Below are 230,686 nucleotides of genomic sequence, written 5' to 3' on the forward strand. Positions count from 1 at the left end.
TCTGATGCAAACAGTAGCGAGCTGCGCCTGAAGACTGGTGAGCAACTTACCTTGCTGGTTAATGGCAAGGACCAGATGATGACGGTCAGCGGAATATACCAGGACGTTACAAATGGTGGCAAAACGGCGAAGGCCTTATTGCCTTACAACAAGGATAGTGTGTTGTGGTATGTGGTCAGTTTGGATTTGAATAATCGCGGCGACATGGCTACCAAAATTGCTGAATATGAGGCGGCTTTCTCGCCAGCCAAAGTAACCGATCTTCAAGGTTATCTGGATCAGACGTTAGGCGGAACCATCCAACAATTGAAATTGGTGACGATGCTGGCCTTGGTCATCGGTGTCTTCATATCTATTTTAATTACAGCACTGTTCCTTCAGATGTTAGTAGCCAAGGACAACAACGACATTGCTGTACTAAGAAGCCTTGGGTTTGCCTTGTCTAAAATCAAGTTCAAGTATGTCGTGATGTCACTTGTCATATTAATCTTAGGGGTTGTTACTGGAACGATATTGTCGAATACGTTGGGTCCGTTGCTGGTTAGTGCCATTATGTCGACGTTCGGTGCTTCCAATATTGTTTTTGTTGTTAACCCGTTACAGGCATATATCTTGTGTCCATTGTTACTTGCAGGCACGATTGTACTAACAGCATGGATTAGCATCCAATCGATCAAGGAAACGAGCATATCCAAAATGATTGTCGAATAGGGAGGATCAACGATGACAACTATACTTGAGGCTAAAGACGTGAATAAATCGGTAGCGATCGGCGAGAATGAAGAACATAACATCTTGAAAGATATCAACCTTCAATTAAAAAAGGGAGAATTTGTTTCCATCATGGGGCCATCTGGCTCAGGCAAGTCTACCTTACTTTACAACATAAGTGGTATGGATCAGATTAGTGCTGGAAGTGTCTATTTTAATGGCAAAAAAATATCGGCATTCCAGGAGAGAGATCTGGCAAGTCTACGTTTGACCAAAATGGGGTTCATCTTTCAAAATATTCATCTGCTCAAAAATCTGAATCTGTTAGACAATATCGTACTTTCCGCGTATCTGGCCAAGAATAGCAGCAGAGAAACGATTAATACACGGGCGATGTCATTAATGAAAAAAATGGGGATTGATGAGCTGGCTGGGCATAACATCACCCAAGCCTCAGGCGGACAGCTTCAACGGATTGCCATCTGCCGTGCGCTGATTAATAATCCAGATATTTTATTCGGCGATGAACCAACGGGGGCGCTGAATTCCAAATCAACGTATGAGATCATGGATATTCTGGGCGATATTAATGCAACGGGTACAACCATTCTGCTGGTGACCCATGATGTGAAAGTCGCTGCCAGATCGGAACGTGTACTGTTTATGATGGACGGTAAGCTGGTTGCAGACAAAAATATTGGAAAATATGCAAGAGAGCGTCAGGATCTGAAAACAAGGGAAAGCCATTTGGCGCAATGGTTGACTGAAATGGGGTTCTAAAAAAAGAACTCCATGACTACAATAGACCGACAGTCGGTCGAACGTATCGGAGGCCAGGATATGAGACTGATAAAAAACCCGGAAGAACGCAGGAACGAGATTTTGGATGCCGCCGAGATTCTGTTCGTGACAAAAGGATATACCAAAGCTACGGTCATGGATATCCTTCAGGCGTGCAACATTGCCAAGGGTACATTTTATTATTATTTTCAGTCCAAGGAAGAGGTTATGAACGCCATCGTTATGCGTTTTATTCTGAGCGGGGAGGCATCGGCTAGGCACGTGGTGTCCGATCCCAAACTGAATGCCCATGACAAAATTTTTCGCATCATGATGGCGCAGAATCAGCCAGACGGCAGAAAACATGATCTCATCGAGCAATTGCACAGTGTTCATAATGTGGAGATGCACCAAAAGAGTCTTGTAGAGACGGTAATTCGATTAAGTCCCATCTTGGCCGAGGTGGTAGAGCAGGGCATTCAGGAGGGGGTATTTCATACACCTAACCCAAAGGAATCCATCGAATTCCTGCTTGTATCGTCACAATTTTTGCTGGATCGAGGCATCTTTCAATGGGAGGAGGAAGAACTCCAAAAAAAGGTTGAAGCATTCACACATATTATGGAACGTGTGCTGGGAGCAGAAAAAGGAAGCTTCGCCTACGTCACTCGTCTTTATTTTCCGAATCAAGGTTAGCCGAGAAAGGAGTATCATCCATGGAACATACCGTTCAAAAATCATTTAAAAAGTTTCTGGTAGTATGGTTCGGTCAGCTCATCTCCATGATTGGGATTGGACTGACAGCCTTCTCCCTGGGGGTGTATGCCTTCGAAAAAACGAATACGGCAACAAGTGTTGCATTGATTACCTTATTCACGTTTCTGCCGAATATCCTGCTTCGACCTATTGGAGGTGTATTGGCAGACCGATTCGACCGTCGGACGATGATGATTATCGGCGACCTGGGGTCGGCAGCCGGTTTGATTTTCATTCTGTCGATTATGCTCACAGGTGATATCCAATTATGGCATATCTATGTGGGAGTGGCCTTTAGTTCGGTGTTTTCCGCGCTGCAGAGCCCGGCATATAAGGCCTCTGCTACGGACCTGCTGGATAAGGATCAGTTCTCGAAAGGAAGCGGTCTTGTACAACTGGCTGAATCCTCGAAGTTTCTGTTTTCACCCATCATTGCGGGCATTCTGCTTAGTATAACAACCATTGAAGTCATTCTGGTCATTAATATTCTGACATTCCTGGTTGCCATTCTAGCTGTGCTGGTTATTCGGAAGAGCATGAAGGTGGAGCGAGAGGATCAAGAAGACAAAAACTGGATCACCGATATGCAAGAGGGCTGGAGGGAAGTTGTAACCAACAAGGGAGTACTGTTGCTGGTGGTGATTATTTCACTTGTCACCTTTTATCTAGGATTCCTGGAGACACTCATTGGTCCGATGCTTCTGTCATTCACGGATGCAAAGACACTTGGAACGTTTCAGTCTGTTAGCGCCATCGGCATGCTGATTAGCAGCTTATGCATCGGCATATTTACAATAACAAAGAGATACGCAAGTGTGCTTGTGATGGGTCTGATTTTGTGCGGTTTGTCCTTCTCGCTTCTGGGGATATCCACCAACATTTATTTTATTATCTTCGCAGGTTTTCTGTTCCTGTCATCGCTGCCGTTTGTCAATATGAGCGCAGATGTGCTGGTGCGAAACAATATCGCCAACGAAAAGCAGGGCAGGGTATGGGGAATCATTGGTATTCTGTCACAACTCGGGTTTATTATCGCGTACAGTTTGGCTGGATTTCTGGCCGACCATGTGTTTAATCCGTTGCTGATGGAGGGGGGAGCACTGGCTTCGTCTGTTGGTCAAATTATTGGAACTGGGCCAGGCAGAGGTATTGCCTTTCTGTTTATCATCGCGGGTCTGTTTGTTATTCTGATCGCAATAATCACATCCCGTTTGAAAATGATCAAATCTCTGGAGCAGAGCCCAGATATAGCGGCTCCATCCGATGTTGGCGGATTGGCGCACGATTAATTCGAATCCAACAGCGTAAGCCCTTGTCCGCAGCAGCGTGTGATACTTCTTCTGGTCGAAGAAGTTATTCACACGAGAGCAGACAAGGGCTTTTTTGTGCTGAGGAGTCAGCAGATGTACTTAGACAAGATGTGTTTGTGTATTTGGATTGTCGGTGGAGCTTACCCTTTAACCGCCCCTGAAGTTAGTCCTCCTACAATATACTTTTGCCCAATGAGGAACACAATCAACACAGGCAATGACGTGAGCACGATATCGGCACTGACCAGATTCCACTGGGCACTGAATTGTCCAAAGAAGTTATATACAGCCAGCGTCATCGGCCACATCTCCACTGTATTCAGCATATAGAGTGGGGCAGTAAACTCATTCCAGACACTCAGGAAATTAAGAACAAATACCGTTACCAGCACCGAGGTTAACAAAGGTACAATGATTCTCAGGAACAGCTTGATTCCATTACATCCGTCCATGATCGCGGCTTCATCCAGCTCCTTCGGGATGTTAGACACAAACGCATACGTAATGAACAGTGAGATCGGAATCCCCATGGCGGTGTAGAGCAGAATCATGCCGACATGTGAATTGATCATACCCATGGACTTCATGACTTCCATCAGCGGTATGTAGTTAAGCGGTAGGGTGATACCAAGAATCAGGAAGAAGTATAGAAACTTGCTGAGCCTCGAATGGTTGCGGGATAAAGTGAAGGCCGAGAAGGCCACAACAAACACTAATAACAGGGAAGAGGCCCCGGAATGCAGCAGACTGTTGAAAAAAGAACCGCCCAAATGTCCCTGTTCATACACAATTTTGTAATTTTCGAAGATAAACTTCTCGGGCAGCGTCAGCTTCAGCACTTTGGCCTCGGCGTCCGACTTGAATGAATTCAGTACAATGACCACAAAAGGAATCAAGACCACCAGGCTAAGCAGCCAAGCGAGTGCATTTAACCCGATCGAAGCCAATCTTTTTCTCAATCGCATGTCAGTATTCCACCTTTCGGTTCATCAAACGAATGATGAAAAAGGAGATGATCGCCATGATGACAAACAGAATGGTAGATAGCGCACTCCCCAGTCCCCAATACCCTTTGGCAAAAGAGGAATAGACAGCCGTGTTAATGACATCTGTTGCGTTACCGGGGCCACCGTTGGTTAGCACGTATACGGCATCGAATACTCTCAGCCCATACGTAATATTGAGTACCGTGGCGATGGTAATGGTAGGCATCAGCATCGGAATGGTGATCCGGAACAGCTTTTGCCCAAATCCGGCGCCGTCAATGGACGCTGCCTCGTAATAATCCCGGGGGATGGCGAGCAGTCCGGCGATGAACAGCACCATGATGTACCCCATGCCTTTCCACGTGTCCACTGCCATGATGGATGGCATGGCCCAGGTTAGGGAGCCCAGCCAGTTCTGGGCGAGAACATCCAGCCCTAATGAACGCAGGGTTACGTTAACGAACCCGTTGTTTGGGTCGAGCAGACTTTTGAACACAAGCCCAACAATCAGGAACGACAGCACCTGTGGGGAGAAGATGATCATCCGGTGCAGATTCGCGGCCTTTACACCGCTGACCAGCAGCAGGGCCAGAAACAAGCCGAGAACCGTCTTGGCGATGGATGTAACCAGGGTGAAGAGGACTGTGTTTTTGATAAAAAGCAGATAGGTCGGATCACCCGCCAGAATAGTGCGGAAATGCTCCAGACCGATAAAGTTCTTCTCCGAACTATAACTATTCCAGTCAGTGAAGGAATAATAGATGCCCAGCAGGGCGGGAGCAACGATGAACAGCAGATATAATACAATCGCTCCAGATGAGAAATACCAGGGATAGATTTTGTTTGCATTCATAACCGGTAACACCTTTCCTTCCTGCCAAAATACATGAGCGGGCAAACGCCCGCTGCATGTAACACTGTTCAGCGTTTATATTTATCTGAAATATGCGCTGTTACTGCCACTTCTCATCTTTCAGCACTTTGGCTTGTTCAGCACGACGTTTATCAATATTTTGCAAAATCTGATCCGGTGTCATTGCGCCAGCGAACATGCCTGACAAGTCCTTGCCAATATCCATCCATTGTGGATCAATATATTTCACAGCGGCCTGCATGACCGTACCTTTTTCATGATTTTTCTCATAATCAATATAATCCTGTGTCAGCTTTGGTTCGATTTCCGGCCAACAGATCGTCAGATTACCTTCACCTTCATCGAACACACGTTGCAGATGATCATGCTCTGTAATCCAGCGGAAGAATTTCAGCACTTCTTCAGGATGTTTACTGTTTTTGTTACCAAACATGGCAGCTGAACCGCCGGGATTCACACCAATCGTCTGATTATCTCCCCACGGCATGACAAAGAACCCCATATTGTCTTTCATTGCCGGATACGCTTCGGAAACTTCCTTTTCCGTCCCTGGAACCCGAAGCAACATAGCAGCTTTTTCCTGACCAAACGCTTCAATTCCCGCTTCTACCGTATTGGACAAGAAGTCTTTGCCGAAATAACCGAGATCCGCAAATTCTTTTAACTGTTCAATGACAGTCTTGAGTTGCGTCATATCTGCGACTTTCATCTCATTGTTATTTAATTTCTCGTAGGTTCCCGCTGTTGTTTGCTCATAGTTAGGTCCCGTTTCGAACAAAGGCAGAACCTGATACCACCCGCTGGCAGGTGCCTGATAGAACGGAATAATGTCTTTATCCTTAATTTTCTGGCTGATCGCCTTAAATTCGGCATAGGATGTAGGAGGCTCTATGCCGAGCTCTTGGAAGATACGTTTGTTATAGTACACATACCAGATTTTCGTTGGCGCAAAAGAAACCCCATACACCTTTTCATTGTGACTGACGGTTGGCAAAATCTCTTCAGACATCCGACCTGTGAATTCCTCATTGGTTAGGTCAATGGCATTTTCCTCCGGTCTTACGTTAGCCGGCATGCTCAGTGGGTCCACATCAACATTGAAAATGTCAGGTGCTTCGCCAGAGGCCAGCTTCACCTTGATGAGGTCACGCCACTGTGCGTCAGGTACGACCTGAAAATCAATTTTGACACCGGTCTCCTGCTCATATTCCTTGGCCATCGTTTGCATGATGCCTGTACGCGGTATACCGGATTGGCTTGTTCCAAACGTGAGAGTCACCTTACCCGAACCTTCCGTACTTTTACCTGAGTTGCACCCGGCAAGCAGCAGAGTGGAGAGCAGGAGCACACTTGCAAGCGAAAATAGAAATCGTTTTCTCATCATTAAACCTCCCGGAATATAAAGAAAATTGTCACTTGCCGAAATGCTTAATGTAAGCGTATTCTTATGTGGATAACTTTACTGTGAACAGCGGATGTGCTCAATAGACAAAAGCGTTCAGTTGGGTGGACATTTTCGAATGGTGTGACAGATATCATCATAGGACGAGGTGTGTGGGAATTGCGATATCGATTTGGAACGCTTCAGCAAAGTCTGTTTGCCTATTACTCTGCGGTATTTATTATCTTTTCGCTGATTGTGGCGGGGCTTCTGTATGTTTTTCTCGCAAGTGACATTCGTCATCGAAGTGAAGAACAACAGAGACAACTGGGGGTGTCAATCGTCAGTAACCTGGATCAGGAAGTGGTGAAAATGAACAACTTCTCCATGAATATCGTGTACTCCAATCTGGTCAAAGAACACTTCAGTCACTACTTGGCACCAGCGGAGGATAGCGAGCAGACAATGACGAGTGATCCGGCATTGTATAAGGATACAACCACACTAATTGATGTCATTCTCGCGATCATTAGCAGCTCCAATACAGCCAAACAGGCCAATATCTATGATGTAAATGGCAAGATGCTGGGAGCGGGTGCATTCAACGGTCAACTGTCTGTGGATCTGACTAAGCGACCGTGGTACAAGGAAACCTGGGAGCGGAGCGGCTGGCGGGTGATTCAACTGTTAGAGGGGGGAGCTTTGCCCATGCCAACAGGTGAGGGGAAATCAGATCAATCCTACATTTCCCTTACTCGGGTGTACAAAGATGGCAACTATGTCAGCCAGGGTGTTGTTGAGATTTTGCAGGATGCCGGAACCCTGTTCCAGCATTTGAATGATTTGCAGGCGAGTAACGATGATCTTCGGATCTATGTAGTGGATGAACAAAATACACGGTTGTATCCACTTTCTTCGGTTGATGATGCTTCTCAAGCTAGCCACTTCGATGATGTGGACTTGATTCAGAATCTTTCATTTCCACCGGATACGATGCAGGAGATCACCGATCCGTTGAATCATTCCAAACAGATGATGACGTACATGACGTCACAGGAGACAGGATGGACCGTTGTTGTCATGCAGTCCAAACAGTCCCTTTTCGCGAGTCTCAACCGGATGGCTGTGATGTTTATCGGTGCGACGTTAGCTACTCTCATGCTGATTCTGGTTCTCTCGTATCTAATCTCCAAACGGGTTACATTGCCGCTACATCGCTTGCAGCGCATTATTCAGAAAACGGGTGAGAATGATCTGGTATCGGGTCAGGATTCCGGTCAGTTGTTCAAGCTGGAGCATCCCGGTTCTATCCGGGAGATGGATGAGCTAAATGATACGTTTATCCGGCTGAATCAACAGCTTGTGCAATCGTTTCAGGACAGGCTGGCGATGAAATCTCAGGAGACAGAAGCGAGATTACTGGCGCTGCAATCCCAGATGAACCCGCATTTTCTCTATAACAACATCACAAATATTAGCATCATGGCGGAAGAAAGCATGAATGAGCAGATTGTCGCGTTCTGCGCCAATATTGCGTCTATGCTGCGTTATATTTCTACTCCGGGAAAGAATGGGGTTCCACTGTCTCAAGAATTGGATTATTGTGAGCGATATCTGGAGTGTATGAAGATTAGGTTTGAGGATGATCTACACTACGAGTTTCATATTCCGGAAGAGATGCAGCTTATCCAGGTTCCGATGCTGATGGTACAACCACTACTCGAAAATGCCATGAAATATGGACTGGGTGATACCCCGCCATGGAAACTGAATATTACTGGAGACATGGATGCGGAACAGCAGACCTGGCAGATCCACGTGGAAGACAACGGGCCTGGCATGGAACCCGAAGCACTTGCCAAGATCATGCATTACATCGAACAATCACAGGAGTGGGAGCGTATGCCTGACCTTGAAATTAACGGAATGGGACTCAAGAATATATGGGTCCGATTGAAATTATGGTATGGCACGGCAGCCCGCATGCAGATTACAAACAAGCCTTCCGGCGGTGTCCAGATTACCATAGGTGGTTCCATTGGAAAGGAGCATGGCTGAACCCATGACAATCAAATACAGAACGATTATTGTGGAAGATGAAGCCCTGATTCGCCGGAATGTCTCACGCAAATTCAGAGAGTTGGACACCCGGTTTGAGGTGATTGGTGAAGCGCGGAACGGTCAGGAAGCGTTACAGCTCATTGAACATTCCGTACCTGATCTGGTTGTAACGGATATACAGATGCCGGTAATGAATGGATTGGAACTCGCCAAACATCTGTATTTTGCCTATCCGCATGTGAAAATTGTCATTCTGAGTGGTTATCATGAATTCGAATATGCGCGGCAGGCGATCAGTTACAAGGTGGAGGATTATCTGCTCAAACCATTATCGGAAGAACAGCTTCGGACACTGCTGGATGCGATGGAATTGAAGCTTGGGAGCGCTGTGGATTCGCTTGCCCATGTCAGTGCCGTGCTGGATGAACAGGTGAAGCCGGAGGATATCGCAGAGGCCGTTAAGTTGTATTTGAAGCAGAATTACATGCATGAGATTACACTCCAGGACATGGCAGGACAGATGCATTTTAGTGTGGACTATCTGGGAAAGTGTTTTAAGAAAGTAACGGGCGAGACTCCGCTGAAATATATGACAGGTCTGCGGATTAATGAAGCGAAGCGTATGCTCGTCACACACGAGAATATGGATATCAAGACCATTGGTGGAGCGGTAGGGTACAGTGATTCCCACTATTTCAGCCGGATTTTCAAAAACAAAACGGGCATGTACCCTAGCGAGTACCGACTGCAATTGCAGGAACGAAAAAAAGCCCTGTCCATGGATGATGAGAACCATGTTGACTTGAGCTGATTACTGGGCCAGAGCTTCTTCGGTTATTTTGCGAATATCAAACGGGGAGCGGATACCTTCTTCGATCATGTCGGGGAGAATCTGTTCCAGGAAATACTGTACACAGTGGAGGTCGATATTTTTGATTTTGACCAAGGCATAACGGTACATAACGATAAATTCTTTCTCCGTATTGCCACGTTGGAGCTCGGCAAAGGCTTCATATACCTGATCCATCTTGTCTGCGACTTCGAGAATCAGTCCTTCAACCGATTGGTCTTTACCCTCACGCAGCTGTCTGCGAAATATAGGCTGGAACTCTTCAGGAATATTTTCATTAATAAAATGTTCAACCATACCTTCTTCCACCTTTTGCAGCATCGAACGCAGCTCCAGTGAATAATGTTTGACTGGTGTTTTGATATCACCGATGAAGATTTCGCCATAATCATGACTGCTGGTAATCTCGTATAACTTTTTCCAATCAATGGTGACTCCATGCTGTTCCTCAATATCTGCGAGCGTTTTGGCGTACTGTACGACTTTCCAGGAATGGGCGGATACGCTGTGTTCTTCGAATTTGAATTTGCCAGGTGTGCGAATAATACGTTCAAGATCATTCAGTGACCTGAAGTACGTGTGAATTCCCATATAAGCGTTCATCCTTTGCTGGTTGAATATAAGTGTGAGTATCCATCGACTATACGCTAGTTATGTCAACTGTGGATTAACGCGGATAGCGACAAAAGTAAAATGTAGTTTTAATTCTCTATAGAAGGACGAGAGGGTGAAAGGGAAACGTACGAGAGGGTAGTAGCTTAACGACAAACAATAAAAAGCCACGATGTGTGATTGAACGTGAGTTCGGCATCCATCATGGCTTCAGTGTGGAGATGTTGTGCTCTAGCGCTACATAAGTGCAGTTGAATAAAAAATTATGCTTTTTTACGTACCGGAGAAGTATACCAGTACGCCATTCCAACAAAGAGGGCACCGCCGATGATATTACCAAGCGTTACCGGAATCATGTTATGGAACCAACCTGCCATCGTGATTGTATCCGGGTGGTTTGGCAGCAACCAGGATAAAGAGAGCAAAGTCATATTGGCAACACTGTGCTCATAACCACTTGCGATAAATGCGTACAGACACCACCAGATAAGAACAAGTTTGGCGATATCTTCTTTGGAGCGAGCTGCCATCCAGATCGCCAGACAGACGAGCCAGTTACACAGAATGCCTCGGAAGAACAACTCAGACACGGGCGCCGCCATCTTTTTGGCAGAGACGACAAACAGCAGATGTTCCGGTGTGGCCGTTTTGAACAGACCGCTACCGACAATGAGTAGACTTAATAGAATTGCGCCGAGCAGGTTACCAACAAAGACGAGCCCCCAGTTCTTCAGCGTTTCGTTCACTGTGGTTCGGCCAGCCAGCGTACTCATGGTGAAGAACATATTGTTACCTGTAAACAATTCCGATCCGGCAAAGATGACCAGCGTGAGGGCAAGTCCGAAGGACATGCCCATCAACATGGTTTGCAGTGGTGACTGTGCCGCAAGGAGCGGAGCACCAATACTGAAGATCAGAACGATGCCAAGCCCTACATAGGCACCAGCCATTAAGGCAGCAACCATATAACGTGGCAGGCTTGCGTTCATTTGATCCCGTTTTTTAACCGCAGCTTCAATAATTCCCTCAACACTTGGTGTATACATCACGGTTTCCCCCATTATTTTGCATCAATCTTTGAACGTTTCAATGGAGCTATATTTCAATCCAGACCTGGCCGTTCTCTACCTTCACCGGATACATCTGTACTTGACCGTTGTCCGGTGCTTGCACAAGACCGGTAGTCAGGTCGATTTTCCAATCATACAGCGGATCGTACAGATAATGCCCGGACACGATGCCTTCAGCCAGCGGTCCACCTTTAGGGTGGGGGTTGTGATTATCTGCAGCGAAGATGGTACCATCCGATGCACGAAAGACAGCAAGCTGATGATCCTTAATTTCAACTACTCTTCCGATTCGTGGCAGGAATTCTTCAACTACTCCGGCAGGGAAGTAGGTGCCTGATTGTTTTGTCGTCATCTTAAACCACTCCTTATCTATATTTAACATTCCGGCAGCATTAATCTTGCGAGCTTACTTATGGACGAGCCGATACTTCGATACCATGGAACATTTTGCTTTGGCCTTCTTCATTGCGAATCGCTTTTTGCCAAGGTTCTTCAACATGCTCAAGTGCAAATTCAATTCGTTGCATCAACGCTTTGCGTTCCTCCAGGTTATCCACGACAACCGAACGAATATGCTCCAGACCCATGCGTTCCACCCACTCGGACGTCCGTTCCAGATAGTTACCTGTCTCGCGATAATATTGCATGATGGCTCCGCACAGTTCAATCAACTCGTCATCCGTTTTCACTTTGCATAAGGAATCAGCCAGTCTAGCTTTAATACCGCCGTTACCACCGATGAAGATTTCCCAGCCTCCGTCGTTACCAACGATACCGATATCTTTTGTACATGCCTCTGCACAGTTTCGCGGACAACCGTTGACAGCATATTTAAACTTGGCTGGCAGATCCAGACGTTCGAATTTTCGTTCAATGCGAGCGCCCATGGCCATGGAATCCTGTGTACCGAATCGGCAGAATTGGGAGCCGACACATGTTTTGACCGTACGCAGCGATTTGGCGTATGCATAACCTGAAGGCATATCCAGTTCAGCCCAGACTTTGGTCAGATCTTCTTTTTTGACACCAATCAAGTCGAGACGCTGACCGCCAGTCACTTTGACTGCTTTCACATCATATTTGACTGAAACGTCAGCGATACGTTTGAGGTCCGCTGGTGTAGTCACCCCGCCATACATCCGAGGTACAACCGTATACGTTCCATCCTTTTGAATATTTGCATTCATCCGTTCGTTAACAAAACGGGATTCTTTCTCATCTTCGTGTGTGTCTGGTGCAATCATGCCAAGGTAGTAGTTGATCGCCGGACGACATTTGGAACAACCTTCAGGTTGACTCCAACCCAGTACATTCATGACCTCTTTGGTCGTTTGTAATCCTTTTGCACGAATCTCGGCTACAATCTCATCCCGTCCCATGGAAGTACATCCGCAGATGCCCTGTTTGGCTCCAGTACTGAAACTGTCACCAAGTACATATTGCAGAATCTGTTCCACAACTGGTTTACACCCACCACAAGAGCGGGTTGCACCGGTACAGGCTTTGATTTCATCTACAGTGGTAAGGCCCTGGTTTGTAATGACATCAACAATGGTTCCTTTGGTTACCCCGTTACATCCACAGACGATCTCGTCCTCGGGCATCGTTTCAACAGAGGTTGCTTTCTTATGACCGCCGCAGCCTGTACCCATGAGTGAACCATACAATTCTTCGGTCATTTCGGTCTGTTGTTTGATCAGTTTCTGCAATTCGGAAGAATCCGTAATGTCACCGAAGAGAACGGCGCCGACCATTTTATTATCACGAAGCAGAATTTTTTTGTAAGTCCGTTTCCAGTCATCTTTGTGCGAAATGACGGTGTGCTCTGGACTGTCGATGAATTCACCAGTTGAAAACACGTCCACACCCGAAATTTTCAATTTCGTAGATACTACGGAACCTTCATAAGGAGCCGTTTGAACCCCGCAGATATGTTTCGCCAGAATCATACCTTGCTCGAACAATGGGGCAACGAGGCCGTAACATACCCCGCGGTGCTCTGTACATTCCCCGACCGAGTACACATTCTCAAGTGAAGTCTGCATATAGTCATTCACGACAATACCCCGGTTCACTTCCATACCGCTTTCGCGGGCTACAGTCGTATTGGGTTTAATGCCTACAGCCATGACCACAAAATCAACATTCAGAACCGTATCATCTGCAAAACGTATCCCTTCAATGCGTTCGCCGCCCAGCAGTTCGGAAGTCTGCGCACCCATCTTGAACCGGATACCCTGACGTTCGAGTTCTGCCTTCAACATGGCTGAAGCTTGTGGATCAAGCTGACGCTCCATCAGATCTTCCATCAGATGCACTACGGTAACTTCCATGCCAAGTTGTACCAACCCTTTGGCAGCTTCAAGGCCTAGCAGTCCGCCCCCGATAACGGCCGCTCGTTTATACTGCTTAGCAGCTTCCAGCATGACATTGCAATCGGCGATATCGCGGAAACCGACAACACCTTCTTTGTCATGTCCAGGTACTGGGAGAATAAAGGAGTTGGAGCCAGTTGCAATGATGATTTTGTCATAAGGGACCCGAGTTCCATCTTCAGTCACAACTTCGTGCGTCTCGGCATCGATTCGTGTAACCGTTGTGCCTGTGTGCAGCGTAATGCCGTAATCTTCATACCAGTGAAGGTCGTTCAGCACGATATCGTCCAGTGTTTTGCTTCCTTCCAGTACATAAGACAACATAATGCGGTTGTAGTTAGGATAGGGCTCTGTGCCAAAAACGGTAATATCAAATCGCGTAGTTAATTTTAAAATTTGCTCAACGGTACTGATTCCTGCCATTCCGTTACCTATGATAACGAGTTTCTCTTTTTTTCCGTTCATGTGTGTATGCCTCCTTGGATAGACGCTGTACATTACCAACAATTTTAGTGGTTTATATTTGAAATTATACAAGTAGTTGACGACAGTTTATGTGATTTAATTCACTAATAAAGATAGAAGAGTCATAAATATAATAGTGTGAGCCCCATCACAGAAATTTATATTTATTTTCATACAAATAAGAAATGCGAACTATTGTTCTTATTTTGTTTTCGTTGTAAAATCGGAACTGGGCCGTATTGTTCCCGATTTCTTCGAAAGGACGTTTTTGCATCATGATGGGAAGATCCCACCTTATTATCGGGACAGGCGTGTCACTTTCTGTTCTGCAGTTGGCCGGTATGCCAGTGACAGCGCCGGCAGTTACGGTTGCACTGATTGGTTCGTTATTGCCTGACATTGATGAGCCGAATTCGCTGCTGGTATCCAGAGCCTTGCCTAACAGTCTGATCAGGTTGTTACAGACGATTCTGTTGCCCACAGCTGTATTTGTGTACTTCTATGTTCATGCCAAACCATGGAACCTGTTGCTTGCGATCCTCATTGCGCTTGTGTCATTCCTGCCTTCACGTTCGCTTCGCAAAGTGTTGATGTTTGCGATTGGACTCGGACTGGTCTTCTATGGTCACGCGTTCGCACCGTGGAACTTGATTGCAGGCAGTTTGTTAATGCTCTGCACCACACTGACTCATAGGGGACTGACACATACCCTGTACGGAACCGCAATATGGGCGGGCTTGTTGTACAGCACGACCCAGCAGCAGGGACCGGAGATCTGGGTAGCGGGAGGCTCGGCATATGCGATGCATCTGTTGGCCGATTCACTAACCAATCGGGGTATTCGTCCGTTACCACCGCTCAAGTGGCGCATACGGGTGAATCTGATGAGTACAGGGACCAAGCGTGGGGCCGTTGTAGAGAATGTCTGCATTGTGCTTACTCTTATTTTGGCCTGGATTGCATTCTCACCCCTATTTCTGTAATGACCAAATACCAGTCCTGTCTAAGGACTGGTATTTCATTTTTTTGTTCTTTTACCTGTAAGCCATGAGAGGATTATGGGGGTCAACTCGTTGTTGGCGTGCTTGATAAACCGTCAAGATCAGAAGAGCCAAATGCAAATAAAACAACAAGAATAAGCACAATTAATAGCTCGGCAAATCCGATTCCGTCAAACTCGGACATGACATCCACCTCATTTCTTGGCCACTAAGAATTAATTCTCTGTTGAAATGCCTGTATAACATCATTAAGCGTCATATCGCCGCCAGTTTCATCCAGGAATTGTACCAGTTTGTCTGAATTGGAGGGTGTGACCTTTTGAAGTGTTTTATATTGACCAACCAATTCTACAACCAATGTAGCCTCACGAAACAACGTGACAGCATCCACTCTCAACTTTCCGCTCACCAATAGCGCTGCTACAATCAGTTCGAGATTTTTCCCTTTAAGGCTTCCATTAAGGAGGGTATTAGCAGCATTTGGTTTTTTGTTAGAACCTTTATTTGATTTTCCGTTCCTTCCCACTGCCATAACAGGTCCCCCACTGGTTGGTGTTTAATTCATCTTCCGTTATTGTATCTTATGTGTAATTCCCTATAATGTTCGGCCTATTAATCTATGTGTCCAATTCATATAGTTGTGGATATAAAAAAGAGACCTCCCGAATAGTTAGGAGGTCTCTTGTCAACTGTTACGCGTTATTAATAATGGTATTCATTGTTGTCCGATCCAGACCTTTGACCAGTTTCACGATCAGTTCTTTGGCCGCATCGTAGTCATCCGTATGAATAATGGAAGACGAGGTGTGGATATAACGAGCGCAGATACCAATAACTGTTGATGGTACACCAATTCCACTCAGGTGTACTTGACCTGCATCGGTACCACCTGGTGAGATGAAATACTGCATTTTGATCTGATTGGATGAAGCCGTATCTTGAACATATTCGACCATGCCGCGATGGGTGAACATACCCGGGTCAAAAATACGAAGCAATGCGCCTTCTCCGATATGTCCAAATGACTGTTTGTCACCTGTCATATCATTCGCCGCGCTACAGTCAAGTGCAAAGAAGATATCAGGCTGAATCAGATTGGCCGCCGTACGTGCACCGCGAAGCCCCAGTTCTTCCTGAACCGTTGCACCAGCGTAAAGCGTGTTAGGCAGTTTTTCCTTGTGCAACGCTTCAACCAGTTCAAGTGCAAGTCCTACGCCGTAACGATTATCCCATGCTTTGGCCATGATTTTTTTCGGGTTCGCCATCGGCGTGAATTCACAGATTGGCACGATCTGCATCCCTGGATGAATGCCCCAGGATTCTGCTTCAGCACGGTTGTCTGCCCCAATATCGAGATACATGGAATTCAGATCAACAGGTTTGTTCCGCTGGGACTCGTCCAGCAAGTGTGTAGGTGTAGAACCTACAACTCCGGTAATGCGACGATCCGGTGTGATGATTTCCAATCGCTGAGACAGTACAGCCTGACTCCACCATCCACCCAGTGGACGGAATTTGACCATACCCGTTTCCGTAATGCCTGTAGTCATGAAACCAACTTCGTCAAAGTGTCCGGCTACCATAACTTTAGGACCGGATTCCTCCCCGCGTAATACACCAAATAGACTCCCCAGGCGATCCTGGACGAACTCATCGGTATAAGCAGAAAGCTTATCTTTCATCCAGCCGCGAAGCTCACGTTCAAAACCGGATGCGGAAGGAAATTCCGTCAACGTACGAAACATATCCATCGTTTTTTCATTCATGTGTGTCAACAACTCCTCTGTTGGTATGTATTTCAGGTCACAGTAGAACGGCTACCCGCCTGTTGTCCTTTAAGATGTAGTTCAAAAAGTCTTTTATCTTTTTGAACATGCACTTTAATATGCTGAGGACTTGTTATTTAACCACTGGTCACATTACAGTATGAACCTTGCGCAAGTGATTGTCCATGTTTATGTCACGTATTTAAGGCATGTTTTGGGCGCTTACCGTGTCCAAGTTTCATGACTCTATCCGCTGTAGTCGCAGTCCTGATGCCACTTCAATGAATATGAATATATGGAGGAGATGTCATCATTTTGTGATGTTCTTTTTGTTCAATATTTGTTGGTCTGTTTATAGGAAGGAGCTATATATCCAATGAAGCCTCCAGAAGAGGGCACGGAAAAAGTACTGTTTATCGTTCTTTTTATCTTGCTCGTGATTGTTCTTCTTTATTTATAGAACGTATCTAAAAGTCCTCAGAACCGGCGTATTCCCATCTTGCTTCCACAACATGATCTTGTTGGAAACATATACTGTCTGTCGCCGGATACATAACCTTCCGATTATTAACAAACAATGAATATAGGATTACACACATTGGCATTCAGCCGTAGCTTTGAACCATTTTCACATAGAGGAGGTCTTGTATCTTGCCAGCTCAATCTGCATCCGGAAGCGAAAAAAAATCATCGTCCCTGTCCATGGATGAAAAGGAGTACAAAAAAGTCGCAAAAAAACATGAGCCGCCTCGTCCAATCCTGAAAAATTGCCTCAAAGCATTTCTGGTTGGGGGTACCGTCTGTTTGATTGGACAGGCCATTCAAGAGGCTTTTATGGCCGGTTTCGACATGACATCGAAGGAAGCTTCCAGTCCTACGGTGGCGGTCATGATTCTCATATCGGTTATTCTAACGTGTCTCGGCGTTTACGATAAAATGGCTCAATGGGCAGGAGCAGGAACTGCTGTGCCGGTTACCGGCTTTGCCAATTCCATGTGTTCTGCTGCACTGGAACATCGTGCTGAAGGACTGGTGCTCGGTGTAGGGGCCAACATGTTTAAACTTGCTGGTTCCGTTATCGTGTTTGGTGTCGTGGCAGCATTTGTCGTAGGGATTGTTTACGCCTTTTTGGGATTTGGAGGTGGGCACCTGTGAAACGATTGGGTCGCCAGACATGGCAGTTTGAGAATCGTCCGCGGATCATCGGTAAAGCCGCAGTTGTAGGACCAGAAGAAGGCGAGGGTCCACTGTCATCTGATTTCGATTATGTCTACGACAACCTCGAGATCGGCGAGAAAACGTGGGAAAAGGGAGAACGCAAACTGCTCGAACAGGCCTCTCAGCTGGCTTTGGTAAATGCAAATATCACCAAGGAAGAGCTTCAATTTTTTGTTGGTGGAGATCTGATGAACCAGATTATCAGCAGTTCCTTTTCAGCGCGAAAACTGGGTGTGCCTTACCTAGGTGTCTTTGGAGCCTGTTCTACTTCCATGGAAACGTTAGCGTTAGCGTCCATGATTGTTGACTCTGGAGCTGGAGATTATGTCCTTGCAGGAACGGTGAGCCACAACTGTACGGTTGAAAAACAATTTCGGTATCCGACGGAGTATGGCTCCCAGAAGCCGCCTTATGCGCAATATACCGTCACAGGATCAGGGTGTGGTGTGGTCTCCCGCACTGGTGATGGTCCCGTTGTTACCAAAGCCACTATTGGACGCATTATGGATTTGGGCATCAAAGATCCTTTTAATATGGGTTCAGCCATGGCGCCAGCAGCAGCCGACACTATAATCTCTCATTTCAGGGATACGGGATTGGAACCCGGCTATTATGATCTCATTGTGACCGGGGATCTGGCTTCCGTCGGTCTGCCAATTACGAAAGAGCTTTTGCAAAAAGAAGGCATTCCCATGGAACAGACGGTTTTTAATGACTGCGGCCTGATGATCTATGATCGGGAGAAACAGCCTTATGTTGTTGCCGGGGGAAGTGGCTGCGGATGTTCTGCCACCGTCACCTATGGTCACATTTTGAACCGGATGCAGAAGGGTGATCTTAAACGGGTGCTCGTCGTTGCTACGGGGGCGCTGTTATCTCCGATTTCGTACCAGCAGGGTGAAAGTATTCCTTGTATTGCACATGCCGTAGCTATTGAAAAGGAGGGATAAAGGTAATGCAGTTCTTGTGGGCATTTATCGTTGGCGGTTTGATCTGTGTTGTCGGACAGCTTCTAATGGATGGGGTTAAACTGACGCCAGCTCATACCATGAGTACACTAGTTGTGGCAGGGGCAGTTGCTGATGCACTCGGTCTCTATGATCCGTTGGTCAAGTTTGCAGGAGCAGGTGCTTCTGTACCCATCACAAGTTTTGGCAACTCCTTGGTACATGGAGCATTGACTGAACTTGAGAAAGAGGGATGGATTGGAGTTATTACCGGGATCTTTGATCTGACAGCAGCGGGAATATCGTCAGCGATCATCTTTTCTTTTCTCGCGGCATTGGTGGTTAGACCAAAAGGCTAACATAGAATGAGAAATCTCCTTGAACATATTGCGATTCAGCAGAGGCTCCGGATAACTTTTATCCGGGGCTTTTTTGTCGTATTCATGCGTGAACTGCGGTGAATCTGACGGGCTGGAAACAAATTGTGAGTTCCTTCGAGTGTACTCGTGACTCTGGATCATGTACAATAAAAGGAAATCTGTATGCTTTTTTAGGAGGTTAGACCACATGCCTGTGCGCAAAGAGTCGATCCAAATCATATCCGCAGTTCGTTCAAATCTGGAATCCTGTATTATGGGGAAATCCTTTGAAATTCAACTTTTACTTACAGCTTTGCTTGCAGGCGGGCACGTTCTGATTGAAGACGTACCGGGAACTGGCAAAACGCAATTAATCAAGGCATTATCGAAATCCATGCGTGGTGAGTACCGGCGTATTCAATGTAATCCTGATATTTTACCTAGTGATATTACGGGCGTATCTGTGTTCCATCCGAAGGATGAGCGTTTTTATTTCCGGCCAGGTCCTGTGATGACCAACATTTTGCTGGCTGATGAGATTAACCGGGCCACAACAAAAACCCAATCGGCTCTGCTCGAAGTGATGGAGGAGCGCAGCGTAACCGTTGATGGCGATACGTATGATCTGCCACATCCATTCATGCTCTGTGCAACTCAGAATCCGATTGATTTTGAAGGTACGTATACGTTGCCGGAAGCACAACTCGACCGGTTTATGTTGAAAATAAGTCTAGGTTATCCCGATAAGGAAATTGAGAAAATTCTATTGAAACAGCATCAGCTCGGTCAGCCTGTAGATCGCCTTGAATCCGTGACTCATATGGACCAGATCTCGGCAATCCAGCAGGAGATTAAAGAGGTCTTTATCGGTGATCCGGTTATGGACTATCTGCTTGATGTTGTTCGCCAAACCCGCTCCCACCCATCTGTATTGCTGGGTGCCAGCCCACGGGCAGCCATATCGTTCATGATGGCCGTAAAAGCCTTTGCTTTCTTACAGGAACGTGATTATGTGCTTCCGGATGATGTGAAAACGATGGCCCCTTATGTGATCTCTCATCGTATTGTGCTTCGTCCCGAATCGAGACTGGACAGTATGAGTTCCGAGGCCGTTTTGAATGCCGTACTCCAGCAAGTACGCGTGCCCGTCTCCATGGGGCAATAGTTCATGAAGCCGCTTTTGAGAACAGTCAATAGAGGGTTACGCCACCCACGCGTATGGAGCATCGCAATGGTGTGGATGTGCTGTCTGGCTTATGTTTTGTTTCAGGGCGGGAAGACATCCCTTATGCTGCTGTCGATGGTGACCCTGCTCTGTGTGTACCTTGCCATTGCTGGATTTAGCGGGGTAAGACGTGCTCAAGGAGTTCGTAGGTTATCTTCTGGTCCAGACCACGAAGAATTGCTGCATGCGGGTGACCAGGTTCAAGTACAGCTGAGTTTGACTATTCCGGGATTCCTCCCGCTTCCCTATGTTGTTGTGCGTGAAATGCTGCATCGGCATAACGGAGAATCGTGGTCGTTCAAGGAAAGTTTGATTCCCAATATGAGAGGTAATGGCGAGTTGTCTTTTCAGACACCGCCACTTGAGCGGGGGAAGTATGTTTTTTCAGAAACGGAATGTGCCAGCGAGGACATATTTGGACTGATTGAACATCGGGGAAAGTTTAAGGCCAAAGGTGAGTTTCGCGTACTGCCAAGAACGGTATTTATTCCATATTGGCAGCTCTACGACCGCAAATCACGGTTATCCGGTCCTCAGACGGCGTTAACCCGCTCACGGAGAGAGACCACTCAGATCAATGGTGTACGTGACTACGTATACGGAGATCGACTTTCCCGCATTCACTGGAATGCAACGGCAAAGACAGGGAACTGGAAGTCCAAGGAGTTTGAACATGAGTCTGTGCCCAAAACCATTCTGGTTCTGGATGCGCTGGCATCAAGTTATGAACATGGGGATGCATTTGAAATTGCCGTTTCCACGGCTGCCTCTCTGCTGGAGTATGGTGTCAGGGAACGAATGGGGATGGGGTTATTGACATTGTCAGACCAGACATCCTTCATGGCCCCCAGTGAAAGTCTGATGGAACGACAGAAGATGATGCATCATCTGGTGGATATTCAATATAACGGTCAGGATACCCATCTGTTGCCCGGCGTGGAAAGAATCGCACGTCAACTGCCTCAGGGAGCTTACTTTGTCGTGATTTCTCCCCAGAAGGATGAAAAAATAATGGAACTGTTGCGCTGGGCCGATACGCGGGGCATGACTCCATGTCATATTCTGATCGATACCAGTGAATCCCGCCGAAGTGCCGAGTGGAATGCCATGTTGCGTGGAAGAGGCACGAGGTCATTCACTGTTTCTCACTTGCAGGAGCTTCCAACGGTGATGGGGGGAGGTTCTGTATGAGTTCAAAAGGAAATGAAAGTATTGCGGGCAAACGATCCTGGTATCATGCAGCGTCATTGCTCTGGATTTTCCTGATTGGAATGCAGTGGATTTCATTTACGCAGGAATCGTGGTACACGGAGACCACTTCTCTGGTGTTATGGACACTTGCAGCAGTCAGTGTGCTGGAGGTCATTCTGCCCTTTAAAACAATGTATCGGGCGATCATCAAGGCGGTCGTTGTTGGTTACATTTTGCATAAAACGCTGATTGATTACACCGTGTACATCCCTTATGGCTCTTTAACGGACCGAGCGGAGCAATTCATATTACACATGACGCCGTACATCTGGTTCTCCCTGTGTGCATGGGTGATGCTTGAAGCTGCGCTTCGACTCGTGACCACAACACGTCGTATTCTTGTTTTTCTGGGTGTTAACATCATTTCGATGGGGATTCTCGATTCTTTCACCCAGATTCCACTCTGGATTGAAATCGCGTGGGTGATGTTTGCGGGGATGGGATGGCTCGTATGTCAGCATTTCCGTAACTATCAGCTACAGTATCCACAAGGTTGGAAACGAATCATCCGGTATCCTTATAAAGTCCTGGCCAATATTGCCATTATCTTTTCTTTGATTATTGTAGCCAGCGTCAATATGCCGGAGATTCCACCCACCTTGACGGACCCCTATACGGCATGGCGTAACTATACCGGAACTTCCACAAGTCAGGCAGGTAACGGAAACCTTGATATTCCCGCGGCTACCGAATCGGGATACAGCAGGGAAGACAATCAGCTTGGTGGAGGTTTTAACTTCGACTATACCCCTGTCATGTCTGTCACGACCAATGAGCGCAGTTACTGGCGCGGTGAGACACGTGCAGAGTATACAGGCACAGGCTGGGATGACCGTGGACGGGGTGCAACAGAGAATGTTGAAGCTGGACAGCCTCTGGAGAACCAAGAATCCGGTAATGTGAATACCAAACAAGTGACTCAGAACGTAACGATGCTGAATGACAATGTCTATCCGATTCTCTTTGGTGCTTATTCGATCTCGGAAGTTAGCTCGATTAATGGTGAAGACCGAACGGAACGGATGTTGTGGAATGCCGAACAGGCTGAACTGCATGTGGTGACAGACCGTCAGCAACCACAGTATCCCAAGACATATACTATCGTATCGGAAGCCCCTGTGATTGTGGAAGATGAGCTTCGTACGAAGTCATTTGAAGATCTGTATAACAGTAAACCGGCAGACGATATGTACTTGCAGTTACCTTCCCGTTTCCCTGACCGGGTATCGGATCTGGCAGCCGAGATAACAGCATCTGCGAATACTCCGTATGAAAAAGTGGCATTACTGCAAAACTATTTACAAACTAATTTTGAATACACGAACAATCCGGATTTATCTCGAAAAGTAAGCAGCGACTTTGTGGAAGGTTTCCTGTTCGATATTATGGAAGGCTACTGTGATTACTTCTCCACTGCGCTGGTGATGATGGCGCGCTCGGAGGGCATTCCTGCAAGATGGGTTAAAGGTTATGCGCCTGGACAATTGTCCCTGAATTCGGACATGCAGGCTCCACGTCAACCTGGCGCGGAGATTGAGACGACCTACACCGTTACCAATGCAGATGCACACTCCTGGGCAGAGGTTTACTTTGGTGAGTATGGATGGATTCCTGTTGAAGCAACGCCGGGCTTTGATATGCCGCTGCTGACGGAACAGCCTGATGTACAGCCTGTAGATGAGCCTGAAGAAGAGCCTGAAGAGGAGCCGGTACAAGAGGAAGAGCAGACCCCTGCACCTGAGCAGACATCGTCTGCCATCCCGACTTTTGTTATCTGGGCTGCAGGAGCCATTATCGTATTGTGGGTAGCATATATGTTCTGGCGTAATCGTTTCTCCATGCGATTCTTCCTGCTTCGTCTACGGACAGGTGGACCGCTCACCCCTGAACAGAAGGTAGTGGCAGAGACCGAGCGTTGGATTCAGTATGTGAAACGCAAAGGGTTAACCCGGAGCGGAGACGAGACACTTCGTGAATCGGTAGCCCGCTGGAGCCAGGCAAAACCTGCTGCAGAAGTGACATTGCATGAGCTTCTCACGAAGTTTGAACAGACTCGTTACAGTCCGGCGTCCGTAACTGCCGACGACTGGAAGGGCGTCTATCAGACCGCCTTGAAGCTGCGGAAGGAACTGAAAGCGGAACGGGCATAGTTGTTGCCCGTCCCGTTTTTCCTTTTTTCCTATGCCATCAGGCGCTGTATGCATTTTCAGGAAAGACGGATTTGTGATATAGTGTGTCGTATGAAACTGAGGTGACTTCTTTGTTTAAAATGTTAATGCCCAAGCTGCGTGTAGACACGGTTTTTGACATTAATCTGGAAGAGCTGTACGCTCAAGGCTACCGTGGAATTATAACTGATCTGGATAACACACTCGTTGGAGCCAAAGCCCCTGACGCTACGCCCGAACTGATTGAATGGTTTGCACGTGTGAAAGAGGCAGGTTTCAAGCTGATGATTGTGTCCAATAACAATTTGAATCGTGTATCCCTGTTTGCGACCCCGCTGGATATCCAGTTTGTGCATAGTGCACGCAAACCATCGAATGTACCGTTTCGTAGAGCAATGAAAATGATGGAGTTATCTCCTGAAAACACGATTGTAGTAGGCGATCAGATGCTTACGGACGTTTATGGAGGGAACCGAATGGGGTTATATACCGTTCTGGTACTGCCAATCTCCATTGGGGACGAAGGTTTTATGACCCGCTTCAATCGACGCGTGGAACGGATTGCTCTAACGAGTTTACGCAGGAAAGGCTTATGGCTTGAGGAGGAAAAGAAGAAATGACAGAACCGCATAACGGCAATCTTGCCGTAAGGTGCAGCGGATGCGGCGTGCATCTGCAAACAGAAAATTCGGAATTACCAGGGTTTATCCCCGAGAAGGCACTGGATCGTGAACCGGTTATATGCCAGCGCTGTTTCCGCATCAAAAACTACAATGAGTCATCATCCGTTACGGTGGATCAGGACGAATTCCTGGCGCTGCTTAGCAAAATCGGGGATAAGGATGCACTTGTCATCCATATCGTTGATTTGTTTGACTTTGATGGCAGCATTATCTCCGGTCTGCAACGTTTTGTAGGCAACAATCCGGTACTGCTTGCTGTGAACAAAACGGACTTGCTTCCGAAAGTAACCAACTGGAACAAGGTTCGCAACTGGGTACAGAAGCAAGCCAAAGAACAGGGTTTGCGTACCGTGGATGTAGTCTTGTGCAGTGCAAAGCAAAATCAGGGCTTCGACCGACTGCTTGAGCTTGTAGGTACGTATCGCGAAGATCGTGACGTGTACGTGGTTGGCGGTACCAATGTGGGTAAATCCACACTGATTAACCGTCTGATCCGTGATTACAGCGATCTGGAGCAGGAACTGACCACATCCCGTTATCCGGGAACAACGCTGGATATGGTGAACATTCCGCTGGATGATGGAAAATATATTATTGATACGCCTGGAATCGTATATCCATGGCGTTTCAGCGAGATTGTTTCACGTAAGGATCTCGCTGCCATCATGCCGGAAAAACCGCTTAAACCGGCTGTGTATCAGTTGAATTCCGGTCAGACGCTGTTCTTTGGCGGCATGGCTCGATTTGACTTTGTGGAAGGTGATCGCCAGTCGTTCACTTGTTTTATCAGCACTGCGCTTGATATCCACCGGACGAAGCTGGAGCGTGCAGATGACCTGTACCGCGACCACCTGGGAGAATTGTTGTCTCCGCCAACCCGTGAGGATGCAGCAGACATGGCCGAATGGACCAGACATGAATTCCGCATCAAACGCGGCAGTCAATCGGATGTATTCATCTCGGGTCTGGGCTGGATTAAGGTTAATGGCGATATTGGAGCGCTTGTTGCCGTTTATGCTCCAAAAGGCATTCGTGTACAGATCCGCCCATCCTTGATCTAGTAATCTCAGAAGCTGTACATCAGATGGATCGGAGGCGGACCTATGTCTGAGCAGAACAAATTCAACTCTTCACTTCCTGTGTTGCTTGGTGTTATGGGTGATCCGATTGCTCACTCCAAGTCTCCGGCAATGCACAATGCGGCTCTGCAGGTTGCAGAAGTGAATGGAATGTATATGCCACTGCATGTTCATCCGGATCAACTGGAAGCAGCAGTTCGGGGAATTGTGGCACTTGGCTATCGTGGAGTCAATGTCACCATCCCGCACAAAGAGCAGGTAATGCAGTATCTGGATGTGATCGATGAAAGTGCTCGCCTGATTGGTGCGGTGAATACCATCGTTAATGAAGGTGGAACACTGACAGGGTACAATACCGATGGTATTGGCTATGTCCGATCCCTGAAGGAGGAGGCAGTGCCTGAGCTTGCGGGCAAGCGTATTGCTGTACTGGGAGCAGGTGGAGCAGCGAGAGGTGTCATATACGCACTTGCACTGGAGAAGCCTGAGCGGATTCACATTTTGAACCGTACAGCAGACAGGGCTATTGCACTTGCTTCGGATTTGCGGGGCCATGGCTTGGGAGAAATCTCGGGCAGTGGCATGGAAGACGCTGCGACGGTCTTGGCTACGGCTGATATCGTGATTAACACAACGGCTGCCGGAATGCATCCGCATGTTGATGACGTACCGGTTGATCCTGCAATGATCCGTGAAGGATCAGCGGTGAGTGATCTGATCTACAATCCGCTTGAGACCCGTCTGCTTCGAGAGTCGCGGATGCGCGGATGCACGGTTCACGGTGGTCTGGGGATGTTTGTATATCAGGGCGCAGTGGCCTTTGAACATTGGCTTGGCATTCCGGCTCCTGTGGAGACGATGAGGCGAGCAGTACTAAACAGTTTTGAAGTGTGAAAATAATAATTGAATGGTCAGGTCCGGACAGTTTTTGCGTTGTCGATCAGGGCCTGCTCAACATAAGGAGTATGGAGTATTCATGTTAAACGGTAAACAAAAGCGCTTTTTGCGGTCACAGGCACATCACCTGACCCCTGTATTTCAGATTGGTAAAGGTGGAACCAATGAGCACCTGTTCCGTCACATCGAAGATGCGATTGAGAAGCGCGAATTGATGAAAGTGCAAGTATTGAACAACAATGACGAGGACAGAAAAGAGATGGCAGAAGAAGTTGCCCGTGAAACGGGAAGTGAGCTTGTACAACTCATCGGTAACACAATCATCCTGTACAAAGAATCTCGCGATAACAAACAAATCGAACTACCTAGATAAGGGAGCGTGACGCAGGTGAAGATCGGCATCATGGGTGGTACGTTTGATCCGATCCACATGGGACACCTCTTGGCAGCTGAAGCGGCAAGGGACTCGCATGCACTGGATGAGATCTGGTTCATGCCTTCCCATGTTCCACCTCACAAACGCGGAGCCGGAGCTTCGGGACAACAACGTCTCGATATGACGGAAGCGGCTGTGAAGGGTGTGCAGCAATATGAGGTGCTGGGTATTGAGATGGAATTGGGCGGAGTGTCTTATACAATTGATACGATGAAGGAACTGTGGCGGCGCCATCCTGAACATGAATTTTATTTCATTATCGGGGCGGATATGGTGAACTATCTTCCCAAATGGGAGCAGATTGAAGAACTTGCCGAACGCCTAACCTTTATCGGGGTTGGTAGGCCGGGTTTCCAGTTACATCTGGATGATCTACCAGACGAGTTACAGGATCGGGTCTTGCTGGCCGAGATGCCCTTGGTGGATATTTCATCAACAGCCGTACGCAGACGTCTTGCCAAAGGTCATTCGGTACGCTTCATGATTCCTGATGAGGTGCACCAATACATTGTAAGGAGCGGTTTATATGGGACTAAGCCGTGAGAAACTAATACAAGCCGTATCCGGGCAAATGCCGGAAAAACGCTGGAAGCATACACTTGGCGTGATGGAGTCGGCAGTGATGTTGGCTGAAAAATACGGTGCTGATCCTGTAAAAGCGGATCTGGCAGCGATATTGCATGATGTGGCGAAGTACTGGCCCGTAGCGGAGATGGAAGCGGTCATCCGCGATAACGGATTAAACCAGGAACTTCTGCAGCATGACAAGCAGCTCTGGCATTCGGAAGTCGGTGCTTTTGTAGCCAAGCGTGATTACGGTGTAGAGGATTCCGAAGTGATTAATGCCATCCGGTGGCATACCTCGGGTCGGGTGGGCATGAGCCTGCTGGACAAGGTGGTATGTCTTGCCGATTATATTGAACCGGGGCGAGATTTCCCGGGAGTGGGTCACATTCGCGAACAGGCTGAACGTAGTCTGGACGAAGGTTTAATTGCCGGATTCGATTCGACGATCAGCTTGCTGATCTCGCAACGACGTGTCATTTATCCTTTGACTATGCTGTCGCGGAATGACTTGATTGCACAATTATAGAGGTTGTTCAAAAAGTCCACTTTTGATTACGAAGGATCTTTTTTGAACACACAATTATAGATTATGGAGGTTGGTTCATGACAGTATCATCGAAAGAACTTATGAATATGGCGGTTGCTGCCGCTGACGACAAAAAGGCATCCAATATTGTAGCGTTGGATCTGATTAATGTTTCTCTGGTGGCGGATTATTTTGTTATTTGTCACGGGAATTCCGATACACAGGTACAAGCCATTGCCACTGAAATTCGCAAACAGGCTCATGCAGCCGGAGCGACGATCAAAGGTATCGAAGGTATGGATTCAGCACGTTGGGTATTGATGGACATGGGCGATGTTGTTGTTCATATCTTCCACCGTGACGAGCGTGAATACTACAACATTGAACGACTATGGTCTGATGCCAAAGTGGTGGAAACTGTATGAGTTTGATTGCTGGAACAGTCGTCTCTTTGCCGGTGTCACGTGAAGTGTCTCCGTTTGGCTTCTTTTTGACGACAGGATCGGAAGATGTACTGCTTCACTATACCGAGTTAACGCGTGATATTAAGATTGGTGAGACGCTTGAGGTCTTTGTATTCTTTGATACGGAAGATCGTCTGGCCGTAACGATGAAAAAGCCTTATCTCATGCTTGGCGAAATGGCACGACTGGTTGTGGCTGATGTTCACCCACGACTGGGCTGTTTCCTGGAAATGGGACTTGGACGGCAATTGCTGCTTCCTATTCGTGAATTGCCTGAGCTGGAAGAACTGCGTCCTCAAGTGGGGGATGAAGTCTTTGTAATCATGGAACATGACAAGCAGGGACGTCTGCGTGCCAAATTGGCCGGGGAACGTGAGCTTTCACCATTGTCTTTCCATGCGCCAACTTCATGGTTAAACGAGTGGGTTGAAGCGACGGTATACAAGCCGCTGCAGATGGGTACTTTTGTACTTGTAGAGGGCGGTGTACTGGGCTTTGGCGCGATTGGTATGATTCATTCATCTGAACGTAGTCATATGCTGCGTCTTGGTGAGAAAGTTAAATGTCGGGTGACACTGGTACGTGAAGACGGACGTGTGAATCTGGCCATGACTCAACTCAAACAAGTTGGACGTAACGAAGATGCAGACAAGCTGCTCGCCTTTATGAAAGAGCGTCCTATGGGCGGCATGCCTTACTCTGATGCAACTCCGCCGGATATCATCAAGCAGCGCTTTGGCATCAGTAAGTCCGCTTTCAAGCGTGCCTTGGGCAAATTGATGAAGGACGGATTGGTGGTCCAAAAGGAAAGCTGGACGTATCTGTCCGAATCTGCTCCTGCGGATCAAAGTGAAAACAAGTAATTCTTTTGATTAAATAGTTGTAATATGGAACTCGCATAAGGCAGGGATAGGCTGGGTAAACACCGGATGCCCCTGTCTTTGCTTTTGTTAGCAGGATTGGAAAATGAAATTGAAAGTGCGGTGCCTGACATGTCTTACCGGAAATTTGCCTATGTGTATGATGAATTAATGGAAGATATGCCTTATCCAGACTGGATAAGGTTTGCAAGAACAGCATGGGAAAAGCATGGAATGCCCAAAAGTGTCGCTGAACTTGGCTGTGGAACGGGCTCCATTACAATCCCGCTCGTGAACTCCGGTTTCGAAGTGACAGGCATTGACCTCTCATCAGATATGCTGTCGGTTGCGCGCAGCAAGATGGAGGCTACGCCTCAGGGTCATCGCTTGTACCGCGAGGGCAGTGTCCGTTGGGTGCAGCAGGATATGCGGGAATGGCGAGTTCCGGAAACTGTGGATTCGGTGATATCTTTCTGTGATTGCGTCAATTATCTGCTTGAACAAGAAGATGTCATTCGAACATTCCAGCGGACATACGAGATGCTGAAGCCTGGTGGAACGTTCCTGTTTGATGTGCATCATCCCAATACCCTTATTCGTTATGATGAAGAGCAGCCTTTTGTACTGGATGAGCGCTCCGTGTCGTATATTTGGACTTGTGATCTGGATCAGGATCGCTGTGAGATTGAGCATCATCTCAGTATTTTTTCGCGTGTGGATAATGGTAGCAAGGATATGTACCAGCGCTTTGAAGAAGTTCATGTCCAGCGTGCATATAATCCGGACTGGATGAAGCTGGAGTTGTCCAAGGCAGGCTTTAGAGACGTGAAGGTATATGCGGATTTTGAATGGAAAGAGGCCGGAGACAGCGCACAGCGCTTGTTCTACGTGGCTGTGAAGTAAGAGCGAATAATGAGAACTGTCCTTATGTATGTTGCATAAGGGCAGTTTTTTTGTTTGATTTACCATGGAGAATGAATAGCAATATTCTTAAATAGGGTAAAGGAATGCAAGAAAAGATATATCGACGTGACAAAAAGTATTGCCAGTTAAAGTAAAGGAGGTGATAATAGTCGGATAGAAAGCGTTTTCTGAGGAAATAAATCAAATGTCAATGTGAGGTGTAGAAGTGGAAAGTACATATAAAACAAGACTTTCGTCAGAACAGTTGAATGCCATAATAAAGCAGCATTTCTCTGCAAGTATACAGGACTACAAGGAAATGGTGGATGGCTGGGCCAATCATGCATATCTCATTACCCTAAGTGACGCACAGCGGGTGGTACTCAAAATTGCACCGTCGGCTTCGACAAATCTGATGCGCTGTGAACAGGATCTCATGATTGCCGAAGTTGAGGCACTACGCCTCATCACGGAGCTACAGGATGTTCCCGTACCCCAAGTGCTGGTTTATGATGATTCGTTAACCATTGCTTCAGCGCGTTATTTTATCATGGAGTATATGTCTGGAACACCCTATAATCAGGTTAAGGATCAATATTCTGCGGAAGAGCAGGAAGCCATTGAACACCAGCTGGGCCGGTACAATCGTCGAATTAATGAAATCAAGGGTGAGAAGTTTGGATATTTCTCGGAGCAAAAACAGCGTTATTCCACATGGAAAGAAGCATTTATGAATTTGATGGATGACATTCTTACCGATGGTGAAGAAGCCGGAATTACATTTTCGATCGATTACCCTGAATTGAGACGTTTGATTGAAGAAAAATCCAATGTATTGAACGATGTCAAAGAACCTGTGCTTGTCAGTTGGGATCTGTGGGATGGCAATGTGTTAATAGATAAAGGTCGAATCACAGCGATTATTGATTTTGAACGTTCACTGTGGGCAGATCCTCTGATGGAGCATTATTTCAGTCATTTTAACTATACGCCTGGTTTTGTGAAAGGGTATGGGCTTGCGATTACGACTGAAAGTGAATTGAAAAGAAGAAGTCTCTATGACTTGTACTTTGATCTGGTGCTGCGCATAGAGTGCGCTTATCGCCAATATGATAATCAGGAACATGTGAATTGGACCATTCATAATCTGGAGGAAGGCCTTGAGCGTTTTCGGTTATCCTGAACAGCAACCAGCGTTATGAAGGGTACAAACCGTAGACTTCAAGATGGCGATTATAACGTGTAATATTGACTTTGGGCTTGCTTTTTTATATAATGGTCCCGATATTGTATACATATTTCGATGATAAGGATCAGTAGTAATTCCTGTACATAACAGAGAGCCGGCGGTTGGTGCAAGCCGGTTGACAGTGATTTGCGAACTCGCCTTGGAGAAATGCGGTGATTACACCATTCTGTTTAACCTGCTTGTATAAAGCTTGGGTTCAGGAATGGAAATCCGCATCGGTTAACCGCCGTTACAGGTCCAAAGGGAGTGGATGACGAAGCACGTTCGTCCGCTAACTAGGGTGGTACCACGGGAATTCAACCTCTCGTCCCTAGCGCTGCAAACGCTACGGGATGCTGAGGTTTTTTTGTTGCAATTAAAGCTAAAGCGAATAACCTGAAGGAGGAACAATAGATGAGTGAGAATAACCAGCCGAAACACGGCTATCAGCCACAAGTCATGGAAAAAAGTTGGCAGCAATACTGGGATGCAAATAAAACGTTTAAAACGGGTGAGGACCCTGCTAAACCGAAATTTTATGCACTGGATATGTTCCCTTATCCATCCGGTTCAGGTCTGCACGTAGGTCACCCGGAAGGATATACGGCAACGGATATCGTTTCCCGTTACAAACGTATGCGCGGTTACAACGTATTGCACCCAATGGGGTGGGATGCTTTCGGTCTGCCTGCTGAGCAGCATGCACTGGATACAGGTGAACATCCACGAGATATTACATTCCGTAATATTGACAATTTCCGTCGCCAGATCAAATCGCTTGGTTTCTCCTATGACTGGGATCGTGAGATCAGCACAACGGACCCTGAATATTATAAATGGACGCAATGGATCTTTATCCAGCTGTACAATAAGGGCCTCGCTTATGTGGATGAAGTTGCAGTTAACTGGTGTGAAGCCCTTGGAACGGTACTTGCTAATGAAGAGGTTATTGATGGCAAGAGTGAACGTGGTGGACATCCGGTTGTACGCAAACCGATGCGTCAGTGGGTCCTGAGAATTACCGAGTATGCAGAGCGTCTGTTGGAAGACCTGGAAGAGCTGGATTGGTCTGAAAGCATCAAGGATATGCAACGTAACTGGATCGGTAAATCGACAGGTGCAGAAGTTGTATTTGCCATTGAAGGTCGCGAGGAAGTCATTAAGGTGTTCACTACCCGTGCGGACACATTGTTTGGTGCGAGCTTTGCAGTACTTGCTCCGGAACATGAATTGGTAGAAGCAATTACAACCGATGACCAACGTGAAGCTATTCAGGCTTATCAGGAGCAGGCTTCTCGTAAGAGTGATCTGGAACGTACGGATTTGGCCAAAGACAAAACAGGTGTTTTCACTGGCGCTTATGCAATCAACCCTGTTAATGGTGCAAAACTGCCGATCTGGATTGCTGATTACGTTCTTGCAGGTTACGGTACAGGCGCGGTTATGGCTGTTCCGGGTCATGATGCACGTGACTGGGAATTTGCGAAGCAGTTCGGTCTGGATATCATTGAGGTTATTCAAGGTGGCGACGTTACACAAGAGGCATATTCGGGTGATGGCGCGCATGTGAATTCCGATTTCCTGAACGGACTGAACAATGAAGAAGCGGTTGCCAAGATGATTGCTTGGCTGGAAGAGAACGGTAAAGGACAAGGGAAAGTAACCTATCGTCTGCGTGATTGGCTGTTCAGCCGTCAGCGTTACTGGGGTGAGCCAATCCCGATTCTGCATCTGGAAGACGGAACGATGAAGACCGTACCGGAGGATCAACTTCCACTGCTGCTGCCTGATATCGACCAGATCAAACCTTCGGGTACTGGAGAATCACCACTGGCGAATGTTACGGAGTGGGTGAATACGGTAGATCCGGAAACGGGAATGAAGGCACGTCGTGAGACCAACACCATGCCACAATGGGCAGGTAGCTGCTGGTATTACCTGCGTTTTATCGATCCGCACAATGACAAGGAACTGATCTCCAAGGAGAAACAGCAGCAATGGCTGCCAGTTGATCTGTACATTGGCGGAGCAGAGCACGCGGTACTTCACTTGCTGTACGCTCGTTTCTGGCACAAAGTGCTGTATGATCTGGGTGTTGTGGAGACCAAAGAACCTTTCCACAAACTGGTTAACCAAGGTATGATCCTGGGTACCAATAATGAGAAAATGAGTAAATCTCGTGGTAATGTCATTAACCCGGATGAAATCGTCAATGAATTCGGTGCAGATACATTGCGTCTGTACGAGATGTTCATGGGACCATTGGAAGCGACAAAACCGTGGAATGCAAACGGGGTTGAAGGCATGCACCGCTTCCTGTCACGTGTATGGCGTCTTTTCATTAACGAAGACACAGGAGCCATCAATGACAAGATTACGGTGGACGGTGGAACGGATGAGTTCAAGCGGACTGCTCACAAAACGATCAAAAAAGTTACGGAAGATCTGGAACACCTGCGCTTCAATACATCCATCAGCCAGCTGATGATTTTCATCAACGATGCATACAAAGCAGATACACTGCCTCGCGAAGCGATGGAGAACTTTGTGCAACTGTTGTCACCACTGGCACCGCATATGGCAGAGGAACTGTGGAGCCGTCTGGGTCATGAAGGTGGAATCTCTTACGTGGCTTGGCCTGAATATGATGAGTCCATGACAGTGGATGCGGAAGTAGAAATCGTTGTTCAGGTAAACGGTAAAATCGTAACTCGTGCTACGATCGCGAAGGATCTGGATGCACAGGGTATGCAGGACTTTACGATGGAGCTGGCACCTGTTAAGCAGGCGCTGGAAGGCAAGACCATTCGTAAGGTCATTGCCGTTCCAGGCAAACTCGTTAATATTGTTGCCGGTTAATCTCACCGGCTCGGAATAGTTCATCCAGCTTTAACAAATCTTCATCATATTTGTCATGTGTCGTGTGGATCAGGCTGTCGAAAACGCCGTCGAGACTTACCTTCAGCAGTGCAAGTGCCTGAGCGGTAATACCGCCAGGTACAGCGACACGAGCCTGAAGCTCTTGCGGGGTGTATCCTCCTTCGGTGAGCAGCTTGCCTGTGCCCAGGAGCATTTCGCCAGCCAGAGCGCAGGCATCTGCCCTTTTGATACCTGTCAGCTTCACCGCACTTTCGATCCACTGTTCCAAAAAGAACGATATGAATGCAGGTCCGCAGCTGGAGAAGTCGGATGTGATTCGTGTACAGGCTTCATCCACTTGGTACGGCCTGCCTATATGACTGAGCAGACTTTCCAACACAGCGCGGTCTTCACTGGTCATTCGTTCGCCATGTATGCAGAGGGATGCTCCACTGCCGACTTGGTGTGTGACGCTGGGAATTACCTTGGAGACTTTGCAAGGAAGTGAAGATTCCAGATGTCGCAGCTGCACGGGACTGGTGATCGAGACAATTATATGATTGGGATTCACGACAGGCAGGATGTCGTCAATGACATGTTTGAATTCAAGCGGCTTCACGCACAGGAAGATGATATTACTTCGGATCACCGTTTCCCGATTGCTCTGGGATTCATGCAGACCGGGGTAACGGAGGGATAACTGACGTACTTTGGACGGGGTTCGATTGCTGGCGGCGATCTGCCGGGGCTCAAGTGCACCCGATTGGATCAGGGCATAGATTAGTAGGCTGCCCATGCTGCCGGTTCCGATAAATCCAACCTTCATTGTTTCAGGCCTCCTTTCATGCTTTACGGTACTGGCGCAGTTCATTCCCTCTATTCTATGCGTGAGGACCTGTTTCACATGACATGAAAAATGCACAACTTGTTTCATCAGGAAAGTTCAACGGTTCGGAAGCACCGCCCGTGTTCGAAATGAATGATTTTGAATTCAGGGAGAGGTGTGGAAGAATGAGATGGAATAAAGGGATGACCATTGCTGCTGCGGTGGTTGGAAGTATACTTATATTATGGTCGGGCAAAAGTGAACAACCACCTAGTGGCTGGGAACCCTTGCAGCTCGGCACCGAGAAGCCGACGATAGAGCAGGAACTCCCTGCTGTACAGTCGGCTACTTCGGTTCAGGGCAATACAGGAACATCTTTGGGAACGGATGTAAGTGGGCTGCAGACTGGAAATGAGGCAAAGGCAGGAGAGTCTAAAGAGCTTGCGAGCGTTGCAGTTGAAGGTGATTCAGTAGTTCAAACTACAAGTCAGACGAACGATATTCCATCGGCTACTGCTACTTTGACTGAACCGGTTGTGCAGGGTACGAATTCGAATCCTTCGGTTACCTCCGAGACGGGCTCGAACAGTAATCCACCTGTAGTTCGTGAGGAAGCTGGCGACAATGGCAAGATTGATGTGAATACCGCTCCTGTCTCCAAGCTTATAGAGCTTCCCGGAATTGGGGAGAAGAAAGCTCAGGCTATTGTGGACTATCGGAATGCACATGGTCCTTTTGCAAAAGTCAGTGATCTGACAAAGGTCAAAGGGATCGGCATGAAGATGCTGGAGAAGATGGCACCGTATGTGCAGATCCGGTAATATTAGAATAAAAAATGTGTTGAGCGGGAGGAAAGCAGCATGAGTACAGTAGAGGTACGCAAGGACTGGGATACGTATTTTATGGACATCGCGTATATGGTTTCCACCCGTTCCCGCTGTTCGCGTCGTCATGTGGGTGCAGTTCTTGTTCAGGGAAAGAAACTGCTGGGAACAGCCTATAATGGTGCACCCACCGGCGTCCCGGATTGTTCTGAAGCAGGTTGTATGATATCGGAAGAGTATGAGTTGGTCGTGACCGATGGGCAAGAAGAAATGGTGAAAAAGCAACGATGCATTCGCACAATCCATGCGGAGCAAAACTTGCTTTTATTCACAGATCGAATCGACCGCGAAGGCTCGTCCGTGTATGTGACCGACGAACCGTGCTGGACATGTGCCAATATGCTGGCGAATAGCGGGATTACAGAAATCGTCTTTCATCGTTCTTATCCTAAAGATACCGGTAAGGTTACAAATATGATGGAACAGAAGGGCATAACGTTCCGCAGGCTGGAGAATTACCAGCCCCCGCGGGAAACGATGATGACTGTGAGCAATTAATGTAAATATGATCGAATACGCGAGGGAGAACCTCCGGCAAGCCTGAATTGGCTTTCCGGGGGTTTTTCTGCGTTCAACGGGTGAAATGAAGGAGGGGTAGAAATGAAAGGCAGACCATTATTAAGTTTTACGATTTGTTGGTTGTGCGGGAGCGGGATAGCATGTGCGTTAACAGGCTGGACGTTAATCTTGGGGTTAATTGGAGCTCTGGCATGTCTGCCACTTTTACTTCGTTTTATAGATGTGCGTGGATGGTCTGTTTTATTTTTACTCGCTGCCTTTATTGGAGGCGCTGTACATTGGGAGTGGAATGACGCACGCAATCATAGCAGTCTGCCGGAGACCATGCATATCGCTACTCATGAGTTGGACGGATGGTCAGCTGAAATTCAGGGTGAGCTGGTGTCAGATGTACGCATTGATGGAGATCGGGCTGACTTTAAGATTCAGATGTCTTCAATATTACCAATATCGGATTCAGCAGACACAGATCTTGTAGCATCATCTGCATTCAACATAGATGAACAATTGATGGTACAAGTCAGACTGTTGGAGGAAGAAGAACAACAGGTAGCAGCGGGCTGGAAGAGGGGCGATTTGATCACGCTTAATGGTTCTTTTGTCCTTCCTGGTGAAGCCAGGAACTTTGGCGGGTTTGATTATCGCAGTTACTTGCGCACCCTGCATATCCACTGGTTGTTCAAAGTGAAGGGAGCCAGTTCGGTCACAGTAGTTGCTCCTGAGGGACTTGGACAATATAACGTACTACGGTGGACGGATTGGACTAGGCATAAGTTGGGCTCGGCGGTTGAGCAGTTATTTCCAGAGCCTCATGCAGGTTATATGAAGGGTCTTATTATCGGGATGTCTACTGATATCGATCCAGGTACCTATGGTCAGTTTTCACAACTCGGTCTAACGCATATCCTGGCAATCTCCGGGACCCATGTAGCTGTATATGTAGCTTCTCTTCTCCTTATTCTATCCTGGCTAAGGCTTACCAGAGAGGCGGCACTCACGATTGTTCTGATCCTGGTGCCAGCTTATGTACTGTTATCCGGTGGTTCACCTTCAGTGATTCGGGCAGGAATGATGTCCATGATTGGGTTGTATATGGCACGCCGTGGTCTCGCCAGAGACGGTCTTCAGATGATCAGTACAGCAGCGTTGCTGATGATGTGGTGGGACCCGTACTTTTTGCTGAGCGTGAGCTTCCAGTTATCCTTTCTTGTGACCGCAGGTTTGATGATCTACATGCCATTGATTAACCGACTGTTCAGCAGCTGGCCGAAATCACTGGCTGCAACAGCATCCGTAACGGTGACCGCTCAGCTGATTTCATTCCCAGTAACCATTCTCTATTTCAATCAGTTCTCATTACTTTCATTTGTGGCCAACTTTCTGCTGGTTTCTTTAATCAGTGCCATTGTATTACCTCTAGGGACGGTTGCCATGCTGTTGTCATTCCTATGGGTTCCCTTGGCGAAACCTCTCGCGTGGGTTGCGATTCAACTGAATCAACTGACATTTGTAAGCGTGGAGTGGATGAACAGCCTGCCAGGTTTTGTATTGATCTGGGCAACACCGTCCTTGTTATGGATTGCCGCATATTATGCTGTGTTGTATGCCTTACTCTACCTGTTGCATCGTGGCAATGGTGAGCAGCAAGAAACAGCGTTTGTTGAGGAAGAGACGGCTCCTCTTGTGAGGGGGCAACCTTCAGTTTCAATGGCGAATATGGGCATTCGTTCTTCGGTGTCTACGGTGGCACAGGATCAAGGTAAGAACCGTGTAGATGGAAAAGAAACTTCATTAACGACATTAGGAGCCAGTATTGCCTGGCCGGAGTATACAAGTGCATTTACTGCACGAGGTGCAGGTTATTATGCGCATCAACGAATGAGTAAAGTTCAGCGTGGGTTGTGCGGCTTGCTCGCAATCAGCTTTGTTGCTGGATTGTGGTTGGCATATCAGACTCCCAAGCCTGCTGGAACCGGCATTGTGCAGTTTTTGGATATTGGTCAGGGAGACAGCACATTGATTACAACCCCGGAAGGCAAACACATTCTGGTGGATGGCGGGGGAACAGTTAGTTTTGGGAACACCGAAAAGACTTGGAAAACAAGACGTGACCCATATGAGGTAGGTGCCAAGGTGGTTGTTCCTCTATTGAAAAAGAGAGGCATCCATCAACTGGACGCTGTCATTGTAACGCATGCAGATCAGGATCATGCCGGAGGACTACAGGCTGTGCTGGAACAGATTCCAGTTAAACGTTTCATGTTTAATGGCACGACCAGCGGTAAAGAAAACTTTGATAAATTACTGAATACAGCCATGGAACGGAAAATTCCTCTGTACGCCATTCAGCAGGGCATGTCCTATAAGGCTGACAAGCAGACGAGTTTACATTTTATAGCTCCGGATCTGGCACATATGGATGTAAATGTATCAGGCAATTTGCCTGTGTCTGAACACCAGAATCATGATTCCGTTGTCTTTTTGCTGGAAATGGCCGGGGCTTCCATGTTGTTCACCGGGGACATGGATGCAGCAGCCGAGCAGGACCTGCTCTATATGATTCAGGATGGCTCGTTGGCTGCTCAGTTTGAACAGAAAGGTGCAGATATTGGAGTTACAGAGGGAGTTGTACAAAGGATACTTACACGACCATTGCAGATTGATTCAAATGATGCTTCAGCGTCGTCGTCTGTATCCATTGACGTGCTAAAGGTCGCTCATCATGGTAGTAAAACGTCGTCAACCGAAGCTTGGCTCCAATACTGGAACGCCAAAACCGCTGTGATATCTGCAGGAGTTAACAATACATATGGGCATCCCAATCCGGGAGTGATGGAACGTCTGGAGGCTACCGGGTCAGAGATCTATAGGACGGATCAGATGGGTGAGGTTCAGATGAGAGTGAAAGATGGGAAAATTGATATTCGGTACAAGTTGGTCGGGGTTGAGTGACGGCACGCAATCTACTTATCGGTGTGAAGATGAGTGAAGAAAACTCCGATTTAATACCAACTGGAAGGTTAAAAAGACAAGAGAACATACAACAATGTGGATAGTTTGAGCAGAAAAAGTATTGAAGTTACGTGTAAATATCGAGTAGATGATCCCACCTGTGAAGCCTAATAGAACATATGCTGCAATAGCAACGATCAATCTCATATACGTATTATCTTTTTTTCTGTATAAAAGTAATCCATCCGCCAATATAGAAAGTGGCGTAATTAAGAAAAGTAAAATAGCGAGGTTAATCAATAATCCAACCGCAAATTTATACCCGAATGAATAATAGTAAGTATTCTCTAATCTTTCATCTATAGGGACATAGTGATATATCCCCATTGCAAGTGAAATGAGAACTGCAGTTAATACAGCTGCAACTATTTTTCCGCGCGGCCTATTGATTCTATGGGATTTTGTCATTCGAATATTGACCTCCATCTTAAATAACTATATTCAACAAGAGATAAACTAAGGGAGTTACTATATTTTAACATACAGAGGTTGAAGAAACAGTTAAACGATTTTATGCTGATTGAGATGATACCAATTCATCACTTAATCACTTCATTTGATTGCAGGTTACAGCACAGCACAAAAAAAGCCCGCTTTCCGTTACACTCCACGAGGGAGAATATCGGAAAACGGGCCATTTTTTCAAATGGTAGAAGAAATATAAGAACTACTCCACGCCATCCTTAAAGTGTTTGTTCCAGTGTTTATCGCCTTTGTGCAACAGATCTTCTACCGTTTTCTCAAGAGTCATCAACAGCTGTGCTCTGACATCAAGTACGGTTTCTCTGTACAAGCGTTCTTCCGATCCAACGATTTTATCGCCGTATAATGCCTGTGCAGCTACGTACTTCCGATGTTCCTCGACCAGAGTATCAATGGACTCCAATGCATGTTCCACAAAGTGGGAAATACTTTGGTATTCTTTGGGCATTTGTTCTTTTAAAGCTTGAATTTTCGCAAGAGCTGGCATGCTCATCACCTCGTGTTTATGAATGTAAATTTACAATACACTATTTTCATGAAAATTGCATTAAAATCAGCTTAAATTTGGACAAATTTCGACTTTTTTTATTTTAGGAGCCAAAAAAGTGCTTATCTATAATGTATGCCATTGCATTTGAATTGAGTCGTGTAAGTAATGGAATCCCTTTTGGATACGTTTGGTGACTCGTTATGCAATTTCTGTTATTCTAAGAGAAGATTTCAGCGGCCCTAATACATACGCCGTTATTTTGTTATGGCAAATTAAAAAAATACTTAACTTTGCAACAATTTTATTGATGATTACGTCTGTAAGGTTGCAGGGAGAGGGGGATCCTTTGTGGTAGAGCCGGAACTCATCAGAGCCGCTCAATCGGGCGATCGCGACGCTCTAATTACCCTATTGCGGGAGATTGAACAACATGTCTATCGAACCGCATATTACATTCTAAATAATGAACAGGACGCTTTGGATGCTGCGCAGGAAGCGTTGATCCGAATTTACACCAAAATCAACTCATACGAAGAAAAGGCCCAATTCAAAACATGGGTACAACGCATCGTTACGAACATCTGTATTGATAAATTCAGAAGAACCAAGCCGTCTGTCTCCATTGACGAACATGACATGGTTTTTCAGGATAATCAGGATGTGGAATACGAGGTCATGTCTACATATGTGGCCCAAGACATTCAGGATGCGATCAACAAGCTTCCCGAGCATCATCGTACCGTTATTGTTCTAAGATATTTGCAGGACTTATCCTACAATGAAATTGCGGATTGTCTCGATCTTCCGTTGAATACGGTGAAATCTTATTTATTTAGAGCCAGACAGCAATTACAGAATCTACTACAGGAATATCAGAAAGGTGGTGTGACAGGATGAAATGCGAAGAGGTGGTGGAATGGATGCACCGCTATCTGGATCATGATCTGGGCGAGGCGGAAACCGCGCAGATGCTACAGCATGTGGCGAAGTGTCCGGAGTGCGCCGAGAATTTTAGTTTACTCAGAGCTCTTTCCAGAGAACTGGAAGAATTACCGCAAGTAAGCCCGAAATTTAGTCTGGTTGATGCGATTATGCCACAGCTTGATGCCATTGACGAAGCGCGGAAGGAACAAAGTAGCACCATACAGGAAATGAATCCTGTCCCCGCTGCATTTGAGAATTTACAACGTTCAAGTGAGCGGAAAACGAAGCAAAAATGGCTTAACTCAATGGCAGGACGTATGTCCATGGGTGCAGCGGCAGCAGCAGTTGTTTTGGGATTTGCCATCTGGGGATACCAGCCTGAACAGATTGAGAATGCCGATTCCATGCTGATGAGCTCTGGGGCTTCTCAAGAGAGTGGCAATGTGGATGAGAATCCATTGAGCAAGAGTATTGAAAATTCTGATCCTGCCACTTCAGCCGAACCAAGCAGCAACGATGTGTTTGTGGATCAATCGAATGTTTCACCGACTGAACCAGACAACCAAGGCGTAGAAACAATTCCTGAAGAGAACGGTGGAGATGAGGTACAGGAGCCTGAAGTTCAGTCAGATCCGACACCTAAACAACCGGCTACCGAATCAACACCTGCTCCTAATAAAGGAACTCAGGATAATTCGTCTAAAACTCCTCCGACCGATAATCAGAATAATCAGGTTCAGAACCAAGATTCTGAGCAGAGAATTCAGGGATCAGGAGATTCTCCTAAATCTTCTGCAGATGGGGAAGAGAATGGAGTAACAGAAACGGAAAATGGAGATGCGAAATCCTTCACTTCTCAGGATACAACACCTAATATGACTGAAGATGTTCCGGTTGAAGGTAATACTGTACCTGATTCCAGTGCAGGTGCAGACGCTTCTGGAGGAAACAAAGGATTCGCGGCAGGACCGGATCAGGGAATGACTACAACGGCAGCACCAAAAGAATGGAAATCACCTGACGGCTCCTATGTAGTTATGCTTATTGGTGATCAACTCAGCATATACTCCAAACCTGCCAATGAACCGGATGTTCTAAATTTGGTTGAACAACGCAGTATAGAGGGGACACTGAAGTCAGCGAGTTGGTCCAAGGATGGTACTCTATTTAATTACGAAACGGACAAGGACGGAACAACGGCGAAGAACTCGTTTAATGTACCTGCTGTTTCAGGTGGAGCTCCTGCGAAATAATTAAAAATGGGGAGTGCGCTCCTCTAAACGAAAGAACATTTTCAGTATGACAAGCATATAGTGGAAGTAACAAAACGTCCTATCTCAGTTCAAACAACTGACGTCGTATGACCGCGCACCGGCTTTTTCTAGAACTGCTGGTGTCTGCGTTTATATAGATGTAGGACAGGGGACCTTCATCCATAACTGGATGTAAGGTCCCTTTGTTGTCTTGCGTTTTTTCTGGTAGGATAAGAGGGATAAGGAGGCGCCGTGAATGGATGTAAAAAGTGCAACAAAGGCAATACGTAATGGAGAAACGGCACCGATCTATGTGCTGTACGGAACGGAGAAGTACCAGATACAGCAATTTACGGATATGTTAAAAGAACAGGTTATTGAAGAAGAACATCGTGATTTTGCGATTATTCCATATGATTTGTCTGAAACGGCTGTGGAGGTCGTTATTGAAGAAGCAGAGACTGTACCTTTTCTCGTTCCTCGCAAATTAATTATTGTAAGGGACGCGAGCCTGTTCACCGCAGGTAAAGAATCCAAGATTGAACATCAGGTTGATCGTCTGCTTACATATATGGAAAATCCGGCAGATTACAGTACGATTGTTTTCTTGGCCCAAGGGGATAAGCTGGATGAGCGTAAGAAACTGGTGAAGGCTGTCAAGAAACAGGCAGTAGTTCTTGCTTTTGCTCCACTCAGTGGAGATGAGTTATTGAATTGGATAGTGAAACTGGCGAAGCAGCGGGATGTTTCCTTGGAGACGGGAGCGGCGGAAACGTTGATCAGCTATGCAGGAACAGGTCTTCAGACCCTGTCTGCTGAAGTAGACAAGTTATGTTTGTTTGCGGGTAATGGGGGGACAATCAAGCGTGCGGATATCGAGTCACTGGTTGCCCGTAGTACAGAGCAGAATGTATTCTCGCTGGTCGAAGAACTCGCTAATTTGCGACTGGAGAAAGCGTTGGCTCTTTTCTATGAGTTGCTGAAGCAGCGGGAAGAACCGATTAAAATTGCGGCTTTAATCGCACGTCAGTTTCGGATCATGATCCAGGTGAAAGAGTTGGGCCAACAAAGTTACTCCCAGCAGCAGATTGCCAGTCAGCTTGGTCTGCATCCGTATGCTGTTAAGATTGCGGGTGAACAAGCTCGTAAATTTCAGCCGGAACGTCTGAGAATGATTTTGAGTCACCTCAGCGAACTGGATTACCAGATGAAAACAGGAGCGGTGGATAAAGTGCTTGGTCTGGAGCTGTTCTTATTGAGACTTGGTGCCTGAATGGACACGTAAACGTAATAGATTACTAGTGTGAATAACAAACAAAGCGACCTTTGCTCCATGATCGTTTAATCATCGGAATAAAGGTCGCTTTTGTTTGTGTCTTATACTTATCGAATCAGATACTAAAAAATCCTGAAAGCCTATGCTGTTCAGGATTTTTCCATTGGATCGTATAAGTAACGCTTCTTACGCTTGTGCGGAAAGAGCGTTCAGTTTTTTCGCCAAGCGAGACTTTTTGCGTGCTGCAGCATTTTTATGAACCAGACCTTTAGTTACAGCCTTGTCCAGCTTTTTGGAAGCAGCTTGAATCGCAGCTTTTGCAGTATCAACTTCGTTACTTACCAGAGCAGCATCAGCAGCTTTAACAGCTGTACGGAGTGCAGACTTCTGGGAAGCGTTGAGTGCGCGGCGCTTGTCGCTCGTTTTTACGCGTTTAACAGCGGATTTGATGTTTGGCATTACATTCACCTCCTGTAAGGCATTTGCATGAATACAAACGTTTCACAACTTAAAATATTCTATCACGCTAGCATGTAAAATGCAACAGATATTCCTATGATGTTCGACATGCTGTATAAAGAAACCCTTTTTCCCACACAATATGCTCAAATGCGGTAAGGGAGGCAGGGACAGAATGACACTGGATTTGCAAAACTATACAGTTCGTACCGATTTGGCGATCGACTCCAAGGAAATGGCGCAAGGTGGACAGAAACAGACGATCCCCGGACTGCGGGAAGATGTGGAGAAAAAAGAGGGCATTACGATTACACGCATTGATGTCCTGACTGAAGAAGCAGCAACGGCTATTGGTCGGGTGAAAGGTCACTATGTCACCTTGGAAGTACCTTCACTACGGAATGGTGATACCGAGTTACAGGAGCGAGTTGCTGCCGAGTTCACTCGTGAAATGGAAGATTTTATGGTTAAAGCTGGAATCAACAAAACATCCAAGGTCTTGATTGTTGGCCTGGGCAACTTGAATGTCACCCCGGATTCACTCGGTCCACTTGTTGTGGAAAATCTGATGGTAACCCGTCAGTATTTCGAATTGGTGCCAGATCAGGTAGCGCCAGGGTATCGGGAAGTCAGCGCGATTGCTCCCGGCGTGTTAGGTACAACGGGCATTGAATCCAGTGACATCGTACAGGGGATTGTAGATCGGACCAAGCCGGATGCCATTATTGCGATTGATGCGCTGGCCTCCCGTTCCTTGGAACGTGTAAATACAACGATTCAGGTAGCGGACATTGGTATTCATCCGGGATCCGGTATTGGAAACAAACGGCGTGGCCTGACTCGTGAAATATTAGGTGTGCCTTGCATCGCCATCGGAGTACCAACCGTATGTTATGCGTCCACTATTGTGAACAATGTGATTGAGATGATGCGTTCACACTTTCGCCAGGAAACGGATCAGACCAAACAGATCATGGGTATGCTGGACGACATCGGTGAGCAAGATCGCTTGAGTCTGGTGAAAGAGGTACTTGAGCCACTGGGTCATGACCTCATAGTTACCCCAAAGGAAATCGATGAGTTTATTGAGGGAATTGCCAATGTTATCGCTACAGGACTTAACGCTGCACTCCACGATGCAGTGAATCCGGATAACGTAGCCGCCTATACACATTAAAACTTAAAACTGCTGAGAAGAAGGTCCGAATCTATCGGACTTTCTTTTTTTTGTTTCTGGAATCTTTCATTTTCCTGTTCTATCAAATTGGGCCGGCTCATAGAGTTGAAGTATAAGAGTTGTCCAGCAGGGAAGGAGACAGCAGAATGAACAAGATATTGGCCTGGAATATTGGAAAGTGGAAAAAAAGATGTCTGCACGTGCTGGCCATGGGCCGTACGTTGTTGTTGCTTATGATCATATCTGCCTTGTTTTTTGTCGTACTGGGTCTGGGGGGCATGGCAGAGAAACGCTTGAATAATTCACCCGTTTCTTCCATGAAAGGATTTGCGAGTGCCGTATCAAGCCGCTTTTTCGTTGATATGCTCGGTATGGAGATGCCTCATCTCACCCAGAAGGAACAGACCTCTGCCATATCCGGTGAGAATCTCACCTCATTTGTTTTCCAATTACTAACGAATGTAAATCCTCAAGACCCCAAGAGCCTGATTGCGAGAGAAATGCCGGGCATGGGTTCCAACCAACCTGTTCTGCTCCGTCCTGGATCTGGTAACGAAAAAGCCGAGGCTCCTGAAGATTATCAACCCGGTCCCGGTCTTACGGATACGGCTTCCGCAGGTGGAGGGAAACCCGGTAGTGAACTGCATGTTCCACCAGGCCAGGACAATACGGATCCGCCTGAGTCGAGTGAGCCTGGAGATGGAGAAGGTAAAGAGGATCCCCCAGCGAAGAATGGTGAGAAAGACAATTCAGGCTCACCGACAACAGGCAAAAAATCAATTCTTATCTATCATTCCCATCCACGGGAAGGTTACAATCCACTGCTAGGTACGAAAAGTGATAATCCATCATCAGGCAAATCAACAGGCAATGTATTTCAAGTGGGGACCTACCTCTCAGACAGTCTGGAGAAGCTGGGAATCGGCGTAGAACACGCCAAGGATGATTATCCCACTAAAGTAAAGGATTATAACTGGAACTATTCTTATAAATACTCCCGTCAAACGGTAAAAGCGGCACTCGCTCAAAATGATGATCTGACATATCTCATAGACATTCATCGTGATTCACAGCGTCATGGCAAAACAACAACCACTATTAATGACTTGGGCTACGCCAAAGTGTATTTCATTATTGGACATGAAAATCCAAATTGGCGGCAGAATGAAGCCTTTGCAGCGAAAATTCATAAGAAACTGGAAGCCAAGTATCCTGGGGTATCCCGTGGTGTGTGGGGCAAAGATGGTGGAGGAGCCAACAATGGAGAGTATAACCAAACCCTCTCACCCAACAGCATTTTAATTGAGATTGGTGGTATCGACAACACAGGTGCTGAGCTCCAACGGACATCGAAGATTCTAGCAGACATGATTGCCCAAGTGTATTGGGAAGATCAGAAGGTGGACAAAGCCAGTGCGGAAACCTCGTCGCAGGGTGGATAGGAACCATATATGTAAGAAGGAAAAATAGTAGAGAGTGACAGGAGGCAATGCACATGTCCAGATTCGGTAAAAGACTGTTATCCATCGCTGTATTAATGTTGCTGGGTGTTCTGTTTGGAATGCAGCTGGCTGGCAGCAACTTTCATATGGGCAATCCATCGGGAGGCACGTCAACCGTTGTGACAACTGAGCCAACTTCATCGGTTACCGAATCTGTTCCGACTGCACCTGTCCAAAAGGAAATTAAAGAACCCCCATTTGTACCTGTTCAGTCACCAAGCCAAGTGCTTGGGGCAGATCAAAATAAGGCTCCGGTTGATGTGTTGGCAGACAAAACGGCTGGACTATTGCAAAATCTCTCACATAGTGGAATCAAGTGGGTGGTCTCTCTTTTTAGCGGCGTTGCTGAATAAAATACCATAATTTTAAGGTACAATATAACCTCTGGGAGTGCATGATAACACTTTATTATAAAGTTGAGACATCACGGGATTGATGCACTGTGCTTCAACTGTTATAATGAAGTGATTGACACTAGGCTGTTTCTGGGGGTAAGGAATGACTGACATTCGGGCAAGACAACGTAAAATTCGTAACTTTTCTATTATTGCACATATAGATCACGGCAAATCAACACTTGCGGACCGGATCTTGGAGCACACAGGTGCGCTCACTTCACGTGAAATGCAGGAACAAGTTCTGGATAAAATGGACCTTGAACGCGAACGTGGAATAACGATCAAGCTACAAGCAGTAGCCTTGACTTACAAAGCGGATGACGGTGAAGAGTATTTATTGAATCTGATTGATACACCGGGACACGTAGACTTCACATATGAAGTATCACGCAGTCTTGCTGCATGTGAAGGTGCTCTCCTGGTTGTGGATGCGGCTCAGGGAATTGAAGCCCAAACACTTGCCAACGTGTATCTGGCATTGGATAACAACCTTGAAATTTTACCGGTTATCAACAAAATTGACCTTCCAAGCGCTGATCCTGAACGGGTGAAGCAGGAAGTGGAAGATGTTATTGGTTTGGACACAAGTAATGCGGTTTTGGCTTCGGCCAAATCAGGAATCGGAATCAAAGAAATTTTGGAGCAAGTGGTGCAAAGTGTTCCGGCACCGACTGGTGATCCTGACCAGCCTTTGAAAGCGCTGATTTTTGACTCGCACTATGACCCGTACAAAGGTGTAATCGTATATGTACGTGTTGTTGATGGCAAAATTAAATCCGGTTCCAAAATCAAAATGATGGCAACAGGTAAATCATTTGAAGTCATTGAAGTTGGAGCGTTCAAACCTCGTATGACCATCGTGGACGAGCTGAACGTGGGGGATGTTGGATTTATCGTTGCAGGTATCCGGCATGTTGGCGATACACAAGTCGGGGATACGGTAACGGATGCCAAAAATCCAACACCGGAACCTTTGCCGGGTTATCGTAAAATTAACCCAATGGTGTATTGTGGTCTCTATCCGATCGAAACATCGGACTATGTTGATCTGCGTGAAGCGTTGGAGAAATTGCAGTTGAACGATGCGTCTCTGAGCTTTGAACCGGAAACATCCAGTGCACTCGGTTTTGGATTCCGTTGCGGATTCCTTGGACTGCTTCACATGGACGTTATCCAGGAGCGGATCGAGCGGGAGTTTAACATTCCGTTGATCACAACGGCACCAAGTGTAATCTATCACGTCACCTTAACCAATGGTGAAGTGATGAAAATCGACAACCCATCCAACTATCCTGAGGTGGGACGGATTGATTACGTCGAGGAACCGTACGTCAAGGCAGATATTATCGTACCAAATGATTATGTAGGTACCATTATGGAGTTGTGTCAGAATAAACGCGGTGAATATGTAAATATGGAATATTTGGACACAACCCGGGTTACCATTACCTATGAGATTCCGTTGTCCGAGATTGTATATGACTTCTTCGACCAGTTGAAATCCGGTACCAAAGGATATGCATCCCTGGATTATGAGTTGTCCGGTTACCGTCAGTCCAATCTGGCAAAAATGGATATTGTACTCAATGGCGAACAGGTGGATGCTCTGTCCTTCATCGTTCACCGTGACCGTGCCTATAACCGCGGACGCATTGTCTGTGAGAAACTGCGCGAGCTGATTCCACGGCAAATGTTCGAGGTGCCAATTCAGGCATCTGTGGGCACCAAGGTCGTTGCTCGTGAAACAGTAAAAGCCATGCGTAAAAACGTACTTGCCAAGTGTTATGGTGGTGACATCTCGCGGAAACGGAAACTGCTTGAGAAGCAGAAGGAAGGTAAGAAGCGGATGAAGCAAGTTGGTAACGTTGAGGTGCCACAAGAGGCATTCATGGCGGTACTGAAAATTGATGATTAAACAATCTAATTTGAGGTACAGCACAGAATATGTGTATTCAAATTAGATTAAAGAAAATTCATTTTCGGGTACAACACAGATTGTGTGTATCGAAATTGAATTGTAGGACGTTTGCTTGCAAACATGGTTACAACACAGAATATTAAATAACTAAGCTGAAAGGGAAGCCGGATGGCTTTCCTTTTTTCAAATAGAGGGGGACTTGCCATGACATTGGCAGCACACAGCCGGAAGACAGGTGCGCCCCAAGCGGTGTATCTTCACATTCCCTTTTGCACGAATAAATGTTTTTATTGCGACTTTAACTCCTACGTTCTGAAAGATCAGCCCGTGATGCAATATCTCGAAGCGCTAGAACGGGAGATGGAACATACAGTTAAGGCCAATCCACCGGGTGAGATCAAGACCATATTTGTAGGTGGGGGTACGCCAACAGCTCTGAAACCGGATGAGATGGCAGTATTTCTTCGTTCCGTGAAGACGTATTTCCCAAATTGGGCGGACGATATTGAATTTTCGATGGAAGCCAACCCGGGAACCACGGATGCGGAGAAGCTTGCTGCGATGAAAGAAGGCGGCGTCAACCGTGTCAGCTTTGGCGTGCAGGCGTTTCAGAATGATCTGCTGACAGGCATTGGCCGTATTCATAATACGGATGATGTATATCGCAGTTTGGAGAATGCTCGAAAAGCGGGATTGAATAACCTGTCCATTGACCTGATGTTTGGTTTGCCGAACCAGACTGTTGAAATGTTGAATGAGAGTATCGACAAAGCGCTGGAACTGGATCTGCCGCATTACTCCATCTACAGCCTGAAAGTGGAAGAGAATACACTTTTCCATACACTGTATCAGAAGAACCAGTTGCCACTTCCTCATGAAGATGACGAGCTGGAGATGTATCTTCTATTAATGAGACGTATGAAAGAAGCTGGTTATGGACAATACGAGATCAGTAACTTTGCCAAGCCGGGCTTTGAGAGTCGTCACAATATTACCTACTGGCGTAATGAGGACTACTATGGTCTGGGTGCAGGTGCGCATGGATATGTAGGCCGCGAACGGCATATGAATATTAAAGGTATAAATCCTTATGTTGAAGCTTCGCGTGCAGGACTGCCTCGTCTGGATCATTTTGAGATTGCTCGCCCTGAGGCCATGGAAGATTATCTGATGGTTGGACTAAGAATGTTGGAGGGGGCTTCGGCCTCACGTTTTAGCGAACAGTTCGGAGAGTCCATGGAAGAAGTGTTTGCGAAGCCTTTGGGCAAAATGTTGAACGCAGGGCTGCTTGAGCGGACGGCAGACGGCTTCCGACTGAGCGAGCAGGGTATCCTGTTCGGAAATGACGTTTTTGCGGAGTTTATCGGGTCCATATCGCTGAATTCATAGCTTGAAATTCTATACGCTCTGTTGTATATTTATTCATATTGATTTTACAGAGCGTGTTAATTTAACAACTACGAAGTCAGCTTTCCTCTGGAAAGCTTGGTAATAGGAGGAGAGCAGGATGTCGGTAATATGCAGAAAAGCCGTGTCGGAAGATGTTGAACCACTGTATGAAATGATTAAGGGCTATGCAGAGCGTGGGATCATGCTTCCGCGATCACGGGAAATACTGCACCGACAGCTGGAGCACTTTGTTGTAGCCGAAGTTGATGGTGAAGTGGTGGGTTGCGGATCGCTTTGTCGTCTGGGGAATGATTTGGTGGAAGTCAGATCACTCGGTATCTCGGAAGGACACAAAGGGCTCGGAATTGGCTCCCGATTGCTGGACCGACTGGTAGAAGAAGCGGAGAAACAACAGATTCCTAAGATTATGGCGTTGACATATGAAGTATCCTTCTTCCTCAAAAACGGCTTTGCCGTGGTGGAAAAAGAGATTTTCCCCGAGAAAGTATGGACCGACTGTGTTCATTGCAGCAAGCAGGATTGTTGCGATGAGATCGCGGTATTAAAAGAGCTTAACGTTTCAGCCTAACAACTAAATGGACTGCATGAATTGAGCCGAGTCAGCCTCTGCCCTACATGCAGTCCTTTTTTACTTCAAAGTATGTTCAATAAAGTTGTTAGGACTCGTCGACATTGGTCTATACTATAAATAGATGAGCCCACTCATCAAACTCACTTGACAATGTTCACGTCAGTTTGGTATTTTTGTATTACCGCTTAGCACTCATCTAACCGGAGTGCTAACGACATGGGACAGTACAGTCAGAAGGAGGGAATACTCACCATGTTAACAGAGCGTCAACGAATGATTCTGAACGCTATAGTGGATGACTATATCCGTTCAGCTGAGCCCGTAGGGTCCCGGAGCATTTCCAAAAGGGGAGATGTTGGATACAGTCCGGCGACGATCCGTAATGAAATGGCGGATCTCGAAGATATGGGCTTTCTGGAGCAGCCGCATACATCGGCTGGACGCATTCCATCCCATAAAGGCTATCGATATTATGTCGATCATTTGGTTCCTTGGAATCAGGTGGAGCCGCAGGAATTGGATGATCTGAAGTCGTTCTTCGCTGAAAAGTTGAATGTCATGGAACAAGTTATTCAACATGCATCCAATATTTTGTCACATATGACGAATTATACTTCGATCCTGCTTGGACCGGAAGTATTCCATACGTCCCTTCGCCACTTCCAATTGCTTCCGCTGAACGAAAGTGAAGCTGTGGCAATCATTGTGACCAATACCGGTCAGGTGGAGAACAAGACGGTCCAGATTCCTCCAGAAATCTCGGTAGCCGAGATGGAGAAAGTGGTTCGACTGTTGAACACCAAGCTGGTTGGTGTGCCAATTTACAAATTGAAATCCCGTCTCTATACTGAACTTGGGCAAGAGATGGAACGGCATATTACACGTTACGAGGAAGTTATGCAGGTGCTGAACAGTGCCTTTGACAACGAACATGATAATCGTCTGTTCCTCAGTGGTGCCACCAATATGTTGACTCAACCGGAGTTTAAAGATATCGAAAAGGTAAAAGATATTCTTGACCTGCTGGAAGAGACACCAACACTCATGAAATTGATGATGCCCGTGCCGGGTGGATCTGGTATTCAAGTGCGAATCGGCACTGAGAATGATCATGAAGCCTTTGCCAACTGCAGCCTGATTACAGCCTCCTATTCATTGGACGGTGAGGCTTTGGGTTCGATCGGTATTCTAGGACCCACGCGGATGGATTATGCACGTGTCATTCATATTCTAAATACACTATCCCGTGACTTGACGACGATGCTGACACATCGTTTCAAATAAGATTCGGGAATGAACCATTTCATTCGTATAAGGAGGTGAACATCTTGAAAGAGGAGCAATCATTTACAGAAGAACAAGAGGTAACAGCAGCTGAGCAGGAGCCTATTAATGAAGCTGGCGCTGCAGAAGCACAAGCTGAAGAGATGGCTGGTCAGGAGCAGGATGAGCTTGCACGTCTGAAGGCAGAAGCTGAGGAGCAACAGCAGCGTTATGTCCGTGCACAGGCTGATTTTGATAACTTCCGTCGTCGTACTCAGAAGGAAAAAGAAGAATTGGCTAAATACGCTTCGATGAAGCTGGTCACCGAACTGGTACCGGTTATTGATAACTTCGAGCGCGCCATGGCTACTGTACCGGAAGGAGCAGAGGTCGAATCTTTCTCCAAGGGCATCCAAATGATTTTCCGTCAATTGGAAACCGTGATGAATAACGAAGGTCTGACGGCAATGGAATCGGTAGGACAACCGTTCAATCCTGAATTCCACCAAGCTATTATGCAAGTGGAGAGCGACGAGTACGAAGAAGGTATCGTTGTTGAGGAAGTCCAAAAAGGCTACATGCTGAAAGATAAAGTGCTTCGTCCAGCTATGGTTAAAGTCAGCTCATAATTTCCTTATAGGAAGGAATGGGTCGGCTCCATAGTTGAACAATGTGGGCGAAGTTTAATATAAAGGTTTGTACACATAGAGCACGATTAGCAACATGAACATCTAAATAAGGGTCAGATCAGACCCATTCATTTTAAATTGTTGAGGGAGGAAATTTTCGGATGAGCAAAGTAATTGGTATTGACTTAGGAACAACAAACTCATGCGTAGCAGTAATGGAAGGCGGCGAGGCTGTCGTAATTCCAAATCCGGAGGGCGCACGTACAACTCCATCCGTAGTTGGTTTCAAAAAAGATGGAGAGCGCGTTGTTGGTGAAACTGCAAAACGTCAAGCGATCACCAATCCGGATCGTACCATCATGTCGATCAAACGTCACATGGGTACTTCCCACAAGGAAACAATTGATGGCAAAGACTACTCTGCACAAGAGATCTCTGCAATCATCCTGCAAAAATTGAAAACTGATGCTGAAGCTTATCTGGGTCAAACGGTAACTCAAGCAGTTATCACTGTACCTGCTTACTTCAATGACAGTCAGCGTCAAGCGACTAAAGATGCGGGTAAAATTGCAGGTTTGGAAGTTCTGCGTATCGTCAACGAGCCTACAGCAGCAGCTTTGGCATACGGTATGGAGAAATCCGAAGACCAAACGATTCTCGTATATGACCTGGGTGGCGGTACGTTCGACGTATCCATTCTTGAACTGGGTGACGGCTTCTTCGAAGTTAAAGCAACGAGCGGGGACAACCAACTGGGCGGGGATGACTTTGACCAAGTAATCATTGATTATCTCGTAAGTGAATTCAAAAAAGATCAAGGCATTGACTTGAGCAAAGATAAAGCAGCGGTTCAACGTTTGAAAGATGCAGCGGAAAAAGCGAAAAAAGAACTTTCCGGTGTATTGACTACAACGATCTCCTTGCCGTTCATCACGGTTGCTGATGGCGTTCCACAGCATTTGGAGTTGAACCTGAGCCGTGCGAAATTTGAAGAAATCTCTGCAGGTCTGGTTGAGCGTACGCTTGAACCAACTCGTCGTGCATTGAGCGATGCGGGTATGACAGCTAACGATATCGACAAGATCGTATTGGTTGGTGGTTCCACACGTATTCCTGCAGTCCAAGAAGCAATCAAAAAACTGACGGGTAAAGAGCCTCACAAAGGCGTTAACCCAGATGAAGTTGTAGCGTTGGGTGCTGCTGTACAAGCGGGCGTACTGACAGGTGACGTGAAAGACGTTGTATTGCTTGACGTAACTCCATTGTCCCTGGGTATCGAAACAGCGGGTGGCGTATTCACCAAAATGATCGAGCGTAACACAACGATCCCTACAAGCAAATCTCAAGTATTCTCCACATATGCAGACAATCAACCAAGCGTTGAGATTCATGTTCTGCAAGGTGAGCGTGAGATGGCAGCAGGTAACAAATCGCTTGGACGTTTCATGTTGGGTGATATTCCACCAGCTCCACGTGGCGTTCCACAGATCGAAGTTAGCTTCGATATTGATGCCAACGGTATCGTTAACGTATCTGCGACAGATAAAGGTACTAACAAAACTCAAAAAATCACAATCACTTCTTCCAGCGGTTTGAGCGATGCTGAAGTTGAGCAAATGATGAAAGATGCTGAGTTGCACGCTGAAGAAGATAAAAAGCGCAGAGAACTCGTTGAAGCGAAAAACAGTGCAGATCAATTGATCTACTCTGTTGACAAAACGATCAAAGATCTTGGCGAAAAAGCAGATGCTGGCGAAGTTGAAAAAGCGAATGCTGCCAAAGAAAAACTGCAAGGTGTTCTGGCTTCCGACAACCTGGAAGAGATCAAAGCTGCTACAGAAGAACTGACAGAGATCGTTCAACAACTGTCCGTGAAACTGTATGAGCAAGCTCAGGCGCAAGAGCAAGAAGCACAAGGTGCTGAAGAGCAACAAGGTTCCGCTAAACGTGATAACGTCGTAGACGCTGATTACGAAGTTGTGGATGAAGATAAAAAACAAAACTAATTCGTAGTTCTACGCGAATTAAACATCGGTGACGTTCGAATTAGAGGGAAAGTCATAGCCGGGGCTCCCGCGCTTTGGCTTTCCTTTTGTCACGATGTGCGATATGGTGAATGATATGGGGGTGGAAGAGTGGCTGAAAAGCGTGATTATTATGAGGTGCTTGGCGTTAGTAAAACGGCTAACGACGATGAAATTAAAAAGGCTTACCGTAAGCTTGCCCGTCAGTATCACCCTGACGTAAACAAGGCTGCTGATGCGGAAGCTAAATTTAAAGAAGTTAAAGAAGCTTACGACGTAGTGAGTGACGGTCAGAAGCGTGCACAATATGATCAATATGGTCATGTCGATCCGAATCAAGGTGGATTCGGTGGTGGCGGTGATTTTGGCGGCGGCGGATTTGGCGACATCTTCGACATGTTCTTTGGCGGCGGTGGCGGTGGACGACGTGATCCCAATGCTCCGCAACGGGGGAATGATCTGCAGTACACGATGACGATTGAGTTCAAGGAAGCTGTGTTCGGTAAAGAAACCGATATTACGATTCCGCGTACCGAAGGCTGTGATACCTGTCATGGTTCAGGTGCCAAACCTGGAACGAAACCGGAAACCTGCTCGGTCTGCCAAGGTAGCGGTCAGCAGGAAGTCGTGCAAAATACACCGTTTGGTCGAATGGTTAATCGTCGTGCATGTTCGAACTGTAGTGGTTCGGGCCAAATTATCAAAGAAAAATGTACAACGTGCAGTGGTAGCGGTAAAGTTCGCAAGCAACGCAAAATCCATGTCCGCATTCCAGCGGGTGTAGATGATGGCGCGCAACTGCGTATGACAGGTGAGGGCGAGGGAGGCCTGCGTGGCGGACCAGCGGGAGATCTGTATATTGTCATTCGCGTGAAATCACATGATTTCTTCGAGCGTGAAGGTGACGATATTTATTGCGAAATCCCACTTACCTTTGCTCAGGCAGCTCTGGGAGATGAAGTTGAAATCCCAACGCTGACCGAGAAAGTGAAGTTGAAAGTACCAGCTGGTACACAAACGGGAACGTATTTCCGACTCAAAGGCAAAGGCGTACCACGCCTGCGCGGTATGGGGCAAGGGGATCAGCATGTGAAAGTGGTTGTGGTTACACCTAGTAAGCTGAATGACGAGCAGAAAGATCTGCTTCGCCAAATTGCTGCGCTGGATGGAGAGCAAACACATGAGCATGAACAATCTTTCTTTGATAGAGTGAAACGTGCCTTCCGCGGCGACTGAGAATAATATATAGCAAGTCCAAAAGGACACCACAGCGGTTTTTACCGTAGGGTGTCCTTTTTTGTACGCCTTTTTTTAGTGTTTCAGTGATTTTGGCAAAATCCATGGATTTATGCTGTAAAGAACGACAGCAATTTGTGGGAGCATTTCGGTATATTCTGAGCGAACTTGCGGAAAGATAGCATGGCGAGAATGATATGCATAGCTGATATGCGAGAAATTAGGGAAGCAGGTGAAGCGGATGACCGAGAAAAATATTTTGGCGTACTTTCACAGCCCGGAGCAGGCTCAAGGAGCAGCCAAAAAACTGGAGGCATTGCGAGTGGAGGACCTGTCGATTAATCGATTCAGCCGATATGCGGGTGTAGGACCAAGCGGGGCTTCCTACAAGCCGGGCGTTTCCGGCAGTTTTTCATCATGGGTGCCCGATTCCATGCAAACAAATGCCAGTGCTGGAATCATGGCTGCGGCGGACCCTTCTGCAAGCGGCATGAGTGATGGTGGACAGGGTGGACCTACGGGAAGGGATGTATTACTAACGGTTATCGTAGATGAATCGGTACATCACCGCGCTATGTCTATAATCGAACAAGCCGGTGGAATGATCTAGTTTCAAGAAATATATATTTAGATCAACAATATAAGATTCAATCTAAACATTTACACAATAACGGAGAGGACAGAAAAAACCTGAAGAAGCGAAGCGTTCGCCTTTATCCCCGGATTTTCCCTTTGAAGAAGGGAATTAAAAAAAATCTGGGGATAACAGCGATCGGAAGGTTGTTCTGTCATCGGAGTGTCAGTGTAAATACGATTTAGTTGAACTTATACAATTTGAAGGAGGAGCATTACAATGGCAGAACATGAACGTCCAGGCAAGATTCTAACAAAAACGGAAAAGATGAAACGTATGCAATCCGCGAAAAATGAGGACGTGGAATTCAGCGCTGAAGCTGCGGATCATGAAGATATCGAAGCACTACGCCGCAGTGAAGCGGCTGATCGACGTCAGGGACGGGAGCTTCATGACTGAAGATCGCTCGGCAGTGACCCTCGAAGCTGTTTTTACAAGCTGGACTGAGGCGGAGTCTGCACGAAGAGCCCTGGAATTGTTGCACCCGAACCAATTAAGTATCGAGAGCCTTGGCAATGAAGCGTCTGCATTGGACTCAAACGATGTTAAGGGCTTCGATAATTCTCCTACAGCCGTCGTTGGAGGGTTTAGTGGCGAACTGAATGTACTTGCCCTGATTAGTGATGAAACGGAAATGCTGTCCAATGGTCAGGTGTATGATACACCCGAAGAGGATTCGGCAAACAGGCTAAAACAAGAAATTTTGCTGACCGTGTCCGTATCCAACGATTCGCTCCCGCAAGCCGCTGAGATGATCACGCAGAATGGTGGGCGTTTTTGCTAAGTGAGATTCGAATTATGCAAAATGCTGAAGTAAATGAAACAGATATGTATGAATAGATGACAGGATATTCGAGCAGTCAGGCTGCGGATATCCTGTTTTGTTTTTCTTTTACTGGTGCGGCTTTGTGCTCCGGCTAGCTTGTGTAGTACAATAGTTGGGATGTTTGAAAAATGAGGAGGAAAAACCAAGTATGTTATGGCATGAACTAACAATACATACCACAGAAGAAGCTGTGGAGATGATTTCGAATTTTTTACATGAAGCGGGTGCTGGAGGGGTTTCAATTGAAGAGTCCGGTACTTTAAATAAAAAACGGGACACGACATATGGTGAGTTATACGACGTTCCTTTGAATGATATTCCGGAAGGCTTTGCGGTAATCAAAGGGTACTTCTCCGAAGGTACGGACATGGATGCACTACAGTCAGAAGTTAATCCGAGAATCGAGGAACTCTCCGAATTCGGAATTGATACAGGTGAGGTTCGTTATGAGACGCGTACAGTGGATGAAAATGACTGGGCAACAGCCTGGAAACAATATTTCAAGCCGGTACGTGTATCGGAACGTCTGACGATCAAGCCAACGTGGGAAGAGTATACGCCAGAAAGTCCGGATGAGAAAATTATTGAGCTTGACCCAGGCATGGCTTTTGGAACAGGAACACATCCAACGACCTCCCTCTGCTTGCGTACACTGGAAACGGTTGTTCAGGGCGGCGAGGAAGTTATTGACGTAGGTACAGGTTCTGGTATTTTGGCTATAGGAGCGATAAAACTTGGCGCAAAACATGTACTGGCGCTTGATCTTGATCCGGTTGCGGTAATCAGTGCCAGGGAGAATGTGGAACTGAATGGGCTGGAGCAACAAATTACGGTTAAAGAGAGTGATCTGTTGTCTGTCCTCGGGAGTCAGGACCCTGCACTTGGTGTACAACTACCGGTTAAGGTTGTCGTGGCGAACATTCTGGCTGAAATCATTTTGTTGTTCGTAGACGATGTCTATAATGCGCTTGAGTCTGGTGGGACCTATATTGTATCAGGCATTTGGAAGAACAAAGAGCAGGTTGTACATGATGCACTGGTAGCCTCCGGGTTTGAAGTGAGTGCGATCCATCGTGATGAGGATTGGCTGGCGTTTGTAGCCAGAAAGGGGTAACGTATGGACTTTTGGAATTCGTTCTTTCGTTATCCGATCGATCAGCTTCCGTTTTTCCTGCTGACTATCCTGATCGCATTTACGGTGCATGAATTCTCGCATGCGTATTTTGCCAACAAATTCGGTGATCCAACAGCCAAGCTGTTGGGTCGGGTCACACTGAATCCGGTTGTACACTTTGACTTGTTTGGTGTGCTGTTGCTCATTATTGCCGGCTTTGGTTGGGCACGCCCAGTTCCGGTTAATCGGGCTAACTTCGACAAACCTAGATTGATGGGCATCATCGTATCCGCAGCAGGGCCTCTGAGTAATCTATTGCTCGCGATCATCGGTACAATCATCTATGCTTCACTGGTTGGTTCGGGAGCACTCGGCGGTATTGATAATGAGCGCCTGCTGACAGCAATTACAACGTTCTTCGCTATCTTTAACTTAACCAACTTTTTCCTGTTCCTGTTTAACTTGATTCCGTTGCCCCCACTGGATGGTTATCGGATTCTGGAAGATGTAGTGCCACCTTCAATCAGTCGCAAGCTGCAAGGGGTGGAGCAATGGTCTATTTTTATCTTCCTGTTGATTCTTGTTATACCTCCGTTGCAAAATGTGACGATTCAACCTTTGTATGTGTTTGCGCAAACGATGTATGTGGATCTGGCAAAGCTGGTTATTGAATTATATCGCTAATAGCGTAGCGTGTTTTGGGCTGATATACTGGTCAGAAACACGTAAAAGTTGTATGATCATCTGTGGCGATTGGATTCACGCCTGCCAGCAGGCGGGGTGAATTCCAGTCATAACAGGACAGAATGGGTGGATTGACTAATGCAGCGATATTTTGTATCTGCAGAACAGTTTAATGAACACGCTGTGATCATCACAGGTGATGATGCACGCCATATCGGCAAGGTCATGCGTGGTAAACCTGGAGATAAACTGATTGTCAGTGACGGAAACTCCAGAGAAGCACTCGTGGAAATTGAGACTATTGAAGTTGGCCAAGTGACAGCCAGTATTGTCGAACCTCTTGAGATGGACCATGAAGCACGGATTCGTGTAACCGTGGCACAGAGTTTGCCCAAGGGCGACAAGATGGAAACAGTCATCCAGAGATGTACTGAGATTGGGGCGGTATCATTTGTACCCTTCCTGTCAGAACGTACGATTGTGCAATATGATGCCAAGAAAGAAGGCAAACGGTTGGAGCGCTGGCGGAAAATCGCCAAGGAAGCTGCCGAACAGAGTCACCGGAATCGTATTCCATCTGTCGAGCAGCCGCTTTCCTGGAAAGGGCTGTTATCTTCTTTTGAGGGCTATAGCCTGGTATGTTATTGTTATGAGAAAGAAAACGGTAAACAGCTGAGAGATGCATTGAAGCCGTTTATAGAGCAGCTTGCACCTGATGCAAGTGCAGAAGTTTTGATCGTGGTTGGACCGGAAGGTGGATTTTCTGAGAAGGAGACGGCAGAGGCTGATCAGGCAGGTGCTGTATCTGTTGGACTGGGCAAACGCATTTTGCGTGCTGAGACAGCTGGAATGGCAGCACTAACTTGCGTGTTATATGAATCCGGAGAAATGGGAGGAATGTAATTATGCCATCCGTGGCGTTTTACACCTTAGGCTGCAAAGTTAATTTCTATGATACAGAGGCGATTTGGCAATTGTTCAAAAACGAAGGTTACGATCAAGTGGACTTTGATGAACAGACAGCGGATGTATACTTGATTAATACTTGTACAGTAACCAATACCGGCGACAAAAAGAGCCGTCAAATTATTCGTCGTGCCATTCGGCGCAACCCGGAGGCGATTGTGGCCGTTACAGGCTGCTACGCGCAGACTTCTCCGGCAGAGATTCTGGACATCCCAGGGGTGGATCTGGTTATCGGTACACAGGACCGTGACAAGATTTTGCCATATGTTAATGAAATTCAGGAGTCCCGTCAACCCGTTAATGCGGTGCGTAATATTATGAAAACCCGTGTGTTTGAAGAAATGGATGTACCTGATTTTGCTGACCGCACCCGCGCATTCCTGAAAATTCAGGATGGATGCAATAACTTTTGCACGTTCTGCATCATTCCGTGGTCTCGTGGTCTCTCACGTAGTCGGGAAGCAAACAGCATTATTCAACAGGCACATCAACTCGTACACGCCGGATACAAGGAGATTGTTCTGACCGGTATTCATACAGGTGGGTATGGCGATGACATGGAGAACTATGATCTGACCGATCTGCTGTGGGATTTGGATAAGGTAGAGGGTTTGGAGCGTATTCGAATCAGCTCGATTGAAGCCAGTCAGATTGACGACCGTATGCTCGACGTGATCAAACGTTCAGACAAACTTGTTCGTCACTTCCATATTCCGCTGCAAGCGGGTGATGATACGGTGTTGAAACGCATGCGCCGCAAATATACGACAGAAGAGTTTTACAACAAGATGCTTCGCATTCGGGAAGCAATGCCGGATGTAGCGATTACAACAGACATCATTGTTGGATTTCCAGGTGAGACGGATGAGATGTACCGTAATGGCTATGAGTTGATGCGGAAGATCGGTTTTTCTGAAATGCACGTATTCCCTTATTCCAAGCGTACGGGTACCCCAGCAGCACGAATGGAAGATCAGGTGGACGAAGAGGTCAAAAATGCACGTGTGCATGAACTGATTGACTTGTCTGAGCAGATGCAGCTGGAGTACGCTGAGCAGTTTGTTGGACAGGTACTGGATGTTATTCCCGAAGGTGAAGCCAAAGGCCGCGAGGGAAGTGGCAAGCTGCACGGTTATAGCGACAACTACATTCAACTGGTCTTTGACGGAACCATGGATATGGTCGGTAAAGTGTGCCGAGTCAAAGTGGTTGAAGCCGGCGTCAACGAGAGTCAGGCTACGCTGGTACGTGTGTTGGAAGAGAATCTTAAGTCCGCCGCGATGTAATCGAGGCGTCAGAAACAAGGATTTCATTTCCTTGGGGAGCTTACCCGGGGAGATGAGGTCCTTCTTTTGCAAAAAAATAAGATAAAGATATCGAAGTTGATGGGGGAGAGCATGATGAACAAAAAAGAAATTTCAGCAGGCGGAGTTGTTTATAGAACAGGGGAAGACGGACGTCTTCAAATTCAGCTTATCGTAGATCGTTATGGTAAAACAACTCTCGCCAAGGGCAAAATGGAAGAGGGAGAAACAATCGAACAGACGGCACTGCGCGAGATTTTGGAAGAGACAGGTATGGTGGGCCGCATTGTAGAGCCGGTTGATATTATTGCTTACACGTACCAACATGCAGATTTTGGCCCGGTGGACAAGGAAGTTCATTATTATCTCGTTGAAGCCGAGAGTGGAGATCTGCAGCCTCAGATTGAAGAAATCAAGGGTGTGGATTGGTATGCTCCGGAAGAAGCATGGTCCAGACAGCAGCAGAACGGATATGATAATAACGATGATATCTTGCGTGTAGCCCTGAACAAGTTAGGCATTAACGTATAACGCATTATTGTTCTAGATCGAGTCAGTTAGCCGCGCGTTCTGTAGGTCTGGATAGGCAGATCATCAAGCCACGGGTGACTTCGCCGCAGGGGCGTGGACCGGTGGTTTTTTGTGCCAAATCGGCAAGTAACAGAATGGCAAAGCAAGCAGTGAACTGGTGATGTTAAAAAGGGTCTGGGCATGCGCAATTTGTGCCCCGTAGTCCGCTGACAGCCAGGCCGAAGCTTCATGCAGCTGGCCGATCAGCGGCATAAACAGCAGCGCTCCCGCAATGTTTAATACAACATGGGAGGCTGCGACAAATTTGCCTGCGGATGCTCCGCCCGCGGCAGCAATCACAGCGGTGATGCAGGTCCCCACATTGGACCCGATCACAATGGCGATGCCGATCTCCACAGGTAATACCCCTGTGGCTGCGAGCGTAATCGCCATGCTAATGACAGCTGCGCTGCTGTGAATGAGCGCTGTCAGACAGGCACCTGCCAGGAAGCCCCACCACAAGCTGTCGGCCGAGCGGTCGAGAAACCATTGAAATACGCCCATGCTCCGCAAGGGTAAGGCAATGGATTGCATTACCTGAATACCTGTCATAACAAGTGCAAATCCTGCGGCTGCGAGGAAGCTGTACTGGATGTTAAACAGAGTCTGGCGCGTGCGTTCAGGAGCGGCCAGATTGCGTTCACCAAGAACAACAAACATGGCCCAGCCCGTTAGCGACAGGACGAGTAGCGGCAGGGAAGCACGTCCAATCTGCAGCCCCACCAGCTCTGTTGTCAGGCATGTCCCTATGTTGGTGCCGAGGATGATGCCGAGTGTGCGTCCATAGGTAATTAATCTGGCATTAGCCAGTCCAATGGTGAGCACGGTGACCGCAGTACTGCTCTGTAACAAGGCCGTTGCGCCCGCACTGAAGGCCATACCTTTCCATGGAGCAGAGGTAGCGCGATTGAGCCAACCTGCCAACATGGGCCCTGCCATACGTTGCAAGGCCGTCTCCATCAGTTTCATGCCACCAAAAAAGATAATAAGCCCATAGAGTAGGGGCAATATCACATCTCTAAACATAGAAACATCATTCCTTCCGTCCGGGTTCCTTAACTCATCCTATGAGTAAGAAAAGACAACCATGACAAGCCTAAAGGAATTCAGAGGGAAGCGACCTAAATTACCCCACCCTAATTCGAAAGATACAGTGGTTCGTGCAAACGTAGTGGAGGGGACGAATCTAATCTGCGGAAGCAAGCCGCACATGTGTTGCGGTTATTTCAGACTTTTTTAGTAGGGAAGTCCAAAAAAAGAATAAAAACGCTCAAAACCAATCCGTAACCGTAAAGTCATTTAAATAAAGTGACCGTAGTAACAATTCGTCACTGAAGCATCTTAACTGTCGCACCCCAATTCGAAAGATACGGTGATTCGTGCAAGCGTAGTGGAGGGGGCGAAATCGAATCTGAAGAAGCGAAGCGTGCGCCTTTGTCTCCGGATTTTCCCTTTAAGAAAGGGAATCAAAAAAATCTGGAGACAACAGCGATCAGAAGATCGATTCGTAACCGGAACGTCACTTAACTGCCGCACCCCAATTCGAAAGATACGGTGATTCGTGCAAACGTAGTGGAGGGGACGAAATCGAATCTGAAGAAGCGAAGCGTGCGCCTTTGTCTCCGGATTTTCCCTTTAAAAAAGGGAATCAAAAAAATCTGGAGACAACAGCGATCGGAAGATCGATTCGTAACCGAAACGCCACCTACGCGCCTCACCAAACCTATCTTTTTAACTAACTATGAAAGAAGTGGATCTACCTTGCCATCAGTTACACTCGAACGCAGTCGCAAAAAGCGGCTTGAACATGCCCATCCATGGATATTTAACAATGAAATTGCCTCTGTTGACGGAAACCCGGAGCCGGGAGATCTGGTCAATGTATTGAATCATCAAGGTCGCTATCTGGCGACAGGATATTACAATCCTGCATCTCAGATCACTGTAAGGGTTGTAGCTTATCAACCCTTGGAGTCCGAACAGATGGATACGGCGTTTTTTGCAGCGCGTTTCCGCGATTGCTTGCGTCACCGGGAACGTTTTATCCAGGATGGAGAGGCATACCGTCTCGTTTACGGCGAAGCTGATTTTCTGCCAGGCTTGATCGTTGACCGGTTCGGCAGCATCCTCGTTGTACAGTTGCTTACACTTGGCATGGATCGTTGCCGTGAAGCCATCGTACAGGCACTCATTGAAGTAATGCAGCCAGAAGGCATATATGAGCGCAGTGATGTCTCGATTCGTGAACTGGAAGGTTTGGAGCAGACCAAAGGTCCGCTGTACGGAGATTGCCCACGACATGTCACCGTTACAGAAAATGGACTACTCATTAAAGTGGACATCGTGGAAGGGCAGAAGACAGGTTACTTCTTCGACCAACGCGAAAATCGTGCAGCGATCGAACCGCTCATGAAGGGGTGGGGCTACAAGAGTGGAATCACACTCCAAACTACCGAGCAGGATGGCACAGAGCAGCGCTTGCCTGTGAATAAAAGCGGTAAGATAGTTACATTCCCTTATTGGGATGGTGCCACCGTACTGGAGTGTTTCTCACACACAGGCAGCTTCACGTTAAATGCTTGCAAGTATGGAGCCAAAAAAGTGACTTGTCTTGATATTTCGGAGCATGCCATTGAGAGTGCACGAACAAATGTGGAGCTGAACGGTTTCACCGACCGGGTCGAATTCGTGGTTGCTGATGCATTCCAGTACTTGCGTGAACAAGTGAAAGGACTGGATGAACGTACCGCACGTGCACGTGCAGGCGAACAGAAAGTGGATACATCCAAAGCGCTGGCAGCTGGCGGTAAAACATTTGATGTCGTCATCCTCGATCCTCCTGCATTTGCCAAAACGAAATCAGCAGTTAAAGGTGCATGCCGTGGATATAAAGATATCAACCTGCAAGGAATGAAACTGGTTAATGAGGGCGGATATTTGGTAACAGCCAGCTGTTCGTATCACATGCGTCCAGATCTCTTCCTAGATACGATTGCCGATGCAGCGGAAGATGCAGGCAAAGTGCTTCGTTTGATCGACTGGAAAGCAGCCGGTAAGGATCACCCGCAAATTTTGGGCGTGGATGAAGGACATTACCTGAAATTTGCTATTTTCGAAGTGCGTAGTAAAAAGAATTAATTGTATGAATTCCCTTCTAATTTAACTGTATAGATTGGACTAAACATCTACACGAGAACGTAGAGGACAGAAATAACCTGAAGAAGCGGAGCTAAAAGCTTTCTGAAGGAAAGCTGCTTCGGAAGCATAATCTTTGCCTTTATTCTCGGATTTTTTCACTTTTTAAAAATTGAATCAAATAAATCTGGGAATAACAGCGATCGGAGGGTTGTTCTGTCCTCGGAGTGGCAAGTGTAAATAATCTTTAATTTAATCTATAGATCAAGTCAAAAGTCCACAGTGTAATAGCTGCGGGCTTTTTGCTGTCTTGCTGTGTTAACGGAGATGATCTCCGGTTTTACCGGATAGTGGCAAACGTATGTTCCGAACCAAGTCAGATATGTTATACTGGGAATTAAAATCTTGTACGTGTGGTTTGGAGGATTAGACATGTCCGTTCGTTTTGTTATTGGCCGGGCAGGCAGCGGCAAAAGCTCGCTGATTACCCGGGAAATTACATCCCTGCTTCAACAAGAACCGCAAGGCAAACCTTTGATTTTACTCGTTCCCGAACAGAGTTCCTTTCGAACAGAGCAGGCATTGGTGTCTTCTGGAGCAATTAAAGGTACCATGCGTGCAGAAGTGCTCGGCTTTCGCCGTCTAGCCTATCGTGTAATGCAGGAAGCAGGCGGTTCTGCTCGTATTCCAATCGGAGCCGAAGGCAAAAAGATGCTGCTCTACAAAGTAATCCAGCGCCGTAAGGAAGAACTGAAGCTGTTTGGTGCATCCGGCAGCCAGCTGGGTTTTATAGGGGAATTAAATGACTTATATAGTGAATTTAAACGTTATGAAGTTGATCCATCATTGCTGGAAGAAGGGCTGTCTGGATGGAATAACTCACCCACTTCGCCAATTCTGGAGGACAAGTTGCATGACTTGAATCTGATATATCGTGACTATGAACAGGAACTGACCAATTTATATATTGATGATGAAGACACGTTGACCGAGCTGACAAATCGTTTGTCGGAAAGTGCATTGCTGCAGGATGCCCAGATCTGGATTGATGGCTTTCAGGGATTCACACCACAGGAGATGAGTGTGATCGGTCGGCTGATGTTGCAGTCCTCTTCCGTGACGATTGCACTGACACTCGATCGCCCTTATGATCACGGCGCACTGCCTGGAGAACTGGAACTGTTTTATCCCACGGCGAGTGCCTACGCGCGTCTCAAAGGGATGGCTGATGAACTGGGTGTACCGAGCGATATAACCGTGCTAGATTCGGAGATTCCACCGAGATACAAGGATCGTCCGGGACTTGCTCATCTGGAGGCTGGTTTCGACCGCCGAATTCGGTGGAAAAGTGATGGCCTTGATTCCGGAATCCGACTGGTTGCAGCGGAGAACCGACGAGCTGAGATGGAGGGAGCACTGCGTGAGATGCGGCGTCTGGCGCAAAACGAAGGTGCGCGTTATCGGGATATGGCGGTACTTGTTCGTCAGTTGGATACCTACGCTGATATAGCTGAACCTCTATTCAGGGATTATGACGTACCCGTCTTTCTGGACCGCAGAAGAAATGAACTTCATCATCCATTATCTGAGTTTATCCGTTCCGCACTGGATATTGTTCGGCGCCACTGGCGTTACGAGGATGTATTTCGTTGTGTCAAAACGGATCTGCTGCTTCCGCGTGATGGTTCCATCACTCGTGAAGATATGGACCAGCTTGAGAATTATGTACTGGCTTGTGGTATTCACGGGTATCGCTGGACTGACGGCAAACCATGGAAGTATGTACCAAGCCTGTCGCTGGAAGACAACGGTCAGGATGGCCGTAGTCGAGGACGGGACCAGATGCTTTCTTTAATGGAGAGCTGCCGAACGGTCATTACAGATTCCTTGGGTGTTTTTGAGAAACGAATGAAAAAGGCAAAGACAGCAAAAGCCCAGTGCGAGGCACTATACAGACTGTTGGAAGATGCTGAGATCGCATGGAAGTTGGAACATATGTCTGCTGAAGCTAAGGCTCAAGGTGACCCCGAACGGTCGAGAGAACATCGGCAGATGTGGGGAGCTGTGCTGGATCTATTGGATCAGATGGTAGATATGATGGGGAATGAACGGCTGGATATCACGCTGTTTGCCGGGATGATTGAGACCGGATTGACGGAACTGAAGCTGGGTCTGGTACCACCAGCACTGGATCAGGTATTGGTTGGTTCGATGGACCGTACACGTCTTCAGGACATCAAATATGTATTTATCCTTGGTGCAGTTGATGGTGAATTACCCGCCGTACCTCAGGATGATGGTGTATTAACGGAACTGGAGAGAGCGTTACTGACGGAACGAGGCATGGCGCTTGGACCAGGTGCAACAAGGCAAATGTTAGATGAACGTTTTCTGATCTATACGGCACTTACAGCGGCAAGCAGCCAGTTGTGGCTGAGTTACCCGGTTGCTGATGATGAGGGAAAAGCACTGCTTCCTTCCGAGATTGTCCGCCATGTACGGAAAATGTTTGGTCTACAAGAACAGCCATTGCTCGCTCAACCACCGGTTGTGAACTCGGAAGAAGCGCATTGGTCCTATGTCACCCATCCAGGTCAGAGTCTATCTGCGCTTATTGGACAATTGCGCAAATGGCGCCGCGGAGAAGACATCCCTGAAATGTGGTGGGCGGTCTACAATTGGCATGTATCTCGGGAGACAAGCAGACCTCAGTTGGAGCGGTTGATGGGATCGATCTTTTATCGTAATCGGGCATTACCACTACGTACAGCTACCAGTCGCAGATTGTATGGCACAGAGGTGAGGACGAGTGTCTCGCGAATGGAGCGGTTCGTAGCCTGTCCGTTCTCTCATTTTGCTTCGCATGGGCTACGCCTCAAAGAACGGCAATTGTACCGTCTTCAGGCTCCTGATATCGGACAGCTGTTTCATGCTGCACTAAGCCAGCTGGCTATGCGGTTGCGCGAAGAAAATCGTAGTTGGGGCAGTTTGACTCCAGACCAATGCCGTCAGGAAGCCGAGCAAACTGTGGAGCAGATTGCACCACAGCTGCAAGGGGAAATTTTGCTAAGCACCAAGCGATACGGTTATATTTTCCGCAAATTGAAGGACATTGTTAGTCGGGCATCCGTTATTCTCGGTGAACAGTCCAGACGTGGAAGTTTTGAACCGATTGGGCTGGAGCTTGATTTTGGACCGGATAAAACACTGCCGCCACTACGTTTTGAACTGGAGAACGGATGTGTGATGGAGATCGTGGGTCGGATTGACCGTGTGGATGTGGCAGAAGGCGAGAATGGTCTGCTCTTGCGTGTCATTGACTATAAATCAAGCCAGACGGACCTCAAGTTACATGAAGTGTACTATGGTCTGTCATTGCAGATGCTCACCTATCTGGAGGTGCTACTTAGTGCTGCCGAAGAATGGCTTGGGGAAACGGCGATGCCGGGAGGGACGTTGTATTTCCATGTGCATAACCCGCTGTTGCAATCCGCAAACGGCATGACATCGGAGCAGGCAGGACAAGAACTGCTGAAACGGTTCAAAATGAAAGGTTTGCTGCTCGCGGACCGGGATGCAATTGCACAAATGGACAACACCCTGGATAAGGGGTATTCAGCTATTATTCCGGTTGCCCTCAAAGCAGATGGCAGCTTTTATAGCAGTGCCGCTGTAGCTACGCCAGAGCAATGGGATACGCTGCTTGCTTCGGTACGCAGTAATATCCGCGAGATTGGTACCCGAATTACGGATGGAGATGTAGCCATTGAGCCTTATCGTATTCAGCAGGAAGTGGCGTGCACATTCTGTCCGTATAAGCCTGTATGTCAGTTTGATGAGAATATAGAAGGAAATGAATACAACCTGTTGTCCAAACCGGGCAAACAACAAATCTGGGATATGTTATCTCACACCAAGGGAGGGGAAACATCATGACGAATATGCCCAAACCGGAAGGAAGCTTCTGGAGTGATGACCAGTGGAGTGCCATCTCGGAAAGCGGAGAAGACATTCTGGTTGCCGCTGCAGCGGGATCAGGCAAAACAGCTGTATTGGTTGAACGAATTATTCGTAAGATTGCAGATCCCTCCCAAGGATTCAGTGTGGATCGCTTGCTTGTAGCTACATTTACCAAAGCGGCCGCCGCCGAGATGAAACAACGGATTCGGGAAGCGCTGGAACGTGCGCTTGAAGAACAACCTGGAGAAGAGCATCTGCGTAAGCAGCTGTCGCTGCTTGGACGGGCATCGATTACAACGCTGCATTCATTCTGTATGGAAGTCATTCGCCGTTACTATCAGCAAATTCCGTTGAACCCGGCTTTCCGTATCCTGAATGAAAATGAAGCGGAAATCATGCGCCAGGAACTACTCGAAGAACTATTTGAGGAAAAGTATGGCGAAGAAGATGAAGGGAGTACATTCCGCGAATTGGTGGACTGGTTCAGTGGAGAACGAAATGATGATGCGATGCATCGACTGGTGCAACGATTGTATGATTTCTCCCGCAGTCATTCCTGGCCGGATCATTGGCTCTCAGAGATGGCATCTGCTTTTCAGGTGGAAAGTGTGGAGGCACTTGGACATTCAGCATGGGTTCAGAGTATTTTGCGTGATGCGGCTCTTGCTTTGAGTGGTGCGGCAGGACTGCTCCGTCAAGGCATCCATATTTCCATGCAGCCTGAAGGACCGGCACCTTATGCAGATACGTTAAAAGAAGACCTGGTGATGGTAGAAGAGCTGTTGTCTGCGGCCCAGGTTATGCCATGGGAAAGGTTGCCTGAAGTGTTTCAACCCGCTACATTTGGCAAACTGAAACCCTGCAAAAAGGATCAAACGGACCCTGCTTTACAAGATCAGGTGAAGGAACTCCGTGAGGCTGCGAAAAAGGCAGTTACCGACCTGAAAGGTTCATTGTTTGGAAGAAGTGCGTTTTCGTTCTGGCAGGAGCTGGAGCAAGCGGCACCACTCATGCAGGAGTTGTCGAGGTTGGTTAGTACATTTGGAGAACGTTATCGACAGGCCAAACAGGAACGTGGGCAAGTTGACTTCAGTGATCTGGAGCATTACTGCCTTCACATTTTGCGGCATGAGGATTCAACGCCTGAACTGTCGATGCCTTCCGACGCGGCTATGGAGTACCGTTCACGATTCGATGAAGTGTTACTAGATGAATATCAGGACACCAATACAGTTCAGGAAGATATCGTCAAGCTGATCTCCAGAGAAAACCCGGGTAACCGATTCATGGTAGGTGATGTCAAACAGAGTATCTACCGTTTCCGGTTGGCTGAGCCAGGTCTGTTTATGAACAAGTATCGCCAATATGGAGCGAGCACACGTGAGGACGGAATGGTGGAAAATCATCTGAATCGTACAGGTCAACGTATTGATCTTGCGCGGAATTTCCGCAGTCGTGCGGAAGTCGTGCATTCGGTCAATATGATATTTCGGCAACTCATGAACGAAGGTGTGGCAGAGATTGCTTACGATGAACGAGCTCAACTGGCATACGGGGCTACGTTCCCGTCAGAAACGATTGGTGATGAGGCGTATACACCTGAACTCATGCTGATCGATCGTCAGGGCGGTGGTCCTGATCTGACAGAGAGTACGGATGAGAACGGGGATGCATCGGTCTCCGCAGAACTGGAGAGTGCCGAACTTGAGACAGCCCAGTTGGAAGCACGGGCGATTGCAAGGCGTATTCGTGAGATGGTTGGGGATACGGACAAACCTGCCCTCCATGTATATGACAAAGCCCTGCAAACGATGCGCCCGGCACGTTACGGTGACATGGTCATCTTGCTGCGTTCGACCTTGATGTGGGCTCCGCTCATGATTGAAGAATTCAGACAGCAGGGAATTCCTGCTGGAGGAGAACAGAGCAAGGGTTACTTCCAGGCTACGGAAGTGGAAATCATGATGTCTCTGCTTCAGCTTGTTGATAATCCAAGGCAGGATATTCCGCTCGCTTCCGTGCTTCGTTCCCCGATTGTTGGACTGGATGAAGAAGAACTGGCACAGATTCGGCTCGGGGACAAAAGACAGTCATTCTACGATGCAGTTATATTGGCTGCTGGAGAATGGGACGATTCCTCCACTAATGCCGTACAACAATCCCTGCAGGATAATCATCCTGATTCCAATATCGTCCAGTTGCAGTGGCCGGAAGCCTGGTCAGAGATGGAACAAGGACAGCGGGAGACAGCCGCTTCTGTCGAGGCAGAGATCCTGGATGATGGATATGAATTCGATGTGCATACAGAAGGAATTCAAGATGCTGGTTTTACTGGACATGCAAGCGAGGATATGGGCGTTACGGAGATTTCAGGCTCGGAGTTGCAGCAGAAGTTAATTCGCTTTATGCGTCAATTGGAGCAGTGGAGACTTGAGGCAAGACAAGGCAGTCTAAGTGAACTGATCTGGCGTATGTATCGGGAAACCGGGTATTTAGACTGGGTTGGTGGTCTTCCCGGAGGACTGCAACGTCAAAGTAATCTTAAGGCATTGTATGATCGCGCACGACAATATGAGGAATCAACTGCAAATCGCGGCTTGTTCCGTTTCCTGACCTATGTCTCAAGATTGCGGGAAAACGGGGGAGACCTCGGGACTGTAGCAGGTAGTTCTGGTGAGCAGGACAACGCCGTACGTATCATGACGATTCACCGGAGTAAGGGTTTGGAGTTTCCGATTGTCTTTGTTGGTGGCATATCCAAGATGTTTAATCAACAGGATCTGAACGCACCGTTTCTAATGCATAAGGAACTGGGATTTGGTCCAAGGTTTGTGGATCGTGAGAACCGGGTTGCCTATCCTACATTAGCCAATCTGGCGATTCGTCGTCGTGCGCAATTTGAACTGCTTGCTGAAGAGATGCGTGTGTTGTACGTTGCATTGACCCGCCCCAAAGAGAAAATGATTCTGCTGGGTACCGTAAAAGATGCCGCGAAAAAAGCGCTGGCGTGGTCTCAGGTCAAGGACAGCCCTGAATTGGCATTGCCAGACTATCTGCTTGCTGCAGGACGGAGCTACCTGGACTGGATTGGACCATCCCTGATGAGACATCCAGATGCGGCTGTGCTGCGTGAACTTGCTGGAAGCAATGATTCGTTCTCAACCTGTCTTGCAGATGATCAATCACGATGGGAGATTTCTATTATTTCCGCCGATCAGGTATCCCGTGATCATGTGGTGGATCAGACACTTGGAGAAGAAGACGGGATGACTGAGGTGCGGAAAGAACGACTTGCTGCACTAAAAGCGGTTCAGCCTGTGAAGTTGGTTCCATCCTCAACCGTAGAAGAGCTGATGAAGAGTGTACAAGATACGGCTAACCAAAACATTGAAGATGCAGGTACAGATACAGTAGCCCTTCAAGAAGAAGAGACACGGCTGATTCGCGAAGTTGATCAACGGCTTTCGTGGACATATCCCTATGAAGCAGCAACTCAGGTGGCAGCCAGTACATCTGTCACGGAGTTGAAAACGTTACTTGCGATGCAGGATATCCAGTCGGTAGAGGTCATGGAGGAACTGGGAGAGCAGTCCGAGGCATTATTGGATTACAACACACCAGGAATCAATCACACCAAAGATGAAGCAAGCCATGTACTACGTGGCATATCCAGTGAATTGAACGAGCATGAGACTGGATCAGGGTTAGATTCAAACGGTAAAGTGAACGTTCAGGATGCGGGATCTGCGGGCACGTCTTTTAAATTGCATCTGCGTCGTCCCAAATTTATGGGAGAGAAACAACTGACAGGAGCAGAACGGGGGAACGTGTATCATACGTTGATGCAGCATCTTCCTATAGATGGAACAGCCATTGATTCACAACTTATTGAGCAGACCATTCAGCGATTGGTGGAGCTCCAGATTTTGCTGTCCCATCACGCGGAGGTTATCGAACCGGAAGAGCTGGTCGGATTTTTCGATACAGAACCAGGGAAAGAGCTGTTGCGTGCAGCGTGGGTGAAAAGGGAGATTCCGTTTGTGTATGGACTTCCGGCACATCAGTCCCCTGCGGAGTGGTTACATGAACGGGCAGCGAACTCAGATATGCTCAAGATAAATGAAGATAGCAAAATGCAAGCATCAATTGAAAATGAAACCGTGCTTGTACAGGGGATTATCGATTGTCTCTATGAGGTGGACGGCGAGCTTGTCTTGCTTGATTACAAGACGGATCGAGTGTTGGAGCATCGTGGTGGTTTGGATGAACTCACCAAAAATTATCGCTTCCAGCTGGATCTGTATGGACGGGCTATTGAAGATATATTAGGTCGGAAAGTTGACCGGAAATGGCTGTACTTTTTTGATGGTGGACATGCAGTGGAATTGTAAAAGAACTGGATCGGAAATTATAACCATGGATTTCATATGGGAGAGGGGTGGAACGGACGATGCGTATTTTGCATACAGGGGACTGGCATTTGGGAAAAACGCTTGAAGGACGAAGCCGACTTCGTGAACAGGAAGATTTTGTTGATGAACTCGTCAGGGTGGCTGATGAGCAGCAGGCGGATGCCATATTGATGGCCGGAGATGTGTATGATTCGGTGAATCCTCCCGCAGCGGCGGAACAACTTTTTTATGAAGCGGCAGCGCGTCTGACGGAGCATGGAAGACCCCTCGTGGTGATTGCAGGAAATCATGATCAGCCAGAGCGGGTGGCTTCTGTGACTCCGCTTGTGAACAGACAGGGCATCACACTCGTAGGGATGCCTACTTCAGAAGCGGTGACCATCCATGCAAAGCGAACCGGAGAAATTGCACAGATTGCCGCATTACCTTATCCTTCTGAAGCCAGATTGAATGAACTGCTGACAACAGATGGGGACGAAAATGTGCTTCGTCAGGCATACAGTCACCGTGTGGGCATGTTAATGCAGCGTCTGGCAGCTTCTTTTCGCCCGGATACCGTGAACTTGGCCATGAGTCATATCTATGTGCTCGGCGGACTTGAGAGTGATTCGGAACGTCCGATTCAGATCGGTGGGGCCTACACGGTGGACCCTTCATCTTTATCGACTGGTGCGCAATACACGGCACTTGGGCATCTTCATCGTGCACAGGCTGTCAAAGGAGACGGTGTGATTCGATATAGCGGTTCTCCTCTCGCCTACAGCTTCTCGGAAGCGGGGCAGAGCAAGTCTGTTACAATGGTTGATCTGGCACCGGGCGGAGCTGCACAGGTGGAGGAAGTTTTGTTAACTTCCGGGCGTCCGCTTGTGCGTTGGCAGGCCCGTGGTGGTCTGGCAGAAGTATATCGCTGGCTGGATGAGGGACGTGATCCGCAGGCTTTTATCGACATGGAAGTGTGGCTGGACGAGGCGATGTCCCTGAAGGAGATTCAGCAGCTGCGAAAATCACATGAAGGTATCATTCATATTCGCCCGGTGTATCCCGAGATGGCTGCAGCAGGACTTTTGGAACAACGATCCGAGCTGCCGGTCCACGAACTGTTCCGTAAATTTTATCAGCGTCAGACGGGTGGTGCACAGCCGGAAGACAGCCTGGTACAGCTTTTCCTGGAACTTGTGGATGAAGACGAGCCGGGTGTGCGTGAGGAGGTCGAGGAAAGATGAAGCCCATTTTATTAAAAGTTGCCGGACTGCAAAGTTATCGGGAGATGCAAGAGATTGATTTTACCGTGCTGACAGAGACGGGGCTATTCGGTATTTTCGGTCCAACGGGTAGTGGTAAATCTTCCTTGCTCGATGCCATCACACTCGCCATGTACGGAAAAGTGGAACGCGCGGTGAACGGGACGCAAGGCATTATGAATCATGCAGAGGATTCGTTGTCGGTTGCTTTTACATTTGAACTGATGTCGGCGGAAGGCGCTCGGAGGTTCCGGGTAGAGCGACGTTTCAAACGAAATAATGAAGTGTCGGTGAGTAACACGATCAGCAAATTCATAGAGACGGTCAATGGCGAAGAACAGGTACTTGCCGACAAATTGGCAGATGTTAATCGCTGTGTTGAAGATGTGATCGGTCTAAAGATGGATGATTTTACACGGGCAGTGGTGCTTCCGCAAGGGAAGTTTGCCGAGTTTTTGTCACTCAAAGGCAGTGAACGTCGCCAGATGCTGCAACGATTATTCCATCTGGAAAAGTATGGGGACCAGTTGGCCATCAAATTAAGTCGGCGGGTCAAGGATAATGATATGGTTCACCAATCTCTCGCTGCAGAGCAACAGGGACTTGGCAATGCCAGCAAGGAGACGATGGAAGAAACGAAACGTCTTCTTCAAACCGCTGTTCAGCAGTCTGAATTGTCCCGCAAAGCGCTGGATGAAGCTGCAAAGGAAGCTGAACAACTGGGTAAAATCCGTGAGTTAAGTAACGAACGGCAGGCCCGTACGGATGAACAGCAGAAGCTTAAAGCGCTGGAACCGCAGGTTGAGGCAGGCGAACAACGGCTTAAACAATCCGTTGCGGCAGATGCAATACTGCCTGCGTTGCAGACGGTTCAAGATGCGACAACTACACAGAAGCAGCGGCAGGATACTGCCGAGACAACTCATCAGCAAGCACTGGAACATGAGCGTCTGGCTGTTCAGGAAGCGGATAAGGCTGAGACGGCACGTAAGCAAATGACTGAGGAAGAACCGAAACTTTTGCTGCGCCTGGAGCAACTCGAACAAGCAAAAGAGCTGCAACGGGAACGGGACGGGCTTCAGGCCGATTGCTCGCGCCTCGCGCAGCAGCTGGAACAGGGGCAGGGCGAACAGACTGCGCTGGGACAGCAGCTTGAGAAAGAAAAGGAGCTGCAACAGCGCGGACGCAAACGGCGTGAGGAACTTCAGGAGAGCCTCAAGCCAAATGAAGTGAAGTCAGAGGAACGCAGGCAACTTCAAGCTGCGCTTGAACTGAAACATCGTGTGGATACTGCCGCGGAGCAGTTGCAGCAAAACAAGGCCGACATGCAAGCCTATAAGCAGTCGGCAGAACAGGGAGCCGACAAGCTGAAGGCGGCGGCTGAGGAAGAAAAACGCCTGAGTGATCAGCGTCAGCATCTGGTAGAACAGGCGTCAGCAGGTCTTGAGGCCTTGCTTGCCTGTGAGCAGGATATTAGCCGCGAACAAAGCCTGCTGGCCCTTGCAGAGGAACAGCTGCGTGGCACGATGCGCGAGCAGGAGCTGCACCGGCTGTCCTCCGCCTTGCGCGCCGAGCTGCGTGACGGCGAGCCGTGCCCGGTGTGCGGCTCGCCGCATCACCCACTCCCGGCTGCGCCGCCGGGAGAAGGTTCGCACGCAGGCGATGCGGACTTGGAACTGCTGCGCAGCCTGCACGCGGAGCTGCAGGAGCTGCGCTTTGGGCTGCGCCAGCAGCTGCACGAACGTCGCAGCCTGCTGACGCAGCTTGGCGCTGCGGCCGGCGAAGCTCCGGCCGCAGCCGAGGCCGCGCCTGCGGCAGCGGAGCCCGAGCCCGCCGGGTCGCCCGAACACGGGCGCTCCCCGGCAGGCTGGGCATCGCGTGCCGCTGCGCTGCGCGAAGCCGCGCAGGCGCTGGCTGCCGCAGCAGCGCCGCTCCAGGTCGAAGCCGCCGCGTTGCAGCAGGCGGCTGTGGGCGCTCAGCAGCGCCGCATGGAAGCGGCAGCTGCGCAAGAGGCCGGCCGTGCCGGGCTCGCCCAGGCGGAGCGCAAGCTGGCCGAGAGCGAGGCTGCAGCGGCTGCCTTGCAGGGCCGCTGGGCCGCGGAACTGCCAGGCATCGCACAGGAGGAGGCCAAGGCCCTCTATCAGGCGATGCAGGAGCGCGATGCGCGCGCCGAAGACATCAAGGAACGTCTGAACAAAAGCGTGACGTTCCTTGAGGAAAAAGACGAAATCATTCAATCTCTCCAGCAGAAGCTGGTGGAATTGGATAAACAACTGATTCAGTGGCAAACGGAGTGGCAGGGCAATAGCAAACAGCTGGCCGAGAAGGAAGAGCGCTTGCGCCAGTGGGTTGGAGAGCAGCGGGTAGAAGATCTGATTACTGCGGCTCAGGCTCGTCTGGATGGACTGCGTAAAACAGCTTCGGACTCGGCACAACGCTTCAAAGAAGCGGACACGCTGAAGCAGGAATCAGCCAAGAAAGACGTTATGGCTCAGCAGGCAGCCGCCTCGGCCACAGAACATCTGCAACAGGCACAGGAACGCTGGCGGCAATTGCTGGAACAATCCCCGTTTGACTCGGATGATGCTGTTGTGTCTGCGGCAATTCCTTCCCACGAAGCCGAGCGACTGGCAGGAGAGATCCAGCAACACCGTGAACGTGAGCGTGAACTGGCATCCCAGTTGCGTGAATTGGAACAAAAGCTGGGTGGTGCTGTCGTATCAGAGGAACAGTGGTTAGCCTGCACCGAACGTTTGCAGCAGGTCCGAATTGAGGACGAGGCTGCCCTTCGTGCTAAAGCACGTGCAGAACGTGATCTGGAGGATGTGGAGCAGCGACATGTTCGCTGGACCGAACTGGAGAACAAGCGGGTGGAGGTAAGCCGTCAAGGCGAACTGCTCAGCAAGCTGCAATCCGCGTTCAGAGGCAATGCTTTTGTAGAGTATATTGCGGAGGAACAACTGATGCAGGTTAGTCATGCGGCATCTCAGCGTTTGCGCTTCCTGACCAAACAGCGTTATTCACTGGAGGTGGATTCCGGTGGTGGTTTTGTGATTTGTGATGATGCCAACGGGGGAGTCAAACGACCGGTATCAACGTTGTCAGGTGGCGAGACGTTTTTGACTTCGTTGTCACTGGCCTTGGCACTGTCGGCCCAGATTCAGCTGCGAGGTCAGTACCCACTTCAATTCTTCTTCCTGGATGAAGGGTTTGGTACACTTGACCCTGAGCTGTTGGATACTGTCATTACGTCTCTGGAAAAATTGCATGACGACCGATTGGCTGTTGGTGTAATCAGTCACGTGCCTGAACTGCGTGCACGCTTGCCGCGCAAACTTGTGGTGATTCCGGCAGGTGAAGCCGGAAACGGCTCACGTGTGGTCTTGGAGACCCTGTAGAGGGCAATGTGTAAGCAATATAGATCATAGAAGCGCCTCTAATAGTCCAAGCAAAATGAATAATAGAGGTTGTTCAAAAAGTCTGCTTTTGATTACGAATGGTGCCTAGCGGCATCATCAACATCGAATATGGAATTCAGCCGAAATAAGTAGGGGCTTACGAAGGTTGTTTCCTTCGGAAACATTGCGGTTGCTCACGTAGCTCTATCTATGCTCCGCTACTCCATTTCTAGCTTTATCCCGTCTTTTTGGTACTGAAAACCGCCCTTTTTAAACACGCACTATTACGGAATATTATTTTTGTAAAAATATTTCTTTTCTTGCTTTTATAACATAGCGGAGTGAGTTACATCACAGATACAGGTTCATCCCGCTGTTATACTACAGTTAAGCCGACAAACTTTATTTAAGTACCCCGGCGGACATCTGATCAGGACGTTTCCTGAATAGATGTCCGCGCAGCAGACTTCCAAGGAAGCCGCTCACGGGGTGCTTCTTTTTTGTGTTTTTTCGTCAGTAGTGTCAATTCGCCCAGTTCTGAATACCATGAAAAGGTGATCAAGAGCAGAATCAGGGAGGCGTTGGCAAGTGGAAAAAGTGGAAGCGAAGAAAATATGCAAGGAACACATGCACCGTTATGTATGTGTACAGATGAATGACGGTATGCACTACGATGGCATTATGGAAAATGTGGATGACGAAATGATCTACTTGGCTGTTCCCGTTGGACCAGAAGCCATGGTGAATCATGCGAACTGGGCTCCAAATGCAATGCCGGGAGCGAACTATCCGATAGGTCATACTCGCGGATTTTATCCAGGTTACGGCTACCCTACACCTTATCCGTATTATGGTTATGGCCGTAGACGTTTTAACCGACTGGTGCTCCCGTTATTTGCGCTTACAGCGTTAACCCTTTTACCGTACTATTGAAATTAAAAAAAACAGGCACAACTACAGTGATTCATTCTCATGCTTCTTATGAAATCTCGAAAATAACTAGCTGAGGATGGATGTTTCATTCATGGTACAGTACAGCAAGAAATAGAGAGGTCTTATCACATACGGAGTCTCAGCCTGATGTATCGCAACAGTCATTGCAATACTACAGGCAACATACCGAATATCCAAAAAAGGTCATGCCTGTGCAGAAGCGAACTTCTGTAAGGTAAGACCTTTTTTTGAACCTAATTAGTGTAAGGTCGATGATGAATGGATGGAACAACGGGTGCATTTTAAACCTGTTGAAAGCAGAAGCCAGCCTTAACGTGTCCGTAGCAGCAAGCGACGTAGCTGCATCCTGAATAAGCGAGAACGTGCCCATGAGTGAGCGAACGATCAAGACACCGCAAAGTGTAATTCTCTATTCCGATAAAAAGCTTCCCTTCGGGTGGAATCGATGCTGTTCTCTTGCCCACGATTGGAGGAGCAGAGCATGATGTGAGCGCTGAAGAATCTGAGGCATCTTATTCAAGGATTTGAAGCACCCGCAAAATTTTAAGGAATCTGAGACACGTTATAACCGAATAAACAGCCGCTTTCAGCATTTTTTTGAGTTATTTCGGGAAATAACGTGCCTGATGTTCCTTATAATTTCAAATGAGAGCCTGAACATCAAATAAGACGTCCTGTGTTCCTTGGAAAATCGTCCACTACTCCCTCTCCAAGATCAGCCAGCATGGACTTCAAAATGTACTTAACTTAATGCAGATTTCAAATCCTCAAGTAAATCTTCAACATCCTCGATCCCAACGGAGATCCGAATCAAACCATCCGTGATCCCCAATTCTTGCCGACGTTCATAGGGAATGGAAGCATGTGTCATTCGGGCAGGGACAGAAATTAAACTTTCCACCGCGCCCAGACTTTCAGCCAATGTGAAATAACGGACTTTGCTTAACACGTCATCTACTTTTTCAGCACTGCCTACATCAAAGGAAACCATACCGCCATATCCTCTCGCTTGCGTGGAAGCGAGCTTATGCTGTGGATGGTCGGGCAACCCGGGATAATAAACTTTGCTCACCGTTGGATGCTGATTCAGAAATGTCACAAGCTGCTCTGTATTGCTTTCTTGCGCTTCCATCCGTAATCCCAATGTTTTAAGACCTCGCATTAACAACCAGGAATCCATGGGTCCCAGGACTGCGCCGATTGCATTTTGGATAAAATGCAGATCTTCTCCAAGTTGCTCGCTGTTAACAACCGCAAGTCCTGCCACGACATCACTATGACCACCGATATATTTCGTTGCAGAATGCAGTACAATATCTGCCCCCAGAGCCAGCGGTGTCTGCCAATAAGGCGTACTAAACGTGTTATCCACGATGAACAACAATTCATGTTGTTTCGACCATTTCGCTACAGAAGCAATATCGGTGACCTTGAGTAACGGATTGGTAGGTGTTTCTACATAGATGGCCTTCGTATTGGATTGCAAAGCTTGCTCCAGTGCTTGTAGTGAGGTGGTATCTACAAAGGTAGACTCGATCCCCAGACGATTCAGCACCTTGGTGAAAATGCGATAGGTCCCGCCGTATACATCATCCGTTAGAATGACGTGATCTCCAGTTTTCAACAGAGACATTACAGCGTGAATTGCAGCCATTCCCGAACTAAAAGCAAAACCTCGAACGCCATCCTCCAGCTCTTTAATAACTTCTTCTAACGCATGACGGGTAGGGTTGCCTGTACGTGAATACTCGTATCCTTTGTGTACGCCAACCGATTCCTGCTCATACGTGCTTACTTGATAGATCGGTACACTCACTGCCCCAGTGTGTGGATCACCAACAATACCTGCATGAATCAGCTTTGTTTTGGGTCTCATTTCATTGACCTCCATTATAGATATTTTGACTTAAATACCGTTCGCTGCTATCCGGAAAAATAACGACGATGTTACTTCCCGGAGGTGCGTGAACGGCTTCGTTTAATGCGGCTTGCATCGCTGCACCTGAGGAACTTCCTACCAGTATGCCTTCCAACAAGGCCAGATCCTTGACCCGCTCAAAGGCATCTTCATCTGAGATCGTATGAATGGCATCAAAGTAACTCACATCCATAAAAGGAGATAACGTTTCGACCCCTATTCCTTCTGTACGATGTGGTCCCGATGGACCTCCTCCGAGAATCGAACCTTCGGGTTCTACGATACATGTTTTAATTAACGGTTTTTGCTCCTTCAAATAGCGAGATACTCCCATGAAAGTTCCGCCAGACCCGGCTCCGGCGATATATACATCCACCTGCCCGTTCAGATCACGCCAAATCTCAGGGCCCAGATGTTCATAATGTGCGAGTGGGTTATCCGCATTGGAGAACTGACCTGGAATATACGAGTCCGGTATTTCTTTCGCCAGCGATTCCGCCTTGCGTATGGCACCAGTGATTCCTTCGGATGTGGGTGTGTTGACGACCGTAGCACCAAGGGCTTTCATCAACTGCTGCTTCTCAACGCTGAACTTCTGAGGTACGGTGAAAATGACCTTTAAATTCAGGCCTACAGCCGCCATTGCAAGACCAATTCCTGTATTACCGGCGGTAGCTTCAATCACCGTTCCACCTGGTTTAACATCTCCTCGTGCCAAGGCCTGCTCCAATAAAAACTTGCCGATCCGGTCTTTCACACTTCCTCCAGGATTCATGAATTCCAGTTTGGCGAACAGGCGGATTCCTTCCGGTAATGGATAACGAGTTAATTCAAGCAGAGGCGTATTACCTATAAGTTCCTGTACATGCTGATAAACGGTCAAATTAACCAATCTCCTTTTGTGTGTCATTAACCATACATATTTGTTTAATTGGGAAAAGTGCGTGATAAAACCATATTTCAATAAAATGGCTTGGTATACATCCAATGTCGTATAGTGTTCGACTTGATGATAGATGGAGAGTTGACCTAGATTACCTGGTTGTGTGTCTAGAGATTGGACGTGGGTTTTTACTTCTAGTATGATAGAAGGGAATACATACACTGGAATACAAAGGAGGGTATGAACTATGGATTGCTTATTTTGCAAAATTGTAGAGGGCAGCATTCCCTCCAATAAAGTGCTTGAGAATGACCATGTTATCGTTTTTCATGACATCCAGCCCGCTGCACCGACGCATGTTCTTGTCATTCCGAAGAAACATATTGCTTCCATGAATGAAGTTACTGCAGAAGATCTGCCATTGATCGGCGAGATTCATCTGGCTGCTCAAGAAGCGGCTAAGCGTCTTGGCGTGGAGGAAACAGGATATCGCTTAATCAACAATTGTGGTAAGGATGGAGAACAAACCGTTCATCATCTGCATTACCATTTGTTGGGTGGTACCAGACTTGGCGTGTTGACAAGTCTGTCCGATTCTCACAAATAAACGAGCTAATGGGTACTAATATTGAGGATTTAGTCATATGCATTAAATCCACGAATGTGTGACCAAATGCTTATATAATGAATTCATTTCATAATACCTTTGAGTTATAAAATGGATTCAAATAAGTGATCATTACATTGAGGTTGACACCTTTATTACCTTTCGCCTATAATGAAAGATGATGAACCGTGTTATTGCTCTTGGACGGTCTGGTCGGAGGGAGGGAAAACTGGTGTCTGAAACTAAAGTTCGCAAAAACGAGACTATTGATGCTGCACTTCGTCGTTTTAAACGCTCCATCGCTAAAGATGGCGTATTGGCTGAGGTGAAGAAACGTAAGCATTATGAGAAGCCAAGCGTAAAGCGCAAGAAAAAGTCCGAGGCTGCTCGTAAGAGAAAGTTTTAGGAGGATTTTAACTACATGAATCTTAGCGAACGATTGAACGAAGATATGAAGCAAGCGATGAAGAGTAAGGACAAGTTCAGACTCTCCAACATTCGGTTGATTCGTTCGACGATCAAGAATCTTGAAATAGATTTGAAAAGAGATTTGGATGACAACGAAGTGCTTGATATCCTGAGTCGTGAAATCAAACAGCGCAAAGATGCCCTCCAAGAATTTGACAAAGCGGGCCGTGAAGATCTCGCGGCAAATGCAAAAGCGGAAATTGAAGTACTCATCCAGTACCTTCCCACACAGCTTACCGAAGAAGAAATTAAAGTTATTGTACAGCAGACCATCCAGGAAACCGGTGCTTCTTCGAAAGCCGAGATGGGGAAAGTCATGGCGGCCCTTATGCCGAAAGTTAAAGGCAAAGCGGACGGCAAACTGGTAAATCAAGCAGTTCAACAATTTCTGCAATAAAGCAAATCAATAAACACCTCCTGACTTGTCAGGAGGTGTTTTTTCCATTTATCAGAAAGCATGATGTCCTTGGGATGACGAAATTTCTTTTTAATGGTTAATATATATTATTATGGATTTTTATTCTTGCAATTGATCGAGTTTTCAAATATAATTTTAAGATTTTGAAACGAAATGTTGCATTGCACGTAATAAATACCATAAGCTGGACAGTATAACATTAATGGAAAAGGGGGGACTATTGTGAAGGGAAAGCGCCGGAAGAAGCTTACGGGGCCATTGATGCTCTTAATGCTGCTGACGCTGTTGCTTCCTGTCTGGATTGGATCACCGTCAGCGCATGCAGCTGAGAAGAGTGGTGCCGTATATATTATTCCGGTTGATAAACCAATCGAGCAGGGACTTGGCAAATTCATGGAACGCGGGTTCAAACAAGCAGAAGAGATGAATGCTGGCCTGATCGTTCTTGATATCAATACGCCGGGAGGCCGTGTCGACACTGCAGAAGCATTGGGTACCCTGATCAAGGACAGTCCGATTGAGACTGTTGCATTTGTTCGTGGAGATGCTGCTTCAGCCGGGAGTTTTCTGGCTCTGAATGCAGATAAGATCGTAATGTCACCAGGCAGTATGATTGGTGCGGCAGCAATGGTCGACAGTACGGGTAAACATGTTGATGATCCAAAACTTGTTGCATTCTGGAAAAGCAAAATGCAGGGAGCGGCAGAAATCAGTGGTCGTGATGGCAAGATTGCAGCTGGAATGACGGATGTTAACATCGTTGTTGAAATGCCAGAGATCAATAAAACCAAGCAAAAAGGTGAAATTATTGCTCTCTCGGCTGAAGAAGCGCTGAAAGTTGGTTATGCCGACCACATCAGCAACACACCGGAAGAAGCGGCAGCTTGGGCAGGTTACAGTCAGGATGACGTATTTAAGGTAGAACGAACAACAGCGGAGAATATCTCCTCTTTTCTTACCAATCCGGTTGTGATGACTGTGTTATTATTCCTCGGAATCGCGGGTGTAATCATTGAATTGATTGTTCCTGGTTTTGGAGTTCCTGGTATTGTAGGTATCGTGTGTTTCGTGTTGTATTTCTCGGGTAATTACATTGCGGGATTTGCCGGAGCAGAGACATGGGTGCTATTTACCGTCGGACTCATCATGATGATTCTGGAGATGTTTATTCCGAGCTTTGGTATTCTGGGGATTTTGGGATCAATTGCGCTTGTGGCCGGTGTTGTAAGGGCTGCTTATGATACGAGTGATGCATTTGTATCTCTGGGTATCGCTTTTGGAGCAGCACTGGTAGTCATTGCGATCATCTCAATTATCTTTAAGGATCGAGGGATATGGAATCGGTTCATATTGAGTGACAGCATGTCTGCGGATCGGGGTTATTCATCAGCCACAGAACGCAAAGAGCTGGTTGGTCTGCAAGGAATCAGTCTGACACCACTTCGTCCTTCTGGAACAGCGATGTTTGAAGGGGAACGAATTGACGTTGTGACGGACGGAGATTTTATTCCCATCGATACTCCGATTATTGTGATTAAAGCGGAAGGTACCCGGATTGTGGTTCAGCAAGCTTTGCCGGTGTAACTCGCTCTGTTGTCGAAGCGGATTAACGCTTCGGCAATGTACATAACCATTAGCTGAAGCTGCCAGCGTGGTGCATTCTTTAATTTTAGCAGCGGACTTATGAATGCCTTCTCAAATATTTTTATCAAATTCTAATTGCAAATGGAGGAAATTAAACAATGGACACATCTATGATTACGATTTTGCTCATTGCGGTAGTAGGTATTATCGTATTGAGCGTATTCTTCAGCTTTTTCCCGGTTATGCTCTGGGTTTCAGCGATTGCATCCGGCGTACGTGTAAGTATTATTACTCTGGTAGCGATGAGACTGAGACGTGTAACGCCTAGCCGTATCGTTAATCCAATGATTAAAGCAACCAAAGCCGGTCTTAAACTCTCAATGAACCAACTGGAAAGTCACTTCTTGGCCGGTGGTAATGTTGACCGTGTTGTAAACGCTCTGATTGCTGCACAACGTGCCAACATTCCACTCGAATTTGAACGTGCTGCTGCTATTGACCTCGCAGGTCGTGACGTATTACAAGCCGTACAAATGAGCGTTAACCCACGTGTTATCGAAACACCGATTGTCTCTGCGGTAGCCAAAGATGGTATTGAAGTTAAAGTTAGAGCGCGGGTTACGGTTCGTGCCAATATTGACCGTCTCGTCGGTGGTGCTGGTGAAGAAACGATCATCGCCCGTGTTGGTGAAGGTATCGTAAGTACAAACGGTTCCTCCAATTCTCACAAAGACGTCCTGGAAAACCCGGACCTGATCTCCCGTACCGTATTGTCCAAAGGTCTGGATGCAGGTACTGCTTTTGAAATCCTGTCCATTGATATTGCGGACGTTGATGTAGGTAAAAACATTGGTGCCTTCTTGCAAACAGAGCAAGCAGAAGCTGACAAACGTATCGCACAAGCGAAAGCGGAAGAGCGTCGCGCAATGGCCGTAGCCCAAGAGCAAGAGATGAAAGCGCGCGTAGTTGAAATGAGAGCACGCGTTGTTGAATCCGAATCCCAAGTACCTTTGGCAATGTCTGAAGCTCTGCGTAGTGGTAAGATTGGTGTTATGGACTATATGAACCTGAAGAATATTGAAGCGGATACTCAAATGCGTAATACATTGGGAAAACCTGGTGAAGGTTCGAATTCCAACGATCAGGGTGATTCCAAAAACGAAAGATAGGCGGTGAGTGCATATGGGCCTATTTGAATGGATTTTTGATAATCTGTATATTGTGGCCGTCATCGGTTTTGCGCTCTTCTCTTTCTTGGGGAAAGCTGCCAAATCGGCTGATCCGAACAAAAAGCGTCCTGCCAACGGGATGCCTACGTTTGGAGGCAGCGGTGATTCAGGCCGGGATGAACGCTCAAGAGACAACTCATCTCCGCAGCAGCAGTCTTCCGGACCTGCAGACCCACGTTATGATGAACAGTATGACGATCGGTATGATGACGTGCAGTATGAGAATCAGTATGATCAGCCGTACTCGGAGCCTGCTGCATCTTCTCGCCCCGCAACTGACTACAGAAGTGAGGGCACGATGAGTGCCATGGAAAATTCACTTGAGGAACAGATGAGAGGCATGGAAGAACAGCAGCGCTTGATTGAAGAACGCTTGAATCGCATCTCTTCTGCGAATCGGCCAGTTGTGTCTGATTCCAGTTGGGATGAGACCAGCATTGATGAATCGGGAGCGTCTCCGCTTCGTCCTGCTGATATTCGCACAGGTGTCCTGTGGGCAGAAGTACTGGGTTCTCCTCGTTCCAAGCAACCGTTTGGTACAAGAGGAAAACTGTAAACAGGTCAACTTATTGGACGGAAATAAAGCCGTCTCTGGTGAGCATAAAGCCGCCGGAGACGGCTTTTTCTGTGTGCGATCCTTTTTTCTCAACATTCGTCCCTAACACGCCCCGGAATTTTCATAATTTCATAAATCTGCGCATAAGTTGAACTGTAGAGGAAGGGGGAAGACCTTCGAATGACCCGGATCAGCCGCAAGCTGCGCAGATGGACCAGTGAAGTGTTGGATCTGCCGCAGGATGTGCTTTATGATATGCCACGGTTAACCCTGATCGGCAGTAAGCAACTGTATATAGAGAATCATCGCGGTGTCATCCATTTCACCCCGGATCGCATCGTGCTGGCTCTTTCCCAAGGCCAGTTGGAGATCAAAGGAACTGCCTTGGTGATACGTAACATTTTGCCGGATGAAGTAGCTGTTGAAGGAACGATTCTGGATATTCATATGAATGGAGTGGAGGGGAACGGATGAAGCAGCCCAGTCTGTACAAACTGCGGGGAGCAGTCCGAATCACGGTCACTGGGGGAGACATTGAAACATTGATCAACACGGTGGCAGAGCAGGGGCTGGAAGTGTGGAACCTGCGTGCTTACGATGGACGCGTGGCAGAGATGAACATTCTGCTGCCGCATTTTTTCAGGTTGCGTCCTGTGTTGAAACGGACAGGCTGCAGGGTGAAAGTAACCCATCGCAGCGGTTTCCCCTTTTTTGCGGCCCGTTTATTGCGGAGGAAGTTCTTTCTTGGGGGTATGCTGTTTTTTGTAGCAGCTTTGTTTGCGTTGTCGTCCATGGTATGGAGTGTGGAGGTCAAGGGTAACGTCACCATTCCCACCGACGAGGTGCTTGCAGCAGCGAAGAAAGAGGGTATATATCCTTTGCAATGGGGGTTCCGTCTGCAAAGCCAAGACAAGCTCTCCAGACAGCTTGCACTCGCTCTGCCGGATGTAACATGGATTGGCGTGAGCAAAGAGGGGACAACCATTACCATTCAGGTCGTAGAATCGGCGCAACCCAAGCGCGAACCATTGCTGAATCCCAGACATTTGATCAGCAAGTCAGATGCTGTGGTCACTCAAATCTATGCGGAGCAGGGACGCCCTGTTGTTCAAAAGGACATGCGTGTCAAAAAGGGTCAGGTATTGATCTCGGGGATTCTCGGGGATGAGGAGAACACTAAAACCATCGTTGCCAAAGGCGAAGTTCGTGGTCTGGTATGGCGTGAGTATCAGGTAGAGGTTCCGCTGGTGCAAAAACATAACACAATGACAGGTGAGAGCAAAGAACGTTTTTACATGGTGCTGGGGAAATGGGCGATCCAACTGTGGGGGTACGGAAGTACACCGTTCAGTTCATTTGATACCGAGAGTAATCATAAACCATTGACGTGGCGATCCTTTACACTTCCCATGGGTTGGCTGACAGAGAAAGATCTGGAGACCCGAGAGCATGAGCAACAACAGACGATAGAATGGGCCAGAACGAAAGGATTGGAAGGAGCAAGGAACGATATTATCGCCAAAAACGGCAAAGGAACAAAAATTATAAGTGAAAAAATTTTGCATGAGAAGAAAGAGAATGGTAAAGTTTATATGAAAGTCTTATTTGAAGTAGAAGAAAGCATTGCGGAAGAACTTCCGCTAGTCCATAGTCAAGGAGAATGAGGATATTTGTCAGAGCAAACACGCAGCATACAAATCTCCCTCCAGAGTGCGGGAGAGGGCCAATCTCTTTTTGGACCCCAAGATACTTTTCTTAAACTGATTGAATCCGAGATTCCCGCCCAGATTGCATCCCGTGAAGCGGAGATTGTGATATTTGGCAACGCACAGCAGGTGGAATCGCTTGAACAATTATTTGACGTGTTACTGCAATTGATACGCAATGGATATGTGTTAACCGAGAGAGATGTGAAGTATGCGATTGAACTTGCCAAGGATATGCGGGCAGACCAGCTATTGGATCTGTTCAAGGGTGAGATTACAACGACATACCGAGGTAAACCAATCCGTGTTAAAACCATTGGGCAGAAGCACTATGTAACTACAATTAAAAAACGTGATATTGTATTTGGCATTGGTCCTGCCGGTACGGGTAAAACCTACCTTGCTGTTGTACTGGCTGTTGCCGCAATTAAAGAAGGCAGCGTCAAACGCATTGTGCTCACACGGCCTGCTGTTGAAGCGGGAGAGAGTCTTGGTTTTTTGCCAGGTGATCTTCAAGAAAAGGTAGACCCGTATCTGAGACCGCTGTACGATGCCCTGTATGACGTTATGGGACAAGAACAGACCGCTAAGGCACTGGAGCGAGGGTTAATCGAAATCGCGCCACTCGCCTACATGCGGGGGCGTACGCTGGATGACTCCTTCATCATTCTCGATGAAGCACAGAACACAACGCCGGAACAGATGAAGATGTTTCTGACTCGTCTTGGTTTTGGCTCCAAAATGGTCATCACCGGAGACGTGACACAGATTGATTTACCGCGTGGTAAGAAATCCGGGCTTGTGGAAGCGAATACGATCTTGAATGAAGTTAACGAGATTGGATTTGTCTATTTTGCCGAGCAAGATGTTGTACGGCATTCCCTTGTCCAGAAAATTATCGTGGCTTACAACCACGCCGCAGAAAATCAAGCATAGAAAGGGATTGTCTAAAGTGACCTCGAAGGAACCGTCAAAAGGCAAATCTTTTCAGAATAAGGCTACAGGATGGAAGTATAGCGTGTGGGCACGCTATCTTCTGTTTTTGTTTCTGGTGATTCTTTTCTACGTGAGTCTGGCTTCCAAGCTGCTCCCTGAGCGGTATGATATTCAGGAAGGTACACGGAGTGAAGTGGATATTGCTGCGCCCATGCAGATTCCGAATAACAAGGCCACACTCAAAGCACAGGAAGAAGCTGCTGAACGGGTACAGCCGATATTTCAGATTGTCCAGTTACGAAATGAAAATTTGATGACTACCCTGCTTGATCGTGTAGATCGATTAAATCAGGATGATCAGATTTCAAGTCAGGACAAGATAGATATTTATCGGGATGAAATTCCGCAGCGCCAGAAGGACTTTGTGACCAACTATATCAATAATAATCGGAAAGCCGGTACATACTCCGAGACTCTTTTGGAAGAGATCAGAAATGTGGTACAGGAGCAAAGCTACCGTATTCCTGAAGAAACTTACATCAAAATCTCGCGTCTGACATCGGATGATATCCAGGAGATGAAACCGGTTGCGAGGGATATTGTTGCCCGGTTAATGACGGATCAGATCAGCGATGCAACCACTGCCCGTGCCAAAGTAGCTGAGATGGTGAGTGTCAGCTCTCTTGGTAAGCGTACGCAACGTGAGGTCGTACAAGAGCTTGCTCGCCTCGTGGTGACCGCTAACCGCTTCTACGATGAAGAGGGAACCAAGGAAGCGAAAGTGCAGGCGCGTGAGAACACGCAAACCGTCTTTATCAAGCAAGGGGACACATTAGTTGCCAAGGGTGAGATGATCACCCCGGAGATGTATACTTTGCTGGATGAAAATGATTTGCTGAAAAATGAAGTGAACTACTGGCCACAGCTTGGACTTCTTATGTTTTCCTGCCTGTTGTCGGCAGCCATTCTGATGTATATTCAGCAAGGCAGCGGAACACATTTCAAATATAATAATGCGCAGCTGTTGATGCTTGTTCTCATTTTTATTATTACGATTGTGGTTATGCATGTGACAGCGATTATCCAAACCAATGAGAGGTCTTATGTGGGCTTCCTTGCACCTGTTGCGGTAGGGGCGATGTTAATTGCGCTCTTGCTGGATACGTCGCTTGCCTTTGTATGTTCGATTTTGATCGGTATGTTGTCCAGCATCATTTTGAATACCCATCAGGGTCAGCTTTTTGACTTCGAATTAGGTTTCTTCGCTGTATTGGTTTCATTTGTTGCGATCTTTGCAACTCATAAGGCTAGCCAGCGATCAACGATCCTGAAAGGAGCCATTATGGTCTGTCTGTTCGGGTCCATAGCCGTCTTCACCTTGGCTTTGATTGACTCGGGTGATTGGAATCGAACCACGACACTGTATGGCGTTGGGTTTGCATTTGCGGGTGGCGTATTAACTGCCATACTGGTCATTGGGCTGATGCCATTTTTCGAAACTTCATTTGGCATTTTGTCAGCGCTCAAACTGGTAGAACTGTCTAATCCGAACCATCCGCTTCTACGTAAGTTGCTGACGGAGACACCGGGTACCTATCATCACAGCGTTATGGTAGGCAATCTGTCCGAAGCAGCAGCAGAAGCCATAGGAGCTAACGGATTGCTCTGCCGAGTGGGTTCGTATTATCATGATATTGGCAAGACGAAGCGCCCCATCTATTTTATTGAAAATCAGAACAATATGGAGAATCCGCATGATTCAATTGATCCGAAACTGAGCAAATCCATTATCGTAGCCCATGCGCGCGATGGGGTGGAAATGCAGAAGGATTACAAGCTGCCCAGACCTATTCGGGATATTGCGGAACAGCATCACGGCACGACATTTCTCCACTATTTCTATCACAAAGCACTGCGCCAGGCGGAAGAAGCAGGCGTTGAGCCTGATTTCATGGAAGAAGATTTCCGTTACCCTGGGCCAAAGGCTCAGTCCAAGGAATCGGCTATTGTTGGCATTGCCGATAGTGTGGAGGCTGCTGTGAGATCTTTGCGCAAACCGACAGTGGAGCAAGTGGAGTCCATGATTGAGAAGATTATTAAAGGACGATTGGACGATCATCAATTCAATGATTGTGACCTTACGATGCGTGAACTGGATATCGTCGCCAGAACATTAAAGGAAACGGTGATGGGTATCTTCCACTCCAGGATCGAATATCCGGAGGAGATTAAGAAACCAAAGCCGACTTCACCCGAAGCAGGCTAATTTAATAATAGTTCGTGTTCAAAAAGGTTGGTTTTCAGTACCGAGAAGATGGGATGAAGTTAGATAGTCTTTTTGAACAACCTCTAATATTAGTAGATAGGAGTTATGAAGGAATGAGTCTTAATCTGGCATGGAATAATGAACAACAGGATAAAGAAATTACAGACCCGATGATTGCAATGCTGGAACAGTTGCTGAACCTTGCAGGAGAAGCGGAAGGTGTTGCAGACGGGGAAGTGGCTCTGACTTTTGTAAACGATGAGCAGATCCATGAGTTGAACCGTGATTATCGCGGCATTGACCGTCCTACGGATGTACTGTCTTTTGCGATGAACGAAACGGTTGATGAAGAGCTTGATATTATCTATGAGCTGGACGAAGATGAAGAAATGGAAGAAATGCCGGATGTTCTTGGAGACATCATCATTTCCGTACCACGGACCATCCTGCAAAGTGAGGAGTATGGACATTCATTTGAACGTGAACTTGGTTTTCTGTTTGTCCATGGTTTTTTACACCTGCTCGGATATGACCATCAGGATGAAGCAAGTGAGGCTGAAATGATGGGTAAACAAGAAGCGGTATTGGCCCAGGCCGGGTTGACACGATAATGAAAAGGCGCTCCTGGGGTCTGGTATTCCGCAATGCTGCGGAAGGAATCGCATATGGGTTGCGGACTCAGCGTAATGTGAGAGTTCACACGGGAGTGGCTATTTTGATGTGTGTAGCCGGCTTTTTTTTCAGAATCTCAAGAACGGATTGGATGTTTGTGCTGACCGCTGTCTTTTTGGTGCTGGTGACTGAATTGATGAACACGGCTGTAGAGGCAGCGGTTGACTTGGCACACCCCCATATCCATCCGCTGGCAAAAGCGGCAAAGGATACCGCGGCCGGGGCAGTTCTGCTGGCAGCGGTATTCGCCGTCATCATCGGTTGTATCGTTTTCATTAAGCCGGTGATGAGCTGGCTGGGTTTGTACTGATTTTGTTTTGATTTTGATTCGTTTTGTGATTTTAATACTACACAACTTTGTAAAGTTAGACCTTTTTTAAGTTGAACTTATAGACGTTACACGATAACGAAGAGGACAGAAATAAACCTGTAGAAGCGAAGCGTTCGCCTTTATCCCCGGATTTTTACTTTGAAAAAGTGAATCAAAAAATCTGGGGATAACAGCGATCGAAGGGTTATTCTGGACTCGGAGTGGCTAGTGTAAAATTGGCTTTGGTTGAACTTAATTCGTAGGTACTAACTTTATATTGCACCCTAAGGGAGAGAATAATGATGGATAACGGTTTGTTAATGCAAGAAGCAATTAAGGCACGTACGAAGGCGTATACGCCTTACTCCCATTTTGGTGTAGGCGCGGCTTTGCTTGACAGTGAAGGTCATGTGCATCATGGTTGTAATATTGAGAATGCTGCTTATACCCCAGGTAACTGTGCTGAGCGTACAGCGATGTTCAGTGCCATTGCAGGTGGGCAGAAGCCTCGCAGCTTCAAAGCGATTGCCATTGTGGGAGACACGGATGGTCCGATTGCTCCATGTGGCGTATGTCGTCAGGTCATGTACGAACTGTGTGAACCGGATATGAAAGTTATCTTGGGGAACATGAAAGGTGATCTGCAAGAGACCACCGTTGCTGAACTGTTACCTTGGGCTTTTGGGCCTTCTGATCTGAATTCTGCCAAAAAATAAACCAATATTCCAGGCCTAGGCGCCTGAGGAGGAACATATGAAAAAACAAGCATTTAAATCCGGTTTTGTAGCTATTATTGGACGTCCAAACGTAGGTAAATCCACACTGATGAACCAGGTGATCGGACAGAAAATTGCGATCATGTCGGACAAACCACAAACCACACGTAATAAAATTCATGGTGTATATACATCCGAACATCAGCAAATCGTATTCTTGGACACACCGGGTATTCACAAACGTCAATCCAAACTTGGCGATTACATGAACCAGACTGCTCTGAACACACTTGGAGAAGTAGAAGCAGCGCTGTTCCTGATTGACGCTTCGGAAGGCATGGGTGGCGGTGACCGTTATATTGCGGAACAGTTGAAAAATATTCGTACGCCTGTCATTCTTGTCATGAATAAAATTGACAAAATTGAGCCGGAAGCGCTGCTGCCCCTTATTGAGGAGTATCGCAAACTGCATGATTTCGCTGAAATCGTGCCTGTATCTGCCATGCTCGGCAGCAATGTAAGCACCTTATTGGAACAGCTCGGCAAGTATTTGCCAGAAGGTCCACAGTACTATCCTGATGACCAGGTTACTGACCATCCGGAGCAGTTTGTATGTGCAGAGTTGATCCGTGAGAAAATTTTGCAGATGACTCGTGAAGAAGTGCCACACTCCATTGCCGTAACGATTGAGGATATGAAAGTGCAAGATAACGGTGTCGTTTATATCTCAGCTGTCATTTTTGTGGAACGGGATTCGCAAAAAGGAATCATTATCGGGAAGCAGGGTGCCCTTCTGAAAGAAGTGGGTAAACGAGCTCGACACGATATTCAGAACTTGCTCGGCTCCAAAATTTTCATGGACCTGTGGGTTAAAGTGAAAAAAGACTGGAGAAATCAGGATAGAGTTCTGCGTGACCTTGGCTTTGGCCGCGACTGATCGTCGGAATTGTATCCAGTAATTGCAACACATAGTTTACCTTGCAAGACTCCATCCTATTTGGTAGATGCAGACGTCATTTCCGAAGAGAGGATGAAATTCCGATGCGAGATTTTTCGTGGAAGGTTTTTGCGATGACGGGGGATGTAGAGTCCTATTTGTTATATACCGAGGCATGTAACTCGTTAGGACAGGAGTCGGATAACGCAAGGGAAGTGATTGAAGATGAAGAAGCCGAAGGATAATTGGCTGATTCGGGAATGGTTAGGTGACGAGGCATGCTATACAGGGTGGAAGGGATTGTCATCCGCAGCATGGACTACGGCGAAGGGAACAAAATCATTACGCTTTGCACCGAAAGCGGCGGGAAAGTAGGAGTACTCGTCCGCGGTGCCAAAAAGCCCAAGAGCCGACATGCTGCACTGGTGCAGCCGTTTACGTATGGTCAATATGTATATTTTCGAAATACAGGTTTAGGCACACTGAACGCTGGAGAAATTGTTGAATCTTATCATGAGTTGCGTGAAGATTTGGTCAAGGCCTCTTATGCCTCTTATGCGTGTGAACTATTGGATCGTGTGCTTCAGGATGAAGAGACGGGGACATTTTGGTTCAAACAGTTAAAGGCGTGTTTGCAGGCGTTGAAGGAAGAGAAAGATCCGGTTGTTATTACAAGTCTGTATGAAATGAAAATATTACAGGCATCTGGATATGGTCCACAGTTTGATGAGTGCATCTCCTGCAACCAGGAGCGACCAGATGAGCAGTTGTTTATGAGTCCCAGACTTGGTGGCGTCTTGTGTCGAGCATGCAAACATTTCGATCCTCCAGCCATGTCAGTAAGTCCAAAGGCTCTGAAGTTGTTGCGTTTGTTCGCGCAGTTGGATCTGCAGCGCTTGGGGAATATATCAGTGAGTGAGTCTACCCGTGATGAGATCAAAAAGTTGATGCGTGCCTTTATGGATCATCAGCTCGGTCTGAATCTTAAATCCCGTTCTTTCCTCGATCAGATGGAGAAGTACGGGATTTGAGGCGTTTTGGTGGAAGCGAAACTATATCTTGACTTCATACTAGATTTTATATATTATGAAATATAATTTCTCTTTATGAGACATGCATTGAACGAGAAAGTAAAAGACTGGATTTATTGCATTCATGGACACAAGTCGTTGTATAACACTTGGTAATCATGAATGAGCGAGCCGGGGATGGTGGGAGCCTGGCTGAATCGGTCTTTGAAACGGCACTCGGGAGCATGAATGGACACGGAAAAGTGGGCTGGAACGAACAGGATCATCCTGTTTGATCTAAGCCAAGTAGGGTGGAACCGCGGGAATAGCTCTCGTCCCTACGTCTGTACAACAGGCGTAGGACGGGGGCTATTTATTGTTGTCTTCACCGTCCTAAGCTTGCTAACAAACCATTGAAAAGGAGCATGATTATGAATTTTCAGCAGATGATTCTAACGCTGCAACAATTCTGGGCCGAGCATAACTGTATTATTGTCCAGCCATACGATACGGAAAAAGGGGCAGGTACGATGAACCCGATGACCTTTTTGCGCTCGCTTGGACCCGAACCTTGGAAAGTGGCCTATGTGGAGCCTTCCCGTCGTCCTTCGGACGGACGTTATGGTGAGAACCCTAACCGGCTGTACCAGCATCATCAGTTCCAGGTAATCATCAAGCCTTCACCGGACAATATTCAGGAAATTTACCTGGAAAGTCTAAAGCGTCTGGGCATTGATCCGCTCAAACATGATATTCGGTTTGTTGAAGATAACTGGGAGAATCCTTCCCTCGGTTGTGCAGGTCTTGGTTGGGAAGTATGGTTGGATGGAATGGAAATTACACAATTTACGTATTTCCAACAGGTTGGTGGAATCGAGACAAATCCGGTAGCTGTTGAAATTACGTATGGTATGGAGCGTTTGGCTTCTTACATTCAGGATAAAGAGAATGTGTTTGATCTGGAATGGGTGGAAGGTATCACTTATGGTGATGTATTCCGTCAGCCAGAATTCGAACACTCTAAATATACGTTTGAAGTATCTGATGTCAAAATGCTGTTTACACTCTTCAACATGCATGAAGAAGAAGCAAACAAGGCCATGGCGCAGCATCTGGTATTCCCGGCATATGACTATGTGCTGAAATGTTCCCACACGTTCAACCTGTTGGATGCACGTGGAGCTATCAGTGTAACGGAACGTACGGGTTACATCACACGTGTCCGTAATCTGGCTCGCCAAGTCGCTGCAACATATATGGAAGAGCGTGAGAAGCTAGGCTTCCCGCTGATCAAGAAAGGGGGAGCCGAGCATGTCTAAGGATCTGTTGTTTGAAATCGGGCTGGAAGAAGTACCTGCACGCTTTATGCGCGCAGCAATCGCACAGCTGCAAGAGCGTGTCGTGAAATGGCTTGACGCATCCCGCATTGCTTATGGTGAAGTGAATGCATATGCTACACCGCGCCGTCTGGCTGTTTTGATTCAAAATGTGGCTGAAAAACAGGAAGATATCGAGGAAGAAGTGAAAGGTCCTTCACGCAAAATTGCCCTGGATGACAGTGGCAATTGGAGCAAGGCTGCACTCGGATTCGCCCGCAGTCAAGGTGTTGAACCGGACCAGTTTACGTTCAAGGAACTGAACGGTGTCGAATATATCTATGCAACGAAGAGTAGCAAAGGTGTGGAAACGGCTTCTGTGGTTGGGGAAGGATTACTTTCTGTATTACATGCCATGACGTTCCCGAAATTCATGCGTTGGGCTTCCTATGATTTCAAATTTGTACGTCCAATCCGCTGGATTGTGGCTATGCTCGGCAGTGATGTTATCGATCTGGAAGTGACAGGTGTTAAATCGGGTAATGTAACTCGCGGACATCGTTTCCTGGGTAAGGAGGCCGTGATCTCCACTCCGTCTTCATACGTGGAAGTGTTGCGTGCAGAACATGTCATTGCTGATATCCAGGAACGTGAACAGATGATTGTATCCCAGATTCAGGCACTGGCTGCTGAGAAGAAATGGGATATCGCGATTAAGGAAGACTTGCTGGAGGAAGTCCTGTTCCTGGTGGAAACACCTACCGTATTGTTCGGGACATTTGACTCCTCATTCTTGAATATTCCACAAGAAGTATTGATTACTTCCATGCGTGAGCATCAGCGTTATTTCCCTGTACTGGACAATGAAGGACAATTGTTGCCATTCTTCGTGACGGTACGTAACGGTGGAAGTGATTCACTGGACGTTATTGCCAAAGGGAATGAGAAAGTACTGCGTGCACGTCTGTCTGATGCCAAGTTCTTCTATGAGGAAGACCAGAAACTTCAGATTAAGGATGCATTGTCGAAGCTGGAAAGTATCGTCTTCCAGGAAGAGCTGGGAACAGTTGGAGATAAAGTACGCCGCATTCGCAAGATTGCCGATGGAATTGCTGCCAAACTGCAAGTATCCGGTGATGTTGCCGAATCCGTTAGCCGCTCAGCAGATATCTGCAAATTCGATCTGGTGACACTGATGGTGGGTGAATTCCCGGAACTGCAAGGTGTAATGGGTGAGGATTACGCTCGTAAAGCTGGCGAAAAAGAAGAAGTGGCTAAAGCGGTATTTGAACACTATCAGCCACGTTTCGCTGGAGATCAATCCCCTGCTTCTCTTGTTGGTGCCATTGTGAGTGCTGCGGACAAAATGGATACAATCGTGGGTTGTTTCTCCATCAACATTATTCCAACGGGTTCTCAGGATCCGTACGCGTTGCGCCGTCAGGCTGCAGGTATTGTACAGATTTTGCTGGATCACAAGCTTCCGCTGACATTGTCAGACGTGTTCGGAGCAGCACTTCAAGTGCATGCCCAGATGAACCTGTTGAAACGTGCAGATGAAGAGATTCGTAAAGATCTGCAAGACTTCTTTGGTCTTCGTGTGAAAAAATTGTTGTCCGAAACCGTTCGCTACGACGTAGTGGATGCCGTAATTTCTTCCGGATTCGATGATATCAGCGCTGTGGTTCCAAAAGGTGAAGCGTTGATGGCGGCTGTTCTGACAGGAGACGCATTCAAAACAACGGTTGAATCGTTCAACCGTGTGGGTAACCTGGCTGCCAAAGCATCCAATGCTTCTGTACATCCAGAACTGTTCACAGAAGATGGAGAGCGTCAGTTACACGAGTCATGGAGCAGAACGAATGCAGAATATCGTCAGGCTTTGACTCAGCATCATGCTGCTGAAGCACTGGCTATTGCATCTGCCTGGAAGGATGGTATTACCTCATTCTTCGATTCGGTTATGGTTATGGCTGAAGATGAAGCTGTTCGGGCGAATCGACTTGCCTTGCTCGCAGCTATTGATCGTGACTTAAAAGGATTTGCTGATTTTTCCAAGTTGGTTTGGTAATTGGACGTATTTCATGAGTCCTTTTCCACAGACTTGGCGCAAAGCTAAAATTCAGTATTAAAGAAGGATATATGAGGGTATAAATATACGGAACGGGTTGTGAAATGTATTTTTTACAACCGCTCCGTATTTTAGCCTTTGATTTCCCTTGTTGTGCCAGAAGGATTTTGCCTGGCCGGGGTCGTATATAACAATATGCAGCTATTTTATGAAACCGGGTGGTCTGGGTTTGAGTGAGTTAAATATACGTCACATTGTTGTGGATGGTGATGCTTGCCCGGTCAAAACCGAGATTGCGCAAACCGCTCGCCTTTTCAACATCCCCGTATTGTTAGTCTCTTCATTTGATCATTTGCTTCAAGGAGGAGAAGGGGTACGAACCGTGCAAGTGGATCGCAGTGATCAGAGCGCAGACCTGTATATTGCTAATCATATTAAGCCATATGATGTGGTTATCACTCAGGACTATGGACTTGCGGCACTTGCGCTCGGCAAACGTTGTTATGTTTTATCCTTTCGTGGTCGTGAGTTCAACGATCGTGACATTGATTTCATGTTGGATTCTCGTCATACTGCGGCCAAAGCACGAAAAAGAGGCCATTACGGGAAAGGCCCAAAGCCTTTCACAGAGCAGGATCGAGAAATGTTTCAACATAAACTGACAAAACTTTTAAAAGATTTGCAGGAGAATGTGTAAGTTTATCGAATTATATTTACGTGTTGAAGAGATGAAGGTGGCCAGAGATGAGTACCGGACAAGGCGGTATACCCGAAAGTATTATTGAATCGGTGTTACAGCAGAATGATATTGTCGATACGGTGAGCCGATTTGTGCATCTGACCAAACAGGGGAAGTATATGAAGGGCCTCTGTCCTTTTCATTCCGAGAAGACGCCTTCGTTCACCGTTACACCTGAGAAACAAATTTTCTACTGCTACGGTTGCGGCACGGGTGGAAATGCCATCAAATTCAGGATGGAAATCGAAGGGTTATCCTTTCCCGAGGCTGTCAAGACGATGGCGGAAGAAAGTCACATCTCTATGGGGGACTGGCAAGGGCGTGAATCTGCTCATGTGAATCCGGAGACGGAACGTCTATTGGAGGCTTATGAGCTTACCGCGAAGCTGTATCATTTTTTGTTGAAAAATACAGAGCACGGCAAGTCAGCCATGGAGTATTTACGCTCAAGAGGTTTTGGCGACAAGTTGATCGACCAGTTTCAGATTGGTTTCGCACCAAATCGTTGGGACACACTGGTACAATTTCTCGAGAAACGTAACTATCCGCTTGAAGAGATGGAAAAGGGTGGACTTCTGTCACCGCGAAATGAAGGTCAGGGATATGTGGATCGATTCCGAGACCGGATTATGTTCCCGATTAATGGCAGGAGCGGTAAGCCGATTGCATTTGCAGGACGCATATTGGGAGATGGGCAACCGAAGTATCTAAATTCACCGGAAACCCGGTTATTTAACAAAAGCCGTGTTCTCTATAATCTGCATCATGCCAAAAATGCAATTCGCAAACAAAGACAAGCCATTTTGTTCGAGGGATATGGTGATGTCATCTCCGCATGGGATCAGGACATCCAGAATGGTGTAGCGGCAATGGGCACTGCGCTAACCGAGAATCAGGCACTGATGCTCAAAGGGATGTGTGACGAAGTCATCATATGTTATGACGGCGACAAAGCAGGACAGGCTGCTGCACTCAAAAACTTCCCCATTCTTGAGGAAGCTGGATTGCAGGTCAAAGTGGCTCTCATACCCGAGGGACTTGACCCGGATGACTTTATCCGGAAGCATGGTGGTGATCGGTTCCGAAACCAGATTGTGGATGGTGCCGTGACAACTACAAAATTTAAACTTATAAACTTGAAAAAAAGCCATATACTGCTAGAGGGTGGCGGACAAATCGCCTATTCGAAAGAAGCAGTAAAATTGATTGCACCCTTACCTTCTCCAACAGAAAGGGAAGTGTATCTTCGTGAACTGGCTGCAGAAGTGGACGTATCCTTCGAAACATTGAAGCAGGAGTGTAATGAAGAACGGGAGGCAATGAAAAATAACCTCCAGTACGGGGATAATAACCCGAAAAGGTGGAATAATGGTAGGCAACAAAATAGGCAGGTGCCTACACCGAATCTGTTACCGGCTTATCACGCTGCCGAACGCAAACTGATTGCCTGGATGTTGCAGGATGATGAGGCTGCCCAGTACGTGAATGAGCATCTTGGTGAAGCTTTTAACTTGGATGATCATGCAGCTATTGCTGCTTATCTATATGCCTACTATGCGCAAGGCAAACCGTCGGATACAAGCCGTTTTATGTCTTCACTGCATGACGATCGCTTGGAAAAAACGGTCAGTTCAATCTCGATGATGGATGGTCCAGGTGAATGGAGTATTCAAATGCTCGATGATTGCATCAGGGAAGTGCTGAAGTATCCGCGTAAAAAAGAGTACGATTTGAAAAAAGAAGAAATGATTGCTGCAGAGCGGGCAGGTGATTCTGTACGCGCGGCACAGATTGCAATTGAAATGATTGCCCTAGAGAGACAGTGAACGTCTGATGATTAGATGTTTCTAGGGAGGAGGGAGTCGAGTTATGGCGAATGATCAGCATACTGAACTAGAAACAGAATTGACACTGGATCAGGTTAAAGATCAATTGATTGAATCAGGTAAGAAAAGAGCTTCGCTGAATTACAAGGAAATTATAGAGAAACTCTCTCCTTTTGAGCAGGATGCAGAGCAAATGGATGAGTTCTATGAGCAACTGAGCGATCTGGGTATCGATGTAGTGAATGAAAATGATGAAGAGGTTACACTTCGTCCTAGTGAAGATTCCGAGAACAACACCAGAGAGGGAGAGGACGAATTTCACTTTGATGATGACCTGAGCTTGCCGCCAGGTATCAAAATCAATGACCCTGTCCGTATGTACCTCAAGGAAATTGGTCGTGTGCCACTGTTGTCGGCAGATGATGAAGTACAACTGGCTAAACGGATTGAGAACGGGGATGAAGAAGCCAAGCGTCGTCTGGCTGAAGCGAACCTTCGACTTGTAGTCAGTATCGCCAAGCGTTACGTTGGACGTGGAATGTTGTTCCTTGATTTGATTCAGGAAGGTAATATGGGTCTGATCAAAGCGGTTGAGAAGTTCGACCACAAAAAAGGATACAAGTTCAGTACGTATGCTACATGGTGGATTCGCCAAGCGATCACTCGTGCTATTGCTGACCAGGCGCGTACCATTCGTATCCCTGTACACATGGTGGAGACGATTAATAAGCTGATCCGGGTATCCCGTCAGCTGTTGCAGGAACTTGGGCGTGAACCGACACCAGAAGAAATCGCTGCTGAGATGGATCTGAGTGTAGAAAAAGTTCGTGAAATTACGAAGATTGCACAGGAACCGGTTTCTCTGGAAACACCAATTGGTGAGGAAGATGATTCCCATCTGGGTGACTTCATTGAGGATCAGGAAGCACTTGCTCCGGCGGATGCTGCTGCGTATGAGTTGCTGAAAGAACAGCTCGAAGATGTATTGGATACACTGACTGAACGTGAAGAGAATGTGCTTCGTCTACGTTTTGGTCTGGACGATGGACGGACGAGAACGCTGGAGGAAGTTGGCAAGGTATTTGGTGTTACGCGTGAGCGTATTCGTCAGATCGAAGCCAAGGCTCTTCGTAAATTGCGCCACCCGAGTCGTAGTAAACGACTCAAGGATTTCCTCGAATAATCGAACTATGGGAGACTTTCCGCAAGACGCTTTAGCGGCGGCGGGGTCTCCTTTATTTTTAATTTAAACGTCTTGATTTCTTGGTTTTGGAAATTCATCCTTGAAATGTTTTATTGGATTTTATTTTATCGCTTTTCCTTGTTCAATGCAAATCAATAAATTAAATGAATGGTGTAGGTGCTTCATGAAACTTTCGAATCGATTACAGCGAATACATGATCAAATTCCCGATGGCAGCCGTATGGCTGATATCGGTTCAGACCACGCGTTGCTGCCAGTAGCTGCTATCCGCAGTGGGAAAGCTGCGAGTGCAGTAGCCGGGGAAGTCAATCCTGGCCCTTATGATGCTGCATGCAAACAAGTCAGTGATGCTGGCCTGAAAGAAAAAATAACGGTACGCCGTGGAGACGGATTGGATGTAATCTCTGCAGGAGAAGTGGATGTCATCACCATTGCAGGCATGGGTGGTGCCCTGATTGCCTCTATTTTGGACCGAGGTTTATCCAAACTGGAAGGAGTCCAGTTACTTATTTTGCAACCAAATGTGGGAGAGGATATCCTCAGACGCTGGTTGTTGGAGCATCACTGGGTGGTTGTAGCAGAACAGTTGCTCGAAGAAGATGGAAAAATTTATGAGATTATAACGGCGATGCCACAATCTGTAAGCCCGATAGCCAATGTAGAGGTGTATCGTGCACGCCCGCTTCAAGGCGGGGCAGAATTAACGGAAGATTTGCTGCTGCGGATGGGACCTTATTTGGTGGATCGTCCATCGAATGTATTTTTTGCCAAGTGGGAAAGTGAGATCATCAAACTGCAAGGGGTTGTAAACTCGATCTCCAAATCCGATCAGGATTCTTCCCGGGACAAGGCGGCCGAGGTAGAGCGTCTTATCGCAAACTTGAAGGAGGTTTTGGCATGTTTGCCAAAGGTCAAACTGTAATTCAACTGATGGAGCAACTCGCTCCCAAACATCTGGCTGTACCGGATGACCGAATTGGTCTCCAGCTCGGCAGTTTGCAAAAAGAAATCAGTCACGTGTTAGTGGCTTTGGATGTGACGGATGAAGTGGTGGACGAAGCAATTCGTATTGGTGCCAACCTGATTATCGCTCATCACGCCATCATTTTCCGTCCGGTTAAGTCACTGAGTACAGATACACCTATGGGTAAATTGTATGAAAAGCTGATTAAGCATGATATCGCTGTCTATATCAGTCATACAAACCTGGATGTGGCCGAGGGTGGTATGAATGACTGGATGGCCGAGGCACTTGGCATCGAGAGTAAAGAATCGCTGGAAGATGTACACACAGATCATCTGTACAAGCTGGCTGTGTTTGTACCTCGTACCCATCATGAACAGGTTCTTCAAGCCATTCTGGAAGCCGGAGCGGGGAGTATCGGTCAATACAACAAGTGCAGCTTTAACACGGAAGGTACAGGAACGTTTGTACCTGGTGAAGGGACTCAACCGTTTATCGGTACCCAAGGGCAAATGGAACGTGTGGAAGAAATGCGGATTGAGACCATCGTACCCCAAAGTCTGAGAAATAAGGTCGTTCAGGCGATGCTTAAGGCTCATCCGTATGAGGAAGTGGCCTATGACCTCTATGCCATGGATTTAAAGGGCCGTACGCTTGGTTTGGGACGCTTGGGACCCCTTAGGGAACCTAAGACATTAGGTGAGCTTGTGGAGGTCGTGAAGACCCAATTCAATGTGCCTCATGTGCGTGTAGTAGGAGATCTGAACAAGCAGATCAAAAAAGCAGCGGTTCTTGGCGGCTCTGGCAGCCGTTATGCGCTCACTGCCCGCTTCAAAGGTGCGGATGTTATTGTGACCGGAGATATTGATTATCACACGGCTCATGATGCGTTAATGGCAGGTATGTGTATCATTGACCCGGGACATAATTCCGAAAAGATTATGAAACCAAAAACAGCGGATTGGCTTCGTTCCCGTTTGGAAGAAAAACGATATGATACGCAAGTCACAGCTTCAGAGGTAAATACGGAAGTATTCCAATTTATCTAAAAAGACCGTTGCTATGTGGTTTCCAGTAATATTAAGCTTGTCTGGGAACCTAAATGCCTGTATACTATGTAATGTTGTTCGGAAAGCTTGACAGACAATCGCTGGTGGCCTTTGTTGCCACGAGAGGAAAGTCCGGGCTCCACAGGGCAGGATGCTGGATAACGTCCAGTCAGCGCGAGTTGAAGGATAGTGCCACAGAAATGGACCGCCGATGGCCGGATTTTCCGGCACAGGCAAGGATGGAACCGAGGTGTAAGAGACCCCGAGGAACGCTGGTGACTTCGTTCCTGGTAAACCCCATCTGGAGCAAGACCTAATGGGACACAGCCGCCTTTTCGGAGGAGGCAACCTTAGCCCGAGGTGTGTCTAGGTTGGTCGCTTGAGCTGTGCAGCAATGCATGGCCTAGATAGATGATTGTCGCTTCTGGTGGGAGGGTAGTTCCCGTATGAACCACGAAGAGCACAGAACCCGGCTTACGGTAAGCTTTCCTAACTGCAACAACAACACCATAGCAACACAATGTAGTCCACCTATCAGTCGAGGACAACTCGTATGAATCATCCGATGGCCTGACTGATCAGAAGGACCCATGAACATCTAAAAAAACATAACTTCTGTTGATAACAGGTTCTATAAAAATAAGGCGGCAGTTCCGAGATTCTCGGGCCTGCCGCCTTATTTTTATTTCTCATATCAAGTTATTTAACCTTCATACACTAATGGAATAGCGAAGCGTTTATGACAGTTCATTACAGTGTAACAACACTGTCCGATGTTAAGGAAGCATGCCAACGTTGGATGGCGCGATCCATTCTTTCCACGGCTTCCGGAAGGAGCTCAGGGTCCGTATGAGTAAAGTTGATTCGCATGCGGTTTAACTCTGGTGTACCTGCATAGAAGGAATCACCTGGCACAATGCACACTTTCTCCTGGATACCGTAAGTGAACAGATTGCTTGCAAGCATGCCTTCAGGCAATTGCAGCCACAAGAACATGCCACCTTGTGGTGAATTCCACGAGATGCCTTCCCAAGCTTTGGCTGCCATAAGAGTCGTCAGTGTTTTCATGCGTTGTTCGTAATCCTCTGAAATATGGCGAATATGCGCATCCAGATCGAAAGATTCAAGTAGTGCATGAAGCGCTCTTTGGTCAATGCTGCTGGAGTGCAAGTCGGCACCTTGTTTGGCTCGTGCTGCCATTTTGACAATATCGGGAGCAGCCAGTATCCAGCCAGTACGAAGGCCAGGTGCTACCGTTTTGGAGAATGTACTGGTGTAGATAACATTGGAAGGGCCGTCATAGGATGCTGCATCCAGTTCTGCGAGAGCAGGGACATCCAATTGCTCCGGATTGAACCGAATTTCACCATAGGGGTCATCTTCCAGAATGAGTACACCATACTTGCGGCACAGATCCACAGCCTGCTGTCTTCTTTCTCGGGACCATACTTTTCCCGTAGGATTGGAGAACGTGGGATTAATGTAGACAAGTTTTGGACGATGCAACTGGAGCTGTTTCTCCAGAGACTCAGGCAACATGCCGTGATCATCACAGGCTACGCCGTGAGATTCAGCCTGATAGGAATGAATGACTTGCAGAGCAGCGAGGTAGGTTGGTGATTCAACCAATACACGGTCACCCGGGTCAAGAAGGATGCGGCAAACCAAGTCAATGGATTGCTGTGAACCCGTAGTGAGAAGCATGTGATCGGGTGAAGCGGGAATGCCCTTGGATTCAAGACGTTCGGCGATTTTGGCGCGAAGAGGACGGTAACCCTCAGTCTCCGCATATTGAAGAGCGGCTGCTCCGCTCATAAATACTTTTTCATATGCAACGCGGATGGCTTCCAGCGGGAATGAAGTCTGGGCTGGTAATCCACCGGCTAGTGAGATCATTCCAGGTGCCTGAGCGGCCTGGAGCATGTCGCGAACGACAGAGGACGGGGTGTTTTGTGCCATTTTGGACCAAGGGATACTCATGTTATTCTCATCTCCTGTTATTCACTGTTATACTGATATTATAAACTATAATAGACGGACTACACTATAACAGTAAAATGAAGATCATAACAGTTGGGGGAGCACACATGCATATTGAATTAAAGCGGGGAAGCAGTACCAAATTGTACGTGCAGATTGCGCTAACGATTGCCGATCGCATCCGATCAGGACTCATTGAACCCGGAACCCGACTTCCTTCTGTTCGTAAAATGACCGCGGATTTGGGTGTCAGCCTGGTCACTGTATCCAAAGCGTATGCTGAACTTGAAGCGATTCAATTGATCACCTGCTCCCAAGGGAAAGGTTGTTATGTGAGAGGTACATTGAACGTGGATCAGACGGAGGATATGGACCGAACGCAGCGAAATAATGCCAACAGTGAATCCAGTACGTCATGGAATTGGCAGATGGCACTGGTGGATTATTTACCTCGAGCGCAGCTCTGGAGACATTTTGATACGTCACCTCAAGTGCGGTATGAACTTCATATGTCAGCGATTCAGCCGGAATTGTTGCCTACACGCGAGATTATCGACAGCGCCTACCGACTCTCCTCTGATCACACAGAGCGTATGGCAGCTTACGGATCTTTTCAGGGGGATCGGGAGCTTAGACAGATCTTTGCCGAACATTTTGCCGAGCGTGGACTACAGGCTGCACCTGAACGCATGTTAATTACAAGTGGTGCACAGCAGGGGATCGATCTTGTGGCACGGACTTTTGTCGGACCTGGGGATGTTGTATACATGGAGGCACCAAGCTATACCGGAGCCATTGATGTATTTACGAGTAGAGGCGCGAAGATCATTACGGTCCCAATGGATGACGAAGGCATGCGTATTGATCTGTTGACCCGATTATGTGACACCTATCCGCCCAAGCTGATCTATACGATCCCGACTTATCACAATCCAACAGGTATCACGATGAGTGCAAGAAGACGAGCACAGCTTCTTAATCTCGCGCAAAGCTACCACTGCCTCATTCTCGAGGATGATCCGTTTGCAGATCTTTATTTTCGGGACCCTCCCCCGGCTTCCATTAAATCGATGGATGGGACAGGTCATGTCGTATATATCAAAAGCTTCAGCAAGGTGTTGTCTCCCGGTTGCCGTATAGCCTGCGCCATCGCAGACGGAAGCGTATTGACCCGGCTTGTGGCCGCGAAATCTACTGCGGATTTGGGGAGTCCGCTGCTTACACAAAAGGCACTGCAATCTTTTATTCAGAATCAGTACGGTGCCTATGTATCCCGATTGAGGGATGAATTGTATTCTCGCTTGTGCGCAGCTTCTAAAGTGCTGGAAGAGCATGCTACTATGGGCATGCAATGGCGCTTGCCAGAGGGAGGACTGAATCTGTGGCTCCAACTTCCGAGTAACTTGGATATGCGTGAGTTGCATCATCAGTCGCTTGCTGCTGGGGTCTCTTTCCTCCCTGGTTCCGCCTGTTATGTAGGGGAGATGGATACACCAAGTCTGCGTATCTGCTTCACTGTAACAAATGTTGAGCTTTTGTGTGAAGGACTTCGTGTACTGTGCCAAGTCATTGACAGAGTAACACCTGGGCAGGGTGGGACAGTGGCGGACAGGCTACCGCTCATATAATTTTTCGGACTATGGACATACATCCAATCCACTTTCGATCTGTTGCAATAGGTTATAGTATCACCAGAAAGGGAGTTGGTTTTGAAATGAACCATTACTGTCCACCGCTTTGCCCGATTGTCTGTGACCCGATCCAGGTTGTTGAGGATTATTACATCCCACAAATCGTACCTGTAATCCACCCGATTGAAGTGATCAAAAAACATCACTGTGTTCCGATTCATCACCACATGTATCCTGTTGTTGTCAAAGAAGAAGACCCTTGTTATGTATCCAGCCATAATCCGAAGAAAAAATCCGTGAAAAAATCAAGTAAAGCCCGCACATCTTCTCGCAAGCGCTAATTGCGGCGGGTGCCCCGGGGAATTGGATGTAAACCAAAAGAGCAGCGTACGCCCCGGGGCGCAGCTGCTTTTGTATTTTTTACAGATTATCCTCATTACGATTACTGGGTATACTTTTTCATCGTATTATCCATTTGTTGTCTGACATGTTGCGGCCAGAATTGCAAAGGAGCGCTGTTGCCTGATGCGGCTTGCAGTGCCTTATAGACATCGATTTGCCCATAGCCGAAATACTTGTCGTGACCAGGATCACCGAGGTCAATAACACTTTGGCGCATCAAATCCATCACTTCCGTGTTGGTCAAGTCCGGGTTCAACGAACGAATCAAACCTGCAAGTGCGGCTACATGAGGGCTAGCCATGGACGTTCCAGATAAGGCCGCATACTGATTGTTTGGATAGGTACTGGCGATGCTGGACCCCGGAGCCATCACATCCACATAGTCCCCGTAGTTGGAATAGGAAGCTTTGCTCATATCCGGGTCCGTAGCAGATACGGCAAATACTTCCGGATAAGCAGCTGGGTATCCTGGACGCTCTGTATTATCGTTCCCCGTGGCTGCAATCAGGACGATATCCCGGTCAAAAGCGTATTTGATGGCATCATGAAGAAATTGCGCATCAGCATAATTACCCAGACTCATGTTGATCACTTTGGCTCCATGATCGGCTGCCCAGATGATGCCTTCGGCAACGGCATACGTGGTACCAGAACCTGAGTTGTCGAGTACTTTAACCGGTAGTACCTTGTTATACCAGCTCATGCCTGCCACGCCTTCATTATTGTTGACAGTAGCGCCGATAATGCCTGCGACGTGTGTCCCATGTCCCACATCATCCATCGGTTGGCTTCCCGGCTCGACCACATTATAACCCTCAAGGAGCTTGCCCTTCAGGTCAGGATGATTCATATCAACCCCCGTGTCGACCACCGCAACGATGACATCTTTGTTTCCCTTGGTAATATTCCAACCTCTGTTTGTCTCAATCGCAGGCAGGTTCCACTGATAATCGGAGAACAAAATGTCATTGGGTATCGTTACATCTGTTTGTTCAGTTACAGTATCATTGGTTAAATACATATAGTGGGGTTCCATATAGAGTGGATTCCATTTGCTTTCGAAATAACTGTGCAATTGTTTGTAACTCATGTGTTCTGACCGAAAAACATACGTGTATCCCAGCTTGCGCGCAGATTGCGCTCTCAGATCGGATTTAATGATACGCATATCCCGTTCACCGGGATCCTGGCGAAATCGGATGACGATTTCATTTTCGTAAAAATGACTGGCATTTGCATTATCATGTCCGGTCTTCACTGTGATTTCGTTAAGCGTATCCGGGTGAACAGACTCAATTTTGAATTTACCCTCACGCGGATAAGGGATCATGCGAAGATTTTTGCGCTGATGTTGTTCAACAGCATTTAATACGTTCTGGCTGAACAAGGCAATTACAGCTCTTTTGCCATCTTTGGAGGGTTGCCCCATAACAAAATATTTTTCCTTTCCCAAAGGAAAAGAAGAGGATTCAAAACTTTGACGTTTGTTTACCGCTTTTTTGGCAAGATTGAACGAATGTTGAAGCTTCTGTTGTTCCAACTTGCTTCCTTGTGTGGAGGCCTGATCAAAGGGCTTATTAAAAGAGCCATTGGTATTCATGAGATGAATGGATCTGATATGTTCATGTGAACGTTGGAGATCATTCACATATCGGCTAACCTGCGCAGCATTCATTGTGGCGGTTTTCTCCAGCATGATACTGAGATGTTGCTTGGCATCCATACGGGTCAGAAGATCGGTTGCTTTGACATCCTGCACTTTCAGACGCTGCTTACTCGTGTGCTCTTCATGAGCAGAGTCGGACAGGGCACTTGGCTTAGGTTCTGGACGATTGGATGTTGGAAGCAAGAGCGTCAGGGCGAGTGCTCCTGCACCAGCTGCAAGGGCCCAGTTAATCCATTTCGGTCTGGACATGGTGGATGGAACCTCCTTCGTTCATTTTGGACAATCATTAACAGTGCTTCGTCGTTGTCATTGGTTATATCTATCGTTAGAAAAAGCGGATATTTTTATGCAGGCGAGTTCGAGTCTAACTGCGGATAATAGGCATGTTCAACGGCAGAAGCGGAAAGCATGATTAAGGGATACCGCTCGTCATCTTTTTATGGTAGGATTATAGCTGAGAATTCAAAGGTCAGGGGAAAACCACCGTTGGCCGACCTATATGTAAGGACTTATTTAAGGGGGAGCTACCTTTATGTCAGCAGCCAATGTACAGAAAACATGTGAGTCAACTAGGGAAAAGTTAAAACCGGCTATCGATCGGATTGAAAAATTTTTGAATGAGAATGCTTTGCCTGAACTGGATCAGAATCAGACGGAAGAATCAACAGCCTTCTACAAAGGATTTCTTTCAGATCTCCGTCATTTGCTCGTTTTTTCTGAAGTTTCTTACGAAAAACTTGGCGTTGTGCTGCGTCGTGCCAACTTTGATGTCGATTTTGCCGAAAAGGCTCTTTATAATACGTATCATCAATGCGTAAACAGCTTTTTCTATCCCAAAAATGAATGTTATTCCGAAGACGGAAGATACGCTTACACAGGACAAGATGCCATTCGTTTCCGTGACAAGCCAATCCGTGCAGTACGGGATGTCATTCTTGAGGTTTCCAAAACGTACGAAGAATTGCGCGATGATCTGGCATATTATGAAAGTGATTACCTGACTCAGCGCCGTATGCAAAATCAACGGAATCACGCCTAATTAACGTTTAAACCTTAATATGAAATTGGACGAAACCGCCCTTGTGGCGGTTTTTTTGTGTTTTTAGTGAGAATCAGACGAGGTGTGATCATGTCATCATCTGGCATTTTGACGGGGAATATCAGGTTTGTGGCGGGGAGACAATAGTAGTCGAGGTGATAAAAAATGAGCCAAGACAAACCAATTGTCAAATGCAGCGTCTCCAACTGCAACTTTTGGGGAGAAAACAACTTCTGCCACGCTGATGCCATCATGATTGACATTGACCAACATGCCACCCGTCGTCTGCATGAGGAATTTGCCGGTGAGACATTTGACTCCGATCACCATGATCACGCACGCACATCCTCTGCAACATGCTGTCACACGTTCAAACCCAAGTGAGCAGTCATCCCTATTCATAACGGAGGTGCTTCCAAATGAAAAATGACGATAATAAAATCCATTCTACTGATCGCCCTGAAACCAAGGGTGACGTTGAAAAACAGCGTATGCGTGTCGATTATCCCAGAAAAGCACATCGGGAAGAATATGGGGCAGAGGTTGCTCCTCCGACTGTTGTAAGAACTGGAGGTACTGAACGGGCAGAGCCTGTACCTGAGAAACATGAGGCAGACCGGGTCATGGAATCAACAGGCAAGGTTGCGGGTTACATGGGACTTGCCTTCGGGATCGCGTCTTTGTTCATGTGGTCAATCGTACTTGGACCGGCCGCAGCCGTACTGGGTTACTATGCATATGTGAATGGTCGTAAGACAGCAGGAGCTTGGTCCATTGGACTAGGTATTGTAGCCACGCTGAGTTATTTTTTCATGATTCCATTTGCTCGCTAACGTGTAAAATGGTTCATTCAAAAGCCTTCTGTTCTCACCCAAATGTGGTGAATCACAGAAGGTTTTTTTCGTATATGTGCAAGTTATATGGAGAGATTCATATATTTTTTTGAAAACAATGGAACCTTGCTGTAAAACGATGTAGAATAAGGTCATAATACGCTTAATTATACGGGAGTGGGTATAACTCATGCAGATTGATCCAAGCGGATCGCGGCAGTTGTTGGAACTGCAACTATCCAATGTGAATAACCAAACCAGTGGATCACAATCGGATGCTGGTTCAACAGTGGATTTCGCCAATGTGATGGACGGGCTGTTAGGCACGGGTGCCAATTCGACGAGCAATACGGATTCCACCGCTACGGTCTCCAAAAGATCCAGTGATGGTTTGTTGTGGCTGCAACTCGGAAGCACGTACAATCCGGATATAAATACGGCAGGATCGTCCGCTGTCCCCAATAACATCGTTGAGTCTTTATTATCTTCATCCAATACAGGAATCGTGGATTCCGGTGCATCTGTACCTACGGATTATGAATCTTTGATTGCCGAGGCAAGTTCCAAATACGGTGTTCCTGAATCATTGATCAAGGCCGTCATTGACACAGAGTCCAATTTTAACCCAAATGTGGTGTCTTCTGCCGGTGCCAAAGGGCTCATGCAATTAATGGATGGCACGGCTGCAGGGCTGGGTGTGAGTAATTCATTTGATCCTGCCCAGAACATTGATGCGGGTACGAAGTATCTTTCCCTTCAGCTCCAGCGTTTCGGTGGAGAAGTGAAGATGGCACTTGCTGCATATAATGCAGGACCAGGTCGTGTTTCACGTCTGGGCGTGTCGAGTGATAGCGAACTGATGAGTGTACTTAACCGTTTGCCTTCCGAAACACAGAATTATATCTCCAAGGTGGAGAAGGCACAGTCGAAGTATGTGATCTAAACTCACAGATAGACATTTGCGATAACAATGATAGGCAGGACAAGATCAAATGTGGGAGCAGTAGCGCTTGAAACGCCTGTTCCCTGTTGGTCTTTTTGTGTTGTATGGGTATCGTGTTACAATGCTCACTGTAGGTTCATGAACGAAGAGATAAGGGAGGTCTAACCTCATTTGAAATATTTTGATTATGCTGCAACCACACCTCCCCATCCGGATGTAATTCGTACGATGGCCGAAATTATGGAGACACAATTCGGTAATCCGTCCTCCATCCATGGGTATGGAGAGCGTGCCCATCAGTTGCTGCGTCGTGCACGATCCGGCTGTGCTGCGGCAATCGGCGTTAAGCCTGAGGAGATTGTATTTACTTCCGGTGCGACCGAGAGCAATAATCTCGCGATAAAAGGTGTGGCATTACGTTATCAGTCACGAGGCAAACACATCATCACTACGGCTACCGAGCATGCCTCGGTGTATGAAAGTTTTATGCAATTGCAGCAGTGGGGATGGGAAGTGACATTAGTACCTGTGAATTCCGATGGAGTGGTCAACGCTCAGCAGGTTGTAGACGCGATCAGGCCCGACACGGTGCTTGTGAGTCTGATGCATGTAAATAATGAAACAGGAGCCATCCATCCGATTGCAGAAATCGGCAAACAGCTCAAAAAGAAAGCACCACGGGTGCTTTTCCATGTGGATGGTGTTCAAGGCTTTGGAAAAATGAAGGCTACACCTGCCGCTTGGGGGGCAGATCTATACAGTCTGTCTGCTCACAAGATTCGTGGACCGAAGGGAGCAGGTCTCCTGTATGTGCGAAGTGGAGTGGAGCTTACGCCACTATTGTCAGGAGGATCACAGGAGCAGGGCCTAAGAGCAGGCACAGAAAACGTGGCCTTGCTGGTAGGCATGGCAAAGGCCATGCGGATGGCAGCAGAAGGGCAGGTTGATTTTGCCCGACGTACAACGGTGCTACGCGATCGACTGATGGAAACGATACGTGCCATTCCTGAATTTGAATTGAACAGTCGCACAGAGGGGGCACCTCATATTGTGCACTTCTCCTATCCCGGGATGAAGGCAGAAGTGGCGCTGCACACCTTGGAGCAACTTGGTGTAACCATCTCGACCCAATCTGCCTGTTCTTCGCGCTCGGCTGAACCGAGTCGGGCTCTACTTGCGATGGGCAGAGATGCAGCTTGTGCTGGTGGCGGATTGCGTATTAGTCTTGGAGATGAACATACAGAAGAAGATGTAGCCTTGCTTGAACAGGCTTTACATCAGATGGTGGCGCAGTTGCGGCCCCTCGAAAGGCGGATGTAATGGATATGAAATATGATATGCTGCTTCTCCGTTTCGGAGAGTTTATGTTAAAAGGGAAAAATCGTGCCCGATTTGAAAAAACGATCATTACACAGGTGAAAGCTTTGCTTAAACCTTATCCAGGAGCGAGCCTTCGCAAAGAATATGGCCGTGTCTATGTGGATCTTGGCGGTGAATCACATACTGAACTGATTAAGGTGCTGAAGCGGGTATTCGGTGTGATGTCGATTAGTCCGGTTAAAGTTACTCCATCCGAGCTTGATGAGATTGTAAAAACAGCAGTTGCGTTTATGGACGAAAGGGAAGAAGAATTCAAAGAAGGCACCACATTTAAGGTAAATGTAAGGCGGGTATGGAAGGAGTTCCCGAACTCTTCCCATGAAATGAACCATTTGGTCGGTTCCCCGATCCTTCGGAAGTTCCAGCAATTGAGTGTTGATGTTCGCCAACCTGATATTGAGCTGCGAGTGGAAATTCGGGATCAGGGCACCTATATTTTCAACGAAACCATTCCGGCAGTAGGTGGGTTTCCGCTGGGTACAAATGGGAAAGCGATGGTACTGCTATCAGGTGGGATAGACAGCCCGGTTGCAGCCTGGTCTTCCATGCGCCGTGGACTGGAAGTGGAATGTGTACATTTTTACAGTTACCCGTTCACAAGCCAACGTGCCAAGGAAAAAGTCATTGATTTGGCGCGTGCCCTTGCTGATCATGCAGGAACAATCAAGCTGCATCTGGTTCCATTTACGGAGATCCAAACGGCATTTACCCAGCTGGGTCAGGACAACCTGATTATTACCCTGATGAGACGTTCAATGCTGCGAATTGCCTCCAAACTTGCCGAGCGTGAGCGGGCACTAGCACTGATCACCGGGGATAGCCTGGGCCAAGTAGCGAGTCAGACTCTTCCGAGTATGAATGTCATTGGTCGTGCGACAGATCTGCCACTTTTGCGACCACTGGTTATGATGGATAAACAGGAGATCATTACCCTGTCCAAACAGATCGGAACGTATGACATTTCTATTTTGCCATATGAGGATTGCTGTACTCTCTTTGTGCCAAAGTCACCTTCAACCAATCCCAATCTTCGAATTGTGGATAAAATTGAATCAACCATGAGCCATCTGCCAGAATGGGTGGATCAAGCGGTGGAACAAACTGAAACGATCACACTGCACGCCGGTGAAACTTCTGTGGTAACGAGTCAGACAGAAGATAATGGCATGAAGGATGACTGGTTCTAAAATCAATAAAAATTAGCATGGCTGACATAATAAGGGCTATGTTAACTGCAAAAAAAAGGACTGTCCGATGAAATATCGTTCAGTCCTTTGCTGTATTCAGATAAAATTTTTAGTTTAAATTAGCCTACGAATAGGAGCGCTGCTGTTCCCCGCCAGATCCCTTGTGGCTGGAACTGCTGGAGCGTTTGCGATAACCTGCAAAGACTACGCCTGCAATAACCACAACGATGAAGAGAATGCGCAATGCCGGATGTTCAGTAAAGTAAGGCAAGAGTCGCCGTTCCTCAGTGATCATATTAGAAGCCGTATACCCCAGAACAATGGCTCCGACATAGATGATCCAAGGAAAATGATTAATTAGCTTGATAAACAGGGTACTGCCCCAGACGATAATCGGTACACTAATCAGGAGTCCAAGGATGACAAGCACGAGATGCTGCTGCGCTGCTCCAGCAACTGCAATCACGTTATCGAGTCCCATGGCTGCATCTGCGATCACGATGGTACGAATAGCGGTCCACAAGGAAGTTCCCGCCTGAACATCATTGTGTTCATCTCCCTGATCCGCCAATAATTTATAGGCAATCCAGATCAGAAGTATGCCTCCCACAAGCAAGAGCCACGGAACTTTAAGCAACCATAAAACAACAACTGTTGCTAAAATTCGAATCAAAAGTGCGCCGCCAGTTCCATATAGAATCGCCTTTTTCTGCACGGAAGGGTGCAAATTTCGAGCTGCGAGACCAATGACGATGGCATTATCCCCAGCCAGAATTAGATCAATAAAGACAACGTTCAGCAAAGCCAGCCAGAATGTGGGACTAAATAGCTCCATGAGATATGTCACTCCTTATATACGGTTCAATCATTAAGAATAGCATGGACAACTCTGACATACAAGTTAATGTGGGGGGATGAGGACATGGATACGCTATGGCTGTTAACTGAAATTTTAATGATCAATCTGGTATTGAGTGGAGATAATGCGGTTGTTATTGCGCTTGCCAGCAAGGATCTTCCACCAATACAACGTAAAAAGGCGGTATGGTGGGGGGCTTTTGGTGCGGTAGTGTTACGCTGCGTATTAACCTTTGTAGCGGTATTATTGCTGGGAATTCCCTTTATCCAAGCAGCAGGTGGGCTGTTGCTACTCTGGATTGCAGTAAAGCTGCTGCTTCAAAATGATGATGAAGTACATATTCGAGAAGTTTCTACGACCTGGAAAGCCATTCAAACCATTCTGATTGCCGATTTTGTAATGAGCTTGGATAATGTTTTGGCCATAGCGGCTTTGGCAGATGGAGATTTGGCTTTGATTGTCATTGGTATTGCAATCAGTATCCCCATCGTCGTATGGGGGAGCGGGTTAATTGTTGGTTTGTTGAAGCGATTTCCGATTCTTGTATTCGCCGGAGCAGGCATCTTAGCCTTCACAGCAGGTGAGATGGTGATGAAAGACCCCAAGTTAGGAGAATGGCTGGGAGGTATGGCATCAGAGGTGCATACGCTGCTACCCGTAGCAATGGCTTGTCTTGTGGTTGCGATTGGAGGCGCACATAAATTTGTGCGGAAGAACGCATAGTTTAATTTTGGATAAAAGCTTGCACATATGACCGTCTGAACCGTCGGGTTTAGGCGGTTTTGTGTTGAGAGAATACGCTTGTAAATACAACAACCATTGGGCTGGTCATAAGTTGCACATTTTAGGGTAATACAGGTAAAGGACACACGCAGAGTGCGACATAAAGTATAGTTTTTTGCCGAAACATCGGATACACTAGAAGCAGGATTACAGGTTTGAAAATCAACAGTCAGCATGGAATGCGTATCGTTTATGAAGAAATAAAGTACATAGCCATAGTATAAGAGGTGATTGAAGATGAGGATGAGAAATGAAAAAGCGATTGGACTATTTATTGCAGCTGCGGGAATTATTATTCTTCTTGGCAAGTTTGGCGTGTTTGGATTTATTGGTCGCAATTTCTGGCCTTTGCTGATCCTGCTGCCAGGCATCGCCCTTCATGCGTTATATTATGCGCGCATTTCACCATCATGGTCACTCGTTCCTGCCGGCATACTAACGGTGTATGGTGTTTTGTTCAGTATAACGAATACATGGGGCGCTGGACTTATGAGCAGGCTGTGGCCAGCATTCTTGCTTGGGATCGCCATAGGGCTAGTCGAATATGGAATGGCTGAACGGCGAAGACCGGAATATGTGTTACCTGCAGCTTTGATCCTTGGTGCGGTGTCCATCATATTATTCGGATTTACCTTGCTGCAAACGGGAATAATCTATGTACTTGCTGTCCTTTTGATCTTGGCCGGAGTCTGGTTATTGCTTGGGCGAGGACGTCAAGGGAGAGGCTGGTAACATTCCCAGTGGTCTTTTCGTGCGAAATATCTTGATTTTTACCTATAATAAACTATAATATAAGGGATATAGACATGCGTCGGGATATCACCGACGCTTATTTTGTGAGTAACCTGCGAAATTGCGGGAAGTTTAGTAGATAAGAATTGAAATTGGAAAGGATATGGATACAAACCATGCATTCAAGAGAACACATTCGCAATATTGCGATTATTGCCCACGTCGACCACGGGAAAACTACGCTCGTCGACAAGTTGCTCCAGCAATCCGGTACTTTCCGTGATCACGAAACGGTACAGGAGCGCGCAATGGACTCCAACGATTTGGAGCGTGAACGCGGTATTACGATTTTGGCCAAAAACACGGCTATAACTTATAAAGATTACCTGATTAACATTGTGGATACACCAGGACACGCCGACTTCGGTGGTGAAGTGGAACGTATCATGAAAATGGTTGACGGCGTATTGCTCGTTGTTGATGCATATGAAGGCTGTATGCCACAAACGAAGTTTGTGCTTCGTAAAGCTCTGGAGCATAACCTGACACCAATCGTTGTTGTTAACAAAATTGACCGTCCAGCGGCTCGCCCGACTGAGGTTATTGATGAAGTATTGGACCTGTTCATTGAACTGGGTGCCAACGATCAACAACTTGAATTCCCTGTTGTATATGCTTCCGCATTGAACGGAACATCCAGCATGGATAATGATCCTGCAAAACAGGATGACAACATGATGGCGATTTACAATACCATCGTTAGTCATATCCCACACCCTACCGAAAATGTTGAAGAACCACTTCAATTCCTCGTTACTTTGATGGACTACAATGAATACCTTGGCCGTATTGCCATTGGTCGTGTTAACCGCGGTGTGATCCGTCAAGGACAATCGGTAACGGTTATTATGCGTGATGGTAAGAGCAAAACTGCACGTATCGAGAAACTGTTCGGTTTCCAGGGTCTCAAACGTATTGAGACGGAAGAAGCAGGAGCAGGCGACATCGTTGCCATTGCAGGAATCAAGGACATCAACATTGGTGAAACCATCGCTGATCCAAACAATCCAGAAGCACTTCCAGTTTTGAAAATTGATGAGCCTACACTGCAAATGACGTTCCTCGTGAACAACAGTCCATTCGCAGGTCGTGAAGGTAAATGGGTAACTTCCCGTAAACTTCGTGAGCGTTTGTTAAAAGAATTGGAAACAGACGTTTCCCTTCGTGTTGACGAAACGGATAGCCCGGATGCATTTGTCGTTTCCGGACGTGGTGAGCTTCACTTAGGTATCCTGATTGAGAATATGCGTCGTGAAGGATATGAGCTTCAAGTATCCAAACCAGAAGTTATCGTTAAAGAAGTAGACGGTAAGAAAATGGAACCTCTTGAGCGCTTGTTGATTGATATCCCTGAAGAAAGCATGGGTTCCGTAATGGAGAGCCTGGGCGCACGTAAAGCAGAGATGGTTAACATGGTCAACACAGGTAGTGGTCAAGTTCGTCTGGAGTTCCTGATTCCAGCACGTGGTTTGATCGGATATAGCACCAACTTCCTGACATTGACTCGTGGTTACGGTGTAATGAACCATGCATTTGACAGCTACGCTCCAGTAGTATCCGGTCAAGTGGGTGGACGTCACCAAGGCGTGCTGATCTCCACTGAAACGGGTACATCTACGTTCTACGGAATGATGGGCGTTGAAGATCGCGGTACGCTCTTCTTGGAGCCAGGTACTGAAATCTACGAAGGTATGATTGTTGGTGAACATACACGTGACAATGATATCGTTGTTAACATCTGCAAAGAAAAACAACTGACTAACGTTCGTTCTTCCGGTAAAGATGATACGGTTAAAATTAAAACTCCGATTATCTTCTCTTTGGAACAGGCGCTTGAATATCTGAATGAAGATGAATATTGTGAGATTACACCAAAATCTATTCGTCTTCGTAAGAAGATCCTGAATAAATCCGAGCGTGAACGTGCAGAAAAACAACGCAAAATGGCTTCGAAAGCCTAATAACAACAAAATAATATATATAAGTTAGCATTTGATGGAACACAGAAGTTAACGATGTTACGCACAGTGGAAGTAGTGAAGGGATCGGAATCGATTCTGCAGAAGCGAAGCGTTCGCCTTTATCCCCGGATTTTACCATTGAAAAATGGATCAAAAAAATCTGGGGATAACAGCGATCAAAAGAACGATCCGATACCGGAACGGTCACCTCCGATGTGTGTTTTATTCAGAGTTATCGAAAGGGTTTTACAATAGTTAACTTATATCCTAGCATGAACACGAAAGGAGCTGGCTGTGCATGCAAGCATGGTTCGCATCACACCCGATCGTAGCCTACATCGTCATCTTTGTATTGATTACTTACGTATATAACAAGGTGTTTCGGGTACGTCAGAAATTGCCACTTGGTAAGGAAATCGTTCTCTATATTTTGATGGCGATGGGCACATTCATGCTTCTTATTTTTCAGATCGACAAGCTGCCCATCATCCAATGTTTGTTGGTCGCGGTTGGTTTGATGTTGTTAGTGAGAGTGCGTTATTTTATTGAAGGTCGTCAAAAGAAAAAAGCGGAAGCTGCCGCTCGAAACTCATAAATCCTGTCTTGTACAGACCATCCGTTTTCCTTAGGGAAAGCGGTTGTCTTTTATTTAGACAAAAACAGATGTGATAAAGGTGTTGAAGATATGAACTCAAATTCGAACGGACTGCCTCCACGGAGACAGGCACCGACGCAATCCGGTGCTTCTGGATCGAAGAATGGCAAGGGCAAGCAGCCTAAGAAGAAAAAGAGAATGAATGCTTTTGGCAGGATCCTTTTAAGTCTATTGGTTATTGCCATTGTGGTAGGCGGTGGATATGCGTACTGGGTATACAATCAAGTCGTGGATACAGGCATCGATAAACCGGTACCTCCCGGGATGTCAGCCACAACCAAACCGATCACGATGCTGTTATTAGGCACAGATAACCGTCCTGAAACTGGCACATATCTCTCGGATGTTGTTATGGTGGCTTCGTTGAATCCGGAGACCAAGACGGCAACCATTGTATCTTTGCCTCGAGACACGCGTATTCAATTGGATGGGTACAAATCCAACAAGCTGAATTCCTATTATCCAAGATTCAAAGCACAAGAAAAAACCACTGGCAAAAATGCAGAGGATCAGATGAAAGAAATGATGGGCAAGTATTTGGATGTTGATATTAATTATACAACCGTCCTGAATTTCCAGGCATTCCGTGATGCTGTCAATGCCGTGGGTGGCGTGGATGTGACTGTGGATAAAAATATGTGTTATAGAGATACAGCCGATGGTACAGATATCAATCTGGTCGCAGGCGCACAACATCTCGATGGTAAAGCAGCACTAGATTTTGTTCGTTACCGCAAATCCAATTGTAATCCAAAGACTGATGAATCCAATGACTTTGATCGTAACAAACGTCAAAACCAAGTGCTGAACTCCATGCTGGATCAGATGAAATCTCTTGGGGGCATTACAAAGATCAGCAAGGTGATTGGTGCAGTTGACAAGAATATGACGACAGATGTGGAATCGGAACAAATGAAAAACTTTATCTCCACGTATTGGAATATTTCCACTTCGGATGTACATTATACTCCGGTTACCGGAGAGTGGAGAAGTCCATATGTGTATATTAATGAGACGGAACTCGCCAATGCCAAGCAGGCTTTACAAGATACACTTTCAGGTAAAGTAACGGCTTCACCTTCAGGCGAATAACCTTCATTCTTTTGGGATTGGAAGCACGTTAATCGGTATGCTATAATAACATAAACCAAGTACAAGAATTGCATAAAGAAGGTTAGGGGGCTGGTTGAATGTCCGAAGCCGTCACACAATTAACTGAATCTCTTTTACAGCAATTCAAGAATGAGACCTTTGTGCTTCTGAGCACAGTGGATGTAGAATCCGGAGGTCCGACTTCAACAGCCATCTCCTGGATTTATGCGGAGAATGCTTCTACTTTTCGTTTAGCGATTGATCATCGTTCACGTTTAGTGAATAACATGATTACTAATCCGCTCATTACGGTTACTGTCTTTGGAGAAGAGATGGTGTACGCAGTGAACGGACGTGCTGTGGTACGACAAGATCCGCTGCGGGATGTTCCATTTAATATGTGCTGTTTCGACATCACAATTGAAGCGGTGAGGAATGCTCTGTTTTACGGCGCTCAATTGTCCTCTGTGCCTCAATATGTCAAAATATATGATCAGCGTGCCGCTGAGAAATTAGATGAGCAGGTTTTTGCTGCCATGAAAAAAGCCTAGTGAGAGATCACTGGGCTTTTTGTTGTCTTTTGTCAGATGAATGCAGCTGCTGCATTTGTTGTTTTTGATTCACGTTTTCATCCGGATTTTGACGGACTTTGACGTCTTTCGGGAGTTGAGGGATAATTCGTCCCACCATGTCAGCAAGTTCTGAAGCAAAACCGGAGATGGGGTGCCCTTGACGAATATGTTCACCGATTTCTTTAATTCGTTCAGTGACATCTGCATCTGCAGTAACGATGGAATCTACACCTTCGGGGTCTTTGCGAAGTGCCTCGGCAACAGCGTACTTAATGGTACCAACCCGAGCACGTTCCAGTTCACCATCAACATCGATGCCAACTACGGCTGTATTACCGAGTATGACGCAGTTCGCATCTTCAACACCTTCCACTTGCTTGGCAAGAGCTTTAAGGTGATTGATTCGTTTTTCATTGGGCATCCGGCCACTCTTTGCATCATCCGCAATGTTGGTATCATGGACTTCACCTGTATTCTCATTGAGGCGGTCCAAACGTGAAGGATTCATCCGATCTTCCTGTGCATTGAGCATGTGAGATCCTTTCCCTTGATCTTGCTGAGTTGTTACATTTCCTCCGTAACCTTTCGCATGTGACCCTTGATTCGGCGAAGCGCTGCGTGTGGAACTGTTGCAACCTGTAAGTATAAAGATCAGAAGCAGCGTGCAAACCCATATTTTCATAAATGTTCATCCTTTCTCGGAGTTTTTCAGAATGGTTGACAATTATTTTGCCCTAGTCGAATACATTTATGTATGGGATCATGATTGTCCATGCCGCTGCTGAAAGATCACACTATCCATGCCTTTAACGACGCCGCTTTGGAGGGGATTGAATGAAAAAGATTTTTGTATTGGATACCAACGTGCTTCTGCATGACCCCAATGCCATATTTGCCTTTGAGGAACATGAGGTAATCATTCCCGCGGTTGTACTGGAGGAGATCGACTCCAAAAAAAGAAATGCCGATGAAATTGGGCGTAATGCCCGTAATGTATCCAGACTGTTAGACGGATTACGTGAGCTGGGTCACTTGCACAGTGGGGTACCTTTGGCTAATGGAGGTAACCTGAAAGTAGAGCTAAATCATCGGAGTTTCGTGAAAGTTCAGGAAATGTTTGGTGAAGTGTCCAACGATAATCGCATTTTGGCTGTCGCACTGAATTATCAGATTGAGGAGAATGAAAAGGAAGTAGTCGAACGTCAGGTCGTGCTTGTCAGTAAAGATGTACTTGTGCGTATCAAAGCGGATGTACTTGGTCTGTTCACACAGGATTACTTATCAGATCGGACGGCAGGACTCAGTGAATTATATCCAGGTTATACGGCCCTAAAAGTTCATCCGTCAGTGATTGATGAGTTTTACACATATCGTTTTTTACCGATCAAACCGTTGCAGTTGTCTTATTCGTTGTATCCAAATGAATTTGTCATTCTCAAGGATGAGATGGGAACCAATAAATCGGCTCTGCTTAAAGTCAATACAGAGGGAACAAAGCTGGAGCCGCTTTTCCTCAGTAATGATAATGTCTGGGGCATTAGCGCACGTAACGCACAACAACGCATGGCACTAGAACTCCTTTTGAATGATGACATCCCGCTTGTTACCATCACCGGTAAAGCTGGAACAGGGAAAACCTTGCTGGCACTTGCAGCAGGTCTACTAAAGGTAGAGGATGATCATAAATACAAAAAACTGTTGATTGCTCGTCCTGTCGTTCCCATGGGGAAAGATATCGGTTACTTGCCTGGTGAGAAAGAAGAAAAACTTCGTCCATGGATGCAGCCGATTTATGATAATCTGGAGTTTTTGTTTGACACCAAAAAAGCCGGAGATATCGATAAAATCCTAATGGGGCTTGGCAGTATCCAGGTGGAGGCCTTAACGTATATACGTGGAAGATCGATACCTGGACAGTTTATTATTATTGATGAAGCTCAGAACCTCTCCCGCCATGAAGTGAAGACCATTGTATCAAGGGTCGGTGAAGGCAGTAAGATTATTTTGATGGGAGACCCCGAACAGATAGACCATCCGTATCTTGATTCTGCCAGTAACGGCCTGACGTATATCGTGGAACGATTCAAACAAGAGGGAATTAGCGGACACATCATGCTCGAAAAAGGAGAACGGTCCAAGCTGGCACAGCTTGCAGCTGATTTATTGTAATATTTAGGGGATTTATTTCCCGGAAAATGTTGTTATTAAAGCCGGCTCCTGGAGCCGGCTTTTTGCTGAAAAAATAAGTAAGCGTTATTACACAGAACTCGATATGCTCGTATTATGCAAAAATCCTAAAAAGTGTTTTTCGGCAGGGTAGGACAAGAGTACTACTTATTTGTTACAATAATTGCTGCAGGAAAAAACTAGGTGAACAGGGAGGGAAGTTAATGAAGCGTAGACATCAGGTTGTTTTATTCGCGGTATTGCTGCTTTCGTTAACGATCTTGTCACCAAGTTTTGACTTTAGAGGTTCGCAGCTCAATCAGGAACGCGATCAGGAAAAGGATGCTTTTCCTGGGTCTTCGTCCCGTAATGAAGATGCTCAAGCTCCGCTGGAGGTTGTAGTGGCCATGTCGGATGAAGAGTTTCAAGCCTTTCAAAAAATAGCCAAAGAAGTTGCTGCTTCCCAGCTGGTAGAAATTAATCTTCGGAATGAGAAGCCGGATACATATAAGCATGTTTTGGATCTTGAATTTTCACTGGGGGAGAACGGTGATGTTGTTCTACTTGATAGTGAGGAAGTGCAATACTATGCCCAAAAAGGGTACCTGTATCCGTTAAACGGAACAACTTTATCGAAGTCGCTAGGAGATACGGTAGTTGGGTTACGGGGAATGACAGAGTGGAATGGTTATCAGTGGGGAATGCCTTTTGATTTTGATCCGTACATTCTGGCTGCACAATCTTCATTTCTGAAGAGAGCTGGTCTGGAGTCATTACCTCGAAATAAAGATCAGTGGGTCAAACTTACTCAACAAGCCATTGCGGAAGGCATCCCTTTAATTACAATGAACATCAATGATATGTACGGGACGAATGCGTGGCTGAATCATTTGGAACCGAGAATGGCACCAGATCAAGTTAAACGAACACAAATAGATTCGCAAACGGGGGATCTTCAGCAGGGGATTCAGTTGATGAATCAGATTCAGCCCCTTATTAGGCTTGAGTCTACCAATCCAGGGTTCTTTCCAACTGCTGACCAAAACGACACACCGATGGTTGTATCATTGTTATCTCAATTATTGAATGCGGATCAAGCGAGTACAGTTGATAAAGATTCTTTGGAGCGGATTTCTTTGGAAACCTTGGAAACTGTAAACTCCAGAAGCCTTGTCATTACTGCGGGTTCGGTTGAGGCTGAGGAGGCCAGTAGATGGATTGAAGGAATGACCTCTGCTACGACACAGCTGAAATGGTACCAACAGGTCAACCGGTTGCCCGCAAAGCAACAGGAGCTGGATTTGGAGTCTGAGAAACTCGTTGGACCTTATGACATGACAAAGGGACAATCCTGGTTCTCAACCACCCAAGATGTCCCCGCTGCAACGACCAAAAGTCATGCTCTAATAACTCGTTTTCATAAAAAAGTACAACAATTCCTAAAGGGAGAAATTACAGCGAATCAATACGTAGACAGTATTAGAACGACGAACTAACTTTAAAAGGATATAGCTAGTTTTACTTCCAGTACGCCTTCACTTGTTGAAACATCGGTTGCTTTAACAAACGACAGGATTTTCTGTGGATAGAACCCAAGGTCAAATTCTCTTTCCAGCATTCGGCGAGTGGTATCTGGTAGTTCAAGCTGGTTGAATACAAGTTTGTCCACATGAAAACGAATGGAGTTTTGAGGTTCATTCTCTATCGTATAATGTCCTTCGATGCTTAATTGCAACTGATCCCGCTGACCGGAAGCTATAATCTTATCCTGGTTAAACTGAAAGGCAAAGTCTTCAAAGATTGGATTTTGGGAACGCAGAAATGCATTAAGCTCATCCTGCCCAATTCGAATCGTATACGTTGTTCCAGTCGTGGATATACCTCCGTTTTGTTTTTGGATAAAATCGGGCAGGTTCTGCATGGCAGATGCCAATGCTTTGAAATATCGTTTCACCTCATAGATGCCGATATTCTCCCAATAAAGGGTCAGTTCATCCATCAGTTTCTGAATCGCTGCCGCATCTCCGCTGGTGGCTATTTGGGCATCCATTTCTTTTTGCAAGGTGACTACACGTTCCCGCTGGTTTTGAAGATTAGTCTTCATTTCGGTTAATTCTGTTGTAGTCTGATGAATCTGAGTGGAAGTCTGTTGCAGGGTGTGATAACGGTCCTGATACTTGTCCAGCACAGCTTGATCCCGTCCGATAATAATCTGGTAATAATCATACAGTACAAACAGGTCTTTGAATGACCTGGCTCCCAGGACCGTCATGAGGAGGCTGTCGCGTTCTCCTGTGTAGTAGGACCTTACTACAGCTCCGGCCCGATCTTGCTGAATATGTATCTGTTCTTCCTGTTCCTGAAGCTGGACGGATAATGTCTCGTATTGTTGAGCCAGCTGCTTCTGCCTTTCGACGATGCGTTCGATTTCGTGATCGATTTCAACGATGGATAGACTTTTTTGCAATATCTCACGTGTATCCTCAGGTGAAGACTCTCCATAGGCATGGGCTAAAGGTAGCTGGAGGAATAAAATGATGCATAATATAAAGGCGGCAATGCCGTATTGACGATTCACCGATCCATTCTCCTTTCCACTTCTTAAATGACAATCGTACAGGCTTGTTGTCTTCCAGACAATATATGAAACAAATACGTGAAATATCCTTAGTGGTTACATAACACCATGAACATTCATTTAATCTGAACACAACAAAAAAGCAACCCGACAGTTATCGGATCACTTTGATGCTGCAGGTGGATTAGAGCGGCAACCCCATTTCGAATACGGTCCAGTAGCTGAACCCCGTGAATGTTACGATCATATAACCCCAGAAGAGCAATATGTACGTTCGCTCGGTAAATTTCAAGTATCCCAAAATGACAAAAAACGCAGTCTGCAGGAAAAAAAGCAAAGCCATTTCGACCAGATCTCCCGCAAAAGCCATCAGGCCAATTGCAAGCGTGAAGAACCCGAGTACCCGAAACATGCGTGCCACGGTAAATCCTCCTCTCCTAAGTACGTTCATAGATTGTCTACACAACATTATACCGGGAAAGGAAAAACGTGTAAACAAATTTGGATATGAAAGCGAATTCTTTTTTTACTCAATGTAAGTATAGAGGGATATGTTTTACGTATGTCACGTATGAGCAAGCCTGAATGTGGAAATACATTTTAGTATGAAATCAATTCTATGAACTCTATGAGAGGCATAAGAATGAATGAAGCAGCTTTTATACCTAATTCACATACCGGGCTTCCGGTAATGCGGACGGTTATTTTAGGATGTTGTTAGGAGGGTATTATAGCATGACTGCAGTGAGACAGGATGCTTGGAGTACAGAGGACGATTTGATATTGGCTGAGGTTACTTTGCGTCATATTCGGGAAGGCAGTACACAATTGGCCGCTTTTGAAGAGGTGGGCGAAAAAATAGGCAGAACATCTGCCGCATGCGGTTTTCGCTGGAACAGTTGTGTACGTAAAAAGTATGATTCTGCCATCAGTAACGCCAAGGCGCAACGACAAAAACGAAGTTATCTCAGAAAGCAGCCAGCTATGCTCGGACCGCAGGTTGCAGCATTGTCTACACTGGACACTGAAGAACATCTGTACAAATCAGATGGGATCTCAGACGATTCATTATCGATGGATGCAGTAATCCGCTTCCTGCGGCAATGGAAGGGAACAGTGCAGGAGAGTAATCGTCAACTCAAGATGCTGGAGAAGGAGCTTCGCGAGAAAGAAGATGAATTGCTTGAACTACGTCTTGAGAATGACCGTCTCTCCAAGGAAGTGAATGAAGTACAGACGGATTACCGTGTGGTGAATGACGACTACAAAGCTTTGATTCAGATTATGGATCGGGCTCGCAGACTCGCATTTTTGTCCGAAGAAGAAGAGGAACTTAAGACACGTTTCAAGATGGATGCCAACGGGAATCTGGAACGAATTGAATAACAAGTTCAGACGTTTGATTTGTGAAAGTCAGGTATGAACCCGCCACACCTCCGTTACACAACGGCAGGTATGACGGGTTTTTAGTTTGGTGTTTTTGTTCTATTATAGATAATAGAAGAGCAACTACTGAAGCGGAGAGGAGTGCATCATATGATCATTGACATCGTAGGAGCGGGGGCACTGGGTCTTTTGTATGGCGGGAAACTGCTGGCGTCAGGTAACCAGGTCAGATTTTGGACGAGAACAACAGCTCAGGCTGACCTCCTCAGCCATAATGGAGTAACCATTGTGGAACGTGGCGAGGAGATACATATTCTACCGGATCAAATACAGGCGAAACCTATAAGTGAGCTGGCTGACACATGGAAGAACACACCAGGAGAATGGTTGCTGCTCATGATTAAGCAGACAAGCATTGATGATTTCATTCATGAGATCAGTCCATTACAAGATCATGTGCTGAATATCGCTTGTTTCCAAAATGGGATGGGCCATCTGGCAAAACTTCAAGCAGCTTTGCCAAAGTCGCTTCTGTGTAGTGCGGTTACAACAGAAGGTGCGAAGCGCACACAAAGTCAGGTAACTCGTGCAGGTACAGGTGAAACCAGGCTGGGGAGGTACAACATACATATAGTAGCTTCTACCTCTATAGAGAAGGAGAGAACATTTACTCTGTCGGGATCGTTGCAGCAGGCAGGATTTGACTGTACAGTGTCGAATGAAATCGATAAGCTGATATACAGGAAACTATTGATTAATTCAGTCATTAACCCGCTTACGGCACTATGGCGAATCCCTAATGGAGAACTGATCGTCAAGGAAGAACGAAAGAGGCTAATGCGCCAGTTATATGATGAAGTATTGTTAATCTACTCTGCAAGTGGAATATGTTTGGGTCAGGATATGTGGGATCAACTTATATCGGTCTGTCGTTCTACTGCCACGAATACTTCCTCCATGCTTGCAGATGTTCTCGCTGGACGTGTTACAGAAGTGAGGTCAATTAACGGTCATATTGTAAGAATGGCACAGAAGTTGGACCTTGTTGCACCTACACATGAAATACTGCTTCATCTGATTGAAGGAATGCAACCGGAAGGAGTGAATTAATGGGACTTTTTATTGTGTTGAGCATATTGCCCTTTTTTCCGTTCTTTCTTGTTTATTGGGGAATGTACGTATGGAAAAAAGACAAACGGAACGCCATGCGGATGGCAATGGATGTAACCACTTTTTTTCTTGTTTTTTCAGTATCGGCGTTATTCAACTTAACATTTGATTCGAATTTTGGTTTTTATCTGACACTATTACTCATACTACTAGCACTTGGATTCATCGGAGGTGCGCAAAATCGACTAAAGGGGAAGGTCGATGGGGGGAGAATGTTCCGGGCCGTATGGCGCATGGCCTTCATCATTATGAGTTTCGGGTATGTTTTGTTTACTTTATTTGGATTAATTAGATACTTCATGCAACAGATGTGAGGTTACATAACGCAAAAGGGCTAAAAAATGTGTCGATTTTGTCGAAAACTGAAAAAAACATTACTTTCTGAAAAAGTAATGTAGATTTTTTTGACCGGTGGTTGTATAATCTATAAACATATAAACCATATCAATTTAGGGGGAACGTGTTAGATGAAAAGGAAAAGTCTATTAGTCCTTTTGACGCTGATTTTGGCGTTCGGTACCGTACTTGCAGCGTGCGGATCGAAAAACGAAGGCACAGGTAACACCGATACTGGTTCTGCAAGCGAAGGAAATGGTCTTGCTAAAGATCAAATTCTGAAAATCAACCTGTCAGCTGAACCTCCTACGTTGGACCCGGCTCAAGCAAAAGACAGCCAAACCAACACAGTTTTGAAATTCTTGTATGAAGGTCTTGTACGCATCGATGCTGATGGTAAAGAACAAGCGGGCGTAGCTAAAGACTGGACAATCTCCGAAGATGGTTTGAAATATGTTTTCAACCTGAACCCGGATGCTAAATGGAGCAACGGTGATGCAATCACTGCCGAAGACTTTGTTCGTTCTTGGGAACGTGCTTTGAAACCGGAAACAGCTTCTCCATATGCATACCAATTGTACTATATTAAAGGCGCTGAAGGTTACAACCTCAGCAAAGATGAAACATACAAAGGTACTAAAGTCACAGATTTCTCACAAGTAGGCGTTAAAGCTACTGATGAGCACACATTGGAAGTAACGTTGGAAAACCCAACACCTTACTTCTTGGGTCTGACAGCATTCTACACGTACTACCCAGTACATGCATCTGCTGACACAAATGACAAATTCTTCACAGACTACAAAAACATGATCGTTAACGGACCATTTGTAATGGATCAATACTCCAAAGGTCAAAAAATTGTTGTGAAGAAAAACGATGGTTACCATGCAGCTGCCGATATTAAATTGGCTGAAATCGATATGTCTCTGACGAACAGCAGTGCTTCCGAACTGCAAGCTTACAAATCAGGACAATTGGACTACACTGGTGCACCTAACGGTGAAATTCCATCCGACCAAATTCCTTCTGTAAAAGCGGAATTGCCGGACGAGTTCAAAGCTACTGGTATTGCAAGTACGTACTACTATCAGTTCAACGTAAACGAAGCACCATTTAACAACGTTAAAATCCGTAAAGCATTTGCAATGGCAATTCAACGTCAGCTGATTGTTGACAAAGTTACACAAGGTGGACAAATTCCAGCATTCGGCTTTGTACCTCCAGGTATCCGTGGTGAAAACGGCGAATTCCGTGATGAGCACAAAGACGATTACTTCACAGAAAATGTGGAAGAAGCTAAAGCATTGCTTGCTGAAGGTATGAAAGAAGAAGGTTACACAACATTGCCAGCTGTTACGTTGATCTACAACACTAGTGATGGTCACGCGAAAATCGCTTTGGCGGTTGCTGACATGTGGAAACAAAATCTTGGTGTTGATGTGAAAACAGAAAACCAAGAGTGGGGCGTATTCCTTGAGAACCGTCAAAACCAAAACTTCCAAGTAGCTCGTGCAGGTTGGTCTGCTGACTACAACGATCCATACAACTTCTTGGAAATGTGGACTACTGGAAACACAAACAATGATTCCAAATTCAGCAACGAACAGTATGACAAAGATGTTAAAGACACTGTAAAATCTGCTGATCCAGCTGCACGTATGGCTGCATTTGCTGACGCTGAGAAAATCCTGATTCAAGATGAAATGGGCGTTATGCCAATCTATTACTACACTAACGTATCTTTGACCAAGCCTTACCTGAAAGGCGTACAACTTGATTTCAGTGGAGCTATTGACTTCACGCGTGCATATCTGGAAGAGAAATAAGTTGTTCTGAAGTCTAATATGAATACTTCGGGATATATATGTGGAATTCCATATATATCCCGATTTTTTGTATGTGCACCGATTTTCCTTATAATTCTTGAAATTTCCGATAAATGGATTGGACTTTATTTCTGTCTAATTCTACAATCGATTTGTATACAAAATATTGTTTGTGGAGGTGTGCAAGGGTTGGTTAAGTATGTGTTGAAAAAACTATTATTTATGCTGCTATCGCTTTTCATACTCGCATCTGCAACCTTCTTCCTGATGAAGGCTATTCCGGGTGACCCTTTTACATCCGAGAAAAAAGTATCGCCTGAAATTCGGGTTTTGCTGGAACAGAAGTATGGATTGGACAAACCGATGTATGAACAATACCTGAAGTATATGGGTGGAATCCTTAAGGGAGATTTCGGAGTCTCAATGAAATATCTCAATCGAGATGTAGCCGGAATGATCGGCGAAACATTCACCGCTTCGCTGAAGCTTGGAGTGTTTGCAATTGTTATCTCCATTATCGTGGGTGTTTTGCTGGGGCTTATTGCTGCAGTTTACCATCGTAAACTCATTGATGATATCACGATGATCCTCGCGGTTATAGGTATAGCTGTTCCGAGCTTCTTGCTTGCGTCACTATTGCAGTATCTCTTTGCTACTAAATTAGGCTGGTTTAACGTTATGGGCTTTGATGGTCCATTGGATTACGTTCTTCCGGTTGCAGCGCTATCTGCATCTCCGATTGCTTTTATCGCTCGTTTGACGCGTTCGAGCATGCTTGAAGTCTTACATGCAGATTATATCAAAACAGCTAAAGCCAAAGGTCTGAAATGGCCTGCAATTATGTTTAAACACGTTGTAAGAAACGGTATTCTACCAGTAGTAACTTATGTTGGTCCAATGACAGCGAATATCATCACAGGTTCCGTTGTAATTGAACAGATCTTTAACATCGGGGGAATTGGTAAAGTATTCGTAGAGAGTATCACAAACCGTGATTACACTATGATCATGGGGATTACAATTTTCTATGGTATCCTCCTGATGTTGGCTCGTTTCTTTACGGATATCGCTTACGTGCTGATTGATCCTAGAATTAAGCTGGAAAGCCGGAAGGGGGCATAACGTTGTCTGGCACGAATAATAAAAAGAATGAAACGGCGAACACGAACCTGACTAGTCAGGCAGCGGTAAAACCGCAAGAAAGTGTATCCCTTTTTAAAGATGCCATGTACAGACTTGCAACCAATAAGGCTGCTATGATAAGTCTGGGTGTATTGGTTCTTGTCGTGATTTTCTCTTTGATTGGTCCAACTTCTTTGTTTACAAGTTATAATTATTATTCCAATGATTTGTTGAATGCCAATGCAGCGCCGAGTGCGGAGCACTGGTTCGGTACGGACGAGCTTGGTCGTGACGTGTGGGTAAGAACTTGGGTAGGAGCACGTGTATCCCTTACTGTAGGTTTGGCCGCAGCCTTGATTGACCTTGTTATCGGGGTTATTTATGGAGCGATCATGGGTTTCTACGGTGGACGTGTAGATGGAATTATGAACAAGTTTTCCGAAATCCTCTACTCCTTGCCGTACATGCTTGTTGTAATTTTGTTGCTGGTTGTACTGGAACCAAGTCTGACAACGATTATCATTGCCCTCACCATCACAGGCTGGATCAGCATGTCATGGATTGTGCGTGGTGAGATTATGCAACTCAAAAACAGAGACTTTATTCTTGCTGCAAGGTCCATGGGAGCAAGCACAGGGCGTCAATTGTTCCGTCATTTGCTGCCCAATGCAATAGGACCGATTCTTGTAACATTGACATTGTCTATTCCAAATGCAATCTTTGCTGAAGCGTTCCTGAGCTTCCTTGGATTGGGTGTATCAGCACCAAGATCTTCACTTGGTTCTATGATCAATGATGCACTTACAGGCTGGACGCTATTCCCGTGGCGGATGTGGTTCCCAGCAGGTCTAATGGTTCTTACAATGCTTGCATTTAACTTGCTCGGAGACGGTCTGCGTGACGCACTCGATCCGAAATTACGTAAATAGAAACAGGAGGTGGGATTATGGAGCCGATTTTAACTGTCAAAGACCTGAGCGTGTCGTTCTCAACACGTTCTGGTGAATTTGATGCCGTTAAACATGTGAGTTTTGAACTTGGCAAAGGAGAGACGCTGGGGATCGTAGGTGAATCGGGTAGTGGTAAGAGTGTTACCGCCCAAACCATCATGAAATTGATTCCCTCCCCGCCTTCGAAGGTCAAAAGCGGAGAAATTACTTTTCACGGGCAAGACCTGCTGAATAAGACAGACAAACAAATGGAAGCGATTCGTGGTAAAGATATCGGTATGATCTTCCAAGATCCAATGACTTCTTTGAATCCTACCATTAAAATTGGTAAACAAATTACCGAAGTATTGCGCAAGCATCAGAACATGTCCAAACAAGCGGCGAATAAAGCGGCTTTGGAGATGCTGGAACTTGTAGGTATTAAAAATGCGGCTATTCGCATGAATCATTATCCTCACCAATTCTCTGGTGGTATGCGTCAGCGTGCCATGATTGCGATCGCGCTTGCATGTCGTCCATCCCTTCTGATTGCGGATGAGCCGACAACTGCACTTGACGTTACAATTCAGGCTCAAATTCTGGATGTCATGAAAGACATGCAGCAAAAGCTGGGAACATCGATCATGCTGATTACGCATGACCTTGGTGTCGTAGCGGGTATGTGTGACCGTGTTGTTGTTATGAAGGAAGGCGAAGTTGTTGAAACAGGAACAACTGCTGAAATCTTTAGTAACCCTCAACATCCATACACCATTAAATTGCTGAATGCTTTGCCTCGTCTGGACGAGCCCAAAAAGGAAAAACCAGCTCCTGCTGGTATTATCAAAGGCAGCAATAAGCCTCTGGTACAAGTGAAAAACTTGAAACAGTACTTTAATTTGGGTAAAGGTAACATTCTCAAAGCGGTCAATGACGTAAGCTTTGATATCTTTGAAGGTGAAACACTTGGCGTTGTAGGCGAGTCTGGCTGTGGTAAATCCACAACAGGTCGTACCATTCTGCGTCTGTATGAGCCAACTGGCGGAAATGTTAACTTTAACGGAACGGATATCTACAAGTTGTCCCCGCGTAAAATGAAAGAAATGCGTAAAGATATGCAGATGATCTTCCAAGATCCATATGCATCTCTTAACCCGCGTTTCAATGTTATGGATATTATCGGGGAGTCCCTCGATATTCATGGTCTGGCTTCCAGCTCTAAAGAGCGTAAGAGACGAGTGGAGGAACTGCTTGATCTGGTAGGTTTGAATCCAAGTCATGCTCTTCGTTATCCGCATGAATTCTCCGGTGGTCAAAGACAACGGATCGGGATTGCACGTGCACTTGCTGTAGACCCTAAATTCATCATCTGTGATGAGCCATTGTCTGCACTGGATGTATCCATTCAGGCGCAGGTCGTTAAATTGCTTGAAGAACTTCAGCAACGTCTCGGCTTGACATATCTGTTTATTGCGCATGACTTGTCGATGGTTAAACATATCAGTGACCGTGTCGCTGTAATGTACATGGGTAAAGTGGTTGAGCTCGCAGAAAGTGAAGAACTGTATGCGAACCCTGTCCACCCTTATACCAAAACATTGCTCTCAGCAATCCCTGTACCTGATCCGGAAGTGGAAGCGAACAAACGTCGCATCTTGCTGCCGGAAGAGCATATGAGCCCGATTCAGAATGGATCTGGTGGTCCTGCAAATGACCCGTACAACCTGGAAAATGCTCAATTGATTGAGGTTTCCAAAGGTCACTGGGTTGCAGAACCTTACGTATAATAGGAATATTAAAGCGATATGCTATTATTGATGTATTAAGAGCCGCCGACTCGTTCGGCGGTTTTTTTTGTATTTTAATCACTTTCTTTTGACGAAGCGGCCTTGAATTCGGTACAATCAAGAAAGGCTCTTTGAAGCAGAATAGGAGGCAGACCTCATGAACGGTATTACCGAGGCACTCCGCAGCGGATCAAGACTTGCAGAAGATTATATCTGTTCAAGAGATGCTGCGCGTGGCCTTTACGAGTATGACATTCGCTGGGAATCAGGACTTCAGGCGCGTGCCGAGTGGCTGGACCAATCGGAAAACACACGTATTGATCGTCGTGATCTGGCAGAGTATTTACGTATATATAATAAGCGGGTGAACGACCATGGAGAGGTTCATGCGTCCATCACACGTCTTGCCGAACAAGATGCACTAGTGGTTACAGGAGGACAGCAGAGCGGTCTGCTCACCGGACCACTGTTCGTCATATACAAAGCCGCCAGTGTTGTGGCAGCTGCGCGTGAAGCGGAAGAAAGACTTCAACGCCCGGTAGTCCCAGTATTTTGGATTGCCGGTGAAGACCATGACTGGGATGAGGTTAACCACACATATCTACCTGATCATCAGGGAGACATGAAGAAGGTTAAGTTACAAGGACGATTCGCAGGAAGGGATTCTGTGAGTAATGTTCATGTGGATACACAGCAGTGGGTGAATGTACTCGAACAGGTGGAACATCTGTTACCTGATACGATACATAAACCAGGACTGATGAAATGCATCACAGAGATCCATCAATCCAGTTCAAATCTGAGTGATGCATTTGCCCGCATGATATCTGCCTTGTTTGCCAGCAGTGGACTTGTTCTAATGGATGCATCGGATCCAGATTTACGCAGGTTGGAACAGCCCGTGTTTGAGCGGTTGATACGCAAAAATGAAGTGCTGCGCAACGCATACACACAAGGTGCTGCGCTGGTACAACAAGCTGGTTATGCTATGCCTGCCGAAGTAGCGGAGGATGGAGCCAATCTGTTCTACATTCATGAAGGTACGCGTTTGCTCTTGTTGTTGAAGGACGGCTTATATAGTGATCGCAAAGGTTTGGTTTCTTTCACAGAGGAACGTTTGCTACAGGAACTGGGAGAACATCCGGAGCGCTTCAGTAACAACGTATTGACACGACCATTAATGCAAGATTCCGTGCTGCCTGTAGCCGCTGTTATTTTGGGGCAAGGTGAAATTGCATATTGGGGTTTGACTCGGGAAGCATTCCGTCAGTTCGGACTGCAAATGCCCATTTTGTTGCCGCGGTTGTCTTTCACCATTATGGAAGATATTCATCACAAACATATGAAACAATATGGACTTTCTTTTCAGGATGTTCAATATCATATGGAAGAAAAGAAGGAGCAGTGGCTCGCACAACAGGAGACGTTCCAGGTAGATGAACAGTTTGACAAGGTTCAGGAAGCGTTTCTTCAACTGTACGGACCTTTGCTAGATGAGATCGCGGAGATTCATCCGGGACTGGAACGAATTGGCGATACCAATTTGAGTAAAATCAACGAGCAAATGCAGTATCTGAAACAGCAGACTCACAAAGCTATCGAAGATAAACATAATGTGAGTCTAAGGCACTGGAACGGCATTCAGAACTCCTTATTCCCAACGGGCAAACCACAGGAACGAGTACATAATGCACTCTTTTACCTGAATCGTTATGGCACCGAGTGGATCGATGAACTGATTAAGGCCTCAAGTGAATTCCTTGGAGAGCACAAGGTCATTGCACTGTAGAGCCCTTTATAATAGAAGAAACACATAAACGAGGAGGATTATGAAATGACTACACCTGCATTGCAAAACAGTATTGTTAAAGATATGGGACTCGCTTCAGAGGGTCACCTGAAAATTGATTGGGTAGAAGCGCATATGCCGGTACTGAACCGCATTCGTCGCCAGTTCGAACAGGATCTGCCCTTCAAAGGTTTGAAGGTTGCCATTTGTCTTCATCTGGAGGCGAAAACAGCTTATTTGGCAAAAGTGATCCAAGCGGGTGGTGCAGAAGTAACAATTACGCATAGCAATCCATTGTCTACACAAGATGATGTTTGCGCAGCATTGGTGGAAGACGGCGTTACGGTGTATGCGAAGTACAATCCGGAACCTGCGGAATTCAAATCACTGCAACTGCGTGCGCTTGAGGTGAAGCCTGATCTCATTATTGATGATGGTGGAGACTTTGCAACCATTATTGCATCAGAGCGCCCGGACCTAGCAGCAACAATTCGCGGAGGAGCAGAAGAAACGACAACGGGTATTATTCGTTTAAAAGCATTGGCGAAAGAAGGCCAATTGAAGTTTCCGATGGTTGCGGTTAATGACGCATACTGCAAGTATCTGTTTGACAATCGCTACGGCACTGGACAATCTGCATTCGACGGGATTATTCGTACAACTAACTTGGTTATCGCTGGTAAAAACGTAGTGGTAGCAGGTTATGGCTGGTGTGGTAAAGGGGTAGCAATGCGCGCCAAAGGTCTTGGTGCGAATGTGATCGTAACCGAGATCGATCCAATCAAAGCGGTAGAAGCACACATGGACGGATTCCGGGTCATGACGATGGTGGAAGCCGCCAAATTGGGCGATTTCTTTATCGCAGTTACAGGCAATAAGGATGTTATCACGGGTGAGCATTACGATGTAATGAAGGACGGAGCGATCCTGAGTAATGCAGGTCACTTTGATGTTGAAGTGAATAAACCTGAACTGGCCAAACGTTCGGAATCGATTCGTACAGTTCGTCGCAACATTGAGGAATATCGTTTCAAAGATGGTCGTAAAATGTACCTTCTTGCAGAAGGTCGTCTTGTGAACCTGGGTGCAGCAGATGGTCACCCTGCGGAAATCATGGATACGACATTTGCTCTACAGGCGCTTGGTCTGCGTTATGTAAGTGAGAATTATGAAAACTTGGGTGAAAACGTTGTTAATGTACCTTATGATATTGACCAGCAGGTTGCCAGCTATAAACTTGAAAGTCTGAATATTGGCATCGACTCCTTGTCAGCTGAGCAAGAGAAATACCTAGATAGCTGGAAATTTTAAGCACTATCCAATAATTACAAGCTGATGAAATGATTCAATAGGTATAGAATGGTTTATTGATGATATGGCTCATGTGCGGGTAGACATACGGTTGCCCGTTTAAGGGAAGCGTCTTTGATCCTGAGTGACAGGATCAAGGACGTTTTTTTATGCTGAAAAATTAAAAAATCAAGTCATGCAAGAAGGGTTTTGATTTTTTTGTGCGAATCTATTATGCTTAGGTGGTGGAAAGTGGGGCAAAGTGGGAGAAACGGGTGAGGAGTGAGTGGGCCAATGTTTATGGGGGAGTTCCAACATAGCATTGATGATAAGGGTCGGGTTATCATTCCGGCTAAATTCCGCGAATCTCTGGGACCGTCTTTCGTTGTCACACGGGGTTTGGACCAGTGTCTTTTCGTGTACCCCATGGAGGAGTGGGGGGTCATGGAACAGAAGCTCAAAGCACTGCCATTGATGAAATCTGATGCACGTGCGTTTACCCGGTTTTTTTTCTCGGGTGCAACCGAATGTGAACTGGACAAACAGGGCAGGGTAAATCTGCCGGGCAATTTAAGAGAGTATGCCAAGCTGGACAAGGATTGTGTTGTTCTTGGCGTGTCGAACCGGGTGGAGATTTGGAGCAAAGGCATATGGGAGAGTTATTTCAATCAATCCGAAGAAGCATTCAACGACATTGCCGAAAAGCTGGTCGATTTTAATTTTGATTTATAAAGTCAGGAGGGGTGCAGGTTGTTTCACCACATAACCGTACTCAAAGAAGAGGCAACAGAGGGATTAAACATCAAGCAGGACGGTATATACGTGGACTGCACTTTAGGCGGTGGCGGACATAGCTCCGTGATTGCTTCCAAGCTCGGTCCAGGGGGACGTCTGATCGCACTTGATCAGGATGATTGGGCTTTGGATAATGCTCGCGAGAAGCTCGCTGCTTATGGAGAACGTGTAACATTGGTGAAAACCAATTTTCGAGATCTGGAACAGGTACTCAAGGATCTGGATGTACCAATGAAGGATGGTGCACCACAGGTCGACGGTATTTTGTACGACTTGGGTGTGTCATCTCCGCAATTTGATGAAGGAGAACGTGGATTCAGTTACAATCACGATGCTCCGCTCGATATGCGAATGGACCAGGATGCAATGCTGACGGCCAAAGAGATTGTGAATGAGTGGCCAGAAGAAGAGATTGCTCGAATTTTGTATCGCTATGGTGAAGAGAAGTTTTCGAGAAGAATTGCCCGTGTTATCGTCGGAAAACGAGCGCAGTCTACCATTGAGACGACAGGTGAACTCGTGGAACTGATCAAGGAAGGCATCCCGGCGGCAGCTCGACGTACTGGTGGACATCCTGCCAAACGCAGCTTCCAGGCACTACGCATTGCCGTCAACGATGAGTTGGGCGCGTTTGAAGAAGGCTTGCATCAGGCTGTTCGTTGTCTGGCACCAGGAGGACGTGTATCTGTTATTACCTTCCACTCCCTTGAGGATCGGATATGTAAACAGATTTTCAGCAGTTATCTGGAAAAATGTACATGTCCACCCGATTTTCCGTTGTGTGTATGCGGCGGCAAGGGGGCCCTGCGTTTAGTTAACAGAAAACCGTTGATTCCAACGGAAACGGAATTGACCGAAAATTCACGTGCTCGTTCAGCCAAGCTGCGCGTAGCCGAGAAATTGTAGATCAAGAGTGGAGGAGAGAATCGGAGTATGGCATATACACGTGGTAATCTCGCTGTAAAAGAAAAAGCGTCCCAGGAACGTGTGACCCAGCAACGATACAAAGAAACCACCAAAGTGGTGACCCGTCGTACGGGTCTTCCGGCACGCGAGAAGATTTTGTATCTGATTACCGTGGTTGCAGTTATCCTTGTTGGTGGAGCCTTAATGTCTCGTTATGCTCATATCTATGATCTGAACAAACAGGCACAGTCCACTATTTCGGATATCAAGGGGTATGAAAAGACGATTGCAGACCTGCAGGTGGAAAAAGAAACATTGAACAACCAGGTCATCGAAAATGCAAAACAACTTGGTTACGTTGAAGCTTCCGGTAAAGATGTCATTTATGTACCTCGTTCAACAAGTACGAAATCAACTGGTACTGAGTCGTCCTCCAATACAGCAAGCAGTAAGTAAAGAGGTGTTCCGATGATAAAAAGAATAAAGATGCGCACGTTGCTTATAGGGGGATGTATTACCCTCTTTTTTCTTGTACTCGTAACCCGAATCTTTTTCATTCAAGTTGTGAATGGCGGTGTATGGCAGGAACGGGCGGCCGGTTTGGTAGAGCGGGAACAGACGATTAAGGCTGCACGTGGAACGATTACGGATCGAAATGGTAACATTTTGGCTACCGATTCCCCTGCGTATACGGTTTCTGTTAATCCGTTATTAATTAATGAACTCGGAATTCAGGATGTTGTTACGGAGAAGCTCTCTTCCCTTCTTGGAAAAAATGAGAGTGAGATGCGTGCACTGGTCACAGCGAAGAAAAAAGATGGTGAATTTTTTCAGCAGCGTGAAGTACGCAGTGAAGGATATAAGATAAGTCCTGAGCTTGCGGAAAAAGTCAACGAACTGCGTGAGGAATTACAAGAAGAATACAAGGCTCGTAATGCAATTGTCATGGCTCAAGAGTCGAAGCGTTTTTACCCTGAAGAAACACTTGCTTCTCATCTCTTGGGATATATGAGCCGTGATGGGAAAGCTGTAAATGGACTTGAAGTCTCATATGATGAAGCACTGACAGGTACAGATGGATATCTGAATTATCAGAAGGATGCCAAAGGCATTAAACTTCCGGATTCACAGGATAACTATCTGCCACCTCAGAATGGTAAGAACCTAACGCTGACCATCGATGATACGATCCAGTTCTACATTGAGGATGCAATGAAAGAAGCGGTTGCCAAGTATAATCCACTGAGCATGACGGTCATTGCAGCGGACCCAAACACAATGGAGATTCTGGGGATGGCGAACTGGCCAACCTTTAACCCGAATACGTATGGAAGTACACCTGATCAAAAGAATTTTATCAACCATGCTACTCAATCTATCTATGAGCCAGGTAGTACATTTAAAATAGTTACGCTAGCAGGGGCTGTAGAAGAAAAACTCTTTGATCCCAATGCAAGTTTTGAATCCAAACGCATGTATATTGGTGGTTTCCCAATTAGTGATAATGGTCATGCCTATGGTTGGATCTCGTATCTCGAAGGTGTCAAACGGTCAAGTAACATTGCTTTTGTTAACTTGGGTTACAACATGCTTGGCGGTGAACGTCTGCGTCATTACATAGACGAATTCGGTTTCGGCAAAAAGACGGGTATTGATTTGCCAAATGAGGCAGCGTCCCCGATCAAGCCACTGGTTTACAAATCCGAGATTGCCACGGCAGCCTATGGTCATGGTCTTGTACAGGTAACACCAATTCAACAGGTCGCAGCCATCTCTGCGATTGCCAACGGCGGCAAATTGCTGGAGCCACATCTGGTGAAGGAGATCAAGAACCCGAATGATGGGACAACGGAAGTGATCAAACCTAAAGTTGTTCGTCAGGTGATTTCCAAGGAATCTTCCAAACTGGTGAGCGGTTATCTGGAACAAGTAGTTGCAGACCAAACGATTGGTACCGGTCGTAACGCCTATATTGAAGGTTACCGTGTAGCTGGTAAGACAGGTACGGCAAGAAAGGTTGTTAACGGAGCATACAGCAAGTCGAAAGACGTTGTATCGTTTATTGGATTCGCGCCCGTGAATAATCCGAAGATTGCTATACTTGTTGTCATTGACCAACCGGATGGAACCAACATTGGGGGAGGAACCGCAGCTGCCCCGGTGTTCAAAAAGATTGTCAGCCAGACTCTTCAATACATGGGAATACCCAAAGATACAGCCAAAACTCCTGACAAAAAGTCAAAAGAAGTCTCTGTCGTGCAAGCCAAGGCGCCTGACTTGAGTGGCAAGACAGCCAAACAGGCCAGAAGCCAGCTTCTAAGCGCGGGTATTGCTTATGTGACACTTGGTCAAGGTGATAATGTAATTCGGCAGTATCCGGTTGCTGGCGCCTCTATGAATCCAGGCCAACGAATCTATCTGCTAACGGAAGAAAGCAGCAAGATGAAGATTCCCGATCTAACAGGTGAATCTCTCCGTGATGCCCTTGAAGTACTTTCTCTCATGAAGGTGGGGGTTACGGTCAAGGGTGAGGGTTATGTCGTGAAGCAAACCGAGCAGGTCGCAGGTGAGCAGAGAACTGTACAGTTGAACTTGCAAACTGCCAAAGCTGCAGTGACAGGTATAGCCGATGAGGCTCCAATCTCATCTGATCCGTCGTCAGAAGCTGAAGTGAAGGAACAAGAGCCTTCGGGCGGAGAAGGTAAAACCGACGGAACAGACGAAACAGATGAAACAGATGAAACAGATAACAACAAGGCTTCTGCCAATGAATCCGAATCTTCTGATGATCCAGCCACAAACGGAGCTTCGCTTCCTTAGGGAGCTCTGACAGCTTGTTCTAACCCCCGGTTGTCCTGAATATTCATGAATGGAACGAATGTCATGATTTTGGGACGAGTGGGGGGATCTTTTCGTGAAGGGATCAAGCGTAAATCTGCGGCGCAGGTTGCTATGGAGTTTAATGATTTTAGTTTTGTTATTTTCGGCCCTGATGATCAGGCTTGCTTATGTACAGCTCGGGGAAGGCCCTGAATTGTCAGCAAAAGCAGAAGAATCCTGGCGGCGTAATATTCCTTACTCCGCCAAGCGGGGGGAGATCCTGGATCGAAATGGAACCTCTCTGGCCTATAATGTGACAACACCGACCATTATGGCCATTCCGGCTCAGGTTAAAGAAGCTGAAACGACAGCTAAAGCGTTGGCCCCATTGCTTGGGATGACGGAAGAAAAAGTGCTTGCAACCATCAAGAAACGAGAACTCATTGTAAGACTACAACCCGGCGGCCGCAAAATTACGATGGAGAAAGCTCAGCGCATCCGTGATTTAAAGCTTCCGGGTATCGTTGTTGCTGAGGACAATAAACGTTTTTATCCTTATGATGATTTGGCTGCCCATATTCTTGGTTTTACGGGCATTGATAATCAGGGCTTAACGGGTGTCGAGAAGAAGTATGATGATAAGCTGAATGGTTTGAATGGCAGTGTGTCCTACTTGTCCGATGCGGCCGGAAGGCTAATGCCGGGCTCATCCGAGAAGTATGTGGAACCGAAGGACGGCCTTAACCTCAAGCTGACCATTGATAAATCCATTCAGTCTATCATGGAGAGAGAACTGGATCAGGCCATGGTGAAGTTCCAGGCGAACTCAGCATTGGCCATAGCGATGAATCCCAAAACGGGTGAAATTTTGGGGATGTCCAGCAGGCCGGGATACGAACCTGCCGATTATCAGCAATATCCCGCGGAGATATACAATCGGAATTTACCGATCTGGATGACCTACGAGCCGGGCTCCACATTTAAGATTATTACCTTGGCAGCAGCGCTTGAAGAGAAAAAGGTCAATCTGCAACAGGATCAATTTTTTGATCCCGGATATGTTGAGGTTGGTGGAGCTCGTCTGCGTTGCTGGAAAAAGGGCGGCCACGGAAGTCAGACCTTCTTACAAGTTGTGGAGAACTCATGTAACCCGGGCTTTGTGGCTTTGGGGCAGAGGCTGGGCAAAGAATCGCTCTTCTCCTATATTAAAGACTTTGGCTTCGGTACCAAAACAGGGATCGACCTCAGTGGAGAAGCCAGTGGGATTCTGTTCAAACTGTCCAGAGTGGGGCCTGTCGAGCTTGCAACGACTGCTTTTGGTCAAGGTGTATCCGTAACACCCATTCAGCAAGTAGCAGCTGTGTCAGCGGCCATCAATGGGGGTAAACTTTACAAGCCTTATGTTACGAAGGCGTGGGTCCATCCGGTCACCGGAGAAGTCATGGAAGAAGCCAAACCGGAACTGGTTCGTCAGGTGATCTCGGAGAATACATCCAAACAAGTACGTGAAGCCCTCGAGAGTGTTGTCGCAAAAGGTACCGGGCGTCCGGCATTCATTGATGGATACCGGGTCGGTGGCAAAACAGGTACAGCCCAGAAGGTTATCAATGGACGTTATTCCTCAACAGAGCATATCGTATCCTTTATCGGATTTGCACCGGCAGATGACCCACAGATTGTGGTCTATACCGCTGTTGATAATCCCAAAGGAATTCAGTTCGGAGGTGTGGTTGCCGCCCCGATTGTGCAGAACATCCTTGAAGATGCTTTGCATTATATGAATGTACCTGTTCGGAAGGATCAGGTCGCCAAAGAATACAAGTATGGTGAAACCAAAATCGTGACAGTTCCAGACCTGACAGGAGCTACTGTTGAAGATCTGTACGAAGACCTGAACATGAATTTTATGCTGGCGAAGTCTGGCAGTGGTAAATACGTGATTAATCAGGCACCCAAACCTGGGGCGAGGGTAGATCAGGGATCAACCATCCGCATTTATATGGGGGATGTACTGAATGATGCACATGATCACACAAAGGATGAATAACAGGGCTTAGGGTTAGTTTGAGGCTTCTAGCGCAACAAAATTCATCCAAGTGCGTTTCATTATTGGGTTGTATTGACGATATTAATAAATACAGACATATGTTAAAACAGAAGTATATTTGGAAAAGTGAGGTTATTCATGTGCTTTTAAAACAATTTGCATCGATGCTGACCACCGCCCGCCTCGTGGGCGAATCAAATACAGAATGCCAAAACCTTCAGACAGATTCCCGGCAGGTAAAACCGGGTGATCTGTTTATCTGTCTTCCGGGACATACGGTAGATGGTCATGATTATGCAGAAAAAGCTGTAAATGCTGGTGCAGTTGCATTGGTGGTTGAACGGCAGCTGGATCTTCCTGTGCCACAATTGCTGGTGAAGGATAGCCGATTTGCGATGGCTGTTCTGGCAGATTTCTTTTTTGACTCGCCAAGCCAGAAGATGAATATGATTGGTGTAACCGGAACGAACGGAAAAACAACGACCACCTATTTGATTGAAAAAATCATGAGTGATTACGGACGCAAGACGGGATTGATCGGTACTATTCAAATGCGGTATGACGGTCGCACCTACCCGATGTCAGGAACGACACCAGAGGCGCTTGATCTGCAGCGTAGTCTGCATGATATGGTTCAGAAGGGTACGGACTGTTGTGTTATGGAAGTTTCTTCTCACGCATTGGAACAAGGGCGAGTAAAGGGAACAAATTTCCGTACTGCGGTATTTACTAACCTGACGCAAGATCATCTGGACTACCACCATTCCATGGAGGAATATCGCGGGGCCAAAGGATTGTTCTTTGCACGTCTGGGTAACGGTTATACAGAAGATGTTTCACAGCGTAAATTCGCTGTCATCAATGCAGATGATCCGGCTGCGGCTTATTTCATCTCTGTGACGGCGGCTGAAGTGATTACATATGGCATGGGTGAAAAGGCGGATGTACGCGCATCCCAGATCTCAATCACGTCTCAGGGAACTTCTTTCCACGTGGATACATTTGCAGGCAGCGCGGATATTCGATTGCGCATGGTAGGCAAATTCAATGTGTACAATGCAATGGCAGCAATCTCTGCAGCGCTGGTGGAAGGTATTCCGCTGGAAGAGATCAAGCGCAGTCTGGAGACGGTTCCGGGCGTGGATGGACGTGTTGAAGGAGTGGACGAAGGACAGCCATTTGCTGTTATTGTCGATTATGCCCATACACCGGATGGACTGGAGAATGTGCTGCGGACGGTGAAAGAATTTGCCGAAGGACGTGTAATTTGCGTGTTTGGCTGTGGTGGTGACAGGGACCGTACCAAACGCCCTCTCATGGGGAAAATTGCTGCGAATTATAGTGATTTTGTACTGGTTACTTCCGATAATCCACGGACAGAAGATCCGGATCTGATTCTCAAAGACATTGAACAGGGCCTGATTGAAGAATCCGTTCCTGCTGAACGTTATACGATGATTGTGGATCGACGCCAGGCGATTCATGAAGCTATTGAAATGGCAAGCCCAGCCGATGTAGTATTGATTGCGGGCAAGGGTCACGAGACCTATCAGATTATCGGCACAACCAAAACCGATTTTGATGACCGAATCATAGCCAAAGAAGCGATAAGGGGCAAATCCAATTGATAAAAAGAACATTGGCACAATTGGCCGAGATGTGTGGAGGAACATTAAGTGACGTTGCCGCTCATGGCAATGTAATGGTTGAAGGGGTGTTTACCGATTCGCGTAAACCTCTGGAAGGCAGTTTGTTTATCCCGCTAGTGGGTGAAAGGTTTGACGGACACGAATTTGTGCAAGCCTGTCTAGAGAAGAGGGCAGCAGGCGCGATCTGGCAAAAGGATCATGGTATTCCGCCACAAGGAGCTGTCATTGTTGTTGACGACACACTTGTCGCACTGCAAGCACTCGCATCTGCTTATCTCACGGAGAATAAAGCGGCTGTAGTCGGCATTACAGGCAGCAACGGCAAGACAACAACAAAGGACATCGTTGATGCCATTCTCTCAACGACTTTTAAAGTGCATAAGACGCAAGGCAACTTCAATAATCACATTGGTTTACCGCTGACTGTACTAAGCATGGACCCGGATACCGAGATTATCATTTTGGAGATGGGTATGAGTGGTCGCGGGGAAATTAACGATTTGTCAGTTATTGCTCAGCCAGATGTAGCGATTATAACCAATATTGGTGAATCTCATCTGCTTCAGCTGGGGTCCAGATTGGAGATTGCCAGAGCCAAAGCCGAGATTGCCGCGGGATTGAAGCCTGGCGGGTTACTGATCTACAACGGAGACGAGCCTTTAATTGCACAAGTCCTTGAAGAGCCCGCAACGAAACAACCCGATGGATTGCAGCGGTTTACATTTGGTCTGCAAACCGATAATGATGACTATCCTACCGGACTTATGAATGCGCAGAACGGCGTAGTTTTCACCACCAAACAGTTTGGAGAACATGCATTTACGCTACCTCTGCTGGGAACGCATAATGTCGTTAACTGTCTGGCTGCTTTGGCTGTAGCCCGTCATTTCAAAGTGACGACTGAGCAGATTGCCGCGGGATTGTCTCGCTTGAAACTGACAGGCATGCGTATTGAGGTTACTCAAGGCGTTAGTGGTCTAACCCTGCTGAATGATGCATACAATGCAAGTCCAACCTCCATGAAGGCCGCAATCGATGTACTAGAGGGTCTGAAAGGATACCGCATGAAAGTGGCTGTGCTTGGTGATATGCTTGAACTCGGTCCTCAGGAGCAGGATCTGCATCTTGGAATTGGTGAGTATATTACATCTGCCAAAATGGACATGGTGCTCGTATATGGCCCGCTATCAGCACATATTGCTGAAGGAGCAAGAAAGCATATGCCGGCAGAGGCTGTGCATGCTTTTATAGATAAAGAAGAAATGACCCGTTATCTACTGGAGAAACTACATCCCAGAGACGTTATCTTGTTCAAAGCCTCAAGAGGCATGAAGCTGGAGGACGTGGTCGAAGCATTACAAATAGCACCATTACAGAATCGAGTAGACTAGAGGGGTGAACCCATGGATTTTCAGGTATTACTGTTAACAATCGGTGTTTCATTTATTCTGGCGGTGATTGCCGCACCGCTCCTGATTCCGCTGTTACGTCGAATGAAATTCGGACAGCAGGTTAGGGAAGATGGGCCTCAGAGCCATTTGAAAAAAAGCGGAACACCTACAATGGGTGGAGTCGTCATTTTAGTTGCGTTCACATTGGCCTTTTTGAAATTTTCGGCAGTCAAGAATACAGACTTTTATGTCTTGCTCGTGGCTACGCTGGGATTCGGGCTTATAGGTTTCCTTGATGATTACATCAAAATTGTGTTCAAACGTTCGCTGGGACTGACGGCCAGACAAAAAATGCTGGGCCAATTGTTCTTCAGTGCAGTGATGTGTTTCTTGCTGATCCAGAATGGACACAGCACAGCCATCTCTATTCCGGGTACGTCATTCTCGTTTGACTGGACCGGATGGTTCTATTATCCGTTTGTTGTATTCATGATGCTTGCCATTACCAATGCGGTTAACTTTACCGACGGTCTGGATGGTTTGCTGTCAGGGGTAAGTGCTATTGCCTTTGGCGCGTTTGCCATTGTGGCGATGCAAGCCACGTCGATGCCGGCAGCCGTGTGTGCAGCAGCGATGATCGGAGCCGTACTCGGTTTTCTGGTATACAATGCACATCCGGCCAAAGTGTTTATGGGAGACACCGGTTCTCTGGGTATTGGCGGTGCGATTGGTGCGGTAGCCATTGTAACCAAAACAGAGCTTCTTTTTGTCATCATTGGTGGTATTTTTGTTATCGAGATCTTGTCTGTCATCATTCAAGTGGTATCTTTCAAGACTCGTGGCAAGCGTGTATTCAAAATGAGCCCCATTCACCATCACTTTGAATTAAGTGGTTGGTCAGAATGGCGGGTTGTTATTACCTTTTGGGCGGTAGGCGCAATTCTGGCCGCTCTTGGACTTTATCTCAACAAGGGGTTGTAGATCATGAATCATCCTGAATCATATCGCGGACAACAAGTAGTCGTGCTCGGATTGGCCAAAAGCGGTGTACAGGTCGCCAAAGTGCTGGATCGCGCCGGAGCGAAGGTTACAGTAAATGATAAAAAAGAGAGAGATCAGTGTCCCGAAGCTTCCGAATTGGAGGCTTTGGGAATTTCTGTTGTATGCGGAGGACATCCGGATGATCTGATTCACAGTGGTGTGAAGCTGGTTGTCAAAAACCCGGGTATCCCATACCATGCAGCTCCTGTGCAGCAAGCTCTGGCATTGGGCATTGAAGTGGTGACCGAAGTAGAGGTTGCTTATCATCTATGTGCTGCACCCATGATCGGGATTACGGGCTCCAACGGTAAAACAACAACCACCACTTGGGTGGGGGAAATGTTGGAACATGCCGGCCTCAACCCGATCGTTGCCGGTAATATCGGAACACCTCTCTGTGAAGCGGCAGAGCAAGCTTCTCCAGATAACTGGATGGTTGTTGAGCTTAGCAGTTTCCAGCTCAAAGGAACGGTTGATTTCCGTCCCCGGATTGCCAGCTTGCTTAACGTTGCAGAGACACATCTGGACTATCACGGGAACATGGATGATTATGTGGCTTCCAAAGCCAAACTGTTCGCCAATCAGCAGCCTGACGACGTAGCCATTCTAAATTGGGATGATGCGGTATGTCGTGGTCTGGTTCCATACATCAAAGGCAGATTGATCCCCTTCTCAGTGACAGAGAAATTGGATACAGGTGTGTATGCAGATCCTCCTTATGTGGATGGAGAAGAGGATGATGTGAAGCGTCAGATTATCTACGCGGATGAAAAGGGAAATCACCACACCATTATTGACATCGAGAACATTGGCATCGCTGGACGATTCAATGTGGAAAATGCAATGGCCGCTGTGGCCATTGCCGTAGCGGCAGGAGCTGATCCAGCAGTGCTGGCTGCTCCACTTGCAGATTTCAAGGCGGTTGAACACCGACTTGAATACGTTCTAGAGCATAATGGCTCTGCGTACTACAACAACTCCAAAGCGACCAATTCGAAAGCTACGGTTATGGCCCTGAATTCGTTCAAGGAACCGGTCGTATTAATTGCTGGAGGGTTGGATCGTGGGTCAGACATGATGGAGTTGTTACCCTTGTTCCAGGAACGGGTAAAAGCTGTCGTTGCAATTGGAGAGACACGGACAAAAATTGCCAAGGTCGCGGAACTTGCCGGATTAAAGCAAATTAAGGTCGTCGATAATGAGGAGGACGCTGCCCGGACGTTAACCGTTGCTGTGCAGGAAGCATCGAAGCTTGCCAGTGCTGGTGATGTCGTTTTGTTATCCCCGGCATGTGCAAGTTGGGACATGTTTGCTTCCTATGAAGAGCGGGGACGCATTTTTAAAGAGGCGGCGCATAACTTGTAAGTAGGGGGGTGGAAAAGCCCCTACTTCCATGCAAGGGGTGGCCTCCTGATGAAACAGACGCGACCGGCACCAGATATCTGGTTGCTGATTTGTATTTTGGCATTGCTTGCCATCGGCATTATTATGGTATATAGTGCGGGCTCGGTGCTTGCCTTTCATGACTATGGCGATTCATTTTATTTTGTAAAAAGACAGGCCCTGTTTGCGGTGCTTGGGCTTGTGGCCATGTTCGTAACTGCTAACGTAGACTACCGGGTGTGGAGGAAATATGCCAAGCCTATATTGATTGCCTGTTTTATTATGCTCATTGCGGTGCTCATTCCTGGAATCGGTGTGGTTCGCGGTGGTGCACGAAGTTGGCTGGGCATTGGTTCGTTCGGTATTCAGCCCTCAGAATTTATGAAGCTGGGCATGATTCTGTTTCTCGCTCACTGGCTGAGCAAGGAACCGGGCAAAATCAAAACCTTCACAACGGGGCTTCTGCCACCGCTGGGATTGATCGGTTTGGCTTTTGGGATTATTATGCTGCAACCTGATTTGGGGACTGGCACCGTGATGATGGGCGCATCGATGCTTATTATTTTTACAGCTGGAGCGCGAATGAAACATCTGAGCTTGCTTGCTCTTGGCGGCGTAGCGGGGTTTGCAGCTTTGATTGCAGCAGCACCCTATCGGTTGCAGCGTATCACAGCGTTTTTGGACCCGTGGTCCGATCCGCTGGGTGCCGGATATCAGATCATTCAATCCTTATACGCAATTGGTCCTGGTGGACTGGCGGGATTGGGACTGGGTATGAGCCGGCAGAAGTACAGTTATGTACCTGAACCGCAAACGGACTTTATTTTTAGTATTTTGGCCGAAGAACTCGGCTTTATAGGTGGAATGATTGTATTATTGTTGTTTCTGGTGCTGGTGTGGAGAGGAATGCGTGTAGCCATGACCGTTCCGGATGCCTTTGGCAGTCTGCTTGGTGTTGGTATCGTAGGTATGGTCGCCGTACAGGTCATTATTAACATTGGTGTTGTCATTGGCATGATGCCTGTTACGGGCATTACATTGCCTCTGATCAGTTACGGTGGATCATCATTGACCCTCATGCTCACAGCACTGGGCATTTTAGTGAATTTATCCCGTTATGCGAGGTGACTATGCGATGCGAGTCGTTCTAAGCGGTGGCGGTACGGGTGGACATATCTATCCGGCCGTTGCCATAGCAAGACAATGCGAGGCGGAGAACCCGGACTCGACATTTCTATACATCGGAGGAACCAGAGGGCTGGAAAGCAAGCTGGTTCCCCAAGAAAATATTCCTTTTAAATCCATTGATATTACGGGCTTTCGGCGGAAATTGTCCATCGACAACCTGAAAACGGTCATGCGTTTCATTCAAGGTGTACGCAAGTCCAAAAAAATGCTGAAGGAATTCAAACCGGATGTTGTGATTGGTACAGGTGGATATGTGTGTGGACCTGTGGTATATGCAGCAACAAAACTGGGGATTCCGAGTATAATTCATGAACAGAACGCCATTCCTGGTCTGACGAACAAATTTTTGATGCGTTATGTGGACACGGTTGCCGTTAGCTTTGAAGGTTCTGAAAAATCGTTTTCCGGTGCAAAAAAGGTGATCTACACTGGTAATCCGCGAGCGACTACGGTAGCACAGGCAAGCCGTGATCGTGGTTTTGCCACGTTAGGTGTACCGATGAACAGCCGTGTTGTTCTTGTGGTTGGTGGCAGTCGCGGGGCAAAAGCAATCAATCAGGCCATGGTGGACATGGCTCCATTGCTGGAACAACTGGACGATGTACACGTAGTTTACGTGACAGGGGATACCTATTTTGATGAAACGCGTGAAGCCATTCGCAGCTCATTGGGTACGATGCCAAACCACCTGCATGTCCTGCCTTACGTGCACAATATGCCTGAGGTGCTTGCCTGCACATCCTTGATTGTAAACCGCGCAGGTGCATCATTCCTTGCGGAGATCACATCACTGGGTATTCCTTCGATCCTGATTCCTTCACCTAACGTGACTAATAATCATCAGGAAGCCAATGCACGCACGCTCGAAGGTGGAGGTGCATCACTCACGATGCTGGAGAAGGATCTTACAGGCAAAGTCCTGTATGAAGCCATCGCCAAGATTATGAATGATGAATCGGGACGCAAACGAATGGCTGAAGCCTCCCGGAAACTGGGGAAACCCGATGCAGCTGAAGTGCTTGTTCATGAAATTCAGCGTCTTGCTGCACGCCGATAAAGTGTGATTGTGGGCGATTGTCACACACAAGACGGGGCTGACATAAGATACCGTATAAATCGTGACCATCGTTCCATGGCGCCAGAACACGGTCTGTATCAACAGAACATACCGTGCTCATCGGTCTTGAAGCAAAGGAGGAAGCAAACATGCATCAGTGGATATCGTTACTATCCCAGAATAATGTTGGCAGAGTTCTTGAAAACGAACCGCTAGCCAAATACACCACATGGAAGATCGGCGGTCCTGCGGATGCACTGGTCATTCCCGAGAATAAAGAGCAGATGATGAATCTCGTTCAATTGCTTCACAAGGTTCAGATTCCGTGGATGCAACTTGGACGGGGCTCAAACATGCTGGTGTCAGACAAAGGAATACGTGGTGTTGTGGTGAAACCAGGCGATGGTTTTGATTATGCCGAATTTCACGAAGGTGGTGTAACCGCCGGAGCGGCGCATTCTTTTGTTAAACTCAGTGTGGTTGCTGCCAAAAAGGAATGGACCGGTCTGGAATTCGGCAGCGGTATCCCCGGCACTGTCGGTGGAGCCGTATACATGAATGCAGGTGCTCATGGATCGGATGTGTCACGGATATTCAAATTCGCTGAGATTGTACTGGAGACAGGGGAATTGGTACGTTACAGCAAGGAGGACATGGATTTTGCCTACCGCCACTCTGTTCTACATGATCGGAGAGGCATCGTGCTGGAAGCTACATTTGAACTACAGCATGGAGAACGCAAAGTCATTTCGGAAACCATGGCGGCTTACAAAGATCGCCGGCGTTGCACACAGCCACTGCAGATGGCATGTGCAGGTAGTGTATTCCGAAATCCACCGGGTGATCATGCAGCCCGCCTGATTGAAGCAGCAGGGCTGAAAGGAATGACCCAGGGAGGCGCACAGGTATCCACCATGCATGCCAATTTCATTGTTAATACAGGCCAAGCAACAGCAGAGGACGTTATCACCCTAATGCAGCAGATACAGAGCACTATATCATCTCAAAACGGTATTAACCTGGTACCGGAAGTCTTCGTAGTGGGTGAGCGGTAAACCCCGGAGGTGATACATTGGACAAATTGGTGATTGAAGGCGGGAAACCCCTCTCAGGATCCATACGCATCCATGGAGCAAAAAATGCCGCTTTACCGATTATGGCCGCAAGTTTGTTGGCAGATGGAGAAGTTACACTGCATAACGTTCCACACTTGCTGGACATTGAAGTGATGCTGTATATCCTGGAACGGCTTGGATGCACGTGTCGGCATGAACAGGGAACAGTGACGATTAATACCTCGTCTATCCGGTCATATGATGTGCCAGAAGATCTAATGAAGCAGATGCGCTCTTCCATTTTTTTGATGGGACCATTGCTGGCTAAGTTTGGGCAAGTGTCAGTGTATCAGCCAGGCGGTTGTGCCATTGGAGAACGCAAAATTGATCTTCACCTCCGGGGCCTGGAAGCGCTCGGAGCTTTGATTGAAGAGCAGGACCAACAGATTATATGTCATGGGCACAATCTGGTGGGTACAGATATTCATTTGGATTTCCCGAGTGTGGGAGCCACCGAGAATATCATGATGGCAGCCGTTATGGCTAAAGGCACAACAACCATTTGCAACGCGGCAAGAGAACCTGAAATACAGGACCTGCAACACTTTTTGAATGCTATGGGTGCAAGTATTATTGGTGCAGGAACGGATACAATCACGATCAATGGCGTTGAGAAACTGAAGCCTTGTTCCTATGAGATTATACCGGATCGAATCGTTGCCGGAACCGTAATGATTGCAGCAGCAGCAACACGAGGCAATGTTACGCTTACACACTGCAATCCTGCTCATCTTACTTCACTTATACATGTATTGAAGCGCACTGGTGTTCAAATCACAGTCTGCAATGATATAATGACGGTGAGCTGTATGAGCCGTCCCAAATCAGTAGACCGTATTGTGACTTCTCCGTATCCTTCGTTTCCGACAGATTTGCAATCGCAAATCATGGTGCTGCTCAGTTTGGCAGACGGATTCAGTGTGATGAAGGAAACGGTATTCGAGGGCCGGTTCAAACATGTGGATGAACTGAATGTGATGGGGGCTGATATTTCAGTCGATCTGAACGCAGCATTTATCCGTGGTGTTCCCCGTCTGTACGGGGCTACAGTAGAAGCAACCGATCTTCGTGCAGGTGCAGCTCTGGTAATTGCTGGCCTGGCTGCTCAAGGCAAAACGGTTGTGGAGCAAGTGCATCATATTGACCGGGGCTACGATCAGATCGAGAAGTTATTCCAAAGTCTTGGAGCATCGGTTGAGCGACAGTCGCCCGTTTCGAAACAGTTGGATTTTGCCAATTAACGTCCTTGGCGTCCCCTTCTTGAAGGGAGGGGACCTGAGGCTTTGTGGAGCGCTACTTATGCCTAAAAGTCAAATTCCGGTTCTGAAGAAGAATCGGCCAAAAGGAAACACAAGCCGCAAAATTGTAATTATTCTCTTATTATTATTTATTGTATTGCTCGCTGTATTATTCTTTCGTTCTTCCATGAGTCGGATTTCGGCAATTGAAATTACGGGTAATGTATATACAGCAACTTCAGAACTGCTGGAGAAAAGCGGGCTGAAAGAAGGCGAACAATTTTTTGGGACAAGTACTGCCGAGGTTATTGAGCGTCTCAAGACCATCAAGGCGATTTCCACCGTTACCGTGGACAAGCAATTTCCGGGTATTATCCATATCAAGGTTCAGGAATATGCCACGGTTGCTTATGAGCTTGGTTCTGACGGTACGTTAAAAGCGATATTAGCCAGTGGGACAAGCTTGACGGTTCCGGCAACAATTGGTGTTGCTGTGGAGAAGCCCATATTGACCCAATGGAAGGCTGATGATCCACTCAAAGCCAAACTGAGCCAGACACTGGCTAAAATTCCGAATGAATTGACGACGGATATTTCGGAAATTATTCCGAATCCAACACCTTCATTTCCGGATCAGATTCGGATGTATACCAAATCACAGTTTGAAGTGATTACAACCGTCTCTCTTTTATCGGATAAAGTGGAGTATCTGAATCAGGTGATTGAGACCGAACGGCCTGGGAAAATCACCATGCTTGAGGCAGATACCTATGTCCCTTTCATCCCGGATGACCCGGAAGATGATGCTGAACTAGGAGGAACCCCCTGATCTTTGCCATTATGAGGCTGGACTGAATATGAAAGCCTAGGCAGGTCGGGGTTTGGCCCCGTCAGAGCAATGAAACTTGTTCTTTCTGAGATGAAGAAAAAATGATACACTTGAACTTATGGCACATGAGTTGCCTCCTTCTTTTTTCTTCAATGTTTTATGTCTGGCAACCAGATTTTGACACCCAAAAACATTGTAGAAAAAAGAGGGAAAGCCTGAAGTGTGTTGAATATGTTTTAAGAGTGTTTAAATTCGAACTTAATTTACTATTGGAGTCAGGAGGTGCCACAGACTTGAGCAACAATGACATCATTGTTAGTTTGGACATCGGTACATCCAAAATTCGCGCTATTATTGGGGAAATGAATAATGGAACCTTTAATATTATAGGAGTTGGATCTGCCGACTCGGAGGGAATTCGCAAAGGTGTAATCGTAGATATCGATCAGACGGTGCAGTCGATTCGCAACGCAGTGGATCATGCAGAACGTATGGTAGGTATTCAAATATCCGAAGTGTATGTTGGAATCTCGGGAAATCATATCGGACTGATGAGCAGTCACGGCGTCGTGGCTGTGTCTAACGAGGATCGTGAAATCGGAGAAGAAGACATGGAACGGGTGTTGAAAGCAGCCGAAGTCATTGCAGTTCCGCCGGAACGGGAAATTATTGATGTTGTCGCCAAGCAATATGTTGTAGATGGCTTGGAGGGCATACAGGACCCCCGTGGTATGATTGGTGTTCGTTTGGAAGTTGAAGCAACGATCATAACGGGTGCAAAAACCGCGATACATAATCTTTTGCGCTGCGTGGAAAAAGCGGGTCTGAAAGTAAGCGATCTGGTTCTCATGTCGCTTGGAGCGGGTCAACTGGCTTTGTCCAAAGATGAAAAAACGATGGGTTCAGTGCTTGTTGATATTGGAGCAGGTGCAACCACCATCGCCATTTTTGAAGAAGACAGTCTTGTTGCAACATCAACGTTGCCTATAGGTGGGGAATTCGTAACAAATGATATCGCCTATGGCTTACGCACGTTAACGGATCAGGCGGAGAAGGTGAAACTGAAATATGGTTGTGCCTGGTTGGATGATGCTGCTGCGGATGTGATGTTCAAAGTCACCCGAATTGGCAGTAATGTAGACAAGGAGTTTTCACAAGAGGATCTGGCGGCTATTATTGAACCTAGGGTTCAGGAAATATTCCAGATGATATCCCAAGAAGTGAAGCGTCTTGGTTACAACGAGCTTCCTGGAGGTTATATACTAACGGGAGGTACGGTCTCTATGCCGGGGGTTCTGCAGGTCGCTCAGCATGAGCTTGCTGCTTCGGTACGAGTTGCAGTTCCGGATTATATTGGTGTGCGTGACCCTGGGTTTACAAGCGGAGTCGGCATATTGCACAGTGTAATTCGCAGTTTGCGCATTCGTCCCTCGATCAATAACGGCGGTGGAAATAACAACAACAACAATAATAACAACAAGAAACCGACCAACCGTCCGAAGCCAAATACGGCACAGGAATCGGAGCAAAAACCCGGTCTGTTCGAACGGCTGAAGAATATGTTCAGCGAATTTATATAACAGGTTGGATCCATTTCATACATTCTTGTAAGCCGTCTGAATGCGCCGGTACTAAAATAAACGCTTTCGTTCGTCGATATATGAAATTGATTCGGTTCAAATCAAAAATTGGACGGGCCATCCATGCACATTGAGGGGGAGATGGAATAATATGTTGGAATTTGATTTCGAGATGGAGAGCTTGGCTCAAATTAAAGTCATCGGTGTAGGCGGCGGCGGAAGCAATGCAGTCAACCGTATGATTGAAAATGGTGTACAAGGTGTTGAATTTATTACGGTGAATACGGATGCGCAGGCGTTACACCTGGCGAAATCCGAGCATAAATTGCAAATCGGTGATAAATTGACTCGTGGTCTTGGTGCTGGCGCCAACCCGGATGTAGGTAAAAAAGCAGCGGAAGAGTCCCGCGATCTGATCATGAACACGTTGAAAGGTGCAGACATGGTATTTGTTACAGCCGGTATGGGCGGTGGTACAGGTACAGGTGCGGCTCCGGTTATTGCCGAAATCGCTAAAGAGTGTGGTGCACTTACAGTGGGTGTCGTAACTCGCCCATTTACATTTGAAGGACGCAAGCGTTCCAGCCATGCAGAGCAAGGTATTGAAGCTCTCAAGGAAAAAGTCGACACACTGATCGTTATTCCTAATGATCGTTTGCTCGAAATCGTAGATAAAAAGACACCTATGCTTGAAGCGTTCCGTCAAGCGGATAACGTACTTCGTCAAGCAGTACAAGGTATCTCTGATTTGATCGCTGTACCGGGTCTGATCAACCTTGACTTTGCTGACGTCAAAACGATTATGCACGAACGTGGTTCTGCACTTATGGGGATTGGTGAATCAACAGGTGAGAATCGTGCGGCAGAAGCAGCACGGAAAGCCATTATGAGTCCTTTGCTTGAAACTTCTATTGAAGGTGCTCGCGGCGTAATCATGAACATTACGGGTGGCATTAATCTGTCCCTGTATGAAGTGAACGAAGCGGCAGAGATCGTAACGTCTGCTTCCGACCCGGAAGTAAACATGATCTTTGGTGCCATCATTGACGAAGACCTGAAAGAGGAGATTAAGGTTACAGTTATTGCAACTGGTTTTGAAGATAAACCTGCTCCACCACCACCAGGACGTAAGCCAGCTCCAGCAACAGCGGAGACGACGGATACGCGTTCGCCGAACCTGCGTCCTTTCGGAAATCAGCCGAGCAATGATCAGCTGGACATTCCGACATTTTTACGCAATCGTTCACGCAATAACAACAACGATTAATACGCAAATCAATTTATTGGAAACCCGGTACTCCTTATGGAGCGACCGGGTTTTTTCTGTTTATTTAGATATCATAGCATACAGCAATGAACAAATTCTGAACAAAGGGCCTGAGCAATTCCGACAAAAAAAGTTGGAACCACACCCCCATGATTAGACAGACTTTGAACAGGGGGCTCCGTATACTTGTGAATATGCTCATGAATATCAGGATATCGGGTACCGGTATTTCGATATGTTGCGCGCAGGCAGGTGAAGACTTTGGTTGTTTATGTGGATTTAATTTTTTTGACAAACCTGTGTATTGACGGTGCACTCATCGGAATGACCGCCTGGATGCGCAAGACAAAGCTGGTTTGGTGGCGATGGTTGCTGTCAGCCATTGTGGGTGCATTATACGTGGTCATGATGTTTGTACCGGAGTTTGATTTTATGTTCACCTTTTTGATCAAGTTCGGGTTCTCGCTGGTCATGCTTACGATTGCTTTTGGTTTTAAAGGTCTGCAGGCTTTTGCGAGGACGCTCGGTACCTTCTATGTGATTAATTTTGTCGCTGCCGGAGGTATTCTGGGTGTGCATTACATGCTTCAGAGCTCCGGTGAGTTGTTTAACGGCATTTGGTTCACGGCTTCTGGCGGTATGTCATTTGATCTGAAAATTGCTTTCTGGTTCACGTTTATCGTATTTTTTGCTGTCCTGTTTTTATTCAAAGCTGTGCAGAGTTCAAAACGGAAAACGGATCGCATGACGACCTATTTGGGCAAAGTTGAGGTCTGCATCGATGAGGTAGTCATTTCTTGTACAGGCCTTCTGGATACGGGCAATCAACTTACAGATCCCTTATCGCGCATGCCGGTCATGGTGATGGAGGTTTCGTTATGGCAAGACATGTTACCTGCTTCATGGAAGGGGAGACTCAAGGACGAGGCGCCGGACAACCTTATTCTCGAGCTTGATCAGGAAAGTTTTCAGTGGCAGGATCGACTGCGGCTAGTGCCTTATCGGGGCATTAACAAAGGGACTGCGTTTATGTTGGCCATGAAGCCGGACCGGGTGAAGGTGACGATGGAGGAAACATGTTATGAGACGACAAGAGTACTCATTGGGCTGGATGGAGGTGTTTTGTCGTCGGATGGGAAATACCAGGCCGTGATTCATCCTGAACTTGTGCAAGACGCTGCTTCTGCGCAGTCTACGGCTCTCTCTGCGGGAGCAACAGAAAAGCCGCTGAATGTGGTATAGGAGGAACGTACATGCTTGTGAAATGGAAACTGGTGGCGCAGCTGCAATACTACCGTCTGTTATTTTTATTGGGACTCAAAAGCGAAGAGATCTATTATATTGGGGGAAGTGAGGCACTTCCGCCGCCATTGACAAGGGAAGAAGAAGAATTTTTACTGCAAAAATTATCCTCGGGAGACTCGGCCATTCGCGCGATGCTTATTGAGCGCAATCTGCGTCTGGTGGTGTACATCGCACGCAAATTTGAAAACACTGGAATCAATATTGAGGATTTGGTCTCCATTGGAGCCATCGGATTGATTAAGGCAGTTAATACATTTGACCCGGAAAAGAAAATCAAACTGGCAACCTACGCTTCACGTTGTATCGAAAATGAAATTTTGATGTACCTGAGACGTAATAGTAAGATCCGAACTGAAGTTTCTTTTGATGAACCGCTCAACATTGATTGGGATGGAAATGAACTATTATTATCCGATGTATTGGGTACTGAAAACGATACAATCTATCGGAATATTGAAGAGCAGGTAGACCGGAAACTTTTGCACAAGGCACTGGAAAAATTAACGGAGCGCGAGCGAATGATTATGGAGCTTCGTTTTGGCCTGACGGATGGGGAAGAAAAGACTCAAAAAGATGTAGCGGATCTCCTCGGAATCTCCCAATCCTACATCTCTCGACTCGAAAAAAGAATCATTAAAAGACTCCGCAAGGAGTTCAATAAAATGGTCTGAAATACATCTTTGGTCAGAATGGGTATTACTGGCAAGGGTGCCAAGTACGAATAAAAAAGCCTGCCCCGGAGATAATGTACATTAATGTTTCTCCTTGGGAGGTAAATCACGATGACCCGAAACAAAGTCGAGATTTGTGGCGTGGACACCGCAAAATTGCCTGTCCTCACCAACACTGAAATGCGGGAATTGTTTCATTCCCTTCAGCAACACCATGATCGCTCAGCAAGAGAGAAATTAGTGAATGGCAACCTGCGTCTGGTACTCAGTGTCATTCAGCGTTTTAACAATCGGGGGGAGTTTGTCGATGATCTGTTCCAGGTTGGTTGCATCGGCCTGATGAAAGCCATTGATAATTTTGATTTATCCCAGAATGTCAAATTTTCAACCTACGCGGTGCCGATGATTATCGGTGAAATCCGTCGATACCTGCGTGATAATAACCCAATTCGGGTATCTCGCTCCTTGAGGGACATTGCTTACAAAGCACTTCAGGTCCGTGACAGCCTGACGAATAAAAACTCCCGGGAACCGACGATATTCGAAATTGCGGAAGTATTGAATGTGCCGAAGGAAGATGTTGTTTTTGCATTGGACGCCATTCAGGACCCGGTCTCGCTCTTCGAACCGATTTATCATGATGGTGGAGATCCGATCTATGTCATGGATCAGATCAGTGATGACAGAAACAAGGATGTCTCGTGGATCGAGGAAATTGCACTGCGTGAAGCGATGCATCGTCTTGGTCAGCGGGAAAAAATGATTTTGTCGATGCGGTTTTTCGAAGGGAAAACCCAGATGGAAGTGGCTGATGAAATTGGCATTTCCCAGGCTCAGGTATCACGTCTGGAGAAATCAGCGATACAACAGATGCAGAAACATGTGAAGTCGTAACACGATGCAAGAGCAGGAGGACGATCAATCGGGGCAGTGTATACCGTTGGTCGTCTTTTTGTGTTAAGCCGTTTCCACATTCAATGAAAAACAGGACATTTTTCGCCCCTGAAACATATATTGTATAGAAGCGTGAGGAACGGGCAGAAGAGTAATAACAGGGGGCGGGAATGAATGAAAGTAAATACGAGCGAAGTAGCGGCACGAGGCATGAAAATCTCGGACTTTCAGACAAAGGATGTCATTAACATTACAGATGGTAAACGCCTCGGTCAGATCAGTGATTTGGAGCTGGATTTGAAGCAGGGACGAATTGAAGCGATTGTAGTCCCAGGGTACAGCCGTTTTATGGGTCTTTTTGGCGGGGGAACGGATCTGGTGATTCCCTGGAGAAACATTGTGAAGATTGGTTCAGATGTGATCCTGGTAAAGATGGATGAGGTGAAGGAAAATACGTATGACGAGCGTGATCGCGAAGCGCGCCTGTATGATGAACAGCAGCATAACCGGACAGAGCGTGTGGAACGCATTGAACGATCAGACCGTAATCAGCGTCGAACGATATAAATGAGACAGAATGTGGCTCATTTGGTACACTGGAAGTGGTGAGGTGAGATAATGGAACCCTTTGTATTGGATAAGGAATTACTTGAACGGACCAAGAACCCAAATTCAGATTTCAGTCCTGATCCGTTATTATTATATGTTGAGCCCTGGACACAGCAATTTGAACAGTTGTCAGTCGGTTTTACGACGAGGCATGGTGGAGTCGGAAAAGCTCCGTATGCCACGCTCAATTGTGCTTATCATGTGGGGGATGACCCTGAAGTTGTACTTAACAACCGCAGACTTGTAACCGAGAAGCTTGGCTTTGCAGCAGAAGCATGGACCTGTGGAGAGCAGGTGCATGGCAAACATGTAGCTGTAATTACCGCTGAAGATCGGAGCAGAGGATTATTTGATCGTCAATCTGCGTTGCAGGATACGGATGGATTGGTCACGAATGTGCCTGGTGTGCTGCTGACTTCTTTCTACGCAGACTGTGTTCCGCTTTATTTCTATGACCCAGTGCAGCAAGCGGTAGGTCTTGCTCATGCCGGCTGGAAAGGTACAGTTGCGGGTATCGCTGTATCCATGGTGGAGACGATGGAACGGGAGTATGGCAGCCGCAGGCAGGACATCCGGGCTGCAATCGGTCCCTCGATTGGGGATTGCTGTTATGAAGTGGATGAGGCGGTCATGCAGCATGTACGGGTTTGGTTTGATGATTCCCCGGTTAATGATGAATACAAGGATTCTGCTTCTAAACAAGCATATCGAGCCGTGAATAACGGTAAAACGATGTTAAACTTGAAAGAATGTAATCGACACATTATGATGAAAGCAGGAATAATGCCGGATCATATCGAATGTACAACATGGTGTACAAGTTGTCATCCCGAACTATTTTTCTCCTATCGGAAGGAAAATGGTGTTACAGGGCGGATGGCGAGCTGGATTGGGCTGGAAGAGAGGTGACCCTCTGTGTCATTGGAGGAGCGTATTCAACAGGTAAATCAGAAGATCGAAGACGCATGTCGGCGCAGTAACCGTCATCGTGATGATGTGAATGTGATTGCGGTCACGAAATATGTCTCACTTGAAACAACGGGATCGGTGCTGAATCATGGTCTTGAGCATATTGGAGAAAACCGGTGGCAGGATGCACAGGCCAAATGGGAAGCTTTTGGTCAGCAGGGTACCTGGCATTTTATCGGTCATTTGCAGACAAACAAGGTGAAAGACGTGATTGGCAAGTTTCGTTACATACATTCACTGGATCGTTTGTCATTGGCGAAGGAGTTGGATAAAAAAGCCGCTTCACTTGGCATCCAAGTGGAAACGTTTTTGCAGGTGAATATTTCGGGTGAAGAGAGCAAGTATGGAATACAGCCTGAACAGGCAAGTTCTTTTTTGCGTGATATTCGTTCGTTCAACAATCTCAAGGTCGTTGGCCTGATGACCATGGCACCTCATGAGGAAGATCCGGAGCTGACGCGTCCCGTATTTCGTGGCTTGCGTGAGCTGAGAGATCAATTGAATGGACAAGCCCTTACAGCAGAGCCATTGACTGAGCTGTCAATGGGGATGTCCAATGATTTTGAAGTGGCCATTGAAGAAGGTGCAACCTGGGTACGGCTAGGATCGATTCTCGTAGGAAAAGAGGAGGGTTCACGATGGGCGTAATGAATAAATTTATGAATTTCCTCGGACTTCAGGAAGAGGAAGAGATTGTGGAACGTGAACGAATGGCTGCGCAGGAGGAAAATGAGGCTGAACATCAGGAAGCTGAAACCTCCAGTCTCGATAAACGTAGAAACCAAAGGGGGAATAATGTGGTGAGCATTCATTCCCAGAAAAATGTTAAAGTTGTCCTGTATGAACCGCGTTCTTATGACGAGGCTCAGGAAATTGCCGACCATCTGCGTTCGCATCGTACCGTTGTGGTGAACTTGCAACGAATTCGCCAGGACCAAGCGCTGCGCGTTATTGATTTTTTGAGTGGCACGGTATATGCATTGGGTGGCGGTATTTCCAAAATCGGCGGAAACATTTTTCTCTGTACGCCAGATACGGTTGAAATTCAGGGCTCAATTACGGAAATACTGGCTGACAGCGAGCAAGATTATAACAGAATGAGGTGAGCCACTTTTGTATCAGATTGAAAGCGTGTTGTACACGTTATACCAGATTTACTTTTACATGGTCATTGTCTACATATTGATGTCTTGGCTTCCCAATGCGCGGGAAAGCTTCATCGGTGAATGGCTGGGCAAATTAGTGGAGCCATATCTAAGACCATTCCGTCGATTTATCCCCCCTTTGTTCGGTGTGCTGGATATTTCCCCAATTGTGGCGCTGATCGTTCTGCAACTCGCGCTTAATGGGCTGATCTCCATACTTCGGTATTTTGTATATTAGGGTAGGGTGATATAGATGAGCGGTGAAATTTACGAACATTTTAGCCATGATGAGCGGGATTTTGTAGATAAGGCTTCGGATTGGGTTGAGCGGGCAGGTAAGTATCATGACATGAAGCTAACTGACTTCCTTGATCCAAGACAGGTTTTTATCTTACAGACTCTTGCCAATCGCCGTAACGATGTTCAGATTCGTCTGGATGGTGGTTACGAGGCTGCTGAACGCAAGCGTGCGCTGGTTGCACCTGATTATATGTATCTGGATGATGAGGATATGGGGATGCAGGTGCTCAGTATCACGTCTGATGATCAGAAAATTTCGGAGCTGGAGCATGGGGACTATATGGGTTCCCTGCTCGGGCTTGGGATGAAACGTGGAAAGATCGGGGATATCCAAGTGCTGGAGGACGGTTGCCATACAGTGGTGGCGGCGGAAACCGGCGCTTTTTTATCGCTTCAACTGAATCAGGTTCATCGGTTACATGTGTTCACAGAGTTACTTCCTTTGAATCAGATGCGATGGTCAGAGAGTAAGCTGGAGACGATGGACATTACGGTCGCTTCTCTTCGTTTGGATGGAATCTGCGCAGATGTGTATCGGCTTAGTCGCAGTAAAGTGCTGGTGCCAATCAAAGCTGGGCGCTGCCGTGTGAACTGGAAGGTTGAGGAAGATCCCTCCAAATCGCTAAAAGCGGGTGATGTCGTATCCATACAGGGATTTGGCCGTTTCAAGGTTATGGAACAGGATGGGATGACCAAAAAAGGGCGCTGCAGAGTGAAAATCGGCAAATTTGCCTGAGTCTGTTGCAGGAAAATCCGCTTTCTTGTCGAAATGTTTAACATAAAGGTGTAGAAAATACGCGGTGTATCCGATATACATTAAGTCAAAGCTTTACATGAACGTTGGAGGATGCAATTCTGATCCTGCATTCCGTATACGTTGCCAAGGTTAGGCATCAACGATACGGCCCCTTGGGTGGTACCCATATGCTGCAAACCTTCTCTGGACGGGAAGGAACTTTAACAGGAGGTGGACAGCATGCCATTAACGCCGCTGGACATACACAACAAGGAATTTTCCCGACGTTTGCGCGGGTATGACGAGGATGAAGTCAATGAATTCCTGGATCAAGTCATCAAAGATTACGAAGGCGTCATTCGCGAGAACAAAGAGCTGAGCAATCAGTTGCTGTCCGTTCAGGAAAAGCTGGATCATTTTGCCACGATTGAAGAGACACTTAGCAAAACGATCATCATTGCACAGGAAGCTGCTGATGATGTGAAGAACAATGCGAAGAAAGAAGCGCAGTTGATCGTGAAGGAAGCAGAGAAAAATGCAGACCGGATCGTGAATGAATCGCTGGGAAAATCGCGTAAAATTGCTTTGGAAGTGGAAGAACTGAAAAAGCAGGCATCGATTTATCGTGCCCGTTTCCGCACGCTTGTTGAAGCGCAGCTTGAACTGTTGACTCAGGATGGTTGGGAAGTGCTGGAGAGCCGGGAGCAGGAAGTGCGTGACCGTGAGCGGGAGATGAAAGAAATTTATTAGTCTGTCGCCTGGTTGACTTTTGTCTGCAAAGAGGCTATAACTATATTCATAATGAATAGTGATTCCATGACGGGTTCAGTACGTTATGATCTCATCCCTCAGAGAGTTGGTGGTTGGTGCAAACCAATGGATGAGTTATAGCCGAATATCTCCCCGGAGAAGTGACGCTGAAGCGGTGATCTTGTTTGCCGTGTGTAAGCCGAACCGTAAGCCGTACGTTATAACGGCACCCTGCGGTAGTATAGCGGGGCATAAGCGCTGTTGATGACAGAGCATACCTAGGTTTGCCTGGATGTGGTTTGTGATGAACAGAATTAGGGTGGTAACGCGAGTATAGCCTCGTCCCTTTCCAGGGACGGGGCTTTTTTGTGTCCAAAAAAGGCGAACGCCCATGAGGCCCGAAGGGACCTCAGGGAGAGAGCCGCCTGCCGGGGGAGCGAAGCACCCGGCACACGGGTTCGCTAAGGCGAGCGTTCATGAGGCCCGAAGGGACCTCAGGGAGAGAGCCGCCCCGCCGGGAGAGCGAAGCGCCCGGCACACGGGTTTCGCTAAGGCGAACGCCCATGAGGCCCGAAGGGACCTCAAGGAGAGAGCCGCCCGCCGGGGGAGCGAAGCGCCCGGCACACGGGTTCGCCCAGGCGAACGTACATGAGGCCCGAAGGGCCCTCAAGGAGAGAGCCGCCCGCCGGGAGAGCGAAGCACCCGGCAACACCCGCCTCGCGGTAAGGCCATGCGGCGTTCACGCAGGGAACAGCCGCAAAATGGCCGCCACTACGCACATCCACCCCTCGCCCATAAGCGCCACCGATCCCCACCGATAACCCATCCCGGGTGTTCAGAGGGCGGAGCGCCTATGGGGTCCCCCTTGGCAAGGGGGATTTAGGGGGATTGAAACGCTTTTTGTGGACGGTCCACAATCCAACCAAAGAAAGGGAAGATAATCATCATGCAACGAGTTGACGTCAAAGAGAAGGCACGTGCCAGAGAATTACGCGTGTTAGATAAATGGAAAACGGAGAATACATTCAAAAGATCCATCGAAAACCGGGAGGGCAAGCCAAACTTCGTATTTTACGAGGGTCCACCAACAGCGAACGGTAAACCGCATATCGGTCATGTACTGGGACGGGTAATCAAGGATTTTGTTGGACGGTATAACACCATGAAGGGTTACCGTGTCGTTCGTAAAGCAGGCTGGGATACACATGGTCTGCCTGTAGAACTGGGTGTACAGAAGAAGCTAGGTATCTCCCACAAGTGGGAAATCGAAGATTACGGCGTGGAAAAATTCATTAACGAATGTAAAGCGAGTGTTTTCGAGTACGAGCAACAATGGCGTGATCTGACAGAAGGCATCGGATATTGGACAGATATGGATAATCCATACATCACCCTTGATAACAACTACATCGAGAGCGTATGGAACATCCTGGCGACGATCCATGAGAAAGGCCTGTTGTATCGTGGTCACCGTGTGAGCCCGTATTGTCCTTCTTGTCAGACAACACTGAGTTCCCATGAAGTTGCACAAGGGTACAAAGACGTCAAAGATCTGAGTGCTACAGCGAAATTTAAACTGAATGACAGCGGAGAATTTGTACTCGCCTGGACGACAACACCTTGGACATTGCCTTCACACGTTGCACTTGCCGTGAATCCGGATATGGACTACTCCCGAGTTCGTCAAGGTGATGAAGTGTACATCATGGCAACCAATCTGGTTGAAAAAGTGATGAAAAATACCAAAGGTGAGTATGAGATCATCGGTGCACTGAAAGGTGCCGACCTGGTTGGCAAAACGTATGATCCTCCGTTCAACTACGTACAGGCTGAGAAAGCCAACATCATTCTGGGTGCAGGCTTTGTAACGGATGCAAGTGGTACGGGTATCGTACACATGGCTCCTGCCCATGGTGAAGATGACTACCGTGTATGCCGTGAGAATGGGATCAGCTTTGTGAACATGGTGGACTTGGAAGGTAAATTTGTAGCTGAGGTTACTGACTTTGCCGGACGTTTCGTGAAGGATTGTGATATTGATATCGTGCGATATCTGTCTGAAAATGGACGTTTGTTCAGCAAAGAAAAATATGAGCACAGCTATCCGTTCTGCTGGCGTTGTGATACACCGCTTCTGTACTATGCAATGGACAGTTGGTTTATCCAAACGACAGCCATCAAGGACCAATTGATTGCCAACAATAGTGAAGTGGATTGGTACCCAGGTCACGTTCGTGAAGGTCGCTTCGGGAAATTCCTTGAGGATCTGGTGGATTGGAACATCAGCCGTGATCGTTATTGGGGAACACCGCTGAACATCTGGGTGTGCGAGGAGACTGGCGAACAATTTGCTCCACACAGCATTGCAGAATTGCGTGCTCGTGCGGTAGGTGATGTGCCTGAGAATCTTGAATTGCATAAACCGTATGTGGATGACGTTAAAGTCATGAGCTCTTGTGGCAAATATGAAATGAAACGTACACCGGAAGTGATCGATGTCTGGTTCGACAGCGGCTCCATGCCGTTTGCCCAGCAACACTATCCATTTGAAAATAAAGAAGTATTCGAACAGCAGTATCCTGCTGATATGATCTGTGAGGGAATTGACCAGACACGTGGCTGGTTCTACAGCTTGCTGGCGGTTTCTACCCTTTTGACAGGCAAAGCGCCTTACAAAGCGGTTATGGCTACAGGACACGTTCTTGATGAGAACGGACAGAAGATGTCCAAATCCAAAGGTAACGTTATCGATCCTTGGGAAGTGATTGAAGAATACGGTACAGATGCATTCCGCTGGGCTTTGTTGTCTGACAGTGCACCGTGGAACAGCAAACGTTTCTCCAAAGGTATCGTAGGCGAAGCCAAATCCAAAATGGTGGATACGCTGGTTAACACCCATGCATTCCTGACGCTTTATGCTACCATTGATGGATTTGATCCACAGGAGCACCCGTTCCAACTGTCCGCACACAAGCTGGATCGCTGGATTCTGTCGAGACTGAACAGCCTGATCCTGGTTGTAGAAAAAGCGTTGCTGGTTAACGACTATCTGAACTCTTCCAAAGCGATTGAAGCATTTGTTGATGAACTGAGTAACTGGTATATCCGTCGTTCCCGTGACCGTTTCTGGGGAAGTGGTCTGACAGAGGATAAACTGGACGCATATCGCACATTAACTGAGGTTCTGGTGACTACTGCGAAGTTGGTTGCTCCGTTCACACCGATGCTGGCAGAAGATATCTATCTGAACCTTGCAACAGGTGAGAGTGTGCACATGGAAGACTATCCGGTAGCCAATGAAGCGATGATTGATGTAGGACTGGAACAGGATATGGAGACGGCTCGCCGCGTGGTTGAACTTGCCCGTAACGTTCGTAACGAAACAGGCATCAAGACACGTCAGCCACTGTCCGAATTGATTGTTTCTCTGGATAAAGGGTTTGACCTGGCAAGTTATGAAGAGATCATTAAGGAAGAGATCAATGTAAAAGGAATCCGTACGGAGCATAATGATGCGGAATTTGTTGACTTTACATTAAAGCTGAACCTGAAAGTTGCAGGTAAGAAATACGGTAAAAACGTAGGATTCCTGCAAAACTTCTTCAAGGGAATGTCGGCTGATGAGACGCGTAAAGTGGTTTCGGAGGGTGTGCTGAACATCGTTTCACCGGAAGGCGAAGAGCTGCAAGTGACGAGCGAAGAATTATTGGTTGATAAACAGGCCAAATCAGGTTTTGCTTCAGCATCAGGTTACGGTCTGACGGTGGCGCTCAATACCGAAATCACGCCAGCATTGGAACAGGAAGGCTGGGTCCGCGAAGTGGTTCGTGCTGTGCAGGATACCCGGAAACGACTGGATCTGCCAATTGAGAAAAGAGTACGTTTGACGCTGGATGTGGATGCATCCCTTCAGGAAGCTATTCAGGCGTTTGATGATGTGTTGCGTGAAAATGTTCTCGTAACCGAAGTCACTTTTGGTTCGAATGAGTCGATGGAACGTGTTGAAGCCGGAGGCAAATCGATCGGTATTTACATCGAAGCGTAATTCGGAGCATGTCCCATCCAATTAGGACAGAATTTAGAGTATAAACCAACGAGCCGCAGAGGCAGGGACATATTCCCTGGTTCTGGGCTCGTTTGTTTTTTAAGCAAAAAGGCAATGATTCTATAGTGCAGTCAATCTATATTGATCAAAGGAACTGACCATAACATGAGCGAACATGACAAGCAACCCGCATCCACTTCACAACAATCAACATCTGACAATCTAAATTCGCATGACAAAATTGAAGAGTTACATACCCTGACGAACCGTCTGGCGAATGAACTGGAACGTTCACGAATTGCGCAATACACAGAATTGCTGAACAGGCCATGGAAGCTGATTGGACTTAACCTGTTGTCTGGAGCCGCCCGAGGTGTGGGGATTGCGATTGGGTTTACCTTTTTTGCAGCAACGATCATTTACGTTTTGCAGCTACTTGGGGCGCTTAATCTTCCCATTGTTGGAGACTACATCGCTGATATTGTGCGCATTGTCCAGCGTCAGCTTGATATGAACACCTACTAAGCGATTATCAATTAAAGGTGAAAGATATCAAAGTGCATTTAGTACATGTCATCCGTCTCCATATCCGGTTCTAACAGACCCTCGCCTTCACGGTTCTCCAGGTACTGACGATATTGCCGATTGCGCACGATGGAGACGTCATGACCATAGATGTCCGTGGCAACAAAGCTTTCGTACGCTTCAACGCAGCCTTCCACTTCATCGGTTGCTTCAATCGCCATAACATCATAGCTGTCGATATCACGTCCCTCAGCCATGGCTGGTGAGTTCGATGTGCCCCAGCTTTCAACAATCTGCCAGGTGTCTTCACCATCGAAGCCATTTTGGTCATCACGCTCGTCCAGACTGGTTCGACCAAATGCCGGGGCAAGGAATTCTTCCTCTACAGGACGGTTTTCGGAGACAACGGTTTCCGGTTGATGTTTTTTGCAGTATTTGGTGTAGGGAACAGCTTCCATGCGTTCATAAGGGATGGGTTGCTGGCAGACCGCACATGTTCCGTAATGTCCTTCTTCGATGGAGTGAAGTGCAGAATCGATTCGTTCCAATTGGAATTCATCATGTTCCAGCAGGGAAATATCTTTCTCACGTTCATACACCTCCGTAGCTATGTCGCCAGGATGGTTATCAATCGGTGATAATTCACCTGTCTGTAGTTTAAGGGAATCTCCAAGGCCATAATGTTCGTTTTCCGACAGTCTATGTTCAATATCACGCTTATCGGACATCAGTTGGGAACGTAAAAATTGCAGTTGTTTGTTAGTAAAATGTGACATGATTTTCCCCTTTCTGCGTTCATGCTGGAATCCGGATTTTGACTCTATTGTAGGATGTGCCATTAAGGGCAAGATTACAGAAGGGAAATGTTATCGTTTTTGCCATAAGCGTTGCTGATATAGCGCGTCGTGGACGATTTCCAAACAGCTGTGCTACAATAAACAAGTCTGGCGTAAGGCTGGTATCGTTTGGAAAAGACAAGAACGGAGTGACAAACAAACGTGGTGTATTATATCCTCGCTTTTATCGTATTTTTATTGGATCAGGGAACCAAGTATCTGATTGCAACCCGGATGGAACTCAGAGAAGAAATTCCGGTCATCGGCAATTTCTTTGTCATCACATCACATCGTAACTCAGGAGCAGCTTTTGGCATTCTGCAAGACCAGCGTTGGTTCTTTATCGTGGTTACGTTGATTGTGGTCGTTGCCTTGATTTGGTATTTGCAAAAGGTAAAAGATACCCCGCACAAATTGCTGCCTGTGGCGCTTAGTTTGGTGCTTGGTGGAGCAATTGGCAACTTCCTTGACCGGGCATTGACCGGAGAAGTTGTAGATTTTGTACAACTTAATTTTGGAAGTTATACGTTTCCCATTTTTAACATCGCCGATTCGGCAATCTGCATCGGTGTAGCGTTAATCATTGTGGAGACGTTGCTTGAAGGACGGCGCGAAAAAGCAGCCGCGAAGATTGAAGGGAATGAACATCATGAGTAATCCGAATAAGGAACAGATTAACGACGAAGAACTAATGAATGGCAATGAACGTATGGAATGGACCGTTGCCGCTGAACATAAAAAAGAACGAATTGACAAATATATTACGGAAGCTGTGGATAACGTATCTCGCTCCCAGGTTCAATTGTGGATCGGAGACGGGATGGTTACGGTAAATGGTGCTGTTGTCAAAGCCAATGCCAAGTTATCCGAAGGGGATCTGGTTGAGTTACAGATTCCTGAACCGGCTGCCGTTGAGATCATTGCCGAAGATATTCCGCTGGAAGTGGTATATGAAGATAGCGACTTGATCGTGATCAATAAACAACGTGGTCTTGTGGTGCATCCAGCACCAGGACATACGTCGGGCACACTCGTCAATGCACTTATGCACCACTGTAAAGACCTCTCGGGTATTAATGGGGAGTTGCGTCCTGGTATTGTGCATCGTATCGATAAGGATACATCGGGTTTGATCATGGCTGCCAAGAACGATCGTGCTCATGCATCACTGGCTGCTCAGTTGAAGGAACATACGGTGAATAGACGGTATATTGCGCTCGTTCATGGTCATCTTAACCATGATCAAGGGACCATTGATGCACCGATTGGACGGGATACCAATGACCGCAAAATGTATACGGTCACAGAACGTAACAGTAAACATGCCATTACGCATTTTACCGTTACTGAGCGGATTAATGATTACACCTTGTTGGAATTGAAACTGGAGACAGGACGTACTCACCAGATTCGGGTTCACATGAAATTTATTGGTCACCCGCTTGTAGGAGATCCAACTTATGGACGGAATAAAGGCATCAAAATGCAAGGACAGGCTCTTCATGCGGCCATTCTTGGATTTGTGCATCCAACAACGGGAGAATACCTTGAATTTTCAGCTCCGATTCCGCAAGATATGGAAGACGTGCTTGCCTCGCTACGCAGTCGTTAACAGCTCCAAGAAAGTACAAATGTTCGGATACTTTGTCCATGGCTTTGATCACGCAAATGCTTCATATTAAAGTGTAGAAATTTGCGTCAAATGAGGAGATGAACAACGTTATGAGTATCGATAAATATCAAGAAACTTACATTCAGACTAATTTTGCCGACCGTATCGGTGGCTCCAACTATGGTAAAGACACGAACATTTATAAATTCGAGAAAATCAAACGTGCCAAAGCTTCGGCCAAAAAAGATTTTCCCGATGTGGAACTGATCGACCTTGGTGTAGGTGAACCGGACGAAATGGCGGATGCAGGCATTGTGGCTGCACTCGCAGAAGAAGCTTCCAGACCTGAGAACCGTGGTTATGCCGACAATGGTATTCCTGAATTCAAGGCTGCTGCTGCTTCTTACCTGAAAAACGTATTTAACGTAGAAGGTATTGATGCAGATACTGAAATCGTACACTCCATTGGCTCCAAACCGGCTTTGGCGATGATGCCTTCATGCTTCATCAATCCGGGTGATGTGACCATCATGACCGTTCCAGGTTATCCGGTTATGGGCACACATACGAAGTATCTGGGTGGAGAAGTGTTCAACATTCAGTTGACGAAAGAGAACAACTTCCTGCCTGATCTGACGGCTATTCAGGAAGACATCGCAAAACGTGCGAAGTTGCTCTACCTGAACTACCCGAACAACCCTACAGGCGCTAGCGCGACGGTCGAGTTCTTCACTGAAGTCGTGGAGTGGGCTAAGAAATACAATGTTGTGGTTGTACATGATGCTCCATACGCAGCATTGACGTATGATGGCAAGAAACCGTTCAGCTTCCTGTCGGTACCTGGAGCGAAGGATGTCGGCGTAGAGCTGCACTCTCTATCCAAGTCATACAACATGACGGGGTGGAGAATCGGATTCGTAGCGGGTAACCCGCTTGTAGTCAAAGCATTCAGTGACGTGAAGGACAACAATGACTCCGGTCAGTTCATCGCGATTCAAAAGGCTGCCGCTTACGGATTGAATCACCCTGAAATTACGGAAAAAATTGCAGAGAAATATTCCCGTCGTCACGACATGCTCGTTGCCGCATTGAACGAACTGGGCTTCCAGGCTGAAAAACCTAAAGGTTCATTCTTCCTGTATGTTGAAGCACCAAAAGGTGTGGTTGGAGGACGTCGCTTCGAATCAGGCGAAGATTTCTCCCAATTCCTGATCCGTGAGAAACTGATCTCATCCGTACCTTGGGATGATGCGGGTAACTTTGTTCGTTTCTCCGTAACCTTTGAAGCGAAGGGTGAAGAAGAAGAGAAACGTGTTATTGCTGAGATCAAACGTCGTCTGAGCGACGTGCAATTCGAATTTTAATTGTAGTACCCTATAGATTAAACATGTGAAAACGAAGAGACCGGTAACGGTCTCTTTTTTTATGCCCATATTAGATTTTTTTCATTTACTCCCTTTACAAAATTATACAAGCAACATATGATTAGATCTTTACGTTATTTGTTATATACAGAAGTTGTTTTTGAAGGGAGTTATTACAATTGTTATCATCACGAACGAGTACGGTGTCCTCACCGGCTACAGGAACAGGCAGTACAGTGTCAGGATTATTCAGATTGTTAAGACCCAAACAGTGGACTAAAAATCTGCTGTTATTTGCTGCGTTACTATTCTCTTTTGAGGAGATTCGGACGGAAACCATTCTTGCGACGTTGCTCGGTTTTATTCTATTTAGCCTCGTTGCAGGCTGTGTGTATATTTTAAATGACTTTGTAGACCGGGACAGGGATCGACAGCATCCGGTGAAAAAGTATCGTCCTATGGCTTCTGGGCAGGTGAATCCGAGTCATGCTTTGTTGTTTGGCATTATTCTATTAATCCTTTCCGTAGGAACGGCCTTCATGATGAACCCTCTATTCGGGGTGTTATGTATCGTCTATTTCCTGTTGAATGTATCGTATTCATTTGTGCTGAAACATCTCGTTATCCTGGATATGATGACTATTGCAGCCGGGTTTGTACTTCGTGCCATTGCAGGTGGTGTGTTGATCCATGTGCCATTCACACCGTGGTTTTTGATCTGTACAATGCTGTTGTCGTTATTTCTGGCCATTGGCAAACGCAGAAATGAACTTACGTTGCTTGAGGGAAATACGGGATCACACCGTAAGGTTTTGGATAACTACTCCATTACATTACTGGATCAATTCAATACGATTGTGACGACAGCTACGATTATCAGTTATTCCCTGTTCACATTCACTTCAGATCGAACCATTCATCTCATGTGGACGATTCCATTGGTCATTTACGGCATGTTCCGTTACCTGTATCTGATCCACATGAAGAACCAGGGAGGTTCGCCCGATCGGGTGCTGTTTGAGGACAAGCCCATATTAATTACGGTTATGTTGTATGTGATAAGTGTTGTTACAATCTTTGCTATCTTTGAATAAAGGCTGAGGGGGATCAGGGTGAAAAGCACGAAAGTCGCAATTTTTGATATTGATAAAACGATCATACGCAGTGATTCCATGTTTCAATTTGTGCATTACGGTGTTCGCCGTTACCCGTGGCAGGTATGGAGATTACCTGTCATCGCATTACATACCGTGTTATTCAAGGCAGGTTTCATGACGGTTGAACAAGTCAAACGATCCTACTTTCAAGAGATTGAGCGTATGTCTGAAAAAGATCTCGAACATTTCTTTGATACTCGTTTGCGTACGTCCATTTTTGCCGAGGCCAGTGTAGAGATGCAACATCGTAAAGAAGCAGGCTATCATGTCTTACTGGTAACTGCATCTCCGCATGCCTATATGAAATACTTTAATAATTTCCCCTGGGTGGATCATGTAATTGGAACTGAACTTGTCCGTCATGAGAATGGTTACACATGCAGAGTTGATGGCAGCAATTGCAAAGGGGAAGAGAAGGTACGCCGAATTCAGGCTTATCTGAGTGAGAAGAATATGGTCATTGATTATGACCAGTCATGTTCCTACTCGGACTCCTTATCCGACCTTCCAGTCATGCAGCTAGTGAGTCAACGATACTTTATTAACAAGCGTGTTCCGGACATGGAGGCATTAACGTGGGGGAAATAAAATCGCGTCATACTGGTAAATGGTTGATGCTCGTTTCCGCATTTCTGACAGCAACGGGTCAATTGTTCTGGAAATGGGGATTAACCGAGTGGATCTACCTGGGTGTTGGTTTTCTGTGTTATGGACTTGGAGCGATTTTGATGATTAAAGCTTTTGCTCTGGAAAAACTCTCTGTTGCTTATCCTCTGATGTGTGTCAGCTACGTATTTGCCTTAATCTATGGATACTTTTTGCTTGGGGAAGAAATTACGGTGCAGAAGCTGGCAGCAGTTGTGTTGCTTGGAATCGGGGTGACATTAACCAGTGTTGATCGATAGCTGGATGGTTGCCGTATTAATTGTCATGACGTTGTGTGGTGCACTGGGCGGGGCCGGACTGAAAGCTTATGCATCCAGTCGCAATCGTCTGCATGTACTCATGGGACTTGGATTCTACGGAACGGGTGCGTTGCTGAATATTGTATTGCTAAAGTTTCTTCCATTAACCGTAGTGTTGCCTGCGAACGCATTAACATATGTTTGGACTCTCATCATAGCGCGACTGGTATTTAAAGAGATGGTGGGCCCTTTACGCTGGATAGGTGTGGCATGTATTATGGGTGGTCTACTGTTACTGGTATTTTAGAACTTATTTAATCAGGATGTGAAATGAAAGCATGAACTTTTTAGATTACTTATTTTATAATCGCAGAGCCAACTGGACAGCCTTTTACCTGTTTGCAGGATTTGCTTTGTTCTATGGTTTAATGAACGGCTCGTATATTCTGTACATTGAAAATAATGCAGAGATGCTTGGGAAGTATACTCCATTTAATACGACACTGTTTCCAATCAATTTATTCAACTTTGATCCTTCAATGTATTATGGGGACAACAGTTCTTCCGTGATCCATCCGCTGATCTCCTTTCTCGCAGTCACCCTTGCGGCTGTAGCGAAACTGCTGGGAGGCAACTGGTTCTTTCTAATCCTGCAATCGCTGATTAATGCGGGTTCAGTGGTGCTGGCGTATCTGTTCCTGAGTCAAAAAGAAGATAAACCAACCATTGTACCGCTGTTGTTCGCCTTACTGTTTGGTTTAAGCTCCTACCTGATGTATACCGCGTTGATCCCGGATTCGTATCCGTATGTACAGTTCGTTATCCTGTTCTCGGTGGTTTACATGCAGTATACTCGTGAGCGTCAGGACGTACGATATGTACCTAATGCATTGATTGCGTCCATTAACTTCGGACTAACCTCGACCAACATCGTACCGTTTGCTGCTGCCACATTCTTCAATATACATGCATGGCGCAATAAGGCAAATTTGAAAAAATACATCGGCATCATGGCACTGGCGGTTCTGATCATCGTCGTATTAACTGGTATTCAGTATGTTGCATTTGGAGGTCGAAGCTGGGTTAGTAACTGGCTATTGGGCATTCAAAATGGTGGGACTAGCTATGCTACACCATTCCAGTTCGCTGTTCACTGGAAAGCATTGACCATGCTAACCATCAATCCGATGCTGACACCGAAGATGCATTTACTGGACCCGGGCATGGCAGCCTTTGTTACGGATCTATCCCGTTCCAATCCAATCTATGTGCAGATTACAGGTATCTTTATTTTACTTTTGGCACTCATGGGCTTCATTAAGGGCATTCGTGAACGTGAAGTATGGACCCTTGTGCCATATATTATGTTTGCCTTTTTGCTTCATGTAGCCGTGGGCTTTGGATTGGCTGTATTTCAATATGATATGTACCTGTATGCGGGGCATTATCTGTTTGCGTTCTTCCTGTTGGGTGGAGGTTTTGTCATCAGCCTTCGTCCGGGATTGGGGAAAAAAGTGGTTATAGGCATAATTATGTTATGTATTATCGTTACGGCGAGTAACAACATCTATCGCCATGTCGAAACATTAACAACAATCAAGCAATCCTATGATCAATTGGAACAGGAACGCTCAGTGAAATAATCAAAGGGTATCGATTTATATAAGAAAATAAAAAAAGGCCATTGGATGGAAAGTCCAATGGTCTTTTCTTATTTAGTGTCGAGCAGATGAGTTAAGCAATAATTTTGGTCTTCTTGGCATTCTCGGCTGAACGTTTGGTGAGACTGCTGAGTGGACGTTTCAAAGCGAGAGCAACAATGAGACTCAGCGCAATGAACATACACAACCACAGAATATCCTTGATGGCAGTAGACCACAATATACCGCCGACCGACTCACGCAGCAGACTGATCGCATACGTGAAGGGCATGAACGGATTCAATGCCTGGAAAAAGGGTGATGTCATGCTGATTGGGAACGTACCGCCTGAGCTGGAGAACTGGAACACCATGAAGATGATAGCGATCCCTTTTCCGATATTCCCAAAAACGGACAGCAGGGTGTACGTTATGGTGACAAATACGGCACTCACCAGCATGGCAAACAGGACAAACCACAGTTTATCTGCGACATAGGTACCAAGGATTAAGATATCTCCCAGGGTGACGCATATCGCCTGAAGTAACCCAATGGTCAGAAAGGTAGCGAGACGTCCAAGATACAACTCATATCCCCGGAACCTGCCCTCTGGATTTTCAGCTTCGGCACGAAGCAGAGAAATCAGCAGTGTTGAGCCAACCCACAAGGACAGCACGCCATAAAATGGTGACATGGCCGATCCATAATTCGGAATTGGGTAAAGCTGTTGTTCCTTGATTTGCACCGGACTTGCAAGGAAAGCACTTTCTTCTTCGATATCGCCGCGCAAAAGTTTGGCGAGCTCGGCAAACTGGTTATTACCTTCGACTTCCCTAAGTTTGTCAGCAGCCTTACTGATGGCACTTTCTAATGCTGGCAGATCATCACGTACCAGCGTGGCAACACGATGTACTCCTTTTTCGACCTCCGGAAGCTGGTTCTGGACAAATTCGGATGCTTTGCCTATCTGTTTCTCGGCATTAGGCAGATCATTACGAACAAAATCAGCCGCTTCGTTCAGTTTGTTTCCCAGCTTGGGCAGATCGTTTCGAATTAATGAAGACACGGTGTTCAAAGCTTGGATAAAACCTTCACTTTTGTTCGCGAGTGTCTCTGATATCTCATGGATCTTAGATTGTATTTGAGGCAGGTCGCTCTGGATTTTTGTCAACTCGGTCTGCCCAAACGTAATTCCTTCTTTGGCAGATGCAAGAATGTCCGCAATATCCGGAATTCGATCTTTTGCTCCTTGTAGTGTACTTGCTGAAGTGGAGAGGATGGATCTTAGTTTATCCGCTCCAGCCGATAGAGCCGGTGATATATCACTTTCATAGGTATTTAAGATATTGCCAATCCCGCTGCTAATGTCCTTCGAGAGAGCATTTAACTGAGCGATGACGTCTGTCGGCGGAGTTGTATTGCGACGAATGGCATCACTGATAATCCCAGCCAAGCGGATTTGCAACTGAAGTTTATCTGAAACGGAGTTCAGCTGCGTAATTTTATCAGCAAGTGGATGGCTTGGAAGCAAGTTGTCTATTTTGCCCAGTAGTTCTGCCATACTGTCGACGAGTTTTAACGCAATCCCTAAACGCGAAGCAATCCGGTCGAGATCTTTTGCTGTAGGAAGGTTTTCAAGATCCGAATTTTGCAATTGTGCAAATACGTCTCCAGCAGCGTTAGTAATCTGCTGCACCAGCAGCAGATTTTGGCGGATCGCCGGGCCAATCGCCTGAAACGCTTCTTCACTGGAATCCACGAACTGATTTAATCCCTCTGCAAGCTCAATCCCGTTGCCAGCGATTTGTGATACTTTGTCCAGATCTTGTTCTGCGGCCGTTACGATAGACAGAGCTTTGTTGGTTTTAACCAGCGCCGTTTGGATGACATCTGATACCTGACCAAAGTGTTCATCCACTTCTCGAATGCGTTCTACCGCTTTTTGTATATCCGGTATCCGCCCTTGAATAGCCAGCACTTCGGAAGCCGCATCATTAATTTGTGGCCAATACTCCTGCACCTTGAGCACATACTGTGCCGCTTCATTGATTTCAGGCAGTTTTTTCTCGATATCAACGATCTTTTGAGCATCTTTTACAATCTCAGGCATGGCTTTTTCTACTTCCAGTACCTTTTGACCAGCGGCTTGAATGGCCGGGAGATTTTTCTCCAGTGTGAAAATGCCATTCTCCATCTTGCGCAAAGTTGGAAGCTGGGCATTAATTTCAACCCCGGCTTCCTTCAACTTGCTTAGAACGGCCTCACTGACAGCTTCAGTGAAGTTTTCATTGATTTGTGTTGTTATGGCAGATACACCAGAGCCTGTGATTTTAGGAGCAATGGCATTCACCTTCTCATTAACGGTATAGATCACCTCTGGGCGCTCCGGCTTTCCGTCAACGATACCTGTAATTTTGGATGAAAAGTCTCCGGGAATGAGCAGGCTTGCATAATAATCTCCAGTCTGTACACCCCGACTAGCCTCGGTCCGATCTACAAAAGTCCAGCCCAGCTTTTCATTGTGTTTGAGGCTGGATACCAGTTCGTCTCCGATATTAACATTGGTTCCTTCAATAGTTGCACCCTTGTCCTCGGTTGTCACTGCAATTTTGATCCCCTGGGTGTTACTGTACGGGTCCCATACGGACTTCACGTTGACCCAGTCATACACCCCGGGCAGTAAAATGATAGCCACAATTAAAAATATACCTGTGGGAACCTTCAGAATATGTAACCAGTCTGTTTTGTAAACGTGCCAAATGTGACGCATGACTTCCTCCTAAATGTACATAAATGTAGGGCGTATCTTATTTCTATGACGCATATTTGTGAATCTTATGTATATCGGCATTATGGTAGCATCTATGAATGGGTTCATGTTTATAAACTGTACCCATTTCAATTGGACCTAATGCAGAGCTTTCATATATTGCTTAAATGAGACTCACCGTTTCTTCTAAAAAGAAGTGTTTGTCTCTACATAAGCATAGTCAAAGGTTTATTTTGGTTATATCAAATTTCTCATTTGCCTATGGATAAATATGCAGAAATGTTGTATAATTATGAATAACCAATGAGATGTATTGTGCATGGATGTTTTTCAGCCTAACTGCTGATTCTAAGAAGAACGTAGCAGAGGGTTTTCACCTGCGATGGTGAGGTGTTGACAGGGGGTTGTCTTTCTGTCATAATTCATGAAGACAAACGGACATATTGATTACAGAACCCTGCGAGGTCCTGCAATATGAACGACATGAATAGCACCTTTAAATCAGTCCCGTGAGACTGGCAAGGTAACGTGAACGATACATCGTTTTTTTGCTGCGGCAAATGAAGCGATGCATCCCCGAGAGTAAACTTTCTTCAGAGCGGTCTGAAGTTCGGAGACTCCTTGCCAATAAACACGGCAAGGAGTCTTTTTTTTCTCCTCGTCACGGGGCCATGATGCTGAAGGGAAATCCTGAGGAGGCTGAACGCATGAGCACAGAGACACATGTCATTATGGATGAGACGGCGATCCGCCGCGCACTAACACGGATTGCCCATGAGATATTGGAGAAAAACAAAGGAATCGACGATTGTGTGCTGGTCGGTATCCGCACACGCGGGGTTTACCTCGCAGAACGGATTGCCGCCAAGATCGAAGAAATCGAAGGCGCCAAAGTCCCCTGGGGAGAACTGGATGTGACTCCTTACCGCGATGACCGCTTGGACGAAAATAAAGCGAATCGCAAGGAAAGGTTGATTATGACACCTGAATCACTTTCGATTCATAACAAAAAAGTGATTTTGTTCGATGATGTGCTCTATACCGGACGGACGATTCGCGCAGCGATGGATGCCCTGATGGACTGTGGAAGACCGCAGAACATTCAGCTGGCTGTACTCGCAGACCGCGGACACCGGGAACTTCCAATTCGACCTGATTTTATCGGCAAGAATGTGCCGACTTCCAAATCAGAGGAGATCGAAGTTGCACTCATGGAAACGGACGGACAGGACGAAGTCAAAATCACTCAGAACCGGGGGGAGCAAGCATAATGATTACACAGACAGCATTGAGAGACCGAAGCTTGCTTGGACTGAAGGAACTTAGTCGAGGAGAAATCGAGTCCATTCTGAACAGAGCGGCTCACTGGGAAGCGCAGAAAGAGAAACTGGCTCCTGTACTGGAATCACGCTTTGTTGCGAACATGTTCTTCGAGAACAGCACACGTACCCGCTTTTCCTTCGAAATGGCAGAGAAACGCCTGGGTGCACAAGTGCTGAACTTTACGGCAGCCGCATCCAGTGTGGAAAAAGGAGAGTCCATCTACGATACGGTACGAACACTTGAGTCGATGGGCATTGATGCAGGCGTGATCCGGTTGAAACCGGCAGGCGTTCTGCAACAACTGGCTCAGAAAGTGAATGTACCACTCGTGAACGCCGGAGATGGCAACAATGAGCATCCCACACAGGCGTTGCTGGATCTCTACACAATGAGGAAAGCATTTGGCGAACTGAAGGGCTTGCGTGTCTCCATCATTGGTGACATCCTGCATAGCCGTGTAGCTCGTTCCAACCTGTGGGCACTGCAAAAGTTTGGTGCAGATGTACGCTTTTGTGCTCCGCAAACGATGCAGGCACCGGAACTCGCAGAGCATGCTCCTTATGTCGGTCTTGAAGAAGCGCTGGATGCAGATGTAGTCATGATGCTCCGTGTTCAACTGGAACGTCATCAACATGGCTTAATTACTTCAGCTGAGGATTATCGCGAACACTACGGATTGACGGAAGAACGGGCATCACGCCTAAAACCAAGCACCATTATCATGCACCCTGCTCCTGTGAATCGCAACGTCGAGGTAGATGACGCGGTTGTGGAAAGTGAAGCATCACGGATCTTCCCGCAGATGGCAAATGGCGTTCCCATCCGCATGGCGGTTATGGAACGTGCGATGAAACTGTAACAGGGTCTGGCTGTGGGTCATAGGCTGACGGTACGGTAGTTCTTATAGAGCAATAAGAGAGTACACGATAAAGAAAATCATCCGGCTTGCCTGGTAAGCTGGACAGAACCGAAGCGGAGGGCAATTATGCTACAGATTATAAAAAACGCGAACGTCTTGAACCAAAAAGGGGAACTTGAACGGAAAACCATCATTATAGATGAAGGTAAAATTAAAAAGATCGCTGGTCTGGAAGACCAAGCTGTACTGGACGCCGAAAAATCAGCGCAGAGTGTAACAGACGCATCAGGCAAACTGGTCATTCCGGGATTGATCGATATGCACGTGCATCTGCGTGAACCTGGATTCGAACACAAAGAGACGATCGAGACAGGTGCCCGTTCAGCAGCACAAGGTGGTTTTACAACAATCGCTTGCATGCCAAACACAAGACCAGTAACAGATACAGCGGAAGTTGTGAAGCTGGTACTGGATAAGGCCAAAGAAGCTGATCTGGTTAAAGTGTTGCCTTATGCTGCCATTACAAAAAATGAACTGGGTCGTGAACTTACCGATTTTGCCGCATTAAAAGAAGCAGGCGCTATTGGATTCACAGATGACGGTGTAGGCGTACAAAACGCTCAAATGATGAAAGATGCCATGAGCCTCGCAGCAAGCATGGATATGCCAGTGATCGCACACTGTGAAGATGACTCACTGGTTGTTGGTGGATATGTGACGGAAGGTGAGTTTTCGAAGCGCCACGGCATCAAAGGGATTCCAAATGAATCCGAAGCCATCCACGTTGGCCGTGATATCTTGCTCGCAGAAGCAACAGGAGTTCACTACCATGTCTGTCACGTAAGTACAGAGCAATCGGTTCGTCTGATTCGTCTAGCGAAGTCCATCGGCATTAAAGTAACTGCTGAGGTATGTCCACACCATCTGGTGTTGTCGGATGAAGATATCCCGGGCATGGATGCCAACTGGAAAATGAACCCGCCACTACGCTCACCACGCGATGTGCAGGCTTGTATTGAAGGCTTGCTAGACGGTACGCTGGATATGATCGTAACTGATCACGCGCCACACAGTGAAGAAGAGAAAGCCAAAGGCATGGAGCTGGCACCTTTCGGAATCGTAGGATTCGAAACCGCCTTCCCACTGCTGTACACCAAGTTTGTGGAAACAGGATTGTGGAGCTTGGACTTCCTGGTGAAACGTATGACAGCTGATCCGGCACGTGTATTCCGACTGGACACAGGCAAACTCGAAGAGGGAGCACCAGCCGATATCACGATGATTGACCTGAACGAGGAAAAAGCGGTTGATCCTGCAACGTTTGCAACTAAAGGAAGAAACACCCCATTCACAGGCTGGAAGCTGAAAGGCTGGGCCACACAAACATGGGTGGACGGCAAAAGCGTATGGAGCAACACTGTACAACAATAAAACGGTAACTCAGCAAATTTATAAATCAGTAATCTTTAACTCTTTATATCAGTAACAGTAATTCTTAACTTTTTTAAAACAACAAATCTTTTTAAATCTAACTCTAAAACTTAATCTACAACTTTTACACCAGTAACATCTTTTCAACTAACTCGAGGCAGATCATTGCCGAGAGTCAAATATACGAAACAAGCAAAGTTGAATGTCATGGTTTTGAACTTGGACACCAACGTAACTGCGGAGCGGACAGAAAAGACCCGAAGAAGCAAAGCGTTCGCCTTTATCACCGGATTACATCATTTGAAAAATGATAAAAAGTAATCCGGGGATAACAGCGATCAAAGGGTTTTCTGTCAGCGGAGCCGCACAATCGTAACGTCCCCCATGTTCAACCCAAATGCCATTCAACGTTGATAAACACAGAGGAGTGAAATGGGATGCAGGCACAGGCAAGATTATTGTTGGAAGACGGCACACTGTTCACCGGGAAAGCATTTGGTGCTGAAGGTGAAACTACAGGTGAGGTCGTTTTTAATACGGGAATTACAGGCTATCAAGAGGTGCTTTCGGATCCTTCCTATTGCGGTCAAATCGTAACCATGACGTATCCGCTGATCGGAAACTACGGCATTACGCGTGATGACTTTGAGTCGATTCGTCCATACGTACATGGTTTCGTTGTGCGTCGTCATGAGCCAACGCCAAGCAACTGGCGTGCGGAATACAGCGTAGACAATCTGCTCAAAGAATACGGCATCGTAGGAATCAGCGAAATTGATACACGCATGTTGACTCGCCGGATTCGTCACCACGGCACAATGAAGGGAATTCTCACAACAGGATCGAAGCCTGTGGAAGAACTGCTGGAGATGATGGGAGACACCACCATTGCCGAGCTGCGTAACCAGGTGCCAATGACTTCTACGGAGCATGTCTACAACAGCCCAGGAACGGCTGAACGTATTGTGCTTGTGGATTACGGTGCTAAAACAGGAATCTTGCGCGAACTCAGCAAACGTAACTGTGACGTTGTTGTTGTTCCACACGATGTAACAGCAGACGAGATTCGTCGCCTGAACCCGGATGGCATTCAACTGTCCAACGGCCCTGGGGACCCGAAAGACGTACCTCACGCAGTTAAGATGATCAGTGAACTGCTTGGCGAATACCCGATCTTCGGTATCTGCCTGGGTCACCAGTTGTTCGCACTTGCAGCAGGAGCAGACACCGAAAAACTTAAGTTCGGACATCGCGGAGGAAACCACCCGGTGAAAGAACTGGAGAGCGGACGTTGCTTCATCACATCCCAGAACCATGGATTTACCGTAAACGAAGAGTCTGTGAAGAGTACAGACCTGGAAGTTACACATATCAACAATAACGATAAGACCATTGAAGGTCTGAAACATAAATCATTCCCGGCATTCTCGGTTCAATATCACCCTGAAGCAGCCCCGGGTCCTTACGACAACAGCTATCTGTTCGACCGCTTCATCGAGATGATTCGCGAGCACAAGATCACTAACCCGCAAAAGCCGCGTCAAGCCGTATTGGCAGCCGCAGTGAAAGGAGCACAATAACATGCCGATTAACAAAGATCTCAAAAAAATCCTGGTGATTGGTTCCGGTCCAATCGTCATCGGTCAAGCGGCCGAGTTCGACTATGCCGGTACGCAAGCTTGCCAGGCTCTGAAAGAAGAAGGCGTGGAAGTTGTACTTATCAACAGCAACCCGGCGACCATTATGACGGATACAAACATGGCTGATAAAGTCTACATTGAGCCAATTACACTGGATTTTGTAACCCAAATCATTCGTCAGGAGCGTCCAGACGGCTTGTTGCCAACACTGGGTGGTCAGACAGGTCTGAACATGGCGGTAGAACTGGCACGTGCAGGCGTGCTGGAACGTGAAAATGTGAAATTGCTCGGAACACAGCTGACTTCCATCGAGAAAGCGGAAGATCGTGATCTGTTCCGTGACCTGATGCGTGAACTGGAACAGCCTGTACCTGAGAGTGTGATCGTAACCACACTTGAAGAATCACTTGAATTTGCAAATGAGATTGGTTATCCAATCATCGTGCGTCCAGCCTATACGCTGGGCGGAACAGGCGGCGGAATCTGTGCGAACGAAGAAGAGCTACGCGAGACCGTGGTAGCGGGAATTCGTTACAGCCCGATTGGGCAATGTCTGGTCGAGAAGAGCATTGCAGGCATGAAAGAAGTCGAGTATGAGGTTATGCGGGACAAAAATGATAACTGTATCGTTGTCTGCAACATGGAAAACTTCGACCCGGTAGGTGTTCATACAGGCGACAGTATCGTTGTAGCACCAAGCCAAACCCTGTCGGACCGTGAATATCAAATGCTGCGTTCAGCTTCCCTGAAAATCATCCGTGCCCTGAACATCGAGGGTGGATGTAACGTACAGTTTGCACTGGACCCACACAGCTTCCAATACTATGTTATCGAAGTAAATCCACGGGTAAGCCGTTCATCGGCTCTGGCTTCCAAAGCAACGGGTTATCCGATTGCCAAAATGGCTGCCAAAATTGCCATGGGTTACACGTTGGATGAAATCGTGAACCCGGTAACAGGTCAAACGTACGCTTGTTTCGAGCCTACGCTGGATTATATCGTGAGCAAAATTCCTCGCTGGCCGTTCGACAAGTTCATCTCGGCGAACCGTAAACTGGGAACTCAGATGAAAGCAACAGGCGAAGTAATGGCGATTGGCCGGACATTCGAAGAGTCGATTCACAAAGCAGTTCGTTCCCTGGAAATTGGCGTACATCGCCTCTACCTGAAGGATGCCGAAACGCTGGACGAAGCTACCTTGAACGAACGTCTGATCAAAGCAGATGATGAGCGCATCTTCCTGATTGCCGAAGCATTCCGCAGAGGTTATACGTTGCAACAGCTACAGGATTTGACCAAGATTGACTGGTGGTTCCTGGACAAAATCGAAGGTCTGATCGCATTCGAAGATCGCATTCGCGAAGAATCCGAATTGTCTTCCGACATTCTGTATCAAGCGAAACGCCTTGGATTCACAGACCGTGCCATTGCTGAACTGCGTGCGCAAGGTCAACCAGGAGGCACATTAACAACTGAAGCGGAAGTTAGAACTCGTCGGGAAGCAGAGAACCTGCGCCCAGTGTACAAAATGGTAGATACATGTGCAGCTGAGTTCGAAGCAACAACGCCATATTACTACTCAACTTACGAGACAGAGAATGAAGTGATCCCTTCAGACAAGCAAAAAGTTGTGGTGCTGGGTTCAGGACCAATCCGGATCGGTCAAGGGATTGAGTTTGACTACTCTACTGTTCACGCAGTATGGGCATTGCAAAAAGCAGGATATGAAGCAGTCATTATCAACAATAACCCGGAGACGGTGTCTACGGACTTTAATACATCCGATCGCCTGTACTTTGAACCGCTCTTCTTCGAAGATGTCATGAACGTGATTGAACAGGAGAAACCAGTAGGGGTTATCGTACAGTTCGGTGGTCAAACGGCCATCAACCTGGCAGCACCACTGCGTAATGCAGGTGTAACCATTCTCGGAACGGATCTGGAAAGCATCGATGAGGCGGAGGACCGCAAGAAGTTCGAACGTCTGCTCTCCCGTCTGGAGATTGCACAGCCAAAAGGTAAAACAGTCATTTCCGTTGATGATGCGGTAGAAACAGCTCAAAGTCTGGGCTACCCGGTATTGGTTCGTCCTTCCTATGTACTTGGCGGTCGTGCGATGGAGATTGTATACTCCGATGCTGAATTGCTGACATACATGGAACAGGCGGTTAAAATCAATCCGGAGCATCCGGTCCTGATCGACCGTTATATGATGGGTAAAGAAGTTGAGGTTGACGCCATCTGTGATGGTGAAACGGTATTGATTCCAGGAATCATGGAACATATCGAGCGTGCAGGGGTTCACTCTGGTGACTCCATCGCGGTATATCCTCCTCAACACCTGTCCCAGGATATGAAAGAGAAAATTGTAGAGATTACAATCAAAATTGCCAAAGAACTGAAAACGGTAGGTTTGGTCAACATCCAGTTTGTTATCCATGATGGCCAAGTGTACATTATCGAGGTGAACCCGCGTTCATCCCGTACCGTACCATTCCTGAGCAAAGTAACCAACATTCCGATGGCGAACCTGGCAACACAAGCCATTCTGGGTGTGAAACTGAAAGATCTTGGCTATGTCGATGGACTGTGGCCTGAATCAGATCATGTATCTGTCAAAGTTCCGGTCTTCTCCTTCGCGAAACTGCGTCGTGTTGAACCAACCCTCGGACCTGAGATGAAATCCACAGGTGAGGTTATGGGTCGTGACCCGAATTACGCTAAAGCGTTGTTCAAAGGTCTCATCGGCGCAGGAATGAAAATTCCGGCAACCGGAGCGATTGTTGTGACTGTAGCAGACAAAGACAAAGACGAAGCGGTTCCTTTGCTCGAAGGTTTCTACAGACTGGGTTACAAAATCATGGCTACCGGCGGAACAGCAGCTGCGCTTGAAGCAGCGAACATTCCGGTAACGACTGTGAACAAATTAAGTGAAGGTTCGCCAAACATTCTGGATATGATCCGCAGCGGCGAAGCAAACTTTGTCTTCAACACACTCACCAAAGGCAAAACACCGCAGCGTGATGGATTCCGTATCCGTCGTGAAGCGGTAGAAAACGGCATTGTATGTATGACTTCATTGGATACGATTCGTGCGCTGCTGATTATGCTGCAAACGATCAACTTCTCTTCGGAAGCAATGCCTGTCTTTGTAAAATAAATAACTCTCTGATGAAGGACATCAGTCAGCCTGCGGGCTGGCGGGATGTCCTTTATATCGGGCAAAAACGGAAAAAATGAGCAAGTGGAGGGGAGCGCTGGTGATGAATCAAGCGAGTTTCAATGAAATGGCTGGCCGTCTGATGGTGGCACTGGATTATCCTGGAGCGGAAGAAGCGAAAGCATTGGTACAAGCTCTTGAAGGCATTCCCTGTTATCTCAAGGTGGGTATGCAGCTGTTCTACGCAGCAGGACCTGACTTTATTCGGGAGTTGAAATCCAAAGGTTACTCCGTTTTTCTGGATGTGAAAATGCATGACATTCCCAACACCGTTCGTGGCGGTGCTGAAAGTATCACACGTCTTGGGGTAGACATGTTCAATGTACATGCAGCGGGTGGAGCCCTCATGATGCGTGCTGCACGTGAAGGTGCTGAGGCAGCAATCGCTGCCGATCCTTCCCTTAGCAAGCCCGAGATCATTGCAGTCACCCAACTCACCAGTACAAGTCTGGAAACGATGAATAACGAGATTGGCATCCCGGGAAGTGTGGAAGCTGCTGTGGTCCGTTATGCAGGACTGGCCCAAGAGGCTGGACTGGATGGGGTTGTTGCTTCTCCGCTGGAAGTACCTGCAATTCGGGCAGCGTGTGGCAGTGCTTTTCACACCGTTACACCAGGAATTCGTCCAGCGGGTAGTGGTCTGGGAGATCAGACACGCGTCTTGACGCCGGGTGAAGCCATCGCCAGAGGCAGTCATTACATTGTTGTAGGCAGACCCATTACAGGCGCTCCCAATCCGCGTGAAGCGGCAGAAACCATTTTGAAGGAGATGTTGAACGCATGATCGAACTGAATGAGATTCCGAATCATATTGCTTCCCAACTGTTGAAAATTAAAGCCGTGGCGTTACGTCCACAGCAGCCATTTACATGGACATCCGGCATCAAATCACCAATATACTGCGATAACCGCTTAACGATGTCCTATCCGGAGATTCGCAACGATATCGCTGAGGCCTTTGCAACGATTATTCGTAACCAATACCCGGATGCAGAAGTCATTGCAGGTACGGCAACCGCAGGTATCCCGCATGCTGCCTGGGTGGCTCAGAAGCTGGATCTGCCGATGGCCTACATTCGTGATAAAGCGAAAGGACACGGCAAGGAGAACTTGATCGAAGGTCTGATTACCGAAGGACAGAAAGTGGTTGTCATCGAAGATCTGATCTCTACAGGTGGAAGCTCGATCAAAGCAGCCGAAGCTGTACGCGTAGCAGGTGCAACACCGCTCGCCGTACTTGCCATCTTCAGCTACCAGCTGGATAAAGGTGTTAAAGCATTCGAAGACGCAGGAATTCCACTTCAGACGTTGTCCAATTACACGGCTCTGATGGATGTGGCTTTGGCTCAGGGAACGATTCAGGAGAGTGACTTTGAATTGCTCAAATCCTGGCGTGAAGATCCTTCTTCATTTGGTAAATAATATCATTGATACCTCGAAAAAATGTTCATGAATGAACGGTATCAAAATTGTAATGATTGCCGTCATAGCGGCAAAACCATCGAATATGCAAGAGGCATCCCGCACTTTGGGGTGCTTTTTTCGTTTGTTCATCAAAATATTAACTTTTTCCCTCTACCGTTGTAAAAAGCTTGTAACTTTTAGTTGGGATCGGTCGTTTATAATTCAGTGTAGGTTGGAACAGATTTCTAATTTTAGGTTTTTTGAAGAAATGATCGGTATATCAAGAAAGGATGAGCGTGATTGCTGGCATGAAGAATTTATTTCTCAGAAAAAGAACTGCCAAGAGCCAGTCAGGCGATGAACATCAACAGGGGGAAACACCGTTGGAGGCATCGACGGAGTCGGGGGAAAGTACATACATAAGTGAACCAGCGCACCCGACAAGTGAAGTATCTTTATCTGAAAGTGAAATCGCTTCGGATGAAGTGGCTGCAGCTGCTGTCACCACCGTTGATGAACCCCAGAAGAAGATCAAACCAAAAAAGGATATGTTACCTCCATATGATGGACCTGTACTGGAGGTGCGTAACGTGCATCGCAGTTTCCAGACAGGCAGTCGCATTATCCATGTGCTCAAAGGCATTGATATGGAAGTGAATCCGCAACAACTGGTCATGCTGAAGGGGCGATCGGGCTCAGGAAAAACAACACTGCTGAATATGCTCGGTGGACTGGATCAGCCTTCAAGTGGAGACATTCTGTTCTCTGGCCAGCCTCTTCAGGATTGGGGAGACCGGAGGCGGACCGCTTTGCGGCGTAAAGAGATCGGTTTTATTTTTCAGGCATATGCACTCATGCCCTTATTATCTGCTTGGGAAAATGTAGAACTGTCGCTGCGCATGGCGGATGTTCCGCGAGCGGAATGGAAGGACAGGGTTGGTCACTGTCTGGATCTGGTTGGACTATCCAAACGGGTGAAGCACCGACCTTTCGAGATGTCCGGGGGAGAGCAACAGCGTGTGGCTATAGCCAAGGCCATTGCACATAGACCCAGATTGTTGCTTGCGGATGAGCCTACAGCGGAATTGGATTCCAAGATGGGCGCTCAGGTCATGGCCGTATTCCGCAATATTATTGAAGTAGAACAAGTAACAATATGTATGACTACACACGATCCTACAATTTTGGAGGTTGCGGACCATGTTTATGAAATGGCGGACGGCAGATTTATCAGGTAAAGGGGCCGCTCCGAAGAGGGGGAAACGCGCAGCACTTATTGTACTTGGTGCGATAATGGTTGCAACGATGTCCGGCTGCTCATTGCTGCCGTCAGAAACAGAAGAAGAAGTGCTTCCGCCTATTACGCCGCCAACGATCTCCAAGAAACCGGAATATGAAGTCCGGACGGAAACGTTGGAGAAAAAAGTAAGTGGTAGTGGCAAGATGATGAGTCAGCGGGAAGAGAAGGTGTACTTCACGCTTGATGGCATGCATGTCAAAGAGTTAAATGTTAAACCAGGGGATAAAGTGAAAAAGGGCCAACTTCTCGCGGTGCTCGATGTGGAGAGTGTGGAGAAGGAGATCCGTGGCAAGAAACTTGCTATTCGCAAATCCGAAGTTCAAATGAAGGAAACACTCCGCAAGAAGGATGAGATGGACCCGGTGGAGTTCGAAGAAGCAACGATTGCTTTTGAAGAACTGCGCCAGGAACTCGCTGATCTGGAAGAACAACTGGGCAAAGCCACGTTGACTGCTCCGTTTGGCGGTACCGTTATTGCTGTGCAGGTAGAGAAGGGTGCAGCCGTGAAAGCGTATGATCCGATTGCTACGATTGCGGATACATCCAATCTGGTTGTGGCAGCTACCTTTGCCAAGGAAGATCTGGAGAAGTTCTCAGCTGGGATGAAGGCAGAAGTAGATATTAATGGAGCTGGTAAAGTCGCTGGCAAAATTAAAGTCATGCCTATCGCGGAAGCATCGGGAAGCGGCAGTGGCGAAGGGACGGGTGAAGGCGGTACGCCTCCAACCAAGGAAACGCTGGATAAGTATGTTATCGTTACCCTTGCAAAAATGCCAAAAGGCGTGGAACGTGGCACACCACTATCGGTCTCAATTGTAACGCAGCGTACCGAGAACGCAATTGTGATTCCTGTATCCGCTTTACGCTCCATCGGTTCAAGAACGTATGTACAAGTCGTGGAGAGTGATGGCAGCAAGCGTGAAGTGGACGTTGAAGTTGGTCAGCAGACATCGACAGATGTCGAGATTCTGAAAGGTCTGACCGTAGGCCAGAAAGTAGTGGGACGCTAATGGGGCTGCCATTGCTTCGGCTGTTGTTCCGCAAAATGTGGAACACGCGCTGGATGACCTTCAGCACACTGATCGGATTGATTGTGGCGGTAGCGTTCACCGTCAGTATTCCAATGTATGCCGATGGTGCACTGAAACGGGTTGTCGCGCAGACGCTGCAGGATAACAGTGAAGGGTTGCCAGCCGGTTCGTTGCTGATGAGTTATCAGGCACCAGGTGGCGTGAAGACAGACACTCGGGGTCTGGACGAAGTAGATCGTTATATTCGTGAGGATGTTCCTCGCGACATCGGGTTTCCTTTTCATACGTATGTGAATTCGAGATCCATTCGCAGCACAGAGGTAAGCCCGGAAGATCCAACCAAAGTGGATGCCAGCAGGGTACGCAGTATGAGTCTGGGTACGATGAGTGGGCTGGATGCACAGGTGAATTACTCTGCCGGGGTGAAACCTGGAAACCAGGTCAAAGATGACACGATCGAGGCAGTCATGTTGGAAGAGGGCATGTACCGTAACGATCTGCATATCGGTGACATTCTGGAATATCCGGTGTATAGCGGCCTTGATATTACGTTACGTGTGAAGATTACGGGGTCCTTCAAGGCAGATGATCCGAACAGCCCTTACTGGGTACAGGGATTTGACGGCATGATGAATGGACTTTATGTAAATGAATCGGTTTTTAATGATGTTTTACTGAAGGAAAAAGGGATTCCACTTCAAAATTCACGTTGGTATTATGCCTTTGATCTGAAAGAAATTCAAACCAGCCAGTTATCAGGTCTGACTTCCATGCTGGAAAGGCTGGATATCGATCTGTACCAGCGGCTGAAAGATACAAAAGTGGACATCACCTTTGGTGATCTGCTCAAGCAGTTCCGCAGTCAGAGTCTGCAATTGCAGACCATGTTGTTTACCTTGGCAGCACCGATGATTGCGATGGTCTTTTATTTCATTGCGATGAATGCCAGACAGTCATTACAAAAGCAAGAGAGTGATATTGCGGTATTGCGCAGCCGTGGAGCTTCAGCTCGGCAGATCTTCTCTCTTTACCTGCTTGAAGGCATATTTCTGGGCGCTATTGCGCTGGTTATTGGGCCGTTGCTTGGTTGGTTTATGGCCAAGAGTATCGGTTCAGCAAGTGGTTTTCTCTCGTTCGTAGATCGGAAGTCCATTCCAATCGGTGTATCAAAAGAAGCTATTCTCCTGGGCGTAGCAGCGGTCCTTGTTGCGATCATCGCATCACTTATCCCTGCGATAACCTATGCACGGGCAACCATTGTATCTGCCAAACGGCGCCAAGCACGGACAGACCGTGCTCCAGTATGGCAACGCTGGTTCCTGGACGTTGTGTTGCTGGGTCTGGCCGGATATGGATACTACCTGTTCTATGAACGTCAGATGTTGACCTTCCAGACCGGAATGACAACTGATCAGTTGCAGGTACAGCCGTTTCTGTTCTTTGTACCTGCACTCGCGATCTTTGCGCTTGGACTATTCTTCCTGCGCTTGTTCCCGTGGATATTAAAGCTTATTCAGTTGATCGGTCGCAAGTTTCTCCCGGTCCCGTTGTATCTGACATTAACACAGCTATCGCGTTCATCTTCTTCATATTATCCGCTGATGATCCTCCTTGTACTGACACTGGGACTTGGGGTTTACAACTCGGCTGCTGCTCGGACGATTGATCTGAATTCCACTGAGCGTACCTTGTACCGTTATGGTTCTGATGTGATTATGCAGACTGTGTGGGAAGGAACACCTGAGGTTAAACCCGGTGGTTCCGGACAGAATGGCGGTACGGGTGGAGGTCAACAAGGTGGTGGCAATGGAGGAGGAGGTTCTGCTGGTGGTGGTTCCGGCGGAGGCAATGGCGGTGGAGGTGCTCCAGGCGGCGGCGGTTCTTCGCAGCCATCCAAAGTCATCTACTCCGAACCTCCATTTGAAGTGTTCCGCAGATTAGACGGGGTTGAACATGCAGCACGAGTGCTGCAGACCAAAGGCAATATTATCGTCTCTGGTAAATCGGGCGGACAGGGGATGCTGGTCGGAATTGATAATGTGGACTTTGCTCAAGTGGCGTGGTTCCGCAACGATCTGTTCCCGGCACATCCCTACAAGTATCTTGACTTGCTTGGTAAATATGAAGGGGCTGTATTGATCTCTTCCAAATTTGCTGACAAATTTAAGTTGAAAACTGGAGACCTCGTCTCCATGGGTGTACAGGGACAGGCGATTGAATTCGTCGTGTTTGGGATCATTCCTTACTGGCCAGCCCAGTATCCGGATCAGATGCCATTCTTCGTGGCGAATCTGGATTATATCTATGATCAGGTGCCTCTGATTCCTTATGAGGTATGGCTGAAAATGGAACCGGATGCCAAAGTGGCTCCACTAATGGAGAAACTTGCAGCAGAAGGCATTGAGTTATCGTCTGTGCGTGACGTACGGACCGAATTGGTATCTCAGGGTAAACATCCGTCAAGAGGTGGCGTATTCGGGATTCTGAGCCTTGGTTTCCTGGTTTCGGTTATTATCTCGTTGATCGGATACGTGCTGTACTGGTTCTTCAACCTGTCTGGACGTGTTGTGCAGTTTGGTGTATTACGAGCCATGGGGTTATCACGCGCACAACTGAGCGGTATGCTGCTGCTGGAGCAGGTGTTCACAGCAGGTCTATCGATCCTGCTCGGTATCGGTATTGGTCAGGTATCCAGTCGTTTATTCCTGCCATTCCTGCAAACAACGGATAATGTATCTGCTCAGGTACCTCCGTTCCGGATTGTGTTTGAACAGCAAGATATGTTGCAACTGTATGGGGTCACCGTAGTGATGCTGGTCATTGGTGCAACGATGTTGCTCTGGCAGATTCGCAGATTGCGGGTTCACCAGGCAGTCAAAATGGGAGAGGAGAGGTAAACGTGATCCAATGCGAAGGACTTGTCAAAATTTTTAAATCCAGCGATGTGGAAGTCGTTGCCCTTCAGGGTCTCAACCTGACTGTCAATCAAGGTGAAATGATGGCCATCATCGGTAACAGCGGTAGCGGTAAATCCACGCTGCTGAATATTCTGGGCGGGCTTGATCGTCCTACAGCTGGTACGGCTGTTGTGGGAGACTGGGATTTGCTGAAAATGACAGATGCCCAATTGGTCGAATACAAACGTCATACGGTAGGTTTTATCTGGCAAAATAACGGTCGTAACTTGCTGCCTTATCTCACTGCATTGGAAAATGTAGAGACTCCCATGATTCTGGGAGGCAAGCGTGATCGTGCTTACGCGAAACAGTTGCTCGAATGGGTAGGTCTTAAGGATCGGATGCATAACAAATTGCATCAATTGTCAGGAGGAGAGCAGCAACGGGTAGCGATTGCGATCTCATTATCCAATCGTCCCAAAATTCTGCTTGCAGATGAACCAACCGGTTCGGTCGATTCCGAGACATGTGATACAATTATGGGCATTTTCCGAAGAATGAACAAGGAACTCGGCGTTACGATTGTCATCGTTACCCATGACTTGACGCTTGCTGGCAAGGTAGACCGGATCGTTGCGATTCGGGACGGCTTGACCAGTACCGAGTTTGTGAAGCGCAACCCGAATCTGGATGATGAGCATAACTTGTCCGAATCGGGTATGCCGGACATTCACGAAGCATTTGTCATTATTGACCGTGCAGGGCGGCTTCAGGTGCCAAAAGAGTATCTGGAGGCCTTATCCATTGATAACCGGGCTACATTGGAATTTGACGGTGAACGTATTGTCATTACACCGCCAAGATAATTAAGAGGGGGAACTGGGAAATGAAGAATAGTATATGGGGAAAACGTGTGCTGGCTGTCATCGCTACTGCGACGCTAGCACTGCCGCTGATTGCTGGCTGTACGGCAAGTGAGGCCAAGGATACGGAGCAGCGTGTATTACGTGTGGCTACGTTGTGGGGAGGACAGGATGACAGTTACTTCCGTCAGCAATTCACCGATGCTTTTGAATTGACACATCCCAATGTAACCATCGAAATTGTAGCTGCTGTTGATCAGAGCAGCATGTATGGTTATGGCAACACGGAAGAACAGCCGGAAGTCCCGGATACGATGGAGAGTCTGAAGAAGATTATGACTGGGGATAACCCGGTTGACGTTATCGTGGCCGATACCGCCACTGTGAAATCATTAATTCAGGAGAATCTGGTGAAACAGCTGGACCCACTGATGCAGGAAGATAAGTTTGATACCAGTGATATCGTGCCTAGTGTACTGGAGGGAATTAAGGACCTTGGGGATCAGAGCATCTATGCATTGACACCAACGTTCTCTTCATCGGCTTTGTTCTATAACAAGGGTATGTTTGAAAAAGCAGGCGTGGAACCGCCAACGGACAACATGACATGGGACGATATTTTCAATCTGGGTACCCGTCTAACGAAAGGTGAAGGTAAAGACCATGTATTTGGTTTCTCCTTCACGACATATCAGGGTGGTTCGCCGTACTACTCCATGCAGCAGTACTACAGCTCGTTGCAGCTGAAGACGTTTGATGACAAAGCAGAGAAGATGACAGTAGATTCTCCTCAATGGGAGAAAGTGTGGAGCACCATCAGCAAACTTGCGATTGACAAAGTTATTCCTAAAGGTGACGAACCACAAGATCAGAATCCGAGTGGGCGTTATGATCCAGTACAGGGTGACCTATTCCTGAGTGGCAAGTCAGCCATGGTTATTGGTGATTACAGCTATATTAATCAATTAATTGATGCTAATAAAAATGCGGATAAAATGAAAGACTTTACGAAAGTGGATTGGGATGTGGTAACACCTCCAGTTCACCCGGAAGCTCCTGAAATTGGAGGCAGCATCTATCTGAGCAACCTCATGGCGATTAATAGTGCGGCTCAGAACCCGGATGATGCGTGGGAATTGATCAAGTACATGAACAGTGAGGACTGGGCCAAGATCAAAGCACGTAGCAGCTATGAGATGGTATCACGGAAGAGCTTCATTAAGCCAAAAGATGGCCTGGATTATAACATTCAAGCATTCTATGCGCTGAAGCCGGTCCCGCCAACAAATACCAATCTGGATAAGATGTATCAAAAATCCCCAGGTTTATGGCAAGTAAATGAAAAAGGTATGGAATATTTCAACCAAGTACTAGAAAACAAAAAGACACCAAAAGAAGCACTTGGTGAGTGGGCAGCTAAAGGAAACGAGATGCTGGAGAAATTGAAAAAGGATCCTAAAGCTACGTTTCAGTGAGATTTGATGAAGTAGTCATATCATGATCAGGATATAGCCGCTGAAGATTTTAATCTTTGGCGGCTATTTTTATCAAAATGGGGTATTCTACAAAAAGCAGGAATAAATGACGACTCCGGAAAGGACGAGCGGTATGCACTGGGTATATTTCAGCAAGTTGTATGCAACCAAATTTCAGGCAGGATGTCTGGCCAAGCGTATGGAGCAGGATGGGTGGATTTACGGTCATAATGAACCGGCGGAAGTTGAAGTTTATCGATCACGTAAAGGTCGTTATGGTGTACGTTTTATTCCCTGACTTTACCCTTGACTTATAGGGTGACGATAGTGTATATTAATTAAGTCGCTGTTTTAATATTTCTTACTGACGCGGGGTGGAGCAGCCCGGTAGCTCGTCGGGCTCATAACCCGAAGGCCGCAGGTTCAAATCCTGCCCCCGCAATTTAGTTTCACTTGGATGATTCACAGCCATCATCTGCACGTTATACATTATGTCTAGGGCCCTTAGCTCAGTTGGTTAGAGCGGTCGGCTCATAACCGATTGGTCACAGGTTCGAGTCCTGTAGGGCCCATACTCTTAAAACCCTTGCCTAGCAAGGGTTTTTTTCTGTCTTCATTTAGGTGCTAGAGTCAAAAAGGTAATTTGTTAATAGTGTCTTTCTAATATGCCCTTTTTTTTGCGTAATTCAGTGTATGTCCACGCCGTACACCAAATCTCGCATATACTATCCTATCCCACACATAGGAGGTAGATTTCATGAGTCAATTTATTGATGCAAGAACCTCGCAGAATGCGAGTTTGGCTAACTCAATTGCCATACCAATCCTTGTAATTAACACGCCTCAATTATTTGGACAAATCGGTTTGATCACCACTGCTGGCATTGGAGCAAACCCGCGGGTGCAGTTCAAGGGAACTGTGTCTGTACAACTTCCTTTAGCGCTGGTTGGTATCACCATCACAATTGTCAGAGGAACTGCGCCAACAGATCCTGTTATTTATTCTGCAACTTCCACATTTAGTTTGAGCATCCTGGCACCTCAGATTATTACCTTCTCTGCCGATGACTTCAACCCACCAATTACACCTCAATTGACGTACACTGCATTTGTGAGTTCCAACTTGTTGGGTACGATCCGTGTAGGCCCCGAGAACTTCGACGGAGTCTTGTATTCCGACTAATGCTCAGCGGCCTTGCCTAAATGAATTAGATCAATATTCTTCTTGAATGAAGGACATCACAGACCTGCCCTCAAAAGCAGGTTTTTTTCTAGTTAAAGGGGAAAACTGAACTTCATCGAGTAGGCAGGGTTCTATGATATAATGCATTACAGAGACTGAATGGTATTCGAACTAAAGTAGTCCGTCAACATCTGAGAATCTTATGAAATTAGTGATAGAAAGCAGGTTTCCATTTTAATGACGTCAAATGAAAGTCAACGTTTTCGTTACAGCGAAGCTCCAGTCTGGGATTGGCAGAGAGCTTATTATGAACAAAAGGGGCTAGAGGCTTGGACAGAGAATCAGGTCCCTCAATATATTACCAGTAATCCGATGATTGCCACGGCGTATGCAGAGATGATTTTTGGCTTTCTTCAGGACCTCGCGAATAAGGGACAGATCACCGAGACCGTGACTATTCTGGAACTTGGGGCGGGTGTAGGGCGTTTGGCACACCAAATCCTGCTTAAACTGATTGAATTAAAGGATTTTGCAGGAATAGATTTACCTCCTTTCAGATATGTATTGACAGATCTCGTAGCGGAGAATGTGCGGGGTTGGAGAGAGCATCCATCCATGCAATCCTTTATTCAACAAGGTATAGTGGATTTTGCGCGTTTTGACGCTGTAGCAGATACGGAGCTAAAACTGGTCGTTGCGGGTACAGTTATTCGGCCGGGTGATCTGAAACAACCGTTGTTGTTGATTGCCAATTACTTTTTTGACAGCATTCCGCAGGAATTAATCTATATTGGGGATGGCGAGATCTACGAGTGCGATCTGCTTGTTCAGTCTCCGGATCGTCGTCATGATCTTGAACCCGCTGAGATGCTGAAGAACATGACGCTGAGTTATGAGTATCGCCGAGCGCCGGAATACAGTGCAGATAACTATCCGTATTCGGAACTGATCACATTGTACAAAGAGGAACTGGAGGATTCACACATCCTTTTTCCCGCAATTGGCTTGTCCTGTCTCGAACGGTTGAACAGGCTGTCTCAGTCAGGTTATGTGTTGATTACCGCTGATAAAGGGGATCATCGACTGGATAACTGGAAGTTCGCAGAGCCACCTGAATTCGTTCTGCACGGGAGTTTTTCTTTAACGGCTAACTACCATGCGATTCAATATGTCTTGGAACAACAGGGAGCACATACGCGATTCACAACACATCATTATAAAGATCTGAACGTTGGGTGCATGTTAATGGTGGACGAACCGATCAGTTATGTGAACACGCGACTGGCCTACCATCGATTTGTTGAACGTTTTGGGCCGGATGACTTTTTCAGTATGAAACAATGGGTAGACTCTCGAATAGAAAGTATGGAGTTGAAGCATATTTTACCGTTTTGGCGTCTGGGTGGATATGATGCTGAGTTCTTGATTCACAGTGCTACCCACATTTCCAGTCTTCTTCCTGATGCAAGTGATGAGGAAATGCTTGATATTCAGTCTGGTATTCATACGATGTGGTCCTCCTACTATGTGATGGAGCAGCAAGGAGGTCTCGCATTTCTGGCAGGGCAGCTGTTATATGAGATGTATATGTATGAGGATGCAAAACGGTTTCTGGAGATATCATTGGTTGCAGACCCGAGTAATCATAATCCAGCCGTCTTGTACGATTTGGCTGTGTGCTGTTACGAACTTGAACTGGAAGAAGAAACCCTGTCATATACCCGTAAGGTACTAGCTCTGGAACCTGATCATGAAGAGGCAGCAGCGTTGCTCCAGAGTTTCGAGTTGATCTGAACGGAACAATTGAAGTCTTGTCTCCTATATGTATCTTGGATGTAATTGGTAATGTTTATATAGAAATTGAAACCTTTAATTGAACTTCATCGTATTAATGGGATATTAAACCAATTATTTCTATAGTACATAAAGGAGACAGAGCTATGAAGAAAATGTTATCCGTTGCATTATATCCATTTGCTTGGGTGTTGGGGGCACTGAGTATTTTATCTGGAAATGCAGACAGTGTCCTATTGGTGAAAGATATCGCTACAGATCGAAGCTATGATGGACAGGCTATCTATGATAGTATTGAACGTAGAAATGCCTAACTACATATCATTCAACTGTAAAGGTAATTGTGTCGTCGAGCAATAACATGAGAAACAATTACTCTTGAAGCGAAGTGCGTTGAGCAGGAACACTGTCTGTCCGTACAACCTTTAAGCCGGTTTTGTACCTTATTCAGGTATGAACCGGCTTTTATTGATGAATGGGGGATACCAGATGAAGATTATTATTGGACAACCGAGGCTGGAACAGGATTTGCTGCAGCTTGAAGCCGAACTCAAGCAACACCCTGATGCAGATGTATTATTTTTTCCTGAAGGTTATTTGAATCAGAATGTAGAGGACGCTTGCCGCCTGGCGGCTGAATATGGGACCATGATTGTATCAGGTCATCGCAGACTGGACGAACGTCCAAAGGACCGATCCATCATCATCAATAAGGCTGGAGAGATTGTATTGGAGAAAGCTAAATATACACCTGCTGAGACGGCTCAGGAACAGGGTTGGGTAATAAGCACTTTGTTGTGTGATGAGCTGGTCCTGCAAGGATTTTGCAACGAGAATATAGGGAATGTGGACATTGTGATGCATTCCATTGGTGTGGGCATGTTCAGTGAAAAACAGTACAGTGAGTGGGTCGAAGAGGCTCGGCAGATCGCCATGAAGCATCAATGTATTGTCATGGGGACAAGCCATGCGGATGGTTCGTACCGTGATAGCGAGATCTCCATTCCAATCGCCTATTGTATAACACCTGCTGGAGAGGTTGTTCTGGCATCCCGAAGTGACACACGTACTCTTACAATCCTTCTAGACAGAGAAAATACAGACCCTTCATCTCAGGAGTCACGACAAAAACAACCGACAATCTCTATCGCTCCATACGGTTAAATCACCGATTATGAATTCCAAATGAATGGGCTAATGAACTTGCCGATTCGCCCGGTCACTTGCGCGGAATACGCATATGTTATGGCATACCTTGAAATTCAAAGGAGGCCAATCAAATGAGTCAAGTTGGATACGGTTGTGGCAATGTTGGTGGATTCGGCGGCGGATGGACTTCCACAAGTGCAATTCTCGTGCTTTTCATCCTGCTCGTGATCATCACAAAATCTTTCTGGCTGTAAGTCACTTATAGAAACTGCAAACAGTGGCTCCGCTGAGACTTCAGCGGGGCTTTTCCTATTTAAAAGAAACAACCTATGCCATTCATGACATTTGACAACTGAAAACAATGTGCTTAAAATCACATAAGAGACTATTAACAGAGATTGAAGGGATAGCAATGCCGTTTATTCGCTTTAAAGGATTCACAGGTCCTCAGCTAGAGGAAGTTGTACCCCAAATTACAGAGCAGATGGCCCTAATTACTCATATTCCAAGGGAGAGAATGAAGGCAGAGCGTCATGATGTACAAGCGCTAACACCTTCTCCGGCTTCTATAGAGATTCTGATGTTTCAACGTGACCAGGAGATTCATAATCGGATTGCATCGTCGGTGCAAGCTATTTTGGAAGAAGCATACATGCCGGATGTGCATATTTTCTTCAATATATTGTCACCTAATTTGTATTATAAAAAAGGCAGGCCGCTGACAGATTATCGATTGGATTGAGATTGTAAGGGACGAGCAGAATGTTGCTCGTCTCTTTGATTTACATATTTTTCGTATGTTTAGCAATGGGCTGGTTCCTGTGAACCCTGCTCAACGATAATGAGCATATCGCAGATACAATAAACAAGGCTCCACCGATAAGGTATACCCATTGAACGCCCAGTTGATCTGCGACTAGACCAAAGATGACTATGGATACACTCATAACCGTGGATATCAGGAAGCCATGAGTGGCGTATACCTTGGTTAAGGATTCGACAGGTACACTGTTCTGAAGCGCTGTCTGCTGAGCCACATCACGAATCTGATGAACTGGACCCATGAGTATGCATAACACCAAAGCGAGCCATGGCAGGTTGTTTAGACCATAAACGACGGTCAGCAGGCTGAAGAGGAGAGAACCCATGGTCATACTTGCGATTAGATGCTTCTGAATACGTTTGGCCAGCGCAAGAGCCAGAATACCTCCAAGCATGGTTCCAGCAGCGTAACTCGAGTTCATGAGTCCCCACCAACCTTCTCCTCGTCCCAGAGCTTCTTTTGCAAAGGCCAGTGTGACAGCTCCAATCCAGATGGAACCCGCAAGAGCCTGGGCAATGTCCATAAGCGTAATCAGTCGTAATGATGGATTGTTCCAGAGTATACTCCAGCCTAACCTCAATACATTCCACGATACAGCAGATTTCTGGGGTTGTTCTACATTCCGTGTGAGCGAGCCCATGGCAATCATGAAGATCAGAACGGCCCAGGACAGGCTTGTAGCTGCCCAGAAGGTCTGTGACGCCCCCCAGTTCATCACGGCGAATCCCGTCATGGCGTAACCGACAATGGTTACAGTCTGATTGGAGAAAGATAGTAGGCTATTTGCCTTCACGAGGTCTTCTCCTTGAACCAATCGTGGCGTTAAAGCATTCAGTAACGGAGTTTCCCATCCGTCCAATAAGGATAGTATGACCACGCCGAACAATAGAAGCGGCAGTTGTGAAATCAAGTGATTCAACGAAATGGCTATACAGGTCATGATTAATGTTTTGGCTATGGAAATGCTGATCAATAGTCTGGAGAATGGGAAACGCTTCACAAGTAATGGCAAGGTGAAACCTGCTATTATGCGTGCAGTGATCTGAATAAGTGGAAACATTGCAGCAGAGAGTACCGATCCAGTGAGACCGTATATAAACGTAGTAATGACCATGATATATATGACATTAATAAGCGAGAGCAGCGTTTTGGCGGCCCAGTACGGATAAAATGCGATGTTCATGCCAATGATGTCCTTTCCGAAACGATATATCTATATTACGGGCATTGTCATCATTACACCACAAACAAAGTTATCATTTTCCCGTCATTTCACCCACAAAAAAACTGCCCAACAGGGCAGTCATCTTCTAATGCCTATAGTTCATGCCATAGCGAGTGTAAAAGCGATAAGCAACATCAGCAGGCTGGTCGTTCTGACCATAGTCATATAAGGCCTGCTAGGTTCGGCTTCACCCCGGGAAATCCAGCCATAACGCAGATACCAGCCGAATTTTGGGAAACAGAGATTGATGATACAGAGTACCATGAATATAAAAAAGAGGGTTCTCATACCCATCTTCCTTTCTCACTTACATAACGGATCTCATCTTAACGTTTGCGTCTGGTAAAAAAGACTACAATCAAAATGATAATGATAATAATTAACAGAAATTTCATGTATGTTCCTCCTGATGAGTAGTTAGGTTATTGTGTAATGTTAGTTATCAACTATTACCCAAGAACCACATGACTTGAATAACTGTGTTACAATTAAAATATATTGATTTAATATCAACACATTCCGTTTGGTTAGTTTTCTCTCCTTATAATGTACGATTACAGAATATATAAACATTAATGTGTGTGAGATGAAGGAGGAAGGCATGAGCCAACATAATCAACTCTCATTACAATGGGAATTTATCATCTCGAAAGTGAAATCCTCCGTGACGGTGGTCGATGCTACCTTGCCTGAGCTTCCGCTCATGTATGTAAACGAACACTTTACCCAACTGACAGGATACACGTATGAAGAGTCTGTCGGACACAATTGCCGATTTTTGCAAGGGCAGGATACAGACCCCGAAACGGTAATGCAGATTCGTGATGCATTAAAGAAACAACAATCCATTAAGATTGATATTTTAAATTATACAAAAAGTGGTCAGAAGTTCTGGAACGAACTGAATATTGATCCGATTTTTAATGAATCCGGAGAGTGTTTATATTTTGTAGGCATTCAATACGATATTTCAGAACGGAAGTATGCTGAACAGCAGTTGAAGTTTGCAACTTCCATGGCTGAGATGAACAGCAGAGGGCAATTGGAATTCATCGGCAAGTTGAATCACGAGCTTCGTACTCCGCTTAACGGCATTATGGGCATGATCGAACTTGCCAGTATGGGTGAAACTACGGATGAGCAGAAAGAATATCTGGAGCTTGCACGTCAATCAGGTGAGGCGCTGCTGAACATCATCAACAATAGCCTGGATATGGCGAAACTGGGCAGAGGCAAAATGGATGTTGAAAACATTGAGTTTCAACCATTGAAGCTGATTCAACAGATTGTGAAGACACATGAACCTGCGGCACAGAATAAACAAATCCGTTTGCTCTGTCATGCTGATCTGAATGTTCCTGATGTGCTTATCGGTGATCCGTTAAGACTTCGGCAGGTACTGGATAATTTGCTGAGTAATGCGATCAAGTTCACGGAACAAGGTGAAGTGCAGTTACAGGTGGATGTGAGGCAACAACTGATGGATACCGTTGTATTGGTATTCTCTGTGCGTGATACGGGAATTGGCATTCCTCAGCATCAGATCGAACAATTGTTTGATGCATTTACCCAGACCGACATCTCCCATGCGCGCCGATTTGGCGGAAGTGGTCTTGGTCTGACCATCTGCAAAGAACTGCTGGAACTGATGAATGGTCAGATTTCGGTGGAGAGTAAAGAAGGGAAAGGCACACAGTTTGAGGTGAAACTGCCCTTGCTGCGCCAACAGGCCATTCCCAATGTAGGATAATAATCAATCAGGACAGCCGGGCGGTCTCGGCTGTTTTTTTTATTTTTTGGATTGTTTTACGAACGGGCGTTCTGTTATAATGCAAGTGTTGAATGGGGGAGACACAGCATGAGTAAGAGACGCACAAGAAGTAAACGCAAAGGTAAGCAAGGTTTCAAAAAGCAGGTACTGACGCTTGTAGTGATGCTGCTGGTAGCCCTCTATGCCTGGGCTGGGGGCGAATGGCCGGAGGAGATACCTAATCCATTCGCAGGGACTACTAAGAGTGTAGACCATACCATTACGTTCCCTTCAGAGCGTTATCCCGAAACGGCCAACCATATTAAAGCAGCTATCAAGGCAGGGCATTCGGATGTTTGCACCATTGATCGTAATGGAGCGGAAGGCAATCGGGATTTATCCCTTAAAGGTGTTCCAGTCAAAAAAGGTAAGGATCGTGACGAGTGGCCCATGGCGATGTGCGCTGAGGGAGGAACAGGTGCAGATATCCAGTACATTACCCCGAAAGATAATCGTGGTGCAGGTTCATGGGTAGGGAATCAGTTAAGTACATATCCGGATGGAACACGAGTGAAGTTTGTAGTGAAGTAACAACAGGATATGGGTGGACAGAAACAAGGATAGAGTAAGGCTTTTGTTGTGAGGTCAGTGGCAGCGTGGTACAGGAAAAGTAGAAGAGAAAAACCAGACGTGCATGCGTCTGGTTTTTTGGTATAAAGTGCTGGCATAAATAGATCTAGTTAACGTATCTATACGGGAACTGGAGTTTCTAGGATTACAGAGCCGACTAAACGAGTTGCATTCCGCTTAAATGATGAGACCGGATGCTTAACAGACGCGTAACGTGTTCAACCTCATCAAACGGTATCCACAGACTGCCGTGAACCGTACGTAAGGAGAGAATGGATGTATCAGCGGTACGCTCGGGAAAACCGGTTACCGTCTGACCGCTTGTATTACGAACCATGATCTGTTGTTTGCGCCGGATGGCAATTTCTACCTCTTTTTTCATAAGTCATTGCTCCTGATTATGAGATGTTAAATCCATATGTCAATGTTTTCAATGGTTAATTTGTCTTCTTTATCTAGTCTATCAGAACTAGGTATAGATTTCCAGAAGAGAAATCAACATTCTTCTAGGTGATTTGTCTTAGCTGTGGACGATCCGTTTTTGAATGGGGATTACGGGGTTATATTAGGGTAAAAGGAGGGGAACGGAATGACACAATTGATTATTGGGCTGGCCAGTACCGAGAACGAGGCTATAATTATGCTGAATAAGGTCAAAGAGGAAGGTATTAAGGATAAATATTTGGGAGCGGTGGCGAAGGAGCAGCTTAATCTGGAGCTGGTGAGCGAGAAGACAGGTCTGCCCAAACCGTTGAAGGGTGCCGGAACAGATGGTGCCTTTGGCGCTCTGAAAGGCATATTGGCTGGGCTGGGGAGGCGAATGGATCAGACAATGTCGATCGGAAATGCAGTGCGTAGACTCGCTGGTAATGAGATTGGGAGTGAGACTGATGATTTGGTGCTTACACTGACTGAAGCGGGGATCTCGGAGGAGGATGCGCGGTATTACGAAGATTGGCTGTTAAAGGACCATATCTTGGTTATCGTGGAGTGCAGTGAGGAAGAAGCGGCTCGTGTTCGACCTATTTTACTTTTTTAGTTTAATTTAAGGCTGATTTTAGGTTTCTTTAATGTTGGGGAGGTATTCTTATCTCACACCTCCCTTAATATAGATTGGTTTACCGGAAGTCCGGGACCGCAACTCGGACTTTCTAGGCACTGTGAGCTTACGCTTGCAGTGCCTGTTTCATTTATATAAGTTGAACTAAAGATTATTTACACTGACACTCCGATGTCAGAATAACCTTCTAATCGCTGTTATCCCCAGATTTTTTCGATTCCCTTTTCTCAAGGGAAAATCCGGTGATAGCGTATGCTTCCGATGCAGCTTTCTTTCAGAAAGCTTTTAGGCGAGCGCTTCGCTTTTTCAGTTTTTTCTGTCCTCTCCGTTATCGTGTAAATCATTAGTTAAACTTATATAGTTAGATTATTTTTATAAAAGTGTTGCAAAGTTAATTAGTTCATGGTAAGATATTTCTTGTCGCCAAGAAATACATAATCCTGCCGGGGTGGCGGAATTGGCAGACGCACAGGACTTAAAATCCTGCGGTAGGTGACTACCGTACCGGTTCGATCCCGGTCCTCGGCATCTTAAAAAGAAAGATCGTATGACGCTTGTTAACCAAGCTGCATACGATCTTTTTTTGTTTTCTTTAATATGAATGTCACTTCATAGCTGACCACTTCACAGTGCAGTTCATAAACATAAACCCTGCATAATACATATCAGAAGGTACATTTACCTGACTTTTATGAAGAGACGGAACAATGGTGTATACTATCCGTAGGCATATATTACCTTTACCTTGCTGAACGATATAAGTTCAACTACACATTTACACGATACAGCGATCGGAAGGTTATTCTGTCATCGGAATGCTCGTGTAAATAACCATATGTGAACTTATATTGAGTCACAAAATCAATAAAACAATCTTATGGACGGAGGACTCAAGTTTATGTTGAAACAGCTTAAGCCATACAAGGTGTTACAGGAGCGCAGAATCGAAGAATTGAAATCGGATGCGTATCTGTTGGAGCACCAGAAATCCGGGGCCAAAATTGTACTTTTGTCCAATCAGGACGACAACAAAGTATTCAGTATCGGTTTCCGCACACCTCCGGAAGATGATACAGGGGTAGCCCATATCCTCGAACACTCCGTGCTCTGTGGGTCCAAGAAATTTCCGGCCAAGGATTCTTTTGTTGAGTTGCTGAAAGGTTCATTGAATACATTCCTTAACGCCATGACGTATCCCGATAAGACGATTTACCCGATTGCGAGTCGTAATGATCATGACTTCCATAACCTGATGGATATATATCTGGACGCGGTATTGAATACAAATATTTATGAGAATGAAAAGATTTTTTTGCAAGAAGGCTGGAACTACAACCTGACCTCTGCTGACGATGAGTTAACCTACAACGGAGTTGTATATAACGAGATGAAAGGTGCCTTTTCTTCACCAGAACGAATGGTGCGCAGAGAAGTGTTGAACTCCCTTTTCCCGGATACCACATACTCCTCTGAGTCTGGCGGGTTCCCGGAAGCTATCCTGGATCTAACGTATCAGGGGCTGCTGGATTTCCACACGAGATACTATCATCCTTCCAACAGTTACATCTATCTCTACGGCGATATGGATATGGAAGAGAAGCTGCAATGGCTCGATGAGAACTACCTGAGTGCATATGATCGAATCGAGATTGATTCGGCCATTCAACTTCAACCTGCCTTTGCAAAACGGGTAGACACAGTTAAGACTTACTCTGCGGGAAGTACGGAATCGGAAGTGGATAACAGCTTCTTGACCTACAATGCGGTGATTGGCACAAGTCTGGACAAGGAACTGAACATTTCGTTCCAAATTCTGTTATACGCCCTGCTGAACGCTCCGGGAGCGGTATTGAAACAGGCTTTGCTGGATAAAGGAATTGCGAAGGACGTCTACGGTTCGTATGATGACAGCCTGTATCAGCCCGTGTTCACGGTTGGACTGAAGAAGAGTAATCTGGCGAGCAAAGAGGATTTCCTGGGAACGGTCAAAGAAGTGCTTGAGCGTGTGGTAAAAGAAGGCTTTGATCCTAAAGCGCTCCTTGCAGGAATTAACTCCTATGAGTTCAATCACAGAGAAGCGGACTATGGCAGAATGCCGAAAGGCCTGATCTACGGATTCTCCTCCCTGCAAAGCTGGTTATACGATGAAGAAGCACCTTTCACTCATTTGGAAGCCAATGACGTATTTGCTGAGCTGCGGACAAAAATGAACGAAGGGTACTTCGAACAATTGATCGAGAAGTATTTATTGCAAAACACACATACTTCCTTTGTAGCTCTGACACCGGACAAAGGGCTGAACTCACGCAAAGAAGAAGCGTTGAAAGAACGTCTGAAAACTATTCAAGCCGGTCTTAGCAAGGAAGAAGTCCAGACGTTGATTCAGAAAACGGAGGCACTCGCCGAGTATCAGAATACACCTTCAACCAAAGAGCAGCAGCAGGTCATTCCGACGTTATCGATTGAAGATATTGAACCGAAGGCCTCTACGTTGCATCAAACGGTGAACCAAGTCGACGGCACAACCATTCTCCATCATAACCTCTACACCAACGGAATTGGTTATCTGAGACTGCTGTTTGATATCAAAGAAGTGCCACGTTATCTCCTGCCGTATGCAGGATTGCTTAAGAATGTGCTGGGTTATGTGGACACTCAAAACTACTCGTTCAATGAACTGTCCAATGAAATTCATATTCATTCAGGCGGTATTCATAGCGGGATTGGATCTTATGCTAACGCGCATAAGCACAATGAATTCAAGGCTACCTATGAGTTCAACGCCAAAGTGTTGTATGACAAGCTTGGATTTGCCTTTGATATGATCAAAGAAATTGTGTTCACATCCCGATTCGATAATTCGAAGCGATTGTATGAGATCATCTCCCAGATGAAAGGTAACCTGCAACGTAATCTGATCAATAGCGGACACTCTGCTGGAATTGGCCGGTCTTCGTCCAAACATTCAGCGGTTGCGGATTTCAGGGAAGCTGTGAGTGGTATCGCATTTTACCAGTGGCTTGAGGATCTTCAGGCGAATTTTGAAGCTAGAAAAGAAGAGTTATCTTCCAGCCTGCAAGAGTTGACGGGGTATATTTTCAGACCGGAGAACTTGCTTGTTAGTTACACTGCGGATGAGCAGGGATATGAAGGACTGGAGCAACAGGTATCTGATCTGAAAGCGAAGCTGTTCACACATGAGGTTGCCAAGGAAGCATTCTCCTTCTCACCTGCAACTCATAAGGAAGGATTCCGATCCCCGTCAGAGGTGCAGTACGTGGTGCAAACGGGCAATTATATCGACAAAGGATATCAATACACCGGTTCACTACGGGTCTTGCAGGGAATCCTGTCTCTGGATTACTTGTGGACCAATATCCGCGCCAAAGGTGGAGCTTATGGCTGTATGTCAGGCTTCAGACGGAACGGAGACAGCTTCGTTGCATCGTATCGTGATCCGAACCTGGATAAAACGTACAAAGTATACGAAGAAATACCGCAATATTTGAAAGATTTCCGGGCAGACGAGCGGGAAATGACACGTTATATCATTGGTGCGATTCAGGATCTCGATACGCCGAGAACGCCTTATGGTGAGGGGGCATTCTCTCTGGAGTGTTATCTGTCAAATGTGACTGAAGCGGATCTGCAACAGGAACGTGACGAAGTGTTAAGCACAAAGGAAAGCGACATTATCGGTTTTGCTGAGCTCTTATCTGCCATACTTGAACAACAACAGCGCTGCGTAATCGGTAATGAGAACAAGATTGAGGAACAGAAACAAATGTTTGACGAAACGCTTGATTTAATTAAAAACTAAGCGTAAGTCTCGCTTATTCCCGGATCGAATAGGCGTCATAGCGAAAGGCACTTTTATGAGCTGGTTTCAACAGCTTATAGAAGTGCCTTTTCTAATGGGGAGGGACTGTCTCTATCCCATATGAGAATGTGTGACACGCTACGTTGTTCAAGTGACAGCGAGCATGTTGTATATTTTCAGGGTCCGCAGATCTTCCTTTGAGATTTTTAATTCATTATATAACTCCTGATTCTCGGGCAACGGGGTTCTGGAGAATAACATTTTGAGCGCGATAGGCATGAAAGGTCTGAAGGAGACACCAGCCATCAGTCCCCATTTTTTCTCTGATTCCTGAAAAGAAGCCAGAATATTAATATATAGATTCTCCAGCGGTGTAGCCTGATTTTTCAAAATCAGCGTGGTGAGTGTATCATAATGCTCGGTGTGGCCCCAATACATATTCTCGCATTCCTGATAGTTCTCAAAGTCCTTCACATTCATATACATCACGGTGCGATAACGGTTGGCATCCGACTGAGGCATCATGTCAATGACACAACGAATCAGACTGTTGTTACGCCCGTCATAGAAGTAGGAATAGAAACGAGTGGAGTTCTTGAAAAAGCTGGACGGGACCGCGTTCATCAGGGGAGATGCATGCCTAGGTTCTTGATACAAGAGTTGCTCTACCTGAATGTTTAGCGCGTTAGCAATATGATGTAACGTCACCAGATCAAGTGTAATATCTCCGCTCTCATATTTGGATAACGTGCCCTTGCTCTTGAAGATCTGATCCGCAAGCTGTTGGATGGTCAGTCCCCGCCACTTCCGAAAGTTTCGTATTTTTTTGCCAACTTCCTGATTGATATTGTTCATAATCGGTTCTCCTTATGCAATGTTTCTTGAGAGTACGTGAAAATGATGAAAGTCATTCATAAAAATGATGTTATATGAGAAATATATCACTTTTTCACGGAAATACCTATTTTGAAGAAACAATTAACTTCATTTGTTTCGTCAGGATAGATTGTATTGCATTTGATGCAATTCCGGCGTCATGAAATAATAGGTGTAATACGACATGAAACGACAATGAAAAGTAAAGCAGATAGAGGAGCAGAAGCTATGAAATATAACTTTGATGAGATTATTGATCGCACAGGAACAAATGCCATGAATACGGATGGTTTCCGTCAATATATTTTTAACGCCACAGAGGACATGACTTTTCCATTCAAAGATGAAGAGTTTATTCGCATGTGGATTGCAGATATGGAATTTGCCACACCTCCCGAGATTCTGGATGCAGTTAAGGAGCGTCTGGACCGTAGAATTATGGGTTACTCCCAGGTGTTTGATCCGGCATATTACGAAGCTGTCTCGAACTGGATGAAGAGATACTATGACTGGTCCTTCCCGAAGGAGCATTTGGAGACCTCAAACGGGATCATCCCCGCTTTGTATGAACTGGTGGAATATATCTGTCAATCGGATGAGAAAGTACTGATCGTGACTCCGTCTTATGGTTTCTTCAAGTCAGCAGCGGAGCATAATGATCTTGAACTGGTATGTTCGGATATGCTCAATGAGCAGGGACGTTACTCGATTGATTTTGAGGATTTTGAAGCCAAGGCCAAGGATGAAAAGGTAAGGGTTTGTATTTTCTGCAACCCCCATAATCCGTCTGGACGCGTCTGGACAACGGAAGAGTTACAACGTGTGGGTGAGATCTGTCTGAGGAACAATGTATGGATTATTTCGGATGAAATTCACTGTGATCTGCTGCGGACTGGCAAGAGACATACGCCACTCGCGAAGCTGTTCCCGGATACCGATCGAATCATTACATGCATGTCTCCGAGCAAAACATTCAATATGGCTGGTCTGATGTTCTCCAATGTCATCATTCCGAATAAGGCACTTCGAGACATCTGGCAGACACGCCATTATGGTTTCAAAAACCCACTGAGCATCGCTGCCACTCAAGCGGCTTACGAAACGGGTGATGAGTGGCTGAAACAATTAAAAGGTTATCTAGACGCCAATTTCGCCTGCGTAGAACAGGTTGTGAAGCAGCATCTACCACTAGCTGTTTTTCACATTCCGGAAGCAACATATCTGGCCTGGATTGATATCTCGGCATATGCTCCCCAAAATGTAAGTTTACCGTTATTCTTCGCGGAGCAAGCGGGTGTGTTGCTCGAAGATGGTCATATGTTTGTAGCCAATGGTGAGGGTTGTATTCGGTTGAATCTGGCTTGTCCCCGTGCTGTCCTTCAGGAAGGATTACGGAGAATCAGCAGTGTGCTTGTGAAAGAAGTCGAAGAGGTGCCCGTCCAAGTGTAAATTCATCAAGTCATCACGCAACAGCGAGATGACTTTTTTGTATGAGTATACGGATTGCAGTAAGAACAAGGTTTATTTTGAGGTGAACTTATACCCTGATGTGCAATTCTGGTCTGCTGTCCCCGGTTATGTTAAAATGGTGGATAGTCTATGAGTTGCATGACATGCGGCTCTCAGAAGGAAGAGCCCAGTAATTGGGCTGAAGGAAACTGCATTCACCAGGGGAAAGGAGCCTATACATATGTTTGGAAACGATTGGGACAAGGTGCTTCAGGAAGAGACGGAAGCCGAATATTTTAACAAGATTCGTTACACTCTCGCCGCTGAGTACAAAACACAGACGGTGTTTCCGCCCAAAGAAGACCTGTTCTCCGCACTGAAGCTGACGCCGTATCATCAGGTTAAGGCCGTTATTATTGGTCAGGACCCTTATCACGGAGCGGGACAGGCTCATGGCTTAAGCTTTTCGGTTAGACCGGGGGTACGTGTACCTCCTTCTCTGAAAAATATATATAAGGAACTTCATGCCGATCTGGACCTGCCAATTCCGAATCATGGATCTCTGGTTCATTGGGCGCAGCAGGGAGTCCTGCTATTAAATGCTGTTCTGACGGTCCGTGAAGGTCAACCGAACTCCCATCAGGCACTGGGCTGGCAGACGTTTACGGATGCTGTCATTCGCGCGCTGAATGAACGTTCAGAGCCGATGGTATATATGCTGTGGGGCAGTCATGCCCAGAAGAAAGGTGCATTTATTAACAGGGACAAGCATCTGGTACTGGAGTCAACACATCCCAGTCCGCTGGCTGCGCATCGCGGATTCCTCGGCAGTCGTCCCTTTTCCAAAGCCAATGACTTCTTGACCTCCAAAGGTATTGAACCGATCGATTGGAAGATACCTGAAAACTAGACAGATGGAGGTGAGAACATTGCGACATTGGATAGGACGAAAAGTAGCGGTATATCGTGCAACAGGCATACGGGAGCCATTAAAGGGAACGCTGGTCGAGTGGGATGAAGAAGCGGAATGTGTACGGATTGGACCGAAACGGATTAAGGTGTCGTTTGACAATATCGCAATGATCAGACCTCTTCCCGAAGAGAGTCTTCCCTTAAAGAAAGCACGTTCTGAAGTGCACAAGGTTGGATATGTGATGAAAAAGGCGATTCAGTTCGAAAATGCGATCTATTTCAAGTCACAGGTTATGATCTGGCGCCGGGCCAAAATTGTAGCGTTATCCACGACGATTCTGCGCCATGACGAGGATCAGGTTGAACTTGCAGATGGTCGTGTTCTTCGTAAAGACAAGCATATGTTTGTCGTACGTTCACGCCGTGGGATACGTTAGTACCACAAAGATTTAATATTCATTTCATGCAAAGATCATATGGATTTAATGTTTGGTCTGTATATTAGATAGTAACAACCCCTTCTAAATTGATGTGTATTAAAACGGGAGCCCGGCCGGCTGCAAACGGTCGGGTTTTTTTGTCCATTGATTCTGTTAACCTGTTGTACATACCCATAACATTCATGTTATATACTATTAAGATAGATCATGAGAAGGAGTGAAACCCAATGAAACGTATAGCTGTTTTTGCAGGCTCCAATCCGGGAAATCACCCCGAATATACAGAGAAGGCTGTTCAACTGGGCAAACAAATTGCTGATAGCGGGTATGCATTAGTCTATGGTGGTTCTTGTATGGGCTTGATGGGTGCGGTAGCCGATGCTGCTCTTGAGCATGGGGGAGAAGTAATTGGGGTTATGCCTACCGGATTGTTCCGGGGCGAGGTTGTTCATGGAGGACTGACACAACTGATTGAAGTGGGAACCATGCATGAACGGAAGGCTACGATGGCTGAATTATCCGATGGATTCATTGCACTTCCCGGCGGCATGGGTACATTTGAAGAACTATTCGAGGTACTGTGCTGGGCACAGATCGGTATTCATCGTAAGCCTGTTGGCTTATTAAATGTCAACGGATATTATGGACCGCTAATGAAGATGGTAGAACATAGCGTACAGGAAGGATTCTCCAACACTTCGCATCTCAGTCTGTGGAGTCTGGAAGCTGATCCGGCTGAACTGATCAAACAAATGTCATCCTATATTCCTGCAGAGCTGACTCAGAAGTGGTCACAACTCAACGGGAAATGAGTGCATAAGAAGACGGGCCTGTACCCAATCGTTCCTCGGGAGAATTTTCGATCTGCCCAAGCAAGTTGCGCTATCGGACATAGTCTATAGTGTACTTCGATGAAGAGGGGAGTGTCACTGATGAGCGAACTCAAAGGTACAGGTTACGGATATTGCGGAGGCTTCGGTGGTGGAGCATGGACATCGACAGGTGCAATTCTGGTATTGTTCATTCTGTTGGTTATTATCTCTCGCACATTCATTCTGTAATTCGGTCAGTATCCCGGGACGGGGATGACGCTGCAGAGGCAGCGCCCGAATAAAAAATGACCTTTCCAAAGAGACGCTGGTATATGCCGGCGTTTCAGGGGAACGGTTTTTTGACGTTTCCAGCATATGTTGAGTATTTGAAAAAGCAAAAACCTGCCCCTGAATAAGGTCAGAAGCAGGAGAGAGCCCCCTGAGCCATTAGCTGCGCAACAAGCAGCTTACACCACAACAGCAGTTTGATCCGGATTACTTAACGATTTCCAGGCGATATATAGCCCGATGGCGGCTGCAATTAAGGAGAGTATTGCTGCAACAATAGCCAGCTGATCCAGTGTGTTGGGTGAACTGGAGTTAAGAGAACGCTGATTAGCCGTCTTGCCGGATTTGTTTTTGATATGGACAGATGATCTGGAAAGCCTGGAAGCCGACTGTAACTGGGATGTGTGAGGACGCGTAGGTATCGATTTTTTCTTTGAGGGATTCAATAGTCAACCTCCTTATAACGGAGTTCAGTGCTTCCATCGTTCATACTATGTTATGTCGATTTTCAGATTGAGTTCGCAAAAATGAGTGAATCCCCAGCCCGTTAGATGTTGGGCCCGGTCGCTAGTATCAGCGAAGCAGGTAACCCATTATACGCTCTGTTAATACAGGTCTAACAAACGGTGTTTATAGTAAGGATCATAGAGTGAAGCTTGAACACAGGAGGCGCTGGAATGAGGAACATGGAGATTATTGCCCACCGTGGTGCATCTGCCGTATGCCCGGAGAATACGATGAGCGCTTTTGAACGGAGTCTGGAGCTTGGAGCGACAGGCATTGAGACCGATGTGCAGATGACGAGTGATGGCAGACTGGTACTGATTCATGATGAGACGTTAAGCCGAACTGGCGGCGCAGATGGCTGGGTTAAGGATACGACTTACGATCAATTGCGCACACGGGATGCAGGGGCCTGGTTCCATGCTGATTTTGCCGGCGAACGTATTCCTTCTCTGGAGGAGTTATTCAAGCTGGTACAGGGGAAAGGAACCCTGCTTAATCTGGAATTGAAAAATGGTATTGTGAGTTATAAGGGGATGGAAGAAAAGGTCATACAAGCGATCCGGGGCTGGAATCTGGAGCAACAGGTCGTGCTGTCCAGCTTCAATCATACTTCGCTTGTGAGATGTAAACGTCTTGCCCCGGAGATTCGTACAGCACTTCTATATATGGAAAAGTTGTATCGTCCTTATGATTATGCCGCCAAACTCGAAGCTTCAGGCCTTCATCCCTACAAGCTGGCTGTCACACAAGAAGATGTTGCTGCTGCACTGGCACATGGCGTTGTTACCTACCCATTTACGGTGAATGATCCTGCCGAGATGCAGGTCATGATTGACATGGGTGTGCAGGGGATCATTACTGATGTTCCGGATGTCTTGGCATCCTTACTTACTGTACATGCCCGTTAAACGAGTCTGTATTTTACATGTTCTACATATGCAATGATAAGGCTGTGTTCGAGCTTTTTGGCTCTTGCGCAGCCTTTTTGCGTGTAAAATTGTGTGCAAATCTTCATATATGCAATAAACATGTCCTATTTGTCCATTGCCAGAGCCCGTGGATTCACTTACAATGGTCTATGGGAATGAGAATCAATATCATTAAAGTTCGGTATTTATAGAGAGGTGATTGTTATGTACATAGGTTTGAGCAGCTCCACTCATAACGAGGGTGGGCGCGTATGAGTTCACAAGCTTCACCAGAAAAACATAATCCGGATTCACCCACAGCGAAGATACACACTCGTCCGTGGGCAGCCACACTTATTCTTACAGGGGGAGTTTTGCTACTCGCTCTGGGTATGGCGTTGTCCATTTCATTTGGTGCTGCTGATATTAAGCTTAGTGTAGTCTGGAAGGCTATCTTTGATTTTAATCCTGAGCTGACACCACATCAGATCATATGGGAGATTCGATTACCACGTATCCTTGGAGGAGCAATGGTAGGTGCATGTTTCGCTGTAGCTGGTGCGATCATGCAGGGTATGACTCGTAACCCGCTGGCCGATTCAGGTCTGCTTGGGTTAAATGCGGGAGCTGGATTTGCGCTTGCAGTTTGTTTTGCCTTCTTCCCTGGATTGCCATTTATGTATATCATCATGTATTCCTTCCTTGGGGCAGGGCTTGGTGTCCTGTTGGTGTATGGTTTTGGTGCAGCTTCCAAATCAGGCCTTACACCACTACGCCTTGTACTTGCAGGTGCGGCTGTATCAGCGATGTTGTCGGCACTCAGTGAAGGGATTGCATTATATTTCAGAATTGGACAAGATCTGGCTTTCTGGACAGCCGGTGGTGTAGCCGGAACGAAGTGGTCTCAACTTGAGGTCATGTTCCCATGGGTACTCGCGGCACTGATCGCAGGTCTTCTCATCTCCCGTTCCATTACTCTGCTTAGTCTCGGAGAAGATATTGCGGTGGGCTTGGGGCAACGTACTGGGCTGATCAAGCTCATAGGCCTGATTGTTGTACTGATTCTCGCGGGTACGGCTGTGTCCGTGGTGGGTGCGGTCGGTTTTGTTGGACTCATTATTCCCCATCTCACGCGGAAGCTGGTTGGGGTCGATTATCGCTGGATTATTCCATGTTCCGCTGTGATGGGCAGTCTGTTGCTCGTATTTGCGGATCTGGCTGCACGTATGATTAACCCGCCGTACGAGACGCCAATTGGCGCATTGGTTGCCCTCATCGGGGTACCATTCTTCCTGTATCTGGCGCGTAAAGAAAGGAGGACTCTGTAACTATGGAATCCTCAACAATAGTTGGAGCAGAGCGCAAGAAGAGAACCAAGAGTACGATTGTCCTCATTGTGCTTGCCCTATTAATTATTACGGCTTTTGTGGTGAGCATGAACACAGGTTTTACCAAGCTTTCGCCGCTTGAGGTGATGCGAACCCTGTTTGGTGGAGGCACGGCGAAACAGGAATTGATCCTGTTTGAATTCCGTCTGCCACGTATTGTAATTTCGGTGCTGGTCGGGGCCGGACTTGCGTTATCTGGTTGTATTTTGCAGGGAGTATCTCGGAATGCGTTGGCAGATCCGGGGATCCTCGGGATTAATGCAGGTGCTGGTCTGGTCGTCATGTTATTTGTTTCCTTTTTCCCGACAACGACAGCGGCGCCGGTATTTCTTTTACCAATTCTGGCCCTGATCGGTTCTGGTTTTGCTGCATTTCTGATCTACGTTCTCTCTTATAAAAAAGGAGAGGGCATCCTGCCTACGCGTATGCTGCTAACGGGGATCGGGGTAGCGGCGGGAATCAGTTCTGCCATGATCGTGCTTACGTTACGGCTTAGTCCGGAAAAGTATCAATTTGTAGCTACCTGGATGGCAGGCAGCATCTGGGGTTCGAACTGGAAATTTGTAACGGCATTGCTACCGTTTCTTATTATTCTTGTCCCGCTTGTTCTGTATAAGGCACGTGTATTGAACGTACTGAATCTGGGGGACCAGACTGCAAGCGGACTCGGGACTCCGGTTGAGCGTGAGCGACTGATTTTGCTTGCGGCTGCTGTAGGACTTGCCGGCTCATGTGTATCTGTAAGTGGGGGGATCGGTTTTGTTGGTCTGATCGGACCGCATTTGGCTCGTCGTCTGGTCGGTCCCAAACATCAATTTCTTTTACCCGCATCTGCACTGATCGGTTCATTGCTCGTACTGGTTGCAGATACGCTGGGTCGTGTCATACTACAGCCTTCGGAGATTCCTGCGGGGATCCTGGTTGCCATTATTGGTGCGCCATACTTCCTGTACCTCTTAAGCAAGACGAAATAGAACGTAATCATCATTGTGTGGTTGCATAAGGAGGACTTCAGTCCATGCTTCGCCGTTTCTTTGCCTATTATAGGCCTTACAAAAAGCTCTTTATTCTTGACTTCAGTTGTGCGATTTTAGTCGCTCTGCTGGAGCTGGCATTTCCACTGGCGGTCAACCGGGTAGTCGATGATCTGCTGCCAGGCGGCCGCTGGGACTGGATTCTATGGGCGTGTCTAGCACTGCTAGGCATCTACTTCCTGAATTCATTTCTGAACTTCGTGGTTACCTATTGGGGACACAAGCTGGGCATTAACATTGAGACGGATATGCGTAAAAGTCTGTTTAATCATGTGCAGAAGTTATCGTTCCGTTTCTTCGATAATACAAAAACAGGACACCTCGTCTCCCGCATGACTAACGACCTGATGGATATCGGTGAGATTGCCCATCATGGTCCAGAGGATGTATTTATTGCGGTAATGACGCTAATTGGTGCATTCAGTATCATGATGAGCATTAACGGAAATCTGGCGGTGTTAACCTTTATCATCGTACCGCTGATTATCTATCTCTCGCTCTACTTTGGGAGTAAAATGTCCAAGGCATTCAGCCGAATGTTCGGAGATATTGCGGACTTCAACGCCCGTGTTGAGAACAATATCACAGGTATCCGTGTTGTTCAGGCTTTTGCTAATGAAGAGCATGAAAAAGCACAATTCGCTGTGAACAACGGTCGTTTCCGTCAGACGAAACTAATCGCATATAAAATCATGGCCTGGAACTCCTCTGTCAGTTATATGCTGATGAAGCTGGTATCCCTCTTTGTCCTGGTATGCGGAACATGGTTTGTCATTAATGGCAGTATGACCTACGGTCAGTTCATTGCATTTATTATGCTGTCCAATGTGTTCCTGACACCAATTCAGAAGATCAACTCGGTTATCGAGACGTATCCCAAGGGGATTGCAGGCTTCAAACGTTATACGGAGCTGCTCGATATGGAACCGGATGTGGAAGATCGTCCAGGGGCCGTTGCGGTATCCCATTTGCGTGGAGATATTCGTTATGAGCAAGTGACCTTTGGTTATTCGGATCAGGAGCCAGTACTCAAAGGTATCGATTTAAATGTACATGCAGGGGAAACCGTGGCCCTCGTCGGTCCATCGGGTGCAGGTAAAACAACGCTGTGCAGTCTGCTACCACGATTCTATGATGTGCTGGAAGGTCGCATCACGATTGATGGTCAGGAGATACAGGACATGACACTGGACTCCTTGCGCAGCCAGATCGGTATTGTACAACAGGATGTATTCCTTTTCGATGGAACCATTCGGGAGAATATTGCCTACGGCAAGCTGGATGCATCCGAAGAAGAAATCTGGATGGCCGCCAGACGTGCACAGATGGAACCCTTGATTCAATCGATGCCGGAAGGGCTGGATACGTTAATTGGTGAACGCGGCGTGAAGCTGTCCGGTGGACAGAAACAGCGTTTGTCCATTGCCCGTATGTTCCTGAAAAACCCGCCAATTCTGATCCTGGACGAAGCCACTTCTGCTCTGGATACAGAAACGGAAGCGGCGATTCAGCAATCCCTTGCTGAATTGTCCGAGGGCCGGACCACACTGGTTATTGCTCACCGATTGGCTACGATCAAAAATGCAGACCGCATTATTGTCGTTGCTGAACAAGGTATTACGGAGCAGGGACGTCATGAAGAATTACTCGCAGCAGGTGGGGTGTACAGCCGCCTTCACTATGCGCAGTTTGGCGCGTAACCTGTTCGATGTGGATGTAACAATGTAATACGAGAAGTAACGCCATCGTTCTTGACTTGGAAGGAGTCAGGACGGTGGCGTTTTTTTCTTTTTCATGATCAAGTGTGGGTCAGGGGTACTGTGCTCTTATCTGCCTGTGATCATGGATATGGAAACGGGTAATATAGTAAAGAGAACGCTTAACGTGTAAGATATGTTCATCATCTTGCAAGATATAGGAGGTACACGATATGCAGTTGAACGATATGCTGAAGATTCTTATAACCTGTCTATTATTTATTCTGATTTGGTGGCTTCTGACTCAAGGGATTCGCAAACTTTCCAGTACTCGTGCGGGGTCTGGTTTTCCACGCTGGAGTGGATGGTCCATTGGACTTTTCATTGTTGGCGCCGTGCCACTCGGTTTTTCGCTATACACAGAGATCTTTGATAAGCGCCTGGATGCTAACATCGGGTTGGGGCTTGCCATGTTTTTTGTATGGGCTTATTGTGTGATCTTGTTGTGTGCGGCGTTGGTGGTATGGGGAAGGTATGTGAACAAGCAGCGTAGAAAGCTGTGAAGGGTTTAATAACCTGTTTACGATGGTTACATCTGTATGCTTGGACATAATGAAAGGCTCATGACCGAATTCGTATAGAGAATTCATCATGAGTCTTTTGGGTTAGTTTATGATTATACTGGAAATTCAGTTCTACAAATACGATAGATGGCCATGGAAGACTACTCAGAGGTTATTGTAAAAGAACCCAAGGTTCATGGATTCTTTTTAAGAACAAAATTAACTGTGTTATGATCTCCTGGGACTAAATCTACTAATACTATGTGTCTTGGATACCCTGTAAAGTCTGCGGCTAGTGCGACTGAACCTGCCATAGTGCGTCTGAGAATGAAGTATCCGTGAGCATCAGTCGTTGTTCTTGTAGGATTACCACTTATTATGACCCCAGGAATAGGTACCCCGTTTTCATCAACCACCTGTCCCCTTACATGTGCAGCCGCTTCTAACACTACGTCGATTTGGATCGTTTCACCTGCTCGGATGCCTAGACGATCTTCCACGTAGGGAACATAGTTGTCACTATCAACCCAAATTGCAATGTTTGCACTATAATCGTAATCAATACCCGTTACGGTATATCTGCCATTTTCATCTGTTTCGACCAGGTATGGGACACTTGTAACTTCAATTTTAGCACCAGCGATGGGCTGGCCAGTCTGGTCTTTTACCGTGCCTATGATTGTGGAAGGCTCATATAACTGGATGTCATGTTTCACCTCATCACCAGGTCTTAGCGTAAAGGTATCGTGTTTATTATATGAAATGTAGGTGATGAAACCATCTGCACTGACGTATAAATACATATCTGTAGAATCTCGTACAACAGCCTCAATATGGTAATTTCCGTTCTCATCTGCTACTGTACTATATTTCGTTATTTCTCCTAGGTGATTGAGTTCATATTCAACATTGGCGTGGGGTACCACATTTCCTCCTCTATCCGTAACCTTTCCATAAACAACAGCCGGTAGGGTGATATCGTTCTCGTAAGTAGAAGGTGATGCCGCTGAACCAGCAGCATGAGATGTTTCAGCATATGTAATGTAAAGTAAGATAGTAAAAATACATAGCATGAATGATTGAATTACCCCTTTTGGACTGTGGATCATACATGGTTTCCCCCTCATTAATTATATTACCTCATATAAATGATACGTTTTGTATCAAAAGAAAACAAGAAGAATTTTGGGTGTATTTGTAAATCAAGCACTCAAAGTTGACTCCATTGTTATGCAACAATAACCTGATCTGGGACGTTAGCAATAAGAAGCAGAAAGTGAACATTGTTAGAGGGGGAACTAAGAGGTGTCTAATCTTCGTATCGTTTGTACTATACTCTCGATCTGGATACTAGGTCTTATGGGATGTGCTGGATCAAACGAATGCAAGTCAGAACAGACTATAGCAAATTCACCGACAGAAAAGGGTTTCACTGGTTATGTGGTTGAACGCAAAGACAATTCCATTCTTGTGGTTGATCCTGCATTTCAAAATTACAGTTCCAATGGAGGAAAAAGTCGGTATTATCCGGCAAAATGGTTCTCCAATGCACCTGATCCGCAGATCGGCTCCTATGTTGAAGTCTGGACGGATGGAGGCCCGGAAAATCAACCCTATCCTGGGCAGGCCAGAGCAGAAAAGATAGCGGTATCTTGTCCAAATACTCCAGACGGTGCGCACATGACGGATGCGGATGCGATTCGTAGCGGACTGCATTCACTTGATACAGAGAACATGCATATTCCCGTCATAGAGGACACACGGTTTGATGCAGATACAGGGACATGGACCATTCAGATGCGAGATGCGAATACAGCGAATGAAGAGCAAGTAGTTCATGTGACCGTGAAGGATGAGGAGAAAGTTAAGACACAAGGCGGAGAATAAGGGGTTCATAGCTTTATGATGGTGGAGGAACACGCGTTGCACATGGATATGATTCAAATTGAAAGAAGTGACACGGGTTGGATTCATTGCAAACTATCATAATTTTGAACCGACTGTAAGTTCCCTTACTGTCCATCATGTATTATGATTTTATAAAAAGGGAAAGGACTCTTACGCGCATGGAATTATCAAGGTCTCAGCAATTAGCTCAAGAGCATGTAACCAATTATGCAAAAAGCCGCAAAAATGAGGCGGAGCAAACCATTAGAGAAATCCTTCGTATGTCCAACATCGAGCTGAAGGCATTTGAAAAAGCTATCAATAAACTAAAATCTCATGCAAGTATTGCGCTACACTTTCACCCAGATCGATTAGATCCGAATATGAAAAGCGTGGCTGAGGCACTACTTGAGCAGGGGGGTTATAAAAGTCAGTTTGAGACTTTTTTATCGAATGGAAGTGTATCCGCATTTTCAGGCGGTGAACGTGACGTTTGGGAGAATAAAATGTTTGGCGGAGCGTACCAAATAAATGGCTCAACCAATAGCGAACGGCCCAAGTATGGGGCACTCAATGTCATGTTACATCCCGATGGACCTGCTCCGCGTTTTGGATCATGTTATTTCCTTTTATCCACTGAGGTCTCTCAACGTTGCACGTATACATATTTGGATTCTCACCAAGACCCTGAGGAAAAGGGGACGTATGAGGAATTTGACCTCATTTTGGCTGCTCTCTTGAGGGATGTATTTTATAGTAATTTTGCCATTGGTGAAAGAAATCTAACGGTTCAAAAGTTAATCGATCATATGCTCGTCAATCTTGAGAAACGATTCCAAAATCCATCAAACCAAGAGCCAAACGGAAATCTTGATCATTATATCGAAGCTCAGGTTCATGGTGACATTTCCCTTGAAAAGGATGTAGAGATGCTTGTTGCCGACCCATCATTTAAAGGCACACATACAGGACGAATCTTAGAGCAGATTTGTTTAAAGTATTCCATTGATCTCTACTGGCACAGGGGCTTTACACTATTAGTTGATGACGTTCCTATGGATTTTCGAGGTCCTTCGATGCCTTCACTAGCCAAAAGAATTGCAAAAAGTGATTTGATTGATGCAAATATCATTGGTTCTGCAGCTATGGACTTGAAACGAAACCCAAGCCATTGGAGTGATAGAGGAACCTACAAAGAAGTTCTACAAGAATTAAAACTACTTTGGCATGTCTTAGTGAGATATGGAAAGCCAATGGAGTAATAGGAGAGAGATTAAATGGATATTAGGGCGTGTCTTCCCCGCGATAAGTCTGATTTTGAAGCAGTTAGCAAGTTAAATGAATTTAGTAATGAAGAGTTGAAAGGCATTATTCCAGAACTTATGGAGTGGTTGCAAGACGGGAATTGGCCTATCTCTAAGCCGGTAGAGGATCTACTATTGAGACTGGGCGAAGATTTAATTCCTCATGTTAAGGATGTATTGCAAACCCAAGATCCACAGTGGGAATATTTCATTTTGGTCGGATTAATTGATCGATTACCTATATCTCATCTAAGTATGCTACAGACGGATTTGGTAAGGATACTGGAATCTCCTACACCGAGTGAGGTACTTGAGGATTTGGATGAGGTTATCGTAGAGCTTTTGGAAAAGATGGAGGTACATCAAAGAGAGAGCAGTGGAGATGGAAGTTTGGATACATAGAACCTGCTGCTTGATGATCTGAGAAAATGGAATACGCAGCATTGCAATAAAAAATAGCTTTTTATGGAAAATACTAGATGCCTAAGAGGTGAGAAAAGTGATTAAACCGATTTTGAAAGATCTTATCATTACTGGAAATCCGAATATTCATGGCAAGTTACAATTCACGGAAACTGAAGATATTGGAGACGATTTTTACTTGTCAGGGACAGCCTGTATTGGGACGGAAGATTCTGAAGGTGAGGATAATTTTGATTTTACAATCATAACTCCGAAAGCTTTAGAAAAAGAACTTAGAGATGGAACAGATATCGTAATAGGTGCAAGGCACTTTATTGTTAATAAACTGGACTTCGAATTAATATCTCAAACAATAGATCGAATTCTTTTGAAACAGCAAGGAGAAACCTGGGAAGATGTAACTAAAAATCTTGCCCCTTATTTCAGTTGGGAATATACAGATTCTATACGTTTAAATAGTGAGGAAGAGCTCTGGCAGATGATCAACAGACATTCAATTGAAGACGCTGATTAACTTAAAAAATCGAAGTTGTCTTACCTTCAGAATCACCTTGCGGGGATTAATGATGGATAGAAGACAGCAAAGCCCTCAATACTGCGTTGACAGTATCGAGGGCTCTATTATTTTTACACATCTCCTGTACAACTTCGATTTAATCCGCAATATTCCCAGCCATCTTCAGGCGACGTGCAATTTCCTTGAAGTCTTCTTGCGATATACCTGGTGCGAATTCTTCCTCGACCGCAGGAGCTTCCGGAATCGGGAATCCTTCAGGTATCCCTTGGATGACTTCAAGAGGTTGTCCATCTTCGGGGTGAGTCCCTTTCCAGATCTGGCCGATCGCATTGAAGTCTTTATCACTATAAGTGTACAGCTTGGTGTGTACCCCTTTTTCTTCGTATTTACGAGCCTCGTTGAAGGCTTTGTTGTTCAGTGAAGGGATAGGAACCAGCTTGGTCACATTTACGCCAGTTGCAATCTCAAGTGCTTTTGCATATGCCACGACATGCACGCCGCCACGTACCAGCAGGAAACCAACCACTTCCCGGGCTGCCGGGTGATCTGTCATCTCATATACTTTCATCTTATGGGTACGAGCGCCACATTCGAGGAAGAAGTTATGCAGCAGATCCTCGACCAGATTGCCGCTGTTGAAGACGTTTGCTCCCGTCCATGGATTGCCCATAGAGTCAAAAGGCATTGCGCCTTGTGCACCTGCCAGATAGTGATACGACAGACGAGCATCTTTCACCGAACCTAGCGGCGTATCGTCGGGTTCTTTGTACTCGGTTGAACCTCTGAGGCACTTGTTAATGCCATGAGACACGAGCTCAACATGACCCAATTCTTCGGCGGTAATACTCATGACGAGGTCATAGAAGGGCTTCAGCTTTTCTTTGGATCGAAAATTAAATGATTGATAGAGGTAGTTGTTCAACGTTGACATTTCTCCGAATTTGCCGCCGAGCAATTCTTGTATGGCTGCCGCAGCATTCGGATCTGGCTTCTCGACATTGGGAATCTCAATCAGGATTTCATCCAAGCGTTTGAACATTCGGTGTAACCTCCTCAAATTGGTATGGCAGATCGTGTAGAATTTCAGATTGTGAAGTCTCTCTGTCATGGCCTATTACACGTCTATTGGATTTTTCAAACAAAAAATCAACCAAATGGGACTTAAGCATTGTATAACGTTATGTCTCAACTCTTCTTCCATTTATTATTTCCAATACGGTCAAATTTATGTATAATCAAACATTCAAACAAGTCTTCACGTACAAGAGAAATGAGTCAGTAATCCATAAAGGAGTAAGAGATGAACAAGCGTTGGATACAAATAGTTGGGATTGTGATGTTTCTAATGATTCTGATGTACATAAGCAGCGAGCCTGCCACAGCATATGTCGTTACGAACGAGGTTCAGGTGGATGAAGAAACGCGGGAGTTACTTGAAAAGAAATACGGGTTGGATCGTCCTGAGGAGCCGAAGATACAACAACACGTTTTCTCGGGTGACTGGGGAATGAGTTTCCGGACGGAGCCTCCTGATTCGTTTGACCGGCTTGTTCATGTGGTTCCTTTTTCCCTACGGCCACTGGCATGGATCTTTCGTTTATTCGTGTAAAACGAAACCCGGACGGGCAAGATAACAGAAACATATTGTCCCAAGGAGTGAGTAAAATGAGAATGCTCATCGTTACCGTCATGTCGGTAGTCCTGAGTTTGGCCGGAATGACATCAGGCACTGGCTCCGCCATCCCCGATTATGCGAAGTGGGGAATTATTGCGGTCAAAGAAACACAGACCAAGTATAATGTGGATATTTTGGACTATAAGCATATCGGTCGTACCTCTCTAACAGCGGATCAATCACGGGAACAGTTCAAGCTATGGGTTCGTGCGAAAGACGGCAAACAATTCGCAGTTTATGTGAATGTTGATTTTAATCCATCTACACAGCAATTAAAGAAAGTACAATTTTCGGAATCGGATCGACACTGATCCGTTACTGAACTAGGTCATTACAAGTCACGTAGTTATATGAGCAGCATTATTAGAGAAACCAGACTGCCTTAATCATTAAGGTGAAAGTCTGGTTTTTTTATTTTACAAAATCCTTTTTTTACTATTGAATAAAGAACTTATGTTCGCATATAATATGAAATACAAACAAATGTTCTTATCGGAGGGATGATTATGCTAGGGAAATATATTGGCCAGATGGTGGAGCTTGTCTACATGGATCGTGAAGGGCAGATAACGCAGCGACAGATTCGAATTAACAGTGTACGTGGCGGGATGATTAGAGCATCAGCGGGAAAAGAAGGCTCACCCCGAACCTTTCTGGAGCAAGGTATTCTGGCATGGCGTCCTGTTAAGGACCTGAATGGGGAGGTAAAGTATGTTGAACGATTTTGAACGCAAGATTTTACGTATTATGGTGAACTATGCAGGACAACGGCGCAGGATGCCGCGTATGGATGAACTGGAGACCAAGACGGGACGAAGCAGAGCTTACATTCATGAGTCATTGCTGGAGCTTGAACGAACCGGGCACATCGCGTGGGAGAATCGGTCTACTCTCGAAGGGATACAGATTTTGCAGGCATGGGAACAGG

At 46.6% G+C, this 230,686-nt stretch carries 210 protein-coding genes, 3 tRNA genes, 1 other RNA gene and 2 other annotated features (2 of these 216 running past the window's edge); of the genes, 183 read left to right on the forward strand and 31 right to left on the reverse strand.

From position 1 onward, the window contains the following. The 4 genes in view from MHI14_RS08820 to MHI14_RS08835 are tightly spaced (at most 60 nt apart) and all read left to right on the forward strand, a layout consistent with a single transcriptional unit that may run on beyond the window. Positions 1-711: the 3' end of an ABC transporter permease gene (locus tag MHI14_RS08820; RefSeq protein ID WP_341130197.1), read on the forward strand. It extends 1,611 nt beyond the left edge of the window; the window shows 711 of its 2,322 coding nt (coding positions 1,612-2,322); its start codon lies beyond the left edge, outside the window; it ends in the stop codon at positions 709-711. A gap of 12 nt (positions 712-723) precedes the next feature. Further along, positions 724-1,491 (forward strand): ABC transporter ATP-binding protein, encoded by a 768-nt coding sequence (locus MHI14_RS08825; RefSeq protein WP_091028310.1) that lies wholly within the window; start codon positions 724-726, stop codon positions 1,489-1,491. A 60-nt stretch (positions 1,492-1,551) separates the two neighbouring features. Beyond that, positions 1,552-2,187: a TetR/AcrR family transcriptional regulator gene (locus MHI14_RS08830; protein ID WP_133385585.1), complete on the forward strand. Its 636-nt coding sequence runs from the start codon at positions 1,552-1,554 to the stop codon at positions 2,185-2,187. 20 nt (positions 2,188-2,207) lie between these two features. Next, positions 2,208-3,536: an MFS transporter gene (locus tag MHI14_RS08835; protein ID WP_091028315.1), complete on the forward strand. Its 1,329-nt coding sequence runs from the start codon at positions 2,208-2,210 to the stop codon at positions 3,534-3,536. 161 nt (positions 3,537-3,697) lie between these two features. On the opposite strand, the gene MHI14_RS08840 is transcribed toward MHI14_RS08835, so the two are convergent. The 3 genes from MHI14_RS08840 to MHI14_RS08850 form a co-directional block, all read right to left on the reverse strand. Next, positions 3,698-4,522: a carbohydrate ABC transporter permease gene (locus MHI14_RS08840; protein ID WP_036668529.1), complete on the reverse strand. Its 825-nt coding sequence runs from the start codon at positions 4,520-4,522 to the stop codon at positions 3,698-3,700. A gap of 1 nt (position 4,523) precedes the next feature. Then, positions 4,524-5,396 (reverse strand): carbohydrate ABC transporter permease, encoded by an 873-nt coding sequence (locus MHI14_RS08845; RefSeq protein WP_091028318.1) that lies wholly within the window; start codon positions 5,394-5,396, stop codon positions 4,524-4,526. A gap of 100 nt (positions 5,397-5,496) precedes the next feature. Continuing rightward, positions 5,497-6,798 (reverse strand): ABC transporter substrate-binding protein, encoded by a 1,302-nt coding sequence (locus MHI14_RS08850; RefSeq protein ID WP_091028321.1) that lies wholly within the window; start codon positions 6,796-6,798, stop codon positions 5,497-5,499. A gap of 144 nt (positions 6,799-6,942) precedes the next feature. Between MHI14_RS08850 and MHI14_RS08855 the strand changes: the two genes are divergently transcribed. After that, positions 6,943-8,856, forward strand: a complete 1,914-nt coding sequence (locus MHI14_RS08855) for a sensor histidine kinase (protein WP_341130198.1) — start codon at positions 6,943-6,945, stop codon at positions 8,854-8,856. Between the two features lie 4 nt (positions 8,857-8,860). Next, positions 8,861-9,670 (forward strand): response regulator transcription factor, encoded by an 810-nt coding sequence (locus tag MHI14_RS08860; protein WP_083677409.1) that lies wholly within the window; start codon positions 8,861-8,863, stop codon positions 9,668-9,670. Here MHI14_RS08860 and MHI14_RS08865 read toward each other — a convergent pair whose 3' ends face one another. The 4 genes from MHI14_RS08865 to nirB all read right to left on the reverse strand — a co-directional run bounded on the left by MHI14_RS08865 (position 9,671) and on the right by nirB (position 14,231). Then, positions 9,671-10,300 (reverse strand): YfbR-like 5'-deoxynucleotidase, encoded by a 630-nt coding sequence (locus tag MHI14_RS08865; protein WP_133385582.1) that lies wholly within the window; start codon positions 10,298-10,300, stop codon positions 9,671-9,673. 284 nt (positions 10,301-10,584) lie between these two features. Then, positions 10,585-11,367 (reverse strand): formate/nitrite transporter family protein, encoded by a 783-nt coding sequence (locus MHI14_RS08870; RefSeq protein ID WP_133385581.1) that lies wholly within the window; start codon positions 11,365-11,367, stop codon positions 10,585-10,587. Positions 11,368-11,416: 49 nt separating this feature from the next. Beyond that, on the reverse strand, positions 11,417-11,743 hold the full coding sequence (gene nirD, locus MHI14_RS08875) for a nitrite reductase small subunit NirD (RefSeq protein WP_091028331.1): 327 nt from the start codon (positions 11,741-11,743) through the stop codon (positions 11,417-11,419). A gap of 58 nt (positions 11,744-11,801) precedes the next feature. Further along, positions 11,802-14,231, reverse strand: coding sequence for a nitrite reductase large subunit NirB (gene nirB, locus MHI14_RS08880; RefSeq protein ID WP_341130199.1), 2,430 nt, complete (start codon positions 14,229-14,231; stop codon positions 11,802-11,804). Positions 14,232-14,506: 275 nt separating this feature from the next. Between nirB and MHI14_RS08885 the strand changes: the two genes are divergently transcribed. Further along, positions 14,507-15,214: a metal-dependent hydrolase gene (locus tag MHI14_RS08885; RefSeq protein ID WP_249912121.1), complete on the forward strand. Its 708-nt coding sequence runs from the start codon at positions 14,507-14,509 to the stop codon at positions 15,212-15,214. A 226-nt stretch (positions 15,215-15,440) separates the two neighbouring features. On the opposite strand, the gene MHI14_RS08890 is transcribed toward MHI14_RS08885, so the two are convergent. Further along, entirely contained in the window at positions 15,441-15,764 is a 324-nt protein-coding gene (locus MHI14_RS08890) for a hypothetical protein (RefSeq protein WP_074095924.1), read from the reverse strand. A gap of 160 nt (positions 15,765-15,924) precedes the next feature. Continuing rightward, positions 15,925-16,998 (reverse strand): M42 family metallopeptidase, encoded by a 1,074-nt coding sequence (locus MHI14_RS08895; protein WP_074095923.1) that lies wholly within the window; start codon positions 16,996-16,998, stop codon positions 15,925-15,927. A gap of 651 nt (positions 16,999-17,649) precedes the next feature. Here MHI14_RS08895 and spoVAC point away from each other — a divergent pair. From spoVAC to leuS, 17 genes are all read left to right on the forward strand, one after another. After that, positions 17,650-18,153 carry a stage V sporulation protein AC gene (gene spoVAC / locus MHI14_RS08900; RefSeq protein ID WP_036615164.1) on the forward strand — a complete coding sequence of 168 codons (504 nt, stop codon included), beginning with the start codon at positions 17,650-17,652 and terminating at the stop codon, positions 18,151-18,153. Then, the gene (gene spoVAD / locus MHI14_RS08905; RefSeq protein WP_076214289.1) at positions 18,150-19,166 is read left to right on the forward strand and encodes a stage V sporulation protein AD; all 1,017 of its coding nucleotides are present in this window, start codon (positions 18,150-18,152) and stop codon (positions 19,164-19,166) included. Before spoVAC ends, spoVAD begins: the two co-directional genes overlap by 4 nt. A gap of 5 nt (positions 19,167-19,171) precedes the next feature. After that, positions 19,172-19,522: a stage V sporulation protein AE gene (spoVAE, locus tag MHI14_RS08910; RefSeq protein ID WP_091028336.1), complete on the forward strand. Its 351-nt coding sequence runs from the start codon at positions 19,172-19,174 to the stop codon at positions 19,520-19,522. 208 nt (positions 19,523-19,730) lie between these two features. Further along, positions 19,731-20,687, forward strand: coding sequence for an AAA family ATPase (locus MHI14_RS08915; RefSeq protein ID WP_036615157.1), 957 nt, complete (start codon positions 19,731-19,733; stop codon positions 20,685-20,687). A gap of 3 nt (positions 20,688-20,690) precedes the next feature. Next, a complete protein-coding gene (locus MHI14_RS08920; RefSeq protein ID WP_176872547.1) occupies positions 20,691-21,938 on the forward strand; it encodes a DUF58 domain-containing protein in 1,248 nt (415 codons plus the stop codon). Next, complete coding sequence (locus MHI14_RS08925; RefSeq protein ID WP_341130200.1) at positions 21,935-24,148, forward strand: DUF4129 domain-containing transglutaminase family protein; 2,214 nt, start codon at positions 21,935-21,937, stop codon at positions 24,146-24,148. Before MHI14_RS08920 ends, MHI14_RS08925 begins: the two co-directional genes overlap by 4 nt. 110 nt (positions 24,149-24,258) lie before the next feature. Next, positions 24,259-24,786 carry a YqeG family HAD IIIA-type phosphatase gene (locus MHI14_RS08930; RefSeq protein ID WP_036615148.1) on the forward strand — a complete coding sequence of 176 codons (528 nt, stop codon included), beginning with the start codon at positions 24,259-24,261 and terminating at the stop codon, positions 24,784-24,786. Then, complete coding sequence (yqeH, locus tag MHI14_RS08935; protein WP_341130201.1) at positions 24,783-25,910, forward strand: ribosome biogenesis GTPase YqeH; 1,128 nt, start codon at positions 24,783-24,785, stop codon at positions 25,908-25,910. The genes MHI14_RS08930 and yqeH overlap by 4 nt, the downstream gene beginning before the upstream one ends. 42 nt (positions 25,911-25,952) lie before the next feature. Further along, complete coding sequence (gene aroE, locus MHI14_RS08940; RefSeq protein ID WP_341130202.1) at positions 25,953-26,822, forward strand: shikimate dehydrogenase; 870 nt, start codon at positions 25,953-25,955, stop codon at positions 26,820-26,822. An 82-nt stretch (positions 26,823-26,904) separates the two neighbouring features. Continuing rightward, on the forward strand, positions 26,905-27,198 hold the full coding sequence (gene yhbY / locus MHI14_RS08945) for a ribosome assembly RNA-binding protein YhbY (RefSeq protein ID WP_017687186.1): 294 nt from the start codon (positions 26,905-26,907) through the stop codon (positions 27,196-27,198). 15 nt (positions 27,199-27,213) lie between these two features. Further along, complete coding sequence (locus MHI14_RS08950; RefSeq protein ID WP_074095918.1) at positions 27,214-27,804, forward strand: nicotinate-nucleotide adenylyltransferase; 591 nt, start codon at positions 27,214-27,216, stop codon at positions 27,802-27,804. Next, positions 27,788-28,354 (forward strand): bis(5'-nucleosyl)-tetraphosphatase (symmetrical) YqeK, encoded by a 567-nt coding sequence (gene yqeK, locus MHI14_RS08955; RefSeq protein WP_341130203.1) that lies wholly within the window; start codon positions 27,788-27,790, stop codon positions 28,352-28,354. Before MHI14_RS08950 ends, yqeK begins: the two co-directional genes overlap by 17 nt. A gap of 77 nt (positions 28,355-28,431) precedes the next feature. After that, positions 28,432-28,779: a ribosome silencing factor gene (gene rsfS / locus MHI14_RS08960; protein WP_036615136.1), complete on the forward strand. Its 348-nt coding sequence runs from the start codon at positions 28,432-28,434 to the stop codon at positions 28,777-28,779. After that, a complete protein-coding gene (locus MHI14_RS08965; protein WP_036668546.1) occupies positions 28,776-29,681 on the forward strand; it encodes a CvfB family protein in 906 nt (301 codons plus the stop codon). The genes rsfS and MHI14_RS08965 overlap by 4 nt, the downstream gene beginning before the upstream one ends. A gap of 129 nt (positions 29,682-29,810) precedes the next feature. Next, positions 29,811-30,581, forward strand: a complete 771-nt coding sequence (locus tag MHI14_RS08970) for a class I SAM-dependent DNA methyltransferase (RefSeq protein WP_341131688.1) — start codon at positions 29,811-29,813, stop codon at positions 30,579-30,581. A gap of 226 nt (positions 30,582-30,807) precedes the next feature. Next, positions 30,808-31,764 carry a phosphotransferase family protein gene (locus tag MHI14_RS08975; protein ID WP_289389905.1) on the forward strand — a complete coding sequence of 319 codons (957 nt, stop codon included), beginning with the start codon at positions 30,808-30,810 and terminating at the stop codon, positions 31,762-31,764. A 111-nt stretch (positions 31,765-31,875) separates the two neighbouring features. Further along, positions 31,876-32,145: a binding site (T-box leader), on the forward strand. 78 nt (positions 32,146-32,223) lie between these two features. Beyond that, positions 32,224-34,668: a leucine--tRNA ligase gene (leuS, locus tag MHI14_RS08980; RefSeq protein ID WP_124115957.1), complete on the forward strand. Its 2,445-nt coding sequence runs from the start codon at positions 32,224-32,226 to the stop codon at positions 34,666-34,668. Here the strand turns inward: leuS and comER are convergent. After that, a complete protein-coding gene (comER, locus tag MHI14_RS08985) occupies positions 34,649-35,494 on the reverse strand; it encodes a late competence protein ComER (RefSeq protein ID WP_036615122.1) in 846 nt (281 codons plus the stop codon). The two genes, leuS and comER, sit on opposite strands and share 20 nt — an antisense overlap. Before the next feature lie 185 nt (positions 35,495-35,679). On the opposite strand from comER, the gene MHI14_RS08990 reads away from it, so the two are divergent. The 3 genes from MHI14_RS08990 to MHI14_RS09000 all read left to right on the forward strand — a co-directional run bounded on the left by MHI14_RS08990 (position 35,680) and on the right by MHI14_RS09000 (position 39,849). Beyond that, on the forward strand, positions 35,680-36,315 hold the full coding sequence (locus MHI14_RS08990) for a ComEA family DNA-binding protein (RefSeq protein WP_341130204.1): 636 nt from the start codon (positions 35,680-35,682) through the stop codon (positions 36,313-36,315). Between the two features lie 39 nt (positions 36,316-36,354). Beyond that, positions 36,355-36,876 carry a deoxycytidylate deaminase gene (locus MHI14_RS08995; RefSeq protein ID WP_091028354.1) on the forward strand — a complete coding sequence of 174 codons (522 nt, stop codon included), beginning with the start codon at positions 36,355-36,357 and terminating at the stop codon, positions 36,874-36,876. A 102-nt stretch (positions 36,877-36,978) separates the two neighbouring features. Further along, positions 36,979-39,849 (forward strand): ComEC/Rec2 family competence protein, encoded by a 2,871-nt coding sequence (locus tag MHI14_RS09000; protein ID WP_341130205.1) that lies wholly within the window; start codon positions 36,979-36,981, stop codon positions 39,847-39,849. A gap of 15 nt (positions 39,850-39,864) precedes the next feature. Here the strand turns inward: MHI14_RS09000 and MHI14_RS09005 are convergent, their stop codons facing one another. Next, a complete protein-coding gene (locus MHI14_RS09005; protein ID WP_341130206.1) occupies positions 39,865-40,317 on the reverse strand; it encodes a hypothetical protein in 453 nt (150 codons plus the stop codon). A 259-nt stretch (positions 40,318-40,576) separates the two neighbouring features. Continuing rightward, positions 40,577-40,879, reverse strand: coding sequence for a hypothetical protein (locus MHI14_RS09010; protein ID WP_062835531.1), 303 nt, complete (start codon positions 40,877-40,879; stop codon positions 40,577-40,579). Positions 40,880-41,230: 351 nt separating this feature from the next. Between MHI14_RS09010 and MHI14_RS09015 the strand changes: the two genes are divergently transcribed. The 3 genes from MHI14_RS09015 (at position 41,231) to holA (ending at position 44,332) form a co-directional block, all read left to right on the forward strand. Continuing rightward, complete coding sequence (locus tag MHI14_RS09015; protein WP_017687205.1) at positions 41,231-41,779, forward strand: RNA polymerase sigma factor; 549 nt, start codon at positions 41,231-41,233, stop codon at positions 41,777-41,779. Continuing rightward, complete coding sequence (locus MHI14_RS09020) at positions 41,776-43,059, forward strand: zf-HC2 domain-containing protein (protein ID WP_341130207.1); 1,284 nt, start codon at positions 41,776-41,778, stop codon at positions 43,057-43,059. The genes MHI14_RS09015 and MHI14_RS09020 overlap by 4 nt, the downstream gene beginning before the upstream one ends. Before the next feature lie 256 nt (positions 43,060-43,315). After that, on the forward strand, positions 43,316-44,332 hold the full coding sequence (gene holA / locus MHI14_RS09025; RefSeq protein ID WP_091028363.1) for a DNA polymerase III subunit delta: 1,017 nt from the start codon (positions 43,316-43,318) through the stop codon (positions 44,330-44,332). Positions 44,333-44,521: 189 nt separating this feature from the next. Here holA and rpsT read toward each other — a convergent pair whose 3' ends face one another. Further along, positions 44,522-44,794 carry a 30S ribosomal protein S20 gene (gene rpsT / locus MHI14_RS09030; RefSeq protein ID WP_024628504.1) on the reverse strand — a complete coding sequence of 91 codons (273 nt, stop codon included), beginning with the start codon at positions 44,792-44,794 and terminating at the stop codon, positions 44,522-44,524. A 175-nt stretch (positions 44,795-44,969) separates the two neighbouring features. On the opposite strand from rpsT, the gene gpr reads away from it, so the two are divergent. From gpr to MHI14_RS09120, 18 genes are all read left to right on the forward strand, one after another. Further along, positions 44,970-45,971, forward strand: coding sequence for a GPR endopeptidase (gene gpr / locus MHI14_RS09035; RefSeq protein ID WP_091013937.1), 1,002 nt, complete (start codon positions 44,970-44,972; stop codon positions 45,969-45,971). Between the two features lie 146 nt (positions 45,972-46,117). After that, positions 46,118-47,413, forward strand: coding sequence for a stage II sporulation protein P (locus MHI14_RS09040; protein ID WP_289389898.1), 1,296 nt, complete (start codon positions 46,118-46,120; stop codon positions 47,411-47,413). Between the two features lie 53 nt (positions 47,414-47,466). After that, positions 47,467-47,826: a hypothetical protein gene (locus tag MHI14_RS09045; RefSeq protein ID WP_076211674.1), complete on the forward strand. Its 360-nt coding sequence runs from the start codon at positions 47,467-47,469 to the stop codon at positions 47,824-47,826. Positions 47,827-47,971: 145 nt separating this feature from the next. Continuing rightward, positions 47,972-49,786 carry a translation elongation factor 4 gene (lepA, locus tag MHI14_RS09050; protein WP_076332291.1) on the forward strand — a complete coding sequence of 605 codons (1,815 nt, stop codon included), beginning with the start codon at positions 47,972-47,974 and terminating at the stop codon, positions 49,784-49,786. A 207-nt stretch (positions 49,787-49,993) separates the two neighbouring features. After that, a complete protein-coding gene (gene hemW, locus MHI14_RS09055) occupies positions 49,994-51,178 on the forward strand; it encodes a radical SAM family heme chaperone HemW (protein ID WP_036668565.1) in 1,185 nt (394 codons plus the stop codon). A 118-nt stretch (positions 51,179-51,296) separates the two neighbouring features. Next, the gene (locus MHI14_RS09060) at positions 51,297-51,767 is read left to right on the forward strand and encodes an N-acetyltransferase (protein ID WP_341130208.1); all 471 of its coding nucleotides are present in this window, start codon (positions 51,297-51,299) and stop codon (positions 51,765-51,767) included. A 255-nt stretch (positions 51,768-52,022) separates the two neighbouring features. Further along, the gene (hrcA, locus tag MHI14_RS09065; protein WP_339297512.1) at positions 52,023-53,054 is read left to right on the forward strand and encodes a heat-inducible transcriptional repressor HrcA; all 1,032 of its coding nucleotides are present in this window, start codon (positions 52,023-52,025) and stop codon (positions 53,052-53,054) included. 35 nt (positions 53,055-53,089) lie between these two features. After that, positions 53,090-53,662, forward strand: a complete 573-nt coding sequence (gene grpE / locus MHI14_RS09070; protein ID WP_133385571.1) for a nucleotide exchange factor GrpE — start codon at positions 53,090-53,092, stop codon at positions 53,660-53,662. Positions 53,663-53,823: 161 nt separating this feature from the next. Then, entirely contained in the window at positions 53,824-55,668 is a 1,845-nt protein-coding gene (dnaK, locus tag MHI14_RS09075) for a molecular chaperone DnaK (protein WP_249912132.1), read from the forward strand. A 129-nt stretch (positions 55,669-55,797) separates the two neighbouring features. Continuing rightward, on the forward strand, positions 55,798-56,922 hold the full coding sequence (gene dnaJ / locus MHI14_RS09080) for a molecular chaperone DnaJ (protein WP_062835521.1): 1,125 nt from the start codon (positions 55,798-55,800) through the stop codon (positions 56,920-56,922). Positions 56,923-57,163: 241 nt separating this feature from the next. After that, positions 57,164-57,532 (forward strand): hypothetical protein, encoded by a 369-nt coding sequence (locus MHI14_RS09085; RefSeq protein WP_017687219.1) that lies wholly within the window; start codon positions 57,164-57,166, stop codon positions 57,530-57,532. 243 nt (positions 57,533-57,775) lie between these two features. After that, on the forward strand, positions 57,776-57,955 hold the full coding sequence (locus MHI14_RS09090; protein ID WP_017687220.1) for a YfhD family protein: 180 nt from the start codon (positions 57,776-57,778) through the stop codon (positions 57,953-57,955). Continuing rightward, positions 57,948-58,340, forward strand: coding sequence for a hypothetical protein (locus MHI14_RS09095; RefSeq protein ID WP_341130209.1), 393 nt, complete (start codon positions 57,948-57,950; stop codon positions 58,338-58,340). Before MHI14_RS09090 ends, MHI14_RS09095 begins: the two co-directional genes overlap by 8 nt. Positions 58,341-58,530: 190 nt before the next feature. Then, on the forward strand, positions 58,531-59,496 hold the full coding sequence (gene prmA / locus MHI14_RS09100; RefSeq protein WP_249912133.1) for a 50S ribosomal protein L11 methyltransferase: 966 nt from the start codon (positions 58,531-58,533) through the stop codon (positions 59,494-59,496). A 3-nt stretch (positions 59,497-59,499) separates the two neighbouring features. Beyond that, positions 59,500-60,180 (forward strand): site-2 protease family protein, encoded by a 681-nt coding sequence (locus MHI14_RS09105; protein WP_341130210.1) that lies wholly within the window; start codon positions 59,500-59,502, stop codon positions 60,178-60,180. A 138-nt stretch (positions 60,181-60,318) separates the two neighbouring features. Then, positions 60,319-61,083 carry an RsmE family RNA methyltransferase gene (locus MHI14_RS09110; protein ID WP_341130211.1) on the forward strand — a complete coding sequence of 255 codons (765 nt, stop codon included), beginning with the start codon at positions 60,319-60,321 and terminating at the stop codon, positions 61,081-61,083. A gap of 2 nt (positions 61,084-61,085) precedes the next feature. Continuing rightward, entirely contained in the window at positions 61,086-62,432 is a 1,347-nt protein-coding gene (mtaB, locus tag MHI14_RS09115) for a tRNA (N(6)-L-threonylcarbamoyladenosine(37)-C(2))-methylthiotransferase MtaB (RefSeq protein ID WP_047843791.1), read from the forward strand. Positions 62,433-62,543: 111 nt separating this feature from the next. After that, a complete protein-coding gene (locus MHI14_RS09120) occupies positions 62,544-62,981 on the forward strand; it encodes an NUDIX hydrolase (RefSeq protein ID WP_133385566.1) in 438 nt (145 codons plus the stop codon). 63 nt (positions 62,982-63,044) lie between these two features. Here MHI14_RS09120 and MHI14_RS09125 read toward each other — a convergent pair whose 3' ends face one another. Further along, positions 63,045-64,046, reverse strand: coding sequence for a Na/Pi cotransporter family protein (locus MHI14_RS09125; protein WP_341130212.1), 1,002 nt, complete (start codon positions 64,044-64,046; stop codon positions 63,045-63,047). Between the two features lie 735 nt (positions 64,047-64,781). On the opposite strand from MHI14_RS09125, the gene MHI14_RS09130 reads away from it, so the two are divergent. From MHI14_RS09130 to MHI14_RS09155, 6 genes are all read left to right on the forward strand, one after another. Continuing rightward, positions 64,782-66,158 (forward strand): class I SAM-dependent rRNA methyltransferase, encoded by a 1,377-nt coding sequence (locus tag MHI14_RS09130; RefSeq protein ID WP_341130213.1) that lies wholly within the window; start codon positions 64,782-64,784, stop codon positions 66,156-66,158. 429 nt (positions 66,159-66,587) lie between these two features. Then, positions 66,588-70,091 (forward strand): helicase-exonuclease AddAB subunit AddB, encoded by a 3,504-nt coding sequence (gene addB, locus MHI14_RS09135; protein WP_341130214.1) that lies wholly within the window; start codon positions 66,588-66,590, stop codon positions 70,089-70,091. Beyond that, entirely contained in the window at positions 70,088-74,506 is a 4,419-nt protein-coding gene (addA, locus tag MHI14_RS09140) for a helicase-exonuclease AddAB subunit AddA (protein ID WP_341130215.1), read from the forward strand. Before addB ends, addA begins: the two co-directional genes overlap by 4 nt. A gap of 59 nt (positions 74,507-74,565) precedes the next feature. Further along, positions 74,566-75,750 (forward strand): exonuclease SbcCD subunit D, encoded by a 1,185-nt coding sequence (locus MHI14_RS09145; protein ID WP_036615059.1) that lies wholly within the window; start codon positions 74,566-74,568, stop codon positions 75,748-75,750. Then, on the forward strand, positions 75,747-79,166 hold the full coding sequence (locus MHI14_RS09150) for an SMC family ATPase (protein ID WP_341130216.1): 3,420 nt from the start codon (positions 75,747-75,749) through the stop codon (positions 79,164-79,166). Before MHI14_RS09145 ends, MHI14_RS09150 begins: the two co-directional genes overlap by 4 nt. A gap of 588 nt (positions 79,167-79,754) precedes the next feature. Beyond that, positions 79,755-80,099 (forward strand): hypothetical protein, encoded by a 345-nt coding sequence (locus MHI14_RS09155; protein ID WP_036674796.1) that lies wholly within the window; start codon positions 79,755-79,757, stop codon positions 80,097-80,099. 763 nt (positions 80,100-80,862) lie between these two features. Here MHI14_RS09155 and MHI14_RS09160 read toward each other — a convergent pair. Beyond that, positions 80,863-81,996, reverse strand: a complete 1,134-nt coding sequence (locus MHI14_RS09160; protein ID WP_339310130.1) for a bifunctional cystathionine gamma-lyase/homocysteine desulfhydrase — start codon at positions 81,994-81,996, stop codon at positions 80,863-80,865. A gap of 1 nt (position 81,997) precedes the next feature. Beyond that, a complete protein-coding gene (locus tag MHI14_RS09165; RefSeq protein WP_341130217.1) occupies positions 81,998-82,921 on the reverse strand; it encodes a PLP-dependent cysteine synthase family protein in 924 nt (307 codons plus the stop codon). Positions 82,922-83,168: 247 nt separating this feature from the next. Between MHI14_RS09165 and MHI14_RS09170 the strand changes: the two genes are divergently transcribed. From MHI14_RS09170 to rnpB, 24 genes are all read left to right on the forward strand, one after another. Then, the gene (locus MHI14_RS09170) at positions 83,169-83,528 is read left to right on the forward strand and encodes a histidine triad nucleotide-binding protein (protein WP_024628477.1); all 360 of its coding nucleotides are present in this window, start codon (positions 83,169-83,171) and stop codon (positions 83,526-83,528) included. 232 nt (positions 83,529-83,760) lie between these two features. After that, positions 83,761-83,934, forward strand: a complete 174-nt coding sequence (gene rpsU / locus MHI14_RS09175) for a 30S ribosomal protein S21 (protein WP_005547957.1) — start codon at positions 83,761-83,763, stop codon at positions 83,932-83,934. 15 nt (positions 83,935-83,949) lie between these two features. Next, on the forward strand, positions 83,950-84,393 hold the full coding sequence (locus tag MHI14_RS09180; RefSeq protein WP_017687237.1) for a GatB/YqeY domain-containing protein: 444 nt from the start codon (positions 83,950-83,952) through the stop codon (positions 84,391-84,393). 282 nt (positions 84,394-84,675) lie between these two features. Continuing rightward, entirely contained in the window at positions 84,676-85,998 is a 1,323-nt protein-coding gene (locus MHI14_RS09185; protein WP_051447387.1) for an NfeD family protein, read from the forward strand. Positions 85,999-86,156: 158 nt separating this feature from the next. Beyond that, positions 86,157-87,167 (forward strand): flotillin-like protein FloA, encoded by a 1,011-nt coding sequence (floA, locus tag MHI14_RS09190; RefSeq protein WP_341130218.1) that lies wholly within the window; start codon positions 86,157-86,159, stop codon positions 87,165-87,167. Between the two features lie 13 nt (positions 87,168-87,180). Beyond that, on the forward strand, positions 87,181-87,783 hold the full coding sequence (locus MHI14_RS09195) for a hypothetical protein (protein WP_091028413.1): 603 nt from the start codon (positions 87,181-87,183) through the stop codon (positions 87,781-87,783). Positions 87,784-87,963: 180 nt separating this feature from the next. Next, entirely contained in the window at positions 87,964-88,257 is a 294-nt protein-coding gene (gene yqfC / locus MHI14_RS09200; RefSeq protein WP_017687241.1) for a sporulation protein YqfC, read from the forward strand. Continuing rightward, complete coding sequence (gene yqfD, locus MHI14_RS09205; protein ID WP_091028416.1) at positions 88,254-89,447, forward strand: sporulation protein YqfD; 1,194 nt, start codon at positions 88,254-88,256, stop codon at positions 89,445-89,447. Before yqfC ends, yqfD begins: the two co-directional genes overlap by 4 nt. Positions 89,448-89,453: 6 nt before the next feature. Continuing rightward, positions 89,454-90,425, forward strand: coding sequence for a PhoH family protein (locus MHI14_RS09210; protein ID WP_017687243.1), 972 nt, complete (start codon positions 89,454-89,456; stop codon positions 90,423-90,425). Between the two features lie 16 nt (positions 90,426-90,441). Next, positions 90,442-92,691, forward strand: coding sequence for an HD family phosphohydrolase (locus tag MHI14_RS09215; RefSeq protein ID WP_341131689.1), 2,250 nt, complete (start codon positions 90,442-90,444; stop codon positions 92,689-92,691). A 113-nt stretch (positions 92,692-92,804) separates the two neighbouring features. Beyond that, on the forward strand, positions 92,805-93,302 hold the full coding sequence (gene ybeY, locus MHI14_RS09220) for an rRNA maturation RNase YbeY (protein ID WP_036615036.1): 498 nt from the start codon (positions 92,805-92,807) through the stop codon (positions 93,300-93,302). Further along, complete coding sequence (locus MHI14_RS09225; RefSeq protein ID WP_017687246.1) at positions 93,302-93,673, forward strand: diacylglycerol kinase family protein; 372 nt, start codon at positions 93,302-93,304, stop codon at positions 93,671-93,673. Before ybeY ends, MHI14_RS09225 begins: the two co-directional genes overlap by 1 nt. Before the next feature lie 302 nt (positions 93,674-93,975). Then, positions 93,976-94,389 (forward strand): cytidine deaminase, encoded by a 414-nt coding sequence (locus MHI14_RS09230; RefSeq protein WP_076211616.1) that lies wholly within the window; start codon positions 93,976-93,978, stop codon positions 94,387-94,389. Between the two features lie 37 nt (positions 94,390-94,426). Then, on the forward strand, positions 94,427-95,326 hold the full coding sequence (era, locus tag MHI14_RS09235; RefSeq protein ID WP_062835494.1) for a GTPase Era: 900 nt from the start codon (positions 94,427-94,429) through the stop codon (positions 95,324-95,326). 104 nt (positions 95,327-95,430) lie between these two features. Then, a complete protein-coding gene (locus tag MHI14_RS09240; protein ID WP_074095877.1) occupies positions 95,431-95,571 on the forward strand; it encodes a YqzL family protein in 141 nt (46 codons plus the stop codon). Positions 95,572-95,604: 33 nt separating this feature from the next. Beyond that, positions 95,605-96,357, forward strand: a complete 753-nt coding sequence (recO, locus tag MHI14_RS09245; RefSeq protein ID WP_091028417.1) for a DNA repair protein RecO — start codon at positions 95,605-95,607, stop codon at positions 96,355-96,357. A 410-nt stretch (positions 96,358-96,767) separates the two neighbouring features. Next, positions 96,768-97,655, forward strand: a complete 888-nt coding sequence (gene glyQ / locus MHI14_RS09250; protein WP_017687252.1) for a glycine--tRNA ligase subunit alpha — start codon at positions 96,768-96,770, stop codon at positions 97,653-97,655. Continuing rightward, positions 97,648-99,723: a glycine--tRNA ligase subunit beta gene (glyS, locus tag MHI14_RS09255; RefSeq protein ID WP_249912142.1), complete on the forward strand. Its 2,076-nt coding sequence runs from the start codon at positions 97,648-97,650 to the stop codon at positions 99,721-99,723. The genes glyQ and glyS overlap by 8 nt, the downstream gene beginning before the upstream one ends. Before the next feature lie 208 nt (positions 99,724-99,931). Further along, a complete protein-coding gene (locus MHI14_RS09260; protein WP_047843776.1) occupies positions 99,932-100,420 on the forward strand; it encodes a YaiI/YqxD family protein in 489 nt (162 codons plus the stop codon). Between the two features lie 47 nt (positions 100,421-100,467). Continuing rightward, positions 100,468-102,288, forward strand: coding sequence for a DNA primase (gene dnaG / locus MHI14_RS09265; RefSeq protein ID WP_091028421.1), 1,821 nt, complete (start codon positions 100,468-100,470; stop codon positions 102,286-102,288). A 43-nt stretch (positions 102,289-102,331) separates the two neighbouring features. After that, complete coding sequence (rpoD, locus tag MHI14_RS09270) at positions 102,332-103,471, forward strand: RNA polymerase sigma factor RpoD (protein WP_062835490.1); 1,140 nt, start codon at positions 102,332-102,334, stop codon at positions 103,469-103,471. 184 nt (positions 103,472-103,655) lie between these two features. After that, positions 103,656-104,414 (forward strand): tRNA (adenine(22)-N(1))-methyltransferase, encoded by a 759-nt coding sequence (locus MHI14_RS09275; RefSeq protein ID WP_249912143.1) that lies wholly within the window; start codon positions 103,656-103,658, stop codon positions 104,412-104,414. After that, positions 104,390-105,505 carry a Nif3-like dinuclear metal center hexameric protein gene (locus MHI14_RS09280; protein WP_341130219.1) on the forward strand — a complete coding sequence of 372 codons (1,116 nt, stop codon included), beginning with the start codon at positions 104,390-104,392 and terminating at the stop codon, positions 105,503-105,505. Before MHI14_RS09275 ends, MHI14_RS09280 begins: the two co-directional genes overlap by 25 nt. 82 nt (positions 105,506-105,587) lie before the next feature. After that, positions 105,588-105,997: RNase P RNA component class A (rnpB, locus tag MHI14_RS09285), an RNA gene on the forward strand. Between the two features lie 258 nt (positions 105,998-106,255). Here rnpB and MHI14_RS09290 read toward each other — a convergent pair. Next, positions 106,256-107,485, reverse strand: a complete 1,230-nt coding sequence (locus MHI14_RS09290; protein WP_341130220.1) for an aminotransferase-like domain-containing protein — start codon at positions 107,483-107,485, stop codon at positions 106,256-106,258. A 107-nt stretch (positions 107,486-107,592) separates the two neighbouring features. On the opposite strand from MHI14_RS09290, the gene pdxR reads away from it, so the two are divergent. Continuing rightward, a complete protein-coding gene (pdxR, locus tag MHI14_RS09295) occupies positions 107,593-109,113 on the forward strand; it encodes a MocR-like pyridoxine biosynthesis transcription factor PdxR (protein WP_341130221.1) in 1,521 nt (506 codons plus the stop codon). A gap of 86 nt (positions 109,114-109,199) precedes the next feature. Beyond that, positions 109,200-109,457, forward strand: a complete 258-nt coding sequence (locus MHI14_RS09300; RefSeq protein WP_076211601.1) for a hypothetical protein — start codon at positions 109,200-109,202, stop codon at positions 109,455-109,457. A 101-nt stretch (positions 109,458-109,558) separates the two neighbouring features. Here MHI14_RS09300 and MHI14_RS09305 read toward each other — a convergent pair whose 3' ends face one another. Beyond that, positions 109,559-111,433, reverse strand: coding sequence for a S8 family peptidase (locus MHI14_RS09305; RefSeq protein ID WP_341130222.1), 1,875 nt, complete (start codon positions 111,431-111,433; stop codon positions 109,559-109,561). A 283-nt stretch (positions 111,434-111,716) separates the two neighbouring features. On the opposite strand from MHI14_RS09305, the gene MHI14_RS09310 reads away from it, so the two are divergent. The 6 genes from MHI14_RS09310 to thiI all read left to right on the forward strand — a co-directional run bounded on the left by MHI14_RS09310 (position 111,717) and on the right by thiI (position 116,566). Continuing rightward, entirely contained in the window at positions 111,717-112,223 is a 507-nt protein-coding gene (locus MHI14_RS09310) for a YpuI family protein (RefSeq protein WP_062835484.1), read from the forward strand. A gap of 165 nt (positions 112,224-112,388) precedes the next feature. After that, positions 112,389-112,607, forward strand: coding sequence for a DUF1540 domain-containing protein (locus MHI14_RS09315; protein ID WP_074095869.1), 219 nt, complete (start codon positions 112,389-112,391; stop codon positions 112,605-112,607). Positions 112,608-112,642: 35 nt separating this feature from the next. Next, on the forward strand, positions 112,643-113,056 hold the full coding sequence (locus MHI14_RS09320; protein ID WP_445670332.1) for a hypothetical protein: 414 nt from the start codon (positions 112,643-112,645) through the stop codon (positions 113,054-113,056). Between the two features lie 190 nt (positions 113,057-113,246). Beyond that, a complete protein-coding gene (locus tag MHI14_RS09325) occupies positions 113,247-113,999 on the forward strand; it encodes a lytic transglycosylase domain-containing protein (RefSeq protein WP_133385550.1) in 753 nt (250 codons plus the stop codon). 171 nt (positions 114,000-114,170) lie between these two features. Beyond that, the gene (locus MHI14_RS09330) at positions 114,171-115,319 is read left to right on the forward strand and encodes a cysteine desulfurase family protein (RefSeq protein ID WP_091028441.1); all 1,149 of its coding nucleotides are present in this window, start codon (positions 114,171-114,173) and stop codon (positions 115,317-115,319) included. Between the two features lie 5 nt (positions 115,320-115,324). Next, positions 115,325-116,566, forward strand: a complete 1,242-nt coding sequence (thiI, locus tag MHI14_RS09335) for a tRNA uracil 4-sulfurtransferase ThiI (RefSeq protein WP_341131690.1) — start codon at positions 115,325-115,327, stop codon at positions 116,564-116,566. A 124-nt stretch (positions 116,567-116,690) separates the two neighbouring features. On the opposite strand, the gene MHI14_RS09340 is transcribed toward thiI, so the two are convergent. Continuing rightward, complete coding sequence (locus tag MHI14_RS09340) at positions 116,691-117,401, reverse strand: TerC family protein (protein WP_133385548.1); 711 nt, start codon at positions 117,399-117,401, stop codon at positions 116,691-116,693. A gap of 87 nt (positions 117,402-117,488) precedes the next feature. Here MHI14_RS09340 and MHI14_RS09345 point away from each other — a divergent pair, with 87 nt between their 5' ends. The 6 genes from MHI14_RS09345 (at position 117,489) to MHI14_RS09370 (ending at position 123,259) form a co-directional block, all read left to right on the forward strand. Beyond that, positions 117,489-118,148 carry a TerC family protein gene (locus tag MHI14_RS09345; protein ID WP_133385547.1) on the forward strand — a complete coding sequence of 220 codons (660 nt, stop codon included), beginning with the start codon at positions 117,489-117,491 and terminating at the stop codon, positions 118,146-118,148. A 297-nt stretch (positions 118,149-118,445) separates the two neighbouring features. Further along, on the forward strand, positions 118,446-118,940 hold the full coding sequence (locus tag MHI14_RS09350) for a hypothetical protein (protein ID WP_341130223.1): 495 nt from the start codon (positions 118,446-118,448) through the stop codon (positions 118,938-118,940). 176 nt (positions 118,941-119,116) lie between these two features. Beyond that, positions 119,117-120,961 carry a translational GTPase TypA gene (gene typA, locus MHI14_RS09355; RefSeq protein WP_091028450.1) on the forward strand — a complete coding sequence of 615 codons (1,845 nt, stop codon included), beginning with the start codon at positions 119,117-119,119 and terminating at the stop codon, positions 120,959-120,961. 298 nt (positions 120,962-121,259) lie between these two features. Further along, positions 121,260-121,556 carry a YlaH-like family protein gene (locus MHI14_RS09360; RefSeq protein ID WP_036614990.1) on the forward strand — a complete coding sequence of 99 codons (297 nt, stop codon included), beginning with the start codon at positions 121,260-121,262 and terminating at the stop codon, positions 121,554-121,556. A 90-nt stretch (positions 121,557-121,646) separates the two neighbouring features. Next, entirely contained in the window at positions 121,647-122,708 is a 1,062-nt protein-coding gene (locus MHI14_RS09365) for an LCP family protein (protein WP_036614987.1), read from the forward strand. A gap of 98 nt (positions 122,709-122,806) precedes the next feature. After that, entirely contained in the window at positions 122,807-123,259 is a 453-nt protein-coding gene (locus tag MHI14_RS09370) for a pyridoxamine 5'-phosphate oxidase family protein (protein ID WP_341130224.1), read from the forward strand. A 7-nt stretch (positions 123,260-123,266) separates the two neighbouring features. Here MHI14_RS09370 and MHI14_RS09375 read toward each other — a convergent pair whose 3' ends face one another. Continuing rightward, positions 123,267-123,962 carry a YhcN/YlaJ family sporulation lipoprotein gene (locus MHI14_RS09375; protein WP_341130225.1) on the reverse strand — a complete coding sequence of 232 codons (696 nt, stop codon included), beginning with the start codon at positions 123,960-123,962 and terminating at the stop codon, positions 123,267-123,269. Positions 123,963-124,114: 152 nt separating this feature from the next. Here MHI14_RS09375 and MHI14_RS09380 point away from each other — a divergent pair, with 152 nt between their 5' ends. Both MHI14_RS09380 and MHI14_RS09385 read left to right on the forward strand, forming a co-directional pair. Further along, entirely contained in the window at positions 124,115-125,449 is a 1,335-nt protein-coding gene (locus MHI14_RS09380) for a PhoH family protein (protein ID WP_024628438.1), read from the forward strand. Positions 125,450-125,670: 221 nt separating this feature from the next. Continuing rightward, entirely contained in the window at positions 125,671-126,942 is a 1,272-nt protein-coding gene (locus MHI14_RS09385) for an extracellular solute-binding protein (protein WP_341130226.1), read from the forward strand. Between the two features lie 2 nt (positions 126,943-126,944). Here MHI14_RS09385 and MHI14_RS09390 read toward each other — a convergent pair whose 3' ends face one another. Continuing rightward, the gene (locus tag MHI14_RS09390; protein ID WP_341130227.1) at positions 126,945-128,024 is read right to left on the reverse strand and encodes a hypothetical protein; all 1,080 of its coding nucleotides are present in this window, start codon (positions 128,022-128,024) and stop codon (positions 126,945-126,947) included. Positions 128,025-128,208: 184 nt separating this feature from the next. Beyond that, a complete protein-coding gene (locus MHI14_RS09395; protein WP_017687281.1) occupies positions 128,209-128,445 on the reverse strand; it encodes a DUF2626 domain-containing protein in 237 nt (78 codons plus the stop codon). A gap of 314 nt (positions 128,446-128,759) precedes the next feature. On the opposite strand from MHI14_RS09395, the gene MHI14_RS09400 reads away from it, so the two are divergent. From MHI14_RS09400 to MHI14_RS09580, 37 genes are all read left to right on the forward strand, one after another. Then, complete coding sequence (locus MHI14_RS09400; RefSeq protein ID WP_076211575.1) at positions 128,760-129,410, forward strand: RsfA family transcriptional regulator; 651 nt, start codon at positions 128,760-128,762, stop codon at positions 129,408-129,410. A 150-nt stretch (positions 129,411-129,560) separates the two neighbouring features. Then, positions 129,561-130,520, forward strand: a complete 960-nt coding sequence (locus MHI14_RS09405) for a ketopantoate reductase family protein (RefSeq protein ID WP_341130228.1) — start codon at positions 129,561-129,563, stop codon at positions 130,518-130,520. Continuing rightward, complete coding sequence (locus tag MHI14_RS09410; RefSeq protein WP_091028465.1) at positions 130,520-130,894, forward strand: DUF3397 domain-containing protein; 375 nt, start codon at positions 130,520-130,522, stop codon at positions 130,892-130,894. The genes MHI14_RS09405 and MHI14_RS09410 overlap by 1 nt, the downstream gene beginning before the upstream one ends. 153 nt (positions 130,895-131,047) lie before the next feature. Continuing rightward, positions 131,048-132,745 carry a peptide ABC transporter substrate-binding protein gene (locus MHI14_RS09415; protein WP_091028467.1) on the forward strand — a complete coding sequence of 566 codons (1,698 nt, stop codon included), beginning with the start codon at positions 131,048-131,050 and terminating at the stop codon, positions 132,743-132,745. A 189-nt stretch (positions 132,746-132,934) separates the two neighbouring features. After that, complete coding sequence (locus MHI14_RS09420) at positions 132,935-133,867, forward strand: ABC transporter permease (protein WP_076211567.1); 933 nt, start codon at positions 132,935-132,937, stop codon at positions 133,865-133,867. A gap of 47 nt (positions 133,868-133,914) precedes the next feature. Further along, positions 133,915-134,796, forward strand: coding sequence for an ABC transporter permease (locus MHI14_RS09425; protein ID WP_371129057.1), 882 nt, complete (start codon positions 133,915-133,917; stop codon positions 134,794-134,796). Between the two features lie 17 nt (positions 134,797-134,813). After that, positions 134,814-136,583 (forward strand): ABC transporter ATP-binding protein, encoded by a 1,770-nt coding sequence (locus MHI14_RS09430; protein WP_124116013.1) that lies wholly within the window; start codon positions 134,814-134,816, stop codon positions 136,581-136,583. Between the two features lie 157 nt (positions 136,584-136,740). Then, on the forward strand, positions 136,741-138,372 hold the full coding sequence (bshC, locus tag MHI14_RS09435) for a bacillithiol biosynthesis cysteine-adding enzyme BshC (RefSeq protein ID WP_133385540.1): 1,632 nt from the start codon (positions 136,741-136,743) through the stop codon (positions 138,370-138,372). Positions 138,373-138,417: 45 nt separating this feature from the next. Then, the gene (locus tag MHI14_RS09440; protein ID WP_341130229.1) at positions 138,418-139,683 is read left to right on the forward strand and encodes an adenosylhomocysteinase; all 1,266 of its coding nucleotides are present in this window, start codon (positions 138,418-138,420) and stop codon (positions 139,681-139,683) included. Between the two features lie 273 nt (positions 139,684-139,956). Next, entirely contained in the window at positions 139,957-140,394 is a 438-nt protein-coding gene (mraZ, locus tag MHI14_RS09445) for a division/cell wall cluster transcriptional repressor MraZ (RefSeq protein ID WP_017687291.1), read from the forward strand. An 18-nt stretch (positions 140,395-140,412) separates the two neighbouring features. Further along, on the forward strand, positions 140,413-141,363 hold the full coding sequence (rsmH, locus tag MHI14_RS09450; protein ID WP_091028473.1) for a 16S rRNA (cytosine(1402)-N(4))-methyltransferase RsmH: 951 nt from the start codon (positions 140,413-140,415) through the stop codon (positions 141,361-141,363). Between the two features lie 27 nt (positions 141,364-141,390). Continuing rightward, complete coding sequence (locus tag MHI14_RS09455; protein ID WP_076211549.1) at positions 141,391-141,819, forward strand: hypothetical protein; 429 nt, start codon at positions 141,391-141,393, stop codon at positions 141,817-141,819. Between the two features lie 12 nt (positions 141,820-141,831). Beyond that, positions 141,832-144,183 (forward strand): penicillin-binding transpeptidase domain-containing protein, encoded by a 2,352-nt coding sequence (locus MHI14_RS09460; RefSeq protein ID WP_341130230.1) that lies wholly within the window; start codon positions 141,832-141,834, stop codon positions 144,181-144,183. 94 nt (positions 144,184-144,277) lie between these two features. Continuing rightward, positions 144,278-146,230 (forward strand): stage V sporulation protein D, encoded by a 1,953-nt coding sequence (locus MHI14_RS09465; RefSeq protein WP_076211545.1) that lies wholly within the window; start codon positions 144,278-144,280, stop codon positions 146,228-146,230. Between the two features lie 140 nt (positions 146,231-146,370). Beyond that, positions 146,371-147,858, forward strand: a complete 1,488-nt coding sequence (locus MHI14_RS09470; RefSeq protein WP_124116018.1) for a UDP-N-acetylmuramoyl-L-alanyl-D-glutamate--2,6-diaminopimelate ligase — start codon at positions 146,371-146,373, stop codon at positions 147,856-147,858. Further along, on the forward strand, positions 147,858-149,270 hold the full coding sequence (locus MHI14_RS09475; RefSeq protein WP_091034804.1) for a UDP-N-acetylmuramoyl-tripeptide--D-alanyl-D-alanine ligase: 1,413 nt from the start codon (positions 147,858-147,860) through the stop codon (positions 149,268-149,270). The genes MHI14_RS09470 and MHI14_RS09475 overlap by 1 nt, the downstream gene beginning before the upstream one ends. Before the next feature lie 12 nt (positions 149,271-149,282). Then, on the forward strand, positions 149,283-150,251 hold the full coding sequence (gene mraY / locus MHI14_RS09480; RefSeq protein ID WP_047843751.1) for a phospho-N-acetylmuramoyl-pentapeptide-transferase: 969 nt from the start codon (positions 149,283-149,285) through the stop codon (positions 150,249-150,251). A gap of 3 nt (positions 150,252-150,254) precedes the next feature. Further along, positions 150,255-151,676, forward strand: a complete 1,422-nt coding sequence (gene murD, locus MHI14_RS09485; protein WP_289389876.1) for a UDP-N-acetylmuramoyl-L-alanine--D-glutamate ligase — start codon at positions 150,255-150,257, stop codon at positions 151,674-151,676. 48 nt (positions 151,677-151,724) lie between these two features. Further along, positions 151,725-152,822, forward strand: a complete 1,098-nt coding sequence (spoVE, locus tag MHI14_RS09490; RefSeq protein WP_062835457.1) for a stage V sporulation protein E — start codon at positions 151,725-151,727, stop codon at positions 152,820-152,822. Between the two features lie 7 nt (positions 152,823-152,829). Then, the gene (murG, locus tag MHI14_RS09495; RefSeq protein ID WP_124116020.1) at positions 152,830-153,939 is read left to right on the forward strand and encodes an undecaprenyldiphospho-muramoylpentapeptide beta-N-acetylglucosaminyltransferase; all 1,110 of its coding nucleotides are present in this window, start codon (positions 152,830-152,832) and stop codon (positions 153,937-153,939) included. Between the two features lie 149 nt (positions 153,940-154,088). Then, positions 154,089-154,994 carry a UDP-N-acetylmuramate dehydrogenase gene (gene murB, locus MHI14_RS09500; protein WP_091028481.1) on the forward strand — a complete coding sequence of 302 codons (906 nt, stop codon included), beginning with the start codon at positions 154,089-154,091 and terminating at the stop codon, positions 154,992-154,994. Between the two features lie 17 nt (positions 154,995-155,011). Continuing rightward, positions 155,012-156,295: a UDP-N-acetylglucosamine 1-carboxyvinyltransferase gene (murA, locus tag MHI14_RS09505; protein WP_036614867.1), complete on the forward strand. Its 1,284-nt coding sequence runs from the start codon at positions 155,012-155,014 to the stop codon at positions 156,293-156,295. 58 nt (positions 156,296-156,353) lie between these two features. Beyond that, entirely contained in the window at positions 156,354-157,121 is a 768-nt protein-coding gene (locus MHI14_RS09510) for a cell division protein FtsQ/DivIB (protein ID WP_091028483.1), read from the forward strand. 293 nt (positions 157,122-157,414) lie between these two features. After that, the gene (gene ftsA / locus MHI14_RS09515) at positions 157,415-158,701 is read left to right on the forward strand and encodes a cell division protein FtsA (RefSeq protein WP_074095848.1); all 1,287 of its coding nucleotides are present in this window, start codon (positions 157,415-157,417) and stop codon (positions 158,699-158,701) included. A 151-nt stretch (positions 158,702-158,852) separates the two neighbouring features. Continuing rightward, positions 158,853-159,968 (forward strand): cell division protein FtsZ, encoded by a 1,116-nt coding sequence (ftsZ, locus tag MHI14_RS09520; RefSeq protein WP_091028484.1) that lies wholly within the window; start codon positions 158,853-158,855, stop codon positions 159,966-159,968. A 261-nt stretch (positions 159,969-160,229) separates the two neighbouring features. Then, positions 160,230-161,210 (forward strand): sigma-E processing peptidase SpoIIGA, encoded by a 981-nt coding sequence (spoIIGA, locus tag MHI14_RS09525; protein WP_091014080.1) that lies wholly within the window; start codon positions 160,230-160,232, stop codon positions 161,208-161,210. Between the two features lie 11 nt (positions 161,211-161,221). Next, on the forward strand, positions 161,222-161,944 hold the full coding sequence (sigE, locus tag MHI14_RS09530) for an RNA polymerase sporulation sigma factor SigE (RefSeq protein WP_017687308.1): 723 nt from the start codon (positions 161,222-161,224) through the stop codon (positions 161,942-161,944). Positions 161,945-162,055: 111 nt separating this feature from the next. After that, on the forward strand, positions 162,056-162,838 hold the full coding sequence (sigG, locus tag MHI14_RS09535; RefSeq protein WP_017687309.1) for an RNA polymerase sporulation sigma factor SigG: 783 nt from the start codon (positions 162,056-162,058) through the stop codon (positions 162,836-162,838). A gap of 174 nt (positions 162,839-163,012) precedes the next feature. Further along, a complete protein-coding gene (locus MHI14_RS09540; protein WP_251035120.1) occupies positions 163,013-163,405 on the forward strand; it encodes a YlmC/YmxH family sporulation protein in 393 nt (130 codons plus the stop codon). A 51-nt stretch (positions 163,406-163,456) separates the two neighbouring features. Continuing rightward, entirely contained in the window at positions 163,457-164,356 is a 900-nt protein-coding gene (pgeF, locus tag MHI14_RS09545) for a peptidoglycan editing factor PgeF (RefSeq protein ID WP_091028486.1), read from the forward strand. A 6-nt stretch (positions 164,357-164,362) separates the two neighbouring features. After that, positions 164,363-165,064, forward strand: a complete 702-nt coding sequence (locus MHI14_RS09550) for a YggS family pyridoxal phosphate-dependent enzyme (protein ID WP_341130231.1) — start codon at positions 164,363-164,365, stop codon at positions 165,062-165,064. Beyond that, complete coding sequence (locus MHI14_RS09555) at positions 165,055-165,522, forward strand: cell division protein SepF (protein ID WP_036614853.1); 468 nt, start codon at positions 165,055-165,057, stop codon at positions 165,520-165,522. The genes MHI14_RS09550 and MHI14_RS09555 overlap by 10 nt, the downstream gene beginning before the upstream one ends. Positions 165,523-165,529: 7 nt before the next feature. Then, positions 165,530-165,799: a YggT family protein gene (locus MHI14_RS09560; RefSeq protein WP_260632824.1), complete on the forward strand. Its 270-nt coding sequence runs from the start codon at positions 165,530-165,532 to the stop codon at positions 165,797-165,799. 15 nt (positions 165,800-165,814) lie between these two features. Beyond that, complete coding sequence (locus MHI14_RS09565) at positions 165,815-166,597, forward strand: YlmH family RNA-binding protein (RefSeq protein ID WP_091028488.1); 783 nt, start codon at positions 165,815-165,817, stop codon at positions 166,595-166,597. Positions 166,598-166,837: 240 nt separating this feature from the next. Continuing rightward, positions 166,838-167,347 (forward strand): DivIVA domain-containing protein, encoded by a 510-nt coding sequence (locus MHI14_RS09570; RefSeq protein ID WP_062835445.1) that lies wholly within the window; start codon positions 166,838-166,840, stop codon positions 167,345-167,347. A 57-nt stretch (positions 167,348-167,404) separates the two neighbouring features. Beyond that, positions 167,405-167,697: a binding site (T-box leader), on the forward strand. A 596-nt stretch (positions 167,698-168,293) separates the two neighbouring features. Next, positions 168,294-171,392 (forward strand): isoleucine--tRNA ligase, encoded by a 3,099-nt coding sequence (gene ileS / locus MHI14_RS09575; protein WP_341130232.1) that lies wholly within the window; start codon positions 168,294-168,296, stop codon positions 171,390-171,392. Positions 171,393-171,557: 165 nt separating this feature from the next. Beyond that, positions 171,558-171,917, forward strand: a complete 360-nt coding sequence (locus MHI14_RS09580) for a DUF5665 domain-containing protein (protein ID WP_091028493.1) — start codon at positions 171,558-171,560, stop codon at positions 171,915-171,917. A 38-nt stretch (positions 171,918-171,955) separates the two neighbouring features. On the opposite strand, the gene MHI14_RS09585 is transcribed toward MHI14_RS09580, so the two are convergent. Continuing rightward, the gene (locus tag MHI14_RS09585) at positions 171,956-172,693 is read right to left on the reverse strand and encodes a TraR/DksA C4-type zinc finger protein (protein ID WP_091028495.1); all 738 of its coding nucleotides are present in this window, start codon (positions 172,691-172,693) and stop codon (positions 171,956-171,958) included. 222 nt (positions 172,694-172,915) lie between these two features. Between MHI14_RS09585 and lspA the strand changes: the two genes are divergently transcribed. The 8 genes from lspA (at position 172,916) to MHI14_RS09625 (ending at position 179,434) form a co-directional block, all read left to right on the forward strand. Next, entirely contained in the window at positions 172,916-173,410 is a 495-nt protein-coding gene (gene lspA, locus MHI14_RS09590) for a signal peptidase II (RefSeq protein WP_091028497.1), read from the forward strand. Further along, a complete protein-coding gene (locus tag MHI14_RS09595; protein WP_445670333.1) occupies positions 173,403-174,365 on the forward strand; it encodes an RluA family pseudouridine synthase in 963 nt (320 codons plus the stop codon). Before lspA ends, MHI14_RS09595 begins: the two co-directional genes overlap by 8 nt. 110 nt (positions 174,366-174,475) lie before the next feature. Then, positions 174,476-175,729, forward strand: coding sequence for an LL-diaminopimelate aminotransferase (locus MHI14_RS09600; protein ID WP_341130234.1), 1,254 nt, complete (start codon positions 174,476-174,478; stop codon positions 175,727-175,729). Between the two features lie 203 nt (positions 175,730-175,932). Continuing rightward, positions 175,933-176,823 carry a decaprenyl-phosphate phosphoribosyltransferase gene (locus tag MHI14_RS09605; RefSeq protein WP_133386011.1) on the forward strand — a complete coding sequence of 297 codons (891 nt, stop codon included), beginning with the start codon at positions 175,933-175,935 and terminating at the stop codon, positions 176,821-176,823. An 18-nt stretch (positions 176,824-176,841) separates the two neighbouring features. Next, positions 176,842-177,474: an HAD-IB family hydrolase gene (locus MHI14_RS09610; protein WP_036614827.1), complete on the forward strand. Its 633-nt coding sequence runs from the start codon at positions 176,842-176,844 to the stop codon at positions 177,472-177,474. Between the two features lie 26 nt (positions 177,475-177,500). Next, a complete protein-coding gene (locus tag MHI14_RS09615; protein ID WP_445260360.1) occupies positions 177,501-177,791 on the forward strand; it encodes an EamA family transporter in 291 nt (96 codons plus the stop codon). Then, complete coding sequence (locus MHI14_RS09620) at positions 177,778-178,098, forward strand: EamA family transporter (RefSeq protein WP_308737804.1); 321 nt, start codon at positions 177,778-177,780, stop codon at positions 178,096-178,098. The genes MHI14_RS09615 and MHI14_RS09620 overlap by 14 nt, the downstream gene beginning before the upstream one ends. 31 nt (positions 178,099-178,129) lie before the next feature. Then, positions 178,130-179,434, forward strand: coding sequence for a DUF6080 domain-containing protein (locus MHI14_RS09625; RefSeq protein ID WP_341130235.1), 1,305 nt, complete (start codon positions 178,130-178,132; stop codon positions 179,432-179,434). A gap of 91 nt (positions 179,435-179,525) precedes the next feature. On the opposite strand, the gene MHI14_RS09630 is transcribed toward MHI14_RS09625, so the two are convergent. Further along, on the reverse strand, positions 179,526-182,201 hold the full coding sequence (locus MHI14_RS09630; protein WP_341130236.1) for a YhgE/Pip domain-containing protein: 2,676 nt from the start codon (positions 182,199-182,201) through the stop codon (positions 179,526-179,528). 707 nt (positions 182,202-182,908) lie between these two features. Here MHI14_RS09630 and pyrR point away from each other — a divergent pair. The 21 genes from pyrR to MHI14_RS09735 all read left to right on the forward strand — a co-directional run bounded on the left by pyrR (position 182,909) and on the right by MHI14_RS09735 (position 204,512). Next, entirely contained in the window at positions 182,909-183,472 is a 564-nt protein-coding gene (pyrR, locus tag MHI14_RS09635) for a bifunctional pyr operon transcriptional regulator/uracil phosphoribosyltransferase PyrR (RefSeq protein ID WP_091034809.1), read from the forward strand. Continuing rightward, positions 183,472-184,383, forward strand: a complete 912-nt coding sequence (locus MHI14_RS09640) for an aspartate carbamoyltransferase catalytic subunit (RefSeq protein ID WP_036614815.1) — start codon at positions 183,472-183,474, stop codon at positions 184,381-184,383. Before pyrR ends, MHI14_RS09640 begins: the two co-directional genes overlap by 1 nt. Positions 184,384-184,509: 126 nt before the next feature. After that, positions 184,510-185,814, forward strand: coding sequence for a dihydroorotase (locus MHI14_RS09645; RefSeq protein ID WP_289389866.1), 1,305 nt, complete (start codon positions 184,510-184,512; stop codon positions 185,812-185,814). A gap of 437 nt (positions 185,815-186,251) precedes the next feature. Further along, positions 186,252-187,394: a glutamine-hydrolyzing carbamoyl-phosphate synthase small subunit gene (gene carA / locus MHI14_RS09650; RefSeq protein ID WP_062835434.1), complete on the forward strand. Its 1,143-nt coding sequence runs from the start codon at positions 186,252-186,254 to the stop codon at positions 187,392-187,394. A 1-nt stretch (position 187,395) separates the two neighbouring features. Then, positions 187,396-190,614 (forward strand): carbamoyl-phosphate synthase large subunit, encoded by a 3,219-nt coding sequence (gene carB / locus MHI14_RS09655; RefSeq protein ID WP_062835433.1) that lies wholly within the window; start codon positions 187,396-187,398, stop codon positions 190,612-190,614. 103 nt (positions 190,615-190,717) lie between these two features. Continuing rightward, positions 190,718-191,458 carry an orotidine-5'-phosphate decarboxylase gene (pyrF, locus tag MHI14_RS09660; protein ID WP_272907465.1) on the forward strand — a complete coding sequence of 247 codons (741 nt, stop codon included), beginning with the start codon at positions 190,718-190,720 and terminating at the stop codon, positions 191,456-191,458. After that, positions 191,455-192,096 (forward strand): orotate phosphoribosyltransferase, encoded by a 642-nt coding sequence (pyrE, locus tag MHI14_RS09665; RefSeq protein WP_036614805.1) that lies wholly within the window; start codon positions 191,455-191,457, stop codon positions 192,094-192,096. The genes pyrF and pyrE overlap by 4 nt, the downstream gene beginning before the upstream one ends. A 272-nt stretch (positions 192,097-192,368) precedes the next feature. Beyond that, positions 192,369-193,316 (forward strand): ABC transporter ATP-binding protein, encoded by a 948-nt coding sequence (locus MHI14_RS09670; protein WP_105599685.1) that lies wholly within the window; start codon positions 192,369-192,371, stop codon positions 193,314-193,316. Beyond that, complete coding sequence (locus MHI14_RS09675) at positions 193,279-194,388, forward strand: efflux RND transporter periplasmic adaptor subunit (RefSeq protein ID WP_091028513.1); 1,110 nt, start codon at positions 193,279-193,281, stop codon at positions 194,386-194,388. Before MHI14_RS09670 ends, MHI14_RS09675 begins: the two co-directional genes overlap by 38 nt. Continuing rightward, positions 194,388-197,306 (forward strand): ABC transporter permease, encoded by a 2,919-nt coding sequence (locus tag MHI14_RS09680; RefSeq protein WP_341130237.1) that lies wholly within the window; start codon positions 194,388-194,390, stop codon positions 197,304-197,306. Before MHI14_RS09675 ends, MHI14_RS09680 begins: the two co-directional genes overlap by 1 nt. A gap of 2 nt (positions 197,307-197,308) precedes the next feature. After that, positions 197,309-198,172: an ABC transporter ATP-binding protein gene (locus tag MHI14_RS09685; protein ID WP_091028519.1), complete on the forward strand. Its 864-nt coding sequence runs from the start codon at positions 197,309-197,311 to the stop codon at positions 198,170-198,172. A gap of 20 nt (positions 198,173-198,192) precedes the next feature. Next, complete coding sequence (locus MHI14_RS09690; protein WP_341130238.1) at positions 198,193-199,644, forward strand: ABC transporter substrate-binding protein; 1,452 nt, start codon at positions 198,193-198,195, stop codon at positions 199,642-199,644. 106 nt (positions 199,645-199,750) lie between these two features. Next, complete coding sequence (locus tag MHI14_RS09695) at positions 199,751-199,942, forward strand: hypothetical protein (RefSeq protein WP_047843730.1); 192 nt, start codon at positions 199,751-199,753, stop codon at positions 199,940-199,942. A gap of 70 nt (positions 199,943-200,012) precedes the next feature. Beyond that, a tRNA-Met gene (locus tag MHI14_RS09700) sits at positions 200,013-200,086 on the forward strand. A 56-nt stretch (positions 200,087-200,142) separates the two neighbouring features. Next, a tRNA-Ile gene (locus MHI14_RS09705) sits at positions 200,143-200,216 on the forward strand. Positions 200,217-200,401: 185 nt separating this feature from the next. After that, positions 200,402-200,827 carry a hypothetical protein gene (locus MHI14_RS09710; RefSeq protein ID WP_062835427.1) on the forward strand — a complete coding sequence of 142 codons (426 nt, stop codon included), beginning with the start codon at positions 200,402-200,404 and terminating at the stop codon, positions 200,825-200,827. A gap of 237 nt (positions 200,828-201,064) precedes the next feature. After that, a complete protein-coding gene (locus MHI14_RS09715; protein ID WP_249912165.1) occupies positions 201,065-202,621 on the forward strand; it encodes a tetratricopeptide repeat protein in 1,557 nt (518 codons plus the stop codon). Positions 202,622-202,767: 146 nt separating this feature from the next. Further along, the gene (locus MHI14_RS09720; protein WP_165980229.1) at positions 202,768-202,935 is read left to right on the forward strand and encodes a hypothetical protein; all 168 of its coding nucleotides are present in this window, start codon (positions 202,768-202,770) and stop codon (positions 202,933-202,935) included. Positions 202,936-203,110: 175 nt separating this feature from the next. Continuing rightward, entirely contained in the window at positions 203,111-203,785 is a 675-nt protein-coding gene (locus tag MHI14_RS09725) for a hypothetical protein (protein WP_341130239.1), read from the forward strand. A gap of 116 nt (positions 203,786-203,901) precedes the next feature. Next, positions 203,902-204,024, forward strand: coding sequence for a sporulation protein YjcZ (locus MHI14_RS09730; protein WP_083679583.1), 123 nt, complete (start codon positions 203,902-203,904; stop codon positions 204,022-204,024). Between the two features lie 158 nt (positions 204,025-204,182). Further along, positions 204,183-204,512 (forward strand): DUF1904 family protein, encoded by a 330-nt coding sequence (locus MHI14_RS09735; RefSeq protein WP_091028528.1) that lies wholly within the window; start codon positions 204,183-204,185, stop codon positions 204,510-204,512. Positions 204,513-204,552: 40 nt separating this feature from the next. On the opposite strand, the gene MHI14_RS09740 is transcribed toward MHI14_RS09735, so the two are convergent. Beyond that, on the reverse strand, positions 204,553-205,776 hold the full coding sequence (locus MHI14_RS09740) for an MFS transporter (RefSeq protein WP_341130240.1): 1,224 nt from the start codon (positions 205,774-205,776) through the stop codon (positions 204,553-204,555). A gap of 141 nt (positions 205,777-205,917) precedes the next feature. Beyond that, complete coding sequence (locus MHI14_RS09745) at positions 205,918-206,112, reverse strand: DUF6199 family natural product biosynthesis protein (RefSeq protein WP_036614780.1); 195 nt, start codon at positions 206,110-206,112, stop codon at positions 205,918-205,920. 307 nt (positions 206,113-206,419) lie between these two features. Between MHI14_RS09745 and MHI14_RS09750 the strand changes: the two genes are divergently transcribed. Continuing rightward, positions 206,420-207,568: a sensor histidine kinase gene (locus tag MHI14_RS09750; protein ID WP_341130241.1), complete on the forward strand. Its 1,149-nt coding sequence runs from the start codon at positions 206,420-206,422 to the stop codon at positions 207,566-207,568. 108 nt (positions 207,569-207,676) lie between these two features. Then, complete coding sequence (locus MHI14_RS09755; protein WP_341130242.1) at positions 207,677-208,159, forward strand: NucA/NucB deoxyribonuclease domain-containing protein; 483 nt, start codon at positions 207,677-207,679, stop codon at positions 208,157-208,159. 196 nt (positions 208,160-208,355) lie between these two features. Here the strand turns inward: MHI14_RS09755 and MHI14_RS09760 are convergent, their stop codons facing one another. Then, positions 208,356-208,580: a hypothetical protein gene (locus tag MHI14_RS09760; protein WP_017687353.1), complete on the reverse strand. Its 225-nt coding sequence runs from the start codon at positions 208,578-208,580 to the stop codon at positions 208,356-208,358. A 207-nt stretch (positions 208,581-208,787) separates the two neighbouring features. Here MHI14_RS09760 and MHI14_RS09765 point away from each other — a divergent pair, with 207 nt between their 5' ends. The 3 genes from MHI14_RS09765 to MHI14_RS09775 all read left to right on the forward strand — a co-directional run bounded on the left by MHI14_RS09765 (position 208,788) and on the right by MHI14_RS09775 (position 213,078). Then, positions 208,788-209,237 (forward strand): hypothetical protein, encoded by a 450-nt coding sequence (locus MHI14_RS09765; protein WP_341130243.1) that lies wholly within the window; start codon positions 208,788-208,790, stop codon positions 209,235-209,237. A gap of 463 nt (positions 209,238-209,700) precedes the next feature. Beyond that, a tRNA-Leu gene (locus MHI14_RS09770) sits at positions 209,701-209,786 on the forward strand. Between the two features lie 370 nt (positions 209,787-210,156). Beyond that, the gene (locus tag MHI14_RS09775) at positions 210,157-213,078 is read left to right on the forward strand and encodes an insulinase family protein (protein ID WP_341130244.1); all 2,922 of its coding nucleotides are present in this window, start codon (positions 210,157-210,159) and stop codon (positions 213,076-213,078) included. A gap of 147 nt (positions 213,079-213,225) precedes the next feature. On the opposite strand, the gene MHI14_RS09780 is transcribed toward MHI14_RS09775, so the two are convergent. Next, positions 213,226-213,933 (reverse strand): helix-turn-helix domain-containing protein, encoded by a 708-nt coding sequence (locus tag MHI14_RS09780; RefSeq protein ID WP_105599673.1) that lies wholly within the window; start codon positions 213,931-213,933, stop codon positions 213,226-213,228. 249 nt (positions 213,934-214,182) lie between these two features. On the opposite strand from MHI14_RS09780, the gene MHI14_RS09785 reads away from it, so the two are divergent. From MHI14_RS09785 to MHI14_RS09805, 5 genes are all read left to right on the forward strand, one after another. Further along, the gene (locus MHI14_RS09785) at positions 214,183-215,403 is read left to right on the forward strand and encodes a MalY/PatB family protein (protein WP_105599672.1); all 1,221 of its coding nucleotides are present in this window, start codon (positions 214,183-214,185) and stop codon (positions 215,401-215,403) included. A 241-nt stretch (positions 215,404-215,644) separates the two neighbouring features. Beyond that, positions 215,645-216,313 carry a uracil-DNA glycosylase gene (ung, locus tag MHI14_RS09790; protein ID WP_017687368.1) on the forward strand — a complete coding sequence of 223 codons (669 nt, stop codon included), beginning with the start codon at positions 215,645-215,647 and terminating at the stop codon, positions 216,311-216,313. A 19-nt stretch (positions 216,314-216,332) separates the two neighbouring features. After that, positions 216,333-216,752 (forward strand): hypothetical protein, encoded by a 420-nt coding sequence (locus MHI14_RS09795; RefSeq protein ID WP_017687369.1) that lies wholly within the window; start codon positions 216,333-216,335, stop codon positions 216,750-216,752. A 230-nt stretch (positions 216,753-216,982) separates the two neighbouring features. Then, positions 216,983-217,567, forward strand: coding sequence for an LOG family protein (locus tag MHI14_RS09800; RefSeq protein WP_133385519.1), 585 nt, complete (start codon positions 216,983-216,985; stop codon positions 217,565-217,567). A gap of 120 nt (positions 217,568-217,687) precedes the next feature. Continuing rightward, positions 217,688-217,816, forward strand: a complete 129-nt coding sequence (locus MHI14_RS09805; RefSeq protein ID WP_255319930.1) for a hypothetical protein — start codon at positions 217,688-217,690, stop codon at positions 217,814-217,816. 218 nt (positions 217,817-218,034) lie between these two features. On the opposite strand, the gene MHI14_RS09810 is transcribed toward MHI14_RS09805, so the two are convergent. Next, positions 218,035-218,301, reverse strand: a complete 267-nt coding sequence (locus MHI14_RS09810; RefSeq protein WP_036614763.1) for a hypothetical protein — start codon at positions 218,299-218,301, stop codon at positions 218,035-218,037. A 231-nt stretch (positions 218,302-218,532) separates the two neighbouring features. Here MHI14_RS09810 and MHI14_RS09815 point away from each other — a divergent pair, with 231 nt between their 5' ends. From MHI14_RS09815 to MHI14_RS09835, 5 genes are all read left to right on the forward strand, one after another. Beyond that, positions 218,533-219,270 carry a glycerophosphodiester phosphodiesterase gene (locus tag MHI14_RS09815; protein WP_133385518.1) on the forward strand — a complete coding sequence of 246 codons (738 nt, stop codon included), beginning with the start codon at positions 218,533-218,535 and terminating at the stop codon, positions 219,268-219,270. A gap of 272 nt (positions 219,271-219,542) precedes the next feature. After that, entirely contained in the window at positions 219,543-220,598 is a 1,056-nt protein-coding gene (locus tag MHI14_RS09820; RefSeq protein WP_036614761.1) for a FecCD family ABC transporter permease, read from the forward strand. Between the two features lie 2 nt (positions 220,599-220,600). Next, the gene (locus tag MHI14_RS09825; RefSeq protein WP_091028555.1) at positions 220,601-221,632 is read left to right on the forward strand and encodes a FecCD family ABC transporter permease; all 1,032 of its coding nucleotides are present in this window, start codon (positions 220,601-220,603) and stop codon (positions 221,630-221,632) included. 44 nt (positions 221,633-221,676) lie between these two features. Then, entirely contained in the window at positions 221,677-223,392 is a 1,716-nt protein-coding gene (locus MHI14_RS09830; RefSeq protein ID WP_091028558.1) for an ABC transporter ATP-binding protein, read from the forward strand. 230 nt (positions 223,393-223,622) lie between these two features. Next, the gene (locus MHI14_RS09835; protein WP_133385516.1) at positions 223,623-223,952 is read left to right on the forward strand and encodes a hypothetical protein; all 330 of its coding nucleotides are present in this window, start codon (positions 223,623-223,625) and stop codon (positions 223,950-223,952) included. Positions 223,953-224,146: 194 nt separating this feature from the next. Here the strand turns inward: MHI14_RS09835 and MHI14_RS09840 are convergent, their stop codons facing one another. Next, a complete protein-coding gene (locus MHI14_RS09840) occupies positions 224,147-225,061 on the reverse strand; it encodes a carboxypeptidase-like regulatory domain-containing protein (protein ID WP_165980227.1) in 915 nt (304 codons plus the stop codon). A gap of 196 nt (positions 225,062-225,257) precedes the next feature. Between MHI14_RS09840 and MHI14_RS09845 the strand changes: the two genes are divergently transcribed. The 4 genes from MHI14_RS09845 (at position 225,258) to MHI14_RS09860 (ending at position 228,080) form a co-directional block, all read left to right on the forward strand. After that, positions 225,258-225,839 (forward strand): DUF3221 domain-containing protein, encoded by a 582-nt coding sequence (locus MHI14_RS09845; RefSeq protein ID WP_341130245.1) that lies wholly within the window; start codon positions 225,258-225,260, stop codon positions 225,837-225,839. Positions 225,840-226,018: 179 nt separating this feature from the next. After that, complete coding sequence (locus tag MHI14_RS09850) at positions 226,019-227,101, forward strand: DUF3626 domain-containing protein (protein WP_249912177.1); 1,083 nt, start codon at positions 226,019-226,021, stop codon at positions 227,099-227,101. A 15-nt stretch (positions 227,102-227,116) separates the two neighbouring features. Further along, positions 227,117-227,545, forward strand: a complete 429-nt coding sequence (locus MHI14_RS09855; protein ID WP_133385512.1) for a DUF5071 domain-containing protein — start codon at positions 227,117-227,119, stop codon at positions 227,543-227,545. Between the two features lie 97 nt (positions 227,546-227,642). After that, positions 227,643-228,080: an Imm8 family immunity protein gene (locus MHI14_RS09860; RefSeq protein ID WP_249912179.1), complete on the forward strand. Its 438-nt coding sequence runs from the start codon at positions 227,643-227,645 to the stop codon at positions 228,078-228,080. 139 nt (positions 228,081-228,219) lie between these two features. On the opposite strand, the gene MHI14_RS09865 is transcribed toward MHI14_RS09860, so the two are convergent. Further along, positions 228,220-229,122: a manganese catalase family protein gene (locus MHI14_RS09865; protein WP_091014199.1), complete on the reverse strand. Its 903-nt coding sequence runs from the start codon at positions 229,120-229,122 to the stop codon at positions 228,220-228,222. A gap of 261 nt (positions 229,123-229,383) precedes the next feature. On the opposite strand from MHI14_RS09865, the gene MHI14_RS09870 reads away from it, so the two are divergent. From MHI14_RS09870 to MHI14_RS09885, 4 genes are all read left to right on the forward strand, one after another. Next, positions 229,384-229,692, forward strand: coding sequence for a hypothetical protein (locus MHI14_RS09870; protein WP_133385510.1), 309 nt, complete (start codon positions 229,384-229,386; stop codon positions 229,690-229,692). Positions 229,693-229,748: 56 nt separating this feature from the next. After that, on the forward strand, positions 229,749-230,069 hold the full coding sequence (locus MHI14_RS09875; RefSeq protein ID WP_133385509.1) for a DUF3889 domain-containing protein: 321 nt from the start codon (positions 229,749-229,751) through the stop codon (positions 230,067-230,069). A 195-nt stretch (positions 230,070-230,264) separates the two neighbouring features. Further along, the gene (locus MHI14_RS09880) at positions 230,265-230,486 is read left to right on the forward strand and encodes a hypothetical protein (RefSeq protein WP_133385508.1); all 222 of its coding nucleotides are present in this window, start codon (positions 230,265-230,267) and stop codon (positions 230,484-230,486) included. Then, on the forward strand, positions 230,473-230,686 hold the 5' portion of the coding sequence (locus tag MHI14_RS09885) for a hypothetical protein (RefSeq protein ID WP_445670334.1). Its footprint extends 65 nt past the window's final position; the window shows 214 of its 279 coding nt (coding positions 1-214); its start codon is at positions 230,473-230,475; the stop codon falls past the right edge of the window. The genes MHI14_RS09880 and MHI14_RS09885 overlap by 14 nt, the downstream gene beginning before the upstream one ends.

Origin of the sequence: Paenibacillus sp. FSL K6-2393, assembly GCF_038002545.1 — a bacterium.
Classification (GTDB): Bacteria; Bacillota; Bacilli; order Paenibacillales; family Paenibacillaceae; genus Paenibacillus.

Coding starts and splice junctions, on each gene's coding strand:
- MHI14_RS08825 (WP_091028310.1), top strand. CDS start 724: ATGACAACTATACTTGAGGCTAAAGACGTGAATAAATCGGTAGCGATC.
- MHI14_RS08830 (WP_133385585.1), top strand. CDS start 1,552: ATGAGACTGATAAAAAACCCGGAAGAACGCAGGAACGAGATTTTGGAT.
- MHI14_RS08835 (WP_091028315.1), top strand. CDS start 2,208: ATGGAACATACCGTTCAAAAATCATTTAAAAAGTTTCTGGTAGTATGG.
- MHI14_RS08840 (WP_036668529.1), bottom strand. CDS start 4,522: ATGCGATTGAGAAAAAGATTGGCTTCGATCGGGTTAAATGCACTCGCT.
- MHI14_RS08845 (WP_091028318.1), bottom strand. CDS start 5,396: ATGAATGCAAACAAAATCTATCCCTGGTATTTCTCATCTGGAGCGATT.
- MHI14_RS08850 (WP_091028321.1), bottom strand. CDS start 6,798: ATGAGAAAACGATTTCTATTTTCGCTTGCAAGTGTGCTCCTGCTCTCC.
- MHI14_RS08860 (WP_083677409.1), top strand. CDS start 8,861: ATGACAATCAAATACAGAACGATTATTGTGGAAGATGAAGCCCTGATT.
- MHI14_RS08865 (WP_133385582.1), bottom strand. CDS start 10,300: ATGGGAATTCACACGTACTTCAGGTCACTGAATGATCTTGAACGTATT.
- MHI14_RS08870 (WP_133385581.1), bottom strand. CDS start 11,367: ATGTATACACCAAGTGTTGAGGGAATTATTGAAGCTGCGGTTAAAAAA.
- nirD (WP_091028331.1), bottom strand. CDS start 11,743: ATGACGACAAAACAATCAGGCACCTACTTCCCTGCCGGAGTAGTTGAA.
- nirB (WP_341130199.1), bottom strand. CDS start 14,231: ATGAACGGAAAAAAAGAGAAACTCGTTATCATAGGTAACGGAATGGCA.
- MHI14_RS08885 (WP_249912121.1), top strand. CDS start 14,507: ATGATGGGAAGATCCCACCTTATTATCGGGACAGGCGTGTCACTTTCT.
- MHI14_RS08890 (WP_074095924.1), bottom strand. CDS start 15,764: ATGGCAGTGGGAAGGAACGGAAAATCAAATAAAGGTTCTAACAAAAAA.
- MHI14_RS08895 (WP_074095923.1), bottom strand. CDS start 16,998: ATGAATGAAAAAACGATGGATATGTTTCGTACGTTGACGGAATTTCCT.
- spoVAE (WP_091028336.1), top strand. CDS start 19,172: ATGCAGTTCTTGTGGGCATTTATCGTTGGCGGTTTGATCTGTGTTGTC.
- MHI14_RS08915 (WP_036615157.1), top strand. CDS start 19,731: ATGCCTGTGCGCAAAGAGTCGATCCAAATCATATCCGCAGTTCGTTCA.
- MHI14_RS08920 (WP_176872547.1), top strand. CDS start 20,691: ATGAAGCCGCTTTTGAGAACAGTCAATAGAGGGTTACGCCACCCACGC.
- MHI14_RS08925 (WP_341130200.1), top strand. CDS start 21,935: ATGAGTTCAAAAGGAAATGAAAGTATTGCGGGCAAACGATCCTGGTAT.
- yqeH (WP_341130201.1), top strand. CDS start 24,783: ATGACAGAACCGCATAACGGCAATCTTGCCGTAAGGTGCAGCGGATGC.
- aroE (WP_341130202.1), top strand. CDS start 25,953: ATGTCTGAGCAGAACAAATTCAACTCTTCACTTCCTGTGTTGCTTGGT.
- yhbY (WP_017687186.1), top strand. CDS start 26,905: ATGTTAAACGGTAAACAAAAGCGCTTTTTGCGGTCACAGGCACATCAC.
- yqeK (WP_341130203.1), top strand. CDS start 27,788: ATGGGACTAAGCCGTGAGAAACTAATACAAGCCGTATCCGGGCAAATG.
- rsfS (WP_036615136.1), top strand. CDS start 28,432: ATGACAGTATCATCGAAAGAACTTATGAATATGGCGGTTGCTGCCGCT.
- MHI14_RS08965 (WP_036668546.1), top strand. CDS start 28,776: ATGAGTTTGATTGCTGGAACAGTCGTCTCTTTGCCGGTGTCACGTGAA.
- MHI14_RS08970 (WP_341131688.1), top strand. CDS start 29,811: ATGTCTTACCGGAAATTTGCCTATGTGTATGATGAATTAATGGAAGAT.
- leuS (WP_124115957.1), top strand. CDS start 32,224: ATGAGTGAGAATAACCAGCCGAAACACGGCTATCAGCCACAAGTCATG.
- comER (WP_036615122.1), bottom strand. CDS start 35,494: ATGAAGGTTGGATTTATCGGAACCGGCAGCATGGGCAGCCTACTAATC.
- MHI14_RS08990 (WP_341130204.1), top strand. CDS start 35,680: ATGAGATGGAATAAAGGGATGACCATTGCTGCTGCGGTGGTTGGAAGT.
- MHI14_RS08995 (WP_091028354.1), top strand. CDS start 36,355: ATGAGTACAGTAGAGGTACGCAAGGACTGGGATACGTATTTTATGGAC.
- MHI14_RS09000 (WP_341130205.1), top strand. CDS start 36,979: ATGAAAGGCAGACCATTATTAAGTTTTACGATTTGTTGGTTGTGCGGG.
- MHI14_RS09005 (WP_341130206.1), bottom strand. CDS start 40,317: ATGACAAAATCCCATAGAATCAATAGGCCGCGCGGAAAAATAGTTGCA.
- MHI14_RS09010 (WP_062835531.1), bottom strand. CDS start 40,879: ATGCCAGCTCTTGCGAAAATTCAAGCTTTAAAAGAACAAATGCCCAAA.
- MHI14_RS09020 (WP_341130207.1), top strand. CDS start 41,776: ATGAAATGCGAAGAGGTGGTGGAATGGATGCACCGCTATCTGGATCAT.
- holA (WP_091028363.1), top strand. CDS start 43,316: ATGGATGTAAAAAGTGCAACAAAGGCAATACGTAATGGAGAAACGGCA.
- rpsT (WP_024628504.1), bottom strand. CDS start 44,794: ATGCCAAACATCAAATCCGCTGTTAAACGCGTAAAAACGAGCGACAAG.
- gpr (WP_091013937.1), top strand. CDS start 44,970: ATGACACTGGATTTGCAAAACTATACAGTTCGTACCGATTTGGCGATC.
- MHI14_RS09040 (WP_289389898.1), top strand. CDS start 46,118: ATGAACAAGATATTGGCCTGGAATATTGGAAAGTGGAAAAAAAGATGT.
- MHI14_RS09045 (WP_076211674.1), top strand. CDS start 47,467: ATGTCCAGATTCGGTAAAAGACTGTTATCCATCGCTGTATTAATGTTG.
- lepA (WP_076332291.1), top strand. CDS start 47,972: ATGACTGACATTCGGGCAAGACAACGTAAAATTCGTAACTTTTCTATT.
- hemW (WP_036668565.1), top strand. CDS start 49,994: ATGACATTGGCAGCACACAGCCGGAAGACAGGTGCGCCCCAAGCGGTG.
- MHI14_RS09060 (WP_341130208.1), top strand. CDS start 51,297: ATGTCGGTAATATGCAGAAAAGCCGTGTCGGAAGATGTTGAACCACTG.
- hrcA (WP_339297512.1), top strand. CDS start 52,023: ATGTTAACAGAGCGTCAACGAATGATTCTGAACGCTATAGTGGATGAC.
- dnaK (WP_249912132.1), top strand. CDS start 53,824: ATGAGCAAAGTAATTGGTATTGACTTAGGAACAACAAACTCATGCGTA.
- MHI14_RS09085 (WP_017687219.1), top strand. CDS start 57,164: ATGACCGAGAAAAATATTTTGGCGTACTTTCACAGCCCGGAGCAGGCT.
- MHI14_RS09090 (WP_017687220.1), top strand. CDS start 57,776: ATGGCAGAACATGAACGTCCAGGCAAGATTCTAACAAAAACGGAAAAG.
- MHI14_RS09095 (WP_341130209.1), top strand. CDS start 57,948: ATGACTGAAGATCGCTCGGCAGTGACCCTCGAAGCTGTTTTTACAAGC.
- prmA (WP_249912133.1), top strand. CDS start 58,531: ATGTTATGGCATGAACTAACAATACATACCACAGAAGAAGCTGTGGAG.
- MHI14_RS09105 (WP_341130210.1), top strand. CDS start 59,500: ATGGACTTTTGGAATTCGTTCTTTCGTTATCCGATCGATCAGCTTCCG.
- MHI14_RS09110 (WP_341130211.1), top strand. CDS start 60,319: ATGCAGCGATATTTTGTATCTGCAGAACAGTTTAATGAACACGCTGTG.
- mtaB (WP_047843791.1), top strand. CDS start 61,086: ATGCCATCCGTGGCGTTTTACACCTTAGGCTGCAAAGTTAATTTCTAT.
- MHI14_RS09120 (WP_133385566.1), top strand. CDS start 62,544: ATGATGAACAAAAAAGAAATTTCAGCAGGCGGAGTTGTTTATAGAACA.
- MHI14_RS09125 (WP_341130212.1), bottom strand. CDS start 64,046: ATGTTTAGAGATGTGATATTGCCCCTACTCTATGGGCTTATTATCTTT.
- addB (WP_341130214.1), top strand. CDS start 66,588: ATGTCCGTTCGTTTTGTTATTGGCCGGGCAGGCAGCGGCAAAAGCTCG.
- addA (WP_341130215.1), top strand. CDS start 70,088: ATGACGAATATGCCCAAACCGGAAGGAAGCTTCTGGAGTGATGACCAG.
- MHI14_RS09145 (WP_036615059.1), top strand. CDS start 74,566: ATGCGTATTTTGCATACAGGGGACTGGCATTTGGGAAAAACGCTTGAA.
- MHI14_RS09150 (WP_341130216.1), top strand. CDS start 75,747: ATGAAGCCCATTTTATTAAAAGTTGCCGGACTGCAAAGTTATCGGGAG.
- MHI14_RS09160 (WP_339310130.1), bottom strand. CDS start 81,996: ATGAGACCCAAAACAAAGCTGATTCATGCAGGTATTGTTGGTGATCCA.
- MHI14_RS09170 (WP_024628477.1), top strand. CDS start 83,169: ATGGATTGCTTATTTTGCAAAATTGTAGAGGGCAGCATTCCCTCCAAT.
- MHI14_RS09180 (WP_017687237.1), top strand. CDS start 83,950: ATGAATCTTAGCGAACGATTGAACGAAGATATGAAGCAAGCGATGAAG.
- MHI14_RS09185 (WP_051447387.1), top strand. CDS start 84,676: ATGCTCTTAATGCTGCTGACGCTGTTGCTTCCTGTCTGGATTGGATCA.
- floA (WP_341130218.1), top strand. CDS start 86,157: ATGGACACATCTATGATTACGATTTTGCTCATTGCGGTAGTAGGTATT.
- MHI14_RS09195 (WP_091028413.1), top strand. CDS start 87,181: ATGGGCCTATTTGAATGGATTTTTGATAATCTGTATATTGTGGCCGTC.
- yqfC (WP_017687241.1), top strand. CDS start 87,964: ATGACCCGGATCAGCCGCAAGCTGCGCAGATGGACCAGTGAAGTGTTG.
- yqfD (WP_091028416.1), top strand. CDS start 88,254: ATGAAGCAGCCCAGTCTGTACAAACTGCGGGGAGCAGTCCGAATCACG.
- ybeY (WP_036615036.1), top strand. CDS start 92,805: ATGAGTCTTAATCTGGCATGGAATAATGAACAACAGGATAAAGAAATT.
- MHI14_RS09225 (WP_017687246.1), top strand. CDS start 93,302: ATGAAAAGGCGCTCCTGGGGTCTGGTATTCCGCAATGCTGCGGAAGGA.
- MHI14_RS09230 (WP_076211616.1), top strand. CDS start 93,976: ATGGATAACGGTTTGTTAATGCAAGAAGCAATTAAGGCACGTACGAAG.
- era (WP_062835494.1), top strand. CDS start 94,427: ATGAAAAAACAAGCATTTAAATCCGGTTTTGTAGCTATTATTGGACGT.
- MHI14_RS09240 (WP_074095877.1), top strand. CDS start 95,431: ATGCGAGATTTTTCGTGGAAGGTTTTTGCGATGACGGGGGATGTAGAG.
- recO (WP_091028417.1), top strand. CDS start 95,605: ATGCTATACAGGGTGGAAGGGATTGTCATCCGCAGCATGGACTACGGC.
- glyQ (WP_017687252.1), top strand. CDS start 96,768: ATGAATTTTCAGCAGATGATTCTAACGCTGCAACAATTCTGGGCCGAG.
- glyS (WP_249912142.1), top strand. CDS start 97,648: ATGTCTAAGGATCTGTTGTTTGAAATCGGGCTGGAAGAAGTACCTGCA.
- MHI14_RS09260 (WP_047843776.1), top strand. CDS start 99,932: ATGAAACCGGGTGGTCTGGGTTTGAGTGAGTTAAATATACGTCACATT.
- dnaG (WP_091028421.1), top strand. CDS start 100,468: ATGAGTACCGGACAAGGCGGTATACCCGAAAGTATTATTGAATCGGTG.
- rpoD (WP_062835490.1), top strand. CDS start 102,332: ATGGCGAATGATCAGCATACTGAACTAGAAACAGAATTGACACTGGAT.
- MHI14_RS09275 (WP_249912143.1), top strand. CDS start 103,656: ATGAAACTTTCGAATCGATTACAGCGAATACATGATCAAATTCCCGAT.
- MHI14_RS09280 (WP_341130219.1), top strand. CDS start 104,390: ATGTTTGCCAAAGGTCAAACTGTAATTCAACTGATGGAGCAACTCGCT.
- MHI14_RS09290 (WP_341130220.1), bottom strand. CDS start 107,485: ATGAGTATCCCTTGGTCCAAAATGGCACAAAACACCCCGTCCTCTGTC.
- pdxR (WP_341130221.1), top strand. CDS start 107,593: ATGCATATTGAATTAAAGCGGGGAAGCAGTACCAAATTGTACGTGCAG.
- MHI14_RS09300 (WP_076211601.1), top strand. CDS start 109,200: ATGAACCATTACTGTCCACCGCTTTGCCCGATTGTCTGTGACCCGATC.
- MHI14_RS09305 (WP_341130222.1), bottom strand. CDS start 111,433: ATGTCCAGACCGAAATGGATTAACTGGGCCCTTGCAGCTGGTGCAGGA.
- MHI14_RS09310 (WP_062835484.1), top strand. CDS start 111,717: ATGTCAGCAGCCAATGTACAGAAAACATGTGAGTCAACTAGGGAAAAG.
- MHI14_RS09315 (WP_074095869.1), top strand. CDS start 112,389: ATGAGCCAAGACAAACCAATTGTCAAATGCAGCGTCTCCAACTGCAAC.
- MHI14_RS09320 (WP_445670332.1), top strand. CDS start 112,643: ATGAAAAATGACGATAATAAAATCCATTCTACTGATCGCCCTGAAACC.
- MHI14_RS09325 (WP_133385550.1), top strand. CDS start 113,247: ATGCAGATTGATCCAAGCGGATCGCGGCAGTTGTTGGAACTGCAACTA.
- thiI (WP_341131690.1), top strand. CDS start 115,325: ATGAAATATGATATGCTGCTTCTCCGTTTCGGAGAGTTTATGTTAAAA.
- MHI14_RS09340 (WP_133385548.1), bottom strand. CDS start 117,401: ATGGAGCTATTTAGTCCCACATTCTGGCTGGCTTTGCTGAACGTTGTC.
- MHI14_RS09345 (WP_133385547.1), top strand. CDS start 117,489: ATGGATACGCTATGGCTGTTAACTGAAATTTTAATGATCAATCTGGTA.
- MHI14_RS09350 (WP_341130223.1), top strand. CDS start 118,446: ATGAGGATGAGAAATGAAAAAGCGATTGGACTATTTATTGCAGCTGCG.
- typA (WP_091028450.1), top strand. CDS start 119,117: ATGCATTCAAGAGAACACATTCGCAATATTGCGATTATTGCCCACGTC.
- MHI14_RS09360 (WP_036614990.1), top strand. CDS start 121,260: ATGCAAGCATGGTTCGCATCACACCCGATCGTAGCCTACATCGTCATC.
- MHI14_RS09365 (WP_036614987.1), top strand. CDS start 121,647: ATGAACTCAAATTCGAACGGACTGCCTCCACGGAGACAGGCACCGACG.
- MHI14_RS09370 (WP_341130224.1), top strand. CDS start 122,807: ATGTCCGAAGCCGTCACACAATTAACTGAATCTCTTTTACAGCAATTC.
- MHI14_RS09375 (WP_341130225.1), bottom strand. CDS start 123,962: ATGAAAATATGGGTTTGCACGCTGCTTCTGATCTTTATACTTACAGGT.
- MHI14_RS09380 (WP_024628438.1), top strand. CDS start 124,115: ATGAAAAAGATTTTTGTATTGGATACCAACGTGCTTCTGCATGACCCC.
- MHI14_RS09385 (WP_341130226.1), top strand. CDS start 125,671: ATGAAGCGTAGACATCAGGTTGTTTTATTCGCGGTATTGCTGCTTTCG.
- MHI14_RS09400 (WP_076211575.1), top strand. CDS start 128,760: ATGACTGCAGTGAGACAGGATGCTTGGAGTACAGAGGACGATTTGATA.
- MHI14_RS09405 (WP_341130228.1), top strand. CDS start 129,561: ATGATCATTGACATCGTAGGAGCGGGGGCACTGGGTCTTTTGTATGGC.
- MHI14_RS09410 (WP_091028465.1), top strand. CDS start 130,520: ATGGGACTTTTTATTGTGTTGAGCATATTGCCCTTTTTTCCGTTCTTT.
- MHI14_RS09415 (WP_091028467.1), top strand. CDS start 131,048: ATGAAAAGGAAAAGTCTATTAGTCCTTTTGACGCTGATTTTGGCGTTC.
- MHI14_RS09430 (WP_124116013.1), top strand. CDS start 134,814: ATGGAGCCGATTTTAACTGTCAAAGACCTGAGCGTGTCGTTCTCAACA.
- bshC (WP_133385540.1), top strand. CDS start 136,741: ATGAACGGTATTACCGAGGCACTCCGCAGCGGATCAAGACTTGCAGAA.
- MHI14_RS09440 (WP_341130229.1), top strand. CDS start 138,418: ATGACTACACCTGCATTGCAAAACAGTATTGTTAAAGATATGGGACTC.
- mraZ (WP_017687291.1), top strand. CDS start 139,957: ATGTTTATGGGGGAGTTCCAACATAGCATTGATGATAAGGGTCGGGTT.
- MHI14_RS09455 (WP_076211549.1), top strand. CDS start 141,391: ATGGCATATACACGTGGTAATCTCGCTGTAAAAGAAAAAGCGTCCCAG.
- MHI14_RS09460 (WP_341130230.1), top strand. CDS start 141,832: ATGATAAAAAGAATAAAGATGCGCACGTTGCTTATAGGGGGATGTATT.
- mraY (WP_047843751.1), top strand. CDS start 149,283: ATGGATTTTCAGGTATTACTGTTAACAATCGGTGTTTCATTTATTCTG.
- murD (WP_289389876.1), top strand. CDS start 150,255: ATGAATCATCCTGAATCATATCGCGGACAACAAGTAGTCGTGCTCGGA.
- spoVE (WP_062835457.1), top strand. CDS start 151,725: ATGAAACAGACGCGACCGGCACCAGATATCTGGTTGCTGATTTGTATT.
- murG (WP_124116020.1), top strand. CDS start 152,830: ATGCGAGTCGTTCTAAGCGGTGGCGGTACGGGTGGACATATCTATCCG.
- murB (WP_091028481.1), top strand. CDS start 154,089: ATGCATCAGTGGATATCGTTACTATCCCAGAATAATGTTGGCAGAGTT.
- MHI14_RS09510 (WP_091028483.1), top strand. CDS start 156,354: ATGCCTAAAAGTCAAATTCCGGTTCTGAAGAAGAATCGGCCAAAAGGA.
- ftsZ (WP_091028484.1), top strand. CDS start 158,853: ATGTTGGAATTTGATTTCGAGATGGAGAGCTTGGCTCAAATTAAAGTC.
- sigE (WP_017687308.1), top strand. CDS start 161,222: ATGCTTGTGAAATGGAAACTGGTGGCGCAGCTGCAATACTACCGTCTG.
- sigG (WP_017687309.1), top strand. CDS start 162,056: ATGACCCGAAACAAAGTCGAGATTTGTGGCGTGGACACCGCAAAATTG.
- MHI14_RS09540 (WP_251035120.1), top strand. CDS start 163,013: ATGAAAGTAAATACGAGCGAAGTAGCGGCACGAGGCATGAAAATCTCG.
- pgeF (WP_091028486.1), top strand. CDS start 163,457: ATGGAACCCTTTGTATTGGATAAGGAATTACTTGAACGGACCAAGAAC.
- MHI14_RS09555 (WP_036614853.1), top strand. CDS start 165,055: ATGGGCGTAATGAATAAATTTATGAATTTCCTCGGACTTCAGGAAGAG.
- MHI14_RS09565 (WP_091028488.1), top strand. CDS start 165,815: ATGAGCGGTGAAATTTACGAACATTTTAGCCATGATGAGCGGGATTTT.
- MHI14_RS09570 (WP_062835445.1), top strand. CDS start 166,838: ATGCCATTAACGCCGCTGGACATACACAACAAGGAATTTTCCCGACGT.
- ileS (WP_341130232.1), top strand. CDS start 168,294: ATGCAACGAGTTGACGTCAAAGAGAAGGCACGTGCCAGAGAATTACGC.
- MHI14_RS09580 (WP_091028493.1), top strand. CDS start 171,558: ATGAGCGAACATGACAAGCAACCCGCATCCACTTCACAACAATCAACA.
- MHI14_RS09585 (WP_091028495.1), bottom strand. CDS start 172,693: ATGTCACATTTTACTAACAAACAACTGCAATTTTTACGTTCCCAACTG.
- MHI14_RS09595 (WP_445670333.1), top strand. CDS start 173,403: ATGAGTAATCCGAATAAGGAACAGATTAACGACGAAGAACTAATGAAT.
- MHI14_RS09600 (WP_341130234.1), top strand. CDS start 174,476: ATGAGTATCGATAAATATCAAGAAACTTACATTCAGACTAATTTTGCC.
- MHI14_RS09615 (WP_445260360.1), top strand. CDS start 177,501: ATGCTCGTTTCCGCATTTCTGACAGCAACGGGTCAATTGTTCTGGAAA.
- MHI14_RS09625 (WP_341130235.1), top strand. CDS start 178,130: ATGAACTTTTTAGATTACTTATTTTATAATCGCAGAGCCAACTGGACA.
- MHI14_RS09630 (WP_341130236.1), bottom strand. CDS start 182,201: ATGCGTCACATTTGGCACGTTTACAAAACAGACTGGTTACATATTCTG.
- pyrR (WP_091034809.1), top strand. CDS start 182,909: ATGAGCACAGAGACACATGTCATTATGGATGAGACGGCGATCCGCCGC.
- MHI14_RS09640 (WP_036614815.1), top strand. CDS start 183,472: ATGATTACACAGACAGCATTGAGAGACCGAAGCTTGCTTGGACTGAAG.
- MHI14_RS09645 (WP_289389866.1), top strand. CDS start 184,510: ATGCTACAGATTATAAAAAACGCGAACGTCTTGAACCAAAAAGGGGAA.
- carA (WP_062835434.1), top strand. CDS start 186,252: ATGCAGGCACAGGCAAGATTATTGTTGGAAGACGGCACACTGTTCACC.
- carB (WP_062835433.1), top strand. CDS start 187,396: ATGCCGATTAACAAAGATCTCAAAAAAATCCTGGTGATTGGTTCCGGT.
- pyrF (WP_272907465.1), top strand. CDS start 190,718: ATGAATCAAGCGAGTTTCAATGAAATGGCTGGCCGTCTGATGGTGGCA.
- pyrE (WP_036614805.1), top strand. CDS start 191,455: ATGATCGAACTGAATGAGATTCCGAATCATATTGCTTCCCAACTGTTG.
- MHI14_RS09670 (WP_105599685.1), top strand. CDS start 192,369: ATGAGCGTGATTGCTGGCATGAAGAATTTATTTCTCAGAAAAAGAACT.
- MHI14_RS09675 (WP_091028513.1), top strand. CDS start 193,279: ATGTTTATGAAATGGCGGACGGCAGATTTATCAGGTAAAGGGGCCGCT.
- MHI14_RS09680 (WP_341130237.1), top strand. CDS start 194,388: ATGGGGCTGCCATTGCTTCGGCTGTTGTTCCGCAAAATGTGGAACACG.
- MHI14_RS09690 (WP_341130238.1), top strand. CDS start 198,193: ATGAAGAATAGTATATGGGGAAAACGTGTGCTGGCTGTCATCGCTACT.
- MHI14_RS09695 (WP_047843730.1), top strand. CDS start 199,751: ATGACGACTCCGGAAAGGACGAGCGGTATGCACTGGGTATATTTCAGC.
- MHI14_RS09710 (WP_062835427.1), top strand. CDS start 200,402: ATGAGTCAATTTATTGATGCAAGAACCTCGCAGAATGCGAGTTTGGCT.
- MHI14_RS09715 (WP_249912165.1), top strand. CDS start 201,065: ATGACGTCAAATGAAAGTCAACGTTTTCGTTACAGCGAAGCTCCAGTC.
- MHI14_RS09720 (WP_165980229.1), top strand. CDS start 202,768: ATGAAGAAAATGTTATCCGTTGCATTATATCCATTTGCTTGGGTGTTG.
- MHI14_RS09725 (WP_341130239.1), top strand. CDS start 203,111: ATGAAGATTATTATTGGACAACCGAGGCTGGAACAGGATTTGCTGCAG.
- MHI14_RS09730 (WP_083679583.1), top strand. CDS start 203,902: ATGAGTCAAGTTGGATACGGTTGTGGCAATGTTGGTGGATTCGGCGGC.
- MHI14_RS09735 (WP_091028528.1), top strand. CDS start 204,183: ATGCCGTTTATTCGCTTTAAAGGATTCACAGGTCCTCAGCTAGAGGAA.
- MHI14_RS09740 (WP_341130240.1), bottom strand. CDS start 205,776: ATGAACATCGCATTTTATCCGTACTGGGCCGCCAAAACGCTGCTCTCG.
- MHI14_RS09745 (WP_036614780.1), bottom strand. CDS start 206,112: ATGGGTATGAGAACCCTCTTTTTTATATTCATGGTACTCTGTATCATC.
- MHI14_RS09750 (WP_341130241.1), top strand. CDS start 206,420: ATGAGCCAACATAATCAACTCTCATTACAATGGGAATTTATCATCTCG.
- MHI14_RS09755 (WP_341130242.1), top strand. CDS start 207,677: ATGAGTAAGAGACGCACAAGAAGTAAACGCAAAGGTAAGCAAGGTTTC.
- MHI14_RS09760 (WP_017687353.1), bottom strand. CDS start 208,580: ATGAAAAAAGAGGTAGAAATTGCCATCCGGCGCAAACAACAGATCATG.
- MHI14_RS09765 (WP_341130243.1), top strand. CDS start 208,788: ATGACACAATTGATTATTGGGCTGGCCAGTACCGAGAACGAGGCTATA.
- MHI14_RS09775 (WP_341130244.1), top strand. CDS start 210,157: ATGTTGAAACAGCTTAAGCCATACAAGGTGTTACAGGAGCGCAGAATC.
- MHI14_RS09780 (WP_105599673.1), bottom strand. CDS start 213,933: ATGAACAATATCAATCAGGAAGTTGGCAAAAAAATACGAAACTTTCGG.
- MHI14_RS09785 (WP_105599672.1), top strand. CDS start 214,183: ATGAAATATAACTTTGATGAGATTATTGATCGCACAGGAACAAATGCC.
- ung (WP_017687368.1), top strand. CDS start 215,645: ATGTTTGGAAACGATTGGGACAAGGTGCTTCAGGAAGAGACGGAAGCC.
- MHI14_RS09800 (WP_133385519.1), top strand. CDS start 216,983: ATGAAACGTATAGCTGTTTTTGCAGGCTCCAATCCGGGAAATCACCCC.
- MHI14_RS09805 (WP_255319930.1), top strand. CDS start 217,688: ATGAGCGAACTCAAAGGTACAGGTTACGGATATTGCGGAGGCTTCGGT.
- MHI14_RS09815 (WP_133385518.1), top strand. CDS start 218,533: ATGAGGAACATGGAGATTATTGCCCACCGTGGTGCATCTGCCGTATGC.
- MHI14_RS09820 (WP_036614761.1), top strand. CDS start 219,543: ATGAGTTCACAAGCTTCACCAGAAAAACATAATCCGGATTCACCCACA.
- MHI14_RS09825 (WP_091028555.1), top strand. CDS start 220,601: ATGGAATCCTCAACAATAGTTGGAGCAGAGCGCAAGAAGAGAACCAAG.
- MHI14_RS09830 (WP_091028558.1), top strand. CDS start 221,677: ATGCTTCGCCGTTTCTTTGCCTATTATAGGCCTTACAAAAAGCTCTTT.
- MHI14_RS09835 (WP_133385516.1), top strand. CDS start 223,623: ATGCAGTTGAACGATATGCTGAAGATTCTTATAACCTGTCTATTATTT.
- MHI14_RS09840 (WP_165980227.1), bottom strand. CDS start 225,061: ATGATCCACAGTCCAAAAGGGGTAATTCAATCATTCATGCTATGTATT.
- MHI14_RS09850 (WP_249912177.1), top strand. CDS start 226,019: ATGGAATTATCAAGGTCTCAGCAATTAGCTCAAGAGCATGTAACCAAT.
- MHI14_RS09855 (WP_133385512.1), top strand. CDS start 227,117: ATGGATATTAGGGCGTGTCTTCCCCGCGATAAGTCTGATTTTGAAGCA.
- MHI14_RS09865 (WP_091014199.1), bottom strand. CDS start 229,122: ATGTTCAAACGCTTGGATGAAATCCTGATTGAGATTCCCAATGTCGAG.
- MHI14_RS09870 (WP_133385510.1), top strand. CDS start 229,384: ATGAACAAGCGTTGGATACAAATAGTTGGGATTGTGATGTTTCTAATG.
- MHI14_RS09875 (WP_133385509.1), top strand. CDS start 229,749: ATGAGAATGCTCATCGTTACCGTCATGTCGGTAGTCCTGAGTTTGGCC.
- MHI14_RS09880 (WP_133385508.1), top strand. CDS start 230,265: ATGCTAGGGAAATATATTGGCCAGATGGTGGAGCTTGTCTACATGGAT.